The sequence below is a fragment of the Sphingobacterium sp. 2149 genome (assembly GCF_031455655.1).
In the GTDB taxonomy this organism is placed as follows: domain Bacteria; phylum Bacteroidota; class Bacteroidia; order Sphingobacteriales; family Sphingobacteriaceae; genus Sphingobacterium.
The window spans coordinates 230,686-461,371 of sequence record NZ_JAVDTD010000001.1; the positions used below are offsets into that span (position 1 = coordinate 230,686).

The following is a 230,686-nucleotide window of genomic DNA, read 5'->3' on the forward strand; positions in this document are numbered from 1 at the left end:
TTTTTGAAAAAGGCTACCGTTTGCTAACGCAGAGCATGTCTGTTAGGCCCCTAAAAAAAATTCAGATTTTGCAGCGATATTCTCATAATAAACAACTTAAAGGTATTGAAAATTCGAACAAGATCGCACTAAATTTGGAATTGGAAGAGGATAGTAAGGCACAGTGGATAGGGTCTTTAGATGCTCAGATCGTTCCGATTGGGCCCAAATATCATCAGGCTAGTGCCAATTTGATGAACTTCGGAAAAAAAAACAAGTATTATTTATTGGGAACTACCAATAACAATGGATTTGATGCCGTCAGCAGTATTAATCACCTGATTCAATCTGGATCGCCTCATGAACCAGGCCAGATCGGTGTGGGAATAACAACACCCACCTTGATAGACAATACTCCAAATATTCCTGGATTTGATCACAAGCGGACCAATTTCAATAATGATAAATTGCTCTCGTTAAATACCATTTTAAATCCTACAGCGCAGCTAAAGATTAAATGGCTCGGTTTTGCAAATCCTACCAAAAAAACATTTTATCGAAATACGGTGCAAGACTATCATCTACAGGATAATCAATTTACCAATACCGAAGATCACCAGTTTAAGAGAAAAATCGATAATTATTTCACAAAACTGGAGCTCCAATTTGAGCCTCACAAGGATGCAATATTGACCTATACAGGTACCCTCGGTTCCCTTGGTAAAATTGATCTCGGTACATTAGTATTCAATGGTGTCCAAAGTGAGGAAAGGACCAAAAGCAATGGTTACGTCACCAACCAAAATATAAGTTATAGTCACAAATTTTCTAATCGTGACGTACTAGTTAGCTCATTACGCTGGATTAAGCAGCAGACGCCAATAGATTATAATATTAATAAATTTTATTATGAAGACCTCTTTGGAGTTAAAGACATCTATGCGGTGCAACAGCACATTGCGAATAATTTAATGTACATAGGTGCCACCACTCATTATGTAAGCCGTAGAAGTAATGGCGATTTTTTTCAACTAGCCTTCAATATGGATTACCAACAACAGCAGCTCAACACCGAATTGAAATTGCTGTCTAATCCAACAGGTTTAGGTGATTCAGTATCCTCTCCTTCGGGATTTTCTAATGCAATGGATTTTAACGTTTTTCAGACTAACATTAATACCAAATATACTTTTAAACGAGGTCTATGGGAATTAACGCCACGTTTGGAGGTTGGTATGGTACAAAACATATTGATAGATTTTGGAAAATCAAAAAGTAAAAATAACGTAGTGCTTTCTCCTGGATTGTCGGGTAAATGGGGGCTTCATGAAAAAGGGCGATTGGAAGCAGACTTTTATTTTCAGCAACAGAATGCTACAAGCACTCAACTAGTTCCCAATTACTATACAACAGGTGTACGTAATTTTATCCGGGGAATGGATAATCTTGCTGCTCTAAGTAGTTCAGGTGCAGCGCTAACATATACTTATGGTAGTCTGACAGATCGTTTTTTTGCCAATTTCTCTGCCGGACATCAAATTTTGTTTGATTATGTGGGTATATCAAGCAGACTAGATCCGAATTTCAGCCTTGTTCAACAGGTGTTACTTAAGGATAAAAAAAGCAGCTATTTTAAGGGCGACTTTAATTATTATCTGAGAGCTGTACATGGAAATTTTCGGTTAGATCTGGGAATGAATGCCACAGATTATGCAAACCTGGTAGAAGGAGTGGGCAGCCGTCGAATCCGTGCAGCAAGTTATGATTATGGACTATCGTTTAGAAGCGCGTGGAATTCTAAATTGAATATCTATATGGGGTATACCCTTCAGCACGTTAACTATCGAACAGAAGGTAAACTTATACTAAATAATAGCCGGGGGTTCCTGAATGTATTTTTCAGCATGTCGAAAAATATTCAGTGCAATTTAAAAAATGAATCTTATCGCTTCGGAAGTTTAATGGGGAAGAGATCCAAGATCTATTGTTTTTCGGATTTCACTTTATCGTATGAGATGAAAAAGCACAGAACGAGATTTAACATTATAGCAAAAAACATTTTTAATACGAAGTTTTTTAGAAATGTTGAGCTGACTGATATGTACAATTCTAGCACTGAATACAGACTATTGCCAGGATACATCAGTTTTGGCTTAGACCTTAGCTTTTAAAATTTACATGTGGTATTTTAGAGGAATTGAGAAATGCGCCATTTGATTTTTACAATCAACAGATTATCAAAATCAAATGGCATATTTTTTTATAATTAAGAGCTGCATGAAAGCGTAGAACATCCTGCGATATTGTCGTAGATGGGCGGACGCTTGACAGAAAACTCTGGAAATATTTCTTGATATGGTTTTTCTAAAGCTTGTGTTAGTTTTAATAACATTGCTGTGTTTCCATTACTGATTTCTTCAATACATTGGTAAAGTAAATAGTTTCTTAGTATGAACTTCGGATTTGTTGTTCTCATTAATTCTAGTGACTCTGCTTTTGAAATTGAATTTAAACGCAAACGGTATTGGTACTGGTCAATGAAATCTTTTAGTTTTTTGAGCTTTTCTTCATTCAGAGCAGTGTATGTAATGGGACTGAAATGATCTTTAACATCAGTATCTGCTTTTATTTGTTCCAATTGATTAAAGAATAAGGTGTGATCCATTTCAAGGTCTTGCATCAAGCTTTGCCAGTTTGAGAAAAATAATTCGTCTTCTTTTATGAACTCATTAAATCCAAATTTTTTGCAAAGCATTTTGTTATTGGCCTCTGAAAAATATACACCAAAATTGCTCAATGAATTTTCAAGAAATTTTTCATCATTGATGACCGGGTGGAGCGCATTTGCTAATTTCCATAGATTCCACTGTCCGATCTGTGCTTGTCTACCGAATGCATATCGTCTTCCCGGCAGATCTGTGGTGTTTGGTGTAAAATTTAAATTATATTCTTCCATCATTGCATAAGGACCATAATCGATGGTCAATCCCAAAATTGACATGTTATCTGTATTCATTACGCCATGTACAAAACCAACTCTCAACCATTCTACTATTAGATCTGCTGTTGCTCGACAGACAGTTTCAAAAAAATCTTTATATTTACATGGGTTAGAGGGGACTATGGTGGGGAAGTAATTATCAATAGTAAAATCAAGCAGATCTTGTAATAATTTGTGTTCTCCTTGAGCAAATAGAAATTCAAAATGGCCAAACCGAAGGAACGTGTCTGCAGTTCTTGCCACTACCGCACCTTTTTCGTATTGTGGATTGCCGTTATACATAATATCCCGTATTACATCTTCACCAGTGAGGGAAAGGCTCAATGCCCTCGTAGTGGGAATGCCCAAGTGATGCATAGCTTCACTCATGAGGTACTCGCGTACAGAGGATCTTAATACTGCCCTTCCGTCTGCACGTCTTGAGTAGGGCGTCTCACCAGCACCTTTCCATTGTATTTCCGTTTTTTTACCCTCACAATTAATGATTTCTCCAGCGAAAATTGCCCGTCCGTCACCGAGCTGACCCGCCCAATTACCAAATTGGTGCCCTGCGTAAGCTGTCGCATACGTCTGAATATTTTTGGGTAGTTGGGAGCCTACAAGAAAGTTAACATCGTTTTCTTCAAATTTTCCAAGGCCTATTTCCGTCGAAAGAGCCTCATTAAAAGCAATTAGTTCGGGTTGTTCAAATCCTGCTGTTTCAGTTGTTGCAAATAATACTTTTGGCGTAGCTCTCGGTAACGGGCTATTGGAAAAATCTCCAGGAAATATTTTAAGGAAAGGTTGTGTGATCTGTTCAATATTCATACATCAAAGATATTAATTATTAAAGAAAAGCCCTTTATATTAAAATGGCTCTACATTTTAAATAGTAATAGAAAGTGAATTAGTAGTTAATGCTTTTGTCAGTTCTAGCATTTACTACTGCTTTGTTTTTTGATAACATAAAAGCAGATACAATTACGAAACTATTCTTTCGGTTTGAATGTTATCTTTCCATAAGAAACCATAGGAAAATTTAGCGAATTATGAGTCTACAAGTTGATAGTGTCGTCAAAGAGATAGAAAATTATGAAGGTAATTTTCATAAAGACGTGATAGAAGGTTTAAATACTTATCCCAAGAAATTATATTCAAAATATTTTTATGATCCTATCGGCGACCGGCTTTTTCAGGACATTATGCAAATGCCGGAATATTACCTAACAGACTGTGAACTCGAGATTTTTAGCAAAAGAACATTGGAGATGGCTGAGCTCATCTCCGCTGACTATTCTGCTTTCGACCTCATTGAACTGGGAGCTGGTGATGCGCTTAAATCGAGTCATTTATTAAGACATCTTAGCAAAAGTGATATCGATTATTCCTACATGCCAATAGATATATCAGGCAATATCCTTACGGTATTGTGTGAAAAATTATCCGAAGAAATTCCAAACTTAGATACTGTTCCTCTGGAGGGTGAATATTTTGAGATGCTGAATGAGGCAATGAAAATATCCGAACGTCGAAAAGTAGTTTTATTTTTAGGGGGAAATATTGGCAACATGGATATGGAAGAAGCACAACTGTTTTGTGCTGAAATTCGTCGTAGATTGAGTCCCGGAGATTTATTTATTATAGGTTTTGACTTAAAAAAAAATCCTCACACCATCCTCTCTGCATATAATGATAAATCTGGAATTACTTCTGCATTCAATATTAATTTACTTCACCGTATAAATCGGGAACTAGGCGCAAACTTCGATACACGATATTTTCAGCATTACCAAACTTATGATCCTATTTCTGGCGCTTGTAGAAGCTTTCTAGTTAGTTTAACCAACCAGTATGTACACATTAAACGAGATTCTATTTTTTTTAAGGAAAATGAATTGATTGACATGGAGATTTCACAGAAATATTCGCTTGAGGAAATTCAACGTCTTTCTTCTTTGGCCGGATTTGAACTGTTGGTAAATTTAAATGATAACAAAGGTTGGTTTGTGGATTCCATTTGGAGGGTGGCGTAATTATAATCGTTTATGAAAAATATAAATTTAGCAGTTAGCGTATTGCCAGAAAAAGAAGTGTTATATGCAAAATATCTTACTGTAAGAGGCTATTCTGAGGAACTTTGCCGGCCGTTGGAAATTGAGGACTATGTCGTTCAGCCAATGGCTGATGTTAGTCCTCCAAAATGGCATCTTGGGCATACTACATGGTTTTTTGAAACCTTTATATTGATTCCCCACTTACCGAATTATCAAGTCTTTGATGACGAATACAACTTCGTTTTCAACAGCTATTACGAAACAATAGGTTCTCGGGTGATTCGAACGGACCGAGGTAATCTCAGCAGGCCATCAGTAGCAGACATCTATAATTACCGACGATACGTTGACAAGCATATGATCGAATTTTTAGATGGGGAATTTTTGACACAAAATCTTGTTGATATGTTTGTTTTGGGTTTAAATCACGAGCAACAACACCAAGAATTGCTACTTACAGATATAAAATACATATTAGGACATAATCCTCTTTTTCCTCCCTATAGCAAAGAAATTAAATCAGCTGAATATGTAAATCATGATAGAGAGTATGTCAGGTTTAAGGCCGGAATTTATGAAATTGGATTCGAGGGGCAAGGTTTCTGTTTCGATAACGAACAGGGAAGGCACAAAGTCTACCTAGATGATTTCGAAATTGAGAATACCCTTGTCACAAATAAACAGTATCTTGATTTCATACAAGCTGGGGGATATTCAGACTTTCAATTTTGGCATGCGGAAGGATGGGATTGGGTGAAAAAACATCAAGCGCAAGCGCCCTTGTATTGGCATCTGATTGACGGGAAGTGGATGATTTATACCCTGAACGGATTGATGGATATAGACTTAGAGGCTGCAGTTTGCCATATTAATTTCTATGAAGCCGCTGCTTATGCATCTTGGAGAGGTATGCGGCTTCCGACAGAGGCTGAATGGGAAGTTTCCGCAGACCATATTAGTTGGGGAGAACGTTGGGAATGGACAAATTCCGCTTATCTTCCTTATCCTAGATTTAAAAAAGAGGCGGGTGCAGTAGGTGAATATAATGGCAAATTTATGATTAATCAAATGGTATTAAGGGGCGCTTCAATCGCTACACCAAAAGGACATAGCCGTAAGACTTACAGAAACTTTTTTCAAACAGCACATCAGTGGCAGTTTACAGGAATTAGATTAGCCAGGTAATATGGTCGAGATCGACTCAGTTTCTAAATCATTCAACGGTAAAGCGGCCGTTGATCACATCTCAATAGAAGTTAGAGCGGGTGAAGTTCTCGTTATTTTGGGTACAAGTGGTTGTGGTAAAACCACAACTTTAAAAATGATCAATAGGCTGATTGAACCTGATAAGGGCAAGATCTTTATCCGAGGTGATGATATATCCAAACGGAGGCCGGAAGATTTGCGTAGAGAAATTGGTTTTGTAATGCAGCATTCGGGTCTTTTTCCCCATTATACGATAGCCAAAAATATTGCTGTGGTTCCAGAATTGCTGAACTGGCAAAAAAATAAAATTAAGGATCGTACGGTTGAGCTTCTTAGCAAATTAAATTTAGGAGAGGATCTGTTAAAACTCTACCCACATCAATTGAGCGGAGGGCAACAACAGCGCGTAGGTATAGCAAGGGCGTTAATAGCCAATTCCCCTATATTGTTGATGGATGAACCCTTCTCGGCACTGGATAACATGACTAGAAGTGGCATCCATGCCGAATTCAAATTGTTGGAAGAGATCCGAAGCAAAACTATTGTCTTGGTTACACATGATGTGCCTGAAGCTTTTGAACTTGGACATCGTATCTGTCTGATGGATGAGGGAAAGATTGTACAGATTGGAACACCTAAAGAGCTACTATATAGTCCAGCAAATGAATTTGTGTTTGATTTTTTTTTAGAAAATCGCTTACTGTTGGAGTATAAAGTAACGATGCTACATGAATTAAAAGGAATTATAGCGTTGGATCATTTCATCGATAACTATGGTTTTTCTGAAAACACAGACCTATGGCGTGTTTTACAGGTGTTAAGTGCACGTGTGGATGCCATACTAGACTATGAATGTATGATAGTTGCATTCAACACGTATAGAAAACAGCAGGTGGTATGACGGATCAAACTCTTTGGCAATTCGCACTTGAGCAGCAGGACAAGTTATTGATACAGATCTGGCAGCATTTAGAACTTACATTTTTAGCTCTGACATTTGCCATTCTTATTGGAGTACCTTTGGGAATATTGATTTCGAGGAAAAAGAAATTTGCTGCTATTGTTTTAGCTTTTGCAGGGATTTTACAAACTCTTCCTAGTATTGCATTGCTGGGGTTTCTTATTCCAATCCTAGGTATTGGTCCTATTCCAGCTATTGTTGCACTTATTATATATGCACTTTTACCCATTATTAGAAATACTTATACTGGAATCACTAGCGTAGACCATAGTATCTTGGAATCAGCCAAAGCTATAGGTATGACCGATTGGCAAATACTATTCAAAGTTCAACTTCCCCTGGGTATACCGGTGATTGTCGCCGGAGTTCGGACAGCCGCAGTGATCAATGTAGGCGTCGCAACCTTAGCATCATTCGTTGGGGCCGGCGGATTGGGTGAATTTATCTTTGGTGGTATATCACTCAATAACTCCAATATGATCTTAGCGGGAGCTATTCCCGCTGCATTACTTGCGATACTTTTAGATAAAGGTATCGGATTGCTACAAAATTCATTCGCTAATTTCAGATTTTTTCTAATCTTTATTTTGCCCAGCTTTCTTCTTATTCTTGCTATCCTCTATATAAGAACAAACAGTGTTAATCGGCAGATAAAAGCTGGTTTTACACCCGAATTTATGGGGCGCCAGGATGGTTACTTAGGCCTCCGTAGTGTTTATGGTCTAAAAATAAAACCGCTTATCATTAGCGATGCGATTATGTACAAAGCCGCTTTTGAAAAGGATATCGATCTTATTAGTGGATATTCCACTGACGGTCGCGTCAAAGCTTATGATCTGCTTGCATTGAAAGATGACAGGAATATTTTTCCGCCCTACTTTGCCGCACCGATTGTCAAGGTAGCGACGCTCAAGAAATTTCCACAATTGGAAGAGACAATAAATCTATTGGCAGAGAAGTTCACTGATTCGGTGATGATTAGCCTTAATTATAGGGCTGATTTCCTAAAACAGACGCCTGAAAATATTGCCAAGGACTTTTTAGTGCAAAACAAACTCTATAGACCATCACGCCGAGGTCAGGCTGGTACCATAAGGATAGGTTCTAAAATTTTTGGGGAACAATACATTTTGTCGGCCATTTATAAAATTCTCCTTGAAGGGTATACCGATTATAAAGTGGAGACAAAGACAGGACTTGGCGGAACCAAAATTTGCTTTGATGCTTTGATACACGATGCCGTAGACTTTTATGTGGAGTATACGGGGACAGGGCTTTTGGTATTACTGCAACCGGAGCAACAAATTATATCCAATGTGTCCAAAGATCCTGCTGGCACCTATAACTATGTAAAGGGTGAATTTGAGAAGAGATTTGGCATTACTTGGCTAAAACCTCTTGGTTTTAATAATGCATACGCTCTAATGATGCGGCGTTCTCAAGCTGAACAAAATCATATCCAAAGTATTAGCGACTTAAAAAAATACGAATAACCGAAAAAGTAATTCCAACATTTACTTCAAAATGTAAATAATTGAAACTATCAATGCTCTGACATTGTTTCAAGAACATCGCAATATAGCTTATTGTGTTATAAATTAAACTACATAGCTATGAAAATTTTATTATGGAGAGGATTGATCAACAAATCCTGGGAGCATTGCACCGTTGACAAAAAACACGTTACCTATAAAAAGACTCGCGCTTAATGTCAGGCCACTTTGAGTTAGTGGCTTAACATCGTTATAATTTGATGATAATGGAGTCGAATTGCTTTCAATTGATAGGATGTGATGAATTTAAATTATATTTCTACGTGTTCGAACTATTTGCTTGTTAAGCTTGTTGATAAGTTAAATGAAAAATATTATTATGTTATCTAATTATAAAAACATCATTCAGATCTCTTTATGGGGCATATTTTTGATAAGCTTTGTTTTTACAGGTTGCCGGGACCGCAATACTAAAAATCAGCCGGCAGGGAAAGAAGTCTCTAAAATGAAGGAGCAGGCTGAGAATACAGATTTTACACTTGCGTTCCTTAATGCCCTCTTCTATGAGGAGGATTTTGAGTCCTCTTTAAAATCCCAATTGCAACTCAGTCAAAGGCAGATTGCTGATTTAAAGGTAGCAGCGAGTACAGCTGTGGAAAAACTTAGCGAGGAGGATGAACCTTCCAGTAAATCATTTAAAGAGTCTATAAACCAGGCCACGACTCAAATTGTAAAAATACTCGGTAATCAAAAGGCTGCTCAATTCTTTCATTTTATAACTGCACGTTATAATGATGGAGAAAATACGCTACCAATTGAGCCAAATCATATTCCTGAAGACACGCGTATTATTGTAAATGGACCAGCTTTTCGAATGGATGTATTTCAGCAGGGTAAGCTAGTTAAGACCTACAGTATTGCTATTGGATATCCCGAGTTCCCGTTGCCTACTGGTGTACGTAAAGCGACCAACATCATATTTAATCCTACATGGACACCTCCGGATGAGCCTTGGGTGAAAGGTAAGGTTAGTCCGGGCGAGAAAGTCCCTGCTGGAAGTAAACTAAACCCTCTTGGGCCCATTAAAATTCCCATTGGTATGCCGTCTTTGATTCATGGCGGAAAAGATGTATCCAAATTGGGAGCGTTTGCTTCTCATGGTTGTGTTGGTCTTACGGACGGTCAAGTGCAGGATTTTACAAAATTTTTGTCCTTAGTAGCAGGAAATCCGATTTCGGCAGAGGCAATCGCTAATTACGAAAAAAAGGATACAAAAACTGAAACTGTAAAATTAAAGCAACCTGTATTAGTAGAACTTCGATATGAAACCATTGTTGCTCAAGATGGAGGTTTGCATATCTTTCGGGATGTTTATGAGCGTGGTACAAATACCATTGAAAATGCGACCCGTGTTCTTGATAAATATAATATCAAGCTAGAGAAGCTCAGTGAGCAAGAGCGCACTAGCTTAATGAAAGGTTTGGAAGATATGAATCAGGATGCGCGTGGTAATAAAATTGCCGGCGTTGACAATCCGGAATCATCCTCAACAGGCGATAGTGCAAAAGAACGAGCCGCTGATAAAGAAAGCCGAAAAGACAAAGGCCAAGTAACGAAAAAGGTAGTTGGCCAGAAAGAAATCGTTGTTAGAATTGCAGCATTGAAAGGTAAAGGATATCCACTTCCTGTAGACATTAATTCAGGGAAATAAATAAGTTCTAATTGCTTATTAGCACCCCCATGAAACTTTATGCTACAAGTATCATGGGGGTGCTTACATACCTTTTTATTTAATTTTGACGAGTTCCACACGTCTGTTTTTAGACCTGTTGTCTTCTGAGTCGTTAGCGACCAAAGGACGGTCTGCACCGTAGCCCTTAGCTGATAATCGGGATTTATCAATTTTTTGAGCAATGAGTGCATCCATCACAGCTTTTGCACGATCACTAGAAAGCTTTTTGTTGTGAGCGCTATCGCCAATATTGTCCGTGTGCCCTTCGATTGCGATTTTTAATGAGGGATCATTTTTTAGCGCTTCGGCAATCTGAATGACCAAATCGATTCCTGACGTGGTAATACTTGATTTATCCGTATCGAATGTGATATAAACGATCGATTTACCTGTTTCAGAGAGATCTTTTGTGATTTCATCTGCTGTAATTTTTTTTATCGTTTGTTTGAAATCATTCTCTTGAAGAATATTAAGTTTGGCTCCAGCATTGTTGCACGTATATTGAATAAATATATTACCTTGATTTTTGGTTCTAATAACATAAACTCTGATTTGTTCATCAACATATCCGATGTCACCTTCATCACCTTTGTGTGGGTCCTGCTTATTGTATCGATCATACTCTTCCCTTGTAATGGTGCCATCAAAAACTTTTACAGCGCCGATAGACGCTAAATAATCCTCCATGCTTTTTTCAAAATAGCGTTGTGAAAATTGAGTACCTTGCTCATTTGTTATATTTGCTTTATAGAGTCTACCTTCGAATGGTTTCATAACTCCGTTGATGGCAAAATAGCAAACATCAAAGTCTTTTTTAATGGGCTGGTTCATCTCTTTGTAACCTTTTGGCGGAGTAAAAAATGGGAACACGCCGATATCACTCTCTGAGTACGGGATACTTGCAAGATCAAAGCTTGTTGTTGTGTCAATTTTTGTAGGCGCTTCTTCAATCGTTCTTTCCTGTGGAGTTGGCGGCGGGGTATTATCTTTTACCTGTTGGGTGCATGAGGCAACTGCCCATGCAGATGTCAATAAAAGTATTGTGCTTTTCATATTTTCTTTATTTTAGCTGTGGCAAATTTTATGCCTAAAACGTTGACATATTTGTCAATTGGATTGAAATGCGGAGCAATTCTTTTTCTTTTACGCAGCTCCTATTGAAGTCTTTAGGAAGCTGCAGGAGTAAAGTTGTTGAAGCATTTTAGTATAAATTCCTATTATTATGAAATCCGTTTAAGCTCGTTTCTTGTTCATGGTTTTCACTCTCTCTTTTCTCAAACAGTAAAAATAAATAGCTATAAAAATCATCACGTAGAGGTTTGACTGTTGCTAAAGTAAAAGGAGACAAGGTAATTTATATTAAAAGATTTGGCTATCGTGATTTCGCCAATAAGTTGGCTGAAAATTTCTATTTTTAGCTCCTCAACCTTATATAGTATAGTTAAGTCAACAAAGATAACCCGCACACAAAAACTAATGGATAAAAGCACAAAAATTATTATCTTTATTTTCTGTCTCTTCAAACTGACACTTCATATCATTGCGGATATACATTCAGGATTTCAGGGAGATGAGCTACTGCATATAGCAACCGGAAACTACCAAATATGGTATGGCAATACGTACATGACTTTCCAGCTTTGCATATGTTTGATAGACTTTACCTGACGCAATTGGATGATCTTACTTTCACTGAAGTAGTATCTGGTCTTTTTTTAGATATCAACCCGATTACATCTATCATGCTACTTCCTACATTTATTTTCATTTTAGGAGGTCAAAAAATGAAACATCATTACCGGCCCTTAGCGACTTCAATTTTATTTTCTGTTCTATTTTTAGCGTATTCTAAAGGCAAAGCCTATTACTTTTTCCCGATTGTTCTAACATTATTGCCATTTGTGGGTGTTTTTTTTGAGCGTATCATTATGCCCCAAAGAAGGTGGTTGTTATATCCATTAGGTTTTATTTTATTATTAGGAACTATGTTGATTCCTTTTGGTCTACCCATTTATTCTTATGCCCACTATATAGATACTATTCACAAATACCTTCCTAAAAACGTGAAAAATGGTAAGGAGGTTCTTCCTATGCAAGAATACATTACAAAGCAAAAGTGGGAAAGTACTATGCAGGAGTTACGATCTGTTTATGACAGTTTGCCTGCAAATGAACAGTCGAACTGTCTCATTTGGGGTAAACATTATTCTCAGGCTGGCGCTATCGAGCTGATGAAGAGTACATACAGGCTTCCGAATGCCTTTTGCTACCATGGTAGTTTCTACAGTTGGGCACCATTTGGACAAATGCCAAAAACTGTAATAGCCATTTGTTACAACGATACCAGCGAAGAGTTTTTTTATTCTTTTTTTGAAGAAATCATTCCTGTGAAAAAGTTATATAGTCCATATGCCAGTAACGAAGGATGGGTGCTACAGACGATTTATATGTGCAAAAAACCTAAACAAAACTTTGACAAATTGAAAGATCTTTTTGCAACGAGAATATTTGAATAAGCAAACCTATAGATAGGGATGTTATATTTTTTCCAACAATCATTTGTTGATAAATTTAAATCCTCTTTAATTTTCAAAACCGTATTGTCACAATCTCAAATAGCGATGGCCATTCTGCTATTTCTGATTATGATCACGTCACTGTTATTTTCTTATCCCAAAATAACACTAGAAAATTTTTTTTTATTTAAATTTAGCTGAATCAAGGTAAGACAACTAATAATCTCGGGCAATGCATACTTCGTATCTACACCTTTTAACATCTAAAAAGGATATTAAGTGTTATTTTTTTATAGCTATTTTTCTTTTATGTACTAATTTGAATCAGCTTTTTGCGCAGAAAACAACTGCTCTATTAAAAGAGAAAATTGAACGAATAATTTCAACGAAGGATATGAGGGTAGGAGTTTCAATTTTAGCAAATGATGGTCAGGATAGCATTTCAATAAACGCTGAAGAGCATTATCCTTTACAAAGTGTTTTTAAACTGCATATTGCTCTCGCAGTGCTCTCAGAAGTAGACAAAGGTAAGTTGTCATTAAACAAAAAGATAAAAGTTACTGAAAGGGAACTTCTCCCTGACTTTTGGAGCCCGCTTAGAGACGAACATCCAAAAGGGGGTGATTTTACGATTAAGAAACTAATCCAATATTCTGTTTCTCAAAGTGATAATGTGGCTTGTGATGTGCTAATTCGCTTGTTAGGCAAACCGAAGACAGTGGAGGACTATTTCAAGAAAAACCATATTATTGATAATTTTGAAATTAACTATACCGAAGAGGATATGCAGTCTAAATGGGAAAATATGTTTCAAAATTGGACAACAGCTAACGCTGCAAGTGAGCTTTTGATGAAATTCTATGCCAATGGAAATAATCTACTATCCCAACATAGTTATGATTTTGTTTGGAAAACTCTGAGAGAAACAAATACTGGTGAAGACAGGCTAAAGGGAGCTTTACCAAAAGGAACGGTAGTAGCACACAAGACAGGATATTCTGGCAAAAACAGCGAAGGAATTACGGCCGCTTTTAATGATATCGGAATAGTGTTTCTCCCTAATGGTAAGTATTTTATTATCAGTGTTTTTGTGGCGGATTCTAAAGAGAGCAATGAAGTTAATGCACAAATGATTTCAGCTATATCAAAGGCGACTTGGGATTTCTATTTGGAGAAATAAATTGGAGTGTACGAAATTAATGTTAGATTAAACCTGTTTTTCGGAGAATGATTAGGAGATAGATGGATGTTATTCTAGTGCAAAGAAATGAAAAAATCAGCTGTAAACCAATATGTTATCGATAAATTTTCTCATTTTAATTTGAATGAAGAGGAACTTTTTGAACTTAACAAGATTTTAATCTTTAAAAGATTTCGTCGAAAAGAAATTATTCTTTCATATGGCGAACGCGTCACTACAATCGCTTTAATTATTGAGGGCGCTGTATATTCAAGTATCCTACAGCCGGATGGTACCACCCGTATTACCAGTTTGCATTATCCTTCATCTCTGGGAGAAATAATTTTTAATTTTGAAGATTACCTTCAAGACCGACCATCTAAGAAAGATTATCGGGTACAGGATGACTGTTTGCTATTGATGCTGGATATTCCAGCAGTTAAACGTCTGTATGAGCAATTTCCAAGATTTTATCAATTGGAACTAGTGATTATTCAACCAAATTTCGTCACGGCACTGAAAAATATCGAGATTCTACAATCAAAAAATGCAGCAGATAAAATAAAACTATTAAAATTTCATGCGCCCGAAGTATTTAAATTATTTCCTTATGGTCATATCGCATCATATCTTGGAATACATCGGAATACGTTCAACAATGTTATATCAATTTTATAACCATTATACGATAAAATGCACAATTTTGTGCATTTTTTTAACGCTATTGTGATGTTAATTTGCTTCATGATTTGTAAAATGACTGAAAACAGTATTGGTATCGCAGTGGCAGATGATTCGCCAATTCATAGAAAGCTCATTTCTATTATTTTAAAAAGGGATCCACGTTTCCATCTTCATGGCGTTTTTAACAATGGGAGCGATTTAATTTTGGCAATCGATCAAATGGATCTCAAGCCTAGTGTATATTTTCTTGATATTTTGATGCCTATTAAGAACGGACCTCAAACTTCTATTTTACTGAAAGAGCTGAATCCGAACGCTTTAATTTTTGGATACACTAGCCTGTTTTGCAGTCCAATGGTGGACCAGATGTATTATAATGGTGCGAAGAAGATATACCAAAAAGGGGAAAAATCTCTTCAGTTAATTTTCGATGAAATATACGAATGCTGTATCTTAGAGTTGGCAGAATGATACCTTCCTTACGGCAGTATCAATATATAAAAAAATACGATCATTATAATTAGATTAGAAAGAAGTATTCGCCGATTGGTTGTGTCCTACCAGATTATGTAACCGTCGAAGACGGGGAGGCTGAAATTAAATTTTGCAAAAAATGAATGTTGTTAAATATGTAAAGGTTTATATGAATTTAATGGATCCAAAAGCGTATATTCTTAACTTGACGAATGGGGCAGACCAAAATAATAGGGGTGGTTTCAATAAAAGCTTTTATCGTTTCATTGCATTTATTTTGATGTTAGTACCTTTAAATTTATTTTCTCAAAATATTGTTAGCAGAAAAAAATACACTTATCAGATTAGAGAAGAGATTGGGGATTTAAATAATGACGGTAAAATGGATAAAATTACCGTTAATATGGATACAACTGATGATTCACAACCGTTGAGATTACAAATATTTCTATCTAAAAATCATGGGAAGTTAACCTTAGCATTAACTTCAGATCAAGCTATTGAACCGCAATATCCAGTCGAAAACCAAAGAAAGTACAATGGTTTTCAAGTGCCCGATTTTATTATTGAAAAAGGAATTTTAAAAATGTGGCAAGAAATTAAAGGTGGAAATATAACCTATCACTTCAAATACAATAGAGGTAATTTCGAATTGATTTATGTTGAAAAACTTACTAGTGATATCGCCAAAAGCTATTTTGACGAAAACACGATCTTTACTGAAACTAAATTTGATCTCATACGTGGAATAAGAACCGAAACAGATGAGCACTTTGGATCAGGCAAAGTACTTAGTATACGAAAGAAGACAGTTTTGATAAGGCCTTTGCCAAGATTGCAGGATTTCAAATTTTCCGATAAGAATCGATATTGAGGATTGCTCGTTATTTCCCAAATAATTCGACATGTGGAGTGGTTTTTCTTTTGTTTTAGCCGTGATCAGGTAGTTGCATGTTATTTTAAGATATACTGTAAATAATCGAAACTTTTGTATGAAGGCCAGCGTTACATTAAGTAGCATTGAAATATTGATCATTGAAATATTACATATTCGAATAATCCAAGCGATTATTACAATGTCAATGTTACAAATTTAAAAGCAAAGCAAAATTAATTTTAGAAATTCAAAAAAATTGGAAAATAAAGATCCTTTACCACAGATAAACCATCGATTTGTGTCAAGAGTATGGATAGCCGCAGGCATCATATCGTTTATAGTCGTCGCCCTCCTGCTATCTTGGAAAGCCAATCAGGTGTTCTTGTATACTTTAGCTGGTGCCATCATTGCAATATACTTTCATGGATTTGCAGGTTTAATCGCCCGAAAAACAAAGATATCCCCAAAATGGTCACTTCCACTTTCTATCATTTTGTCGATCAGCTTTTTATTTGGAACTTTTTTTCTAATTGGAGCCCGCGTTACAGGTGAGGTGGTTCAGTTTACCAAAGAAGTTCCTAGCCTAGTTGAAGATGCTAAAAACTTCATCGAAGGCAATAGTAACATAAAACTGATTTATGAAAAAATAGCTTCTTCTAAAATAGTTGAGAAAGCTTCACTATTATTGGGTGGATTTTTTAATAGTACAGTCGGCGTTTTTGGAGATATCTATATCGTACTATTTATTGGAATTTTTTTCACGGCGGCTCCCGACCAATATAAGACTGGCATTGTAAAGCTTCTTCCAGCCGATATGCGTTTACAAGGTAATAATTTGATAGAAAAAATTGTAAAAAATCTCAGGTCTTGGTTAAAGGGAATGCTATTCTCAATGTTCGTTGTGTTTGTACTTACGAGCATTGGACTTGCTATTCTGGGTATAGATTTGTGGCTAGTATTAGCTCTTATTGCAGGGCTATTAAGTTTCATTCCCAACTTTGGTCCGATTATATCGATTATTCCAGCAGCTCTTGTTGCCCTTTCAAAATCCCCATCTACTGCTTTGTGGGTGATTGTGCTTTATTGTTTTGTTCAGCTGGTAGAGAGCAATTTTATTACACCCTTGGTGCAACAGGAATTGATCAAAACGCCCCCCGCGTTAATTATCATTTCGCAAGTATTTGTAGGGATCTGGCTTGGAGCCTGGGGGGTTATACTTGCTACACCAATTTTGGTCATTGTTATGGTGTTGGTACAAGAACTTTATATTAAAAAGCAGGATCAAAAGCAGTCACTTTCTAAATAATATTAAGTCCGTCTCTGCATACTTACAACAGTACTATCGCTATCGATTAACTTCGGTATTCAGCAAGGTACGGGAGCAAAAAAAATCGCTCGTTAAGCTGAGGCGACGAGCGATTTGAGATTAAGATTGGAGAGTTTTAATCCAATAGACCATATACACGGACATAGTCTATTTCGAACGTTGCGGGGAATATTGTATCATCTACACCCTCTTTGCCGCCCCAGTTTCCGCCGACAGCGAGGTTAAGTAACCAATGGAACTTTTGGTCAAAAGGCCATTCTTTGAAGCTCCTATTTTGATTGACAAAGTGAAAGATCTCTTGTCCGTCAATGAAACCTTTTATATATGTCGGTGTCCAGTCTACACGATAGCTGTGAAATTCTTCAGAAACACCAGACACCTTTTTTTTACTCGTTTTCTGTGTGTTTATGCTATGATTATAAGCTTGGGTATGCACCGATATATGCACCATATCCTGATCGTATCCGACATGTTCAAGTATATCTATTTCGCCCGATTTAGGCCAATTACCATATTTCATATCAGTAGGAAGCATCCAGATCGCTGGCCAGGTACCAATCCCTCTTGGCAATTTTGCACGCGCCTCAAATCTGCCATACTTGAAGTCTCCTTTATTCTTGCTGGTCAGCCGTGTAGAGGTATAGGGGGCGTCCTTTTTATTTCCTTTTCTCGCCATAATCTTAAGGACACCGTTTTCCACGATGGAATTTGATGCTGAAGCCTCCATGTAATACTGCTGTTCATTGTTGCCCCAGCCGTTGTACAAAGAACCGACATCATAAGACCATTTGGTTTTATCTGGCAATCCTGAGTAATTAAATTCATCAGCCCATATTGGTGTTGGCGAAAAATGATAGGTTATCTCATTTGCTTTACCTGAATTTGACTTGACAAAAAAGGGGATGTTGGCGGTCGCTACCTTGTTATTTCCATCGTTTGCATAGACGAAGAGCCGATAGGCGCCTTCTAGAGAAGGAGCCGTCAAGAGTGTCCTGTCAACTGCATTATTTTGTATAAAGCCACTTAATCCCTGCGGACGTTCTTCACGGTCGCCACCTTCTTTAAGGTCTGTGCTTTCTTTGAGAAGCTCCCAACGTATCTGTAATTTATCGCCGTCGGGATCATGTACAAAGGCTTCTATAGGGTAGGATTTACCGGATTCAAGGTAGATAAAATCTTTTGCATGCCTATGATTCAATAATAGAGAGTCTAACTGCGGGGCCCGATTACGGGGCCATTGGGCCGACCAAAGGTACTGCATAACATCGACAACCTCATTTTCCTCACCTTGCTCTGTGAATAATCCATACCATGTTGGTGTACGTTCCTGTTTTTGTCCCCACAAAAAGACATAAGAGCCCAGACAGTTTTTATCTTGTCCGATAGCGGCTTCGTATCGGCTTTTGTAAACTTTCGCTTTTTCGTGGCTGGTCTCTTCAATCGGAGCTCCCCAAGGTGTTTGCAGGCCTTCCCAATGGCCTGTAGGTCCCCATTCTGTCACAATATAGGGTTTATTCCATCCCGTCTTTTTTAATTGCTCAGGAACAGCGGCAAGGCCACCATATACTTGTACAGCAATCAGGTCCAGTGCTGGGCACCTGGTTTTGATATAATCAATTTCCTTTTGATTCACACCGGCCAGCATGGTAGTAACCAGATGATTGGGATCTAATTCATGGATCATCTCGGCGATCGAATTGACCGCATCCCATACTTTTGGGTTACTGTAATGTAGGTTGAGCTCGTTGCCGATTCCCCATGTTAGCAATGCCGGATGATCCTTATATTTCAGGATAATTGCGCGAACATATTCTTTTTGTTTGGCAACAGCTGCGGGATTATTGTAATCGAAGCCATGGCGTTCTGTTTTCACATCAAGCCCTAAGGTTACCGTAAGGCCCAGCGTTTGTGCTTTATTTAGGATTTCATCAGCTTGCTGGGGTGTCCATGTGCGTATGGAGTTGCCTCCATACGCTTTTAATTTTTCCAGATTGCTTGTTCCGCCTGCTCCTTTAATGAAGTACGGCTGTCCATTACGCATTATTGTAAAACCATTGTCAACTTTAACGATTGTCGATTTAACGGGTTTGTCTTGCTTTCCCAATCCATAGGAAAGGAAAAGTACGTTTAACAATATGAATATTAGTAGTCTTGCTGCTGTCATCATCTATCGAAAGTTAGGGTTTGCATCTATCTGAGTTTGCGGAATAGGTATGTACTCACTGACACCAGGGGTGAATTTTGCGCCGAAGACTTCTTTGGCACGCTCGGTACGGACTAGGTCATTAAAACGCTCGCCCCACCATTCGCAGGCAAATTCAGCTCGACGTTCATCCAAGATCTGATTTAAATTTACATTTGTAATCGGTGCTAGTTTTGCGCGTTCACGAATCAAACGAAAAGGCTCATCTCCATTTTGTCCCTTCCTGACCTTCGCTTCGGCATTTAATAAAAGAACATCCGCATAACGCAATATACGTACATTATTGTTTGCTCCATATTCCATTCGGCCTGCTGTCATCTGCGATTTTGGGAGATAGGCTTTACCATTGAAATATTTTACGCCAAAAGGATTGCCATAAACGACATCGCCACTTGGAGTTAACGATGTAGTCGCCGGATTGCCATCTACGCCACAATATAAAATTGTTGTTTTTAAGCGTTCCGTTTCACCTCTATTGGTTAAGAAATCAACGATGTTTTGCGAAGGTGGTACCCAGCCTGCTCCGGAGATTGGGCTTCCTTTTTGATCCCCAGAAGGGCCCTGCCATTTAAAAAAGGTACCCCAATCGACGCCCGGACGAACAATATCTCCGGTCCCTAAGCCGAAATCAGAGTATTGCAGCTCAAAGATAGACTCGTTTGACAATTTTCCGGGTATTTTAAAGAGCTCGTAGTAATTTGGGTATAGCGAAAAGCGACCGCTCGCAATAATTTTGTTTGTTGCATCCAGAACATCATTCCAGTGAGCACTACCGTTATCATTCCCGGCCAAATCAGCAGCTGCCTTCGCTTTCAAAAGAAGTGCAGAATATTTAGTTACCGCCCCAATGTGCTTCGATTGATTTGGACGAGCATCTTCAAGATCTTCCGAGCAGGCATTCATTTCATCAATGATAAACTGACGTACTTCTGCTACCGTACTTTTTTGGATCGTAGCCAAACGGCCAATGTTATCGCTGTCAATAAGGATAGGTACATTGCCAAACAGGCGTGAAACCATCAGGTGAGCATATGCTCTTAAAAACCTGACTTCGGCTTTGTACTGTCTATTCAGTTTTATATCCGCCGCATTGGAAACTGGAATTTTTTCAGCAAAATTATCCAATTCGATCAAAGCATTGTTTGCGGCAATGACGAGACTGTAATAACTGATCCAGGATTGATTTATTCCCCAGTAAGATTGAATAGTAACATCATTTTGAAAGTTTTTGATGCCCATTAATTCGGGATTATCATTTGGATTCGGTGCGGCCTGCTGGTAGTCGTCATCGCGCATACAGCGAATGGAAAGATCAATCCAATGGACTAGGTTATCGTCGGAAGCCGAACGATATACACCAGATACGGGGCCGTACATTAAGGCGGTGTTGCTATAGTCGATCTCTTCCGATCGCTGCTGGTTTTCTAAGGGTTTGTCCAAAAATTTATTACAGCTAGATAGGCTAGAAGAAAGACCTAAACAGCTTGCAATCAGGATATATTGAAAAGTTTTCATGCAGTTTGAATTAAAAGGTTAATAATTAGAACGATACTTTGACACCCAAACTATAAGAAGAAGCGATCGGATACACATTGGCGTCAAATCCCATTCCAGCTATTTCGGGTGTAAAACCATTATATTTTGTAAATATAAAAGGGCGGTCGGCAGTAGCGAACACACGCGCGGGTATTTTATTGAGTTCAAAATTATAACCCAATTGTATATTTTGTATCCGTAGGTATGCTCCACTTTCCACAAAAAATGAACTTGCCTGAAGATTCCAAGGGGCAACGGATCCTTTGGCAGATGGGTGCGTATTACTGCTTCCTTCTGCGGTCCAGAGGTTTTCCACGAATGCGGCGTCGACATTCATCTGATTGTATTTTCGGCGCATTGCACGATTAAGATTATGGATCTTGTTGCCGGCTACACCTTGAAAGGCGATGCTCAGATCAAACTTTTTATAATCAAATGCCAGGTTAAATCCGTAGGCTATCGTAGGAAGATAATTGCCGAGGTTTACCCGATCCTTTTCATCAAGCTCACCATTATTGTTCTGATCCTTATATTGAAGATATCCAGGTAAAATTGGTGTGTTTGGATTCTGTTGGTTGTATCTTTTTGCTATGGGATCTGCATCAATTTGGGCTTGATTTTGATAGACATCGGCTACTTCATAGCCGTAGAAAAAGTTTATGGGTTGATTCAATTCTATACGTGCAGGGAATTCAGCAGACCATTCTGGATAACCATTCATTATGTTTTCTAGTCCACCGAGATTCGTAACTCTGTTTTTTAGGGTAGTCAGGTTTCCGCCGATCGCATAGCTCAATTCACCAATTTTGTCTTTCCATTGCAGACCAATTTCCCAACCACTGTTTGTCACACTTCCCCAATTGCCATATACACGATCCCACGAAAAGGGGATAGGTCGGCTAAAAGCAAGGTCATGTGTAGTGCGGTGATAATAATCTACCGCGCCAGTCAAACGATTATTCAGCAAGGCAAAGTCAATTCCGCCATCCCATTCTTCAACAACTTCCCAGCGTACTTGAGTGAAAAAACGGCCGACACGATATCCTGGTACGCGCGTTCCGTTGGTAGTCCCTTCGCTTCCAAATATACCAGAGTAGTTATTGCCTGAGTAAACTGTGGCATAGCCCGCATTAGGCTGAATACCATCGTTTCCCAATTTACCCCAGCTTCCGCGCAATTTCAGCTGGTTGAAAAGCTTTTGATTTTCCATAAACTTTTCCTTGGTCAATACCCAGCCTAGGCCCACCGATGGAAAATAGCCCCATTTTGTTTGGTATTTTGAGCTGCCGTCTGCACGGAATGTTGCTGTCAGCAAATATTTGTTGTCATAATCGTAGGTACCTCTGGTAAAATAGGATATTCCGGCATTTCGGAATCCATTTTCTCCATATCCTGTGGCCGAACCCGTACCTTGCGCATCTACGCCTACATACCAAAACTCCTCCGATTCTGGCACGTCATTGGCTTGTACCCAAGTTTCCCGCCAGCGTTCCTCACGTGATGATTGCCCGAGCAACAATGACCAGTGATGTTTACCCGCCTGATCTTTATACGTTAGGAGATTGTCCAAAATATAATTGGTGTTGCGTGCTTGTGCTGAACGTAAAAAGGAGCGGTCATTGCGCTGATCATTGTCAATGTAGTAAACAGGATTATAGTTTATAGTATGTGTGGATTGATACCTCTGGCTCAGCTGCGAACGAAAAGTGATCTTGTCCTTCCATAATGTTGCTTCGAGATAAATCGTCGGAAGAATCTGGAAGCCCTTTGTTTGATTCGTATTATAAAAAGCTGTCGCTACCGGATTGTTATACCAAAATCCGGATTGCATTCCGATGGCGGTACTTGATCCAAATTTTTCTGGTTTGGCCAATTCCAATGAGGGGTCATAAACAGGGTAGAGTGGCGATGCGAAATAGGCTTGTCTAAAAGCTGCATTATTAGGCGAGTAGGTCCTGAAGTTATTGATGTGTGCGCTAAAACCCGCTTTCAGCCAATCTGTTACTTTGGCATCTGCCTGCAAGCGGAGATTGTATTTTTGATTCATATTGCTGGCATCCATGATGCCCTCTTGTTTGACATAATTGAGTCCCATGGAATAGGTGATTTTATCAGACCCACCCATAATGTCCAGGTTATGATTGGTGATCAGCGCCTTAGAGCGCAGGAGCTCTTTGAACCAATCCGTATCCATCGCCGGGTTGGTCGCTGTCCCGCCATATTTTTCCACCGAACTTTTTACGAAGGCCTCATTGCCAATGGCTGTTGCATATTCCGCATATTGCTTTGCATTAGCCATTTTCAAAACATGTGTCGGTGCTTGGAAACCAGCGAAGCCATTATATGTAACTTTTCCTTTCATATTTAAGCTTCCTTTTTTTGTGGTCACCAAAATGACACCATTTGCGGCACGGACTCCATAGATTGCTGCACCAGAAGCATCTTTTAAAACCGAAATGTCGGCAATATCATTTGGATTGAGGAAATCAATATTGTCCATGAACATGCCATCCACCACATATAAAGGACTTTCATTATTAAAAGAGCCAACGCCACGTACACGAACAGAGGGAGAAGATCCGGGCGCGCCCGAACTTACGATTTGCACACCAGCAACAGCGCCTTGTAGTGCATCCATTGGGTTTGAAACAGTACGCTTGGCCATTTCTTCCATATTTACCGTTCCTATGGGCGCTGTTAGGTCGCCCTTTCGTTGGGTACCGTAGCCTACAACTACAACTTCATCCAGGTTAAAGTCGCTGTTGTTTTGCATGAGCTGAATCGTTAAGATATCTCCATTTATGGGTACTGTCTTCGCCTCATATCCTAATGATGAGATAATGAGGTATTTGACGTTTGTAGGAATAGCGAGTGAAAATTCCCCATTTTCATTGCTGCTTGTCCCGATCGTTGCATTTCCTTGCACAGTAATGCTGGCCGAGATAGGAGAACCTTTTTCGTTTGTAATCCGTCCAGTCACTGTTTTAGTCTGTGCACTTACTATATTGGATAGGCAAGAGAACAGTACAGTACTGGCAATAATACTGATATTATTTTTCATGTGTAATGAATTGAAATTTAGGAATTGTTTATAATTATCAAGAATCAAAATTAGGCTTAAGCAGCTTATTGCCGAATTTTAGAGGTACAACAACACTACTTCATGTTGGTTTTTTCGGCTGCAATTCAATATATTTGGGGTACGTCAAGTTTACGTCAGCCAATTGAAGGGAATTATTATGAGGTGTTTTGCCATTCTGTTTTTTATACTATTTTCTATTTTTTCAAACACGCTATCTGCACAGGAGTTACTTGGCTTACCTTTGGTTTATAATTATGGTAAATCGGTCTATCAGGGGGGAAGTCGCACCTGGGATATAAAACAAGATAGCCATGGCATCATGTACTTTGGTAACAGTGAAGGGCTACTAACCTTTGATGGACGATATTGGAAAACATTTTCCCTCCCCAATCATACCAATATCCGTTCTGTCTGGATTGATGATGAGGATCGAATTTATGTTGGCGGACAGGGTGATTTTGGCTATTTTGAGCGTTCGCCGCAATTTGGACTCGTTTATCATTCCTTACACGATCTCGTTCCAGAAGGATATCGGAATTTTGCAGATATCTGGAATACGGTTGGCGTAGGGCAATCTGTTTTTTTTCGCGGTACCAATGCGATATTTGAACTGAAGGGACAAAAGATTCAAGTACATCCGGCGGCGGCTGAGTGGTATTATATGGGGCAGTCGGACGGCATACTTTATGCGCAGGATAAAAGCAATGGTTTGCTGGAGTTTCGCGATAATAAATGGAATCCCTACATAAAAGACTTACCGTTTAAAGATGTGAAGATCGCATCCATGCTCTCCCTTGGCAAGGGGCGTTTGTTGCTGTCTACTTTAAATAACGAAACTTACAGCTTACAGAACCGGAAGCTGACAATACTGCGTACCCAGGGGGGCGACGGCAGCTATACACCGTCCATAGGGAAAATAGATGACTCAACCTTCGTCGTCGGTAATGCCAAAGAAGGTTGCCAGATCCGTAGCCTCAATGGCAAAACAATTCAAAAGATTGGTGTCAGGGAAGGATTGCAAAATAAAAATGTCACTTCCGTATTTGTGGACAGACAGAAGAATATCTGGGTGGGTACAGACAATGTCATCTCTGTGATTAGCTATGGAAGTGCCATTCGCTATCTCCGGCCCAATATGGAGAATGATGTGACGGGATATTCTACACTTCTCTTCAATAATAGACTTTACCTTTCCTCCTCGAATGGAGTTTATTATGCTGGAATAAAAGAAGGATTGACCGATCAAAGCCGTTCACCAGCTTTTTTTTCCCTTCTTCCGGGCAGCGATGGTGGCGAAGCATGGCGCCTTGAACAACTTAATGGTCAATTATTACTTGGACACAACAAAGGTTTATTCCAGATTACGGATCATTCCCTAAAGCCAGTTCGGCAGGGGATAGGAACTTGGAAGTTGCTTCCGCTTAGTATGGTTTATCCGGTAAAAGAAAGTTTAATAGGAACCTATAATGGCCTCGAGTTGCTTGATTTTAATCAAGGCTTATTCTCGATAAAAGGCCCGCTGGATGGACCTTCTGACTCTTTCCGATTTCTCGAACAAGATGAAAAAGGGACCATATGGGCATCTCATCCCTATCGGGGTATTTACCGGATTACGCTTTCGGACGATAAGAAATCGTATCAGGCCAAACTCTGCAATCATAAAGACGGGCTACCTGCCGATTATCAGAATTACGTATTTAAAATAAAAAATCAGGTTGTATTTGCGACGGAGAAAGGGCTTTATCGCTACGATTATAAGATAAATCGCTTTTTGCCTGCAGAACAGTTCGTAGCGTTTAAAGACTTGACCATACGTTATCTAAAAGATGACCAGGAAGGAAATGTCTGGTTTTGTACAAGGAAAATGGTTGGGGTAGGGCGATTTGATTCCAAGCTTCGAACCTATCATCTTATTAATTTTCCTGAGATAGAAGGGATGAACACCACAGGATTTGAACATATTTATGCTATTGATCAACACAATATATATATAGGAGCAGAGAAAGGGGCAATTCATATCAATTATGATAAGTATTTGAAACATAGTGTAAGACCTGTAGCGATGTTATCTCAAACTATTGCAACAGGAAAAAGGGATAGTCTTATTTATGCAGGTTTTTTTTCAAATACCTTTGAGTCAAAGGAGCAGCCAGTCAATGCTAAAAAAGGCAACGTCCTAAGGTTACCTTCCATTTTTAACTCTTTCCGATTCAGCTTTTCCTCACCAAGTTATGGGATAAATCAGCATCTTGAATTCAGTTATAAATTATTGGGTTATGATGACGAATGGTCTTCATGGAGCCCGCAGTCTGAAAAGGCCTATACCAATCTGTCGGATGGACAGTATACATTCCTTGTGAGAGTAAGGAATAATTTAAACCAGCAATCCGATGTGGCCGAATACCGATTTATCGTTTTACCCCCATGGTATAAGACCCTATTGGCCAAAATGGTATATTTTCTATTGGCTATACTCGCTGTGTTCGGCTTGATTCATCTGCGTAAGATAGAGAGACACAAACAGCAGCTGAAACATGAGCAACAGTTAGCGCAACTCCGTTATATCCATCAGCTGGAAATCGAGAAAAATGAGAAAGAAATCGTGAAGTTGAATAACGAGAAATTAGCACATGAAGTGATGTCCAAAACGAAAGAACTAGCGAGTACTAGCATGCAGTTGCTTGAAAATTCGGGTGCATTAATCAAAGTTAAGGATGAAATCGCAAAGCTTGATACTGGCGATCACGGAGACTCTAATTTGAAACGTATTCACATGTTATTGAAGGATATTGAAAAGAATAGCGCAAACTGGAACCAATTTGCGAGTCATTTTGATGAGCTCAATGATGGATTTTTAAACAATTTGAAAGCAAAGCATCCAGCATTATCTCGAAATGATCTCAAAGTATGCGCGTATTTAAAATTACATTTTACATCCAAACAGATTGCTCAGCTGCAGAATATTACCGTTAGGGGAGTAGAAATTCACCGTTATAGACTGCGCAAAAAATTGCAGATCGAAACAGAATTATCTTTAAATGAGTATTTAAATACAATTTAATTTGAGACATTATCTATTCCAAAGCGCGATTATATCTTAATAATCGATACGTATCTGTCTTGTTGTCTTTATCAACTTCAAGTGTGGTGGCAAAATTAGGAAGGAAAGTTACGGTATCAACTGAATGTAACAATGAAAAATGAATTACAACATCAAGTAGTAAAACCTAACAGCCCATTAACGGAATTTGTTGAAAGTTTTTACTTTTGGAAATGAACAATCCATCATTGTAAGTGCAAAGGGAGAGGGCAGTTTAACATTTTATACCGGTTGCAAAGTGTCCGAAAATTGAGTGCAGGACAGCGGTATTGAATTTAATGACAAAAAACAGGTTTTTGTGTGGTTTAAGGTTGCTTTCGCATCGTAGCGTGAGCAATGGCAAGAACTCTTTTCAGGTAATACCATTTGGTGTATCCCGTGTCCACAATTTCATTTTCCATTGCACCAGACTTGGCCGACATTACCTCACTTGACAATGCTTGGCGATGCAGCACATTGCATGCCACCATATGCCGGTGAGTGAGTAAACCAGGCAATGCAGGACGCTTTTGAGTTAGCAGAAAATTTAACAAGCGATAACTTTCCGGACATTCAAACTGCCATCGCACATTATGAAAAAAAATGCAGGCAAGAGCTTCATTGGTAACTTGCGATACGTTGAAAAATACTGAAATATTACACAGCGAAAATGGGCTTATTAAATTGCTTGGAATGTTTAAATAGTTTCTATTCCGTTAGACTGGCCACAATTTCTTGTTTTGATGGTTCACGAAGAATGATAATCTGATTATTTTTAAAAATTATAAGGCCGCTTTCATTAAATTTATTTAGCCACCCCATCATGGGCCAGACTCCCCACTTTTGAAAAAATTGAGTAGCGTTGGTGACAATGGATTTGAAGTGGTTTAAAGGTGGATTATAACTTGGGTGATATTGGTGATACGCCAATGCATCAATTGTGATATGAGCTATACTGTTTTTCCTTGCGCTGAAGCCAAAATCCGTATCTTCAGCTCCATATCCAATATAGTTTTGATCGAATCCACCAATTTTATTGAAAGTCTCTTTGCTACACCCAAAATTGAGTGACCAGAAGAGTTCGTAACTAAATTGATCTAACTCGTTCCTGACAGGATCGGGCCTACTGTTTTCCATTAATTGCGACATCCAGTCAGGTTTATCTGCAAACCCTTTTTTTAAATACCTAACCCGGCCACTTAATAAAGCATTCTTTTTATTCGAGTAGGGCAGATACTGCTCGATTAAATTTTGTGCAGGAATGCAGTCTACGTCTAAGAAGATATTAAATGAAGAACTGGAACTTTTTATAGCCATATTTCTTGCTTCGCCCAAATTTAAATGCCCTTCTGTTTCCATTTCTACAGTATTTACTCTAAAGGGATATTCATCATCTTCAAACGGGTAAGCACGTTCATTAATAAACACGATCACTATTTCTACCGGTAAGATAGAATTTTTGGCGAGCCCGTTAACCAGGTTTATTAGTGCATGATGGCGTTTATGTACAATTGTCAATACGGACACCGGAGCAGTAGAGTACATATTTCTAATTTGATAATGTTTTAAATAGTTGTGAGTGCAGTTTCTTAAGCTGCGTTGCAATTTCAAAAGTCGCTTTTGGGTTCATCAATTTTTCCCAGGCTTCAATCTTCAACTTTTTTGTGTTTTCAATGATATGTAACCAGTTTGCCTGAAGTAAATCTTTCTCTTCTACTACCTTGGCTACTCCTGCATTTTCCAAAAGTTTGGCCTTTATTTTTTGTTCTTCAAAAGGCCTTTCTGCAGGTATACAAATAATTTTTTTTCTTAAATCACCCAATTCCATTATGCAGTTATGGCCCGCATTGCTTATTACGATCCCGCAATTTTTAAGTATAGGGTATGCATCCTTTGAATTCCCATAATAACTGACTCCATCAATAGCTTTATAATTTTGTATGGTACCCAGTATATGTAAATTGGATGTTTGCGGTAGATCCCTCCTAATTTGAGCAATGAGCGGCCAATCAAAACATGTGCCACCCTGGCCAAAGAAAATAGCGATCTGATTTTCCGAGCTCGAATTCTCTTCAATTGACATTCCGCTATATTTAGAGAATCCACCTGAATAAAATGTCTTTTGTGTAAAATCGTTTTCGATATCCTGCGCCATTGATTTTGCGTAGGGTGCCAGCAAAAGAGATGCGCTTTCATAAGCCAGGGAGTGCGGAGTGTCAGAACGGTCACCGTGTTGTCTCACCACTACGGTTGGTATCCCACAGAGACGGGCTAGTAATGCGATTTCGACAGACACATCAACGATAAGTAAGCAATGGTTATTATTTTTGAAAAACTTTATTATTAGATCGTTTCTATTCACTATCCCCTTCACATTAAGAGGGGCATAATGTAAAAAATTTAGCTCACTACTTGTCCAATCCCTATCGCTATCAGAAGGCGTGTCAAATGGCAGTTCGATCGTTAAGATATCTTCCGGTAACACATCCTTATAACTTGCTAATGAACTACCAAAAAAGACCACTTCGTTATGGGGAAGTTGCGCTGCTATCGCTAAGGCTCTAGTCAAATGACCTGCCCCGTGGTGATGGATATAAAAAGCGTACTTATAAGGCATACTTACTTTCGCAATTTTCGATGACTTGAGCAAATACATTTTCATAGGAGGATACCATTTCTTGAATATCCAATGCTGATTCAGCATGTGCTCGACAGGCCTTTCTGCTAAGCTGCGCCGCATCATTTATGCATTTTGCCAATTCAACCACCGAGCACGACGCGGTAAGACATCCAGTTTCGTTATTTACAATCTTTGGCAGTGCTCCTCTAGCGAAACCCGCAACTGGGGTTCCGCACGCTAAGCTTTCGGCGACAACCAAACCGAAAGGTTCTTCCCAACAAGGAGTAATCACACTTACCGCTGCATTTCCAATAAGGTCATTAAGTTCTTCGTGTGTACAGTGCTCTACCCACTCAGCGCTTTCATCTAGAAGCGGCTTAACAAAAGTTTCAAAATAATGTTTGTCGGCAACTGAACCCGCTATTTTAATAGGCCTTCCGGCCAATTTTGCTGCTGCGATTGCAAAATGGGTTCCTTTATCAGGATGGATTCTACCAAACCATAATACATAATTCCCGGCATTTTTAGCTGTAAATATCCATTTATCCAGATTGATACCATTTTGTATGACCTTGCATTCGGTGATATAAGGCTCCCACGAAGAAGCATTCGTTTCCGACACAGAGACATACGTTAGCTTTTTGTAGCGGTTTGCTGCCAAAATAGCCCTTTTCATCTCAAAGATGGGAGGAGTATGCAATACCGTTACCATTGGCGTTTGCATAAGGGTTGCCATAGTGATCGGTACATAATTTAAGCTATTGTTAAACACCACATCAAAATCATATTGGTCTATCTCTTGCATCAGTTCCAAATAAGCGTGATGTGTAGAGATAAAATCCTCACTTAATTCGTGAGAGCGAAATCTGCTTAATGTTTCCATATCATAATCTACATCGCTAAGAATAGAATGTACATTTAGATTAGGATCCGAATGCTCACTCGCAAACAAGGTAACCTCATGCCCCCTTTGCAATAAAAGTTTAGTTACTTCGTATGTAAAGGCTTCCAGCCCGCCCATAAATGGTTTGCGGATGGGATGTTTTAAATGAGCAAGCACTGCTATTTTCATAGTATATTGAATGTATATATGCTGGCAACGTTACCATGCTGATTAGAACACGGCCAAGAGAAATTGGTTCACCACTATTTAAAATTATTTTTGGACTATCCCGGGCCAGCTACTTATATAGTCAATACTGCGAAGCGATATAGATTTGTCCATAATCTAGTTTAGTCGAGTTGTCAGATCACTATTTTTTATTTCGAAAATTGAAAACGAAAACTGTTAGCCGTTGTTATATCCTTAAGTTTTTAAAGTAGCTTAAACATTTAACAATTAAGCCTTGAGTCCCCATCTCGAGGCTTTTTTTACTCTTAAGGTATTTTACATTAATTTTATAACATGTGAGATTGTCATATCTATTGCCGTTAATAAATATCGCCTTTGAACTTCTTGTAGACATTTATTTTTAAATTTGTGTTTAACAATAGTTTAAAATCTATGCGCAAACGGACGGTATCTATTCCTATTAGAACCTGGGGTCGAGATTACGGTAATGGCATAGCTGTCATTAATATGGAGTCGGAAATTCCAGGAAGTAAAGAATTCAATTATGCACATCGACACGATTATCACCTTTTCGTATTGCAGGAAAGTGGCATCTCGCATACCGAAATTGATTTTAAGCAATATTTCATAGATCAGCCTACTATTATCTATCAATCGCCAAATCAGGTACACAGGGCTTTGAAAGTTAAACAGTTAAGTGGTTTTATAATGACCATGTCCAATGAAAACTTACATGCGGATTATTTGAAAATATTGCAGATGAATACACCTGTCGAGCCATTAACCTTATCCTCGAAGACAGATTTAGCAATTATACGAGAAGCTTTTTCTTTATGTAAAAAGCTATTCGATCGAAGAGATGACAAACTATACGATCGCCAGGTAAGAGACAGTTGCAATACCTTAGTTGGCCTATTTATGTCGCAATTTCTCAAACAAACAAAAGACGCAGAGAAACTTTCGCGTTTTGAAATAGTTCATAAGGCATTCACGGGTTTACTTGAGCAAAATTTTGTGAGCATGAAACGTCCCGCAGACTATGCCGCAGCATTAAACATCTCCGTTGCTTATCTGAATGAGTGCGTGAAGAACGCAACAGGTGTATCCGTTTCATATCAGATACAACAACGAATTATTTTAGAGGCTAAGCGCCTGCTTTATCACTCAGATAGATCCGTAAAGGAGGTTGCAATTGAATTAGGCTACGATGATTATCCTTATTTTTCGCGACTATTTACAAAAGTTGCAGGAGTTACCGCTTTGACATTTCGTAGAAAAAACCGCGATTAATCCAATACTTACTCTTTTCCGTTCTTTTTTATATGATCAAATCTAGTGTACTTTGCTTAAACAAAATATAATATTATGCCAAGTGCACCAAAATGGTTATTTGATACTTTAGAGTTCTTAACGCCCAAGCTACCTTTGATCGAAGTTGTCGAAACGGTCTTTTTATCAAAATCCGTTAAGAAGATTTGTTTTAAAGGTGATTTAAAAGACATACAATTCGCGATCGGTTCCTTTATCGACTTTAGGGTGAACGATACAGAAGCGCGAAGATATTCAGTTTCTTATTCAGATACTGAAAAGGGGCTGTTTGAATTCATCATTTATTTGAATGGTAAAGGTTGCGGAAGTAGTTTTATGGCTAATGTAAAAGTTGGCGACAAAATAGTTATGTATAAGCCGAGAGGGATAAGTAGGTATTATAATAAAATAGCGCGAAGCTTTGTGATTTTTGGCGATGAAACGTCATTAGCACTTGCTATTTCTTTTCTTCCGGTTTTAAAGGAGAACAAACAACAATTTCTGTTCATTTTTGAATTAGACGAAGAGAATAAAGACGTTCCAAAATTATTGGGCTTGGAAAACTGCCTTATATTTCCCAAAAACTTTTTGTTCAGTAAAGAGGATTGGCTAAGCAGAACGACGATAATTAATAGCTCGGATTGGCACGATGCTAGCTTTGTGTTGACAGGGAACGTAAACTCGGCTCAAATGTTTAGAAAAATCATTAAAGAGAAATCAAATGGTAACATTTATTTACACGGCTATTGGCTAGAAGGTAAAAAGGGATTATAGCATTAGCACTTTAAAATTATGTCCAAGTCGTTTGAGTTTTATTGCTAATTCAGAACCATCGGACCAAAAAGATGGAAGAATATCGGTATTAATTGTAATTTTATATATCAAATATTTTTAAATGGCAATTCTTTACCAATATCTTCTTTTTTTACCTTTTTCAAAGACGTTTTATTTCTGTCAATATTTTTGCTAAAAACAATTTGTGGTAGACAGTAATGCTATCGCGACCCAATTCGTTGATCGGCTACTTTCTGAAAGCAACTATATGGCATCGGTGTTGGGAATTCCTCGGTCAGATGCATCGCAGCTTTCCATTGTTGATAAAGTGAAAAAGGCCATGAAAGACAATCAAGATTGGTTTATGGAAACAATGAAGGAATTAAAATCTGGGAAGCCAATGCCATATCATAAAAATCTTAGTATTCGCGAAGATGATTATGTCGCTTTTATGCAGTTTACAAAATCTATCAAAATCAACAAAGTAAATTCTATAGCGCTTAAGATCATTCACAGTGATAATATTATACATTTCGAACCTAAAGATTTAGCTGATTATTTAAAATATGTAGTTATCCATTTAAATAACCATACGAGCATGGTTTGAATATCATATCAATATCTAGAATGATCATTATGAATCTGAAATTTAACCGAAACAACATTTCAAGTAATTATAATGTAAATTGTTTTCTCTTATTTTTACCAATCCTAATTTGGAATGTATGTTTAGGTGGACAATTACCCCAAAATTACCAACCAGAAGTATTTTCAAAAGCTACTCCAAGCTTTTTAATTTATGGTGAAAATATATCGAAATTCATACTTTTTGCTATTTCATTCCTTATGCCGCTTAGGATACGCTCCAAAAAACAGAAAATTGGGTTTTATATATATATCTTCGGTTTACTGCTCTATTTTTTATCCTGGATTTTATTGATTAGTTTTCCGGACGACTGGTGGAGTACAAGTTTTATTGGTTTTTCTGCACCCGCTTTTACTCCTGCTATATGGCTTTTGGGAATCTCTTTCATTGGTAGTTCCTTTTACCTTCACATACCTTTCCATCGCTTTACATTTATCCTTTTCTCTACCGTATTTTTATTTTTTCATATCGCCCATACAGTTATAGTGTTTCATGCAATAGGATAGATTAGCCTTTAAGTATATCTCCGGGTTTTATTCATTTGTCATATTTCACCGCAGTGTTTTTTGGCTTTGGCGATGGGCCACTACCTCAAGATATTCTGCCAATGTTTTTAAATAGGGCTTTATCATTTACTTCGCCGATCCGGTTAACCAATCTATGCCGACCATACGATCACCTCTCCCGCTGTGCATCGGTTTACCAATTATACCTAGAGCGATTGTATTGACTCAAATATTTTGGCTACCGAATTCAGTAGCTAATCGTACTGTATGTGCATGGATAGCACCTTTACTCGCAGCAGGCGCAGTTGCGGCGCTCTTTATTTACATATTGAGAGGAGATTTCTATTTTCTATGCAACAAAAATGTAATTTCGAATATGGAAGGATTGTTTGGCAGCATGGCGCTATTGAGCCCCAAGAAAAGGATACCGATATAGTGAAGATGTTATAAAATTAGCTTACAATTTAGGGGCGATGCAAAAGTATAGTTGTTATGAAACTTTTATAAACTCACCATTTTCACTTACTACTTCGTTACCCCATTTTGTAATGGCTTCCAAAACTGGAAGAAGGCTTTTTCCTAAATCGGATAGGTTGTAAATTGTCATTAAAGGAGGCTTTTCTCCATATACCCTCTTTGTGACTAAACCATCTTTTTCCAATTTCTTTAATTGCAGACTCAATGTCATTTCCGTAATTGTAGGCATTTCTTTCCGAAGCTCATTATACCTTTTTGGCATATCTTTTAAATGATACAGGATAACGGCTTTCCATTTTCCACCCATCAAATCCATTGTTAGACTGACTGTACAAGGGTAACTTTTCCCTTTAAGTGTCACGTAATCGCTGGTACATTCTGTTTTCATGCTACATTTATTTCGACCTATCTATCTTGATAGTTATTGCAAATGCAATTTACTTAAAATAGTTTTGCTACTAAAATAATTATAGTATGTCATTAGTGATTTTAGCACACCCCAATTATGATAAATCTTTTGCTAACAAAACGATTATCGACGAGCTAAAGAGCAATAACATGAATATTGAAATCAGGAATATCTATGAGTTATATCCTGATTATGATATTGATGTAAAAGAAGAACAGAAAGCTCTTTTACGCCATAGGAACATTATTTTTCAATATCCGTTTTATTGGTACAATATGCCGGCCATTTTAAAGCACTGGTTTGATAGGGTATTTGAGTATCAATTTGCTTATGGTTCAAAAGGAGATAAACTAAAGGACAAAAATTTTATCCCGAGTTTTACAGTAGGTTCATCACAAAGAAGTTACACCGCTTTGGGCTTTCAGCATTTTCGTGTGTATGAATTTTGTAAACACCTTGAGCAGACAGCTTACCATACCCAAATGAATTACATTGAGCCGATTTATTTTCATGGTACTTCGCTAGCTGCGGGCTACACTGAGGAAGAAATAAGAGCCAATGCAAGACTGCACGCAAAAAAATTGATTCAAACGTTGGCAGAGTTGGAACGATAGCGATGCGTTATTGACTCTTTTATGCGGGCAGTTTTTTTAACCATTTGGATTCTTTATCAAGAGTTGACCATTTTTCGATCTTAGATGGTGTATATTATGGTAATAATGTTGTAAATTTCTGACCTTGTAAATAAACACTAAAAGTAATCGAATGGGAAAATTATCGGATTTAAGAGAACATTTAAATCTCACACAGGAAGAACTTTCGGAAAAATCAGGCATTTCCATAAGAACCATACAACGCATTGAATCGGGACAGAAACCAAAAGGCTTTACACTGAAAGCTTTTGCTATTACATTGGGCGTAGAGAAAAGTTTTTTTGATGAAAGCAATGCAGCGGAATCCCTAGATCCAGATGAGCTCAAATGGAATAAAATAGTGAATATGTTGGCATTGCCCGGCAGTTTTTTGCCTCCGCTCAATGTGCTGTTACCCTTGGCCATTATGTATCTTAAAAAGCAAAATAATCGTGTCAATAAGAAACTGGTTTCGATCCAAATTTGCTGGACTTTAGTCGCGCTGTTTCTATTTGTTATTGTCCTGATTTTAAACGACTGGTTGGGAGTAAAAAGCCAATTCACTATGTTGATTCCTATCCTATGGTTAATGCTAAATACCGTTATTATTACCCGTAACGCAATGATCTTAGGTAAAAATAATGATCACATATTGCCGGATATCAATGTTTTATGATTTCTGTCGGTAATTTGACAGATGATTGTCGGGACATTGGCGGGCTGTAATTTTGCGTTTTTTTTAGGGATGCGTTTCTTTTGTAAAAGACATTAAAAAAACGAAATCTTAGCACATGAAAACACCAAAACGGAAAATTGGCCTCTACCTTATCATCCTCTTCATTGGCATGAATACTATCCTTTATGCCCAGAAAAAAATGATAGTACTCAAATCAGGGTTAGAAAAAATACAGATCAAGGATGGTAAAAATTATACAATGGACTGGCGCTTGGAACCTAAAGCAAAACCAGATGTCTATTACGTAAACGTTCCGTTCAAAAAAGGCATCGTCCGGTTTAAAACGGATCGTGATCAATATACCGTTAAAACTGAGCCCGGAAAATCCTATGATTTTATTGTGCTTTTAAATGAAAAGGACAGTTGCCATATCCGGATTGCGTCTATTTCTCCACCAGGCTTACCAGAGATAGAATCGGTGACCTATTTTCCAGTGAAAATTCCATTTAGACTCGTCGGATCAAGAATCTTTTTTGATTGCAAGCTGAATGGTAAAGAGGTAGTTGCGCAATTGGACCTTGGAGCAGGGACTGGAGCGGTCAACAAAAATTCCATTCAAAAACTAGGTTTGGAATTTACTTCTCAGCAGCTAGTCAGTAATACGGATGGTACGAACTACGAACAAACCAGTTTGCATCACATTCTGAATATCGGTGCTTTGACCATTAAGGATGTAGCACTGACAACAGTTGGCAATATGGAACCTTTTGAAGACCTGATTATCGGGAATAATTTCTTTCGGAATCATATCATTGAGATTAATTATGATAATTTGGAATTTACAGTCTATCAGACACTACCGGAAAAAGTGAAAAATTACAGTAGAAGCCCGGTCTTCTTCGAACAGAACCGTCCTAAATTTAAAGCTAGAGTTGTTCACAACCACCGGAAATATGACTTTTGGTTCCTGTTTGATACCGGTCGTGATGGCACAATGCTTATTGGTGAAGATTTTACCTCTTTAGACGGGCGTTGGGATCGATTACAACCCCTGACTATTATCAATGGGCGAAAGATCATCCGTCTGAATGCAGTCATAGCTGGAACGGAATTTCGCGATATAGTGACTAATGCCGCGGACCCTTCAAAGCCCAATGGAAGGTCTAGCCTGTTCGGGAACCAAATTTTAAACCACTTCAACTGTATCCTGGATAACCGAAATGGGATGTTGTATTTACAGCCCAATGGTAAGATAGCCGAGCCTTTTTTCAATTTTAGAAGCTATCAGGAAGAAATGATAAAGAAGAATAAAAAGTAGTCTGCTGCCAAAAAAGAAATAAAATAGCAAAATCAACCATCCTTTTATAATCAAACGCAGGCTTGGGGCTAAACTCACTTCATAGCAAATAATCTGGAGGGACTATAAAATTTTATTTAGTTTACCAATGATTTTGATTTAGTAAATTTATCACTATATTGAGTTCTTCGTTCGTACCAATTATAAGAGTTTGCCAAATGAAATCTCCTAAAGAACATGCTGCACTGGAAAAACTTAGAAATGGAGACCTAAATTCGTTTAATGAAATCTATTTCCATTATTCGCCGAAGATCTATATTAGATTGATCAAATTGGTGAAAAATCAAACTATTGCAGAAGAAATCTTACAAGAAGTATTTACTAAAATATGGCTCCAACGTGAAAAGATTGACCCTAATAAGGGATTTGTCTCATTTCTCAATCATATTTCGGATAATTTGGCCATGGATTTTTTTCGAAAAGTGCAAAGAGACAAGGCTCTTCAATTGGAAATATGGGCTTCGGCAATAGAACTGTATTATCATACCGAAGAAAAACTGTTTTTCAAAGATAAACAGCAGATGTTGACCAATGCAATCGACTCTCTGAGCCCCAAACGGAAGAAGATTTTGTTGCTCAATAAATTTGAAGACAAAAGTTATAAGGAAATTGCCGATTTATTGGGGATTTCAGTCTCTACAGTGAGTAATCAACTCGTGAGCGCACTTAAAGATATCAAAGAATATATTCAAAAAAATTACCGAGATGAGTATATAATCAGTCTTTTTGCAGCCTTTTTATTTAAGCTATAAAAAAAAATCAAAATGCAATAGTGTGATTCTCTTTGCCAAACGTATAGAGTAACAAATACAGCAATGTATTGAACTAATTATAGAAAATTTTGAAAGAGCAATCCTTTAAAGATCAATTGTTGGCGTATATTCACAACCGTTTGGATGCGCAGTATTATGAGTCATTTTTTGACGAAATGGCCGATATGGATACTGCAATTCTGGAACTGTGGATCACTGAGATACTTGATCAGGATGAAGAACAAGTATTACAACAAATTCCCTTACCAGATCTAAGCCTGGTTCATCGGAAAGTGCTCGATCATATCTATGCCGTAGATCCGCCCAAGCCTAAGCTAATCCAGAGAATAAGCCCGTGGGCCTGGGCTTCATGTGCCGCCGTGCTACTCTGTGTACTGTCGGTTCTCTTTTTGAAAAATTTCTCAACCTCAACAAAAGAACAGGTCATCTGGTATGAAAATAAAAATGCTTACACGATCAATGCTCAGCTTCCTGATAGCACGACTGTTATACTTTATCCACATGCAAAAATCGGATTTGAATATAATGGCCACGGCCACCGGGATGTAAAGCAAGTGCAAGGGCGAGTTATTTATAACGTACACAAAAACAAAAATGCGCCTTTTCAAGTCAATTATAGAGGATATTTGACCACCGCCTTGGGGACAATATTTAGTGTAGACCCCAAGGATGCCGATCATGTACTGATAAAACTAATGGAGGGCAAAATCTCTGTCGGATCAGTTACAGCGGATAGCCGCAATCTAATATACCTCAAACCAAAAGAGGAAGTATTGGTTAACTTAAAACTGCAGCAGATGATTAAGTATTCGGAGCCTGAATTGACAAAATCTCAGCCTGCTCGTGTGGATAAAGAGTTAAGAAAACTCATTCCACATCTAACCACCTCCAATGTCGAATGGACCAATCAGTCTGTCAAATTTAACCAAACCAAAAACGTTCAACTCTTAAGAGTAATCGAAAGCCTTTATGATGTTTCGATTATATGCGATAATCCTGATTTGCTCAACAGTTCCTTTACAGGAAGCTTAAATAGCAAAGAATCGCTAGCCAATTTTTTGACCAGCTTCTGTCAATTGAACGGTTGTACATTCCAAGTGAACAATGGTATTGTCAACATCAGTAATTCGGGAAGAAAGGAGGACGTGCAGTAGGAGAGAATCAACCCAACGCGGAAAAATAAACCAATATATAAATCAGAATAACCAACTGTAAACAATTATGAAGCATATTCTAATCAAATTAATGCTCGTGGGATTGCTATTTCCATACTTTTCTGTAGGATTTGCGCAATCAAACCTAAAAGTAAATGGTAAAATAGTAGACAACGAAGGGAATACATTACCCGGCGCAACTATTGATCTTGTCCACGAGAAGAGCAGTAAAAAATTCCATTTTGTGGCCGATAACAACGGGTTGTTTGTTTTAACGCCACTTGTTGCTGGCGAAAATTATACGATCTATGCCCACCATCTCGGTTACGATACCGATTCTGTTAAGCATTTTGTGGCAACGGCTACCAGCAAAAACACAGTGCTTATCCGTCTGAAACCTCACACCGGAATGATAGACGAAGTTGTCGTCGTCGGTTATGGTGTTCAGAAAAAGGTCAATTTGACGGGCGCTGTTTCCGCCGTATCGGGTGAAGATCTGAATAATAGACCCGCTGGGCAAACTTCGTCAGCCCTACAGGGCATGGCCTCGGGAGTAACCGTGACGCAGCGTTCTGGTAAGCCGGGGTCGGACGGTGCGGATATCCGTATTCGCGGTATCGGTACACTTGGCAACGCCGCGCCTTTAGTACTAATTGATGGGATTGAAGGCTCCATCAATAATATCGACCCCAATTTAATAGAGAATATTTCAATATTAAAAGATGCCGCATCGGCGTCGATCTATGGGTCGAGAGCTGCCAATGGTGTTATCTTGGTCACGACAAAAAGGGGAAGTTCTGATAAGGTCGCTATTGCCTACAATAATTATTTTGGTTGGCAGTCCGCAACCAATATGCCCAAAATCGTCAATGCCCTAGATCATATGCTGCTGACGAACGAAGCGTATACCAATGTTGGTGCGAGTCCATTGTATCCAGAAGATATCATTGCCGCCTACCGTAGTCAGGGCAACGGTAGTTCGGACGAGTATCCCAATACTGATTGGCAAAAGGAATCCTTGCAGGGGAATGGATTTCAGCAAAGCCATTTTCTGACAGTCAATGCAGGCACAAACAAAGTTAAAATGCTGACTTCGGTCGGTTATTTCGACCAGAAGGGCTTAACACTGAATAGTTCGTTTAAGCGCTATACCATCCGCAACAACGTGGATGTTAAATTCTCAGATCAGCTCGCCGTTAAATTTGACTTTCAATACGTCAATCCGATCGTCACCTCACCAGCAGCGAGCATCGAAGAACTTTTTCAGTGGATGAGCAGTATTCCCGCCAATCAATCCTTCAGAAATTCCAATGGTACCTGGGGATTGGGCTGGAATGGTAATAATCCCGTCTCGGCCGCGGCTGATGGTGGTGTTGCTACCAACAAAAGTCCATTTGGCAGTATCAATGCATCATTGATCTACAGACCCAAAGAATGGTTGACTGCCGAGGTCAATTATGCACCTAAATATGCGACGCAGGTAAATAAAAATTTCCGGAAAGCAGTACAATCCTATTTTCCAGATGGTACGCCGAGCTTCTCGGTCCCTGTGCGGACAGCACTTACGCAATACAATAGCCAAGAACTTTTTAATAATATGCGGGCGACCCTTACGCTAAACAAAGATTTTGGTCCGCATCAGCTGAAAGCATTGATTGGTGGTTCGCGTGAAGACTACAAAATTGACTACTCCCAGGGTTTTAGAGACACCTACGTTCTCCCTGACTATGAAGTGCTCAATGCCGGTTCGGCACTGAATCAGTCAGCTACAGGCAGTGCCTCCGAGTGGGCGTTACAATCTTTATTTTCTCGGATCAATTACGTTTTCAAAGACCGTTATCTTTTGGAACTCAATGCACGCTACGATGGTTCGTCCAGGTTTGCCAAAGGTAATCGCTATGGCTTTTTCCCGTCGGCGTCTGCAGGATGGCGTTTTTCTGAGGAGCAGTTCCTAACAGCATCCAAGGGCTGGCTTACAGAGGGAAAAATCAGGGCATCATGGGGTAAACTAGGAAATCAGAATATCGGTACCTATCCAGCCGTGGCATCTCTAAACCTGGGTTCTTATACATTGGGCAATGGCATCGTCAATACGGCAGCGCTAAATGATATGTCCAATCCTAATATTACATGGGAGTCTACCGAAGAGAAAAATATCGGAATTGATCTTACCTTATTTAAGCGATGGACTATTACCGCAGATCTATACAACAGAAAAACCAGTGATATATTATTACAGCTGGACATCCCGCTCATCATCGGTTTGAATAAGCCTTATCAAAATGCAGGCGTCGTCGAGAATAAAGGGTGGGAGCTTTCCATGGGCTATCGAAGCGATCCAGCCAAAGACTTTAAATATAATTTTACATTCAACCTCTCTGATGTCAAAAACAAAGTGCTGGATATGCGGGGAATCAATCAGACTGGTCTAACGGTCAATAGGGAAGGCTATCCCATTAATTCGATCTTTGGCTATGTTTCGGAAGGCTTTTTCCAGACTGCCGACGAAGTGAGAGCACATGCCACACAGTTTGGTACCTTGGCACCGGGTGACCTCAAATACCGTGATCAAAATGGCGATGGCGTAGTTAATGAGTCCGATAAGGTCATTATCGGGAGTACCATTCCAAGATATACCTATTCGCTCAACTCCAATTTTAGTTTCAAAGGATTCGACCTCAGTTTTCTGTTGCAGGGTGTGGGGAAAGCCGATGGCTACCTCTATGGAGCAGGTATACAGCCTTTCACAACGACGGGAGCAATTGGTGGAACGATCCGTGAGGACAATAAAGACCGATGGACGCCTGACAATACTGCGGCTAAATATCCGCGGCTCGCTTTCGGACAGAATAACAACCAGCAGTCCTCCCAATTCTGGATGAAAAATGCCGCCTATCTTCGCCTGAAAAATTTACAGTTCGGTTATACCTTTCAGGCTGAGCTGCTAAAGTCCATCGGACTGAATAAACTTCGGGTATTTGTTAATGGTTCAAACTTACTCAGCGTAGATAAATTTTGGGACGGTTATGACGTCGAAGCACCAGTAGGTTATGGTAACTTTTACCCACAGGTAAAGGTCTATTCTTTTGGATTGGATATTACATTATAAACTTGGCTTGTATGAAAACTCTAAATAAACTCGCGTTATATATGCTGTCGATTGCAGTTCTCCTTTTGGTGGGGGCATGCGAAAAATACTTGGACAGATCTCCCTTAGATGGCCCTTCTGACGAAAATTATTTCAAAAATCAGGATGAGTTGACATTGGTTGTCAATGGTTTGTACAGCGCCCTGGCATTTCACCCTACGGACGATATGCCCATCAACCTCACACTTGATGATGCCACCGATATAGGGTGGGATCGTAATACCTCTGATTTACAGGCTGTGGGAAGAGGAGACCACGATAGCAACAATGGCTACATCCGGAATATCTGGACCAATTCTTATAAGGTCATTGGCAAATGTAATTTTATCCTGGATAATATCCAGAAGTTGGATGGAAAGATGGATGCCAATCTCCAAAAACGTTATAAAGCCGAGACACAGTTTATCCGGGCTTATGTCTACCAATATCTGATCGATTACTTTGGCGGAGTGCCCCTGGTAACGAGCGGCCTAAGCCTTGCTGATGCGAATGTTCCGAAAATATCTCAGGCTGAAATTGCTAGCTTTATACTCAAAGAACTTGATGAAGCTGCAGCTATTTTACCGGTTAGCTATGGTTCTGCAGATGTTGGACGTGCGACCAAAGGGGCGGCATTGGCCATAAGGGCGCGGGCAGCACTTAATAATGGACTTTGGGAAGAAGCAGCACGTTCGGCCAAAGAAGTCATGGACCTGAAAGTATATGCCTTACACAATGATTTCGGCCAATTATTTACTTACGACGGGCAGGCTTCCAAGGAGATTATCTTTGCTTTTCAATATCTACGATTACAAAAAACAAAGACCCACAGTGCTACGCGCGGATTTCTATCGCGCAACGCACAAGGGACTTCCAACAAAATTCCATCGCAATCCATTGTTGATAGCTACCTCTGTACGGACGGATTGGCCATTGACAAATCTTCCAGATTTGATCCTAAAAAACCATTCGTGAATCGCGATCCGCGTTTGGGATACACCATTGCGCTCCCTGGTACCACATTTTTTGGTTTTCAGTTTGAGACGCATAAGGATAGCATAACCTGCTGGAACTACACATACAATACGTCCACGGCAGTACGTATCCAAAATCAGGACGCGATCAATGCTTATGCGACCTTTTCTGGTTATTGCTGGAAAAAATATGTCGATATGAAGGACAAGGACTTTACCATGGAGTCGGAGTTAAATATTATTCAGAGCCGATATGCCGAAGTGTTGTTGATCTACGCTGAGGCGATGATCGAAAACAATAAGATCGACCAAACCGTCTATGACGCAATCAACAGCATCAGGCAGCGCCCTAGCGTCGATATGCCAGCGATCGCGAGTAATAAAACACAAGCAGAACTGCGCGAGATCATACGGAAAGAAAGACTTTACGAATTAGCCAATGAAGGCTTTCGTCTAGTCGATTTGAGACGTTGGAAACTGGCCGATAAATTTATGAATTCGACGCTCTATGGCCGCATTCCAAAAAGCTTGCTGGCCAATGCGCCAACTATCGATGCGGATAATTACGTGAGCTATAAAAATGTCGCTAATCAGAAAGACATGCGGGTTATCGAGCTCCGAAAGTTCGATCCCGGCAAGAATTACCTTTGGCCGATCCCGAATATTGAAATTGTAACCAATAAAAGCCTGGAACAAAATCCAGGCTATTAAATCCGAAAATGATGAAAAAGACACTCCTAATGACCCTTGGACTTTTGACAATGTTTTGGCATTTAGTCAAAGGGCAAACAGAAAGAAAGGTCGATGTATGTATTTATGGCGCCACCTCAGCCGGCGTAATAGCCGCCTACACCGCTTCACAGGCCGGAAAATCAGTACTACTGATCGATCCTGGCTCAAGGGTAGGCGGGCTCAGCTCCGGTGGATTGGGGCAGACGGATATCGGAAACAAATATGTCGTCACAGGGCTCGCACTTGATTTTTATCGCAAAATGGGCAAGCACTATGGCGGTTTTGAACAATGGATTTTTGAACCCAAGGTAGCCGAATCTATTTTTAAGGACTATCTGGCACATTCTGGCACACAAATGTTAATGGGACATCGCTTGATAGCTGTAAAGACCGACAATCGATCGATTAAAAATATTTCGCTGCTTCCAAGCGAGAGCAGGAATGGGAAAAAGACCACTGTCAGCGCCAAAGTGTTTATGGACTGCAGCTACGAGGGCGACCTCATGGCCAGAGCTGGCGTATCCTACCACGTAGGGCGAGAGTCGAATAGCACTTATGGCGAGACAATTAATGGTGTACAATTGCTAGATGGTCATCAGTTTCCAGATGGTGTGGATCCCTACAAGAAAAAAGGTGATCCAAAGAGTGGTATTTTATGGGGGATCAATACGGAGCCTTTAAAACAAAATGGAACGGGAGATTCCAAGGTTCAAGCCTATAATTATCGCATCACATTGACTAATGTCCCTGAAAATAGAATAGCAATCACCAAACCCCACAATTACGACGCAACCAGATATGAACTCTTAAAGCGCCAAAAGGAGATACAGCCTTGGAAGAGTATCCAGGACGTATTTATCTGGAGTCTGATGCCCAATGGAAAGACTGATATCAATAACAGGAATGGATTTTCCACAGATATGATTGGCATGAACTGGCGTTATCCCGAAGCCGATTATTTCGAACGGAAAGAGATTATTCAGGCCCATGAAGATTACACCAAAGGTCTGTTATATTTTGTTGCCACCGATAGTTCAGTACCAGAGGCGATCCGAATCGAATTTCAAAAATGGGGATACCCCAAAGATGAATATCTTGACAATAGCCACTGGTCCCCACAATTATATATCCGCGAAGCCCGAAGGATGATTGCTGATGTCGTCATGACCCAAGACCACTGTCAGGGTCGTGCGATAGTCGCCGATGGCGTAGGCTATGCTGCGTATACCATGGACTCGCACAACTGCGATCGTGTGATCGTGAATGGCATGGTCAAAAACGAGGGCAATGTTGAGGTCGGTGGTTTCTCCCCCTTTCCGATTTCCTATAGGGCCATTGTGCCCAAAAAAGAAGAAATCAACAATCTTATTGTCCCCGTATGTCTTTCGGCAAGTCACATCGCCTTTGGTTCCATCCGCATGGAGCCCGTATTTATGGTACTGGGCCAGTCTGCTGCTGTGGCCGCTTGCGAAGCAATCGACAACAAAATAGCCGTTCAAGATGTTGATATAAAACGCTTAACGAAAATATTGCGCGACAATCCGAAAGCAGATGGCCGGATGGCCGATTATATTATTCACGTCGAAAATAAAGATCAAGTGATGTTGAAAGGAGCTTGGCACGTCTCTTCAAAAAAGGGCTATGGTATGAGTTACCAGGAAGTGGATAGCGATCTCGCTGCTGTCGCACGTTTTACACCTGGAAAAGATTTTGCCGCGGGGAAGTATAAACTTTATAGCTATTTTCCAAAAACTGCCGAAAGCACGGAAACCGGAAAATTCATCATTTATACCGGAAAGACAAGGATCGAAAAAAATATAAATTTCAAGGAGGTCAATATTCTCGGACAGACAACCAGTACCTGGGTAGCACTAGGTGAATATGAATTTGAAAACGGAGGCAACAAGCCTTATGTTGAGATTCTGCCAGCCGCAAAAGGCGTTCTGGCCGCAAATGCATTATTGTGGGTTCCGGTTACCGATCAAAATTAGACGTATGAAAAAGATTAAAGTGGCTTTAAAATTAATGCTTGTTTTCGCTTTTCTACAGGCTGAAGCGCAGCATTTAACCAAAAAGGTAGATGTTTTGGTTTATGGAGGAACTCCTGCGGCGATTACTGCCGCATTGCAAGTGAAGCAGGCCGGTAAGTCTGTAATCATCTTATCGCCCGATGAGCATTTAGGAGGTCTAAGTTCGGGCGGACTTGGTTTTACTGATACCGGCAATAAAGCAGTTATTGGTGGCCTCGCCAAGAAATTCTACCAAGACGTATACAATCATTATTCGGAAGAATCGAGCTGGAACTGGCAGTCCCGGACGTCCTTTGGCAATCGGGGGCAGGGCACCGTCGCGATGGACAGTGCGCATGGGACGATGTGGATCTTTGAGCCTCATGTCGCCGAGGGTATTTTTGATACCTGGGTGCGGGATCATCAGATTGATGTGGTCCGTGGAGCTTATTTAGATCGGCAGGAAAGTGCCATTCAAAAAGAATCCACATCCATCAAATCGATCAAGACCTTAGACGGAACAGTCTACGAAGCGAAGATATTTATTGATGCCACTTATGAAGGTGATCTGATGGCGCTGGCTAAGGTAAGTTATACGATCGGGCGGGAGGCCAACCAGACTTATGGGGAGCAGTGGAACGGTGTGCAGACGGGAGTCTTTCAGCACCGGCATCATTTTATTGCGCAGATTAGCCCGTATATACGTAAAGGCGATCCGGGAAGTGGCCTTGTATTCGGCGTTTCTGCAGAAGATCCCGGTCAATATGGCGCAGCAGACCAGAAGCTGCAGGCCTATTGCTTCCGCATGTGCCTGACCAATGATGCGCGCAATCGGAAGGCCTTTGCTAAGCCTGTTGGCTACGATCCACAGCACTATATTCTTCTGCAACGTTTATTCCGTGCCGGCTGGGACGAAGCCTTTCAAAAATTTGATCTGGTGCCCAATCATAAGACCGATGCCAACAACCATGGTCCGTTCAGCACAGATTTTATTGGGATGAATTATGGTTATCCCGAAGCGAGCTATGCCGAACGCAAATCCATTATCGAAGCCCATCGTCGGTATCAGCAGGGCTTATATTATTTTATGGCCAATGATCCTTCGGTTCCAACGGCAATAAGGACAAAAATGGCCGAATGGGGACTTGCAAAAGATGAATTTCAAGATAATGACAATTGGCCTTTTCAATTGTATATACGTGAAGCGAGGCGGATGCTTGGACAATATGTGACGACCGAGCATAATATTCTAGGGAGGAACAAGGTAGAAAATCCGATTGGCATGGGCTCCTATACGTTGGATTCCCACAATGTACAACGCTATGTGACCAAAGAAGGATATGTTCAAAATGAAGGTGATATCGGTGTTCACGTACCACGGCCTTATGCTATTTCCTATGGATCGATCATCCCAAAGAGCGATGAATGTACAAATTTGCTTGTCCCGGTCTGCGTATCCAGTTCACATATTGCCTTTGGTTCAATTCGTATGGAGCCCGTATTTATGGTGCTGGGGCAGAGTGCTGGTGCCGCTGCAGTATTGGCACTTGATCATGATCATGTTGTGCAGCATGTCGATTACGGGCTATTAAAAAAGGAGCTGTTGAAAGCAGGACAAGTATTGGAACAAAAATAATATATTGCGTTAGAATTATACTTAGATATATGATGGATTTGGCTAATATGAATGCCCTCACGCTGGTATTTGCGTCAATTTTAATTTTTGCGCTCGCATACCGCTTTTACGGAATTTTCATGGCGCAGAAAGTGCTACGTCTCAACGATGCGGTAGCGACTCCAGCAGTCGAGTTTGCTGATGGCCATGATTACGTTAAGACGGACCGTAAGGTCTTGTTTGGGCATCATTTTGCCGCAATAGCCGCGGCAGGGCCATTGGTAGGTCCGGTGCTGGCTGCACAGTTTGGTTATCTTCCTGGGGCGCTTTGGATTTTGATCGGCTGTGTCCTGGGCGGTGGAGTGCATGATATGGTTGTCCTGTTTGCTTCTGTACGGCACAAAGGGCAGAGTCTTGCTACCATTGCGTCCAAGGAGATCGGCCCCGTTGTCGGGGGTATAGCCGGTATAGCCGTTCTGTTTATTCTGATCCTCACTTTGGCCGGTCTATCCCTGGCCTGCATCAGCGCCATGCACGAAGCCCCCTGGTCCTTATTTACCATTATTCTGACTATGCCAATTGCGATATTTATGGGACTCTTGATGCGGTATAAAACAGGGTCTGTTACATTGGCTAGTGTTTTGGGGGGTATTTTATTGATCGTTGGCATCATTGCGGGGCATCGTCTGATGGAGATTCCGATCGTTGATAACCTGTTCGATTGGGATGTGAAGACCATTTCAATCGCGATTGCTGTTTACGGATTTCTAGCTTCGGTCTTACCCATCTGGCTGCTTCTGGTACCACGCGATTACCTTTCCACTTATCTTAAGATCGGTACGATCCTGATGCTGGCCGTAGGCATTGTGTTTGTGCATCCGATCATACAGATGCCAGCGTTGACCGAATTTATCCACGGCGGCGGACCTGTAATCGGTGGACCTGCGCTGCCATTTATCTTTATCGTGATCGCTTGCGGTGCAATTTCGGGTTTCCATGCGATTATTGCCACCGGAACAACGCCTAAGATGTTGGGAACCGAAAGGGAGATTCTTTTTGTCGGCTATGGTGCAATGCTGGTGGAGGGATTTGTTGCTTTAATGGCATTGATCGCTGCCTGTACCTTACTGCCGGGCGACTATTTTGCGATCATCACACCAGTCGGTGACTACGCACATTTTTTGGCACAACATCCCGAATTAAAAGCGGTAGATCTGCAGCATTTTTCAGATCGAATAGGAGTAGACCTCCACGGCCGTACGGGGGGCGCCGTGTCATTGGCCGTCGGGATGGCCCATATTTTTGATAAAGTTGCCTTTATGGACAATGTGATGGCTTATTGGTATAATTTTGCTATCATGTTTGAAGCCGTATTTATTCTCACAGCTATCGATGCCGGTACGCGGGTCGGACGGTTCTTTTTGCAGGAAATGCTGGGCAATGTCTTTCCGCCATTCAAAGATAAGGATTGGAAACCGGGCGTTTGGTTATGCAGCGCTATTTTTACTTTTTCATGGGGCTATCTTGTTTTTACGGGAAATGTAAGCAGTATCTGGCCGCTATTTGGAATCAGCAACCAGCTGTTGGCTGCCTGTGGGCTTATTGTCTGTACGACAATGCTTATTCGGATGAATCGGGGGAAATATGCCTTAATTACGGCAATTCCGGGTGTATTTATGGCTGGGATTACCCTTTGGGCTGGCTATCTACAGGTCATGGATATTTATTTGCCCAAGGGACAGCTGCTATTGGCTTCATTGGCGATATTGGCCATGCTTTTGATGCTGCTTGTGTTTATAGGTACGTTCCGAAAATGGTATCAGTTATTTAAAACTGAGGCTAAATTTATCGACCAAAATGGAGAATCTGTCAAGGAATTTGTTGACCGTTAAGGGGAAATTTCAAACCACACTCAAAATTATAATTAAGCTTTTTTAACTTCTTATTTATTACTTTTTTAAATTCAAAAGTAATAAATAGGTTGTTTAAATACCTTTTTTTGCGGATTTTTATTACTCTTAAATTATATTGTAAGTTTTTTTAATGGGAAATTTGTTCCTAATTAAGTGCTATGTTGGGTGCTAAATGGACCGTGATTTTCGATAACGTTACCGCTACTTTATCCGGTTAAAGTGTTGGATTTTTAGGCTTTTAGATCTTTCTTTGGGTTATAACGCAATTGAATAAACTAAAAATCTTAACCCTAAATGGATAAATTATGATAGTTCATATCCACAGTAATCCAATATTTTCAGTAGGCACGATGCTGAGCTGTCTCTTCCTTTGGACAGGTCTCGCTTCGGCACAGACTACAACAATACAGGGACGTGTCACCAATGCGACCGATCATACCGCATTGGAAGGTGTAACGATCACTAATCTGAGTATGACTGCTGCAGCACGGACAGACAAACAGGGAAATTTTAATATCAGAGCGAATGCAGGGGATAGGCTCAAAGTTTCGCTGCTGGGTTTTAAGACAGTCGAAATTGCTGTTCCCTCCACTGGGAATCTCCAGATAGCACTTAACGAAGAAAGTCAACAGATTGATGAAGTGGTGGTTACCGCGTTGGGTATCAAACGTCAGACCAGGGGGCTGACCTATGCGACACAACAACTGGATGGAAGTGCAGTCAACGATGCCCGCGACAACAGTGGCAACGTGCTGAGTAGTCTGACGGGTAAAGTCGCGGGTGCTGTGGTGACTACGGCGGCTACAGGGCCCGGTGCCTCCGCCAAAGTAGTTTTGCGGGGCAACAAGTCCATTTCCGGTAATAACAACGCGCTAATCGTGGTAGATGGTGTACCTTATGATAATTCCAGTGCACAACAAGCTACCGGAACAACCTACAATTATGGAACGAGCGATGGCGCTGCAAATATCAACCCGGACGATATAGAATCCATCAATGTGCTCAAAGGCCCTTCGGCTGCTGCACTATACGGTAGCAGGGCCGCAAATGGTGCCATATTGATTACAACTAAACAAGGTAAGGCTGGTCGGTATAATATTGATTACAATGGTAGTGCATCTTTGGATCAGGTCAACATGCTCAGTAAATTCCAGAATACCTACGGGCGGGGAAATGGAGGTGTCAGTGGTACAAATGTCGGGGAGAGCTGGGGACCACAAGGGCAAACCTATAAAAATAATGTCCGCGATTTCTTTGAAAATGCGACTTCCTTCAGCAATAGCATTAGCACCTACGGAGGGACGGAAAAGGTACAGGGTTATGTTTCTTATACAAACAATAAAATTGGAGGCATTATTCCTGGTAACGACTTGAAACGGAATAGCTTGAATCTTCGCGTCAATACGGAACTGATCCCAAAACTAAAAACAGATGTAAAACTCAATTACGTTAACCAGCAGATTGACAATCGCCCGCGTTTGGGTGATATGGGAATCCCGGTGGAAGTGTATGTGATGCCACGGGATATGGATAAGGCTGAACTTAAAGACTTTGAGGCTATTGATCCGGTTACCGGTGAGCCGCAACGGAAGTACTGGTCCGGTTCTGCTGTATACGACAATCCTTATTGGAGTACCAACCGCACCTCGGTCAATGAAGTACGCGATCGCATTACCGCATTGGGTTCGGCAACCTATCAGTTGACGGATTGGCTAAATGTAATGGGAAGGTTCAGTTATGATAAATACATTGATAAAACAACCGGGTCATTCTACGCAGGTACTGTTTCTCTTGGCGATGTCCGTCCCGGAGGTAAATATTATGAAACACATGCGCGCTATCAGGAACGCAACTTTGATTTGTTGTTCAATGGAAATAATACACTTAACGAGGCGGTCAAAATCAGCTATAATGTGGGTGCAAGTTCCTTAGATCGGGAGTACAGTAGCTTTCAGAATATGGCCAATGGCCTGTCCGTACCGAATGAGTTTAGTCTAACGATGGCTACAACCCCAGAATTTCTACTGATTAATGGTTACCAACGACGTCTAAATTCGGTTTATGGAAGTGCACAGCTGGCCTTTTTTAATCATACCTTTCTCGATATGACAGCACGCAACGACTGGACCTCAACCTTAAAATCTCCACACAGTTATTTCTATCCCTCAGTCGGCATATCCACTATTTTCAATGAGTGGCTCAAGGTGCCAGCCTGGATCAGTTATGGCAAGCTCAGAGCTTCCTATACGCAGGTAGGTAACGATGCGAATCCCTATCTGCTTCAACAATTGTATTCTTTTGGGCTAGGTGCTGGAAAAGGATTTATCTCCCGTTCACCAATAAAGGCAATCCCAGAATTGAAACCTGAGCTGACCAAATCCTATGAAGCGGGGCTGGATATGAAATTCTTTGCCAACAGATTGGGGTTTGACCTGACGATGTACAAAAGTAATACAGTCAATCAGCTTTTGTTTCTTGGATTGCCAATGGCAAGCGGCTTTAGCAGGCAATACATCAATGCCGGAAATATAGCAAATAAGGGAATTGAAGTCCAATTAACTGCGTCACCTATAAAAAATGAAAAGCTAGAATGGCAGACCACTTTCAATTTTGCAGCCAATACCAATAAAGTGATTGAACTGCACGAGCGGACAAAACGAGCAACGATTACCGAAAGTACCAAATATGCTTCTGTTGTCGTCAATGAAGGGGAGAAATACGGGGATCTTTACGGTTATAAATGGAAAAGGGATGCGGCGACAGGGAAATATGTGGTTGACGACAGTGGCTTGCCGGTGGTCGAAGCGAATCAAAAATTGGGCAATTTTAACCCCAAGGCCTTATTGGGCTGGTCAAATTCAGTCCGCTATAAGAATTTTTCGGTCAATGCCTTAATTGATACACGTATTGGTGGTGAGATCGTATCGGGTACCTCAGCTTATCTAGCGGCTTTTGGAGTGGCTGATTATACCACAGATTACCGGGAAGGAGGTCTGGTGCTCGATGCCGTGGACGTGAGTGGCGCATCGAATACCAAGGCTATCACAGCGCAGCAGCTTTGGACGCGTGTGTCGCAGAACGGACGCGATGCCTGGGGAGAATTCTTTACCTATGATATGACCAATGTTCGCTTACGAGAACTATCTGTCAGTTATAAATTTAACCTCAAAAATACCGCTGCAATCAAAAGTGCACAGCTGATGCTGACGGGCCGCAACCTATTTTTCTTTTATCGTGGAAAATCCAAATTGGATATTCCGGGAATAGGCAAAACAGACAACCCCATAGATCCTGAAGCGGCATTGGGAGCGGGTAATTTTCAGGGAATTGAAGTGGGCGTGCCGCCTACTGTCCGTTCCTTTGGACTGAATGTTAAGTTAACTTTTTAAATCCTTGAACAATGAAAAAAAGCACCCTCTTTACTTCGCTATTCGCACTAAGCTTGTTGTCCTGTACCAAGGACTTTCAGGATATCAATACTGATCCCAACAATATCACGGTGATCACACAGCGTGAATTGCCCTTTATGTTTGCCAAGGCACAGTCTTCGGCGGCAATGAATAGATCTTTTTATCAAACAGTGCAAAATCTGGGGCCGGATCTATATGCCCAATATTTTGCACTCACTACGAATTCGTTTAGTACGGACCGTTATCTCCTTACGCCTGATTGGCAGCGCCGGTTTTGGACAGTTATTTATGTCGATACCGCACCACAGCTCAAAAGCATTCTCGAAAATACAGAATCCAAATCAGGTGAGGCCGCATTGGCCAATATCATGTGGGTATATGCCTTTCATCGGCTAACAGACCAATTTGGGCCGATACCTTATTTCGGTGCTGCCGAGGCCAACGACGTTATTCCTTATGACGACATGGATAAGATCTATGCAGATTTCTTTGAAAAATTGACTACAGCGGTAGCCAATCTGAAGGCCCTGCCAGCCGGAACGAAAATCTTTCAGGGATACGACCTGATATTCGATGGAAATACCGAAAACTGGATCAGATTTGCTAATTCGCTCCGTTTGCGGTTGGCCTTGCGTATCGCCAACGTGGATGCCAATCAAGCAAAAGTCGAAGCAGAAGCAGCTGTTGCTGCCGGTCTGATGTCTAGCAATACGCACAATGCCAGTATGCTCAAATCCCTTTCTGGAAATGATACCAATGGATTGGCGCAAGTTGCCGTATGGAACGAATTTTCAATGAGTTCCACTATTGCTTCATACCTAAAAGGCTATGCCGATCCGCGTTTAGGTATTTATTTTCAACCCAGTTATATTGGAAAGGCATTCAATAGCGTGCGAAATGGGGCTACGGCCACGGATTTAGGGAACGTACGTAATCAGTCAGGCTCCAATTCCAATGTGGGCACCTATTGGGTACGTTACAGTGGCGTGGCTATTGAAGGAAATTTTACCCAGAATTTCCATGTGATGTGTGCTGCTGAATCTTTTTTCTTACGCGCCGAAGGGGCGTTGAATGGCTGGAATATGGGCGGTGAGGCCAAGCAACTGTACGAGGAAGGCGTCAAAACGAGTATGGAACAATGGGGCGTTACAGATGCTACGCAGATCAGTAATTACATCGCATCAAACCATGTGCCTATCGCTCCTGACGATTATCATAATTCGCCGGCTGTAGCCAATATCCCCGTCAAATGGGCAACAAGCGTGGCCGAACAGCGTGAACAGATCGGCGTACAGAAGTGGTTGGCGATCTATCCCAATGGTATGGAGGCTTGGGCAGAATATAGGCGTACAGGATTCCCAAAAATGTATGCATTGATCCAGTCCGACAACGCAGACCTGCCTATTGGGACATTTATTAAAAGATTGCCTTATCCACTGACCGAGGCGACAGACAATCTGGTTGAACTGAGCAAAGGTCGTGCACTGCTTGGCGGTACAGACAATGCGGCAACCAAACTCTGGTGGGATGTGGACTAAATTGGGTAAATTACAATGATAGACTTCAAGATCTGGTTAGTTTCTTTCGGTATTCTTATGGGATTAAATTCGAGCATTCAAGCACAACAACAAGCGGCCTTGCCCAGCGTATTGACCATACCTGCTGAAATAGACCCGATAAAGGTCATGGTGGAAGATCAGGCAGAACAACTTATCAGGGCTTTGGATTGCGAGAAAGCTGCAAATACGCAAGATATTGTTCAGTTGGTCAGAAAAAACCTAAAACTGGAAGGATATGCTATTCCGTCACTGGACATGCAGCTGATTTCGTCAATTGAGCAGGACAATTATACCATTCACAGCCTGATCTTTCAGAGCTTGCCTGGGCTGTATGTTCCCGCAAGCTTATATGTGCCAAAAGGCAAGGGACCGTTTCCAGCAATACTCAATAGCCACGGACATTGGCCACCGGGGCGGCGAAGTGAGATTGTTCAGCGTACGGCTCATATGTTGGCATCCAACGGCTATGTATGTCTTTGTATCGACGCCATGGGGTCGGGCGAGCGCGGACGTGGGCATCAGCATGAGTATCATGGAGCTAATCTTGGGTCGGCACTGCTCGATCTGGGGACACCTCTGATGGGTATACAGCTACTTGAAAACAGTCGTGCCATTGATCTGCTCTGTAGCTTACCTGAGGTAGATCCCGAAAGGATTGGGGCTACCGGGGCCAGTGGTGGTGGCAATCAGACGATGTGGCTCGCGGCTATGGATCCGCGGATCAAGGCCGCCGTTCCTGTCGTCAGCGTCGGAACTTTCCGCGCCTATATCATGAACAGCAATTGTGTCTGCGAACTCCATCCCAATGGACTCCTGCATTTTGAAGAAGGACAACTGTTACAGGTAATGGCGCCTAAGGCAATTAAGATTATTTCGGCACTTAAAGATGGTAACGCTGCTTTCAACGCTCATCAGATGCTCAAGTCTTTTCGTATAGCCAAGGAAGCTTTTGCGCGGCAAGGGGTACCTGAACGGATCGATTATGAGCTTTTTGATGAACCACATAGCTATACCACAGAAATGAATATAAGTATGATAAATTGGTTTGATGGGGCATTTGGTGTGATGCGCGAGAAAGGATTGCAGTTGGACAATGTGCTTCTCTTGGATACAAATGAGCTTGCAGTACTGAAACATGGGGTTAAGCAAGAGCTGATCCTCAGTATACCGGATTTTATCAGCCGTGAATTTAGTCGGACCGAATCACGGATTGCAACATCCACTCTGGATAAAGTGGATTACAAAAAACAACTGCGGGCATTACTTTATACAGGGGGTACCGATAGTTTGCTGCGTGTTCAGACGTTGGAATCGCAACAGGGCTGGCAACGGGTTCTATTGGAGACATCGACGCGACAGCTGATTCCGTTATTGATAAGCCCTCCTCTTACCAACGCAAATACACTACATGTCTATTTCCCCTCGATGGGTAAGCAACAGGTCGCTATGCAGGAAATTGAGGCGCTTCGCAGTAAAGGTGAGGGAGTGGTGCTCATAGATCTCTTTGGGCTCGGTGAGCGCTCTTCAGCTACTGCTGATAAAATCGATGGAGCGTTACCGCGCTTTCATACACTTTCGCGCTCACTGCTCTGGATGGGTAGTAGCATGATGGGGATTTGGGCGTCTGAAATTGGGCTTGTCAATACTTATCTGCAACAAGAATATAAGTCCTGCAAGCAGCTCTTGATTGCAGATCGGGAGACGGCCATAGCAGCATTGATCAGCAATGTGCTGAATACCTCAGAACAGGAATTACTGCTTCGCGAGCTCCCCATCAGTTATTTGCCGAGTGCAACGGGAGCGCTGGACAGCTACAATATGGCGATCCATATTCCCGGTATTCTCCATTGGGGCGATATTCCGATGCTGCTCGCGCTTGATGAGCAGCGAGTCATGATCGATGGACTCTACCAGTTGGACGGTAAGCCTTGCGAAATAGCGAACAAAGAGCAATTAAAAAACAAAGTGCAGCACTATAAGAAGCAATTAAAGAACCAAGGAACACTCCTTATCAATTAAATATTATGGGAACAAATCGAAGATCATTTTTAAAACTGTCCGGGCTAGCCGGAATTGGATTGATGGCTGGCTGTGGACAGGAAAATAAGGCTTCAGCAAAGACACAGCTGGATCATATCCGGCTGGAAGCGTCAAAGAAATATACAGCTACATTTAATATGTCGGGCTACGCGGCCCCCAAAATACCAACCGTAAGGGTCGGTTTTATCGGTGTGGGCAATAGGGGATCTGCTGCAGTGGAACGTATGAGCCAGATTGAAGGTGTTGCGATCAACGGCATTTGTGATGTACGAGCCGAAAAGGCTGCCGAAGCAAAGGCAAGGATGAAATCAGCGGGTCACCGCGCGGAGCTATTTACAGAAAATGCCGAACACTGGAAAAAGATGTGTGAACAGGAGGATTATGATCTGATCTATATTGCAACCCATTGGAAGTTGCATGCCGAGATGGCGATATATGCCATGGAACACAGGAAGCATGTCGCTTTGGAGATTCCTGCAGCGACAACGGTGGAAGACTGCTGGCGACTGGTACAAACCTCCGAGAAGACCAAAAAGCATTGTGTTATGCTGGAAAATTGTTGCTACGATTATTTTGAACTGCTGACCTTAAATCTAGCTAGACAAGGTTTTTTTGGAGATATCGTCCACTGCGAAGGGGCTTATATCCACGACATTCTGGAGAGTTTTTTTGATGCCGAAAAACGCTTTGATTTTTGGCGCTTAAAGGAAAATGCGACGCGCAACGGGAATCTTTATCCCACCCACGGTCTGGGACCGATCTGCCAGATTCTGAAGGTCAACCGCGGTAATAAGATGGAGTATATGAGTTCGATGTCTTCAAAAGATTTTATGCTAGGGCAGAAAGCCAAAGAAATGGCTGCGACGGATAAGCAATTTGAGTCTTATATAGACAAACCCTTCCGGGGCAATATGAATATTTCCAATATCCTCACCAATAACGGCAGTACCATAATGTTACAGCATGATGTGAGTTCGCCACGGCCTTATTCACGTCTCCATCTGATTAGTGGTACTAAAGCCTTTGCGCAGAAATATCCTCTGCCCGGCAAAATCGCTGTTGGCCATGCCGATTTCCTGTCTGCCGAAGAGATGACCAAACTGGAAGAGCAATATACACCGGGTATTGTCAAAAAGATCGGCGAACTGGCCAAGCAGATCGGTGGCCATGGTGGCATGGATTTTATGATGGACTGGCGCCTGATCGATTGTTTACGCAATGGTTTACCGATGGACATAGATGTCTATGATGCCGCCAGCTGGAGCGTCATTGGCCCTTTAAGTGAATGGTCGGTCGCCAATGGTTCCCAGCCAATCGAGGTGCCTGATTTTACTGCTGGTCATTGGAAAAATAATCAGGTACATGATATTGAGCTGGCGAGGGAAACGAGCACAATATCATCATAAACAAAACAGAACGAGAATATTATATTAAATCAAGAGACGTGAACATCAAAACTTTTAACACCCGGTTAGAACTGGGACAACATGCAGGAGCTGCAGGAATTGAAGCTATTAACGCTGCCATTGCGGCGAGGGGAGAAGCCAACATTATTTTAGCAACCGGACAGAGCCAGTTCGAAACATTAGAAACGCTGGTGGCTAGTGATAATATCGATTGGAGCAAGGTGCGCATGTTTCACCTCGATGAATATATTGGCATGCCAATTAGCCATAAAGCTAGCTTTCGGAAATACTTAACCGAGCGTTTCATCACGCAGGTGGCGACACTGAAGGAAGTGGTACTGATTAATGGTGAAGCGGATCCAGCTGCAGAATGTAGACGTCTGCACAACAAGATTAAAGCACATCCCATCGATGTTGCCTTTGTGGGAATTGGAGAGAACGGTCATTTGGCTTTTAATGATCCTCCTGCTGATTTTGATGTAAAAGATGCTTATCTAATTGTCAATCTGGACGAGCAGTGTCGTCGTCAGCAGTTGGGAGAAGGATGGTTTGGCTCACTCGCCGAAGTGCCATTGCAAGCTATCAGTATGTCCATACAGCAGATTCTATCAGCTCAGAAAATAATCTGTGCTGTACCGGATGAACGTAAAGCACTAGCTGTGAAAAATTGCCTCAAGCAACCTATTTCCAATTTGTATCCTGCGAGTATCTTGCAGCAGCATGCCGACTGCACCTGCTACTTGGACGCGGGATCTGCATCGCTTTTAAAATGATGTATCCTATGACAGCATCGGCACGCGATAGGAAAACTACCTGGTTATCCATAGGCATTATTGGAACAATGTTTTTTATCTTTGGATTTGTATCCTGGATTAATGCGATTCTCATTCCATATTTTAAAATAGCCTGTGAACTGAGCAATTTTCAGTCATACCTTGTTGCTTTTGCATTTTATATCTCTTATTTGTTGATGTCGATGCCTTCCTCGTATTTGCTCAAAAAAATAGGTTATAAAAATGGAATTATGGTAGGCTTTTGGATTATGGCATTGGGGGCATTTTTATTTGTCCCTGCGGCCTATAATAGGGCCTATCCGATCTTTTTGATTGGTCTATTTACGTTGGGAAGTGGATTAGCCCTGTTACAGACCGTCGCCAATCTATACATTACCCTGATTGGTGAAAAGGAACGTGCAGCGCAACGGATTAGTATGATGGGCATTTGTAATAAGGGAGCAGGTATACTGGCACCCTTACTATTTTCCTATATTATTTTGCGCCCACAGGACAATAAGCTCTTTAAGCAGCTTCCACAGATGACAGAAACGGCGCGTACATTGGCTTTGGATGAATTGATATTACGCGTATTAGGCCCGTATACTGCGGTCGGAATCATCTTACTATTGATTGGGCTGTTTGTTAAGTTTTCTATTCTTCCCGAATTGGATCAACAACAAGATGGGCTAGGGAAAGATAGGGACGAAACCAAGAAAAGTATCTTTCAATACCCACACCTCATTCTGGGTGCTGTGGCAATATTCCTCCATGTGGGTACACAGGTTATCGCGATTGATACGATCATCAATTATGCAGGGGTGATGGGCCTATCCCTACTGGAAGCCAAATCACTACCTTCCTATACGCTGACGGCCACAATACTAGGCTACTTGTCGGGAATTGTCTTGATTCCCAAAGTGTTCAGTCAACACAGTATGTTGCGTTTCAGCACAGTTCTTGGTCTGATTTTGTCTATCTTAGTTGTGTCGACTCATGGACATGTTGTCCTGTTTAATATGGATCTGGATATTTCGATCTGGTTTATTGTATTGATTGGGTTTCCTAATGCACTTATCTGGGCAGGCATATGGCCATTGGCGCTTGAAGGGCTTGGGCCATTGGCCAAACAAGGATCGGCACTATTAATTATGGGACTATGTGGCAATGCTTTACTTCCGCTCCTCTATGGGGTACTGGCCGATACGATCGATCCTAAATCAGCCTATTGGATATTGACGCCATGTTTTTTATACCTGTTATTTTACGCCTTTAAAGGGTATCGGATTCAGACATGGTCAGGACAAATAAAAAAATCAACGAATTAACATGTGGATTATAACAAATACCAATATTATAACACCTTACCGCGTGATCGCGGATGGAACAGTATGGATTGCCGAGGGGAAAATTGTGCATATTAGCGAAGGCTATTTGTCAAAAGAAGCTGTCGAAGAAGATTGGTCAGCTGCCCAATGGCTGGATGCCGGAGGGCTGTATCTTGCACCGGGTTTTATTGATATACATGTCCATGGCGGTGGCGGCGCTGATTTTATGGATAACAGTGTGTCTGCATTTTTAACTGTTGCCGAAACGCATCTACGTTATGGTACCACTGCCATGCTGCCGACCACCTTGACCAGTGAACGCGAGGAGCTATTGGAACTTTTCTCCGTCTATGAAGCAGCCAGGGAGCAGAATAGCAAAGGGAGCCGATTTTTAGGTCTGCATCTCGAAGGGCCCTATTTTGCGATGAACCAACGGGGGGCGCAGGACCCCAAGTATATCCGTAATCCGGATCCAAAAGAATACATGCCTATACTTGAACGTTATCACCACCTCATCAGTCGATGGAGTGCGGCTCCTGAGCTGCCTGGAGCATTGGACTTTGGACGGGCTGTGCGCAGTCATGGTATCTTATTGGCTCTGGCACATACCGATGCAGTGTATGAGGAGATATTACCTGCTGTCGAAGTTGGATATCGCCTGGCAACACATTTCTACTCTGGTATGTCCGGCATGAGGCGCGTTCACGCGCATCGTTATGCCGGAGCTATTGAGAGCTGTTTTCTATTGGACCAGATCGATGTGGAGATTATAGCAGATGGTGTCCATCTGCCCGAGCCTTTTCTGCGGCTAATTCATAAAGTGAAAGGTGCGGATAAAATGATTCTGATTACCGACGCGATGCGTGCAGCTGGTATGCCCGAGGGTAAAAGCGTGTTGGGAAGCTTGCGTCACGGAACTGAAGTAATCGTTGAGGAAGGCGTAGCCAAGCTGACCGATCGTTCTTCTTTTGCAGGTAGCGTGGCTACTGCAGATCGCCTCCTCCGCACAATGGTCAACAAGGGAGGCGTTAGTTTGGTAGAAGCCGTACAGATGATGACGATCAACCCCGCAAGACTACTTGGGCTGGATCATAAGATCGGAGCAATAGCTATAGGAATGGAAGCAGATATTGTACTTTTTGATGATGATGTGGTCATTCATCACAGTTTTGTTGCTGGTGAATTACGTTACAGTAAATAAAGAACACTAAGAGGATCGTTTGGTAGAATCCCGTTCGATTAATTTGCCAGGCAATACCATATCCTGAATTTCAAAATCCCGATTTTTTATATGACGGATGAGCAGCGCACAACTCCTTTTGCCGATCTCCATGGCAGGCTCTTCAATTGTGCTTAAATTGGGTTCTACCACTGTAGCAATAGGATCATTGGTAAATCCGATGACGCCAATGTCTTGGCCTACACGGAGCCCCTGCTGCTTGATAGTCTGAATGGCACCAACAGCTTTGCGGTCATTGGCAGCGAAGATCGCATCTGGGCGATTGGGGAGGGCAAGTAGCTTCAACGCATCAGTGGCGCCGTGAGCCTGTGAAAAACCCGAATATACAATAAGACGCGGATCGATGACCATGTTGTGCTGTTCCAGTGCTTGTAGATAACCATTTAGCCGCTGCTGTGTAAATTGCAGATTTTCGGGTCCAGCAATATGAGCAATGCGCGTATAGCCTTGTCGGATTAAGTATTCGGTCGCTTGTAAGGCTCCTGCAAAATCATCTTGGACAACTTTGGAGGCATCTATATCTTTAGGTACACGGTCAAAGAATACGATTGGCATTCCTTTCGCCATCAATTGTTCAAAATGATCGTTTGTGGCTGAATCGGAAGAGATCGAAATAAGAAGTCCATCCAGACTACTCGTTGATAGGTTTTCCAATAGGTTCTGTTCCCGTGCGACATGATCGTTAGTGACATAGAGAATAACATTATAATCGCGTTCATAAGCTTCTTCCTGAATACCCGAAATCACCATGGAAAAATAATAATTGGTGATAAAGGGAATGACCACACCTATATTTTTTGTTGAACCGGATGCTAAGGCGGAAGCATTCTTATTAGGTTTAAAGTTTAATTTCTTGGCGAGTGTCAACACCTTTTTTCGAGTTTCTGGATTGACATCGTGGGTATCCCGAAAAGCCCGCGAAACTGTGGATACCGAAATTTGGAGCATCTTCGCTATATCCTTGATGCCTAAAGGATTCTTCATATTTAGATAGGTTTAACAGATTATGGTACAAAATACTAAAAACCATCGAAAATTGTCCGATTTAATGTGTTTTACTGAAATTTTCAGCATCGGCTACCCATACGATGCCGATAACTTTTACTCCAAGATGCTATCGTAATTTATATTCCAAAGTTTAAATAATTAAGGTCGAATGCATCTTCATCAATATAGTATTTAACTTTATAACCAGAATAAAGCTGTAATTTTTTTACAATTGAAAGTTCCACCCCAATTTGAGCATTCAGTGGGATGTATGTTTCGAAGTACATCTCCATGATCCGCAGCCGAGAATTAAAATGGATAAAAGAATGATAAGCGCTAATTTTAGGGTAAAATGATAGCTGGCCAACAACGGGCGATGTAGCTATAATGATAGCTGATTGAACAAGTAGTAGTTCTTATAATAAAAAAAAGGCTGATCATACTGACCAACCTTTAAATAAAACATTACAATAAAACGTATTAATCCTAATCGTGCCCTTCGGTTTTGACAATCTTGTTGTAAATACCCAATAGTAAAAACGGTGCCGCCCATTGACCAACGAATAGTGCCGTATTATCATCTTTAGTTTTGCAACATTTTAAAGCCGCTGAGATTCCCATTGCTGCTAACGAAGCTGCTAAAAATACAATAGAGGGAATTTTAGATGTTTGGGTTTCGACCTCTTTCGTTACTTTGTCTTCATTTCCTGTCGTAAGTGCCATAGTATTTATAGTTTAGTTTATTAGTGAACTACTTTCAAAATAAAATGGTTTGAAAATATCTATTATTTTTCTTCCTCACTTCATTCCCGGTCTGAACTTTATAAGAATCCACATTGCTTTGAAATTGCTTTATTAACCGAATTAAGGATTTTTATTCTTTATGACAAATAGTTTATAAATTGAAATGCATCCCGGTATCATTGGTAAAATCGCTGTCCACATTCCAGGAAAATAATAGTTACCGGTTGTTTTAAAATAGTAGTTGGGCATATTTTCAATAACGGCTCCCGATACTGAATCAGTAATAATATGGGGGTCATTAGGTAGAATCTCAGGTGTTATTAGCGGAAAAATGAAGTGCGTAAATTCAGCTACACCTGGACCGATAAAAATAAACCACGCAACAAATCCTGCCATAGGAATTCTGTAATATAAGCCCAATGTAGTTAGTGTATAGATTGTTGGCCCAACGAGCGCAAATATGAGGAGGAATTTCTTTTCACTCCAGGGAATCCCAAATAGTCGGCTCATGGAAGGCGCAAACCCCGTCTGATATTCTTCAATGATATGTACCTGCAAGGCAGCGACAGTAATGACGAAAAGAGGCAATATCAATGAGGGATGGGTAGGATGGCTCAAGTAGGTTTTCTGCCAGCAGATAAAAGCAATAAACGCCGAGCCTCCCACGATAATTACTGGTGGTAAACCGATTGAAAAATAGCCTGCTAAGGTTGCAAGAATCGTAATAATGAGTACGATAATAACGTTGAGCTGTCGACTGAAAAATAATGTTTGTATCATAGCAGTATGAATTTCTCGCTAAATTACATATCTGTTTATAGGCAGTATTTATCAAATGATAAAATCGCTAATTCTTGCCACGGATTCTGCTCAAAGAAACTTGCGTGATACCTAGATATGATGCTAGATCTGCCAAACTGATTCGTTGAAGGAGATATCCCTGATTTTTTAGGAATTTGTTGTATGCGACGATTCCCGTTTCTTCAAGTGAGCGACCTATTCGGGTCATCATTTCGATAACGGCCATCGAAAGAAGTTTACGGTAGAAAGTTTCTATTTCATGATATTTAGCACATAATAATTGTAAGTCTTTATAAGATATGCAGCTTACTGCGGTATCTTCGAGCGCGACAATTTCGTAATTAGAAGGCTTTTGTTCTATAAAACTATCCAGTACTGAAAAGATATTTGCTTCCGAGAAAAAACGCATGATATACTCCCGGCTGTCTGAAGTAAACAACGTTTTTACAAGACCATCTTCTAAAAAGAATATTTTATCACAAATTCTTCCCCTTTTGACAATTATGTCTCCTTTTTTAAAGGATTTTGAGATGATTTTTGATTTAAATTCAAGCAATGCTTCATTATTCACATTAAAATGAAGGTGTACGAATTGTACAAAATCAGGTGGATTATGATTGGAAAAGTTAGTCATCATACGATATAGCTCAATGCCATTATTTTATTTAATTTACGATTGTTTTTCCGAAATGATATAAACAGCGATAAATTGTCCAGTAGCAAAGATGAAATTATATCGGTTCAAATCCTTCTTTCAATTATTCTTCTTCTCGTTCTAGAAAACAATCACGATATTACTCAAAACTATAAAAAGGCTCCCTTTACTTTATTAAACTATATATTCTTCTTACATTGTCAGTGAGGTTTTTAAGTAGTGAGGTTGGTGATTCTATTCTGTAATTGATTATTTTTCTATGAAATCAATTTATATGCACTTCTAACAATAATAACCTAAAGACAGTTCATTAAATGAACGATGTCTATTGCCTAAATTATCTCATTTGTTACAAAAGTATTTTGGACAAACGATTGCTTTGTATAATTCTTGTTTTATTTAATTGTATTTACAAAATTCGATAGAACAATTAAATTTAAATTATGAGATATCCCAAAGTTACACTACTGCTCGGTGCAGTATTGGCAAGCTTTCTTTCCTGCCAAAAAAGCGAGTTGCAAACCAATTTAGAAGCGAAATTATCGCTACGTGCTGCCTCTCCGGGTTTAAGCGGATACGAAGTTCCCTTAGGTGGCAATGCCTTCGTCACTTCGGCACCTTCCGGTGCAGCAGAAGTCATCAATAGCAACGGATTGGCAAACTGGAACAATGTCAATAGCGTGATTAGTACCTACGCTAAGGTTTCCCAAGCTGGCGCTCTACGGGTTAAAATAAGAGCTAAAGTGCTACCTTCAGGCGATAGTAGTACGGTGAAATTAACAATTAATGGTATAAGCAAACAAGTCAAACTTAAAGGTGGAGCATTAAAAGATTACACGATCGGTACCTATTCGCTAAATGCCGCGGGATATGTAAAAATGGATCTTCAAGGCGTAACCAAGTCCGGCGGTTATTTTGCAGATGTATCACACTTGATTTTAGATAGTTCGGCAACAAATGGCACGGTAATTTATAGTGACAACAATGTCGATAACACCTACTATTGGTCGCGGCGGGGTCCATCCGGCCATTTGAATTATACCATTCCAACGAATCAGCAAGTATCCTATTATTATAGCGAGTTGAAAGTGCCTGTTGGAGAAGATAAAATAGGATCTTACTTTATGGCAAATGGCTTCGATCAAGGATATTTTGGTATGCAAGTCAATTCAGCGACAGAACGCAGAATACTATTTTCTGTTTGGAGTCCATATAGCACCGATAATCCATCCCAAATACCAGTAGAGGATCGCATCACGTTAAATAGAAAAGGGACAAATACGACAACAGGTGAGTTTGGTGGAGAAGGTTCGGGTGGACAAAGCTACCTCAAGTATAATTGGACTGCCGCCACAACCTATAAATTTTTATTAAAGGGTGAGCCTGATAACAATGGAAGCACTGATTTTACGGCATGGTTTAATGATCCGTCGACCAGTAATTGGATACTCATTGCTAGCTGGAAACGTCCCAAAACAAACACCTATTTAACGGGCTTTCATAGCTTCATCGAAAATTTCAATGCCAACAACGGCTTCCTTGGGCGTTCAGCAGAATATAGTAATCAATGGGTTCGTACAGCTACAGGAATTTGGTTGAAAGTTGTTGAAAGTACCTTTAATGTTGATGCGACCTATTCAAACAACCAGCGTATAGACGCTATTGGCGGAATAACCGGAAACAGCTTCTTCCTCAAAAATGGCGGTTTTTTCAATACTGTCGTCAATCCCGGAACGAAGTTTACACTACCAAGTTATGGAACAGCACCTTCAATAAATTTAACAACACTACCTTAACAGACATATTTACAGTATTCTTCATACTTTACATCTATTATAAAAGGGACAATACTTCATTAAGAAGTATTGTCCTTTTTAAAGTCACCATTACAATAACAATTCTCCTCCTTGTTTTTGGTATAGTTAGATCATCCATTCATCGCTAATTATCACTTATATTGATTTTCGTTGCGATATGCACATGGTTACCTAAATTTGCCTCTTCCTGATCCTGTTGACGGATAAAATCAATTAGTCGCTCTAACTCTCCGTTGGTATCATCCCACCATTTAATGGACCATATCCTATGAAATATAAATCCATATCTTTCAAGTTGCTCCTGGCGGAAGTTGTCCCAGGCGTAAGCTTCCGGACTGTTATGGTATTTTGCGCCATCACATTCTATTGCGATTAGTGGTTTGTGGCTTATTTTTGATTTTACAACGATATCAATCCTAAAACCGCCTACCGAATGCTGCTGTTCTAAGCGATCTGCGCCAATATGCTGTGCAAGTTGTTCAAATATTTCGTCTTCAAACGGAGACTCAGACCCTAAGCTAAATTCCGCGGGTTCATACAGTTTATCTGAACAGTACTGACTCAATAATTCAAGAATGCCCTTCCGCAAGTTGTCATTCCCTTCACTTACCGCTTTCGCATAGGTAAAGTAAGCGTACATAATACCACGTCCTTTATTGCCATTCTGCTGGATAAGATTTGGGTACTGACGAACATACTCCTGCGGGAAAGAAGTACATACATATACTTTAGACCGCGCTCGAGTAATGATTACATTCAACATGCGATGTCCCTTGCCCTGTATAATCGGACCAAAGTTTTGACTAAAGGAGCCGTCGGCTTTTCGCCCAAATGTCGTTGAGAGAATGATAATATCCCGTTCGTCGCCCTGAATGTTTTCGAGATTTTTAACAAAAAATGAATCTCCCGCCTGCGCCATTAAACTGTCGAATACAGGGTCATGCTGACGAACTGCACTCAGTTCCTCCAGGATTAAGTTGCGTTGATAGATATTGAACGTAGCAACACCCACGCTTGGAATACTATCTTTGGCATCCTTCATGATCTGTTGTAACAATTCGACCACTTTCAGCGCCTCTTGCTTATTTACTTGCCCCTCATACAATCCATCAATCTGTAAGTATTCTATAGGAGTGTAGTGCTCCTTTGCCGGAACCGGCATTAATCTATTTCCGTAAAACGCATGGTTGGAGAAGTCGATAAGATAAGGGTGTTTAGAGCGGTAATGAACTTTTAGATAAGATTCAACGAACCCCTTGTCTACAGCATAAGCGAGTAAGGATTCGCTATCCGCAAGGTCAAGCTGAGCAGCTTGTAGCGCAGTCCGATCTGAAAATTCATCTTCGGAGTCTTCCGTCTCATCATCAATCGGGTCAAGCAGCGCTCCACTTCCCTCGAAGTAAGAGGAGGGAGCCATCTGGTGCTTATCACCGGATACAATTTTAGCCTTCCCTCGGATCAGAGCCGCGTACGTATCTTCGAGACGCAGCTGACTGGCCTCATCAAATATGACCACATCAAAAATTCCTTCCTGTAGCGGCAGTATCGAGCTGCATACCGAAGGATTGACCAATAGTACAGGAAAGAAATCAGTAAATAGTTCAAATTCTCTATTCACAATGGTGCGGAGTGAATTGCGACGCATTCCCTTAGCTCCCTTTTTGTTAAACAAACTATTTATGTTTTGTCCTCTGGATTTGAACTTTCCTACAGCGTCAGCCTGTTTTTCCGTCCACAAAGCAATAATGCTATTCAGCTGCGCATTATTAAACTCTTGTTTTTGCTGCTGATATTGTTGTAGTTGATAATCGCTTTTTGGCAATTCCTGTGGTTCATTTGTGGTGAGTATCCAATACAAATACCAGCATTCAAAAGCATCAGCCCAATGGTCTTTAAGATGAATGCTGATTCGGGTAACAAGCTTTTGTTGCACTTCGTCCACTGAAAGGAAAAATGATTTCCACTCATGATAGCTACGGAAATCACTCATATGTTCATTGAACATTGTAAAGGTATGCTTAATCGTATGACATAGGTCCTGTGCAGCCTGAAGACTCGTATACGGCAGAAATACTCCATTTGTTATATTTCCCGTTAACTGGTTACTCTCAATATCATCAATCGAGTTTTGTAGACTCCGATAGGCATCAGCGCGTGCCGCGTAATAGTCACGAAAATGATTAAAATGCCTTAATTGAAAAGTAACTCTCTCAATTAGATAGGGTACTGCCTCAATCAAGCCGTTGATATCAGTAACTGGAGTCGTTGGAACGATATTGTAATCAGCGATTAGCATTTGCTCTATACTATCCAATTTTTGAAGTAGGGGAGCTACTTGCGCTTTTAGTTCACTCAGTTCAGCATGAAAACGATGAGCATTAATATTAGCCAAATAGCTATCTATCGTATAAGGATATTCTTCTTTCCAATTCGCTGCCTTTTGTCGTAGTTCCTCAATATTGTTGAGATAAATGGATAAATCAGTCGTTTCCAAATGGTCGTTATATTGATGTTCAATATAATTTTTTTGAACATGGAATGATCTTACCTGCGCGATGCGATTCTTTAATTCAATTCTTGTTTGTTTTATCTGCTTGTGCTTTCCCGAGAATATACTCAACAAACTTGTTTTAAATTTCGCGCCGCTACTATTATTTAATAAGTTACTACCATATTGCGCAATGCTTGACTCAGCGTAGCCAAGATAAGTTGATAGTGCATGGCTTAGCGATAAATAATAGCTGCTGTAATGTTGTTGTAAAGCATCATCATATTGCTTGAAAAATTGTATTGCTTTAATCCGGACAGATTGTAATCCTACGACAATTTCATTGATTCGCTGTTCCTGAGGAAAAGTAGATGGTAATTCCTTTTCCTTCACTGAATCTCCAATACAAAATGCTAAAAAGGGCTTAAAATCCTGCTGCATTATTGCGGGGATGCCGCTCAAAAAATCATCAGCCCACTGCTTTCCAATTACTTGAAGTTCAGTAATAACCTGCTCAATGGTTGGTAGCTGTTTATGAGCGTATGCAATAAAATCTTCAATTCTTACACGCGATGGTCCAACCTGTTGGTCTAAAAATAGAGCGTCTGATAGTGGTCTAAATATGGAATGGACCTGATGCGATTGCTTAAATAAATTATGGCTATGCTTTAAAACAACCAGTGTCCTTTCCAGTTCTGTATGATCCTGAGCGAAATCAAAGTCCTCTTTCGGTATAATATTTTTGAGCGGTACATCCTTAAAGTTTTTTAATAAAGCCAAATACCGTCCGACGATCTGCGGCCAACTTTTATCGCCGTAGACCGTTTCAGCTAAGGCAGCATGCTGTGCGTTGATACGTTCAGCTGATTCCTTGAGTTTTGACTTTATCGTATCATATTGGTTTTGGGCTTGCTTTACTGAGATGTGAAACGGAACTCCGATCTGACGGTCTCTGACAGAATCTACGATTGCTTCACGGGCATCGTTTACGTCATCAATTACACCTACAAGAGCGCCGATCTGAGTATTCGTACGTTCGATATTTGCTTTAATCACATCAAGCGCTGTTTTCTTTTCGCAGACGACCAGACACTTTAGTCCATTGGCAAGTGCATTTGTAATCAGCGCAGTTAATGATTGACTTTTTCCCGTCCCTGGAGGGCCTTGAATTATTTGATTCGGTTCATTTCCGAGCGCACTTATTATGGCCTGTTGGCTTGGATCGGTATCTACGGCACTGAAAGGTGTAGTCGATAGATTTTCTACTTTAAGCTCATCAAATTCAAAGGCATCGAAGCGATCTAATAAGCGGGAAATGTCGGTGATAATACTTTCTTTTTGCGCTCTGAACAAACCAAAAATACCACCAAAATGAATGTAAGCTTTGTTATTGGCTATAGCATCTATCTGGGATGCTTCGGGTAATACGTTAATGGCTGTTTCAAAGTTTTTTCGTAGCACCTCGAGTATCTGCTCTTTACTATTCGCATTGAGTGCTTCCAGTACTTCAGCACAAGCGTTCACTAATTCGTTGCTATCAATCAGTGCGTCTTCTAAGGCTTCATTAGCAAGATTGGGGAGAGTAATGTCATCTTCGCTTTTGATAAAAGAAAGGAGCACCTCGTTGATACTAATCGGGTGAATATCTGAATCCACTATTTTACCATTTGATTGAACCACTTTATTTCGCAAAAACGACCATTCATTGACTTTGTTTTTAGATTTAACGGCCTCTAGTTGCCAAATGAATAATGGGGCTTTTATGATTTTCGAGGGGTCTTTTGAAGATCTTTTTATAAGAATAGGATAGCCGAACCCGAGGGTCTTCATCCCATGTTCTTTAAAATAATCTTCATTTTCTATGATAATCGAGTTCAGTCGTTTAGAAATTAAGGTCAGTTTCTTTTGAGTTTCCGCATCTTTTTCATTAAGGTCTATTGTATCAAATGAAATCTTAAATTCAACGTGTGCTTTGGTCAACAACGTATCCAAAAATAATTTGGCGAGGCCATCCTCGATGAGGTCAAGCTGCTGGAGGTCTAACCGGGTGGCCAATCGCCCTGGCAATGCATTTAAATGAATAGAGCGCGCGTTGCCGCCTTTTAATTTACTCTGTAATGATTGCAGGAAAATCTTGGATGACATAACTGTAATATTTGTATTTATCCTAATATACAAATATTCGGTATAATCAGCAATGGAATCAAATTACCTAACCAAGGCCGGTCAACAATTTTGGTACACACCTTTCCCTACTTAAAATAACCTTTTTTACCGATTCCACAGAAACAAGTTTCTTCGTGCCTTAGATTTTTGCCTTTCGTACACATGGACTGTTAGATCAATAAATCATTAAAAGATGGGTTGGAAGGTCAAATTCAAAGTTGAAAGTGGTTTTTTAATGACCAGTATTTAACGCATAAAATGTTTGATATTTGGTTTATGCATTTTATTCTATACATTAGTTGTATAATACCTGTCGCTTAATCCAGTACCGCGGTGAAATTAGGATTAATTACAAATTTGCCTTCTGCCCAATAAATTTTTTAACAAACACGGTAACCGACATTTATTTCTTGCGTCTAACAAGAAAAGTAGGATTAAAAATATAGATTATGAATTTTCAACAGTTAATTTGGATCGCAGTTGCGATAAGTGTACTCATTTCAATTTTTGGCGTCAGCTATCTGAAACATAGGGAAAATATGTTTCTTATCCGTAGAAATCAATATTTAAAACAAGGGCCTAATATATCTGGATATTTTTCAAGTGGGTTAATTTTATTGGGGATATGTATTGGTGTTACAGTTGGTTTGATTCTAAGACCGTACATAAATAGCGAAATTATACCTGGCGCATTGTTATATATTTTGTGCGTATCATTTTTCTGCGGAATCGCTCTTTTAATTATATACTATTATTTTAAAAGTTTGAAATAGAATATGCTAAGGGGATTAATATCGCGGGTTATATGTTTGCTTTTACTTTACATCTCAATTTTCAGTATGTCAAATAGAAAACTATTTGCACAAGAGCACTTTGAGATTAGAGGAAAAGTGGTTGATTCCGCTGATAATGCTCCTTTAAGCAATGTTTCCATTACATTTCTCAGATCTAAAGATTCAATATTGATCGCTAGCACTAGGACTAAGGAAGATGGTAGTTTTTCAATAAAAAGCTTAGTGCTAGGTAACTATTTGCTATCTGTTTCCCACCTACGTTATACAGCATACAAAACGAGATTAAACGTTACAATCGTTGGAAGTATACCAACCCTGGAATTGATAAAACTTGAAAGGAAAAGTATAAAACTTGAAGAAGTGCTTGTCAAGTCAAAAAAGGTGGCAGCCATCACCCTTAAGGGAGATACGTTAGAATTTCAGGCGGATAGTTTTAAAGTGCGAGAAAACGCACGGGTTGAAGATCTATTACGGCAGTTTCCAAATTTTGAGGTTGACAAGAAGGGCAATATTACAGCCAATGGAGAAAAGGTAAAAAGAGTGCTATTAGAAGGAGAGGAATTTTTTGGAGATGATCCGACTTTGGTAACCAAGAATATTCGTGCAGATATTGTCGAAAAAATTCAATTGTATGATGGCGATAGTGAACAAACTCAACTTGGCGGAAATAATTTTGGTAAAAAAGAGAAGACTGTTAATGTCACTTTAAAAGCTAATAAGAAAAATGGATACTTCGGCAAGTTGCAGGTAACTGGAGGTACCCCGAAAATATATGATTCCCAAGCTATGTTAAATTCGTTCAGTTCAAAACGCAAGCTTGCGGGCTATGGTATATTAAGTAATAATGGAATTACAGGTTTGGGTTGGGAAGATAAAACCAATTTTAGTAACAATGAATTCGGAATCGACGAGGTTGATGGAAGTGGAGGTAATTTCGAGGGTAAAGGAATTCCAACAGTGAAAACGGGGGGAGCACATTTTGACGAAAATTTTGTAGCCAAAAAGTATTATATCAATGCCAATTATAAAATTGCAGATTATAACACACGAGGATTTGAGAATTCCGTAATTGAAAATATTCAACCTGACAACAGTTTCACACGTTTCTCTAAAGAAGAATTCAATACAAATAATTTAAGAAATAAGGCTGACTTGAGAATAAAAATGGCGCTAGATTCAGTCAATACATTTAATCTATTTCTAGAAGGGCTAAAAAGTAAAAACAATGTTCAAAGCATGTTTTCGGATAGCAGTATAAGGCAAAGTGGAATTAAAATGAATGAGAGCCAGCGGGATATCTATCTAAACGGAGACGGCTCTAGTTTTAATGGTTTCTTCGTGTGGAATAGGAAATTCAGTCCATTGAGTTCTATTTCCATTCGCTTAAACAGTTCAAATGCTAGGGCAGAAACCGAACGCAATTTGTATGCAAAGAATTTATTTTATAACCTTTCGGATGAAGAAGATCAGCTAATAAGGCTGAATGAACGTCGTTTTAATACGAAAACTAACCTACAGTATGGTGGGAAAATTGCATACAACAATCAATTTGGGAAAGCAATAACTTTAATATCAGAATATGAGTTGTCATTACAACAATCTGATAATACTACTGAAATTTCCAATATTGACACCGCGTCGTCTGTTTTTCATACTGCGATGAAATATAAGCTTAAACAAGCTACTCATAAATTAAGGGCGTCGTTTGAATATTCACAGGCACATATCCAGATGAAAATTGCTCCTGGTATTGAGCTTAATCAGCAAGATCAAGTAGATTTTTTTAATAATAATAACCTCAATAGAAAGTTTGTCAATTGGTATCCAAATTTAGAAGCCAAATATATATTTCCGAGAAAAAATAGGTTATTGTTTAACTACAATGGCAACACCGTACAGCCCAATATAAGTCAGGTTCAACCTATACAGATTAATGATGATCCCTTGAATGTTTTTGTGGGCAATCCATTGCTTAAACCTGCATTTAAGCAGTCGTTTAATCTAAATTATAGGGATTACATGTTAATGGAAGATAAAACCATCCTATTAAATGGTCTATATGCAGTGGAACAACACGCTATAGTTCCTAAAATTACGACAGATTCAGTTGGAAAAAGTATTTATGAGTTTGCTAATCTTTCAGAATTTGAACAAAAATCATTTGACAGCTACCTAATTTATTCCTTTAGATTGTCGCCGATTGATATTAAGATTAATAGTGATGTTGGTTATAGTTTTGCACAAACAGCCAATTATATTAATGAACTTTTGAATGAAAATAAAGTACAGAGACTTAATTTCTCATTAAAATTTTCAAAAAGAAATCCGGAAAAATATGATATCTCAATTTTATTCAATACAAAATATAATACGATCAAATCTTCGTTGGATGAAAATCTCAATGCTAATTATTGGACATATTTAATTGTTCCAGAGTTTTTGTTTTATCCATCCAAGAGGTATGAACTTTCATTAAATGGGACTTACGATTACCAAGAGCCTATCAATGTATTTAGTAAAAAGTTCGAACGATGTATTGTAAATTTCTCTACTGCTAGATCATTTTTTAAAAATCAAAATTTGGTAGTTAGAGTATCTGCAAATGATATTCTGAACCAAAATAAGGGTTTTTCAAGATCTGTAAATAATAATTTGATTGTTGAAAATACCTACTCCTCGATCGGAAGAAACTTTTCACTTGGCTTGATTTGGGAGATTAACAAAATGGGAAATTAAAATGAATCACAATATGTACAAAGAAACAAAAAATGATATGATAAATATTCAAAGAATAGTGTTAATTACTATCGCCCTACTTTTCTTCTTTGGCGATTCCCACGGGCAGCAAAATGTTTCGACGTCAGGTATCATTCAATTCCAAAAGAAGGTGAATAACCATGCACAATTTAAAAATATGTTTGATGATCAGACCCCGCAAGGTAAAAGATTGATTGACAACTTTACAAAAATGACAGAGCCATTCGATACGTTTTATTTTTCTTTGGAGTATGCAGACAATAATACGTTGTACAAATCCGAAGAATACGTTGAAAGCAGAAACATATTAAGTGAGATTACTGCTCAAAATGCCGTATTTACAGATCTAGATCAAAAACATGCTATTTCAGCAATGACCATTTTTGACAAAAAAATTAATATGGATGAAAAGACCATGTCGATCAAATGGAAATTGACAGATGAAACACGCAACATAGCGGGATACAATTGTATTAGAGCCAATGGAGTGTTTGGCGACTCTATCTATGTTGTGGCATTTTATACTGAAGATATCGCGTTGTCCGGTGGACCAGAGCATTTCAATGGCCTGCCAGGAATGATTTTGGGAATCGCATTACCACATGATCACGTCACCTGGTTTGCTACTAAGGTTTATAAACGATCTACCTCTGGTCACGTGCAGCGAGAATTTGGGGGGGCTAAAATAAGTAGAAGTGAGATACCTGGGTATTTAAAGAAAGCAGTTATTCCTAAGATAAAAATCAAGGAAGAGATGTTTGATAGAATCATGTACTAACCTAAATGGTATCTGATACAAATAAAACGAGTGACGAAAAACTTATTGAAGAAGTTTTTAATGGAAATATGATGTCTTTTTCGATTTTAATAGAACGGTATAGTTCGTTTGTTTTTCAAATTGTTATCAAGATTACTGGTGATAGAGAATTTGCAGAAGAGATTACGCAGGATATTTTTCTCAAGGTATATAAAAACTTACATAAATTTGAGTTCAAGTCTAAATTTAGTACCTGGTTGTATCGTGTGACCTATACCACGACAATCTCTGCGAATAGAAAAGCATCTAGATTATTCTTAGTAGAAGATTTCGAGCAGCAGTATTCTAATGAGATTTATGAAAAAGAAGCCGAAGTTGAGTGGCTAGATAAAGGTCAGTTAAATATGGCCTTTAAAAAAGCTCTATCTGACCTTGACGAAGCCGATAATTTGATCATAACATTATACTATCTAAATGAACAGTCTATTGAAGATATATGCACAATTTTAAATCTCAAGAATAGTGCGGTTAAAACCCGACTTCATCGAGCTAGAACACGATTAAAAAAACTCTTAATATAAATTTTTCCGAGATGTCTGAACACGAGTACACCGAAAATATGCTTTGGAATTTTGTTGATGGCAATCTTTCCGAGCAGCAAAAAAAACATTTGTTACGGCAATGCGCTGTCAATAAAGCGTTGGCCGATAAACTGCAGGAGATCAAATCTGCCCACTCCCAATTGAAACATTTGATGGAAGGATCTATTACCCCCGGACCTCCATTAACTAAAGCCGTCATATCAGAAATAAATAAATTTGAAATGGAGAAAATGGAATCTGATAAAAGATTTGACTCTGGTGTTATCATAGCCACTTTTTTGATACTTATTGGTTGTTTATGCGTTCCCTTCTATTATTGTATCACAAACGAAGCTTATAAGGACAGTCTTTTAGCCATCGTTAACAATGATTTCTTTTTGAACTGTATTCTCGTTGTATTAACTTTCATCGCTTCACTATTTGTTTCTTCCAGGATTAGGCTGTCGCTATTGAAAGAAGGTCTTATGCGTAATTTTTAGACCCAACATTTTAATGTACTATTATGCTCCTTGAACAGATGATTTGAGAACAATTGGTGTTTTTTATTAACTGACTTAACCTCTTTATGATGAAGTTTTTTTTATTTTTTGTTATCGTATTATGCTATGCATGCGCTCAATCAGCAGATGCAGATCTGGAAAATACCTTAAATAGCGCTGGTAAAAATAGGCCAGAACTAGAGTATGTTTTGGATTATTATTCAAGACATGATGAGGACAGCCTAAAATATAAATCTGCCAAGTATCTTTTGGAGAATATGCTCTACTTCTAAATGCTCCAGTTTTTTTTCAAACTTTTTTCTTACTGATATAGGAAGTGTTCTATGTTTAAATTATTGATAATGAGATGAAATACCTCATATTGATGATTTAGTACCTTATTAATTTAATATATGATTTCAATTTTTAGATATTTGCAAATGGCTCTATTGATAACTTTGGATAATGTCTATAAATTGTACAATCTTGATTCTTCAAAAAAGACGGAAGGAATAGTTATTCTCAATCAGCAAAATGATCCTAAAAAGGAATATACAAATAATAGCCGTCTATTTGATGGTTTATTACTAGGATTTCTGATACAAGGATCCATGAAAGCACAGATTCATTTTTTAGAATATGAAATGAGCGCAGGGGATATTGCTGTTTTACAGCCGCAATTGCTGATGGATACAAAATCATTGAGTGACGATGCCCAAATTGTAACCATTGGTCTTTCGTTAGATTTTATTACAGCATTTCCAATTTTACGTGAGTTTGTAATGAACAACCAAATGAGATGGCAGCCAGTTATCAGACTTCAACCTGAAGAAATTAAGTTGCAAAATGATTTATTGACGCTTATACAAAATTTCTATAATAAAAAACCTAGCCATAATAAAACGGAAATGCTTCGACATCTTGTTATGGTTCTCATAAGTATGATTTCTGAAGTATATTCTTCTTTACCGAGTAACAAAAGCTTGGTTAGAAACCGCACACATGAGATTATAGACGATTTTTATCTACTCATTTCAAAACATGCAAACCAACAAAGAAGCGTTGCGTTTTATGCTAATAAGCTACATTTAACACCACAATATCTTTCCACCTTCCTGAAACAGAGAACTGGAAAATCTGTATTACAGTGGATTGATCATATCACCATTCTACATGCTAAAACACTATTGAAATCTTCTAATTTATCAATTAAAGAAATTAGCAGCGAGCTTCATTTCGAAGAAACGAGTGTCTTTTGCCGATACTTTAAAAGAATAGTGGGGGTGTCGCCAAAAACCTATAGAAACGAATAATAATTTATGTCCTTTTTATCTGAACTATTTACAGCATATGATTAGCTTTCAGATTGTACGTAAACACCATTAAATTGTCAATACCTGCTATTTATCGCTGTTTAATTTTACAGGATGAAAAAAACAGGTAAAAAAGCAGCTATTGGATTTATATTTATAACGTTGTTGATTGATATTACAGGTTGGGGAATTATACTTCCCGTAGTTCCTAAACTCATTGGAGAACTTATCAATAATGACCTAAGTGAAGCTGCGAGATATGGAGGTTGGCTTGGTTTTGCGTATGCCATTACGCAATTTATATTTGCACCTATAGTGGGTAATCTTAGTGATAAGTATGGAAGACGCCCAATTATTTTAATTTCTCTTTTTGGATTTGCTATTGATTACGTACTCTTAGCACTAGCGCCTTCTATTGGGTGGTTGTTTTTTGGAAGAATCATTGCCGGTCTTACTGGGGCTAATATTTCAACAGCTAGTGCATATATAGCTGACATATCGACCGATGAAGACAGAACTAAAAATTTCGGCTTAATCGGCGCAGCTTTTGGATTAGGATTTATTATAGGTCCTGTAATAGGTGGTTTGCTTGGCCATTATGGCGCGAGAGTTCCTTTTTATTTCGCTGCTATATTATGCATGGTCAATTTTCTTTACGGCCTGCTTATACTACCGGAAAGTTTAGAAAAAGATAAACGTCGGTCGTTTAGCTGGAAACGTGCAAATCCTATTGGAACAATTAATTTTTTGAGAAAACAGTCAAAAATATCAAATCTCGTCATCGCTTTAATTTTGGTCTATGTTGCCCTCCACGCTGTACAAAGCAATTGGCATTTTTTTACTATGTATAAATTTAATTGGACGGAAAGAACTGTAGGTCTATCGCTTAGTTTGCTTGGCTTATTGCTTGGCTTAGTACAAGGCATTCTAATGAGGTGGACAACGCCAAAATTAGGGGAACATAAAAGTGTATATTTTGGGTTGCTATTTTATGCATTAGGTTTAATGCTTTTTGCATTTACTAATCAAGGGTGGATGATGTTTGTTTTTCTCGTTCCTTATTCCTTAGGTGGAATCTGCGGACCAGCACTTCAATCAATAATCAGTAAAAATGTTCCTGCAAATGAACAAGGTGAACTGCAGGGGGCATTATCAAGTTTAGTGAGTGTTACGGCTATTTTGGGTCCTCCAATTATGACAAACTTATTTTATTATTTTACTCACGATAAAGCACCATTTCAATTTTCAGGAGCTCCGTTTTTTCTAGCATCCATTTTAATGTCTATTAGTGCAATTATCATATATTTTGCTTTTCGACAAAAACGTTAAAAAGACGCTAATGATTAAATGCCTCACCCTTCAAATAGCTGAGTCTATTTTCGTTCATAGCTTCTGTTTTGTGATAAACAGAAAAGCCACCACCTTGTTTAAGCTGACATCTTAATATAAAATATTATGCTGACAATGAATGTGATAAAAATTAAACCATTGTGCCTTCTTGGTTGTTTGCTAATAATATTAGTATTTTTGAATACGTCAACTGCCAAAAATCAAAAGGCACAATGCAGTGCTTTTGGTACAATTGAAAAACATGGAAAGGAGTATAATACATTGTGATCTTGATACATTTTTTGTATCTGTCGAGCGCTTGGAGAACAGCAAGCTCATCGGCGTACCCGTGCTCATAGGAGGAAACAGCGACCGCGGGGTAGTAGCCTCTTGTTCCTATGAAGCCCGTAAGTTTGGCGTACATTCGGCTATGCCCATGCGGCTGGCCCTGCGCATGTGTCCAGACGCAGTAGTCGTACGGGGCGATCACGACCGCTATAGTCACTATTCCAGTATCGTCACGCAGATCATCGAAGAAGACACGCCCATTGTCGAAAAAGCCAGTATAGACGAACACTACCTTGATGTCTCCGGTATGGACCGCTTTTTTGGCTGTTGGAAATGGACACAGGAGCTCCGCCAGCGTATTATCCGAGAGACTGGATTACCCATTAGCTTTGGTCTTTCTGTGAATAAGACCGTCGCCAAGATTGCCACCGGTACAGCCAAACCCTGCGGCGAAAAGCAGGTGCAGCATGGCACCGAAAAAGGCTTCCTCGCACCGCTATCCATCCGAAAAATCCCAATGGTAGGCGAGAAGTCCTTTACGCTGCTCCGGAATATGGGAATTTCGAAGATCGGCACCCTGCAGCAGATGGAGGTGTTCACCATGCAGAGAGTGCTTGGTGAGAATGGAATCAATATCTGGCGCAAAGCCAACGGGCTCGATGATTCACTCGTGTTGCCTTTTCGGGAGCAAAAGTCCATGTCCAAAGAAAATACCTTTTTGCAGGATACCATCGATATGGATGTACTCCGCCGCACCCTGATCGGTATGGTCGATACACTGGCCTTTGATCTGCGCAAAGAGCAAAAGCTGACTAGCTGTGTCACCCTCAAGATCCGTTATAGCAATTTTGATACCCACACGCAGCAGTTGCAGATCGGTTATACCAATTCGGATCGAAAGCTTACCGATGTGGTGCTTTCACTCTTCAAGAAACTGTATAGCCGCAGGATGCTGATACGCCTTATCGGGATTAAGTTCTCGGGTTTAATTTACGGATCCTATCAGACCGACCTCTTCGACGATAGCGCCGAGGAGGTCAATCTGATGCAGGCCATGGACAAGATCCGAAAACGCTATGGCGCCGAATTTCTGATGAAGGCCATCTGTGCGCCGCTGCCGGAGAAAGGAGGGGATCATGCTCTTAAATCTACATAGTTACTATAGCCTGCGCTTTGGCACGCTCAGCCTGCAGGATCTTATCTCGGGCATGCTTGCTGGCGGTTATGATACCGCCGTACTTACCGATATCAATAACAGTTCCGGTTCGCTTGACTTTATTAAGCTGGGGCGGGCCGCAGGATTGAACCTGCTCGCCGGCATGGAGTTTCGCCACGATGATCAACTTTGTTTCGTCGCCATCGCCAAGAACGAACAGGGCTTTCGGGAGATCAATGACTATCGGACCAAGCTTAATATGGAAAACCGTGCTGTACCCGAGCGTGCACCCGAATTCGCACAGGTCTTTGTCATCTATCCCCTTAGCAAACTCAATGCTTTTCCGCTAAAGGACTACGAATACATTGGCATCAGACCCATTGAGCGTACACGTGTCCAGTTGATGGACCGAAAGGTGCTTGACCGCTGTGTTATCCTGGCACCAGTGAGTTTTCGTAAGGCCGACTATACCTTACATCGGCAATTAAGGGCCATTGACAACAACCTGCTGATTTCGCAACTGAGCCCGGATCAGACTGCAGCCGAGGACGAGGTATTTATCCCCCGGGTTAAGCTGATGCGGTTATTTTCGGATCTGCCGCAGCTGCTCGCCAATACAAACCGCATACTGGGCCAGTGTTCTTTCAGTTTTGATTTTACCAGCGTCAAGAATAAAGAAACCTTTACGGGCAATCGCTACAACGATAAGCAACTCCTGCACAAATACTGCATAGACGGCTTCTCCAGGCGCTATGGTCGTCAGGACCGGGTGGCCACCGAACGCATTCAGCGCGAGCTTGAGATTATCGAAAACTTGCGTTTCTCCAGTTATTTCCTCATCACCGACGAGATCTGCCGCTATGCACGAGGGCGCAATTTTCACTATGTAGGCCGTGGATCGGGAGCCAATTCTACAGTGGCTTATTGCCTGGGTATCACCGATGTTGATCCCATTGCGCTCAACCTACCTTTTGAGCGTTTTCTTAACCCCAAGCGCAAGAGTCCGCCAGACTTTGATATCGATTTCAGCTGGAACGAACGTGATGAGATTTATGACTTTATTTTTAATCGTTATCAGACAGGTCATACCGCACTTATGGGCGCTATGAGTACGTTTCGTTCGCGGAGTATCTTGCGCGAGCTGGGTAAAGTGTATGGACTACCCAAGGCCGAGATCGACCGCTTGGTTCATGAGCCCGAGCATATGCTCAACAAGAATGAGGTGACCAATACCATTCTGAGCGTTTACAACCGCATGACCGACTTTCCCAACCAGCGCACCATCCATGCCAGCGGCGTGCTCATCTCCGAGGAACCATTGACCTGTTATTCGGCGATGGACAATCCGCCAAAAGGGTTGCCCACCGTGCAATTTGATATGTATGTGGCCGAAGATATCGGCTTCGAGAAGTTTGATATCCTTTCGCAGCGCGGCATCGGCCATATCAAAGATTGCCGTACCATTGTGCGGGAAAACTTGGGGGTCGTCATCGATACCGACAATCCCAAGCGTTTCTTTCAGGATGCCCATATTGCAGCGCAATTAAAATCGGCCAATACCATCGGCTGTTTCTATATCGAGAGTCCGGCCATGCGGCAGCTGCTCACCAAGCTGCGTTGCGATGATTACCTGACTTTGGTGGCTGCCTCATCCATTATTCGGCCAGGTGTAGCCAGTTCGGGCATGATGAGCGAGTACATCCGTCGGCATCACGACCCCGCGACGGTCGTCTATCCACACCCTGTATTTAAAGAGCAGCTCGAAGAGACCTATGGCGTAATGGTCTATCAGGAAGATGTAATGAAAATTGCCAATGCCTATGGTGGACTCGATATGGCCGATGCCGATGTGCTGCGGCGTATGATGTCGGGCAAATACCGGAGCAAAGATCACCTGACCGAAATTGAGGATAAGTTCTTTTCAAACTGTAAGGCCAAGGGGTACCCCGAAAAAACCAGCCGCGAGATCTGGCGGCAGATGGAAAGCTTTGCGGGCTATTCCTTCAACAAGGCGCATTCAGCATCCTTTGCAGTAGAGAGTTATCAGAGTCTTTTCCTCAAGACCTACTATCCTTTGGAGTTTATGGTTGCGGTTCTCAACAATTATGGTGGCTTTTACAACCGTAAGGTCTATGTCAATGAGGCCCGAATTTCAGGTGGCAATATCTGCCTGCCCTGTGTTAATCAGTCGGTATTTAATACCTCCATTCGGGGTAAAGATATTTACCTCGGTTTTGACTGCCTGCTCAATTTGGAAGGTAAACTGGCCCATCGCATTATTGAGGAGCGCGAAGCCAATGGCACGTATACGAGTCTGGAGAACTTTGTCAAACGGACACAGACCGGTATTGAGCAGGTCGTTATCCTGATCCGCGTTGGAGCCCTGCGCTTTACGGGGACGGGCAAAAAGCAACTGCTGTGGGCGGCACATCTGATGATGAGCAAGCATAAGCCTGTGGCAGCGGGTATAGCACTGTTTGAGACCGAGAGTCGCAAGCCTATACTGCCACCTTTGGAAGAAGATATCCTGGAGGATTATTACGACGAGATGGAGCTGATCGGCTTTTGCGTCACAGGAACCCTTTTTGATCTTGCCAAAAGCGATTACCGTGGCGATATGCCGGCCCGGGAACTCCATTTGCATGAAGGTAAAATAATTCGGATAGTGGGGGACTTTGTCTGTGAAAAATTTGTCAAGACCAAGCGCGGCGACCTAATGAAATTCGGCACTTTCCTCGATGCCGAGGGGCGCTTTTTTGATACGGTACACTTCCCACAAACACTGGTGAAATATCCGCTCCGTGGTGCAGGAATCTATCTGATCGAAGGTAAAGTTGTTGTCGAATATGGCTGTCCATCGATCGAGGTAATACGCTGCGCCAAGATGCCGCTAAAGCCCGATCCGCGGAGTGAATAATTAATCCTATCTTAGTCCTATGCTGTACATCCTTTTGAACAAGTCACCAAAAGTTCCTTTCGCGAGCTTGTCGACTCCGGTTATGTCAACTTTGTGCTGCAGTGCTTGGAGTTAATTGTATCAGATTTTTCAACTAGTCAGTGGACTTTTACAACGATATACGATCCAAAGGTTGGTGAACATCCAATTTCTGGAAATAGGGATTTTAACTTCGTGTCGGAAATTATTGACCATTATTTAATGCATAGTTTGCAATTTATTAGGTTTATGCGTTTTATTTTGTACATTAGTTTTATAATATTTTAACAATTTATTATTGTGCAGAATATTGAACATTAATGAGTTTATTTGTGCTTTATGAACAATATAATAGACATTGCTAATTTATCGGATAAAGCTATTTTACAAAAAATAGGATTCTTTATTCAACAAATACGTATTAAAGAAAATATAACACAGATTGAATTAGCGCAGAAAGCTGCTATAAGCCGTACAACGTTAAGTTTACTTGAGCGGGGTGAAAATATAACTTTGGTCAATTTGGTAAAGATCTTACGTATTTTAGACGTACTATATGTTTTAAATAGTTTTGATGTACAAGAAGAACCCAGCCCAATAGAGTTAGCCAAAGGTGAAAGGCAAAAACGACAAAGAGCATCTAAAGCAAATACGCAAGAGCAAGATAATTCAGATTTAGGATGGTAAAAACGGCATTTATTAATATATATGGTAAACGTGTGGGTGTCGTAGCTTGGGATTCGAATAGAGGTTTAGCTAGTTTTGAGTATGATCCCAAATTTGATATCAAGCAATTGCCAATAGCTCCCCTTAAAATGCCTAATAAAAATAGGATTTATAGTTTCCCTGAATTTAGAGAAAACGAAACGTTTAAAGGTATGCCTGGATTATTAGCGGACGCGCTACCCGATAGATATGGTAAAGAATTAATCAATGCTTGGTTGGCGCGTCAGGGACGTCCTGATGACAGTTTAAATCCGGTAGAATTATTGTGTTTCATAGGTAAAAGAGGAATGGGTGCCTTGGAATTCGAGCCGGTAATAGGCAAAGAACCTACTTCTTACGATTTAGAATTAACCGATTTGATAGAAACAACAAAAGCATTATTGGAGAAAAAAGAAGAGTTTCATATTGATAGTCAACACAGCATGGAAGATGTGATGTTAGATGTGTTAAAAATGGGAACTTCTGCTGGAGGCGCTCGCCCCAAAGCCATTATTGCGTATGATGAAAGAACAGGAAAAATAAAATCTGGACAAACTTTAGCTGAAGAAGGATTTGAACATTGGTTAATCAAATTTGATGAGATTAGCGATGTACAATTTGGGGTGTCAAAAGGATACGGACGTGTAGAGATGGCCTATTATAAAATGGCAACGAGCTTTGGAATAGAAATGATGGAATCACGATTAATAGAAGAAAATAATCGTGTGCATTTTATGACTAAGCGTTTTGATCGTGTTGGAGGAAATCAAAAAGTACATACCCAAACTTTATGCGCGCTACAACATTACGATTTTGCAAATATCACATCCTATAGCTATGAACAAATATTTCAAACAATGCGTTTATTACGCTTGAATTATGCTGAGGCTGAGCAAATGTTTAAACGCATGGTATTTAATGTGGTAGCGCGTAATTGTGATGATCACACTAAAAACTTTGCTTTTTTGATGGATGCTCAAGGTAAATGGAAGTTAGCGCCAGCATATGATATTTGTTTCGCATATCGTCCAGATAGTGTATGGGTGAGTCAGCATAATTTGAGTATCAACGGTAAACGCAGAGATTTTGAACGTAAAGATTTGGTAGCAGTTGCCGAACAAAACTCTATTCGCAATCCAGAAAAAATCATAGACCAAGCACTTGAATTGGTGAAAGATTGGAGTAAATATGCAGCGATGTACCAAGTTGATCGATTTTTGGCAAAACAAATAGAGGGGGATTTAATCAAGGAACTGAAATGATAATAGAGAAAATGCGTAATAAGTTTAAAGAAATTACTCAATCTGAAGAATACATTTTGACGAAGGAAATGATGTTACCATAGTCCAATATCAATATCTTAGAATATCTGTTTATGACGATCTAGCCGATAAAATCGAACGCTTGTTAACAACAGGATCAGGCTACCGCATTTTTCTTAACCGTATTAAGGGAGAAAATTGGGACAAGCGCATGCTCAAGCTCTACGAGAAAAATATTATCCATTATCTACGTACCAAAACCAGGTTTCAACGCAAAAATCCCATCGATATTGTGTTCTCCTTCGTCAATGGATTTGACAGGACTTTTCTTAATATAAAAATGAACTTCTGAGTCATATCATTAAAGAATTTTTATGTGTAGCTGTAAGTGTGTAATCAATTTTGATTACATTTGTATTATGGAAAAAAGTATGGAACGTTTTAAAGGAATTCATCCAGGGCTTATCTTAGAAAGAGAGCTTAAAAGGCGTGCGATTAAGCCAAGTCCATTTGCCCGCTCTATAGATACACAAAGACAAATATTCAATGCAATCATAAAAGGTAAACGCGGCATTCCAGTACCTTTATCATTGAAAGTTGACCAGGCACTAGGAATTGAAGAAGGGACTTTTGCGTTGTTACAAACTTTTTATGAAATAAAAAATGCTAAAATAAACATTGGAAGTATAAACAAGCCAGATTTGACTACTTTGCGAAAAGTTCTTTTTTGGGACACTGATGTCAATAAAATAGATTGGGAAAAACAGGCTAAAGCCGTAATTCATCGTATTTTCGAAAGGGGAAATCAAGAAGAGAAAAATGAGATACTAAGGTTTTATGGCAAGGAGCAAGTTCAGCAGGCTTTATCTGAACCAACAACAGCTCCAATGTTGTTGCATAAACATTAGCGCAAATAATTATATTATAATACTGTTAATCACCTATTAAGAGATACACTATTAACACTAATGAAAGCGGATATTTTTTCAACTTTTCGATTGGTTGGGGGAACCGCTTTAAGCTTGCATTTAGGCCATAGGGAATCTGTCGATATTGATCTTTTCTCGGATGTTCCATATGGTAGTTTAGACTTTGAGTCAATTGACAATTACTTGAAAGATACTTTTTCGTATGTCGATCACTTGTCCAATATTGCTCCCGCTATGGGAAAGTCTTCTACGATTGGAAATGATAAAAACAACAGCGTTAAATTGGACGTTTTCTATGCAGACCCGTTCATTCAAGAACTTATCGAAGAAGATAATATTCGTTTAGCCTCAATCGAAGAAATTATTGCCATGAAGCTCGATGTGATTCAGCGAGGAGGACGTAAAAAAGATTTTTGGGATTTACACGAGTTATTAGGTAAGTATTCGATTTCACAAATGGTTGCATTACATGAAGAGCGATATCCGTAAGGTATATTCTATAAGATTATGTTATAGTCTCGCGCGATACTGCTGAGGTGATAGTCCAAAATATTCCTTGAATAGATTGGAAAAGTTCGGTACACTTTCATACCCAATTTGATAAACAATCTCAGCGATATGCATATCCTTATTTCCAATAATTGAAGCGCCTTTAGAAGGCGATGTTGTTTTATAAACTGGAATATGGTGATCTGCATTTCTTCCTTAAACTGTCTAAAAAGTGTCCGCTCCGAAAGAAAAAAATTAGCGCTAATCTCAGCGATTGACAATTTATTGTCGAGATGTTGGAGGATATACGTGCATACCTGTATCATCAATTCACTTTTTGCAGGCGTAATTTGCAACAGGATCGGTTTTGCCAATAGTATGGGGAGCATAGACTTAAAGGCCTCTAAGGTGGATGCGGTCAACGTGTCATGGTCTTTCAGCTTCCAATGTTGTTGGCCAAAAAGCAAAAAATGATTCAACAATTCATTTGATGGATACACCTTAACGTCGTCGTGCATATTGTTCATATCGACAAAAATGGTTTTTAGTGACAGTTGCTGGGAGCGAGAAATGAGTTTGTGCGGGACATGTGCTGGAATATATACAAAGAAAGTACTCGGTACACAGAAGCTGGCTTTTTCTGTATAGATAAAGAGGGTACCATTTGTTGGGCTAAGTACCTGTACTTGTTCATGAGCATGCATTTCTGTATTGAATTGTCCATAGTTACGTAATTCAATTGTGCCATCGCAGAAGGTCTTGGCACATTGAACGAACGGGATGGTGGATTTTGGCATTATTGAATAACAATTGTTCTATTTTCAAATATATTAAATTTTATAGTTCTGGTACTTTTGAGCTATAGAAATAAGTTGAATATGAAACAAGTTAAGATTTTTGATACTACTTTACGTGATGGAGAACAGGGGCCGGGCTGCCAATTGACACTGAATGATAAATTAGAAATTGCTGAAAAACTCGATGCAATGGGGGTAGATGTGATAGAAGCAGGGTTTCCAATAAGTTCACCGGGAGATTTTAAGGCAGTCACAGCGGTTTGTAAACTGGTGAAAAGGGCAACCGTCTGTGCATTAGCTAGGGCCAATAGGAAAGATATTGAAGAGGCCTCTTTGGCCTTGAGTACCGCCAAGGTGGCACGGATTCAGCTCGGAATTGGAACATCGGACATTCATATTAAACATAAGTTTAATACCACTCGTGAGGTAATCTTGGCAAAAGCGTATGAGATGGTGGCTTATGCTTCTGATAAATGTGATGAAGTACAATTTTTTGCTGAAGATGCTGGCCGCGCTGACAATGATTTTTTGGTTCAAATGACCAATACGGTGGTTGAAGCGGGCGCAAAAGTTGTAAATCTTCCTGATACCAATGGTTTTTGTACACCCTTTGAGTACTTTGAAAAGATAGCCTATGTAAACCAGAATAGAAGGGAAAAAGAGAACGCAATTCTTTCTGTCCACTGTCATAATGATTTAGGTATGGCTACAGCGAATAGTATAGCTGGGTTAATGGCAGGCGCGCTTCAGGTGGAAGGAACGATTAATGGTGTGGGAGAACGTGCGGGAAATGCTGCCTTGGAAGAAATTATTTTGACACTCATTGTAAAGGAAAATCTAGGTATTGCAACCGGAATTGATCCAAAATATATTGTAGAATTAAGTGGTATGGTCGAACGGGCAATGTCAAATCCTGTACAGGCCAATAAGGCCATTGTCGGCAAAAATGCTTTCGCGCATTCTTCCGGCATCCATCAGGATGGGGTATTGAAAGACCGTAGAAACTATGAAATTATTGATCCCCAAATCATAGGAGGAAAGTTGCCTGAATTGTTTTTATCGGCAAGGAGTGGACGTGCCGCATTGAAAGATCGATTAAAAAATATGAAAATAGATTTCCCGGCTGAACATTTTGAAAGTATCTATAGCAGATTTCTTGTTTTGGCAGATCAGAAACGTTTTATTGAAGATAACGACCTCCGACGTTTGGTTTAGGCGTACAACAACCTGATGGCAATCCATTGTAGAATATTTGCTCACAGAAACTCACAAGGAAATTTTTCCTTTGATTACATGTCGAAAAGAATATGGCGACAAAACAAAGGGCTAAGGAAAGAGCAAAACTTGCTGAACTTAAAAGTATGCTAAACTTGAGAGGTGCTTGATTCTTACCCACTACTGTTTGAATTCGCCTATTTTCTAAATTTAATTAAAGTTACCTTTGCATGGATATTAAGAGAAATATTATGAAAAGACTAAATGGAAAAGTCGCCTTAGTAACAGGATCATCCAGAGGAATCGGAGCAGTTACCGCAATAGCCTTGGCAGAAAACGGAGCAAAAGTGATCGTGAATTATAATGGAAGCAAAAATGCTGCAGACGAAATTGTTGAGAAAATTAAATCCAGCGGTGCCGAAGCGATTGCTTTAAAAGCAGATGTAAGCAAAGAAGCCGAAGTGGAAAATCTTTTTAATGAAGCCATTGCAGCTTTCGGTAAATTGGACATACTCATCAATAATGCTGGCATTATGATGACCAAACCTATCGCACAAACGTCGACCGAAGATTTTGATCAGATGTTTAACATTAATGTGAAAGGCGTTTTTAACACCCTCCGTCAGGCGGCTACGAAATTGCACGATGGCGGAAGCATTGTCAACCTAACTTCTACAGTTACCCGTACACTTTTCCCTGGTTACGGCACTTATTGTGCAACAAAAGGGGCTGTGGAACAGTTTACCAGAATCTTTGCGAAAGAAATGGGCAGCCGTGGTATTAACGTGAATGCGGTCGCACCGGGACCTACCGAGACGGAACTTTTTCTGGATGGAAAATCGGAAGAGGGTGTGGCAAGATTAGCGGCCAGCAGTGCTTTTGGAAGATTGGGACAGCCTGAAGATATCGCTAACTTCATCGTCAATATGGTGAGCGAGGATTCCAAATGGGTTTCCGGGCAAATCATAGGCGCGAATGGTGCGATGGCATAATGCTGAGATTTTAATTTTACAATGAAGAACGAAAATGAATCGCTGGAAACTTTTTATAGAGAAAAGTTAGGGATACTACCCAGTGAAATTTTTAAGAAAACAGGGCACTTCAATGTGTTTACGATGCAGGACTATACCGGTCCTGCACCTGCATTTCCGATGCCCTACAGCCGCAAAGATTATTATAAAGTCGCCTTGATCCGAGGGCCTCATATCGTTGAATATGCCGATCACACCTACTACGTAAAGCAGAACATGTTGATGTTCGCCAATCCGCAGATTCCGTACAACTGGACGTCTGAAAACATATAGCCCACCGGCGCTATCTGCATGTTTACGGAAGACTTTATGAAGGGATATGGCAACATCAAAAATTATCCACTTTATCAGCCAGGTGGAACTCCCATTCTCGATCTTACCGATGAGGACGTCGAACAAATAATGATACTCTTCAACAAAATGTTCACAGAAATCGAATCAGATTATAGTTATAAGTATGATCTGTTGCGAAATCATCTGCAGTCTGATAAAGCTGAGGGAGATATCTAAATTATCTTTTTTTAAGCCTAAATAACATTCCGGAAACTACAGCGATAACGCCGTAAGATAATACAATTCCTAAGCTCCACGTTTTTGATAAAATATAGCAGGTGGTAAAAATACCCATAATGGTAAGTGAAATTAGAATCGCCTTTACCCTTTTGACACTAATCTCGTAGCGATTCAATAGATAGAATAGTAATATATATACTATTAATGTAGGGAGAGATAATACGATTCCGCCTATCAATATCCAAGGGAAAAGCCACATATCATTGAATACTTCTTGGTTCTCAAACCCCATATAAGTTGAAAGGATGATTGGTGTTATTAATATTGTAGTTCCCCAATGCTTAAAAACATACGACCAGTTCATCTAATAACTCCCCTTCCAAAGTTTAGTTTTTCGTCATTCAGCCCACTGTAATCCAGAAAAGTCCAACCTTTGACAGCTGGTTCTTTGATTGCCATCAAAGTCGAGTAACTAATCATTTTTTTTGTACTGTCTGGTATTCCGAAGATAATCAATTGTGGAAAGAAGCAGTACTCAATATTTTTTAATTTGGTAATTTCCCTATCGGTATAGTTGATTACCGAATCTATTTTGACGTTATCTTTATGTATTCCTGCCATACTTTTCGTAAAAAGCTTTAAGGCATTTTCTTTTCCGCCCATTGCTTTAATCAGCCTTGGCGAGGTTAAGTTTAAAGTGGCAAGTGCGTTGTTAAGAGTCGAGGGTGCGCTTATTTTAGACAATGCAACGTTAAGCTCAGGATCTTTCTGAGCGTAACTAGCTGTAAAATTGAAGATAATGGCAATTACTATTAATAAAAAGGGTTTCATCGTGCTTTGTTGTTCTAAATGTCTCACTGCAGTTTGATGTAGGGTTCTATTCTTTAATATGATCTTTCAATTCTTCTTCTAAACGATAGAATAATGTTAACTCATGCTTTAGCTGATCCTCTTCCGAAATAACTGGAGGTTGGTGAGGCTCCGAAGGTTCAAATGGGCCCTTTACAATTTCCAAAGTAACTATGTCTCCCAGATGAAGTGTGGTTTTTAGCCAATCAACATGACTTTCTGCATCCGAATCTAGGCCGCCAATCTGGAAACCAAATGCGTCATTGCTGCCTCCTCTACGTGCAAGAGCAGCCATCGCATGCAATACGTAGTGAGCTTTGTTAAATCCTACTTTTGTAATCTGTTCGCCGTTTATTTTGATATTGATACCTAAATTGTCCATAGACTTATTTGATGTGGTCTTTTAGTCTTTCTTTCAGATGATAGTATTTTTCCAGTTTGCCTTTTATTGTGGCTTCCTTGTCTATAGCACTTTTGGTTCTCATTTTGGGTTCGTCAAAAGGAGCTTCAATCACCTCAAAAGTAATTGCATCACCCGCTTTAAGTTCGGTTCCGTACCAATAGAGATCGTCGTTCTGCTCACCATCCATTCCACTTACATTAAGTGTAAAGTCCTTACTTCCGTTATGTCGCTCCGTAAGGGTTACGTTGCCAATTAATACATAGTCATCTGTGTCCAATCCGGCCTCTGTGACTAGATTGCCATTGACTTTTACTTTAAGACCTAGTTTCTTATCCATAATCTTTTCTGCGGTTAGCCCTAAAATTCTTTACTATTTCCAGTCCTTCACTTTTTTAATCAACACCTTGGCAATTGGAATATCTGCAGGAGCAAGCTTGAAGTTTAGTAGGTCACTGACTTTTACCCATTCAATTAAATCATGATCTGCAGATTCTCTTACAGTATCTTCAGGGAAGCAGATAAAGGAAAACGTACGCCAAAATTCAAATAATTGGGATCAAACACGTCTTCATCAATATAATATTTCGCTTTATAGCCAGTATAAATCTGCAGTTTTTTTGCAATAGCGAGTTCCATACCAATTTGAACGTTTAATGGTATGTAAGTTTCCTTAACCCTCGTTCCCGACTGTTTCCATTTCTCGCTGTAAAATTCTGCCCCAACCCCTGCATTTGTGTAAGCTTTGAAGATATTGCTAAAATTGATCAGATCGTAACTATAATCAGCACCAATAAATGTAATGTTTGCCGTACTGTATCCAACATTCCCTAAAATATAATTTCTGTTCTTAAGACCATATTTAACTTGAAAGCCATAATACAAATCATAGGCAGGCGATTCCAGTAACAAGTCACTATTTGCACCTACAGATAGGGAATTCTTCTGAGAATATCCTATAAATGAGATAAAACAGAAGATGATTAAAAAAATACATTTCATAAATTTAATGATAAGTTTCAATGGTATAAGTTAAAGTCCAATTTAATCCTTTTTTTTATAAATAGCCCAACTATTTCGTGGTTTGTTGAAGTTGTTTAGGCCATGCTAATGTTATTGGCTAACGTTGGGTACCATAATCGAGTTCAGGATCTAATTTTTCGTTCTTTTTACACGTCATTAATAGCGAGAGCGAAATTGCTGTCAGTAATACATTTTTTGTTCTCATTTTAATTTAGGTAAGTGAATAATGATCATTTACCATGTAATTAAATCCTCGATATCTTTAGGAATTTCCTCGCAAATGCTTTCAACAATAAAGTCTGATATAGCATTCGGATTATTGTCGAGCGGAATCTTAATCCTAAGAATTTGGAATGGGAAATTGGGAATGAAACTGTTTAGGGGAGATAATACGTTCGTTCTTGATTTTGTGTAGAAAAACTCGAAATTTGAGTTCATTAAATTTGCACTTCCTTTAAAGCATTCTAAACCGGCGATAGTAAATGTTGTAACATGAGATGTTGTATCAATCTGAGTTACAACAGGAGGAGATATCAACGCTTTATAAAACAATTCAGGGCCGAAATCTAAAAGAGCGACATCTTTCATCTTATTGGGGGCTTCTTTTAAATCACTTCTTACAAGTTTTTTAGTTAGATTTATAATATAATCTGGTTTACTAATTTTGACTTTTAATTCCCCATTATTGATTGAATTGTCTTTAATGATATTTTCATTATATATTGTATCTTTCTGCAATACTAAGTTACTCTTTATGTAATATACATATTGCAAATATAATTCGTTAACCTGAGGGTTGTAGAGTGGCGTTAAATACCATTTAAGTACAATTTTGCCTTTTCCCTGATCCTTAAATTGGCTTTGAGACACTGCCTCCAATTTCATAGTTGCAAAAAGGAAGATAGTTGAGATTGTCCTAATTATGAAGAAATTTGATATTCCTATTTTTAGTAAATTCATAAACTTAAACGAGGTTAAACTAATTATTACTCGAATATAAGTTTAATTAACTGTAGCTGTGGCAGGAAATTATCCGTTGTAGACTTGATCTTAACATTTTGTATTTTTAACCTTTTTAAATTCTTCGAACGATTACTGATTTTCTCAGTAAATAGTCGTTTACGGTTTAAATCCAACGAAATTTTCATTTGCTTTCTCCAGATTTAAGATTGATAATTCATTATGAACTATTGTATCTCAAAATATACCAATTTTCAAAAGGAGATATCGAGGTTCAATAAGGACGACTTTGGAATTGCAACAATAAAATGGATACCTAATTAAGCTGCAATATTTTGTTTATTTATTTTTCTAGCAAACTCCTCTGGAGGTAAGTATTTTAAGGCAGCATGTTGCCTTTTTCGGTTGTACCAAGCCTGAATATATTCAGAGACAATAAGTGCAGCTTGCTCCCTGTAAGCTTTTTCAATCAACTCGTTCGCAATTGGAATGTCTGCGGGAGCCAGCTTCCAGTTTTGTAGACCACTGAATTTTACCCATTCAATTAAATCATGATCTGTGGAATCTATTCGTGGAATCTTTGATTGACAGGTTTAGCTTTAAACTTCCCACATACCGGAACGAAAAGTAGTCGGGCAAATTCCCGTCGGATTAATATATAAGATCTGAATTCTGATTAGCTAACTGTTCTTTTATAATCTTAAAATAGTATAATATTTTTCGCTAAAAATATTAGTAATAATGTATTTATTTACTTATATTTGCATTGTTAACCAATTTAAAAACAATGTGTTATGAGTGAATTAAAACAGTCGAAATATATTGATATCACGACAGATTATGGCTTTAAAAAAGTTTTCGGATCAGATACCAATAAGGATCTTCTCATCGCTTTCTTAAACGAACTCTTTAGAGGTCGGAAGGTTATTGCTGACCTGTATTATAACAAAAATGAACATGTCGGTGATACAGCGGATATCGGTACCGTTATTTTTGATCTAACCTGTACGGCAGACAATGGGGAACGGTTTATTATTGAAGTGCAGCGCACGTCGCAGGTTAATTTGAAAAAGCGTATGCTCTACTACAGTAGTAAATTAATTTCGGATCAGGCACCTAAAGGCAACCGAAGGGCTTGGAATTATGCAATTAGCGAAGTCTATATCATTGTATTGATGGATGGATTTGCAATGCCTGATGCGGGGGAGGAGAAGTATTTTTTGCACGATATTGTTTATGTTATCGAGATCATGGTAAAATATTTTATGACGATTTAGGCTTTATATATATAGAACCCCGAAGGGCTCTATCATTCCTAAATAGAGAAATAAATTAATGATAAATTGGTTAACTTTGTTAAAGCTGAGGCAGAGTTAGTTAATGATTTAGATCGTTGGCTTTATGTACTCAAAAATATGTCTTCGCTAAATGGACTCTCCACTTATTTGCGTAAGCCTATTTTTGAGAAGTTATTTCAGTTAGCAGAGTATAGCAAACTAAAACCGGAGGAACGAGAGATGTACAACGTAAGTTTAAGGAATAAATGGGATGCAGAGAGTATCCGAAGTAGTCAGGAGGAGCTATTAAAACGAGCGCGCGAAAAAGCAATGGCTGAAGGAAGAGCTGAAGGAATATCAGAAGGAATATCAGAAGGAGAGGCTAAAGGAAAAGCAGAGGGAAAAGTTATTGGAAAAGCAGAAGTAATAAAAAATCTTTTGTGTTCGAATAAGTTTTCGATATCGGAAATTGCCGAATTAGCGGAGGTCACTGTAGAGTTTGTAAAGCAGATCGAGGCAGAGAAGGCTAAAGGAAAATAAAACAGATTAGAATATAAGATTTAAAGGCCGCCTGGATATTTTCCAGGCGGCCTTTTTTGTGATTATAAATCCTATCTTAGTCCTATGCTGTACAATCCGTTTGAACAAGTCACCAAAAGTTCCTTTCGCGAGCTTGTCGAGTCCGGCTATGTCGACTTTGTGCTGCAGCGCTTGGAGTGGCCCGATGTCAAGGAAAAGACAGGCTTTCTACTAAGACCCTATGATGATAAGGAAGCCGCCGATCAGCATGCCCATCAATTGGGAGCAAAGGAGGGAAGGGCCTTGCAGCTGCCGCAAGATGCCGATAAAATCGAAAGTTTGTTAACGACAGGATCAGGCTATCGGATTTTTCTCCATACCGATATTGAAATTATCAAAAAGACCTTTCCGCAGTTGCGGGATGAGCGTCGTCAATTGGATTATCTGGAAAACGTCCAGGCCATTACCTTTCCAAAGTATCCGATCCTGTACAAGGACAAGAATTCCAGCCAGCTGGCCTTGACCGAGATGGAGTGGGGGGTATTGCCTACCTATATTGACGGTCCGAAGCTGCAGGCCGATCGCCGGCGCGATATAAACGAAGAAGATATGCCACCCATTTTCCTGTTTGAAATGCCCAATGAAAAGTTGAAGCATTATCCAGTGTATACCTTGATAGGATATCCAAACCGCCCGGATGGAAAGCACCGTTACGAAGCTTTTGATTGGGAAGGATTGTCACCATTGGGGAGTGATAAAGGGCAGACTTCGTTATTTTAAATCAGCATCCAATGGGAAGTTTAACAAAATATGTATCAAATGATCGTCCAGAATTCGCGGTATTTATCGAAGATGACGATAAGGTCTGTTACGCGTACTTATTAAATGAGGAAAGAATCGTTGGAGATATATGGTTATATAATAAGGCTCCGACTCCGAGCGAACCTGAATGGCATAGCAAGGAAAATCTACCGTTTTTAAATCCTGCGGAGTTTGTCAAAGAGAATCTCGAACCATTTGAGGCGAGTTCGCCTGTCGAAGTAACCTGGGATTTTGGGGAAGAAACAGTGGCTAAGATATTTTTAGGATCCAGATTGATTGCAAAACTTACCGAGGGATCCTGTCCCGGTTGGTCAAGTCTTGTGACTAAAGATGGACCGTTGGCGCAGAAGATTTAATGTCTTCACGAAACTAATTGGACTCAGATAGAACAAATATGCGAACACATAGACGAATAATAATGAAATACTTTCTAAGTCTTATCCTTTTGGCAGCATCAATTTTTACTAAAGCCCAAATAAAGCTTGATCAAAAAGACTTCAATAATTTAATAGCTATTGCTGAGCTCTATTCCTATAATACAAATTCAAGAGGAGATCAATTTGCCAAATCAATTGACTCATTACGGACCCATAAGCTGAATCATATTGTTGATGCTTTAATTGCGGTTGGCAAAGGTGACCATACAATTTTGGAGACACAATTTCTTGCAAGACCAAACGAAGAAGAGTTGGTATTATGGTATGTCATCCGCGAAATTCACTATAATAGGACAAACGAAAAAGTCAAGGCAAGACCAGCTGCTGAAGTCGCAAATGAAGTTCTATTCCAGCAGATTGATAGTCGATGGTTGCTTGATAACTACTACTATCGTATCCATGGTGGTATAGCTTCATTGTTTAACGAAGCTGATTTGAGCAAGTACAATTTCAATATGGATAGTTTAGGACTTAATGACGAAACTGAAAAGGCAATCTTCTTTTTAAATATGTTGGATGCTTTGGTTGGAGGACGGTTCAAAGTTCTACAGATGATGAAAAACAATGAAAAGATACTTGAGTTTTGCGACAAGCTTCCAAAGTTTAATGGCAAGGAATATTTCTACTTTAAAAACTTTGACTACGCAGACTTTGATTGGGTTGGATACGATAAAACAGTAGCATACAATGAATGGCACATTGGTAGTTTTTACAGTACATTGATTGCACAATTCAGTGCATCTGCTGAATTAAAGGATAAGAAAAGGATGCAGGAAATTTATTTCAATTCTATTTTACACGAACCAAAGTATTTTAAATTCACGGAATCAAAAGATGAATTACAAGCATTCTATGACAAATCCAAATAAATTACTATTCTGGCAAGCAATCCACTGTGAAAACTATTTGAGTGGTGAAATAGCCTAACATAATGGAAAACGAGAAGTTGTTGATTCTACAGCTTTTATTCTGTTGAATGCTTAACAATTCCTTTTTCAATGTCCGATAAGTATAATGAGTAAATTTAACAAATAACTGTTGCGAGTTTTTAAATGGGATATTTTATATGAAAAATTCTATATTAAAAAAACAAATCAGCTGCAGTAACCCCCATTCAATACATTTGCAGATAAATTCACCTACGCTTTTTGTTCCCGTTTTCCGAAATAGATTTTTTCGATGTGTCCTTACGGTATCTGGCGAGATAAAAAGCTTTTCAGCAATCTGCGGGCTTGAGTTCCCTTTGGCAACCAAGGATACGATTTCCATCTCACGCTTGGAAAGTTTAGGGATATCAAATTGTGGAAGCTGTTTTGATAAGTCGATCTGACAATAATCATCACGCGAACCAATACCGGTAACGAGCACAATTTTATTATTACTTTGAGTAATGTGTTGTACATCAGTATGAATGTTAAGTGAAGACGTTAAACGTCCTAGATCATCCTTAGCAAGATGTATAGCTTGATGATGAAACAAGTGATAATCGCCCTTAGCAACGCGCATGCGAAAGCAGTAAGACGTTTTCAAAAACAGTTGATGTTCAAATCCAATTTCCTTCATTTTGACTAATGTAGCTTCCTCTGCTTTCAGCACAAACTCCAGATCCTCCGGATGTATTTGGTCTATGACCTCCCTTATTGTCGTTGGTTGAGTAGCCAATCCATGGATACTTGTGATATTTTCTGAAACTTGAGAAAGCGAATAGTCAGCTAAATTGATTACATAATGGTAATATGGCCCAACTGCCAAAATATCCGATAGGTGATTCACAATACCATACGGTTTTTCTGATTGAAAATTATTGGACAGTGCATCGGGATAACTTTCCCAAAGGTCGGCGAGGAGGTGATGATGTTTCTTAGGTTCCATAGGCGCTCGGTCCGTAGTAAATAATGTGGCTTAATAAATAGGTTATTTATTCATACTAAAATATAAAAAATATTTTAATATACCTCAATTGGGGTATATAGCTATCAAATGCTTTGCTGTAAATTAGTATTCTATATGACATATTAATTTAATGAAAACTGAACGTTTTAATGATCAAAACAAGAGGTTGACCGATTTTCGCACAGAGGTATTGGTTGTTTGTCCGACATGTCGAAGGCAGGCTGTGGCAAGCGTAAATTATACGAACAAAAAATCAAGGCTGCAGTGTATATCCTGTGGTTATAACAAAGAAAAAACAACAGAGACACGGGTGTTTGGAATCAAAGGACATATAGAGGTAGCAGCACATATTTATTTCAGTGCAGAACTGTGGTTGGTACATACCTTTAAAGATGATGTTTTTTGGGCTTATAATTACGCGCATCTTGATTATTTAGAAAGTTACATTTCTGCCAAATTACGCGAACATAACGATCGGAGCCATTTTACCTTGATCGAAAAGCTGCCTAAATTTTACCATGATGCAAAAAACCGAAGCGCATTGTTGAAATTGATCAACAAGATGCGAAAGCGTTCACGCTAGCTCCGGATCTATTTTATGTCGCTCATTTCATTTTATATTTTAGTCTTTGGTACTCTAAAAGTCTGATTTCAAAATTGCTGCTGATAGCACTATGGAAAGTCAGTATCTCGATAAGAACATCCAATTACTTCTCAAACAGATTCATAATTTTCGTGCTTCCAATCAATAGGAGTCCATTTTGCTATTTATACTCCAATCTCTTCCCTTAAAACTATTGCATCTCAATAAATATTTTAAAAATACCCCATTTGGGGTATTTACCTGTGTGTGTCAAATATGGAACTTAGCATTACTATATATTAACTAATTTGATTATGAAAAGTATTGCAAAGGTGATGTGCATATTTATGTTTATAGGCTTTGTAGCTAAAGGCCATGCACAGACAAAGACAGAGACGGTAACTCATTATTATTATACACTAGTATATCTAGATGGTAAAAATGTTGGAATTACTCCAGTGTTAAGTGGTACTGTTGAAAAATACACCTATTTATCGACCTGTATGCGCGGTCTGGAAAAAAAACATCTCAACGTATAGTAGGGAATAAAATATTTCCAATCGTGTAAAGAAAGCCTTGATGCATCTTTCACGTTTTTGATCAGAGAAAAAAGAAATATTCTAACCGTTTAAAACTTAAATTATGGGAAAGAAGATAATCAATCGGAAATCAGTATGGATAGTGCTGCTGATGGGTCTTTCTGTTGTCGGATACGCTCAACAATTTAAAAATATCGGCGAGTTTAACCGTTTATGATGATAAAATAAGGTTACAATTGGACAGTATCTGGAAGTCGCTAGATCCAGAATATGAAAAATTAATAATGTATAATCCTAAACTCTCTAAGGTTGATTTTAGCACGCATATCAGTAAGATACAAAAGTTAGTAAAGAGCTATGAAGCACGCATAGAGCAATGCCAAAATGCTTTGAAAACCTTGCCTGAATCAAACAATATACAGTCTAATTACGATCTCAAAGACTGGACAGAAGAGCGTATTTTACATTATCAAACGATTATTTCGGCCAGGCAAATGCTCAAACTGAAGATTAAGGAATTCGAAAACAACATTAATAGGCTGAAAAAATAAGAAGATTTTTACCATGTTATAGAGTATGAAAAAGTATTTAATTGTGCTACTTCTATTGGGATGGGTAGGAGTAGTATGGGGCCAGAGAGAAGAAGATGTTTTGACAAAGCTAGAAAGAAAGTATAGGATTAATAATTCCACTAAGAAAGCAACCAAATCTAAGGATACAAAAATTGATGATAAGACTATTGATTCTATCTCGAAATTATACGAATCCAGAATATATGGTCGTGTTAATAAAGGGGTTCGTCCAAAGGAAACCAATACTTATGTTGTTGAGTATAATTTTGGGCAGGGTGTTTTTAGTCGGAATCGTTTAGCGGCAAGGGTAAATTATCCTATGGTATTTAAAATTACCAATATTAATAGGCTGGCATACGATATTAATATTTCATCTATTGATTCTATCCTTGCTAATTCTTTAATCGCTGATGACCTGTCAAAATGGATTCCTGCAGCGTCACCGGTAAAACCTGAAACGATCATAAGTCAAGCAGCCAACCAATCTAGTACAGTCGATATTTCTGCGAATGATGTTATCCATCAAGGGAAAGATTCCGAGGATAAAGTCAAAGCTATTGTTGCTGACGCTGAAAATATTCAGTATATAGGCCGAGAGACGGAGAAACTTCGTGTTCTAAAAGATACGCTTGAAAAAGTTTCCAGTGATTATGAAGAAGGAAAGCGACAACTTAATGTTTTAATAGCTCAAAGAGATAGTTTGTTGACCGTAAAGAAGGCCATGTCGGACAGTTCGGCGAATGAGAAACAGGACTTACAAAGGTATATAGACACTTTAGATAGAATGAAGGAAAAGATAAAATTTTATCGAGATTCTACAAAAATACTGGCAGGTATGGAAGAGATAAGAAAAAAGTATAGTGACCAGGAAAGTAAAGTTAAACGTGTAACAGATATAAAGAATAAGGCGTTTAGAAAGTTTTCATACGATAGTGAGAATTATATAACAGGCTACAATGCGTTAATTAAATCCTATAATAATATTCGTCAGTTAATGGTTGATTATAAAGAGATGTTGGTTATCTGCCAAAACCCTAATCTAACTTTGGAAAGCTATTCTACTGACGCTAAAGTAAAGATGGATAGCGTTTACAGTAGGTTAACTTCGGCCTTTCACTCGATAGAAAGCATTAATGACCAGCTCAGTCAAATGGGGCCATTATATGCACAAATAAAATACAACCCAGGACTAGATAGTCTTCTCAATTTTGGTGGAAAGATAAAATTATACGCGTACATAGAGTCCTTAAAATTCAATGTGGATATGCTGCAAAAGGGATTTGATCGAAAGCTTCTTGATGCGATAGCATCTGAAATGAAAGAGTGTATACCGATGTTGAGCCGTGAAGAGAATTATTATATTGTTTCGGAGCCCATACAACCGAAAAATGATATGGTAATTTTTAATATCGCCATAAAAAAACGTGAAGGTAACTCTAGTAAACTTATAAAAGAAAGATTTTTCAAGCATGAAGAATATATTCGAAAGGGTTTGCGATTCGATCTTGGTATAGGCCTAGCCGGTAGTTTTTTCAGGAATGCAAAACTGTATGACTTGGAAAGACGAGACAGCGCTACCTATATTACAAGGAAAGGTAGGCACACGTATGTACCATCGGTTATTGGGTTAGCTACTTTAGGGTTTCGTTCAGCATCTTACACCACATTCGGATTGAGTGCTGGGATGGGATTGGATATCAATGAGGGTGAAATCCAGGTTAGTAATTTCTATACTGGTCCAAGTCTTACTTTGGGCCGTTATGACCGTGTCACGATCACTGGTGGAATTGCACTCAAAAACTTAAATGTATTAAAATCAAGCTATCAAGTTAATAAGGGGTATTCCGCATCTATCTCGGAGAGTGATGTATTTACTAAAAGATATCATTTTGGTTACTTCCTATCGATCACTTACAATCTGACTAAAGGAATGAAGAACAATATTAAGTATTTAAAATATATACCTTGATAGTTTTGTCATTGCATTACTGCTTCAAAGAGTGGTAAAAATATTTTTTACTTTCATTTTCCTATGTATAAAGGCGGAATTTATAATAAAGACGAAAAATATGCCATAATCTCTGTTAATTTATTCGATTTTGAAAAAATAGATGCGCCAGAAGAGAAGGAATGGAGAAATTTATTAGACAAGAATAATAATAGCATAGGTTTAATATCCTTTTTGATAGCCACTAAAGTTCCCAAATTAGTAAATGTAATTAAACATCTTCGAACTTTATGCGTTACACCATTCTACTATATCTACTGTTGTTTTTTACGATGATAGTAATATGGTAATTGGCTTTATCGAAATTCGTGTCAGTTGCGCCGGTGCCTCGGTCAGCGAAGGACTCCGGACTTTTGTTGTCTGCCCCGAACGAATGGCTGTTCTCGGGAGCATGGTGAATCAGATCGCAGAGAAGAGCAGCATCAGCGCTACAGTACTACAACAAAACGCGAAAAAATTGCCGAAACTTTGGGTATTACAACCAATACCTGTAGAACACATCGTAAAAATCTATTTCGAAAAATAGGCTGTCATAGCGTTGCAAGTTTAATTAAAAAATCAACAGAATTAGGGCTGTTGTAAAAGTTGTTTACATGGCCGAGAAACGTCAATATTTAAAAAAATACCCCATTTGTGGTATTTACCTTTATTTATCAAATATGTAAGTTAGCTTTACTATTTAACTGAAAAATTAGCTATGAAAACAATTGCAAAGATGATGTTTATGTTTATGTTTATGTTTATCGGTTTGGTAAACAAAATGCAGGCTCAGACAAAAGAAGAAACGGTAAAGTGGCTCAGAGAAAAGATGACGAAAGAATGTTTTCTGGAAAACGATAAACTGAATAGGAAAGTTAGGATATTAGCTGTGAAACTCGATGATAATTTTTTGATGATAGATGTGGAAATTAAAAAAGAAAAAGATGATAATTTTGGAAAGGCTGGCCGTGCTTTACATCAAGTTAGCGTGGATTTAACCCATTTAGATTTAGATTTTATTACACAATACGGAGGATTAGCTACGAATGGCAAGTATGTAGAAGTATCTGAAGGACCGTTGAATAAAGGTCTTTTAGCGTCTTATTATTTTTTTCGAATAAATCCCTCTTGTGAACCAGATATAATCAATAGGTTTAGAAGGTCTATTGAGCATTATCTTTCACTGATACCCGCAAGAAAAGGCAACGAAATATTTTAATTCACGTCAATATACACGAAACCCTTAATCCGACTCACTGCTAACATAACCTTTGTATTTCAAAGATACCTTTGCAATACACGCTTAAATCAAAGATATATGTCAAATCAATTTTAATTATGGACAACATGCAGGACATAAAGACGCTGAATTCAAGCGAAATCGCCACTTTGGAAAGTGGAATCTACGCAGGTGTCCAATTGTTTGGGTATCATGAAAAAGGCGGACACTAGCTCCAATTAACTACTTTGTAAGTGCTACAGAAGCGCCAGTGGTCTGCTGATGTCCGAAGAACCGCTGATCTGTTAATGAACGATGGACAATATAGTTAAAGGATATAGGTAGCCAACAGTACAAAATATCCTTTGATTTGCCTGTTAAACAGCTCGTTGACTTATATCAACTATTTGAATAGTCTACACTACATAACAAAAACACAAGTTACCAATTGGCCGTTCCCGTAATTACTTACGAGGCGGCCTCTTTTTGCTTTCCCTACCCAGGGGCGGTTCAATCTTAATTGTGAGTTATCCTACATATATCTTTTTGAGGCGGCTTGTTAGCAATTCAATTTTCCCTTCCAAAATAAGATGATAGAAGTTTTCGAAGCAATCCTGATAGATGACCCATAATACCTATAGTCGTCAGTTTCCATTACATCGCCATCAAACCATTCATCATTCAGATACTTGTGAAGGTCGTTTAAGTCAGCTACATCCTGACTTGTTTGAAAACAAGGATGAAACTAAATCCAAAAATCCTCCTGGTCTTTATAAGGCTCGGGTAGCGGTACAATCACTGTTCCGCGGAATAGATATCCAGGATGTTCCTTATACCTAAAGTGAGTAAACTTTTCGCTCAAATTTATCATAATTGTTATTTAAAGCGAATGGCACAAATGCTGTTCCGGAATGGAAATTATAAATAGCCGTCAACTTTTGAACAACATTTTAAACAAATTAACAACAGTAATTCTAAATAATCTTGCAAAATTAAATTAAATAGAAACCCGGAGCCGGTTAACATTTAGCCAAAGCGGGCATCTAGCCAACATTGCCTCATTGACGGTTTACAAGGGAGGCTTTTTATTTCCCTCTTTTGTGCTTTACCAGCACGATCCAATCATCTTGTACGCTTTCTGTACCCACCAATAATAGCGCATCGTCTATTGACAATAAATCGTCCTCCCAAAGTGGAGTTGTGCAGGTTCGAGCGAGCAATTGCTCCAGATTTCCTTTCATGGGTTTATAGGCATGCGTACCGAATTTTCGCCATAAGTAAGTGAATCCTTCACCCTTCAAATAGCTGAGTATCTTTTCGTTCATAGATTCCGTTTTGTAATAAACAGCACACCCGCCATCTTGTTTAGGCTGAACACTTACTATAAATTATATCGCTGACAATGAATGTGATAAAAATTAAACCATTGTGCCTTCTTGGTTGTTTGCTAATAATATTAGTATTTTTGAATACGTCAACTGCCAAAAATCAAAAGGCACAATGCAGTGCTTTTGGTACAATTGAAAAACATGGAAAGGAGTATAATACATTGTGATCTTGATACATTTTTTGTATCTGTCGAGCGCTTGGAGAACAGCAAGCTCATCGGCGTACCCGTGCTCATAGGAGGAAACAGCGACCGCGGGGTAGTAGCCTCTTGTTCCTATGAAGCCCGTAAGTTTGGCGTGCATTCCGCTATGCCGATGCGGCTGGCGCTGCGTATGTGTCCAGAGGCGGTGGTCGTACGCGGCGATCACGATCGGTACAGTCATTATTCCGGTATCGTTACACAGATCATTGAAGAAGAAACGCCCATTGTCGAAAAAGCCAGTATAGACGAACATTACCTTGATGTCTCCGGTATGGACCGCTTTTTTGGCTGTTGGAAATGGACACAGGAGCTCCGCCAGCGTATTATCCGAGAGACTGGATTACCCATTAGCTTTGGCCTTTCGGTCAACAAAACGGTCTCTAAAATTGCCACCGGTACCGCCAAACCCTGTGGCGAAAAGCAGGTACAGAATGGCACCGAAAAAGGTTTCCTGGCACCGCTATCTATCCGCAAAATTCCCATGGTAGGCGAGAAGTCCTTTACGCTGCTCCGAAATATGGGGATTTCCAAGATCGGCACCCTACAGCAGATGGAGGTGTTCACCATGCAAAAGGTCCTCGGTGAGAATGGGATCAACATCTGGCGCAAAGCCAATGGGCTTGATGATTCCCTGGTGTTGCCTTTTCGGGAGCAAAAGTCCATGTCCAAAGAAAATACCTTTCAGCAGGATACCATCGATATGGATGTCCTCCGTCGCACGCTGATCAGCATGGTCGATACACTCGCTTTCGACCTGCGCAAAGAACAGAAACTGACCAGTTGCGTCACCCTCAAAATCCGTTATAGCAACTTCGATACCCATACCCAGCAGCTGCAGATCGGCTATACCAATTCAGATCGAAAGCTTACCGATGTGGCGCTTTCACTCTTCAAAAAACTCTATAGCCGCAGGATGCTGATACGCCTTATCGGGATTAAGTTCTCGGGTTTAATTTACGGATCCTATCAGACCGACCTCTTCGACGATAGCGCCGAGGAGGTCAATCTGATGCAGGCCATGGACAAGATCCGAAAACGCTATGGCGCCGAATTTCTGATGAAGGCCATCTGTGCGCCGCTGCCGGAGAAAGGAGGGGATCATGCTCTTAAATCTACATAGTTACTATAGCCTGCGCTTTGGCACGCTCAGCCTGCAGGATCTTATCTCGGGCATGCTTGCTGGCGGTTATGATACCGCCGTACTTACCGATATCAATAACAGTTCCGGTTCGCTGGATTTTATTAAATTGGGCCGCGCTGCCGGACTGAACCTACTCGCCGGAATGGAGTTTCGCAACGACGATCAGCTCTGTTTTGTTGCCATTGCCAAAAACGAACGCGGCTTTCGCGAGATCAACGAATATCGAACGAAGCTCAATATGGAAAACCGCGCTACATCGGAGCGTGCACCCGAATTTGAGCAGGTCTTTGTCATTTATCCCTTTGGCAAACTCAACGTCTTTCCGCTAAGGGACTATGAATACATAGGGGTTCGACCCAGTGAGCGTACCCGTGCTCAGCTGATGGATCGCAAGGTTCTTGATCGCTGTGTGATACTCGCACCCGTCAGTTTCCGCAAGGCCGACTATACCTTACATCGGCAGCTGCGGGCGATCGACAACAACCTACTGATCTCGCAGCTCGGTGAGGAACAGATCGCTGCCGAAGACGAGGTATTTATCCCCCGGGTTAAGCTGATGCGCTTATTCTCCGACTTGCCCCAATTGCTGGCCAACACCAACCGCATACTGGGCCAGTGTTCTTTCGGTTTTGATTTTACCAGTGTCAAGAATAAAGCAACCTTTACCGGTAACCGCTACAACGATAAGCAGCTCCTGCACAAGTACTGCATGGATGGCTTTACCAGACGCTATGGCCGCAATGACCGGGTCGCGACCGAACGCATCCAGCGTGAGCTCGAGATTATCGAAAACCTACGTTTCTCCAGTTATTTCCTTATTACCGACGATATCTGCCGCTACGCTCGTGGGCGCAATTTTCACTACGTAGGCCGCGGATCGGGGGCCAATTCTGCTGTTGCTTATTGCTTGGGAATCACCGATGTTGACCCCATTGCACTTAAGCTTCCCTTTGAGCGTTTTCTCAATCCCAAGCGCAAGAGCCCGCCCGATTTTGATGTTGATTTTAGCTGGAATGAGCGCGATGAGATGTACGAGTATATCTTCAACCGTTATCAGACAGGCCATACGGCTTTGATGGGCGCTATGAGCACCTTTCGCTCCCGCAGCATCCTACGCGAACTGGGTAAGGTATATGGTCTACCCAAGGCCGAAATCGACCGCCTCGTGCATGAGCCCGAGCATATGCTCAACAAAAATGAGGTGACCAATACCATTCTGAGTGTCTACAACCGCATGGCCGATTTTCCCAATCAGCGGACTATCCATGCCAGTGGCGTGCTGATCTCGGAGGAACCGCTCACCTGTTATTCGGCGATGGACAATCCGCCCAAGGGATTGCCGACCATGCAGTTTGATATGTATGTGGCCGAAGATATCGGTTTTGAAAAGTTCGATATCCTTTCCCAGCGAGGTATCGGCCATATCAAAGATTGCCGGACCATTGTGCGGGAAAACTTGGGTGTGGTGATCGATACCGACAACCCCAAGCGTTTTTTTCAGGATGCCCATATTGCGACGCAATTAAAATCAGCCAATACCATCGGCTGTTTTTATATCGAGAGCCCGGCCATGCGGCAGCTGCTCACCAAACTGCGTTGCGATGATTACCTGACGTTGGTGGCAGCGTCCTCCATTATTCGGCCTGGTGTGGCCAGTTCGGGTATGATGGGCGAATATATCCGCCGGCATCACGACCCCACTACAGTCGTCTATCCGCATCCCGTATTTAAGGAGCAGCTTGAAGAGACCTATGGGGTGATGGTTTATCAGGAAGATGTGATGAAGATCGCCAATGCCTATGGCGGGCTCGATATGGCTGATGCCGATGTGCTCCGGCGGATGATGTCGGGCAAATATCGCAGCAAAGACCATCTGATCGAAATTGAGGATAAGTTCTTTTCCAACTGTAAGGCGAAGGGCTACGACGAAAAGATTAGCCGTGAAATCTGGCGGCAGATGGAAAGCTTTGCCGGTTATTCCTTTAACAAGGCGCATTCAGCATCCTTTGCAGTAGAGAGTTATCAGAGTCTTTTCCTCAAGACCTACTATCCTTTGGAGTTTATGGTTGCGGTTCTCAACAATTATGGTGGCTTTTACAACCGTAAGGTCTATGTGAATGAAGCGCGAATTTCAGGGGGCAATATCTGTCTGCCCTGTGTCAATCAGTCGGTCTTTAATACCTCCATTCAGGGTAAGGATATTTACCTGGGTTTTGACTGCCTGCTCAATTTGGAAGGTAAACTAGCGCATCGCATTATTGAGGAACGCGAAGCCAATGGCAAGTACACCAGTCTAGAAAACTTTGTCAAACGGACACAGACGGGTATTGAGCAGGTCGTTATTCTGATCCGTGTGGGTGCCTTGCGCTTTACGGGGACGGGGAAAAAGCAATTGCTGTGGGCGGCTCATCTGATGATGAGCAAGCATAAGCATGTGACAGCGGGTATGGCGCTCTTTGAGACCGAGAGTCGCAAGCCTATTCTGCCCCCATTGGAAGAAGATATCCTGGAGGATTATTACGACGAGATGGAGCTAATTGGTTTTTGCGTAACGGGTACGCTATTTGATCTTACCAAAAGCGATTACCGTGGCGATATGCCGGCTCGGGAACTCCATTTGCATGAAGGAAAGATAGTCCGTGCGGTGGGGGATTTTGTCTGTGAGAAATTTGTCAAGACCAAGCGCGGCGACCTGATGAAATTCGGAACCTTCCTTGATGCCGAGGGGCGCTTTTTTGATACCGTCCATTTCCCGCAGAGCCTGGTCAAATATCCGCTCCGTGGCGCCGGCATCTATTTGGTTGAAGGCAAAGTTGTCCTAGAATACGGTTGCCCTTCCATTGAAGTGATCCGCTGCGCCAAAATGCCGTTAAAGCCAGATCCGAGAAGTGAATAAATAAATTTTCTTTATTTTAAAAGCGTCTTAAAGCCATTTTCTTTTTCATTTGAAACCATTATCTTTATTTGATAGAATCAATGTAGCCAGTCAATAATTTTTTACAATTATTAACCATAATATGAGTAATAATATCAAGCAGATCTGTTGCAATTGCATAGAAAATGATTTTCTAAAAAAATACCTTGGAACGCATGGAAGGGTCATACGATGTAGTTATTGTAAAGGAAAAGATCGCGGTATTTCAATTGATAAGATGGCGGATATGATTGAAACCGCGTTTGAACAATTCTATACGCGGAGCGCTAATGAGCCTTCTTCATGGGAATACAGGTTGATGTCAGATAAAGAATCAACTTTTAGTTGGGAGCGTCATGGTGTTCATGTTATTGAAGCTATAACGAATACCGCGGAAATAGAAGAAAGGGCTGCCTACGATATCCAAGAAATATTAGAAGAAAGATTTTCGGATTTTGACAGTGCTGCATCGGGGCTTGAAACTGAATTTGCATCTGATTCCTATTATGAACCAAAAATAATTGAGGACGAATATTGGCAGAGAGAATGGGAAGAATTTGAAAGGAGACTTAAAAATGAAGCAAGGCATTTTAATCAATTTGGCATTAAGTTGTTAGATAGAATCTTCGAAGGAATAGACAAATTAAACACTGACAATGGAAATTCATTAGTAACATTAATTGGGCCTGAAGCTAAGATATCTATGTTGTATCGCGCTAGGGTATTCCATACAAATGAAAAACTTCGGGAGGCATTAATGTATCCTGATCAGCAATTGGGGCCACCCCCTAATTCGCGCGCGCTACCTGGGAGGATGAATGCTAGAGGTATTTCCATGTTCTATGGAGCAATTGAAGAAGAAACGGCCATTGGAGAAGTGCGCCCACCTGTGGGGAGTAAAGTGGTTGTATCTAAATTCGACATATTAAAAGAGCTTAAGCTACTTAATTTAAATGCTCTTCAAAACTTGAGTAGTAGAGGTAGTATCTTTGATCCAGAATATATTAACCAAGTTCAAAAAGACATATTTTTAAGAAGATTAAGTCTCCGTATGTCGACGCCTGTGATGCCAAATGATGAGCCAATAGATTATTTAATAACTCAAGCAATTGCGGATTATCTTGCTATTGAATCAAAATTCCAATTCGATGGAATAATGTATCCTTCCGTACAATCGGATAAAAAGGGTATAAATGTAGTATTATTCCAAAAGTCCTCTAGAGTAAAACCATATTTATGGAATTTAGAAGCCGATATCGCATCGTATACTGATGAAGGTTGGGTAACTGATTATTATGTGAGAAAGAAAAGTCGAAAAAAGAAAACTATCGTGAGAAAATATCACAATGATATTTTGGATAAAGACATAGCAATAGCAAGTAATGATGATACACGGCCTTTTAGCCTGTCAGTTGATATTTCTGCTATAAGAATACACCACATCGCAGCTGTGAAGTTTTCAGCGGATCCACATGATCTGTATGTATATAAATGATTAATTTTTCCATTTAAAATTTCTTTATCATGGATAAATGTAAATACTGTAATTTAATCTATACAAGTAAGGAGAATTTGAAAGAACATTTGAATTCAGCACATCTAGACGTATGTTATAAAGATCGGCATAAATACTTCCAGTCGTTATTCACATTCACCAAAAGTACTAAAGCGGCAAGAAAGTTGGCCAAAGGGAAGTTCGGAGTTAAATTTAATGGGAGAAGTAAATATAAATTTAAATTTGACAAAAAGTATCGTGGAGAGTTGATTCAAGAAAGATCCAAATGCGAAAACTGCAATATTACGTATGATCTAACCTGGATTTTCAAAAATACAAATATTGCTCCAGTGGTAAGAATATGTAAGAAATGCGAACATGGAATAAACAAGCATGATCAAAAAAAGGGGTATATAAAAATTATTTATACATCTTTTGAGTCGAAAAGATAAAAAAAATTATACCTCACATGTTTTATTAAATCGCATTTAAAATTAATTTTATGCTGTACAATCCCTTTGAACAAGTCACCAAAAGTTCGTTTCGCGAGCTCGTCGAGTCGGGCTATGCCGAGTTTGTGCTGCAGCGCTTTGAGTGGCCCGATGTCAAGGAAAAGACAGGCTTTCTGCTCACGCCTTATGATGATAAGGAAGCTGCCGATCAGCATGCTCATCAATTGGGGGCAAAGGAGGGAAGAGCCTTGCAGTTGCCGCAAGATGCCGATAAGATCGAAAGCTTGTTGGAGACTGGATCAGGCTATCGTATTTTTCTCAATCGCATCAAGGAGGAGAATTGGGACAAGCGCATGCTCAAGCTGTATGAAAAAAATATTGTCAATTACCTGCGTACCAAGACCAGGTTTCAGCGCAAAAATCCCATTGATATTTTATTCTCCCTAGAATATGGTCGGGTAGTGGCTACCATTACCGATGGACAGACCCAAAAGAAAGTATTTGCTATAGAGATCCTTCGGTAATCAGATCCGGTCCGAACCAAAAAGCAGCCATTTTCTCGTAGGGCAATCCTTATTTACAGCACAAATTGTGTATATTCGTATCAAAGCCAAACAAGAAGGGATACCATTATGTGCTGGGATATTAGCCTCCATACCGATATTGAAATTATCAAAAAGACTTTTCCGCAATTGCGGGACGAGCGTCGTCAATTGGATTACAATTATGACTATCTGGAAAACGTCCAGGCCATTACCTTTCCCAAGTATCCGATCCTGTATAAGGACAAGGATTCAAGCCAACTGGCCTTGACTGAGATGGAGTGGGGGGTATTGCCTACCTATATTGACGATCCGAAACTGCAGGCCGATCGCCGACGCAATATGATCAATGTACGTAGCGAACGTATCCTGGAGGATAAAAAATCCTATTGGTACCGCTTGCGCAAGCAGCGCTGCCTTATCCCTGTGAGTGGTACCTTTGAGCATCGTGCAGTGAAAGGATGGAAAAAGAAAGTGCCGTACTTTATCGGCGCGGAAGGGAGAGATCTATTTTATTTACCAGGTTTGTACCAGTGGCATGAGACCGTGGATGAGGATGGCGTAGTGGAACGCGTAGGTTCCTTTGGAATGCTTACACGAGCAGCCAATGAAGTGATGGCCAATATCCATAATGATGGGCCCAATAAACATCGTATGCCTTTATTCTTGCCGGAGGACCTCGAGCGTCAATGGATCGAGGATATAAACGAAGAAGATATGCCACCAATTTTCCTGTTTGAAATGCCCAATGAAAAGTTGAAGCATTATCCGGTGTATACGTTGAGAGGATATCCAAACCGCCCGGATGGAAAGCATCGTTATGAGCAATTTGACTGGGAAGGATTACCGCCTTTAGGGAGTGATACGGCGCAGACTTCGTTGTTTTAAATCAGTGTCCAATGGGAAGTTTAACAAAATATGTGTCAGATGATCGCCCAGAATTCGGCGTATTTATCGAAGATGACGATAAGGTCTGTTAAGCATACTTATTGAATGAGAAAAGAATAGTTGGAGATATTTGGTTTATTAATTTATGATGACTTTTATTAAAATAGCGTTAACCGCTGCTAATCTTTTCACACTTAATCAATGTTTTGAGATCAAAACGTTCTATTATAAAGAGAAATTGGAACATACTTTCATAGATGGTAAGAGTTATACTTTAGTCAGTGATAAAAACAATAAATATTATAATGTAGACCAAGCAGTTAAGCCTCATCCGTCGATGTTAAAGACAAGTTATTTTGACACTGTTCGAGATATTGTATTGAGAAATGTTGATGCCAGTAAATTAACAGATATAGATAAAGATGCGCAGATTTATGTCTCCATGTTTTTCGATCCAACTAATTTGAAAGTGATCGAGGTGTACTTTGGATTTACTGCTGTAACTCCACTAAAATTTATGACAGTCGAACAGCTTCAAAAAATAGATGAAGATGTTAAAAAACTAGTACGGGGAGAGAAAAGAATAGGCTGGTACAGCGAACAAGAAATCGATGAGAACTTTTCTAAGCTCAAGTATATAGACGGTGTTGGTGTTAGTTTTTATTTCAGTCAAATCAAGGAATACAAAAATGGCCAGATTCCAAAAGAAAAAGTAGCCCCATTTTAATTTGTATTGATGTAAAACATATGCTATTCAACCATTCATTTTGATAGAGATTATTTATAACTTTAATATGTCGGTTAAAATATAAGACAACTAGCTAGAGGCCGTCTCATAAGTAATTATGAGGCGGTTTTTGATTTAGTAGAATTTTGAAGCTATGACTTTGGTTTATCAAGCTAAGTTAGATTTGATTTAGTCATTTCTTGTTTTCTCCACTTTGTAGAAGTGGAAAACAGGTTAAAGAAGGCATTACGCCTTCCACTTTCTGAGGTTATGAGCGATTGACAGTAATCCAATTTCGACTTCAGCCTTTGTCATCCCCTTGAGCAGGAACCGTTTAAAGCCATGGTTACTTTTGATATTGGCAAATACAGGCTCCACATCAATGGCCCTTTTCTTGCGATAACGGATACCCTGGTCGCTGTTAAGAAGCTTATCTGCTTGCTCTTTATGCGCTTTCAATCGGTGATTGACTTCCACGATTCGGTTTCCCTGTGATTTGTGGCATTGTCCTCTCAACGGGCAGCCCTGACAGTTGAGGGCCTGGTAGCGACTGGACACCTGCTGAAAACCCGAGGCCGTGGTTCTTTTGGTAAAGCCGATCAGGCTCATCTTTTGCCCCATCGGACAGTATAGGCAATCTTCTTCCCGATTATAATGAAGCCCCTCCATTGAAAAGGGGCGCTGTTTTCCTTTTTGATTTTGGTCAAAGCTGCCATACTTTATATAGGCGGCGATCTGTTTACTCTCCAGCAGGCTGTAATTCTCGTCCGAACCATAACCGGCATCGGCAACCAACGCTGAGGGTGTCAATCCGTACAGGTCTTCATATTGCTGTAAATGTGCCGGCAGCGTTAAGGTGTCGGTTGGATTGCAATGGAGCGAGTAATTCAGGATGAATTGGTTCTGGGTGGAGATCTGCAGGTTATAGCCGGGTTTCAATTGACCGTTCAGCATGTGGTCTTCTTTCATGCGCATAAAGGTCGCATCCGGATCGGTCTTGGACATGCTGTTACGCGAGCCCATTTTCTTTTCCTGGTCTTCATAGCGCTCCAGATTATCAGACCAGTTCTTGCGGGCATAATTCAGCTTTTGCTTTACTTTTTTGTCCACCTGTTTATCCTCGAGTGCCCGGTCGATCTTTGCAATTGTTTTACGCACCTGTTCAGCATCCACCTGCTCAAAGTCAGAAGGTGAAGTATCTTTAAGCTCTTCGGCTGCCACACCCTGGGCATATTTCCACAAGTCATCCAGCTGCGATTTAATCCGCTCTTTACTGGTTTTAATGGATTTGCCCCATACAAAGGTGTATCGGTTTGCAGCCGATTCGATCTTCGTACCGTCTGTAAACAACGCTTCTTTCAACGAAACGATCCCTTCTTCGGCCAGTAACAGTACAATCTGGGAGAAGATCTGCTTGAGGATATCGGAAAGCTTTTCACTACGAAAACGGTTGATCGTATTGTGGTCCGGTGTTTTCATCCCGCACAGCCACATGAAGTGGATGTTTTGGCGAACCTGTTCTTCAAGTTTCCGGCTTGAATAGGTGTTGGTCAGGTAACCATAAACCAGCACTTTTAGCAGCATCCGGGGATGGTAGCTTGAGGCTCCACCTCCTTTATACTTTCGATTGATCGGACGAATGTCTATCTGGTCAATAATCTTTTTGACGATACGTGCAGGGTGATTTTCTGTTATCAGTTCTTCCAGGCTCGGAGGAAGTAACTGCATCTGATCGGAATCATAAGGCTTAAATACTGGTGTGTGTCCCATACTTTGAAAATACGAAAAATCTCAAAAACAAAAAAGAGGCTATCCTTTTGAGACAGCCTCTTTTTACTTTTCGTACCCATGGGCGGTCCGATCTTGTTATAAGCTATCCTACATAAATCTTTTTGAGGCGGCTGGTTAGCAATTCGATTTTCCCTTCCAAAATAAGGTGATAAAAGTTTTCGAAGCAATCCTGATAGATTACCTGTTCGAGAGATTTTATTTCATCTCGGATTTGATCTTTGGGCATTGTGCTATAGTACTTATAGTCGTCAGTTTCCATTATATCGTCATCAAACCATTCATCATTCAGGTACTTGTAAAGGTCGTTTAAGTCAGCTACATCGTGACTTGTTTGAAAACAAGGGTGAAACCAAATCCAAAAATTCTCCTGGTCTTTATAAGGATCGGGTAGTGGTACAATCACTGTACCACGGAATAAATCTCCAGGATGTTCCTTATACCTGAAGTGTGTGAACTTTTCATTTAAATTTTTCATGACAGTCATTTGGTGCGAATGCCACAAATGCTGTACCGGAATAAAAGTTATGAATAGCTGTCAACCTTTTAACAACATTTCAAAGAAATGAGCAACTTTAATTCCAAATAATCTTGCGTACTTTGATTTAGATCGAAGCTTAAAGCCGGTTAACATTCGACCCAAATTGACATCTAGCAAAAGCGGACTCCCTTGATGGTTAATAGAGGAGACAGTTTAATTAAAAAATAGCGTGAAATACTAACAGTATGACCGAATTCAAAGAACATATCGAAATCTTTAAAGAAACTCTCGGCACTCGTTTCGAAGCTTGGCGCGTACTTATTGATCCCAAGGAAAAGTTGTATCCAGTTTATTGGAAATGGGATGAAGGAAAGTTTGAGCATCGAGAATTCGCTGTTGAAACCATGAAACGTAGGTATCCAAACTTGGAGATTAAATTTCATTGTTCCTAAGCCGTGCAAATTTAAAAAGATTGCCTATTTTGCGTTTATGAGTTCCGGACTAGATATATACCTCAGCGCTTTTACCCATATTAAAAGAGCCAATACAAGATATGGACTGGCCCCACATAAGCCCATCTTGCTCTTGACTTTGGTTGAGCTGATCGAAAAGGGTATTGTACTTAACAACCGTTTCGAAGTCAATGTCGATCTTGTGGGATTGTTTCAGGAAAACTGGCGCCTGCTGGTGCGGACTGGCCATCAGCCAGACTTTACACAGCCATTCTATTATCTGCAGTCTGACAAGGCAGCAGGGCAAAACTTTTGGTTTTTATACCCAAATCCCGGATCTCAGATCAATGCACATATCAAAAGTGTCAAGACACTCGCTGAAGTGGTGGCCTACGGTGCGTTCGACTATAAGCTTGCCGTGTTGCTCAGTGATCCGTTGAACCGCGCCGCAGTCCGTGATCAGCTACTTTCAGCTTACTTTGTAAATGAGCGTGTAGCATACTATCGGCATAAGGAATTGAATGACGGCTTTTATCATGAAGTACAATCATTGGTGCTAAATGAGCCCGAGGCACAGTACAAACATATTTCTATTCAGACCGAGGAAGATGTGTTTGTCAGATCCGGTTTGTTCAAACGCTATATCCCGCAGCTTTATCAGGACACCTGTGCTATGACAGGTATGCGGATGCGGTCTACCTTTAAGTACAACTTTATTGATGCGTGCCATATCGTGCCTTTCGCAGTTACGCATGACGACAAGGTGACGAACGGAATAGCACTGTGCCCAAACTTGCACCGTGCATTTGATAGGGGACTGGTCAGTATAGATGAAAGTTATACCATTATGGTTTCCGACCATATTGACGAGCTGGACGATCATCCTTATAGCCTATCGAAATTGAAAGGACGAGAAATTTCTCTTCCCATAACACAATCCTATTATCCATCGCAGGAAAACTTAGCCTGGCATCGGGAGAATGTATTTAAAGAATGATTTACTTATTTCCAAAGCTTTCTAGTTTCTAGAAATAGCTCTATCTGATTTAGCACAGTAGGAAGATTCTTAAGAATGTCCTGCGTCCAAAATCTAAATACGACGTAATCCATGTCTCGCAAGGCTCTATTCACGCGAATATCCTTTTGCATGTTGCGTTCAATCTTGGGTATCCAGAAAAGGCGGTTGGATTTGATACGTTCTCTATTCTTTTTCCAGTCGAATCCATGCCAAAATTCACCATCGACGAATATCGCAAGTTTATATTTCTTGATAACTATGTCAGGAGTTCCAGGTAAGGTCTTGTCATGAAGGCGAAAACGGATATTCTTGGACCATAATGACTTTCGTAGGATCAGCTCAGGTTTGGAATTACGGCTTTTAATCTTAGACATGTTGTAGCTACGCTTTGAAGTGGTGTAGAAACCTGCAGCTTCTTCAAAGCGAGGTACATGAATTCTATCTGATTTCTCTTCATAAATAGCCATGCGCAAATAAAATATCTTTCTCAAATAACAATATTTTCTTAAAATTAGTTTGATAAGTATTGCTTATACACTTATAAATAATCTTTTAAAGTTCACTTATATCCGATTGTTTCATTTGACGCTACTATGTATTTTAGGTTAATCAACTTTAATCTAAATAGAATAGTTTTGAAAGAGAAGATAATCGATCACTTAAGTACACTTATAGCCAACAACGTTATTGGAGATATTCAGTATCATAATAGGTTCAATGGATTTATAGGTGAACTTGACTTCAAAGAATACATGATCTTAAATAAGCCTGAGAACTCTTATTTAGATGGTGGAATTTTTGTTCCTACAAAACAAGGCGAATCATATCTAGACAAACCAATATATTTCACTGTAACTAATGAATTGAATGGCAGTTACAATGAAATATATTCTCGTATATCAAGGGTCAATTGTAAGGCGCTCTACATTTTGGAATGGAATATTGACAAGATAGAAGATTGGAAAGAGATCGATATTTTGGGAGTAGGTAAAAAAATTTTCGTGCCTGAGTTGAACGTTAGCAAATATGTGAATGAAGAATTCGTTTCATCGTCGTTAGACGAGTTTTTAAGGGAATTCAATAAAAAAGCACATAAATATACGGATTCTGTACCACTGCAAGTTAAGAAGCATTTTATTGATATTATTATAAGATTCGATCTCAATAATTTATTGGATTTATATGTTCAGCGTTTCGTTTTCGATGGTCTACTCGGTTTACATCACGAACGCGGAATTCCAACTGATATTGATCAGATTATTTTGAGTTACAAGACACGTCAATATTTTTTTGTTGAGATCAAGGAAAAAGATCTTTCTAAGAGACCTCCTATAGGCTTTGGCATGGATATTCCAAGAATACAATTTTTTCGTTCATTGAAAGCTACTGTAGGATTTGAGACTTTCTATATAGTAAAGCAGATTAATGATCAGACGTCTCGGGAATTCGTGAATTGGCGTGCTATTTCAATGTCTAATTTTATAAAAAATTGTAATCAGCAACCTGTAGAGGGTGGAACAGGAATGAGATCTATAGGTTCCAGCAATCCCACTTTAATCTGTCCTGAAGAATTCTTTAGAACTTATTCCTAAATAAACAAAAGTTCACTTATATCCGATTGACTTATAAGCCAATTTTGTCCAATTTGCACTATGGATATTAAAATAAAAGTGGGTTTGAGAATCAGGGAATTGCGTAAAGCACTAGGATTAACGCAGGAGTCTCTGGCATTTAAGGCCGACATGGATAAAACTTATCTTAATGAAGTCGAAAACGGAAAGAGAAATGTTTCCTTAGTCAATCTACAAAAAATTATCCTGGCACTGGAAACAACATTTGCTCTTTTTTTTCAGGAAGAAATTGATTCAGACAGAGCATAATTTCAACCCAAATTTTATTGTAATAAAAAGGATATAGCGTGGAAGTAATGACAAAGAAATTAGGTTCTAAAAGAGCCGGGAAAGAAAATAAGACAGATAATAATAGCGCTCCCAGTTTTAATTTTATTGATCTTTTTGCTGGTATTGGTGGTTTTCATATTGCCATGCACAGCGTGGGAGGCAAGTGTGTTTTTGCCTCGGAGATTGACAAATTTGCTAGAGTGACATACGAACACAATTATAAGAAGTGGTCTCCAGAAATGTTTGAATCTGGGAATTTTAATCAGGACATCACACATCCAGATCTTGATTATGGTGATATTCCTACATTTGATGTTTTATGTGCAGGATTCCCCTGCCAACCATTTTCTCATGCAGGTTTAAAAAAGGGGTTCGGAGATACAAGAGGAACGTTATTTTTCAATATTGAGGAAATTGTACGAACTAAAATCGAAGCAGCGCAGAAACAAGAAAATAACAGTCTTATTCCCAAGGTGCTGTTCCTTGAAAATGTTAAAGGTCTTAAAAACCACGATAAGGGAAGAACTTTTGAAACAATCAAACTTCATCTCGAAGAATTGGGTTACGAGGTTAGGGCAGAAGTACTGAATAGCAAAAATTTCGGTGTGCCTCAAAATAGAGAGCGGATATTTATTGTTGCTTGGTTCAAGGATCTCGTGAAGGCTGAAGATTTTAAATTTCCTTGGGGATTGGATAAAGAGGGTAAACCTATATTTGACCGTAATCTTCGAGATATTGCGAGTAAAGATACAAACGTTGGACAGATTTTATTGCGAGAGACAGAACTGGAAAAATTGGAACAGCATTCAGGGCGCACCTACACTATTTCTGATAAGCTTTGGGACGGACATCAACGGCGCAAAAAAGAGCATGGAGAGAAGGGCAACGGTTTTGGCTATTCATTATTTCAGGACGATTCCGCCTATACCAGTACTATATCAGCACGTTATTATAAAGATGGATCAGAGATTTTGATTGATCAGAGCCTGCTTGGAAAAAGACCACGTAAACTACACCCTATTGAGGCTGCACGCTTGCAGGGTTATCCGATTGATGAAAAAGATAAAGATGAACGTTTTGAAATACCTGTATCCGATGCGCAGGCTTATAAGCAGTTTGGAAATTCAGTGTCAGTACCGGTGATAAAGACATTGGCCAATGAAATTATTAACCAATTATTGAAATAGTATGTTGAAAGATTTAAATAAATTGGCTCTTGATGCAAAAGCGAAGAGAGATTTGTATAAAAATGAAGAGCTCGAATTGAGCGAAGATTTTAAGAAAGAGTTTCGACGTAAACTTCCAAATTCAAGGCTTATATTTTTCAGACATACCTGTGTTGATTATACCTCCCAAGGATTATCGATTGTTATTCCAAATCAATGGTTCATTATTGCTTCTATATTTACGGATTATTTACGGGCCTTAGTCGAGTACAAAAATATTGTTAATGATTTTGGTTTTACCAAAGATAAAATTACGAATTTTAGAAATAATAGGTCTATTGACGATGAGTCGCTTGAGATTATAAAGAAAGGTCTAGACGATAATGATTCTGAATTAATTATAAAATTTTTGACAGATTACGATTGGTGGTTTGGTTCAAAAACAGTTGACAGAGGTGATTTTTTTGTGAGTTCTATTTTGACTTTGGCTTCAGTAGTTCATATAACACAAGGACACATTGCTCAACTTTGTGTTCTCTTGGTTGAAAATAAAGATCTGATTCCATTATTGGAAACCACTGTCAGTGCTGCAGTTCAACCTTCAAAAGAATTAGAAAACTCAACTGATGCCACGCTTCAAAGATTTGCAGATTGGTTAGTAGAACAGTCTTCACATAATTATTTTAATAAGAGTCTTGACAAAACTATCGCAGGCATAAAACAATATCGAGAAAAATATATAGAAAGTTTTGGATCTGATCTTTTTGATATTGATTTTGATAACTTGGAAGATACAATTGAATTGATCCGTGAAAATGTTTACGACAAAAGTTCCAAATTTTGGGATTACAGCGACAATACATCAAGCCATCAGCCTAAGGCTATTTTAGGAGATAAGAATTACCTGCGATTTCTGAAGGAATATAATCCTGTTACAAATGCAGGTGCAGAAATAGTTAAAGGTTATAACAAAATCTTCTTTGGTGCACCAGGAACTGGGAAATCTTATTCAATCGCGAAGAAATTACAGGGGGTGTCTGAATTTCAGATTGAAAGAGTCATTTTCCATCCGGATTACGACTATTCTTCATTTGTTGGGGGGTATAAACCAGTTACAGAAAAGGATGAAGATGGCAAAGATGTTGTGAAATATAAATTTGTTCCACAGGTATTTACAAACATATTTGAAAAAGCACATCGAAATCCGAACAAAAATTTCTATTTAGTAATCGAAGAAATTAACAGAGGCAATTGTGCCGAGATCTTTGGTGATATATTTCAGCTGCTGGACAGAAACCCTGATTATGCAATCACTCCTTCGGAGGAGCTTCATAAGTATCTAAAAGAGCGTGATGAAAATGCGCGTAATAAGGTGCTTAAAAATGGAAAAATGACTATGCCTGGCAATCTAATTATTCTAGCGACAATGAATACGTCGGATCAATCACTTTTTCCAATGGATAGCGCATTTAAGAGACGTTGGGAATGGGAATATGTTCGGATCAAATCCCCTATAAATGAAGAAGATTTATCCTGCCCTTCATTTAGTTATAGGGTAAAATTAGAAGATGGGAAATACTTTAAATGGATGGATTTTGTCGCTAATGTTAACAAGCACATACTCCAGAATCCGAGCTTGGGAGATGATAAATGCATTGGTAATTTCTTTGTAAAGCCCGACAAAGGAAATATAATATCCCTACATACACTTATCAATAAAGTTATATTCTATTTATGGAATGATGTGTTTAAAGACGAGGAAAATGAAATTTTTGCTGATAATACATATCAGAACTATTTCCCAGCATCTGAAGGAAAGAAGAGAGTAAGGGCGATGATCGACAAATTCAGGACTCAAGAACCAAAAATGCTTTTTTATAAGTTTACCGATCAAGGTGTAGAGGTTATTGCAGACACAGACTTAGATAAGTAATTCGACTTTTAATGAAGGTCTTAATTGAAGGGGAAAGATATCCGATACAGGTCTTGGAAAAACTGTTCCGGTCCAGTCAGTTTTATTCTGCACTTGGGGCAGAAGGAGTTATTAAATATGTAGGTTATTATCACAATATAGAGGATAATGAGCTTATTTTTATGCTCCCCAAAGTTTTTATGACTGATGAAGGAAAAACCGTCTTCGGTTTTGGAGTACAGGAACTTCTACACGAAAGCGGAAATATATTGTCGGTAAAGTCTGATGGGGCTCTTTCATGGATAAGAAACTTTACAGTCTATTTTTACAAGAGTCTGGTCAAATTTAGACAAAAATATCCCGACTCTATTCTGATAAACTATTCACCTGTTTTCAGACTCAAAGGTATACAAAAGACTTTCCAGTACTCATATCTCGATATTCTATTGAGTTTCGTTACTTATTTCAGGAAAAATAGAAGCCACATTCTCTACAAACATATAGATGCCGTCCAAAGTAATCCGAAGAAGCCAAAGTGGGATAAAACTGTTCGGAAAGCCAAACCAGTACTTGCGGGCGGTACGATAATATATGATAGGATCCGTGCAAAAAGCAAGATTGTAGACAATGAAGAACAGCTGATTATCTACTTCTTTTCGATATTGAATTTTTTTAATGAAAAACATAGTCTCGGTTTGCAGATTGATAAGGTCTATCCAATCCTAAAAGGAAAGAGATTTACAGACCTCATGAAAGGAGGACTGGCAAAGCTCAAAAAAATAAAATATCGGTATTATTCTGATTCCCTGAAAGAAATGCACTCACTATGTATGCTTTTTTTCTCATCCCATGACCGGGGAAGAGGGAAGGCAGCAGAGGATTTTATTACAGTGAGCAACTATAATATTGTTTTCGAAGACATGATCGACAGTCTTTTTTCTGATGATCTAGAACCGGTACCTGTAAATAATACGACACTTAATGATCTAAAATATAGCAAAGATGGTAAAATATTGGACCATATTTTTGATCATAACTCTCTATTTGACGGATCAAGTATTTTTTATATTGGAGATTCAAAATATTATAAGTCAGGAACTGAAGCTGGGCAAAATTCGCGTTTCAAACAATTTACCTATGCAAAAAATGTCATTCAGTATAATATTGATTTGCTTAACAAAGATAAACGACCTTATATCCCCGGGCAACGTTATAGAGATGAGCTGACAGAAGGATACAATATAACACCCAATTTTTTTATCTATGGTTATATCAATGGCGCTGACAACTATGAGGTGAATGATTTGATTCCTTATGGTAATGTCCAGCCCTCTTGCCATTTTCCAAATCGTCTATTTGACCGGGATACACTCTTTGTTCATCAATATAAGATCAATTTTCTTTTTGTATTAAAAGCCTATGTAGTTTTCAGGGAATTCTCCATCAAACAGTTTAGGCAAAATGTAAGGGATTTGTTTAGAAATGAGTTTATTAAATATTTTTCTGAAGGTGGAATGTCAGGATATACACTTTACAAGTATAGAGGAAAAGAGCCTGTCGAGGATTTTGTGAATAACAATTTCAAAAAATTGAACGGAAAAGTTTATAGAACAATAGAAGGAGATTTACTTTTAGGAGTAAAGGACGGAGATGACGAATTTGACAAACAAAAGTTTTTACCTTATTTTAGTAAAATGTCGTTTCATTAATCACAAATACTTTTGATATCAGCATGAGCGTAACATTATCAGATCATTTTATAGGAATTGCGGCCAAACGGCTAAGTCATGTTGAAATTTTTTCAAATCAGCATGAGTTTAATGGGATAAATAAGTTTAGGGATATCCTCGGCGCTGATCGGATAAACCTAAAAGGTAATATGGTGTACTTTGCTGATGACGAAGATGAAATGATTGATAATCCCTCAGATTACACTTGGTACGATGTACGTGAGAACAATCCATTGCGGTCAGCGGAATTTCGTCTCTATTTTTCTGACAATGATGTAGTTCCTAATGCTGCAGTCGGAGATCTAGTGATTTTGTGTAAGACAATTCAGAACGAACTTACAATAATTGTAGCTGCACATGGGTCAACATCTGAAAAGCAACTCTTGTATCTTTTTGGTCTGGAAGAGGTGGAAAATAGATTTCTCGTTAAAGATTATAGAGGAGATTATTCGGATATTGGTTATGCAGGTAAATATATACTTGAATCCATAGGTATTGAAGTAGAGATTCCAAATGAGATAGATTACCTGGCGGTTATGCAGGAACAGTTTGGATTAACCTTCCCAAGCACGGCTGTGTTCTCTACATTTGCAAGATCAACTGTTGAGGATGTTAGCGTATTAGATGATCCAGACCAAGCACTAATGGCATGGTGGGAGCGCGAAGGAGAGCTACTCAGGATTTTTGAAAGAGCTATTGTAGGAGAGAAAATTAGAGAAGGTTTTGGAGATGATGTAGATGCCTTTTTACAATTCGCACTTACGGTTATTAATAGGCGTAAGTCCCGCGCAGGTCACAGCTTTGAGAATCATCTTCAGACAATATTTGATTCTTTTGGAATTAAATATTCAAAGGGAGCGAAAACGGAAAGAAATAATCGACCGGATTTTATTTTCCCGTCAATTGTGAATTACCATGACTCTTCATTTTCTTTTACCGATCTATATATGCTTGGTGTAAAAACAACCGCGAAGGACCGTTGGAGACAAGTACTATCCGAAGCCGATCGGATACCACGTAAACATTTGATAACCCTAGAGCCCGCAATAAGTAAAAATCAGACTGATGAAATGATTGCACAGAATCTGCAGTTAATTATTCCATCCACCTTGCATAAAACATATTCAGAAAAACAGTTAGTGGATATAATTAATCTGAAGTCATTTATTGAAACGTTTTAATCTGGCAAAAATTTTAAACTTCAAATTTTGTAATAAAGATTCAACTCACAAAAGGGTTATATTTTACTAATCGTGAAAGAAAAGCACTATTCTTTCACGATTAGTAAATACCTATGAGGTTGATAAATAGCAATAATACCTTAAAAAATATTTTTAACAATCATAGTTGGATTAAAAAGCCTCGCATATTGTTCAACAAATGGTTCATACATCTATCATTACTACCCATATGGATTGATTCTATTATATCTATTGGTTTATGAGAGCTGGAAAACAAATAGTGGCTTCTAAGGTTTTGGAAATCTAAAATTTTACTGTTGTTTAAATGGATAAAGCCGTTGCGTATTTTCTGAAAATGCTTAATTTCCGTTTTATAAGATCCCACTAAAGATAGAACATAATTTAAATGTCTATTTACGGGGAATTGATTCAGCAACTTAAATAGCATATCTTCAATTTTGTCGATATCCCCCCATGTTAACTCTAAATGGCTTCCCGAGAGAGTATGAGATGGAGTATGTCTATGAACAGTGTTCTTGTGAAGATAACATAAATAACATATTGCTACATTATCATTATATGGAAATTGTTTAACTAATCGTGTGTTGTCAATATAAAACCCTCCATTAATATGGGAGAGCATAAATTCTCGCCAATAATTGTTCCAATTATTCCAGATAACATTTATTACTCCAGATGCTGTCACTAGATATTCCTCTTGAGTTGTTTTCTTATAATTTAATTCATATTTGGAAATAAGATTTACTAAACGATTTCTTTTATCTCTCAGTTTTCTCATAATGCTCTAAAGATTTGAATAAATGTTGAAATCCTTATCGACCTTTGTTTTTTTCCATGGGTAGTGCTTGATGATGCTTCAACGAAGTTTGCATACTGACCAGTTGTAATTCCTTCTTCTAACTCCGTAAAAGCTACATTTAACTCTTTAATCGTTTCAAAAGTATTTTCTACATATTTTCCGGTTGACTCATAGGCTTCTAAGATTTCGTTTCCCTCTGTACTAAAACCATATTTGTTAAATACTAAAGCTAAGAATAACGAATAAAAATTATACGACCTAACATTAAAATCTTGAAAAAGATCAGAAAAATTAAATTTAATATAATCTAAAGTTTCTATTAGAATACCTTCAATATTAGTCTTATTAACGAATTCTTGGTCGAAGGTTTTATAAAGAGTATCCAATTTTCCAGCCGATCTGGCTTGGACACCATTTATAATAACGTTTACAATCTCTGTTATTAAATCTGCATCTTCCATTCTCGAAATTTCTCTTACTGAAAGTGTTTTATGTTTTTCAAAAAATGGTGTAAAGTATTCCGCCATTGAACTTATAAACCACTTAAATTCTCCTTGATAAGTGGCATGCCGCTGTTCTGTTTTACTTAAAGGGAGTGTATATGAATTAATCCTTCTGAAAATTTCTAAGACTTCCTCCTCAGAAGCCGACAACACATTGTCTGAGGATATCTCATAAGCTAAAAAACGATTTTGTATATCTTCTGGTAGATCATTAAAATAATGTAATGAAAAATTTTTGCTTACCTTGCTTAACTTTATTTTGTTGTCTATAAAATCTCTTATAGTTAATAATCTTTGTTGTCCATCAATAATTTCTCTTTTTGTCTTCCTAGTGCGTAAATCAACGCTTTGTCTTATTATAATTTTGGGGAAGGGGAATTCATTTATAATAGTATCGAGAAAATAGCTTCTTGCATTATCCGGCCAAAGCCCCGCTGATCTTTGATAATTTCTGTTAATTGTTAATTCTCCGGAAGACAATTTTTGGTATATGTCTGCGATTGGTATTGTATTTCTAATAATTTTCATTGTATAGAGTAATGTATGATCTATTTTTTAAATTTCTAGGGTAATTATTCTTTTTCTAAAGTATATTATAAATAATGGATAAGTTTTGTTTTAACGCTACAATCATAATGTATAACAAGATTTTAATAAATCTTGGAAGGCTATTATGTCCGTTACTATTGACCTACAACACTTTCAATTATAGCAAATGCTATTTCTTATAGAGTCTAATTGGTTTTACATCATAACAAATGTTTGGCGCTTTAGCCAGTACAGTACAAATTATTGACGAGTATCTTTCTGGTAGCTTTTCATTGATGTATATCCTAGTGATTTCCCCATTTTTCATTATATAATTATACAGTATTTCAAAAACTTCTTTGGGAATTTTTTGTGACGCAGACTCATTGATAGAATCCCTTTCTAAAAAGTCTGCATTTACATCTACAATGGTATTTGCTTTGTTTTCATCTAATGTATAGATAGTCTTTCCTTTCAATGGTACTATCACCTTATCCCAGATTTGATCAAAACTTATTTTCATAAATAGTTTCTTTAATATTAAATATTTCTGCTAAGATATTTGAATCCATTTTGTATTACGCTTTTTTTCCTTGTAATAACTTCTCATCATAATTGGTCGTCTTTCTCCTATAGCTAGATGAAAATTAAATTCACCCTTACATGTTAAAAGGAGGCGTATTATTGTCACTAGGTTTAACGGCTTTTACAATATCCCTTAGAATTTCATTTTGTTCGCGCAGTGCTGCGGTGTGATCGCGTTTCGCTATTAGATATTTGCCGAGGAGACTTGATAGAACAAGGTACAGCCCGAAAAGACAGATGGCAATAAATCCTCCGTAAATAACGTACATTAATAATCCGATTGATAACATAGTTTTTAGTTTAATTGTTAATGTATTTTTGTTTTAATGTGTTAAGTATTTGTATTATTTGCATACCTTTTCTCAATAAACCTGTATGTCTCATCGAAAATGATATCTATACGTAGAAAAATAATTCTTTCAAGCATATCAAGCCTATTCATTTCTTCGTGAATTCTAGTAAATTCATATTTCACTTTATCGAATTCAAAATTGGTTAGATTTATAGATGGAAACTGTCTTAAGAGATGAATTGACGGATGAGACAAAGCCGGTATGTTAGGAACGATGCTATTGCCAATTATGAAATAATAGACAATAGTATTTTTCTCAAATTTCCATTGATGTAAATGTCCGGCAAAAGCAAAACAAAGTTGAAATTTACGTTCACTGCATCCAGAAGAATAGTCATCTTCATCTGAGGGAAATAGAAAGATATAACAAAAGTTGTCGATTTCATTCTCTCCAACTATTATTTCGTCGGTTTCCCAAATACCACCGGAAAATCCCTCTATTGGTATAATTCCAAAATCAACCTGTCCCATACTTACGCCAGATACTTTCTTTGTCATTTCATCCTCTATTTATTTTTCCCTTAATTTTTCTTCGAATTCTTTTAATGCCTCTTGATCGAAACTTTTTTTTGCTTTCTCTAAAAGTTTAACGTCAACTTCTTTAATCATCTCATAAATAGCTTCCCTGTGCTTTTTTCCATTCTCGTCTACCCAATTCTTTGATGTATTTGTATTTTTCACAAGTCCTTTTAACAAGCCCTTATTCCAGTCAATTGATTTTTCAAGATTGAGGGGCGAGGGTAGAACGGAAATTATCTCCGACTTAATGAATTTATGACCTTCCTTAAAATCTTTAATCACGATTACGACATAGCTCGCTTTGTTTTTTGTTCCTTTCGAACCAACTTTATTTCCTGCATTTGACTTACTTTCGATTAATTCTCGTGTCGCCAATGGAAGTTTTTCATATTCAGGAAACGTTGTCTCGTCTCTCTTAAATACGCAATAATCAATACCGAATATTACAAATGGGTAGCTTTCCGCTAGTTCCAAAGTAATTGTCCTTTTCCCAGATTCTACCTTTGAATACACTAAGTCTTTCCCCTTAAGCAATTGATCAATATCTTCCTCAGAAAGATTAAAATGCAACCTAAATATCTTAGCTTTCTCCCTAAATTTACCTTCGCTGGAGTTCTCCATAAAATTTTAAAAATAGAATTCGATTAATTTGTATATTTCTAATTATTTATATATCTTTGTTTTGTATTTGTAGCGACACTGAGTGAAGGAGCGATCCAACACTAACGATGTCGACTCGTTCTAAATCCGCCAGATTGCCACGAGTTGTCCGAGTGATCGCCTATTGCTGGAATTGTTTATATTAGCTTAATATTCCAGTATGGCGTTCCTCGTTAACTTTTGTGGCGACCTTTGAATCTTCGGATGAGAAGGAGGTTTCTGGCGGAACCATGAACTTAAGTTATGAGGCGCCAACTGGTCTATTTAGCCGCCTTTTTTACTTAAGTTTTTCGGGTCGAATCGTTTTATAACCAAAATGATTATGACAAAACGATTTAAACACTGCCAAAAATGCCAGACTTATCTCAAGGAAGTGAGTATTCGGTTTTCCAATTTAATTCTAATTAGTAAGATTATTCGGGCTCCAGAATAATCAGGTTAAACAATATAAACCAAAATAGGGGATAGCGGCATCCGCATTATAGTTCGTGCCGAATCGGTATGCACTAGAAAGGCCCTTAGACTAGGTTTCCCGATCTGTATAAGACACACTACACCCTTTAATTTTGTGTAATTAATAAAATTGCTCTTGCGAGACTTTAGACACCTTAAATGTAGCATTTTTATTTTTAAACAGCAAATTTAAAAACTATAACGCTGTATTGTAATTCTATATTAATAGATCGGGATTTTATTTCTTTCCGAGAGGAAGCGCCATAACGACCCCTATTGATAACTTGTAACTAACTTTTTGGCGTTTTGCGGATTCGTTAATTTTTTATTTGTTATACATGTAGTTTTTAAAATAAACTGCAAATGACAACCCTTTTTTAATGCAAAAAATTTGCAAATGGGGAAGCTTTGCTCTTTTCAAAATATGGAGTAGGGCTGAAGTCATCTTTATTGAACCTATAAATGAACCAAAAATATTTAGATCTGCTACCATTTGAGCTAGCATTTTATGATATATATCTTGAAGGATATGATCCATTGAAAACAATCAGGGACTTTTGGGCCCATTATTCTATTGATGAATGCCATGAGCATATCAAAGAAGTGTATGAAAGTTTTGTTATGAAAAGTGACTATATAGATGTAACCGATCAGAATAAGAAATACGAATTTTTTATCGTTTTACTTCGCCTAATGATCGCTTATTTTATGGTACACTACCGAAAGATCAAAATTGATGATCTAAAGTTGTTATTTGCCGAGTCCTCAGATAAAATAGATACTGATTTTATAATCAGAAAAAGGATTCATGAATTTTTTGACCGCGTGAATAAGCAATTTTAAACAATAAGCAGATGACAAACAGATCAAATCTGATGGCTGCCTTATTGGATAAGGTAGCTCAACAAGCATCCGTAAAAGATGATGTAAAAAATAATTTAAAAAAAGTGCACTGCGCGTGGGATAAAAAGTACTCCCACAGTTGTATAGTATATAGTCTTCGGCAGATCACGTCGGTATGTACCCTTATACCGATGCCTAAGACCTTAAAAGGAATGTTTCATATAAGGGCAATTCTAATCCTGTTCCTTATAGTTCATATGTTTAGTTTATTAGCTCAAACGCCCCGCAAGGACAGCGGGGCGGAAGGGTTGATCTCCATCAGCGGTACCGTGGTATCATCCGTTGACGGTAAACCGATCCAAGGTGTCTCCATCCGCGTCGAAGGCGAAAAGGGTAGAGGTTCTACTAAAGTTGATGGTTCCTTTTCACTACACGTCATTAATCCCAAAGGTACTGTTTCGTTTTCCCATATGGGATTCAAGCGCTTAGATCTACCTTATATCGTAGGGGTATCAATAGTTGTACAATTGATACCATTGGAGAATCAATTGAACGAAGTAGAGGTGGTGAGTACCGGCTACCAAAAGATTCCAAAAGAACGAGCCACAGGGAGTTTTGTGCAGGTGGATAACGCACTATTGAATAGGCGTGTAAGCACCAATATCATCGATCGGCTAGAAGGAGTGACGAGTGGCGTAAATTTCAATCGGTCTTCTGGTGGATCTGGCGGTCTGCTGCCACCCAATGAGCAGACAGGGATAGCAATTCGTGGACGATCTACAATCGATAATAATGTAAGCGCCGACCCATTAATTATTTTAGACAATTTCCCTTTTGAGGGGAGCTTAGATCAGATCAATCCCAATGATATAGAAAGTATTACAGTCCTGCGTGATGCTGCTGCAGCTTCTATATGGGGCGCTCGCTCTGGAAATGGTGTGATTGTAATAACCACCAAAAAGGCTGCATTTAAAGAAACAACACAGGTTGATTTCAATACAGCTACCGTGATTGGATCAAAGCCAAACTTAAAGTATAGTCGCAATTTTATTTCAAGCGAAGACTATATGGCGCTTGAAAAGCAGCTGTTTGATCAGGGATACTACAATGATATGCTTATCAATGCAACCACTTATCCCGTCGTCAGCCCCTACGTGGAATTATTGGAGCGCCATCGCTCCGGTAATTTGTCTGATGAGGAACTGCAATCCACGCGCAAGCGCTTCGAACAAGTAGATACGCGCAAAGAGACTGCGCAGTATTTTTATCAGCCAGCGGTCAAAAGTCAATATGCCCTGGGTATCCGATCGGGCGGCGTCAAATCTAATAATTACTTTTCGGTAGGATTCGACGATAACAGGGAAACGGTGCATGATGGCAGTCTGATTAGGTGGACAGTCAATATGTCCCCACAGTTTAAACTATTGCCCAATCTTTCTTTTGCTCCCGCGATATTATTCGCACATACGAAGCAACAATACGGCTATAGTTACGGGGCTACTTTTCCTTATGTATCGGTAGTAGATGACGAGGGTGGGGCAGCTATCGTGCCCAGTGGCCACAGGGATGGATATCTTACGAGTATGGAAGCAAAGGGTTTTAAAGATTGGAGACTTCGACCCTTGGACGAGAAGGGTTTGAAAGACACACAGCTGAAACGGCTAAATACTATTCTGAAAGGACAGCTGACCTATGACCCCAAGGAGTGGCTTTCGATTTCCTCCTTGTTCCAATACGAACGGCAACAGGGAAACTATGAAGATTTGAAGAATAAAAATAGTTACTATGTGCGCAATCAGGTCAATCGATTTACTCAGGTGGGCAGTACATCAATGAGTTATCCCATTCCTGATGCCGACATTCTTGATTATAGCCAAGATCGGATGGAGGCTTATAATTTTAGACTGAATGCTGTACTAAATAAGTCCTGGTCTTCGATACATCAGCTTGATGCGCTTGTTGGAACAGAAGTAAAATCATCTGCATTGTATGCGCGCGCTGGCCGCTATTATGGTTACGATGCTGAGACCGGAACCGTCTTGGGAAATCTGAATTTTAACCAATACTATCCTGTCAACCCTGCAGGATTGGGATCGCAGATGATTGATTACGGTATGGGAAATATAAGCTTGACCACGCGGCGCTTTATCTCTTATTTTTTCAATGGGGCGTATCAATACCGAGGTCGCTATACCTTTTCAGCTTCGGCGCGCAAAGATGGCGCAAACCTCTATGGGGTTCGTACAAACGATAAGTTTGTGCCCCTCTGGTCAATGGGCTTGCTCTATGATATTGCCAAAGAGAAGTTCTATAGATCAACCTTTTTGCCAACGCTCAAACTTCGTTTGACATATGGTTTTAACGGTAACTCTTACAATCAAGCGGCCTATCTTATTGCAAGCTTTAATAGAAATGCGCTCAACGGTTTTCAGCAGGCCACAATTCAGAATCCGCCCAACCCATCGTTACGTTGGGAACGTGTTCGTAATATAAATCTCGCCTTGCAGTTCGCCTCAAAAGGCGACCGTATCTCCGGTTCGGTAGAGTTATTTCAAAAGGACGGCATGGATCTGATTCAGGAAATTCTTTTGCGACCATCAACTGGGTTTGAAAGTTACAAGGGAAATGCAGCAGCTGTACGCAATAGAGGCATGGACGTTCAGTTGAATACCGTCAATCTTAAAGGTAGTTTTGGATGGAGTACGGTGTTTTTATGGAGCTTCATAAAGGACAAGGTGATTTCTTTTAGTGAAGAATATCCAACGCAATACCTGGTGTCCAATTCGTCTGCTATAGATGGTCCCGCCCGTTATGGCCTATACATTAAAGAAGGAAATTCGCTTTATGGGGTCTATAGTTACCGCTCTGCCGCACTCGACGAACATGGCGATCCCCGTGGTTACCTGAATGGTGAGGTAAGCAAAGATTATACAGGTATCATTGCCAGTAATACAATGGATAATGTTATTTATCACGGCAGTAGTAGGCCTACTTATTTTGGTTCTGTCCGCAACAACTTTTCTTATCGAAATTGGTCGCTGTCAGCAAATATACTGTTTAAAGCAGGGTTCTTCTTTCGCAAGAAAAGTAGTAGCACCAATTTAACAGAAGTACTTGGCGATCCAAATGCGGACTATTTGTTGGCATTTGATCCTGCGCATCCCGAAATTAAAACGTCAATGCCCGCTTTAGTTTATCCGGTAAATGTAAACCGTAATACCTTTTATCAAAATTCAGAAGACTTGGTATTGCCCGGAGATCATGTCCGTTTTCAGGATATCTCCTTATCGTATAGGTTTAGATTCCGGCAGATTAAACTTGAGTTCTATGGCTACATAGATAATATCGGTATTGTCTGGCGAAAGAATAAATGGGGCATTGATCCTGAGGTGAACGACTTTTTCGGAGCCTTTCCTGCACCTAGAACCTATTCCCTGGGCGCACGTATCCAATTCTAAGACTTAAATAATCATTATGAAAAAAAATATGCTTTATCTGCTCTTCATCTGTCTATGCTGTTCCTGCAAAAAAATGGATGACTGGTTAGATGTGAAATCAAAGAATAGTGATGTGATCCTGAGCACTGTTGCGGATTACCAATCCTTATTGGATAATACTACGGTGATGAACACAACCCCTGGACTAAGTATAATTGCTTCGGATAATATTCATTTACTGGAAAATACCGCATTGACTGCTGGCCTGCAGGCGGAGCGTAATGCGTACATCTGGAAAAAAGATATCTATGAAGGTGCTATTGGTGTCGGCACCGGAGATTGGACGGGGCCTTTTCGCGCTATTGCCTATGCTAATATCGCATTGGAAGGAATGGATAAATTGACGACATCAAGTGTAGGAAGAGATCATGTTCGCGGATCTGCGCTATTTTACCGCGGCTTCCATTATTACCAACTATTACAGCTTTATGCAAAGCCTTATCAGGAAGGGGCAAATGAACCTTGCGCCCTTCCGCAGCGATTTGTATCGGACATTGAAAATGAAGGGAGTTTTGGCACGGTAGAGGGGTGTTATGAGCAGGTGATTACTGATCTGAAAGCTTCGGTTGATTTGCTGCCATTAACGCCCGTGCATAAGACTCGTCCATCCAAATTGGGAGCTCTTGCCATGCTTGCCAAGGTTTATCTATTGATGGAAAAGTACGATCAGGCATTGACTTATACTGAGGAATATCTAAATAGTCAAACGGAATTGCTAGACTTCGCTACATTAAACACATCGGCTACGTTACCTTTCCCCACGCTTGATGTCGGCAATAAAGAGATCATTTTCTATGCGGGCCCCATTAGTTATACCTTACTATCCTTTGGCAATCTGCGAATAAATGAAGCATTATTTGCTAAGTATCGAGATAACGATCTGCGTAAAGCAGCCTTCTTCAGGCCGAACGCTGATGGTACAAAGTCTTTCAAAGGGCGATATACAGGTACGGTAGGTCTTTTTTCGGGCTTGGCAACGAATGAGATAATGCTTATAAATGCTGAATGCCTGGTCCGGATCGGTCGTTGGCAAGAAGCGGGAGATGTGCTGAATAAACTCTGTACCAAGCGATATAAAGACTATGCAGCTCCCACGAATGAGACATCCGAAGAGCTGTTGCAGCGCATTTTAGAGGAAAAAAATAAGGAGTTGCTCTTTACAGGCAGTTGCCGTTGGGAAGACCTAAGAAGACTCAACAAGGATACTAAGTTTGCGATGACCCTAGTAAGGAAGTTGGCAGGCAAAGAATATATGCTGCCTCCAAATGATGCGCGATACAGCTTTCCGGTTATCCCGCAAGAAATAATCACATTAACTAAATAATATACATGAAAATAACGACTAGATATTTTTTGGCTTCATTTTGCACTATTGTAAGTGCAATAAGCAGCTTGTTTGCACAGCCTGCAACAATTACGGTAAAAGCAAACAACGAATTGCTTAAAAACCTACAATGTTATTGGGTAGAAGATAATTTTGAGTTTGTCAATTATACACCGTTAGAAAAAGATACCGCTGCAAGGAATAGGAATTCGTATACTATTCCTTTCGATAAAGGGATGGAATTTCGTTACGTCACACTACAAGTGAAAGATGATAATAATAGCAATAAATTGGCCTTATATGATTACCTGATATGTCCGGGTGATGAAATTACAATCTCAGATAATGGAACTGAGGGATTGTTGTTTCGTGGAAAAGGAGCAGAAAAATTTGACTTACAATATAATCTGTCCAAAATAGAGAATACAGTTTTCTTATTGAACAAGCCGGTTGAGCATACGCTGTCATCACCAAAACAAAAACGGCTACCTCCAGTTTTGTACGATAAATTATCATCCTTATTGCAATATAACTATGCGAAGAGGGATAGTCAATTATTGATCTTAGATGGATATAAAGCTGTTTTGGATAGTCCATTGTACAGCCTGATAAAGTTAAATATCATTGGTAGGACCGAGCAGACGCTCCTGAAGCATCTGTTTATGGAATTTTATCGGCTTAGTCATAAATATCCCGAGCTAAAAATGAATAAACTGCAACTCTTGGAAAGCTATATGGAGCGGGATACCCGATTGAATGGGGTTTCAGACAGAAACGCGCTCTATGCAAATGAGTTGCAGTTATATTTTGTGGAACGAATGAAATTCCAGAATTGGCTAGAATACGTATTTACTAAAGAGTGGGAGGGAAAAGCGATCAACAAAGCATTTATGGATCGCGTATTGTATCGACATTTCTATAGAAATTATTCTAAAATAGATAGCGTCCAAAGACAAGAAATTGTGAATCAGATTACGGGACCTAAATATAAAAAAGCAGTTCAAAATTTCTTGAAAAATATTGCTTACGGCGCCGAAATACCAAATTTTACATTGCAAGATACATTAGGTAACATCGTTCACTTTGCTGACTTTGCCGGCAAAACTATTGTTCTTGATTTTTGGTATACGGGCTGTGGCAATTGCCGGATTTTAAATGATAATATGAAACCGATTAAGGAAACTTTAAAGTCGAGGAAGGATCTCATTTTTGTGAATGTTTCCATAGACCCAGACTTTGAAAATTGGAAAAAATCTGTTCGTACAGGCGCTTATACAGATACATCAGATGTGAGTCTATATACCATGGGAAAAAAATCATCGCATCCGTTGGTGAAGTTTTTTAATGTAATGTCTTATCCACGGCAGGTTATTATAGATAGGGAAATGCGGATCGTGGAGACTCATGTACCGCGGGTTGGAACCGAGGAGAATAACAAGGCTTTTCTTGACTTAATAGCAAGGCTAGATGATTAAAAGGGGCCTGACAGCTGTCAGGCCCTTTCAATCAATACGATGTTACCGATTATTCGTTGGTGTCAAACTGCCCGTGATCTGCAGTTTGGAAATTTGCAGGATTTCTGAACTCATCGTTCATCGGCCCTGGTGCACTGCCGATTTTGTCATAGGAACAAGTCACCGAAGGATTATCCAAACAATCTCCTAGCGGATAGTTTGCCTTTGGTTCCCACGTACCTTCGATTAGAACATATTCTCCAGAAGGAGGTGTCAATCGTTTTGTAAAAGACTGCGTCAATATCGCGCCGCCTATTGTTGCTACACCCAGTAGCAATTTCCCATAATTTTTAATTCTTTCCATGGGTTTAAATTTTAGAATGTATAACTTTTGTTCTTACCAGGGCAAAGATTCCCGCGATTAGCCAGATGATATTAAAGGCGATATGCGTTTTCCAGCCCATCGATTCGATTACACCACCACAGTGACAAAGCTTATTCTCCACAAATTTGACCATCAAGCTGAGGTAAACAGTGAATAAAATCATCAGTACAGTCGAAGCCCACAGGGCAGCCCGCTTAATCCAATACACTGGGATAACCAATAGGATCGCAAGCATAATCTCCAAGGAGGGGATGCCATAGCCGATCAACTTCGCGTACTGACCTAGATAGGGAATCTTGCTATTACCCTTGATAAAAGCGGCCATGTTCATAAACTTAGCCCATCCCGTGTACATGTAGATAAAGGCATAGCCATAAATGATCACATCAGGTAAGTGACGATAGATCCAGCGTGGAACCGAGCGGATTGAACTACCGCGTTTAGGGGAGCTTGCCGGCCGATCCTGTTGATATTCATATGTATTGAAGTGCTTCTCCATAAGCGCTTATATCGTGATGATGTATCTTCTGTTTGTTGTTCTACGGAGCCACCTGCACCCAACAGACGGATTTCCTGGGTAGCCTTGCTGCTTAACGACATTGCCGGAATAGCGCAAATTTTCTTTTGTACTGTCTCATAATCGTGTTTTTTATTGGGCATTTCGGATAGCGCTTTCAGCTGTACTTTGACTTGCATCAACCAAGCTTTAGGATGCTGACCTGCTTTATCCGACCTGCTACTACAAAGTTGCAGTACAATTCCTGGTAAATGTTGGGGTTTTGGATACGATGTTTTGCGTTTTTGATCGCAAGATATTGCGATAGAAAGCCCAAATTATTGGTATAGCAAACCCAAAAAATTGGGTTTAACTTGGATGTAGCATGCTGCCTTCGCTAGCGTATTCCCAGCAACAGCAGTAAAAAGAGGCCATCCCCTTAAACCATATCGTGATGAAGAAGGTTACCAAATGGTAGAATGGGTATCAATACAAAAGGTAACGTAAATTATGTATGAACGCTTAAGGATTCTCGCTTCGCCACTTTTTATTCTTTTTCTGGTGCTGCTGCTCGTGAACGACTTCTATTTAAAAGGGGCATTTCACAATGCGCTGACAGGAAAGCTCTCCGATTTTAGTGGGCTTTTTATTTTCCCTATTTTCTGGTCGGCTATCTTTCCCAAACGGAAAGCCTTGATTTTTATAGCCACAGCAGTACTATTTGCCTTTTGGAAAAGCGAATATTCCACGGGGCTCATCCAATGGATGAATCCCTATTTTGGTGTAGGACGAACAGTCGATCTGTCCGATCTCATGGCATTACCCATGATCGGCTTGGCCTGGTTGTATACGAAGAGCGGATCACGGTCTGCCATTCCACCCGCATTCATGCTGCGCGTAAGTACTTACTTGATCGGTATGGTCGCTATGTTCGCTTTTTGTGCCACCACCCAGCCGCGATATATCCAAGCCTTTGAGCAACCGCAATATATCTTACTAAAGCATCCCACACTCAAAAATTTTGATCCTTACTATGGATTTCAATTTTATAAAAAAGATTCGCTGCTTGTTGTTAAAATAGATTATCTATATACCAACAGGCCTGCCCGGAGCGATGATTACAACAAAAATAAAAACATTCAACAGCTCGATCAAGACGCGTTAAGCATTATTGGGGACAGTGCAACGCGTATTCCTGTTGGAACAATCACCCAGCTCACCATCCACACGGAGGAGGGAACCGATTCGTTGCGGTTTAACGGCGGACGCCTCGATGGTCCATTGATAAGAACAAAAGGAAATAAGCGGCTCATCGAAGGATTTTATAAGATGGGACTGGAAGATGCTACCTGGACACTCCGGGACAGTAGCAGTAACGATAGGGTGGAACAGACATTTGTCCACGGCGAGAAAACGCAGGTAAAGCAGTACAGCGGGGATAAACTCAAGTCCTCTTCCAAGGTAAACACGCGTGCCGACACCATTTTCAATACCTATGTGCAATTGGCGATGCTGACTTTGGCGGTAGCCGGTATGTGCATCCTGTTATACAGAAATAAGCGCCAAGCAATACCTAAAAACCTAAAGCTCAGTTTGCTTTGGAAACTGCTGATATGTTTCGTGTCCCCACTGGTTGTATGGCTGTTTTACGTCGGCATCATGCTCTTGCTAATGAATTACGATGAGGATATTTTTGAAGCCATCGCGACAGCTATGTTTATTTTTATTACGGTGTGCCCCGTGATGTTCATCATTGTTTTTGCGATCAAACTGGCCAAGGAAATTGATGTGCTCTGGTACTGTCTCTTGTTTGCGCTTCTCCTCAGTATCTTTAAAACATATACCATGCTCGAAGCGCTGTCGAGCTAAACAGGGTAGGTGCTATTTGATTAATAAATAACGGTAAATATGATTATTGTAAACTATTTTAGGATGGTAAAACTCGCCTTATTTAACATTATATAGCAATAATAACGGTGAATTTGGATTATTTTTCAACACTGTTAACAGCTGGTCAGAATAATTTGCATTTAAATTATAAGGCGGGGTAATAATGCTGATAAACTTATCCGCTGATACTCCAATAGGATAACTGAAATTTGGCAAAATTGCCCGGTCATCGAAATTCACTGTCATGGAAATTTGCCCTCCAACTAATCTGCCCGATTTCTTATCGAGGAAATATCCATTGTACCCATTTTTTTGTATACCTAAAAATACTTTATTCTGTGTAGACCAAATAGCCCCGTCAAAAGAGTAATATTTGTGGGAGTTAAATTGCTTGATAAATGTTGAAGTAGTCTTACCTTTTATAACTTTCTCTATTCCTTCACCTTCAAAATCAAGCTTATAAACCAATTTTATACTATCTTTTTTTATAGAATAAATGTCATTTGAAAAAAGTGGGGTATAAAATATTTCTCTTTTAGAAGAGTAAAGAATCCTTTTTGGTACATATTCATCTCGAAGATGCTTTATCATTTTAAAGTCAGGGACATAGGACTCTAATCTTTGCAGTGAGCCTTTAAATAGTGATGATTTGACATGCTTGAAAAAATTTACTTTGTCATTGTAAATAGAAGCAAAAGTCAGACGAGAGTCGTCTTCCAGAGTAGCAAAATCTTCAAAAAAGAATGTCATATCGGTAGTATCAATTAAATCACCGGCCATGTTTAAATGATATACCTTTTTTTCCCTATCATCGTGAATAAGAATTTGTTTGGTATTGCAATTAATGGTCATATTAAATATATTTTTTATCTCCTTATTCGGTACAATCATTTTATCAAACTTTCCATCCTTTTTATAGATTGCTATTGCTTCAAGATTCTTATCGTAAATAATAATTGAGCCATCCAATATGAAAATTTTTGTTATTACTGTTAGTACATTGTCTTTATTTTGTTCCAATGGGATTAATTCAATACTTTGAGGATCTATTTGTTTATTGTAATCAAAAGTGGACTCTTTAGGTATCTGAATAATATTAAAATGACAACTATCCATCTGAACCGTTTTTAGGTGTGATGGTGCTAAGATGTCAGTATTGCAACTATATAAAACCGACACGAAGAAAGTAATTGATATTTTAACCGTTATTTTCATTTTTTTGAAAAATTTCTTGTAAAGTATTTAATTCCTTAATGGGCAGCAGTGACAGATTAATCCTATTTTGATTGGGATTAAAATGAAATAAGAAAGGTATATTCTAGTATTTAGCGGCAAAAAATAGTACTGTATCTGGCTTATAATTGTTCCATTCGACAGTTGATTGATGTAAATGTATTTAATAATATTTCGGAAAAGAAGGAAATAAATCAATCAATCGATTGCGCTTTTTTTGTGTGAAGTATCCCTGTTTAAGGAGAGTTTATTTCAGTTTACTTAGGATAAGTATCAAGTATCTTGCGCCCCTGCCGGGGCGTAATATTTCCATCGAAGTGAAGCTTAATACGCCCTATCCCGCATCATCCGCCGCAGCAGCTCCATACTGATGCCCATAAATTGGGCGAGTTCCTTCTGTGTAATGTGAGCAAGGAGGTCCGGATAATGATCAAAAACAAAATCATATTTGTCCTGATTATGCAGCGACAGCAGCTTGTGCCGATAGTCAAGATAGCGCAGCTGCTGATCCTTGAGTTGGGCGTACAGGTAAAAAACTTTTGGGTTGTGTGCATTGATCTCTTCCAGTTGACGGAACGAGGTGCGGAACGTCAGGCAATCGCTCAGTGCAACAAAGCGATAATTGTGCTTTTGATTGGGGATCATCAGCGATTCGCCAGCAACGGCATAGCGTACCGGACAGGTCTTTTCATATTTGCCAAAAAGCCCCTCGGCAATCAGATACAGATCGCCCCAGTCGTTCACAAGGTGCTCACCTTTAACGAATTTTTCCTCTTCCAAGAGCGATGATAGCTCGGGGATGTCATCCTGCCACTGGGGAAGGATATCCTTAAAAAAAGGGTTGAGCTGCGCATGTTTACTTCTCCTCATAATTCAGCTTTTGGTCGTTTTACCTCTAGGTCATAAAGCAGCAATTTATCAAACTTATACCGGGATAGCAATTTTTGGGAAATAAAGGTTTTCAATAGGGTTAAATAGGGCGTATACAGGGATGAATATACATCGTGTAACTGAACTATTATACGATAAATCTATTCGTCCCTAGAAATTACTTTATTTCCCATTACTTCTATAGATAAAATGTAATGCACATATTTGTAGCATCGACACGCGATGGTCCAAAGAAATGCCTAGCAAATGGGCACAAAAATAAGTTAAATGATAAATTTTTCGCTGCTAAAGAAAAGGGGATAATAGACTGCAAAAATTGTACTTAAATGACCAAATAAAGGCGGTAAAATTTATTGTTAATCAGGTTGTTATGGCTTTCGGTGGGTAGTTGTCCATGGTAGTGTCGTTTTGGCTTAAAATTTAGTTAATGATGAAAGTAAAAAATTGTTTAATAATTATAACTTGATATGTTTATGTTTAATTATTATCTTAGCTTAAAATATTAGTGATATGATGATCCTAGGAATATTTTTAATACGATTGAAGACAACCAATGGAAGTGACCGACAGTTCACCCTATTTTAATGTTAAACTAACTTTTATAAACCCAGGTGATGGCAAAATACGATGTAATGATTATTGACGACGATCCCTACGATAACCGTATCGCAGCGAGCGCATTCCGACAAATCAATGAGGTCGGTGAAGTGCGGTGTTTTACAAAACCGATTGATGGTTTCAACAGCATCATGGACAATCCCCCGGATGTATTGCTTTTGGATGTGGAGATGCCCGAGATGTCGGGGATGGATCTGTACCAGACACTGCCGCAGGCAAAAAGACCGCCCGTTATTCTATGTACCCATTCAGATCAATATGCTTACAAGGCCATCAAAATCGCGGTGGCCGACTACCTCATCAAACCGGTGCGGTTTCCCGATCTCTTTGTCGCTTTCGAGCGCGCGCTCTATCAGAAAAATGTAAACATCAACATGCCTTTCCAGATTGAACCCATCGGGAAATGGTTTACCTTCAAAAAGATGTATCGATTTGTACTGTTCACTGATATCCTGGCGGTATCGTCCAGTAAAAATTATGCAATCTTTCACCTGCGGCAGGCAGAGGACGATTTTAACTACCGCATCACGATGGACGAGGTGGAAACGATGCTGCCAAAAAGTACTTTCGTGCGCGTACACCGCGGTTTTATTGTGAGTGTTAACTTTGCCAGGAAAGTTGTCAATCGTAAGATTTTATTCCCTGAACGTACCGATCTTGATATTAGCGTGAGTACGATGGGGTTGCTAAGACTACGCCAATACGCCTGATGGGTGTATGGGTTATACACTTTTTATAAACCTTAAATTAATAACAATGCCCAAAAAACAATACCTCAGGGGCTTACTATTAAGTCCAGGGCAGGCCTATGCCCAAAAATTAATCTTGCTGGAACTCCTGGCCGTCAAGCGTCAGCTCGCAACATACCTCGACCTACGGGAGCAGCTGGAACAGGAAAATGTGCTGCTGCGCGATGCCGAATATGTCAAATCGCATGTGGGCATCTCCACCGAAACGCTCTATCGCCTGCAGCGCGATGGGCATATCTGCATTGCCAGGCGCGTACACAACAAACGCTACTACCGCGATGTGGATGTGGAGCGGCTGCGCCAACATTACCGCGGCCTGTAGTACGGTCTTCCCTACATTTTTACCTATTGAAATGGAGCTGATTGGAGCGCCGCCCCGCCTGGGGCGGCATCTTTAGGCATTTGGCCACTTTCTCCTGACCTTTTCCCAACCAATTCCTGCCTTTACAGCAATTTTCATCGTATTGGCGTCGGGTGCCCCTCGGACCAAATTCGAACAAGACCCGAGGCAGACCTGATAAAATTCCGATGAATGCCGGGAGTTGGTGGCGAGTTAATAAGGAACCAATAGGTTAATAAGGAACCAATAGGCTAATAAGGAGTCAATAGGAGCATTAGCCCTTTTTTAGTCTAAATTCCGTCGGCCTCATATTGGTGAGTTGCTGAAAGTTGTTGCTAAATGCAGCGATATTGGAATAGCCAATAGCATAGGCGATCTGGGTCATGTTCAGATCGGTATCTTTGATCAATTCCATGGCCCGAATAATCCGCAGCATTTTTAAATACTGAACAAAAGTGATATGCAGCTTGGTCTGGAATAATCGGGTCAGGCTGCGTACACTCATGCCCGATTGCTGCGCAATGGTATCCAGGCTGAGATCTTCATGTAACCGATTTCTAATGTTGTCCGTAATAGCATTGAGCCGTTGATCATCTGTTGTCGGAAGTTGGATAGAGAATTTTTTGAGCTTTTCTTGTGATAGTACGCCTTTAAGTGTGGTCAAAAACTCAAATTCCCATGAACCAACGCGATAATCACCCTGCCATTTCTCGCTAAATAAGAGCATCTCGGCCAGTAGCTTACTCACCGGATAAATACCCAGCTCATCATAAAAAGTACTCGATTTTTGTGCAGGAAAGTAAATATTGATAATGTACAGATCCTGCGTATTAAACATCAGGTTGTGCGGGTAGTGTGCTGGAATCCAGATATAATGATTGGAAGGAATATAGAAATCCTTTTCGTCGGTCTGCAGATAAGCAATGCCCCCATACACCATCAGCAACTGCGCCTTGTCGTGCTGATGCGCAGGCAGGCGCTGTTCGGTCTGCTGTCGCATGACGAGGATCGAATCGGGATGTTGATCCACACGGTTGATTAATTCGCTAAGCCTATCCATGTGGCCAAATTTAGTAAATAATAGGCTAATTATATAAAAACTTGGTCTGCGGTGTTGGATAATTTTGCGGTGTTAATCTTCATAAAATCAACATGGAACAAAAAATCATAAAACCCGATAAACGAATTTCGCCGCTTCCATCGGAAGAAACTGACAAAACGTATCGGTATTGGCTGGCTTGCGCCTATGCCAGTCCGCTGATGCCCCTATGCGACTTAACATTCGTTTTTGATGCACTGGAAAAGATGCTCAAATACTGTTTAAAAGCCAAGCCGATTTTCGGCATACTGTTGCTGCTGGTTGCGCCCGCTATTTACGCGCAGCAGACAGAAAAAATCGAACCCTTAAGTTTGGAAGAAATGTGGACCGTGGCCGAGAAAAATAACCGGCAGCTCAAACTATCCGACCTCGATCTGCAGCAAAGTAAACTAGCAATTTTGGAAGCTAAAGACCGTTTGTTGCCCGAACTATCGGTTGGTGCCGATGTAAAACTCAATTCTAAATTTCTGATCTATGACGATGGATTGTTCGCTGCGCCACAGGATGTGCCTGTAAAAGGCTATGGCTATGGCCTGGGGTACAACCTAAACTTCAATCTGTACAATGGCGGGAAGGACAAAAGGAATATCGCCCTGAAAAAGGAAGAGGCGACACGAAAACAATACGAAGCAGATCTGCAAAAGCATCGCGTAAAATTAGACGTCGCTGTTGCTTATTTCGATCTCTATAAGTTTTTGCATTTCTACGATTTTCTTGATGCCGAGATCGAAGCAGAGAAAAAGCAAAAGCGATTAATAGAAAGTCTGCATAACAACGGTACTGTGCTAAAGAGTGATGTGCTGAGAATCTCGGTGAAATTGTCGCAATTGGAACTCAACCTTTCCGATCTGACGAAGAAGATTGAAATCGCCAAACAACGGCTCAATATACTGATGGGGCGTGCAAACGACGCTGCATTGGCAATCACCCATACAGACAGTGCTGCATTAAATGCCTTCGAAGATGATCACTACACCGCGTATGTAGACCTGGCGTTTAACCAATCCCCGGCATACAAAATAGCTCATAGTGACATCACATGGAGCGAACTGAACGTCAGGCAGATGAAAGCGATGGTATTGCCCAAAGTTTCTTTGTACGCGAACTATAATTACACCTATCCACAGATTTCCTTTTATCCGTATTCAAATGACCTGTGGGGATTTGGCCAGACAGGGATCAAAGTGCAGTACGCCATTGACAACTTGATCAAAAGTAAACATGCAATCGCGCATGCCCAGGTGGTTAATAGGGAGGCGCAAGAAAAAGCAGACATTCAAAAAGATGAAATCTATCTGCAGGTAAAAGAAGCTTATTTGCAGCAGCAGCAGGCTTTGGAGCGTGTCAAAACGGCCGAACAGCAAATCATCCAAACGACTGAAACCGTCCGTGTGATCAGGAGCAGTTATTTAAATCAGGAATCATTGCTGACCGATCTTATGGAGGCTGAAAATGCACTATTGGAAGCAAAATTTAACCGAACAACCGCACAGACAGACGTAAAAGTAAGCCATATACGACTATTGGCCATTGTAGGAATTCTTTAATCAACGATCATGAACAAAAATAAAACAGACAAAATTGTGGTCAGCCTAACCCAAGGATTGGGCATTGCATTATTCGTAGGCATCTTGGTTTGGGCAGCTACCTATTTTTTAAAAGGGTACCGCTATGAGCAGACCAACGATGCCCAGGTAGATGCTTATCTCTCGCCCATAAACGCCAAAGTGGGCGGATACATCAGTAGGATAGCGTATAAAGACAACCAGCTGGTTAAAAAAGGGGATACGCTCGTCGTCATTGAACTGGACGAGTACGCACTGAAAAAAGATGCTGCATCGGCAGAACTGCGGAGTGCACAGGCCAAATTACCCATATTGGCCGCAAGCGAAGAGACGCAACGTAAAAGTATTGCGGTGATCAAAGCGCAGTTGGCCGGAGCTAAAGCCAGATTGCAGCAGCAGCAGAGAGAATTTGGGCGCTATAAAAATCTACTGGCAGATGAATCGACCACACAGCAAAAATTTGACAATGTCACTACCGCTTTATCCATTGCACAAGCTGATTATGATCAGGCTAACGCAGCTTTACAGGTAGCCGAATCCAAATTGAATGATTTTAGCGCACAGCAGCAGGCGATACAGGCAGAGATAAAAATGAAGGAAACCCTGCTACAAAGGCAGCAGCTGGATATTCGATATACAGTTATTACGGCACCTTTTGACGGGCAGATCGGTAAAAAGACGATTCAGGAAGGTCAACTGATACAGCCCGGGCAAACCTTGGCTTTTTTGGTGAACAAGGCCGAGGAAAAGTGGGTAATGGCCAATTTTAAGGAAACACAGATCGGTAAATTCTCCATCGGACAAGCCGTAGCTATTGAGGTGGATGCCTTTCCGAATGAGCGCTTCAAGGGTACCATCGAGTCGCTTTCGCCAACAACGGGATCACGCTACTCGCTACTTCCACCGGATAACGCTACCGGCAATTTTGTGAAAATCACGCAACGTATTCCGGTTCGGATTAAATTAACCGATACGCCTGAAAAGTTAGGAAAACTTTCTGCCGGAATGAATGCCAATGTATATGTTTTAAAAGCGGAATGATGCAAGCACATAACATACCGATTTTCAGATCCTGGGTAGCTGAGTGGGTGGCGCGATCCGTCATATTTGCCATTCTGATGACCTGTTTATTTAGTTTCGCTTTCTACGGTAGTCCGGTTGCGGCAATGGGATTTTACGGCATACAGCCCACCGATGTACAATATGGCATGGTCGTTATCTATGGTTCTACCGTAGCGTTCCTGGCACTCGACTTCCGGATAGTCAAATATTTTGCGCCGAGAAAATATTTGCTGATTGCCTTGGCCATAAATGCATTATGTTCGGTGGTCTGCTTTCATTTTAAAGATTGGACCGTGTTTGTTATCTGCCAGTTTTTGCAGGGGATTACCTGCGCATTGATGTCGGGAATTGTGTTACAGCTTATCTTTCCAAGATTGCATGCTGTGCGCGCCCGGGTAATTGCGTATAGTCTTCTTTACGGCTGCATACAAATTGCTGTGCCGTTCTATGCCATCTACAACAGTGTGATGCTGTATTTCTTTGATTTTAACTGGCTATTCTACGGATTTATTGTCATGCTCATGATCCTGGCAGGGGTGGTGTTGTTAACCATGAACAGTAAAGCCCGGTTTAGCAAAAAGATTCCACTGTATCAGGTGGATTGGATCGGCTATCTGTTTTATGTTTCTTTCATCCTGCTATTGGGATACATCCTGGTCTATGGGCGGCAATTGGGATGGTTGGATAGTTCACTCATGAGGATGCTTAGTATCGGTGATTTACTTATTCTTTCACTCTTGATCGTCAGAGCTTCAAAACTCAAAAGACCCTTGATCAATTTACAGATCTTTAAGGCCAAGAATTTTGTGTTGGGGATATTCCTACTTGTTACATTCTACCTGTTCAAAGGAAGCACTGGGCTTGCTTATGGCTACCTGGAGGTAATTTTAGGCAATGATCCATTGAGCACCATTCCAATATGGACAGCTGTCATCGTGGGGACCACGCTGAGTATGTTTGTTACTTCCCGATTTGTGCTGATGGGGTATAATCTGATCCGTCTGATTGTTGTTGGATTTGGAATCATGGCGATTTATTATGCCTATATGATCCTATTTGTGTCGGTACAGGGAGAGACGGTCGATTTTCTGCTCCCGCTATTGATCTATGGTGTAGCCACAGGGGTGTTATTTGTACCGATTGTTTCCTTTACCACTTCATCAGCACCGCCCAAAATTGCCATTAATGCCTCGCTTGTGGGGATATTGGCCAGGTTTACAGGTTTTACCCTAAGCCTGGCATTAAACAACGAACTACAATTAGTTGCAAAATCCGGGGTTCGGGAGAAGCTGCGGGAAGCACTGACAGAAACCAACCCGCAATTACCGCTAACGATATTGGATATTCAAAGTCAATATATCCATGCCGGCAGCGATATGTATACCGCAAAAGCAGCAGCCACAGGCTATTTTAATCAACTGATAGGGCATCAAATATTGGCCCGTGCTACCCGCGATTATTACGATTGGATGCTAACGGGCGTACTGATCGTCATTGTTATCTTGCTGCTTTTACCACGAATTCAACGTGTTGTGTTGCGGTTATCAAAAGGAAATGTGCCTTATTGAAAATCATTTTTATTGAATATATTTAAATCTTCTTATGGGACAATTTGTAATAAAAATTTAAAATAAACCTAGCAAACCCTTAACAAAATCAATGGGACTTGGCATTGTACTTTGTTTTTTGTGATAAAGGTCGTTTGCATAAAAACGGACACCAATGAAAAAATACGATTTGATTAAAGAATTTATCAAAAATCATCAGGAAGTGGTTCAATATATTGATGGTTTAAATGAGTCAGAATTTGGGTATGCACAAAGTGGAAAATGGACAGCTGGACAGCAGTTGGAGCATATTTTATTCACGATAAAACCATTCCCTAAAATCTTAAATTCTAAAACATTCATTCGTGAAAAATTTGGAAACATCAATCGTCCTACATGGAGTTATCGTACTGTGTTAGAAAATTACACGAAAACAAGCCTGAAAGCACCAGCACAATTTGTGCCGCAGAGGGAGCTATCGATAGATAGGAAAGCAGGTATTATAGCGGAAATAGACAGCACTTTGAAAGCGATCAGCGAAGTGTTTGAAAACTATACAGAAGATGAACTCGACACCCTTACCTTACCTCATCCGCTACTTGGACAGCTGACCATCAGAGAGATGTTTTACCTCATGTCCTACCATCCGCTACATCACCAAAAGCAAATAATGATCGGTCTATAATCAGTCAAAAATACGAATCCCATAGGTCAGCGCTCGGTCATTCATTATGATGGTATTTGTTGTTGATTTAAAGTGTTTTATGTTTGTTATGTCAATCAGAAATACCGGTATGAAAAAAGGGTTGACGATAACACATGGGAACTATTGTACATGGAGCAAACGGAGGCTTTAAGGGTAAAGCCGGCTCAGTAATCGGAAGTAGCTGGAAGAGTATCAACTACATTAAAGGGCTTTACAAAAAAAGAACGAAGCCCGCATCGGAAGCACAGATGATGCAGCAGGAAAAATTCAAAACGCTGATGCGTTTCCTACTGCCCATCAACTTCTTTTTAAAAATTGGCTTCGGCCTTAAAAACACAGAAAAATTGACACCGATCAATGCGGCATTTCAATTTAATCTGAACAGGGCCATTACGGGCGTTTATCCAAACTATGCGCTCGACTATAGCAACATCAGCATTGCAGACGGGGGACTGTACGGTGGTGGAACGGTAGCAGTTGCCTATGAATCGGGCGAATTGACCTACAGCTGGTCCACGGGCGGTAGCGATGTTTTCGAAACCTTTGGTGACGATCTAGTTTATGTGCTGGCTTACCACCCCGAAAAGGATGAGTTTATCTCTTCCACCAAGCCAAGTACGCGGGAGACGGGGGTGGTGTCCTTTATGGTGCCTGACCATCTCACAACTGGTTCGGTGCACACCTGGTTATTTTTGTCCAACCGTTCAAAAACAAAGGTGTCTAAAAGCGTGTATCTAGGCGAGCTACAGCTGATCTAAGGTTAACGGGCTGAGTCGATCCGGCTCAGCCTTTTTATCTCTTTTTATTATGGTAAAAAAAGCGCCGACTCCTGCGCAGCTGCGTGTTCGGGAAACATTTAAAATTGCGCGTGCCTTTTTGGCGCCGCTCAATGGATTGATCAAAAAAGGCTTTGCTGAACAGGCGAAGCGCAAAAAGTCGCTTCCATTTGGGCAGGCCTTGAGTCACACGTTGCGTATCGCAATCAGGCATGAGGCCGAAAGGCCTGTGGTAGACCCAGCACTGGTTCTTTTGAGCGACGGTTCCATCGCACCGCCAAATATGCCTATACTAACACGCGAAAAAGATCGCATAATAGTCACGTATACAGTTCCTAGCGGTAACCTATATCCATTGGACGATCAGATTATCCTCTGCGCTTATCAGGTTGAAAAGGGTTATGCTTTTATAAACGAAAAGGTCTGGAGACGGTACGATAGGCAGGTCATCTTGCACCTCCCGGCAGGCTTCGAAGCCGACGGTTTTCACGTTTACTTGCTGGCCTGCGACAGAAAGGGTAAAAAGTATTCACGGTCACGTTATCTAGGGTACTCCACGAAATGAAAAACAAACATGTCCTGCTGCTCCAACGGAAATATGGCGCACAGGGAACCAACGGCACCATCACCTATCAGGGCGAGGTGATCTGCCATACGATTGAGCTGCCCGACAGAAATAATATTCCGCGCATTAGTTGCATCCCTATAGGCCAGTACAAACTCGAAAAGCGACGCTACCCCAAGCATGGGGAACAGATTGGCATTCCAATCGTGCTCGGCCGGGAGGCTATTCTGATCCATGCCGCCAACAATGCATTGAAAGAATTGCAGGGCTGCATCGCGCCGGTGACGACTTTAACTGCTGAAGGCCGAGGAGATTATAGTGGAAAAGCTTTAGCAAAGCTAAAAGCATTGGTGTATAGCCTGTGGGATCAAGGTGATGAAGTGTATTTGAATATTCGATAAATGCAGGTATGGAATAGCGAATTGCATTCTTTTGTGTCATCTTTTTAGTTCTCTGGCTATATGAATCAAACTCGCTGTGCTCAGACAGTGATTCATATGTACGCCAGATCCCGTCAGATCTTGACAGTCAGAACGCTATATTTTCTATTCCATTACCTGCTGATTTATCGAAGTTGGTATTGGTGGATTGGTAGTTGTAATGCCAGGCTTTCAATTCTTTGTCCTCGATTATTGCTCGAATAAAGAAGGGAATGATTTTAAAAAGCTGTAAGTATGAAAAAAATCTTAGACAAAATAGGACAGGTGCTGCAGGTGGTTCTTGCGGCACCCGTTAAATTGCCTGGAAAGGCTGGAAATATTTTAAAATATATTGCATTAGGTCTAGGTATCGTTAAAACCGTCATGGAGGAGGATAAGCCTCCTAATGAAAAGTCAATTGCTGATGCGGATGGCGGCCGGCATCGATCAAGTGGCACAGCTCAGGGTATGCCAATGCCTACCCTTGAGGAAGCCGAAGCGCCTATGTTACCCAAAGAAAGGAGTGGGGCGGATGAGGTGGAATGATATGCGCATCTCAGCACTCGGAGGTACACTGTGTTCTCTTTGGGCAAGCTTTTCGTTGGGCGATGTGCTGCAGACGGTATTGACGGCTGCGGTGGGTACACTGGTTAGTTTTGCCACGAGTAGGCTGCTTTGCATGTTGGTCAAGCGGAAGCGATAAGTATAGAAAATAGGGCGCACTGCTACGTGCGCCTTATCTGTTCTTATAGTTTCCTTCTTATATCGTAATCTCGGCAGCTAGTTTAAAAGTAGTAAACCCAGTATCATTTCCGGCTTCTTCTGTCTCAATCACTGCCTTATTGTTCAGTAATATCGGTGATCCATTGGGAATCTTGACAATTGCCGTGGAACCTTTAGGAACTTTTAATTTTAGCCTAAAACCATTGAGGGGGGAAGGATGAAAAAAAATGATCCAAAACTAGTATTACTTTGGCTATATCCTTATCTTCGTTCTTAATAACACTATGGGCCTAAATCTACAGATCAGCGATATTGAACTAGCCACCTTACTAAGTCAGGGTGATGAAATCGCCTTTAAAGTGCTCTATCAGAAGTATTGGGACAAGCTGATAGCCATTGCCGGCAAACGGTTGGGTAATGTAGTAGATGCGGAGGAGTTGGTACAGGATATTTTTCTTAACCTTTGGCGAAGAAAGCAGTACTTTGAACTTAAACAGACTTTTGACCAGTATTTTGCTGTTGCGGTAAAGTTTGAGATTATCAATCGCCTGGCCAAGCGTTCCAGAGAGCAGCAAAGGGATGAACGAATGTCCCAAGAGCTAGTGGGTTATACCCATATGCCCATGCAACTGGATTTGGAATTGCTTCAAAAGCAGGTGGAGGCGACGGTAAATGCATTACCACCCAAATGCCAGTTGGTCTTTAGAATGAGCCGTGAAAGTGGTATGAGCAACCGAAGGATTGCCGAACAACTCGATATTTCTGAAAAGGCAGTTGAGAAACACATTACCCAGGCCTTAAAAAAACTGCGTTCCCGTTTTGGTGTACTTTGGCCTTTTGTTATATTGTTTATCGATCACGTAAAAAACTAATAATTAGTTGGTTGATATCCTTCGTGAGTTTTTCTTTCTTTTTTTGAATATGTAGGTAGGGTAAATCCATTTTTAATTGGCTATTAGTAAAACAGGCAATTATGGATGAGTCTCAAGACCCTCAATATATACAGCTGCTTGCACGAAAATGGCAGGAAAATAGGATTACCAACGAAGAGCGTGCGATATTTGAAAAGTGGTACAATGAAACCGAAAACGTACTGGAGATCACCTCTGACGAGTCGCGAACGGAGATGGAACAGCGGATTTATAAACAGATCCTTCATCGTGCCGGTATCCGTGCTCGCCGTGTAATCTCTTACCGCCATGTGGCTGCTGCGGCTAGTTTGGTATTCATGCTATGTTTCGGAGCCTATTTTTTATTTTATAACAAGCTATCTGAAAGTCCTGTGCCTGTAGCAAGCAGTACAGTTATTCCGGGTAGCAATAAAGCAATACTGAGACTAGCCGATGGCCGGGCGATCTTGCTCGACGGTACGGCTAACGGCAAGCTTGCCCAACAGGGGAATACCATTGTAACAAAGGATGCTGATGGGCAGCTTCGCTACGCGCAGGGCAACGACCATGAAGATGCAAAGTATACCTGGAATACATTAGAAACACCTTTTGGCGGGCAGTATCAATTGCTACTTGCAGATGGAACCAAGGTATGGTTGAACGCGGGCTCATCGATTACCTATCCTACCATTTTTGATCAGAAAGAACGAAAAGTCGAAATAAGAGGAGAGGTCTATTTTGAAGTTAGCCATCATGCGGACTGGCCATTTAAAGTTAGTAGTCCGGGGCAGACCGTCGAAGTGCTGGGTACCCAATTCAATGTCAATGCCTATGATAATGAAGCCCAGACGCGCACGAGCCTGCTGCAGGGTGCTGTACAAGTGTTAACCGCTCATGCTAAAAGCCGATTGAGCCCCGGGCAGCAGGCGATTTATGATGGGAATAAGTTAATCACCTCGATAGTGGATACTGACGAAGCTATTGCTTGGAAACAGGGATATTTTAGATTTAATGACGAGGGCATCGAAAGCATTATGCGACAACTGGCACGCTGGTATAATGTGGAAGTGAAGTTTGAAGGAAAGATAACAAAAGAATCCTTCTCTGGTAAAATCTCACGACAGAAAAGTATACAGCAGACCTTAGCGATGCTTGAAAACACAGGAACTTTACATTTTAAAATAGAGGGAAGGAGGGTTACCGTCATGCAATAAACTAACCGATTAACGGGGTTCAGAAAAACCATTCCGGCTCGAATCCGGAATGGCTGGAAAATGGACCTCCAAAATAACATCCTAATTATTTATGAAATGCGACGTACCGTGATCATCTGGTAAATGTGACGGTACGTCGCCAAAATCCATGCATTGCAAATGTACAAATTTTACACCAAGATTATTGTACGGCCACCCGGCTGTATACCTAAAATACTATTGACAATGAAGTTAATCGTACTTTTTTTGACCACCTTTATCTTACAGGCAAGTGCTGGTGTGCTGGCTCAGAAGATAACGCTCAAGGAGAAGAATGCTCCGCTGGGTGAGGTTTTTAATAAAATTAGCGCGCAGACAGGATATGATTTTTTATATAGTACATCGCTGCTTCGGAATGCCAAACCGGTGAGTATTGAGGTGAGACAAATGGAATTGAAAGAGGTCTTGAAAAGACTTTTTTCTGATCAACCCCTGGATTTTATCATGGGAGAAAAGTCTGTGGTCGTCCGGCCTGCGATACGCTCCGTATCGCGGCCTCCAGCTGTACTCGGGGAGGCTAAAATAGATATTTCTGGCCGTGTTGTCAATGCCGAGACTGGGGAACCGCTCGACGGAGCAACAGTGCTGGTCAAAGGAAGGATGCAAGGCGATAATACGGCTTCGGACGGCACATTCCAGATTCGTGGAGTTGATGAAAATGCAACACTTGTCATTGCATTTGTTGGTTACAGCTCGCAGGAGATCGCAGCCAAAAAGGATCTGGGGACGATCCGGCTTGAACCTCTCGTCAGTAATCTGGGGGAGGTGTCTGTATCGGTGAATACAGGTTATCAGGTGATCAAGCCCGAACAGAGCACCGGTGCGGTAGCACAGATAAATACCAAAGCCTATGAATCTCGTATTAGTACGAATTTTCTAGACGGGTTGGTCAACCGCATACCGGGATTGATGATTAACAACAATGTGTCCTTTACAAGTACCACCCCGGGCAGTACGCAGTCATCTTCGCGTAGCCTCTTTAATATTCGGGGTATATCGACCATGTCCGCCAATCAGAATCCTTTGATTGTGGTGGACGGCTATCCAACCGAATTGACATTGGATATGATTGATCCAAATGATATAAAAAATGTTACCGTACTCAAAGATGCTGCGGCAGCGACAGTGTACGGGGTACGTGCTTCCAATGGGGTGATTGTTATCGAAAGAAAGCAAGCGGCTGCGGGGAAACCGAAGTTTAACTTCCGGACAACGCTCAGCCTAACACCCAGGGAAAATTACAAACGCTACCGCTATGATGATAATGCCTCCGCGATCTTTGCCGATTTTCAGCGGTTTCAATATGGCAACACCATTAATGCAGATATCTGGCCGCTGTTATCCACTATAGGAAGCGGTGAGGAAACTGCACGCTCCCCCATATTTTACCTTTTAGCCCAGTCTTCGGCTAAGGTGATCACAAGCGATCAATTTGACCGTGCGTATGGCGAACTTCAGGCCTATGATAACAAAGAAGAGTATAGGGATATTTTTCTGCGTATGGCAGCCACACAGACCTACAACCTACAGGCTTCCGGTGGCAACGAAAATGCACTCTATATCATCAATACGAATTATACTGGCAACCGACTATCGCACTTAAATAACGACGATAACCGCTGGTCGATATCTGCAAGGAGCCGTTTAAAATTGTCGTCGAAACTATCACTGGAGCTGATCATGGATTATCAAGAAATGCGTTTCCGAAATGCGCCCGTACCGGATCTGACAAGTCTCTATCCTTTCGAACGGCTGCGGGATGTTAATGGCAAGCCCGCCTATTCAACAGCTTTATCGTCGTTGAACCCTTTTTATAATGATGCCATTATGCGCCGGGGATTAGACGATGTCATGAGCTATCCACTGGTGGATGTGAATGAGATAAACGATCGGACAAAAACAGCTAACAATCATATCACAGCCAACTTCGTCTATTCATTGGGAAACGGAATTAAACTGGCTTTTGGGGGAATATATGAAAACTCAAACACGGATTTCAGACACTATGCGTCGGAATTCTCATCGGAAGCACGGAAATACATCAACAATTATGTGACAACAAACCCAGACGGGACGCTAAAATATAATATCCCCAAAGGGGGCTACTTACAGCAGCAGCACAATAACTTTTCCAGCTATACCGCACGTGCAAGTATCAACATAAATAAAAAGATAGGTGAAGACCATTCCATTAACGGTATTGTCGGGGGCGAATTGCGCAACGTGATCAACAAGGGAAGCCTGGCCAGTTATTTTGGTTATAACGATGAAACGCTGCTGCAACAGCCGGTGGACTACGCAGGAATTACGAATGGCTCCATTCGTGGTACCTTTATCAACAATTCTCCGTTTGCAAATCGCTATGATCTACTCTTTGACCAGCAATATGCAGAGGACAGGTTTGTCTCGGCCTTTACCAATCTGTTGTATTCCTACAAAGATAGGTATTCGATCAGCGCCAGCGCACGTATCGATCAATCCAACCTTTTCGGTACCGACCCAAAATATAAGTATAAGCCGCTCTGGTCTGTCGGCGGAGCATGGAACATTGAAAAAGAAAATTTTATGGCGGATGTCGCATGGGTCAACCATCTTAAACTGCGGGCTTCATACGGATTTAATGGCAATGTTGCCAAATTGTCGCTACCACAGGTAATAGCCCAGTACACCCTTAACCAGTATACTTCACCTAGCAGTTCTGCGCTAAGCAAGCTGTCGTACGCAAATGGTAGCTTACGCTGGGAGCAGACCAAGAATCTGAATGCCGGACTGAGTTATAGAATCTTTAAGCGCGTCAGTGGTACCATCGACTATTATAAAAAGAATAGTACCGATCTCTTGGGCAATTCAATGATTGATCCGACCATCGGAACCAGTCCTTCTATTATCAACAATGCTTCTATCCGTAATCAGGGACTAGAAATCGGCCTGCACGCCGACTGGCTGTCGACCCGCAATTTTAACTGGAATACAGGGTTTATTCTAGGGCGGAATACCAGTAAGGTTCTGGACGTATATCAACGTGGTCCCTATAATCCGCAGACGTTAAATTTACTCGGATACGTCAAAGGCTTTCCAGTAGGGGCCATGTTTACTTATCAAGACGCTGGGCTGGACAATACGGGCTATCCGTTGGTCAGGAATGACCGCGGTACCCTATACGATACACATCCTACACCGAGTGGCTCCGCGGCAGATCTTGTGTTTTCTAGCGACACTTCCGGGTTGACGCGCTATGCGGGATCCTCGATACCAACTATAAATGCAGGGCTCAGCAACCGGGTCGACATCGGACCATTTTACATCTATGCGATGATCAATTACTATGGTGGTTTTAAGGTTCGGGTGCCGGCGCCCAATCCTAGTGTCTATAGGCCGATTTCCGGTTCCGGTGAATACTGGAAAAATTCCGGTGATGAGCTCATCACACAAATACCGGCGCTAGAAACCTTTGGCGGAAGGTCTTATAACGCGCTATATGCCTATAATTTTTCTGATAGACGCGTTGTACATGGAGATTACATAACACTAGGAGATCTGACGTTATCCTATAGTTTTGACGATAAACGATTTGTTAAAAAGCTCGGATTCTCTCATTTTGAAGTTAAACTACAGGGATCCAACCTCTGGACAGTGGGCTTTAACAGATATAACTTTAGTTCTGCTGCAGGAAATTTCCTAAAAACCTATGTGACACCGACTTACACCTTAGCTTTATTCACCACTTTTTAAATCTGCTACACATGAAATCATATCAATCTATAGCTATTCTGGTTCTGCTGCTCACGTTGTACGGCTGTGACAAGTATCTGGATATACAGCCTAAGGGTAGAACCTTGTTGACCACAGTTACCGATTATGAGCAGTGGCTCAATGACCCTTCACTGGCGGTTGGCTTTGGTGCGCCATCAGGCTACACCATGCTCTTTTCGGATCTGGTCGATGTTGTCAATATACCCACCCCCGCCACATCACCTGCACATCTGATGTATTTATGGGAACGGCAATTTTCCTCCGACCTCAATAGCGCTCCCCTGTTATGGGGTGAGCATTATGCCAAGATTAATCACTATAATACTGTTTTGCTGGGAATAGACCGGGCGACAGGTGGAACAGCCGCCGCAAAAAAAAGGCTTAAAGCTGAGGCTCTGCTGGGCCGTGCGCTGGAATATTTCTACTTGCTCAACGAGTATGCCCAGCCCTATGATGGAACCACTGCCGCGCAGGATCTGGCTGTGCCTTTTGTGACCTCCAACGATGTGACACAGGTGGTTCCACCCCGAAGTACCTCGGCTGAGATCTTTCAACATATTGTAGATGATATCCAAAAGGCCATCCCTGATCTACCTATCGACAACACTAAGGATCGGCTTAAGGGTTCTGTAGCAGCGGCGTACAGTGTGCTTGCAAGGGCGTATTTTTATACCGGAGATTATCAGGAAGCCAGGAAATATGCCGAGCTTGCTCTTTCCAATACGCAAGCCGTCATGCTTAACCTCAATGCCGCACTTCCTAGCTCTGACCTGGTGGGAATTCGTCAGGACGTGATTTATGGTCGATTCGTTTTGGGAAACTTAACAGCGTCCCTGGATTTTATGCGCTCTTTTGCGCAGGGAGACATGCGGGTACGTCGGCTGTTTTTGAGTTTGGACAATAATACTTACGACGTTCGGGGCGCGACATTGTTTGTTCCAGCCCTTGTTTCGCCTACTTTGCAATATGTCAATACCGGTACATCCGTGCAGGAAATGAAACTAATGATCGCCGAACATGCCGCCCGCAACAATGAGTTGCGTACAGCCTTACAGCAACTGGATGAATTACGATCCAATCGTATAGCACCAGCATCGTACACGGCCTTTGCTTCAACTGACCAAGAGGCGGTGCTGGAACAGGTATTGTTGGAACGGCAGCACGAACTAGGTTTTTCGGGCCTTCGGTGGTTTGATATGCGGCGGCTTGATAGGGAAGGGCGTATGGGGACAATATACCGTTATGATGCCACAGGCAAAGTAATCGCAACGCTCGAACCACATAGCAACCGGTATACGCTCCAGATTCCGCTGCAGGTACTAAGTTTTAACCCCGGCATGTCGCAAAATCCTTTATAATCAACGTTATGAAAAATTATTATATTACAGGCTACTTAATTGCTCTTTTGTTGGCGGCTTGCTCAAAAGAAGATGAGAGAGCTCCTTTGGCAGAAGGGGTGGTGACCTTTGATGTTCCACCAGAGAGAGACAGTATTCAGTTGCCGATATCGCTGGAGGCCGATACGATCATTCAGCTTAATCTGAGGGCGGCAATGGCCACAGGAACCTCCAACAGCAATCATTGGGTAGAGTTTGCCGTCGACACTGCAAAGCTCAGCATTTACCGTATGAAGTATGGTTCGGCATTGCTAATGCCGCCCAGTTCGTATTTTTTTTACAAGCCGCAGGTACACCTGCAAGCTGGACAAACGAAGTCTGAGGCTGCTGAGATCAATATTATCGGGCAAACGAAGTTGCTAGAATACAGTACCTATGTGCTTCCCATAGTCATTCGATCAGTTGATGGCTTACTGGAAGGCCCTGCCAGCAGTAAAGTATTGTATTATGTGCTTAAAACCGGCAAGCCATTGTTGATCAGTAAAATCGGCTGGACAATAGGCGAAGTATCTTCCACCTTGAATGCCTTTGCCGCAAGTAACGTTATAGATGATAATAAAACGGGTACCTACTGGGCAAGCGATATTACCGAGTCGATGCCACAATGGATTACCCTTAATTTTAATCGTGATGTAACGTTTTCGGCCGTAAGTTATGCATTGCCCACCCAGTTGAATTATCCTGCACAAGGCGGTTATCCAACTTCGATACAGATCGAAACAAGTATGGATGGGATAAATTGGGTGAATAAAGGAACCTTTTCCGGAGACATTGTCAACAATAGGCAAACACTGGACATAGGAATCACTACGGCAAGGCACCTTCGCTTCACTGCACTATCGTCTGTCAAATATTCATCAACGTATTCCACAATATTTATCAGTGATATATCATTGGTTCCTTAAACTTAAAATCAATAAATCATATAAAAAATGAAGATCATTAAATTTTTAATCGTATTTGCCTTGTTTGCCCCCTGGACGCTGATGGCTCAAAACGGCTTTTTATTACAAGGTAAATTAAATCCGTCAATAACTTCGGCAAAAGTGTATCTGAGCTATTACAAAGATGGCAATGAGCTGAAAGATTCGACGATGTTAAAGAAAGGGCAATTCACCTTCAAAGGGAATGTTGAAAATCCCCTCTTTGCAATTTTAATGTTGCGAAACACCGATTCAAAGGGTAATATGGCCAAACCTGATGAATACCTGTATTTTTATCTTGAAAATGCCAAGATTACTGTCGAATCGGCTTCTTCATTTGATGAAGCTCGGATCAGTGGCTCGAGAAGCAATGCCGAAAACGAGGTTCTTATTGGCTTGCGTGCACCCTATCGAAAGGTTGCAGATTCCATAAAACAGGTGTTTTACAGCTGGACACCGGAGCAGAAAAAGGATACATTATTGACCAAGCCTCTTGGCAAGGTTATGAAAGAAACGCAAATTGGATACGACAGCGTCAGCCGGATCTTTATTGCCGAGTATCCAAATTCTTTCATCGCATTGTATACTTTTAATGAGGTGGAATTAGGATACAATTTTAATCCAGACACGGCGGAGCGCAGGTTTGCTCATTTTAGTCCTGAGCTCCGGCAATCGAAATTGGGCCAGCAATTGCTCAGTATAATCGATAAGGGAAAAAAAACAAATATTGGTGCACAAGCCATGGATTTTGTGCAGCCCGATTCCTCCGGGAGATTGGTGAAACTAGCTGATTTTAGGGGACAGTACGTGCTGGTCGATTTTTGGGCGTCGTGGTGCACCCCCTGTCGTGCAGAAAACCCTAACCTGCTAAAGGCATATAATAAATTTAAAAGTAAAAAATTTACGATTCTAGGTGTTTCTTTGGATGACCCGAATGCACGCAAAGCCTGGCTTCATGCGGTAGCGCAGGATGGCATGCCCTGGACACAGGTATCTGAACTAAAAGGTTTTAAAAGTCAAGCTGCAGTAGATTACGGCGTACAGGCTATTCCGACAAATTATCTGATTTCTCCAGAGGGGGTAATCCTTGCCAAAAATCTGCGTGGCGAGGATCTGGATAAAAAGCTGGGCGAAATTTTGGGATTTTAGTTAAATGATAAATAGAGAAAAAATGAAAAATATTTTTAGAATTGTATGTTTGGCTCTGGCTTTCCTGCCGATAGGCTTGATGGCACAACGCGGTTTTACAGTAAGCGGCGAAGTACTTAACCTGCGATCGCCCGCGAAGGCTTATTTGCTCATGGTGGAAAATGAACGTTATAGGAGCAAAGATTCGGTGGATGTGGTCAATGGAAGATTTCGATTTACCGGAAAAGTAGACCAGCCAGAAAGGGCGATGGTATCGGTTGTTCGCAACACAGCTCTGAAATCTAGCTCAGATAACGATTACATTGCTTTTTTTATTGAAAACTCAGCTATCACCCTGAAAGCACAGGATTCCATTAAACATGCCCGTGTAGAAGGATCGGTGGCCGAAGATGAAAGCAAGGAAATTGAAGATGCCATAAAACCATTAAGTGAAAAAATTATCCAACTGAATAACAAATTTGCAGGTAAAACTAAAGATGAGGCGTGGCATAGGGCATCGGATAGTGTAGCCCGACTTGTTAAGGAGATAAAACAGATAAGGACTGACTTTGTACGCAAGCATTTTAATACGTATATGGGCTTGGACGTTTTTTACTATAATCTTCTGTTCGGAAGATTTAATCCCGAGGAGATGGAACCCTTGTTTCAGCAGTTTTCCAGCTCCTTGCGTGCGTCTAAGCTGGGGGTGTTGGCCCAGCAACAGATCATAGCCACCAAACGGGGACAGGTAGGCGTAAAAGCAACTTATTTTAAACAGATGGATCTACAGAGTAAGCTTTTTGATCTTGCTTCATTACGCGGTAAATATGTGCTGATCGATTTTTGGGCTAGCTGGTGTGCACCTTGTAGGGCGGAGAATCCACATCTGATCAAAGCCTATGCGGAGCTGAAAGACAAAAACTTTGAAATTGTAGGTGTCTCCCTGGATAGTAATAAGGATGTCTGGGAACATGCGGTGAAACAGGATGGTTTACCGTGGATACATGTCTGTGATTTAAAAGGATGGAAAAATGAGGCCGCTGTTTTGTATGGTATCAGTTCTGTCCCGCAGAATTTTTTGCTCGATCCTAATGGTGTCATTATTGGTAGTAACCTAAGGGGGGAAGATGTCGCCGACAAAATAAGTAAGCTGATCAAATAAAAGGATTAACCCTATGAGGGCGGGAATTTTCCGTCCTCATAGGGTTTTCATACTCACACCAGAAGGCATATTCAACATTGATGAGGCTTTTAGCTATTGGGTGCATGCCAAGCGCGCAGAGCAGAAATAGCATATCATTTCCCATTAAGGTGATCGCTCACAAAATTTATCCATTCGTTTGCATCAATGGTCTTATCAATAAATACGTCGGGCCGTAATCCAATGTCGTCTACAGGGAATTCTGGAATACGGAAACTTTTAGATAAGCCATAGTACAGTTCAATATCCCCACAGGGTGATGTCACAATATTGACGTTAGAGATATCGAGCATTCCTTTGGTTGTTCGACCATACAATTTTACCTTTTTACTTTGCATGGCGGACAATAAAAATTGCTCCGTTGTGCTCCCGTTATTTTCATTGATGAGGATCCCGATGTTTTTGGGATAAGGGTAGGCCGTATCCTGCTTGGTGATGTTAACTTTTTTATCGAACAAATCAATATACTCGCCTTTATGTGCCGCCAACTTCTCGTAGTATTTTTTGAATGTCTGCTTCGATTCTTCATCAAAATCGGGGTTTTGGCTTAGTTCCAGCATACGTTGATTGTTTAAGTCGGTCGAATAAAACAAGGCACCGACTGTTCTTATCGGTTGCGTGTACAGCAACGGAATCAAGCTGCTGTAGCTCGCATCGCTTCCCCCTGGATTATTTCTAACGTCAATAATAAAATTTTCGGTCGATAAGATGATCTTCCGGTTGGCTAATATCACGCTGTCGATCGCATCCTTTTCGGTTATTTCAAAATCTGGAACCCGAATGTAAGCAGTGCTTTCATTGATTTTTTCGAAAAATGGTTTTGTGGCGTTCAGCGGATTTTGGACCTCTCCAATAGGCTGCTCGGTTTTTTTTGTAGCCTGATTATTAACTTCCGTTGTTTTTCCAACATAATTTACGCCGATATGTCCATTACGAAAGAAACGGACCCACTGATTGAGCAGTCGGGCACACTCCTGATTGTTGGGCAATTTTTTAACTTTTTCAAGATACAGGGCATTGTGTAAAGCATAGGCATCCAGTCCCCTTTTGCTGATGATGTATTGAAAGCCAGCATCATTCTCTTCAAACGTTTTTTTTACCCACAAAAAATTGGATTCACAAGTGCAGTTTTGAGCAAAGTTCAAAATCGGTAAACTTACAAGTATCCATAAAAATAGCACGCTTATTTTCATTGCTTTAGCAGAAATATTAATAATTGTTCGTCACACAAATATAAATGATTTTACTCGTCTCTCAAACTGACAACCGGATTGATGAGGGCTGCTTTGATCGCGTGATAACTGATGGTGAGTAATGCTATTAGCAGCGCGCCCATTCCCGCAGTAACAAAGATGTCCCAGGTGATAGTAATGCGATAAGTATATTCGCTGAGGAGGTCATCGGCAATATAATAGGCGATCGGAAAGGCGACTAAACAGGACAAAAGAATTAACAGGACAAATTCTTGAGATAGCATACGCATAATCTTAAAAATAGAAGCGCCCAATACTTTATGGATACCAATTTCTTTGGTCCTGCTCTCAGCCATGTAAGCTGTCAGACCATATAAACCGAGACACGAAATAAAAATGGTCAACAGTGAAAATAGCGTTGAAAGTGTGCCCAATTGTTGAAAATCTTTAAATTTTTCGGCGTACTTGCTGTCTACAAAAGAATATTCAAAGGGGTAGTCGGGATTATACTCTTTAAAGATCTTCTCCATTGCCGCAAGCGCATCGGACGTGGACAGATGATCATGGATGCGGATATTGGTAACATGCGTGCCTGCAGAAGCTCCCTGGATGACCAGTGGACTAATAGGGCTGAAGGGCGATTCCTGAATAAAATCCTTCACTATCCCTACGATGTGCCAATGACTACCATCGACAACTGTTTTGCCGATTGGATCGTCAAAGTTAAATATTTTGGCAGCTGATTCATTGATGATCATAGCAGTAGAGTCTGTAGGAAATTTTGTCAAATCAAAATCGCGTCCGGCAACTAACTGCAGCTCTGCCGTGTTGACCAGGTTTTCGTCGGCTCCCATTCGGGCAAAAATGGTATTATTATCTTTGGGCTTACCCTGCCATTCCATGTAGTTGAAGCTCATCGCCTGTGTTAGCGGGGAGGAGGTTCTGGATACCTGCTTGGCGATTCCCGAAGAAAGTAATCTGTTTTTTATCAGTAATCTGTTTTTGCTGATTTCTCCTTGATCGATAATACTGACCAGGCTTTCCTTGTTATAGCCGATTGCTCTATTTTGAGCATATTTTATTTGTCGATGAATGGATAATGTGGTGATGATAAGAATGATTGCAATGCAAAATTGGGAAATAACCAGGATTTTACGCGGATTGAATTTCTGTTGAATAGCAAGAAATTTGCGTTTCAACACTTTTGTTGGGAGGAAGGAAGAAAGATAAAATGCTGGGTAGCTTCCTGAAAGAAGTCCCGCAACTAAAATAAATCCTGCAAACATCGCCCAGAAAGTAAGATCGTCAAACGGGATAGCAAGCTTTCTCAAGACCAATTCATTAAAATAGGGAAGCACTACTAAAGTAATTAACAGAGAGAATAGGCCTGCAATGCATGAGATTACCATAGATTCTGTGAGGAACTGCCCGATCAGCCATTTTTTATTTGCACCCACGACTTTTCGGACCCCCACTTCCTTCGCTCTTTTTTCACTCTGTGCCGTACTTAAATTCATAAAATTAATGCAGGCAATGATCAGGATCAAACAGGCAATGGCAATAAATGAACGAACCAGCACAATGCGTGGCGAGGTTGGCTTTCCCTTCTCGGTAAAACTGCTGTATAGCCACTTATCGCCAATAGGTTGAATAAAATTGACAGCTTTGGTGTCTGTGTGCTTTCTCAGGAAATATTTAATATTCTTTTGGAACTGATCGACGTTTACATTTTTATTCAGCTTAATGTAGGTCTGAATGGAATTATTTCCCCAATAATCATCTGAATAGCCTATCTTCTCCATTAATGTCCAAGGGACCAGATAGGTGCTTCCTTTCATAAACGAATGGTCTGGAATGTCTTCAATGATGGCAGACACCGTTGAGACTTGGGTGCTGTCCAATCGGATTGTCTGGTTGATAGGGTTTGAATGCCCAAATAATCTTTCCGCCAAAGATTTTGTCAAGACAATCTGATTGGGATTTTTTAATGCCTCGAGCGGATTGCCCGCGATCACTTGATAATCAAATATTTTTAAGAATGTGCTATCGACGAAAACACCGGGTTCTTTCGCGAGTTTGGTTTCTTGATGGGTTAACAGAAATCCAGTGCCCTTATCCACTCGTGTAATGGTATGTATTTCTGGAAAGTCAGTTTTTAAAGCCCGAGCCATCGGTTTAGGGGTATAAAAATGCTCTACGGCTTCACCTTCCCACACATCGTTCATCCCTACAGCATAGATCTGATCGTTGTTGGTATAAAATCGGTCAAAGCTAAATTCGCTCTTTACCCATAGCATGATCAGCAGTGCAGCAGTCATTCCAGAAGCTAGTCCGATACTATTTATTGCGGTAAAACCACTATTCTTTGAAAGATGGCGAAAGGCAATTTTGAGATAATTTGAAAGCATAATAACGTGTTGTGTATTTATGCTAACCAATTTATCTGCCAATATTTCAATGCGCTGTAAATGAGGTGTTCATATCGGTTTTGAATAGAGGACTTGTTCGGACGCGAACGGTATTTGTTCGAAAATGGACAGTTCGAATACAAATCTCAGGGCGGTACCAGCAGTAGGGTAGTATGCTGATGGCTTATGCGGATAACAAGCGGATAAGTTAACCCCCATGGTATAATAAAGCCGTTTGAGATTTCTCAAACGGCTCTCTGTCACCTTACGATGACTGATATAATGAAACAAACAACAGCGAATTATTGCTCAGGATAAAGTGTAAACTGAAACAGATGGCTTGGCTCCAGGTATTTCTGCGCGAGTTCTTGCACCTTTGCGGGAGTAATCGACTTTATTTGCTCACGCTCATTAAAAATACGCGCCGCATCAAGCTGATCAATGGAACTGCTCAATAGGTATGACAACCAAAAACCATTGTATTGCAGCTGCTGACTGCTACTCAGCAGTTTTTCGGCAATGTATTTATCAATATCTTCCTGCGATGGCCCATGTTTACGGATCAGTTCAATCTCTTCGAGGGCGGCGGCCACAAGTTTATCCACTTGTCCGGGGGCCGTAGTGAAAGATATATTCATACCAAACCGCTTTCGTGGATTCTTCGCAAGGGAAGGAGATACGCTGATGGAATAAATACCGCCTTCTTTTTCCCGTAGTCGTTCGGTCAGTTTGATGGTTAGGCTGCTTGATAAGGCGTCCATCAACAGATTATTGAATTCGCTATAATCTTCGTAAGTACCGAGATAGGCCATTGCCACGGTGGACTTCTCTTCTTTTCCCTTATGAATGGAGCGTTGCATACCCACCTTTGGCGGATAAACGCCGTTGTCTACAAAGGATTCTTTGCGTTGGATGCTGGGCAAGGTGGCCAAATATTGCTTGATATAGGGATCTATAAAAGCACGGTCAAAATTGCCGACGATCACAAATGTGAAATCTGAAGCATCCGCAAATCGGTCTTTATAGATTTCAAAAGAGCGGTCAAAGTCAATCTCCTCGATTTTTTTTAAGGTGGGGGCATTCTTACGTGGATCGTTGTTGTACAAAACGGCAGCAATAGAATCGCTAAAGAAGGTACTGGCCTGCTGCTGCCTGTTTTTGAGAGACAACTTGGTTTTTTCGAGATTGGTCTTATTAATTTCCCGATCTAAACGCGGCACGGTGAAATAACCGTACACGAGCTCAAATGCGGTCTGTAGATCTTCACGGTTAGCTTGTGCTTTAATGCCTTCGCCGATTTCATTGATAAAAGGGCTGGCCGTGGCATTCTTGCCATTGAGGTAGCGCGAGAGCTGAAGTGAATTAAAAGGACCTAGTCCGCTGTTGGTAACGATAGCGACAGCATTGGTTGCGGACTGAAAATCTTTAAGTGCATACTGGGAATATCCGCCAGGACTATAAGAGGTCAACAGGATTTCATCGTTTTTTAAATTGGTAGGCTTGAGGATAACCTTGGCGCCATTGCTGAGCAAAAGCGTCTGCGTGCCTACTTTCTGATCATCCTGTTCGCTGACAATCTGTCCAGGCTGTGGTAAAGTGGGTAATAATTGTTCTGCAAGTTGTTCTTCTTGATAGGCGCTTACCTCCTGTTTTGATGCGTTGACGATCCAGTCATTCAATGTAGACTCGTTGGGCACTACCTTAACATCGTCATTATAAACCAACACCATGTCGCGATTCTGATGACCTTCGAATTCTTTACCATAGGTCAGGATATCGTTCATACGGATTTCCTCCAGTGCATTGAGCAGGATAGGCTGCAGAAATTGGAAAGAAGGAGCGGGATCTCCTTTGAGGTAGTAGGCCAGAATCTGATCCATAAAGGATTTGGAGTCTGTTTTGTCGTATTCTTTGAGGCTCTGTATCAGCATGCTGCGGTAGTCGGACTTCAACCGATCGACTTCATCGTTGGTAAAACCGTGTTTGGCAATCTGGGCCAGTGTGTAATATACGGCATTGATACTGGATTGCAGACTATCGGGCTTCGGTGTAATCTGGATGCCGTTGGTTTCGATATTGCCCACAAGTGCACTGTTGCTTAGCGATGCTGCCAGATAGGGTGTCGCCGATTTCCGCGTTTGTTCGGCAAGACGCATATTACAGAGCTGAATAAAGAAATCTTTAGCCAATGCGTTTTTATAGTCGCTTAGTTGCCTCGTTTTCCGTGCTTCTTGTTTATATAAAATCTGCAGGGAGCTTTGCGTGACTTCGGGATCGGTAAAGGCTAAAAATTGGTTCTTGCCGGTTAGCGCAATTGGATAGCTTTTGGATCGTGGGGCGTTCTTTGGATTTTTTAATCCGGAAAATTGAGCGACAATCTCTTTTTCGATTGCATTGACGTCGATATCGCCTACGACGATTAGCGCCTGTAGTTCGGGACGGTACCAGTCTTTATGAAACTGCCGGATCTCTTGGTGCTTGAAATTGTTGAGCACTTCATCGGTTCCGATTGGCATACGGAATGCATAACGCGATTGATTCGTCAATAAAGGAAACGTTTTTTCCTGTAGGCGGTGCGAAAGACCACCGCGCTGCCGTTTCTCCTCAAGAATGACACCGCGCTCCTGATCAATTTCGTCATCTTCAAGTAAAGCACCATTCGCCCAGTCGCGCATGATCAGGATACCTTGGCGCAAAAGTACCGGGTCTGTGGTCGGTAAAGGCAATTGATATACGGTCTCTTCGAAGCCTGTATAAGCATTGAGGTCAGCACCAAAGCGTATTCCTGATTTTTGTAAGTAGTCTACAAGGTTATTCTTTGGAAAATGGGTTGTCCCATTGAAGTTCATATGTTCCAAAAAGTGGGCTAGTCCTTGCTGTTTGTCAGTTTCCTGTAGCGAGCCGACCTTGTTGGCCAGGTAAAAAAGCACGCGTTCTTTGGGCTCGCTGTTCCGCAGGATAAAATAGTGAAAACCGTTGGGCAGTTTTCCTACCTTAATAGCGGGGTCAAGGGGTATAGGCTTATTTAAACTGACGGAATTTACTGGCTTTGCTTTTTGGGCATAGCTGACTGTTGGTGCTGCTGCTCCAATGGATAGGGCCAGAAGTGTGAAAAATAGGGTGGTGTTTCGCATGTTTAACTATTTGCTGTTGTGTTCTAATAATTCAAGTACGTTTTCTTTTTGGATCAGTACCATACCATGTTTGTCACTGCTGATTCCTTGCGCCGAGCGATAAGCGTAGTAGGGCACTTGGCCGCGCATTTCGGTAGGCATATAGATAAACTGAACCGAACGATCTTCTTGCTGCAGCTGCTGGCCTACTTCAACAATGTGTGTAGAAATCAGATACTGGCAATTGTGGTGTTGCTGAAAGGCGCGTGTGACGGTAAGGGTGGCTTCAAAGGCATCCTTGACATTGGTACCTTTGAAGAGTTCATCAAAAATAACCACCATATTTTTACCTTGGTTGACATACTCGGCCACCTTTTTGACGCGGAGCACTTCCGCATAATAGTGGCTGTGTCCCATATCGATGTCGTCCGACACGTTGATGGAGCTATATAAACCATCTTTTACAGAAAATGACATGCGGTTGGCCGGTACCGGAAGGCCAATATGGGCAAGATAGATGGCGATGCCAAAGCTTTTCATGTAGGTGGATTTTCCAGCCATATTTGCCCCAGTCAGAAAGAGAAGATTCTGCTCTCCATCAAACGTGAGGTCATTGCCCACGGCGTTGGGAATAGTAGGATGGTAAACATTTTCAAGCAGAATATGTTGTCGTTCTGCTGCAAGTACTTCTGCCCTGACAAACCCTCTGGCGTTGGCCACAGAAGCAATGGACTGATAAAGATCGATGTGATAGATGGCTGAGAGACTCTGCTGAATTTCTTTGGACCACTTTTGCCGCAATTGATAATCACAGCTTGCCGCTAGACCAAGCGGGATGCTGTCCGCATAAGATTCGATTTTATGCTGTAGTTGCGATAGTTGGGTGTATTCCTCGCGCAGCCAGGCTTGATCAAAGATGCTTCCCCGAAGCAGCCCTACTTTGTCTTGCTGCTGAAGTTCGGATAGGTAACTGGCTAAATGCAGCATGATCCGAAGGGTGGCACGAATGCCGGATTCCAGGTATTTCTTTTCTTCTTTTAAACCCAGCGCGGCCAGCAGTTTGCGGCGGCCTGCATGGACGAGGGCCAAGGTAAAACGCTGTTCCGAATAACTATTGGTAAAATTTTGCACAATATCGAGATCATCGGGGTTGATCTGGAATGTCCGCTGCGAACTTCTGAAAAATGAAATCAGCGCTGCTTGTCTATCAATGGCCGCAGGGTCGGTAAAGGGCTGTAGGAATAGTTTTTCGAGCAGCAACTCCCCGCCAAAAGTCTCGGTCTTATTATAAAGTGAAAAGATGGAATCGCGTTTATATTTTCCGGAAATATTGAGATCCTGAAGTGTTTGTTTATCAATGATGAAACTCATGCGCCCTTTTGTTTTTGAGAAGTTAATAAATCAATGATGCCTTCGTTTTCTATGATGATCATGCCATGCCTATCTTCCGAAATCCCCTGTTGCAGCGCATAGCTGTAATGCGGTTTGCCTTGTACCATGTTTGTAGGTAGAAAAACAAATTTGATATCGGGATACGATTGCATCAGCTGCTCTCCGGCTTCGAGAATATGGGTGGATAGCACAAACTGACATCTGGGGTGATGGTATAGCCTTGAGACCACTTCAACCGTGCCCTCGAAGGCATCCTTAACATTGGTCCCTCGAAACATCTCATCGAAAATGACGAAGAGCCTGCGACCTTCAGCGAGCTGCTGCGCGACCTTTTTAATCCGTAAGACCTCGGCAAAAAAATGGCTATAGCCCATTGCAATATTGTCGGGGAGATTGATCGAGGTGAAAATTCCGTCCCGGGGACTGAATACCAAGCGTTTTGCGGGCACCGGGAAGCCGACATGGGCCAAGTACAGTGCAATACCCAAAGACTTCATAAAGGTAGACTTTCCAGCCATATTGGCTCCCGTCAGGAAGGTGATATTGTTTAAACGATCCATGTGGTGGTCGTTGCCTTTGGCATTCTTGACCAGTGGATGAAAAACACCTTCATAGATGAGGCGTTGATCCATACTGCTGTCGACTGTTGGAAGGACGAAACGCTGCTCATTGGCAACCTGGGCGACACTGAGGTAAACATCGAAGGTATAAATATCACGTAGGATAGCTAACAAAAGATCTTTTTCCTCAAAGCGGAGGATATTGTCGTACTGGATAACTGTCTCACGCTTTAGCGGCTCTTTTTCTTGAAGCAAAGGAATCTGCTCTAATCCACTGTTCTCAAATTTGAGCGCCCATTGCTTTAATTCTTCCTGGTAGCTACCTTCGGGGCCTGCGCTGGAATGGATAAGCGCTTTCCAGGCGTGCATAATTTTACTGCAGGCAATGATGCCGGCAACCACTTTTTTGTAATCGGTATCGCCACCAACAAATTGCTGAAAGCGTTCTTTTAAAGTCAGACTTCCTGTCCGCAGGCGGCTACGTTCATCGGCCATGTCCAAATAAAATAAAGCCTGGTCAAACCAGCTGGACTGGAAGGGAAATAGCATGGGCTGATCCATAAAATGCTGAATGGTAGCCGTACGTCTGCCAATGGCCTGCGCATCTGAAAGTGGATAGTTAAACCATTCTTCCAATATTTCGGCTCCGCCGGAGGTAGCCGTTTTGTTATAGAGGCCAAAGATGGATGCGGTACCCCTTGCTGCAAAAATCGATAGATCGTCCCGGGTCTGTTTGTCTATTAATAATCCCATAATTAACGCCCCCTTCTTCTGATCCAGATAATAAGACCGACGCTCAGCATACTCAGTGGTATAAGGTATTTGATCAGCAATTCAAAATAGGTCCAGCTGCTTTCGCCAATCCGTAGGCTTTTATCAATCGAATCGGGCAGACGCATATCCACGGGTACTTCGCCATCACTAAGCCAGGAGAAAGCTGCGCTGACGAGAGAAAAGTTGGATGCATTGACTTGATTGCGTTTGATGAAAAGCTCACTGTTGCTAATCCAGTCCGCATCTCCCGTAACCAGTATCTTCTGTTCTTTTTTACCGACTTTTCGGGAGAGTGCCACCACTGTGGGGCGGCTCCCTTCGCGCTCACCTGCGGCAATATTGAGAACGGGTCTGCTATCAATGAAATTGAGGTTGTCAAGCTCATTCCACGTACCGGTCGTATCCGAAACAAAAAGTACCTTGGATTGGAAAGGGGACTGCGGTGACACCAGGATACCGGCTGTACCTAACAGGGTGATAACCTCTTCGCGACGGGCCATCGGTTTGAGGTAATAGGAAAAGTCCTCACCGGCCTGGGTTGGTTTGAGTGTCAGCAGGTCTGGTTGCAAGGCTTCTTGCTTTTTGACCAGCACACCAGGTTCCAAGCTAACGCCCAATGGTGCGGCGATGCGGTTAAAAATAGCTTCCTGCCCCGGCTCTCCGGCAAGCATCATATTGCGGCCGCTGGCAATGTAAGCATGCAGGTTGGATAACTCCTGTTCGTTATAGGCCTGCCGCGGTTCGGCTATAATCAAGATGTTGATATTTTCCGGAACCGGCTTCGACAGGTCAAGCTCTTTAAAATCAAATCCTTGATTGATCATCGAATAACGGAATGCCTTTTCCTGGGTAATGGTTTTGTAACCACGATCTTGGGTAGAGTTGCTGTTGCGCTCGCCATGACCCGATACAAAGCCGACTACTGGTAGTTCATCCATCACCAAACGTTTGATAGCTGCGCTGATTTCTGATTCCATCGGTACGCGTTGCATGTCATCATAAACACGTAAAAAGGTTTTCCGCCCATTATCACGTTCCAGTACGCGGACAAACCGATAGTTTTCCGAAGAGAGGTCTACCCGTTTTTTGATGGCTTCATAGGGCAGGATCTCAAAATTCCATTTGTTGAATTTCCGCAGGGTGTCCAGTCGCTGTTCGGCATTGAGCTTTGGAAACTGTCGGTCGAGAATGGGATTGTCAGTCTGATGGTAGTAATACACGTATTCCATTTCTATTTCGGGCTTGAAACGGATGTATTTCTCAAACGAGCCCACATCGGTTTTATACGACGAGGGTAAGCCGATAAAACTGTTGCCATCGAGCATATTGACGTAAGTGGTGATCTTAAATCCACCGGTTAGTTTGTCCATGATCGCTTGGCTACTGGGGCGTAGCGTATTGCTTTTTCGGTAGGTGCTGTCGTAGTATAGCTTGATAAAGGGGAGTGTGGTCAGGTATCCGATGAAGAACACGGCCAGGGTGATGCCGCCAAATTTCAGTAGGTTTTTACCGGCCGACTGTTTCTTTCGGATAGCCTGAAGGCGGAAGATAGAGTAGCTGACAAAAAGAACGTTAACAAGTATAAAGTAAAGGATGTCTTCTGTTGTGATCAAACCTGCGATAAAGGTGTCGGCACGGCCGTTGATGGCCAGCCAGTAGGTAATTTCGCGCACAAAGGGGATGTCCTGCCAAAGGCCACGTGCAAAGTTCATCATGGCAAATACACAGAGTGTTCCGATAGCAGCCACAATATTATAGCTGGTCAATGAAGACATAAAAAGACCGACAGCAGCATAGGCAGACAACAATAGAAAAAGTCCGAGCAAGCCTGTCAGCATTGGGCCGATGTCTGCATGCACTACCGTACCCATGGTAAAAATAACGAGGATGGATACCGACAAAGTGAGGACAAGACCAAAAAGCAGCAGTGCAATATATTTGCCGAGAATAATCTGGCTGTTGGTAATGGGTGAGGAGTACAGTAATTTGATGGAACCACTGCTGTATTCGCGACTCATGATGCTCATGGTCAATAAGGGCATGTAGAGGTAGAGATAAGACTGTACTTTGGGATATATACCACCCCAGGCCGATGAAAATAGGCTTTCAGTGGTATTGATAAGGTCGATTTTCATGGACTGCAACTGCACCATCCCGGCATAGGAAGCAGAAAATAAGTAGCCTATCTGAAAGGTAAAGATCATCAGGACAAGCCAGGCAACAGGTGAGTAAAAGAGTACCTGCAGTTCTGTTTTTGCTATTTTTAATGTTGTTTTCATGGTTGGATTGAATTATACTTTTCTTCTTTTTCGAGTCATTTCGGCAAATACGGTCTCGAGCGAACTTTTTTCGGAATAGATCTCGATCAGATTCCATTTTTCCTGGACGCTTTTTTCTACCAAGGCTTCGACGAGTTCCTGGGTGTTGGTGGAGCGTATGCGAAACTTAATGTTGCCTAAAGGCTCCATGTCAACAAAACCCGGGAGCTGCTGAAATTCCTCCATGGATGGCGGAGATATTAGGCTGACAACAACACTATTGGGGGCAACTTGGTTGTCAAATTCTTCAAGTGAACCGGAGAATATCATGCGGCCCTCGTGGATCATCCAGATATGATCGCACAACGCCTGTACCTCTTGCAGGATATGTGTGGATAGCACAACGGTGCGTTCTGTTGCGATCTCTCGGATGAGGTGCCGGATGTCGAGGATCTGGTTGGGGTCAAGACCATTGGTCGGTTCATCCAGCACCACAAAATCAGGCTCATGAATGATCGCCTGGGCTATTCCTACCCGCTGCTGGTAGCCGCCAGACAGGTTTTTGAGCAGCCGATGGCGAAAATGGGCAATGCTGCATTTAGACAGCACACGTTCGATGGCAGCTGGGATTTTTTCGGGTGCCATTAGACGTAAATTTGCCGTGTGGATGAGATATTCCTCTACGGTCAACTCGGGAAGCAACGGTGGCTGTTGTGGTAGAAAACCAATATGTTTCTTTGCTTCTACCGGATGCTGTGCCATGCTGATGCCGCGGATAAAAACTTCACCGTGCGACTGATTTACTACTCCGCACATGATATTCATGGTCGTAGATTTTCCCGCTCCATTGGCTCCTAATAGGCCATAGATGCCATTTTTTTGAACTTCAAAATTAATGTCACGGATAGCCCATTGGACGTTGTATCGATGGGAAAGATCTACCACCTGAACAATGGGAGTGTCGTTTGCTGTGCTCATGTTATCGTTGATTTTGGTATGAGTAATCCCCGGACACGGTGTTTATGTTGCCATGCACACTGTGTCTGTTGCCTGCGGAAATACGTTGTACGTCCGCTAGCAGTGGGGATCATATATGATGTTGTTGTTACCTCGGATTCTGAATGATTTCAGGATTTAAAACAATGTATTTGGATGCAATAGGCAGGACATACCGATTGCTGTTGGGAGCCAGGGTAAATGACTCACCTTTGTACGTACGGGTCTGTGTATTGATAAACCCGGGTTCGGCGGCAAGGCGCTTCTGATCAAACCAGCGTAGACCCTTTCCCATCAGTTCTTTTCGCCGCTCGTTGATGACGATCTTGAGGATAGCCTGTTGATCCATCGCCTGGAGTGGCTTGTATGCGCGCTCTTCAAAGCGCTTGCTTCGGAGGGTGTTTAATACAGCTACCGCTTCTGCAAAACGGTCATTGTCGCGGGCCAGCGCCTCTGCTTTGATAAGCATCAGCTCCGGAAGCGTTGGGCCATTGGTCACTTTGCCGTTGGCCGAGATAATGCGGTGTTTATTGTACGCTTTGCCCTTGAAAGAGCTCCAGGTAAATACGCTACCGTCGACCGTAAAGAGGGTAGCACGAAGGTCGCCAGGTTCAAACAGCGCCAGTAACTCGGGATTTAAGGACAGGGTGGGGAATGAATTACGCAAGCTTTTTATAAAAATCTCTTCCGTATCATTTAGGATATTCGGATAGCTATTTGGTGTAGCTTTGTACTGTTTGAGATCGATCAGTTTATACGCTGGCTTGGCCAGTACAAGCTCTGCATAGTGCAGTGCTTTGCCATAGTCGCGCATCTGTAGATAAACGCGTGCCAGGATGGCTTCCGCGGCCGAGCGCGAGGCGAGCATATTAAAGTTCGCCTGCTCGGGAAGGTCAGGAATGGCCGAAGTGAGATCGTCAATAATCTGCCTATACACTGTTTCCACGGGTTTACGGTCTAGCTTGGCATATAGATCGGGACTTGTCAATAGCGGAATGCCAAGATCAGTATGGGCTGTTGAGGCATCGTACTGCTTCGCGTAGCTGTTGACCAGGTTAAAATAATTGAGCGCGCGATGTACCTTAGCCTGGCCCAAAATATTTCTCTTTTGGGCGTCTGTTCCGCCCTGACTGTCCATAATCTCTGTTGCAACTTGATTGAACAGATAAATTTGTTTGTACTGGTCTGCCCAGTCCGGATCTTCATTGTTGTCGCCAACAATGTCGCTTTTCCAGCTATAGGCATTGCCGTCGGTCAGAGAAAGCGTATTCAGATAAGCCTCGTCCGATCCATAGCTATCGTCGCTGGCCAGGACCGGCCAGTAATACGATCGCTCTACCGATGTGCTGTTATTCAGTAGGTTTTGATAGTCCTGTGTGTATTTAAGTTCACGTTTGCCGACCAGGTCTATCTCCACGAATTTACGGCAGGATGCCAGGCTGGAAACAAATATGGCGGCAAGGCCGAAGGTGATAATCTTGTGTTTCATGTTCATAATTCTTAAAATCCCATATTGATGCGAAATACATAGCTCGTGACGGGCGGCATACTGGCATAGCTACCATCAAACATATAATCTGGATCGATATCGCGGTCTGTCTTCTTCCACAAAAGGCCGAGATTGGTCGCCGTAGCGCCTATGCTCAACGATTTGATGGCCTTGTTGTTGCCTAGCAGGCTTGCCGGAAAGCTATAGTTTAGGGCGAGCATCTGCAGGCGGATGTTACTGGCATCGACGACATTGATGTCGGCGTATTCAAACCGTTGTATGCTATTGAGGTTGGTATTGATGACGCCAGGTATATCGGTATGGGCCTCATCTCCGGGCTTACGCCAGCGGTCTACCAAAGCCTTGCTGTTGGCCAGATAGCCATCAAAACCTGCTGTATTGTTTGGATATTGAGTGGAATTAACTTCTTTCCATCGCACCTTGTGACCAAATTTCATTGTCATGCGCGCTGTAAAACTAAAGTTCTTGTACGAAAGGGTGTTTGTCCAGCCACCAAAGTAAGGTGCATTCATGCGTCCCATATACCGTAGGTCAGTCGGTTTAAAATCATCGGTAGAGGCTTCTGAATCGAAGACCTTGCCTTGGCCGTCACGAATTTGGGAGCGGCCTTTGTTGTCGAGCCCCGCCCAATGGTAAGCAAAGATTTGATCAATAGGGTAGCCTTCAATTGGTGTGGAGGTCTCACCTGGGGTTTTCAACGTGTTTGGAAAGCGGTCGTCGGTCACTTCGTTGCTGCTATAAGCCAGGTTGAAAGCACTGTTCCACCTCCAGTTTGGCCCCTGAACGATCTTCCCCTGAATGCTCAGGTCAATACCCTGACTTTTCATATTGGCGGTGTTGAAAGCCAGGCTTGACCATCCATAGGTTGCATTGTATGGTACGGAAGCAACAATACCGTAAGATCTTTTTATGTAATAATCAAGGTTAACCGTCAAACGGCTTTTTAGGGCACTGAAATCCAGTCCGGTATTAAACGTCCGTGTGGTTTCCCAGCCCAGCAGCTGATTGGCGGGAATGCTGATAGATCCTGTTGGAAGCTGGGTATAAAAATCGGTGATGGAAGCTGAATACAAGGTGTATGAGGTACCGTCACGCGGTACAGATCCTCCTGTACCAATGCTTCCACGCCAGCTTAGTGCATTTATCCAGGGCAGCGCACGCATAAAGTTTTCCCGGTGTAGGTCCCAGCGCAGGCCGGTAGACCAAAAAGGTTTAGCGCGTTTCGAACGGTCGATACCAATAATCGTTGCATCGTCAAAACGTAGGCTACTGGTTAAAAAGTACTTCTCAAGCAGTGTATATCCTGCGTTGGCGTAGTAGCTCAGGTAGCGTATGCGGTCGATATTGATGGGGGCATCCTGTATATTTAATGTTTTATTGGCGCCGTAGATATCCTTGTAAGGCACCGTCGGATTGATGACAGTAGACTGATAGGTATCTTTATCAAAACCATAACGTGTTTGTAGATAGCCCATCATCTGGCTCTGGCGGATCTCGCTACCGGCAAATAGGTCTATCTGGTGGATATCGTTAAATTTTTTGGTTCCATCCAATTGGAAGCGTAGGGAGTAATCGTCTGTTTTGCTGTTAGAAGTGAGGTATTTGCCGCCCAAAGGAACCCCATAGGTCAGTTTGCCCGTGCTGCTGAGTGTGGTACCGTTATTGATCAGGTTGCGCATTTCATAGCTGTCGCCATCGCGGAGGCTTTCCATATTACGGAGGCCTTTTTGATAGGATCCTGATAACGATGCATTCAGCCAGCTCAAGGGATGGTAAGTCAATTGACCGGTGAAGCGCGTCAAGTTATTGTCGTATCTGTCGCTGCTGAGGTTCAGTTCATCCAGGTGGTTATAAGACCATGGTAAGTACCCTTGGCTTTCAAAACGCTGTTGGGCAACCTGTGGAGTGAAAGCAAAATAGCGGCTGATGCTCTTTCCATTGTCGTCCAATAACATATTGTAGGGAGTGAGTCCAAAAGTACCCGGGCTGATGGCAAGAATTGCAGCGTTGTTCACCTTGCTTTTCTGAATGATATGGTTGAGTCCTAAGGATACTTTTAGCTTGTTGTTAAAATAATTGTTTTCGATATTGAAAGTCAAGGACATGTTATTGGCATTGTTCTCCCGGTAGATCGGTCTGTCCTTTGAATACACGGCCGACGCATAATAGCGCGCTCCCTGCACAGCACCGTTAAACGATAGGTTATATTGTTGGCTTTGCGCGGCCTGTAACAGCTGATCGCGGATCTGCTGACGGTTGTCCATTTGTACCAGCTGACCAAGGATGCTACTTTCTTCGTCGGTACTGATTTCGCCGCGTTTGGCGCGGAACATCGTCATGATGGCGTCGGAGCGATTTGGTGCACGCCAGCCAGAGGCAGGATCGTAATAAAAATTATGATCAAAGAGCTCTTTTTCAAAGTCGATATATTCAGCAGCATTCATGTTCCGTAAATTATGCAGGTTTGGTGGAGCAGAGGTTCCGAGTGTGGAAGAGAAGTTTATGCTATTTTTTCCCATTTTCCCCGCCTTTGTTTCGATCACAATTACACCATTAGCAGCTCTTGATCCCCAGATAGAGGCTGCGGCGGCATCTTTCAGTACGGTGATGCTGGCGATATCGTCGGGATTGAAATTGTTGAGTATACCGGCACTTGTACTGGTGGCCGAAAGGCGGCTGCCTGATCCTGTCGGATTGCTGCTCAATTGTTGTTCCATCGCCGGAAATCCGTCGATAACGATCAGCGGTGTACTGGACGTACTGGAAAAGGTATTTGGCGAGCGTACGAGGATGCTATTGGTGCGCGTGTCAAATTGAACGCCAGGAATTTGCCCTTCCAATCGTTCGATCAGGCTCAAAGCCGGACTTTCCTGTATTTTTTTGTCATCTATAACCACCAGAGAGCCTGTGGCTTTGCTGGGGTCGAGCTTTTGATACCCTGTATTTGCCATAACAGATACTTCATCGAGCGCAGCAATCTGTTGTTTGAGGACAAATAACGGTCCCAGGTTGCTCGCAGGAGTACCGCTGAGGTCTATCTGCCGTACTTCATAACCCAAGTAGCTAATTTCGAGTATGGCATCGCTGGCAACATTGGATAATACAAATATTCCCTTTCCATTTGTTCGCGTTTGGTTAGGGGTGCCCTTGATCCGTACAGTTGCTCCGGCAAGTGGCCTTTGTTGCGTATCGGTAACGATTCCATTAATGGTGCGTTGCTGCTGCTGATCGGTGACAATAATGGTATTGTTGCGAACGATAAAGCCCAGCGACTGCCCTTGAAAGCAGAGCGCAAGCACCTCGGTAAGTTCAAGGTCACTTAAGTTGATTGTGAGTGCTGAGAACGATTTGTTGTGTTCGGGACGGATCACATAATCGTACCCAGTCTGTGTACGTACCTGTTGCAGGATCTGCTCAAGGCTGGCACGTTTGACATTTAGGTTGATTTTGTTTTGGCCATGCAGGGCCGTGGCTGTTTGTAAAAACAAAACCAAAAACAAAATGCAAAATAATTGAAATCGCATAAGCAATTTGATTATAAAGTTGGAAAAGATAGGCGGTCTGTGGGTCGGTTGATTTACCTGATACTTTTCATTAGCAAAAAAATATTGATACATTTGTTTGTTGATTTTTGGACATGGATGTCCCTCTTGACAAGGAGACATGTCATGCAGTTCATAATTTCGTAATAATGCTAGGCGTGAATTCAAAAATCAGTTCTAGGGGCGGTGCAACGCCTCTAGATTTATTTTGAAATCGTGGTTTTTCTTTCGTTAGGGTATTACCATCAACCTCCTTTCTTTGTCTACCGTGCGGATTTCAAATTTTATACCGGTGGTAGTTTCTAATATTTCAAGTACTTCCTGTAAAGTTTTCTTGCGCGATATACTGCTGATATACCGTTGGTTGTTGATCGGGCCAAGGTACGCTACGTCGATATTGTACCATCTTGATATCTGGGCCATGATCTCTTGTAACGTAGCCGAATCAAAGTAAAAATCGCCGTTTTTCCAAGAAAGATCTTTCGTGAGGTCGACTTCTAGCAGTGTAAATTCGTTGCCTGTCTGTATGATTTTTTGACCGGGTTTTAATAGGATAGGGGCTGGATTGGTAGGGTTGTTTAAGGCAATAGCTCCTTCTTCCAGGGTAAAACTTTGCTGTTTGTCTTCGCGATAAGCTTTGACATTGAACTTTGTGCCTAAAACCTGAATGGCATTTTGTCCGGCGTGGACAATAAATTCCTGCTTGATCATTTTATCGCCCGCACTAATTTGCCGTTTGCTCACTTCGAAGTACGCTTCGCCCTCTAGGGTCACTTCGCGTTTGGCACCTGTAAACCGTATCGGAAAAGTTAATTTACTATCCGCGTTGAGTCTGACTTGCGTACCATCCCCAAGCCGAATTTTGTAAGTATTGCCCTTTGGTACCACAAGTGTATTGCTTAGTATGGCTTGGCTGTTATTTTTGGAATCATCGTTCTGGTAAACAAGTTGTTCGTTATCGCTCCAGTCGATGAGAATTTCGTGGTCTTTTCGATTATAAGAACCATTGATTTTATTCAGGTCGATTTGTTCACCGTTCGACAAAATCAAGGAAGCGCCACTGCTTGCTGGCGGAATGGGGAGAACCTTTTCATTAACGTCTGAACTTGTTACAACTTCTGTCTTACGTATTTCACTGCTATTACCCTGGGATGAGGAGGTGGAATTCTGTCTAAGGAAATAATAGGAAGAACAGGCAATGACAGCAATAGATGCCGCTGCTGCAAACCATTTCTTCCAATTGGATCTGGATGGATGCTGTAGATGGATGTCGGTGTCGATGCCGTTCCAGATATCGGAAAGATCCGCCTGCAATTCTTGGGCTGTTAGATCAAAATCAGGAAGCTGTTTTGCATGGCTGATATACCAATCATCCACAAAGGCTTTTTCGCTATCCGAACATTGATCTGATGCATATCTTTTGAGTAGATCACGATCTACTTTTAACGGTTCTCTCACGTATGATGGTGTTGTTGTTTTGGAGTATAACAGTTAACTCGGCAACAGGTCCCAGATCAAAATGATTTTTTTTTAAAAGAAATAGGACTACTGAGATTGGTCCGGAAAAAAAGCAAGCATAAACAGAAGCAAGGGCAACTTTTGGCGCAACAAATGGAGCGCATTGGATAGTTGATTCTTTACTGTTTTTTCGCTGATGCCTAGCTTTTCGGCAATTTCCCGGTGGCTAAGGTACTGCTTACGGCTTAACTGAAATATTTCACGCATTTTTTCCGGAAGATTTTGGATCTCTCGCTCAATGATGTCCTGCAATTGTTTCTCGCGTATCACATGATCGGTATCTGCTACGTAGGTGGATGCATAAGAAGACATACTTTCTAAGTATTTATCCACCACTTTGCTGTGCGAAATATGGTTGATCAATTCATTTTTAACGATTTGATAGAGATAAGCGGAAAGCTTGATATCTGTCGGCAGCCTGTTACGTATCGACCAGATCTTGACAAATACTTTTTGAAGGATATCTTTTGCCTCCTCGCGATCGCGAATAAATCGGTTTGCATGGACGTACAAAGGCATACTATAGCGCTGGTAAATGACAGAGAAAGCTTTCTCGTCATCCTGGCGAATCAGATCAACCAAGATCCCATCGGATAGTATGGCGTAATCGTTGTCCTGCATGTTGTGTGTAGTACGTTTTTCTAAGGTGAATAACAGAAATCCGGCCCAGCTTTTTTGCCAAACTTCATCAATTAATAACACAAATATAACTTTTTAATAAAATAAGTGTGAATTTTTTGCGAAAATTCAACTTTCTAGGCGGGGTCATTGGGGAGACGACCTCGAGATACCCAAGATCCATTCTGTTGCTTATCAATAGCAACAGAATGGATTTGGTATAATTAGTTTATCTTTTATTTTCCCTTTTCGAACAAAGCTGAAAAGCTACTAATCCAATCAATAGCCCAGCGACAACAGTTTTCCCTATGAAAGCTTTTTTATTATACTTCCATTCGGCACCTAGTCCAAGTTCTTTGGCGATATTGGGAAGATGGCCTTTCGCGATGTCTTCAACAACACCTTCCAGCATATCGACACGGTCTGCCAGTACCAGCGGGAGCCAGCGGCCGTAGCTGGATTCGCTATATTTAAAGGCAATCCGTCGAATGGCGCCACTCAGTCCTTTGGGTGGATTGCCCGTTCCATAAACTGCTGTTAGGTTGGGGCGTTCAACAGAATGCAGTATCTCAACCGTTTCTTCCTGCAATGGGGGGCGCTGCCACGAATAGCCCTGATGTTCTTGGTTGTTTCGTTTTTTGATGGGATAGGTGGGGTCGTTTTTGGGGTCAAAATCGATTCCCCAGCCCTTGATATGCCCATATTCCGATTGTCTATCGTTGATAAAATCTTCGGGTGTAGTTTGATCTGTTATCATAGTAAAATATCTTAAATCGAAGCCGATGGTGGAATTAACACAGTTTTGATACAATGATCCAATTTGGAAGAGAAGAGGTGATATGCATCACCGACTTCTTCGAGTGGAACGCGATGTGTAATCAGCTCTTTGGGATTGATAACGCCATCCTTTACATGTTGGATCAGTTTGGGTAGCAGCCGCTTCACCGAAGCTTGGTTGGCCCGTATGGTGATTCCTTTATTTAACACATTGCCAATAGGAACCAAACTATTTGTAGGACCATAGACGCCTACAATAGACACAATACCCCCTTTTTTTACGCTATTAATCGCCCAATGTAATGCCGTGGTCGATCCGCCCTGTAGCATCAGGTATCTTCCCAGAAGACTATTCATGGTGTTACCTGCCGCCTCACAGCCCACCGCATCGATGCATACATCAGCGCCGAGTGAATCGGTGACCGTTTTGATAAAAACGACGGGATCGCCTATGGAGCGGAAATTGACTGCCTCACACTGGGCGTAGCGTTCGGCAAATTCGAGCCGATAGTCGACATGGTCGATTATAATCACGCGGGCAGCCCCGAACAGCCAGGAGCACTTGGCAGCCATAATACCAATTGGACCGGCACCAAAGACCACCACCGTATCTCCGGGTTGAATTCCCGCCATTTCGGCCGCCTGATAACCTGTCGGTACAACATCGGTCAGCAAAACCGCATCGTCGGGATCCATCCAGTCGGGAATGACGACCGGACCAACATCTGCGTAGGGCACCCGAACATATTCGGCTTGCCCACCTGCATAACCACCCGCAGTATGGGAATAGCCAAAGATACCGCCTACCGCAGTCGCTTCAGGATTGGATTCATGGCAGTTACCATACAGCTCCTGCCGACAGAAGGCACATTTACCACAGGCAATATTAAAAGGCACCATCACCCGGTCGCCAACTTTTAAATTTTCTATTCCAGCGCCTACCTCGACCACTTCACCTATAAATTCGTGTCCAAAGGTAGAACCCACCCGGGTGTCTGGTACTAAACCATGGTAAAGATGCAAGTCAGATCCGCAGATACAGGAGCGCAATACCCGCACGATGGCATCCTGCGGATGGAGGATCTCTGGCATGGGGGCATTTTTATCGGCACGTACGCGATAGGGCCCCCGGTAATTCATTGCAAGCATAATTCCTAAATTTTTAAACTGTCAAAAAAGCCAGCGTCCGTTCGATGACACTTACTTAGGAAGGAATGTGGTGATCCATTCGTTTGCCTATTTTACCGATAGGGGACTTATACGTATACAACGTATTTAGAACATCAAGGGAATCCAGTTTGAATTTATAGTGTATTTCAACAATCCAAAACCCAAGAATCAGCGTTGTTAAAGCGCTTATCCTAAGTTTCAATTTGAGGGTTACTTTTTTTGCCGATTGCGGCTGCAGAATGGACATGTTTTCGTAAACAAGATCCCGTTAATGAGACTTTATCTTTGAGCAAATCCGCAACGGTACCTGTAAATACTACAGTACCGCCATACTTACCTGCTCCAGGCCCAATATCGATAATCCAATCGGCCTGCGCAATGACATCGAGGTTATGCTCGATAACGATCAGCGTATTGTGGTTGTCCACCAGATTATTGATAAAGTTTAACAGCTTTTCGGTATCGTTTGGATGCAAGCCTGTGCTGGGTTCATCAAGCACGATAATTTTGTTGGAGTGCTTCAGTTCTTTGGTCAGTTTGAGCCGCTGTCTTTCACCTCCCGAAAAGCTGTCTGAACGTTGTCCTAAGGTCAGATAACCCAGCCCGAGTTGGAGTAACAGGTCAAACGACTGGCGATAGAGTTTATCCGGGAAAAAATCATAGGCTTCCTCTACGGTCATATCCATCACCGTAACAATATTTTTGTTATTGTAAAGATACTTTAAGACCGCAGGCTTAAAGCCCGAGCCGCCGCAGATCTCGCAGGTCTGTTCAATATCATCCATAAAGGCCAGGTCAATTTTTTCGATGCCGATACCTTTGCAGTTTTCACAGGCGCCGACGCTATTTCGGCTAAAAAGCTGATCGGATACCTGATTGGCTTTTGAAAACAGGGTTCGTATCGCATCCGATAAGCCCAGGTAGGTCAACAAATTGGAGCGTGAGCCCATTGAAAATAACGACTGGTCGATAATGGTTGCTTCGGGATAAAATTTGGGCAGCACTTTGTTGATCAGGGTGCTCTTGCCCGAGCCCGCCACGCCGGTTACCACGGTCATCAACTTTTCGGGAATCTTGACCTGGATGTCTTTCAGATTATGCAGATTGGCATGCCTGATTTCCAGATATCCCTGTGCCGATCGTGGTTTAGTATTCAGTTGGGGTGTTTTGGCAAAGTACTCGCCTGTTTTTCCTGTGGATGTTTTTAGCCCCGCAACCGTACCGTTATAGACAATCTCGCCGCCGTTTTTTCCCGACGCTGGTCCCATATCGATGACCCGGTCGGCTATGCGGATCAAATCGGGGTCGTGCTCAACGAGCAAAACAGTATTGCCTTTATCCCGTATCTGTTTAATAATTGCAGCTATGTTCTGTAAATCCATTGGATGAAGTCCGATGCTCGGCTCGTCAAAAATATAGAGTAAATCTGTCAGCCCGCTCCCTAGGTTTCGCACCATTTTTATGCGCTGACTTTCCCCGCCCGACAGCGTGTCTGTTCTTCTGTCCAAAGTCAAATACTGCAAGCCGATGTCAACGATATGTTGCAGTTTCTTTTTCAGTTCGGTAAGAATAACATCAAAAGTGTTGGATGGTAAAGAAGCAACAAATTCCAGCAGCTCATCGATCGAAAGGGACGTACAGTCGGCAATGCTTTTGCCCGCTATTTTACACGACAGAATCGTATCATTCAACCGTTTTCCCTTGCATACTGGACAAGTTTTGTTAACGATAATGGTGTTTAAAGCCTCTTTTCGGCTCATGATTTCCTTAGACTGCTTTTTGAGGAATGCTTTTTCAATGCGAGGGATAATACCCTCATATTGGACCGTTTTTCCCCATTCCGGATCAGGATGTTCGGGCTTGTGTTCGGCAGCGTGCAAAAGAAGATCCCATTCCTGCGGTGTATAGTCTTTCAGTTTTTTATCGCTGTCAAAATAGCCTGACTGGGTGTAGCGTGTCAGGCGCCAGCCACCTGGTTGAAAGGTCGGAAATCGGATAGCTCCTTCGTTCAGCGATTTTTGCTTGTCGATAAGGCGATCTACATCAATGGTCTGCATAATGCCCAGCCCTTCACAGGCCTTGCACATCCCCAAGGGATTATTGAATGAAAAGACATTTGAATAGCCGACAAAGGGTGTACCCATGCGCGAGAAAAGCAAGCGGAGGGAAGCATTTATATCAGTAGCAGTGCCTACGGTCGACCGTGCATTGCCGCCCAATCTTTTTTGATTAATAATAATGGGGACATTTAGGTTGTCGATTTTGTCGACATCAGGAACGCCGATATGCTGCAGCCGGTTTCGGATAAAACTGCCCTGTGTTTCGCTGAACTGCCTTTGCGCTTCAGCACCTATCGTTTCAAAGACCAAAGACGATTTGCCCGAACCGGAAACTCCTGTAAAAACCGTGATCTTTTTCTTTTCGATCTGAACCGAAATATTCTTGAGATTATTTTGTCGGGCATGTATGATGTGAATATGTTCCATAATCATTAACTTTGGTAATTATTAACTAAGTTAACTATTTTGGGTAATATGAACAAAACCGAACGCAAATTTTATGAAGTATTTACCGATTTACAATGCTTCATCTTGGCCAATATGAATAGGGGCGACATCAATGGCGTAACAGCGACCCACTATAATATGATCGAATATATTTACCGCCACGATCATTGTATCGTCAAACAGATTGCGCAGGCCTTTAACATAAGTCCGCCCGCAGTTTCCAAACAGCTCAAATTTTTGATTGCCAATAATCTCGTTGAGCAGCAGCAATCCTCGGCCGACCGCCGTATATTCAATTTGAGCGTAACGGATCAAGGCAAGTTTATTATCGACAATTCGGAGAATTTCAGGGAAACGGTGGCCAAAGACGCGGCTAAAAGCTTGACGGAGGAGGATTTAGATAAGCTGAGCGAATTGCTCCAGAGAGTCTTGACAACAATAAAAAAGTAGTATTGTGTTTTATATAAAATTACTTTTTTCAATGCTCAAATGTGCGCAAAAAAGATAAAATGCTTGCAGTTGCATTATTCTACTGGTTTTGTAAGAAATCCATCATCAATTGACTTTGCTAAAAATAAAGCCTAATTTTGACTTATCAACTATAGCTAAACCATCGAGAATGAACGTAACGCATGTCAGACAATTGTTTACCCAACTTTATGAAGAAAATTGGGGCAAGCTGTACGTGCATGTTTTCCGCATGTTGGATGACCAGGACGAGGCCCGTGATATTGTACAGGAAATTTTTACCAATCTCTGGGATCGCATGGAGCGTCTGGAAATCGTACACTCGTATCACGCTTATCTTTATCGCTCTGCCCGTAATCTGGTGATCAACCGCATTGCAAACCAAGATGTGGGACGTAAATATGATAACTACCTGCAACATGCTGTCCCAACATTTGAAGTGATGCCCGACGAACTGTTGCGGGAGAAAGAATTAGCGGAGCAGATCGACAAAGCGATTGAAAGGCTGCCGCGTAAAATGGCTCTGATCTTCAGGAAAAGCCGTTTTGAACAACGGAGTTATCGCGAGATCGCAGCAGAACTTGATATTTCTGAACAGACGGTTAAAAAGCAGATTTACAATGCTTTGACGGTTCTGAGAAAAAAAATACGCACAATTTTTATTTTTTTCTACCACTAAGTTGCCGCTATCCTGTCTTCTAAATAGTATACAGGATAGTACCTATGAAACAACGATTAACGAAACAATTACTGGAGAAGTACCAACAGGGTATGTGCAGCACTGAAGAAAATGCACTTGTCGAAAGTTGGTACAATCAGCTCAGCCGGCAAAATAATGCAAAAGACATTCCTGAACTGGATCTGGCTGCCGAAGACCAGTTTTTCCAACAGCATATTTTTGGTCCCGAATGGCGGGCTAAACGCCATAAAAAAGCCTATTTAAAGGTTGCAGCCAGTATGGTGTTTTTTTTGATGGCCGGTGCGGCGATATACTTCTTTTCCCCGCGGCAGCAAGCTCCGAAGCCATTGCCCTTTAGTATTGGTCAATTTCAGGCCGATCTGTTGATCGGAAATGAGGTGATGAGCCTGAGTAAGGAAAAGCCGTTTAGCCCCGAGTGGCTCGATCGGCATAAGGATAGCAACGTGGCGCTTCAAACCAAAAGGGGACAGGAATTTAAAATGGAACTTCCGGATGGGACGCTGGTGTGGTTAAATGCCGACAGCAAGCTCAAAATTGAACCGGGGTATAATGAACATAAACGTTCGGTATTTCTGGAAGGTGAGGCTTATTTTAAGGTGGCCAAAAATAAAGCGAAACCTTTTATTGTGCACGTGGGGAACACCCGTATCGAAGCACTGGGGACAGCTTTCAACGTGAAGTTGTATCCAAAGGACAACGCGCTTTTAACGACCCAGCTTGACGAAGGGAAAATACGGGTCAGCAATGCTGGCCTGGACGAGATTCTGCTGCCCGGACAGCGGATCCAGCTGAATGTGCTGAATGGAGCCTTCCAGCGGCTGGCGGAAAACAGCCAGCCCGATATAGCCAACTGGAAAGACGGGTACTTTGAATTTGACCAGACACCGTTGCCTGAGATTTTAGCGGATCTGGCGCGTTGGTACAATTTCACCTATAGCCTGTCGCCTGCCTATAAAAATAAAGTCCTTAGTGGAAAAATCAGCAAAAAAGAATCCTTTGAAGAAGTGTTGAAGATTTTACGCTTCGCCGGTATCAATTATACCATTGAGAAAAACGAACTCTTGCTTATTCCCTAACCAAAATCGTAACAAACGAATTTTCAATCTAAATACCTTATGAAAAAGTCCGTAAAAACCCTGCTATTGATGCTGATGCATGTGAATGCCTATGCTTTGACCCAGCAGGCAGACAAGTCAATTGACCATGTCCGATTTAAACAGCTCGTCAAATCCATCGAGCAACGCAGTGATTATCGCTTTGTGTATGATCCCAATGAGATCAATCCGGATCTACCAGTAGATGTCAATTTAAACAACGCCAATATTCCTGAACTCCTCAGGCAGGCGTTCTCAGCTAAAGGCATACGCTACCAAATTGTCAAAAATACCATCGTGCTCCAGGGGAAGGGGGCTGCAAAGGCGGTCCAGATGACCATTTCCGGTCAAGTCAGCAATGGATCCGGTGCAGCGCTTGAAGGGGTTAGTGTACGTGTTAAAAATAAGGTAGCTAGTACTATGACCGATGCTAACGGTCGTTTTAGTTTAAATGGCCTGCAGCAGGATGATATACTACTTTTGAGTTATGTGGGCTACCGCAGCAAGGAAGTCACGGTTCAGGCTAAGGGTATCATCGACATCAGTCTCGAGGTAGATCCCGGTAACCTGGATGAGGTAGTGGTAATCGGTTACGGGACGTCTTCGATACGCAAAAATACGGGTTCGGTATCTAGCGTCACGAGCAGGGAGATCGAAACACAACCGGTACTAGACCCCTTGGCGGCCTTGCAGGGGCGCGTTGCGGGACTTAATATCGCTTCCAATTCGGGCTTGCCGGGCAGCTCCTTTCAGGTGCAGCTGCGTGGCGTCAACTCTTTGACTAATGGCAGCAGTCCGCTTTACATCATCGACGGTATTCCATTTTCGGACGAAAGTATGAATCAGTTTACCGCGGCCAATGGCAACCAAAGCCCGCTCAGCCTGATCAATCCCAAGGATATTGAACGCATCGATGTGCTTAAGGATGCTGATGCGACAGCCATTTATGGCTCCCGGGGCGGAAATGGGGTGATCTTGATAACCACAAAAAAAGGAAATAAGAGCGGACTTAAAATAGACTTTAATGCCAATGTAGGCTCCGGTAAGGCCATTCGCAACTTGAAGATGCTGAACACCGAGCAATATCTGGATATCCGGAAGGAGGGATTTAAAAACGATAACTGGACAGCGACAGCAGATAATGCGCCGGATCTGCTCACCTGGGATCAGTCCGCCTACAGCGACTGGCAAAAGGTGTTTTATGGTGCATCGGCCCCTTTCTCTACCTATCAGCTGTCATTTTCCGGAGGAAACGAAAATACCCAATACCTGGCCAGTGCCAATTTCAATCGGCAGGGTGACCCCTTGCCCGGTAACAAGAATTATCAGCGTGGTGGTGCGTTGTTGAACTTGTCTACGCAATCCAAAGACCAGCGATTTAAACTCAACAGCAGTTTCAACCTCAACCTGGACCGTAACAATACGGTACCTACAGATATTGCACAGTTTTATAACCTGGCGCCCAATTATCCCATATACGATGAAAATGGCGACTATTATTGGTTTCAGCAGAGCTTACAGAATCCCGCCGCCTATATGGAGCGCTCGAGTGTTTCTAAATCGAAATCTCTGCTGGCCAACTTTTCCGCCGAATACGCGATCTTACCCGAATTGGTCGCAAAAGTCAACCTGGGCTACAACCTCAAAAGCATGGACCAGACGCGCTTGCTGCCCAATGCGGGATTTAATCCATTGACGAGTACGGGTTCCATGGCCTCTTACGGGAATTCGGATTATCAGTCCTATATCATTGAACCGCAATTAAACTACAGCAAAACAATTGGTAAACATGATTTTAAACTGCTTTTGGGCGGAACCTGGCAGCAAAGGGTCAGCGAAGGAAAATACTTCGATGGCAGCAGTTACCCGAGTGATTCGCAGTTGGACAATATCGGTGCTGCAGGTATCCTTGTGAACCGCAACAATCAGTATGCAGATTACCGTTACCAGTCTGCATTTGCACGTATCAATTATGCTTATGCCGACAAATATCTGTTAAATTTCAGCTACCGAAGGGATGGCTCTTCCCGCTTTGGGCCCAACAACAAGTACGGTAACTTTGGGTCTATCGGTGCAGCCTGGGTGTTCAGCAGCGAAGAATTTCTCCAGGATCAGTCTATCTTGAGCTTCGGTAAGCTTCGTGCCAGCTGGGGGGTGACGGGTAATGACCAGATCGGTGATTACCAATACCTGGATACCTGGGGCACAGGCTTTGCCTACCAGGGCATTACGGGACTTTATCCGACACGGGTGTTTAATCCTAATTTTGGATGGGAAGAAATTAAAAAGAAAGAACTGGGGCTCGACCTTGGATTTTTCAGGGACCGTATTTTCCTCACGGCCAATTATTACAACAATAGATCGGATAATCAGTTGATCAATATCGTGCTCGCACCGCAGACGGGCTTCAGTTCGTATTTTGGTAATACGCCGGCCCTGATCGAAAATAAAGGTTTGGAGTTTGAGCTCAGCAGTGTGAATATCCAAAAGGAAAAGTTCAGCTGGAAAACCAATTTCAATATCACTTTCCCGTCCAATACCCTGCTGGAATATCCCATGCTTGCGAGTAGCAGTGATGTGCGGCGATATGTCATTGGCGAGTCCACCCGTATCGTCCGCGGATTTCAGTTTACGGGAGTGGATCCACAAACCGGGGTCGCCCAATTCCGGGATGTGGATGGTGACGGGAAAATTACGGATTTCAACGATTATGTGACGCTGGGATCCCTGCTGCCCAAGTACTATGGTGGTATGGGCAATAATCTGAGTTATGGCGATGTGAGCCTTGGATTTCTATTTCAGTTTGTCAAACAGGAGGGACCATCCATTGGTTACGGCCCACAGGCAACGACTATCGGCGGACTGGGCAATCTGGATGAATATGTGTTAAACCGTTGGCAGCAGCCTGGTGACCTGACGGATGTACCACGCGCTACGGCCAATAGCGCCAACGACGCCAACCTGGCTTACCGTAATTACTACCGCTATTCTTCAGCCGTATGGGACGATGCTTCGTTCATCCGCTTAAAAAATGTATCGCTCAGTTACGATATCTCCAAATGGGCAAAGAAGATCAATATAAACCGTGCTGTGGTACAGTTCAATGCGCAGAACCTCTTTACCTGGACAAGCTTCAGAGGTATGGATCCCGAGATGCCTGGTTTTGACCGCACGTATGTTTCGGATGTCAATCCCTTTGGTTCGGTACGCAACAGCGCCACACCATCCATGGGCACGTATACATTTGCGGTTCAGCTCACTTTTTAATGATCATAAAACTAAAGACTTATACCATGAACAAATATATCATCTACAGCCTTTTTGCGACACCACTGCTAAACATCTCCTGCAATAAATTTTTGGCCGTAGACCCGCCCAAGACCGAAGTGGCGGCAGAGTCGGCCTTCAGTGACGAAAAGACGGCCACAGCAACCGTGGGCGGACTCTATACCAGTATGAACAACTACAATAATCAGTTTGCCAGTGGACTGATGTCTATCGTGCTGTCCAGCCTGGCCGACGATTATAACTCAGCCTTTACAAGCTACGATGAGTACAAATACAATAGGCTGAGTCCCGCGACCTCGTATCTCGATCGGCTCTGGTCGCAACCCTATAGCTATATCAATCACAGCAATAAGATTATCGAGGGCCTTGAAGCGTCGGCACTCAGCGCCAAGGTAAAGGCGCAGCTCTCTGCAGAAGCGCGTTTTACGCGGGTATTCAATTACTTTTACCTGAGCAACCTCTTCAATAGAGTGCCCTTGATCACCGATACCAAGGATCTGGAAGCCAACAACCGAAAAGGCCCGGCATCCAGGGAAGAGCTCTATGCTTTCATGGTGGATGATCTGCAAAAAGCTGCTGTCGATATTGCGGATGCCTATCAGGGGAATGAGCGTACCCGCCCCAATAGAAAAGCGGTTGACGCGCTATTGGCCCGGGTATATCTGTATCATGCTGACTGGGCCAATGCCGAAGCGATGGCCGACAAAGTTATCGCGGATAACCGGTACGAACTGTCGCGCGACCTCAATACCGTTTTTTTGAAAACGAGCAAAGAGGCCATCTGGCAGCTGCAGACCGTTAATCTTTCTACTGCTGGGGTCAATACCTGGGAAGGTTTCAGCATCGTTCCGACTGTAGCGACGGCACGAAGTTACTATCAGGTGTATGATGCGACCGTGGCAGTCTATGAGCCGAACGACTTGCGCAAATCGCAATGGTTAAAGCCTTATGTGGTCAATAATAAGACGCTTTATATGCCGTATAAGTATAAGGTGCGCACAGGCGCACCTGTTACCGAATACAATACGGTGCTGCGCCTTGCCGAGCAGTATCTGATCCGTGCCGAAGCGCGGCTAAACCAGAATAAGTTGCCGGCGGCATTACAGGATATCAATCAAATCCGCGAGCGTGCAGGCCTTGCTGCATTTCCACAAACCCTGGACAAGGCGAGCATCGCCCTGGCACTTGAAAAAGAGCGTCAGCTGGAACTGCTCGGCGAATGGGGACACCGTTGGTTTGACCTGGTGCGAACAAACAGGGCCCTGCCTGTACTTTCGAAGGTCAAAACAGACTTTACTGAAAGCGATACCAAAATACCGATCGCCAGTGCTATTCTAATCACAAATGCTAACCTCCAACAGAATGATTAAGCTATATAAACAGGCCTCGCTGCTATTTAGACAGGCCTTGCTGCTGCTGTTGCTGCCAGCAACCTTGGGAGTGCAGGCACAAGTAAGCATTTCGCCGCAAAAAGCAGCGGCCGGTGATACCGTGACCATCAGCTTTGATCCGGGAAAATCTACTGATGCCCCAATTGAAGGGCCATTTTTTGTGGATTTCAACTATTCAAATTTTTACGAATTCCCGAGCCGCATGCCCATGCAGCAGGAGGGTGGAATCTGGCGTGTGCGTTTTAAACTGCCGGCCTACGCTAACTTTTCCTGCTTTACGATTGCCGACAAAGACAAGAAATTTGTACAGCAGGCAAGCGATAGCAGTCAGTATGAGATCTACGTCTATAAGCAGGGAAAACTGATTGCTGGCAATTACCTTGGGAAATCATACAGTGTACCGGTCCAAGATAAGACTTCGGATCATATCCTTGCTACACAGGAATATTACCTCAAGAAGGAGCTGAGTCTGTATCCCGACAATTACGAGGCACAGCTCCGACTGATTGTGCTACAGATGAAAAACGCTGGTCCGGCCCAGCAGGAGCGGCTGTTGCAAAAGGGCTTGGCGGTGGTGGAACAAAAATTTAGAAGCAATCCGCTCTTTGAAGGGAACCTCAACAAGGTGACCATGGGTTATCTGATACTCGGCCAAAATCAAAAGGTGGATTCGATCCGCCAGGTGGTGGTCGACGAGTTTCCCAACAAGAGGATCGGCATAGCCTATCGGCTCAATAAATTGTTTCGCGAGCAGGATTCCACGGCAGTGGTTGCCAAGATCGGGCAGCTTCTTGGCCTTAAAACCGCCGATAATGAGGCGGCCTATGGCAGCGCTTACGACTATCTTTTTACCTACTATGTGCGGCATGGTGACAGCGTACAGGCCAAGAAATACCTGCCCCTGATCACCCGATGGGAGCAAGATCCCTACAAATGGCGCGCATACCATCATTATGTGCAGCTGCTCTTGGATCGTAAGCTGATGCTGCAGGATGCGTCCAAACTCAATTTATATCTACTTGATAGTGTTGCGGCCTATCCGGTAAGTTTAATACGCTATTTCCCCGAAACGGGCTATCTGGTGGCCCACGATCCCAGCAAGGCGGATAAGCTTACTGCGGTAAAAGCAGAAATTATGGCCAATCAGGGACTTATAGCTGCTCAGTTAAACCAGCCTGAAGCGGCCCGGGGCTGGTTTGCCAAAAGTATCCCTACACTCAAATCGGCGGCACTGCTCCGGGCAGTGGCCATACAGTATCAGCAGTGGAATGATCCAAACAGTGCAATACCCGCATTGGAGGCAGCCTATCGTTATGCTCCTTTTGATGCGACGACGCGTGAGCTTCTCGACAAAGCGATCATTAAAAACGGAACGGACAATGCTGCCGAACGGCAGGCTTATTTTAGCAAGCTTGACAAGCAATGGAAACAAGGATATTACCAGGAGTTTCAGAAAATCATCGGCAGTACGCCATTTCCAGAGGATATCAGCATTGTCGATATGGACAAGAAACCGTTGCTCAAAACGGAACTGAAGGACAAGATTGTCATCATTGATTTTTGGGCAACCTGGTGCAAGCCCTGCATCGCCTCATTTCCCTATTTGCATCAGGTATACAAAAAATATGCGGATGATCCGCAGGTGAAGTTCGTTGTCCTCAATTCGGGCAGTGGAAACAGCTGGGACGATGCGTACAAATGGGCAAAGGCCAATCCCGAATTTGACTTTACATTTTATTACAATCAGGATAAAAAGCTCAGTAGCAAGCTGGATATCACATCGATTCCGACAACATTGATCCTGGACAAAAAGGGGAACATCCGCTTTCGGAAAGTGGGATTTGAAGGTGAAAAGCTACTGCAGAGCTTGGATGCCATGATCGAATACCTGAAAGAATTGGAGGATTAATTTGTTGAATGCGTCCATGCAGCTGTTCGGGCATTAAAAAAGACTTGAATAACAAAGGGTTTAATGATTGAAGACCCTTTGTTATTAGCAAAATCGATATCTTATTTTGAAGGAGGGAGCTCAACCTTGCCCTTAACCTGTTGCATAGCCAGCTGGTGGAAATAATCAACAATGTCTGCATACTGCTGATCGTTCGCGAGATTAATCAATTGATGGGGATCGCGAACCACATCTGTCAGCGATTTTCCGGTACCATGTCCGAAAAATTCCGCATATCGCCATTTTTCAGTTCGAACGGTGATCCCCGTAACACCTTTTCCATTTTCGTTCCAAACGGTATAAGCAGGTCTTTCCCAGGTTTTATCAGGTTCATAAAGCAATGGCTTTAAACTTTTTCCTTCTAGGTTCTTATAGCTGGGTAGTCCACATAGGTCGACTAAAGTTGGGTAAATGTCTAGCAGCTCCACCACACGAGGAGAAGACTGCCCGTTACCTTGTGCCCGTGGATCGTAAATAATAAAGGGCACTCGGGTGCCTTGTTCCCACAAGGAACCGGCTTTGGACCATTTCCCTTTTTCTCCCAGTTGATAGCCATGATCGCTCCAAAAAACCACAATGGTGTTTTCTTTCAATCCAGATTCTTCCAGTTTCTGTAGTACCCGGCCCACATTCCAGTCCATGTAACTTATGCAGGCAAGGTAGGCTCTGATATATTCCTTGGCTTCTTGTGTCGATGCCGTGCGGTTGACAAAGAAATCGGCATTTCTCCGGCGGATGGATCCGGCCGGAAATCCCACCGGTATACCGGGCATCGATGAAAAATCAGGAGGAAGGGCAATACTGTCTAAATCGTATAGATCAAAAAACTCCCTAGGGGCTACAAAGGGTGTATGCGGTTTTGAAAAGCCGCAGGCCAAAAAGAAAGGTTGCTTGGCTTGTTTGAGATCTTCTAAATATTGAATGGCTTTGTCCGCCACTTTCGTGTCGCCTATATGCCTGGCATCTTCGCCTGTTAGGGCCGCCCATTTATCGGATGCTACTGTCGCTGCGTAGGGTTCTATACGGGGAGCTGAATTGCTGTAGGCTTGCCAATACGATTGTGAGTCCACCGCAGACGGAGCCGAAGCATTGATCACGGTGCCGTATTGTCGTTTCTCGCCGCCAATATCCCAGGCCTCGGTGTCATCTATTCCGCCATGAAAGACTTTGCCACTCCGAATAGTCGTGTAACCGTTTTGCTTAAAATATTTAGGCAGGCTGATCCAGTCTGGAAAAGATGCGTTAAACCATTCTCTATTTCCATACAGGCCACTGGTTGTTGGGCGTTTCCCTGTTAACAACGATGATCTGGAGGGGTTGCACAATGGGTATTGACAATAGGCATGTTCAAACCATACGCCTTTTACCGCGAGCTGATCGAGGTGGGGGGTATGTGCCAAAGAATGGCCATAGATGCCCATATCTGTTCGCAGGTCGTCCGCAATCAGAAACAATACATTGTATTTTTTGGGAACTGAATTTACAGCTTTCTGCTGTTGTGCTTGCCCCTGTAGACATAGGGCAAGTTGCAGGAAGCATAGTGTAAGGTTAAGAGATATTTTCATTTTGATTTGTTTTCGTTAGCCGTATGCTGTTGTTCATCGAGTGGATTTGCTATAATTTGGATAGGGTGAGCCATTTTATCACCTGCCGGCTTGCGGTAAGCCGCAGCCCAAAGTAGCCTTTGGTATTTTGGATGCCTTCTTCCACAAATAAACGCTTGCCGTTCATCCAGACTTCTGTTTGTCTCTTTGATGCACGTACGAAAGTAGAGATTGTGTCGGAGCGGCCTGCCTCCAGCAAAAAAGGTTTTTCATTTTTCTCGGCCAAAAGTATCCTTTCGCCAGATCCGTCGTAGCGGCGAAACCGGGTTGTACTGTTGTTGTTGCCCCCAATACCCACATAGAAAAGTATTAGGTCATTATAACTGTCTAATCTACCATCCCTGGATTTAAGTTTTATTTCGTTGTGCGGCTCCTGTGCGAGCCAAAACTGGTTCAGATCAGAGAGCCGTTTGTTCTCGCCCTTGTCAAGACTTATTTCCCTTTCGTATTGGATGAGGTAATCGCCGGTCAGCAAGGTGTCTAGCCATAAAGTGGCTCCGCCATAGGAGTCAATAACTAATCCTTCGTTGCTCGCTTCAATATGCGACTTGTCGGGATACTCCAGTTCGATGATCCATCGGTTTACTTCGTTTAATGGCACTTTCCATGTGGACTTTTCTTGCGCTGGACTAATAAAATGAATCAACAGCAGCCAAGATAATGTGAAATAGCGCCTTTTAAAAAATTTGAGCATAACGTATTATTTTAGAAACTTACCGACGTAATGTAGGCACTGAAACGTACTTAAGCTCCATTGGGCCGCTTCGTTTGTTGATATATTTTTCCATTCCTGCTGATTGTTTGCTAGCCCTACCAGTGGTATAGTGGTGGCCTGAACGAAGGATCCGGCCTTGGTTCCAAGAAGTTCATGCCATGTTCTTTCTGCCAGCAACTGATCACCCAATTTGAATGCGGCATAAGCCGTAAGCCTGGCATGGCTGCTCCGTAGGTTAAATTTGCCTTCTTTGGTACCCAGCGCATGTAGCCGCTCCTCATCGGATGCGTTGTATAAGCGACAGTATTGCAGCCAGGCTGTTTCAAATCTTTTGTCGGGAATTACAAGCAGTATTTCCTGACAGATTTCGACAAGTCCAAACACAGCATTCAGATGTGATACCCGCACAGTTTTATCTTTTTGGCGGTCAAATTTTCCGGTAGCAATATCCAGCAGGCTCAGCCCTGTGAAAAAACCTTGCGGTTGGTCGGCGATGCTTTGCATGCTGGCTTTGAGGCGGGCCAATATTGTAGGGTCGAGGGTTCGTTCCCATTCTGTAAACCATGCTGCCGCAATCGCTCCCCAGTCGGTACCAAAACCTACCAGCGCTTTGCCTTTTTCTGTGACAACAGGTTCATCCACTCGCTTGCGAAGGGCCACGATATCTTGAAGCCTATAAGCGGCTTCCACCTGCTCACGCAACAGATCGCCTGTACGTTCATCTGCGGTGAGGTAATAATAAAACCGTCTGTTGAGCGCCGTACTGATACGGAGCTGCTTGGCACTGCAACCCCAATGCATCACATTGTGGCGGCTTCCCAAAGGGGCAAACCGCCCAAGATGATGTACATCTACTTCTCCGGTGTGTCTGCACATGGCTTCGGCAAAACGAAAGCAATCGCGATTGCCCGAACGGAGGTAATAGTACCAGAGCCAAAGATCGGTGCCAAGTTCAGAGTTATCCCAGGCAAAACCGCCCACATCGTATTTCCACACATGTCGATCTGCATCATAACTATGCATGACGTCGCCGTAGTTCCAGAATCCGTACCAATCTCTACGATCAACCTCTCCCTTATAGAAGGTAACGAGTGCATCCAATTTATCTTCCAGCGCCGCTTTCAGGGCCGAGCTGCGGTCTGGAAGCCCCCAGTTGGCGCCAAACACCTGCTGCTCGAAGAGATAGGATGGACTGGCCGATAGTAGTGGTGGTTGCTGGTATGCCTGCGCCAGTTGCCTCAATTTTTCAGACGAGGGGCTCTGGTCGAAGATGGATAAATATAATTCGGAGGTGCGTGCGACACCGATTGGACTTCCGTATCCAGCCTCGTAGTCTTCGTAGGTGATCTCGAGGCCTTCCCATTGTTTTTCATAGCTGTCCTGTCCCATGCCGTCGTGGTAGAATCGCAGGTCCATTGCTTCGGCCTTCGGAGCCCACAACCAGGCTGTCAGGGTAGCTGCATCGGATGCGGCACCACGGATATCCAGCTGGCCCGGATAACTTTGCCAAAAGTTACGAATACCCAAAGCGACTCCAGCGGAAGGTGTCCCTAAGTATGCGGTTCCCATAGCGCGGCCACCATCGTGGCTATGAATCCAAGCATGGCCGGATTTGGTCCGTTTTTCGATGCTGCTGGCAGAGGGATGGGCCTGCAGCAAGGTATAATCGCCAAATTCGGGAATAAAGGGGAGTCCTTTTTTTGCGGTCTCCGTAATGTTCTCCCATTTGACTTCCTTTCCTTCCAGCTGTTGCTTCCGTACCGCGCTGCCTGGATCACGGCGAAGTCCCGTAAGCCCTTTCACCGCTTCGGAAAAGACTTCGCCGTTTTCCCCGACAAAACGAATGTAACGATTGTAGGTCGGCGTATCATGCAATGGCATTACCACAGATAGGCCTATTCCCTTGATAAAATCGCGCTGTTCATCGCCGTCATATAAAAAGGTGTGAATTACTTTTATCGTGGGCGACTTGTCGTAAAGATAAAAACGGACGATAAACGGGATTTTTTTTTGCTCGCCATGCTGATGCGTTCCCGCCACGCGAATGAGGACACGCTGGCTGCCACTGTTTTCGACTACAGTTTTTTCAATATGGGACTGCCATGTAATCCTATTTAAATTTTCTTCGGGTTCTGCATCAGGGGCATCCTGCAACAAAATCTGCAAGAAAGCAGCGCTAGCAACGAGCCGGCCATCTTGTCGGATTTCCTGTAGCAGCTTAGTTCCCGTCTTTCCGAAAGTCACTTTTAAAAGGCCATTATCGACAGTGATGGACTCCTCGTGCTCCTGTACTTGGATCCCTGGCTGTATGCGCTCACTCGCTGTCAAAAAAAGTTCTTCCTGGATCAGTGTCGATGGATTAGCAACGGCGCATGCCGACCATTTCACGGAACCATCTGGCCAGAAAGCCAAGGGCCAGGTTTGGATGGGGGCCGTATGGCCCTGGTTATCGCGCAGCTCGAATTGCTGCTGTTCCCTTACCTTTCCTTTTGGCCAGGGGACACCGAAAGTTGTCCCCAAAGAGGGTGCTCCCTGTTGCCGGTCGATCCAGTGCAATGGAATATCCAACGCAGCTTCTGAGTGGTTATCACCGCTTTTATGTGCAGTCCGGTTTGGACCGCCATATAAGTTGAGGCTGGCGAGCGGCCCGATGCCCAAACCGAAGAGGCCGGTGTTTTTTATAAATTTCCGTCTGTTCAATGTCATGTTAAAAGGGTTAATATCCAGGATTCTGATAGGCACGGCGGGCTGTTTCATCCAGGAGCACACCATCTTTATCGGTTAACATACTGATATACGATTGCGGAAAAGGTTTGAAAGTATGGGTTGCCGAAAAGGTTCCCTTTCCGTTGCCGTCCTGACCATTCACTCCGGATGGATTATCCGATTTGGGCCATCCCGCATTTCGGCTCGAAGCAAGCTGGGCATGATGCAACATATGCTCCAGCTGTATTCCTGCATGGTGTATCCCTTCGTATAAGACCTGCTCCGTATTAAACTCGCGCGAGTATTCATTGTAGATAAAATGGACAAAACGTTTCAATTCGGTATTCGCCTCAGACGGATATTGTTCGGCCTTGGATTTCGCGGAGCTTCCGTCCCAATAGGAAGCGTCGACGCTGATTTTATCAAAGGTGGCCGTCGCGGAGCTGTAAGGGTAAGAGCGTTCTTCTGCACGCAATGATTCGGCTCCAGGGTACAAGCGGGCCAATACCTCGGCGCGGTTTTCTCCGGCTTTGTAGGCGGCTCGGTTTCGTAATTTATTGATATCGGCAATGGCATTGGCATAGTCTCCTTTTCGGCCATAGGCTTCTGCACGGATAAGAAAAGTTTCGGCGAGTCGAAAAATGGCTACATCACGCGTACCAAAATGGTTGTCTACTGTACTGCGATTCGGATCGATAAATTTTCGTGAAGATGGACGCACTTTCCGGTTTAATAACAGCCCCGCGTTTCCACTGTACCTGTCGGCACCTGTCTTTCGGTAATAATATTTTCCGTTGTCTTTGATCCATCGCGGATAGAGTACATAAGGTTGTGCGAGGGCCTCATTGATATCAATGGCCGTTTCTTTGCTGTTTTCAAGGAAAACAAGTCCCAAATCAGCGGTTCCAATTTTCCGCTGCCCGGCCTGCGCATTCCGCCCTTTCCAGGATGGACGTGTATAGTTCGGCTTGATATTGGCATTAAAGAAATCGGCTTCATTAGCTTGCCAGGCCAGGGAAGCATTCTTAGCGTCGGTATAGGCAAGACCGGGACTGTCCGATTGGGACGCATTATCGAAAGAAGCACTCTGATATTCGAGCTGGAATGATTTTTCAAAACGGGAATCATTTATTTTATCCGTAAATACATCATAACCCCAGTCTGAGGGTAAAAATCCCTGACCTTTTAGCAGTCCATAAGACCAGGTCCAGCTTGGGATATTCCAGGCCGCATTGCGGTAATCGGCGGTGAAGGCTGCATTGGTGCGCATGCCGTAACGACCATTGTCCAAATTATTACCATAGGAGGCCTGTAGGATGATCTCTGGATTTGTTTCGTTCGTCCAATTTCCTTTCTCAATGGCAAAAAGGTCCCAATAATTTGAGGCCAGGGTGATCCCGGAATTTATGACCTGAGAGGAATAATAAATGGTGGAATCCAGATCTGCTATTCCTTCCCCTTTATATAATAGCCCCTGGTAGGCATTGGGACTTGCGGGGTCTAAAGTGCCGTCTGCATTCCGGTAGGATTTAAAGGCTGCGGCCTGATGGCGCTGCAGGTAAAGTTTCGCTAGGAAATGCTGGGCTGCATTGCGGGTAATCCGCCCGCGCTGCGTCTGTACGGCAATAGGTAAATGCTGCTCGGCAAATCGCAGGTCTGAAATTAATTTTGCATAAATGGTCGCCGAATTTGTTTTGGGCAGATAAAAATTGGCCGGAAGACTGTTGTTGCTTTTCAGAGGAAAAGGAACATCGCCCAGTTGGGTAACCAGTAAGTAATAGGCATAGGCCCGTAGAAAATAGAGTTCGGAAAGCTTTTGATTGGCATATGCCGCGTCATTTGCATACTTTCCTGGTGCTCTTTCGGTAATAATTTCGATGGCTTTGTTGCAGTCATTTATAATGGGGTAGGCCCCCAATAGTTGGGTTTGATAATAGCCGATCAGGTTATTGGCGTATTCGCCTGCGGCTCCTGATGGCGACCACACTGCGGGACTGAAGGTAGCCCATGCATTATCAAGTGGTTCGACGATATCGTTGCCTGTTTCAAAAAGAAAGGGACCTTCCATAAACCCATATTTAAAACGTAAGATGTTGTAGTTTGCAACGACCAGTTCGTCAAGTCCTTTTTCAGATTCAAAATAGTCTTGAGTAATCGTAGAGACCATTTCTTCTTTGAGAAAGTCTTTGCAGGAACTTAATCCTATTCCTGTCGATAGTATAGTTAAGGCCCAAAGGGCACCTTTTTTTATAGTGTTTTTTTCAAGTCTCATGTGTTGTTGATGCTATTGATTTAAAGACCGATTCTTAAGCCGAGCACGGCACTGCGCAATAAGATGGTATTGGCGGTCTGACCACCACGCTGGGCAGCAGCAGCATTATCCCAGCCATTCACATCGTCTGGATTGAGGCCTATTTTTACCGCTTCGCCGCCCCAGATTACTGGATTTTGGATCTGTGCATATACTTGCAGGCTTCCGATATTGAGCCTATCCAACAGGGACTGTTTGAACGTGTAGCCCAGGGAGATATAGCGCAAAGAGACCAAACTGCCATTGGTATAATTCCGGGCGGCATTGTAGTTGGTATACGTTGCTGTCGTCTGCTGTGGGAAAGAAGCCGCAGTGTTTTCAGGACTCCAAACATCGTTTTCAATCCGTCGTCCGTACGTCTGAAGTGCACCATAATAACGGCTACCGATGCGCGCATAGACGAAGAAAGAAAGATCCCAGTTTTTGTAACGAAAAGCGTTGACAATACCGCCACTCCATTTGGGCCTGTTGCTGCCCAGCAGCTCTTTATCATTGTCGTTGATGGTTCCAAATCCGTTGTCAAGATAGGTCACCGTTTCGCCTGATGCGAGTGTGACAGATTTTGCGCCCTCGGTACCGGGCTGCACTTCCACCAGTTGCTGGTCTTTAATCTTTACTTGCCCCGGTAGCGCCGTGATATTGCCAATTTTCCGATACAGTTCAATCAGCCGGAGGTCTTCGGGAGTATGCTGCCACAAGCGGTCGTATACATAGTCCCTAAATACCGCTATTGGTTGCCCGATAAACCAACCATTGGCGACATCGTCTACCTTGCCATCGACCAATTCGACGATCTTCTCGCGGTTTCTACTCCAGGTCAAGGTGGTGTTCCAGGAAAAATCTGGGCGGTCGACATTTTTACTTGATAACGAGATTTCAAGCCCGCTGTTACTCGTTTTTCCGATATTGCCCAATATGCTGTTGTAACCTAATACTGGGGGAATGGATCGATTGAGCAGGAGATCTTTGGTATTCGCCCGATACCATTCGATCGAACCCGATATCCTGTTGTTCAGAAATCCAAAATCCAGTCCCACATTATGCTGCACAGTTTTTTCCCAGCCAAGATTGGCATTCGGCATAGACGATGATTTATAGCCCGGATATTGGGTTTCGTCAAAAACATAGGCTGCACCTGCGATTGTTCCCGAAGTGGTGTAGGGAGATACCGAAGAATTTCCTGTTACACCGATTCCATAGCGGAATTTGAGCTGATTAATCCAACTGACCTGTTTCAGCCAGGGTTCTTCTTCCAGTTTATAGGCGACTGCCAAAGAGGGGAAAAAGTCAAACTTGTGCCCTTGTGCAAGTACCGATGCGCCATCCCAGCGGCCAGTAGCTGTAAGGAGGTACTTATTTTTCAGGGCATAATTGGCGCGTAGCATATACGAAAGCAGCGTGTATTTGCTATAGGATGTACCATAGCTCATGGGGCGGCCCAGATCATTTGCCCCCAAATTGTACCAGAGGGAGGAAGGAAAGGTGATATCCTGTGCCCGGATATTAATACCATTGGATCGATTTTCCTGTGATGACTGCAAGGCATCCACTTTCAGCGACTGATCAGCCCACTTCTTATCGAACGTTAACATATTCTCAAACACCCAGGATAACCGTTTGCTGTGGGAATTATAGCCAATCAGCGGAGCGGTACCTACGGCCGAAAATGGGTTTGTGTAGTCAGGTCCATAGAAGGAACCATTTTCTACCCCGGTATATTGTACCCCAAATTTAAGCTGATATTTTAGCCAGGGGGTAAAATTGAGCTGCGCAAAGGCATTGGAAAGCACACTATACTGGGTGTACTCATTTTTGCTGTTTTCAATATTCAGCAAGACATTATGTGCTGACAGACCGGTACGATTGGTGTTTAAGAGAAGGCCATTTTCGTCATAGGCCGGCGCATAAGGCATGAGTGCTAGGGCTTGGCTGTAGGAATCTTTTCCACCCGAATTGGCGGAATTATCGGCCATTCCATAGTTTTGGACAGCATAGCTTCCTATTGTTGATATGCCCAGCTTCAACCATGTTCGTGGTGAAACATCACCTTTTAATGTTGTGGTATACCGTTTATAATCCTGATCGATCATTGCACCCTGCTGATCGAGCAGTCCTGCCGAGAGATAAAGACTCGATTTTTCATTGCCCGAAGAGAGGGAGAGGCTATGATTATTGGTTTTTGCCAGGCGTGTCACTAAATCTGTCCAACCCTGGTTGAGGATATTGTCGCCGTTATATAGAGGCACTTGCGCGGCATATCCCTTGGCAATTTCCTCCGCTGTTGCATCACGGAGTAGCGGTTTGCCGTCTGTTCCCCAGCTGAAGGCATTTCGGATTGACTCGATACCATAAGTTTCGCCGCCACCAAAATTTTGAATATAAAAATCAGGATCGGGGGCTGTGCCATATTTTCCCGTATAGGTCCCCCCGTTGATGTGGCTCTGCCGTTGCCAGTCCAAAAGTGCCTTTGAATCCATCCAATCTGTGGTAGAATGGATCTGATCGAAAGATATTGACCCATTGTACTGCACAGCGACCTGTCCTTTTTTTCCTTCCAAAAGTGAAACCAGTATCACGCCATTTGCGCCACGTGAACCGTATATTGCCGTTGCAGAGGCGTCTTTGAGAATTTCAATCGAGGCAATGTCTTTGGGATTAATAATCGCTGCTTCACTTGCGGATATCGGAATTCCGTCGACCACATATAGGGGCTCATTGGAGGCATTTATGGAGCGGTTACCGCGAATGCGTATGGTACCTATGCCACCGGGACGGTTATTTGAGGTAATGTCCACGCCGCTTGCTTTACCCTGTATCCCTTGAACGATATTTGCTATGGGACGATCATTGAGATCTTGCCCCTTGATCTGGGAGAGGGCACCTGTAATATCGCCTTTTTTTGTCGTTCCGTAGCCGACGACGACAATTTCGTCGAGTTGACGGTCATTGGGTTGCAATTTGATCTCTACGGGCGAGCGTTGCACAACGAGGGTATCCGAGACATACCCCAAGTGGCTCACAATAATTTTAAAAGGTAATTTTTGACCAGTTCGGAAAGAAAAACGGCCCCAGGTGTCGGTTTGTACGCTGTGTGTGACGGCGTCTAGCTGCACGGTTGCCCCGGCGATGGGTTTATTGGTTCGTGCATCAAGTAGTGTACCAATAAGATCTGCATTGATAATAGGTGAAACGGGCTGCTGTGCAACAACTACACTTGCCTGAAATGAGGCAAATAGAGCCACAGACAATCGTTTCCAATTGTTTATACTCATGATTAAAACAGTAGATTAGGTTGATTTTGAATTCTAAAAAAACGAAAGCTTTTCAGCTAGCGGGGCATCATGCCATGCACATTCGTTCTTTCTTGAAAAAGAAGGTTTTCAATAGGGGACTGTTTTGGGAAGAGATCGCTTGTCTAAAATAATACTTGCTCATAGAAATTTAAATTGTTAAAACTACATTTAAAAAAAACGTTACCAACGCCAATTGAGAAACGGTGAGCAAATATAAAAAATAGAAAGCAATAAAGTCTACCGTTTATGTAGATTTTTTTTATTTCATTGTATATGGACCATTGAAAAGCAAAAAAAAGGTTTTCAATGCTGCGACAGCGGTATTGTGGAAGGGTCAAAAAAATATGGTAGGAACGGAAAAAGCTGATTTAGCAATAAATATTTGAAAAAAAACTACTAAACTAGTATACATTATTTGTTTTAATGCTTACATTTGTTTAACCGTATTTCAATTGGCGTTGGCTACGAGTTAATCACTATTAAAACAACTAAAAATGAAACAACATTATCTAAACCACCTTTTCAAAGTAAGTATTTTATCTTTTCCAAAAGCTGATCGGGCCTGCTCCGCGCCACGAATGTGTAGCTAATAATTTTCTCCAAATTACGCACCATCCTTTTGCTATAAACTTGTTTATGGCTACCACATCTATTTTTTAAATTAAACGATTCTACCGATGAATAAGAGAAGAATATTACACTATTCGGCCTATCTATTATTGGCAGTCCTGGCAGAAAAGCCTTTATTAACTTACGCACAGGAAACTCCAAAAACAATTATAAATGCATCCTTCCGAGGACAGGTGATTGATGCCGAAAGTGGCCAGCCCATTGAAGGTGCTACGGTTAAACTTTATGGCGTTACTCATGCTGTGACGACAGACAGTAAGGGCAAATTTGCTTTTGTCACGGGACAAAAGCTTCCGGCACGCGTGGTCGTATCATCCGTCGGCTATAAGGAGCAGATTGCCCTGATCAATGAACAGGGGGATACCGTGCGCTTGGTGCCTGAAGACCGCACGCTGGAAGAAGTCGTCGTCGTGGGTTATGGAACGCAAAAACGAAAAGACTTCACAGGTGCGGCAGCCACGATTTCGGCCGATGCGATCAAAGATATCCCGGTACAAAGTTTTGACCAGGCCCTGGCGGGTAAAGCCTCGGGGGTGAGTATATCTTTGCCCAATGGCTTGCTCAACAATCCGCCTGTCATCCGGGTGCGGGGCTTAAATTCGATATCCCTCAGTTCGTACCCTTTAATTGTCATCGATGGTATTCCCGTTAACACGGGTAATATTGGTTCTTCCAATGTGGCTAATAATCCGCTCGCAGATATCAATCCCTCAGATATCGAATCGATTGATGTCTTGAAAGATGCGGCTTCTACTTCAATTTATGGTTCAAGGGCAGCGGGCGGTGTACTGATCGTAACAACCAAAAAAGGTAAGCAGGGCCGTGCAAAAGTCACCTACGATGTCTGGGGTTCTGCGGTATCCGCGACACGTTTGCCTAAGCTGCTGAATGCCAGTCAGTATATAGCTATTAAAAATGAAGCCGTTCTGAACAACAAGATCTTGTCGGGAAATGCCAGCAACGATAAGGTGGCAAGTGAGCTATTCTTTCCGCAGTATGATGCCAATGGTAAGTTGGTTGAAACCAACTGGTACGATCATGTCTATAACACCGGCTATAGCCACAACCATAGCCTCGCTGTAAGTGGTGCCAACGCCAATACACAGTATTATTTTTCGGGAAATTACTCGGACCAAGAAGGTTTTTTTGCAAAAAACAGTTTCGATCGCAAAGGCCTCCGCTTTAATATCGAGCATAAAGTGAACGATTGGTTTTCGCTGGGGAGTAACCTGACGTATAACAATACCTTCAACGATGCTAAAAATTCGGGTTCCTTGCCCAACAGCCAGCTGCTGTTGATCGGCGGCGCTCGACTGGCGCTGGTATTGCCACCGAATGTCTCAGCATTTAAGGATGACGGGAGCTACAATTTAAGCAGCACAGGTTTGTTGGGACCTGGAGCCAACTTATTTACGAACACGTTATACAATCCGGAAGCATTATTTGCCTACAGCAAATACACGACCGGTAACGATCATATCTTAGGGAACCTGCATGCTTCGCTCAATCTGTTGAAAAACTTAAAATTCACCACCACTTATGCGGTAGACCGCAATCTATCGACGACAAAGACGTATTTGAGCCCCAGCTTGGGTTCATCGGGCTACACAAATGGTGGCTCGGTTACCAATGTAAACAGTCTGCGCAACAACTGGAATTTTACCAACAGCCTCAGTTATGATCAGGTGTTTGCCGAAAAACATGCGCTGACGCTCTTAGTCGGTTACGATATTCAAAAATACGACAACGATAGCTGGAATGCATCGCAAAACAATGCATCTGATCCGTTTTTTGAAAATTTCCAAGGCAATTGGACAACACTATCGGGAGCCGGCGGGAGTGTTACGGAACGCTTTTACCGCTCTACCTTTGTGCGTACAACATACAACTACAACAAGCGTTATTTCCTGACGGCCAATTTTAGAAGGGATGGTAATTCGGCTTTGGGAGCGAACAGCAAATATGGTGATTTTGGTGGCGTGTCCCTGGGCTGGTCTGTTTTTGAAGAAGGTTTCTATAAGAATAGTCGCTTGGCAAACCTCTTGGGCGATCTACGTTTCCGTGGCAGTTGGGGTAAAGTCGGCAATGGCAATCTATCGGCTTATGAATCGCTCAACTTGTATAGTTCCTCGCTCTATGGCACGGTGCCTACCTGGAGCATGTCGCAAGCGGGCGATCCCAATCTGGGCTGGGAGACTTCCGAACAGACCAATTTGGGCTTAAGCTTGGACCTGGCCCACAAGCGCTTGCATGTGGATGTCGATTACTTTAGAAACAATGTGAATGGACTTATTTTGGATGTACCGCAGTCGCCATCCAAGGGTATTCCCGGGAATAGTATCCTTAAAAATGTTGGCAGCATGTATAACCGCGGGATCGAATTTGCGATCAGTGGTGATGTTGTCAAAAAGAAAGATTTTACCTGGAATGCATCGCTTAATTTGACACATGTAAAAAATAAGGTTACAGCGCTTTCTGGTGGCAATGCTGATATTATCGGTTACACGCATACCACGACTGAAGCCAACAACATTACACGGGTGGGCTATGCTGTGGGCAGCTTATACGGTGCAGTAACCGATGGCGTAAATCCTGAAAATGGGCGGCGCATATTTATCAATAAAAGTGGCGAACGTGTACAATACAGTGCTGCGGTAGCTTCTGGTCAGAGCAATTGGACCTACCTGGATGGCCGCACGGCCAATCCGATTACAGTAGCCGACTACCAGGTCTTAGGGACGGCATTGCCAACGTATTATGGCGGCTTTAATAATGCATTTCGTTATAAAGCTTTTGATGCTGCGGTCAATTTCACCTTTGCAGGTGGCAACAAAGTCATGAATGGTACTCGAGGTACACTGCTGGATCAGCGGTTTTACAACAATTCAGTCGACGTACTCAATCGATGGACTACACCGGGACAAGAAACGGATATACCTCGGCTGGTCTATAATGATGTGATCTCAAACGGTTCTGCCGGATTTTCCATCGACCAAAATGCCGAGAAAGCTGATTTCTTACGTTTGCAACAGCTCACCCTGGGCTACACCTTACGTGGTAACCTGTTTAATAAGATCGGTCTTTCCAGTATTCGCATCTATGGTCAGGCATCGAATCTTTTCTTGATCACGGGATATTCGGGTACGGATCCGGAGTCCTCCTCCAATGGGAATTCCAATACTTCCATCGGTGTGGAAAAGAACTCGATCGGACAGGGACGCACCTGGACAGCTGGTTTAAATGTATCATTTTAAAAATCTGAAAACATGAAAATTAATACGAAAAGAAATATCTACTTGATCAGCGCTTTATTACTGGTGTCAACCCTGAATTCCTGCAAAAGGGATGACGGATTATTTCCTGTGCCGACGACCGCGATATCGGATAAAAATGTCTTCGACACGCCTGCTCGCATTGAAGGCGTCGTAAATGGCATTTATAAAAGTTTAAAGGGGGCCAGCTTGTATGGTGGCCGTTATCTTCTTTACCAGGATGTCCGTGGCGAAGATTTTATCAATGTAACGGCCAACAGCTACACAGCTTATGAAAGCTGGAATAATTCCTATAGTTCGGGATCCAATGATATCAACAACCTCTGGTCTGCGGCTTATACCACCATTAACGGCGCAAATATCCTGATTGCCGCGCTTAGTCCGGGCACTGATGTCATCAGTGCTGAACTTTCCAAAGCGTACGTTGCGGAAGCTAAGTTCTTGCGTGCGGTATGTTATTTTAGCTTGGTGACGGTATTTGCGCAACCTTACAACAAGGATCAGGGGGCATCGTCGGGCTTGCCTTTACGCCTGCAGGCGGAAGTGGACGGAAACAATAACGATCTGGCGCGCAGCACCGTTGCTCAGGTGTACAAACAGATCTTGAGCGATCTTGATGAAGCTGAAAAAGACCTGCCGGAAAACTATGCAACCGCACTGCTCAATACGACGCGGGCGCATAAAAATAGCGCCCGGGCCTTTAAAACCAGGGTGTACCTGACGATAAATAATTATGCCAAAGTATTGGAGGAAGCCAAAAAGATTGTCCCACAGCAAACGGCTCCATTTAAGGCGCAGCAAGGCGTCGCGCATGAGTTGCAGCCGGATATTACAACGATTTTTGGGGGTAGTTTTACCAGCACAGAATCCATTCTCAGTATGCCCGCGAGCACTACTGATGCGCTTTCGGGACAGTCTGCGATAGGATATGTGTACCTGGTCAACAAAGAATATTACCTTAATCCAAGTGGCATTCTGAACGACACGCAATGGCGGGTGGCAGATAAAAGACGTAGCCTCCTGCAGGCCAATGGGGACAGACAGTACTTGAAAAAGTATGCGAAGGCTTCACCTTACGTAGATTATATCCCGGTGATTCGCTATGCCGAGGTTTTGTTAAATTATGCCGAAGCTGCTGCGCAGACTGAGCAGCTCTCCATCGCAGGCGCACTTTTACAGGCGGTACACCAACGGTCTGATGCAAGTTTTGTATTTCCAAGCACATCCCTGTCGGGCAAAACAGCTATTTTAGAAGCTATTGCCAAAGAACGGCGAATTGAATTGCTCGGTGAAGGCTTGCGGGGGCACGATTTGCTCCGTCAATTGAAGGAGCTGCCTGCAAAAGGTGATGCGAATATACAGACACCTTCGGTGCCTACAACCGCGCAGAACTATATTTTTCCAGCTCCTAATACGGAATTGGCAACCAATAAACTTTTTAATTAATCGAGTCCATCATGAATAAGACAAGCAAACTCCTTATTCCTTTGCTGCTGGCCAGTGGGGGATATTCACAAGCACAACAGCAGACCCTATCACTCAAAGGAACGGTCAAAAATGGCGATGTGTCTGTTGTTTATCTGCAACGTTTTGAAAATAAAATATTTACGGTTATTGACTCTGCTTTGGTAAAAAAGGGGTCCTTTTCCTTCCGCAAGCAACTTCCGCTTCCCGACCTGTATGGCATTTCCACACAGCGGGATGTCGTTCCAAGCTATGTTTTTCTGGATGTCGGCGACAATAAAATAACGATCCATGCTAAAGATGACAATAGACAGCAAGTGTCTTTATCTGGGTCGAAAAGCCAAACACTCTTTGAAGAATATCGGGCGCAACGTAAACCTGATATTCGAGCCTTTATCCAAAAGTATCCGGATAATATCGTTTCCAGTTACCTCCTTTACCGGGAATGGTCCTATCGCTTGTCTCCGGATGAGCTGGAAGCTCATATTGCCCTGCTGTCTGGGCCGCAGCAGCAATCGCGTTATATACAGGAGCTCCGCAAAATTATTGCCGTCACACGGCAGGTTAGCATAGGGAAGAAAGCCCCGGCCATTGTTGCCAATGATCCTGATGGTAATCCACAGGCGCTTTATGATCATTTGGGGAAATATACATTGATTGATTTTTGGGCTTCCTGGTGTCCTCCTTGTCGGAAGGAAAACCCGAATATTGTAGCCAATTATCAAAAATATAAAGCCCAGGGTTTTAAAATCTATGCCGTTTCGCTGGACAAGAAGAAAGAAGCTTGGCTCAAAGGTATTGCCGACGACAAGCTTACCTGGCAGCATGTCTCTGAATTAAACTATTGGAATAGCGAAATTGCCGCTGCCTATGCTGTTCGTGCCATTCCGGCCAATTTTTTGGTGGATGATAAGGGGACAATCATTGCCAAGAATGTCCGTGGTGAAGAACTGGGGAAGGTGTTGGACAGTTTGTTTAATCAAGGGAAAAACGAAATCGGTGGACTGAAAAAGGATTTTAAAGGGCAAAACCCGATCAGTTATGAATCGACCCAATCGCAGGCGATCATCCAACAGGAGCGGGGGACGTTTACTGTAGATCAACGGGTCTTTTTCAGCAATGACTATGACGGTGCCCGATTGAATGGACTGACAAAATCCAGTGACGGCATATACCACCTGCAGGTCGCGCCAGAACGCGCTACGATCAACCCTAGTCCTTGGTATGGCTTTCAGGTTTGGTCTACCCGCGATACAACGATAAAAATCCAGCTTGACTATCCCGAAGGTGTACGCCATCGCTATGACCCGAAAGTAAGCCTAGACGGAACGAACTGGAATAAGCTCAGCGGAGCTTCTTTTGACCTGCCGATTTCCAGTAAGAGAACATGGATCTCGGCACAGGCCAATATTCCTTCTAGTGCGGTGTACAGCTGGATTGAACAGGTAAGTCCTGCTGTTCAACTCGAAAAAAAGGAAGTGGGAAAAACGGCACTTGGCAAGCCTATTAACGTCTATGTGGCGGGCAATCCGCAAAGTAAAAAAACGATCGCTGTATTGGGGAGACAGCACCCGCCCGAAATTACAGGGCATTATGCTTATGCCAGCTTTGTCGAATACCTCTTGGGTAACAGCGAAGATGCAAAGCGGTTTCGGGAGAAATATCGTATTTACCTGATCCCCATTGTTAACCCCGACGGCGTGGACCTAGGGCATTGGCGTACCAATGCGAACGGGGTTGATCTCAACCGTGACTGGGCCGAATTTAACCAGCCGGAGACAATAGCGTTACGTGATTACTTTAAGCAAGAAATAGAAAAGCAGGGCCGCGAGCTTTATTTTGCCATCGATTTTCATTCGACAGGAAGTGATATCTATTATACGGTAGATCCTGCTTTGCCCAGCCGTTTTCCGGGCTTTGTATCCAATTGGATAAGCACAGTCAAACAAGCTATTCCAGGGTATGAACCGCTGGTAAAGCCACTGTATTTAGGTGGACCGACCTACACGGCTTACAGCTACTTGTATAAAACGTATCAGGCCGAAGCATTGGTCTATGAAATTGGCGACAATACCGACGCTGATTTTATCCAGCGTAAAGCCCGTATTTCTGCACAAAAACTAATCGAGAAACTCAATGAAAGCTAGTTCATACAAATATTGGAAACACAAGCTCATTGGTCTGTTGCTGGTGGGGATTGCTCCAGCTTTCGCCCAGGGGTCAGCTACGGATAGTTTGATCGTGGCTAGTGATTTGGTTCGAATAAAAAATATCATTGATCTACAGGTGAAACCTGACGGCAGCGAACTGGCTTATGCTGTGCGCGGTATTGTCGCAGATACCACCAAGCATGCGGGTTTTCGCTATGAAACGCTCTGGTATGTAAACAGGACAGCATCGGCAGCAAAGCTTGATCCGCAGCAGGTGGACCAGCAGTTTACGCAAATATTATACAGTCCGGATGGACGCCGGTGGGCTGTTGGCAAGGGAAGCAACAAACGTTCGCAGCTTTTTTTATTTCCATCAGACGGTCAGCAACCTCAACAGCTAACCATGCTCGAGCAGGGGGTGGGTACTGTACGATTCAGTCCTGATGGTTCAAAGGTTCTTATATCAAGTAGCTTTACGCTTGGCGAGCTGGTAAAAAGTAAAGATTTCAATCCGGCTGGCCAAGTACCGGCATGGTCTTTGGAAAAACCTGCAGATAAGGGCAATGCATCCTTATTAGCCGAGCCTGCACAAGAAGATCGCGATGGTAGCCTGCCCCAAATAATTGCCTACCTAAAACATGATGAACAGCAGGATATCGCCAAGTTGACCAACAAATTGCAGTTTCAGACAGAAAATTCTACGACGGGCGAAATCCGCTTTACGCAGTGGTACGTCTTGGACCTCGCTGCTAAAACACCGCCCGTCGCATTAACCCAGGGCTTTCGAAGTCATACAGGAGCGGAATTTGTAGGGAATAACAAGGTTCTTTTAAGCGTAGAGACCGAAAATGGTCTTCATCCGGATCGTGTAGGATCGACCGATCTTGTTCTATTTGATCTGTCCAACAACAAAAGACAGGTTATTTTGGGTGATAGCATACATCGTTTTCAGGTGGCTGCGGTATCTGCATCGGGAAAATGGGTGGCCGTGAATCGAAGTCTGCAGAATTCATTGACGGTAGGTGGATTGTTTATCTATGATACCCAAAATTGGAAAGGGAATAGCTTGGGCGTGGACCGTAGCCTGAGCAATGTACAGTTTGCGGCAGATGAAAAATCTGTCTACTTTATTGCGTCGGATAGAGGCGGGCGCACCCTGAATCGTGCGGATATAAAAAGCCGAACTATACAAACCTTGAGTTCGGTGGAAGAGGGGATTGGCGATTATTGGGTAAATGGGCAGAAAGCGTTCTATACAAAAACCAACTTTGCAAACCCATCAGAACTGTACCGCGCAGACCCCAACTTTAAAGCGGGGACCGCCATTACGGCAATCAATTCAGCTTGGCTCTCGGGAAAAAATATTGGTATTGCACAGAAAAGCAGTTTCCGAAATGAAAAAGGACTGGAAGTAGACTATTGGCTCTTGAAGCCTGCACATTACCAGAAGGACAAACGTTGTCCGCTACTGGTAGAGATTCACGGTGGCCCAGCTTCAATGTTCGGTCCCGCGGATGCCATTATGTGGCACGAATACCAGTATTTTCGCGCACGAGGCTATGCGGTATTGTTTTCGAATCCACGCGGATCGAGCGGCTACGGGGAGCAATTTTTAAAAGCAAACTTTAATGACTGGGGGGCGGGGCCATCGCGTGATGTGCTTGAAGCCGTGGATCTGTCGCTTGCCACCGGTATCGTCGACAGCGCGCAGCTATTTATCACGGGTGGATCTTACGGTGCGTATTTAACCGCCTGGATATTGGCACATGACAGTCGATTCCGTGCTGCATCCAGCCAACGTGGGGTATATGATCTGTATGTCTTTTTTGGTAGCGCCAATGTGTGGCCAATGCTGAAACGTTACTTTGATGGATTTCCATGGGAAAAGGGTATGCGCGATATTCTTTTGGCGCAATCGCCGACAACGTATGCGGAGAATATAAAAACACCTTTACTGATATTCCATGGGGAGCAGGATAATCGTACAGGCCATGTACAGAGCGACTTTTTATATAAACAGCTTAAATATTTGGGACGCGATACGGAATACGTCCGGCATCCACGCGCAGATCATGAGATCACACGCTCTGGAGATGTCGGCCAACGCCTCGATCAGCTGTTGCGAACGTATGAATTCTTCGAACGTTATCGGCATTGATTTCTTCGACTTCTTAAACTGCTACGATTCATCCGATAGGTTATACTGAAGTCAAAGGGTTAGAGCAACGCTCGCTAAACTTGCTTGATTGCCAAGAAATAGCCTTGGCAATCAAGCAAAATTTAATCTACAAGTGTCACCAACATATCCGCCAATTTTTTTGGCGCTGTGAGCATGGCATCGTGACCCGTAGCAATCTCCCGATAGTGCCAGTTGAGCTTGTGGTCGCTTTGCACTTTTTCACTCATCTCCTTCATAATGGGCAGTTGTGGATCCGTGCATGCGATATACACCAAGGGTAATCCATTGCCATATGGATTTTTTAGCCGCAATCGCTGTGCGAATGTGCCAAAAGGTTGTGGGCTGAGCCTTTCCTTGACCCAAGATATCATGCTGGGCACTGTAACACCAAACAAAGTAACATCAAAAGGAACGAAATTTTCTTTTCGCTGAATGTTTTTAAGTTGAACTTCTTGCACAGCCTTTGGTTGCAAAGAAATGGCGCTCTGCCCATCTTCAATGATCATAGCGTCCAGAAAGATCAATTTGTGCAATCGTGACGGAATGCGATCGGCAACTCCGGCAATCACGGCACCGGCGTAGCTGTGCCCTACAAGATACACATCATTTAGATCTTCCATCTCGATCAAGTTGACAATGTCTTGAATATGAGTGTCGATATCGACCGATGGATCGATCAGATGTTTGCGTTCGCCAAGTCCCGTTAGTGTTGGTGAATAGACTTTGTAGTGTGCATCAGTAAGTTTCTGTGCGACGTCCTGCCAGCACCAGCCTCCATGCCAGGCCCCGTGAACCAGCACATAGGTAGGCCGATGATCTTGATGTTGAGCGTATCCACTTAACATACCGTAGCATAGCAGGATAAGCAGAAATAAAATTCTCAGTTGTTTCATTTTTTTATAATTTTATATTGTTTTTGTAATACCTTACAAAGGTAAAATCAAGCTTTTTTCCCCACAATAACTCATCCTGAAGTGAGTGGCTAGAAATTTTTATTGAAAATGGCAACACCTCGAAAAGAACAATCGACTAACACGGAGAATCTAGAGACTTTAGCACAGGCATGCGATGTGAACGAAGTATTGCTGCAAATAGCATTGCGTTGGAAAATGCAGATCTTATATTGTATTGCAGAAGATGTATCTCAATTTAGCACCTTAAAAAAAATGTTTCCTACGCTTTCCGATCAGGTACTGAGCAAACGTTTAAAGGAGTTGAAAGAGGAATCGCTTGTCGTTACCGAAAATATTGAAAATACCATACCTCCGCAGATTCGCTATAGCCCAACAGAAAAAGGGAAGGAGCTGTTGAAGATTATCCTTGATCTGCACCACTGGGGGCTCAAATGGAAAATTACGGAAAATGACTATTGTCAATTGAATGTGGTAAACACAAAGATCTAAGGTTTACTTTCGTTGCCCCTATTCTTAGGTTACTTTTTGCTGTTGACGCGAGAATGGATCTAGGGACGATTCACTAAACTCTGCATATATTTTTTGGGTTTTTTGCCTATATGCTTTTCAAATATTTTACTGAAATGACCGAGGTTTTCGAAGCCCATTTGATAGCCGGCTTCGGTAACGGTCAGTTTTTCTTCGCGTATAAGCCGCGCGGCTTCTCTCATGCGCATGAGCTGATAGTAATCGTAGATGCCCATGCCAAATATCTGTTTAAAGATTTTTCGAAGCTTTAGTTCGTTCATACCTGCTATCTGTTTTAATTCGGCAATCCTGCTTGACTCGCTTAAAGACGAAACAATTTTGTCCCTAACTTTATAAACCGCATCAATATCAAACTTACTGATTTTCTGCTCAGGCACCCTGCCACGCTTTTTTAAGCTTTCGAACAGGTAAAAGAGCAGTTCCATCGCTTTCATCTTGTAGTAGAAGCTTTTCATGCTAGACGGTTCGGGTTTTTTTACCAGTTCATTGATCGTCTGCAAGATATCATCGGTCATCAGTTCTTCGATCCAAAAATTGTTTGCACTGTCAAACACGAATTTAAAGGTTGACTCTTCTTCCTGTAAAAATGTTTTCAGGTAAGCCGCGCTCACACTGATGGAAACATAAGACAGGCGTGTACCTTTTTTAAAATGTAATGTCTGGCCTATGTTGTATGGAAATATACGCACAAAGGGCGGCCCGGCCGTGTTTCGCGCTCTTGTCTTCGCATCTTTGCGCTCGATATCGTATTCAAGTATATTGTAAAAAATAAATCCTATGCCGTCGCTGATGTCAGACTGGCTTGTCATACGGGTAAAATCATTTTTTACATCGAATGATCCAATATGCATAGCCATATCGGGGAGAAAGGTAACGCCTTTGAAAGAGACCACATCGAAATGCTGCAAGACATTTTTAAAAATTACACCCAGCTTATTGGCAAACCGGGTAGCGTCATTTTCAACAGGAGTGTCCATATGAGTTGTTTTTTTCGAACATTAATAGTTTTTTTTCGAATATTTTACTTGTAAAGCTACAACTAAATTTGCGTTATTAATAAAGTTAACCCATTGAAAATAGTGTAAAGATGAAAAAAAGAGTATTGATTTCGGGAGCCAGTTTTGCAGGTTTAACATTAGCCTACTGGTTGAATAAATTTGGTTACTCCGTAACTATGGTGGAATTGGGGAAAGATCTCCGGACAGGTGGCTCACCTATTGATGTGCGTGGTGAAGCGTTGGACATTGCGCGTGAGATGGCTATTTTTGATCAGATCAAACAAAATGAATTTGTGCATACGGATGAAGTTGTGGATGCAAACGACCAAACGTTGGCGACTTTCTCCATCAATACCTTGTCTGAATATTTAGGCGATATTGAGATTCATCGCGGCGATCTGGTGAAGATCATGTATGAAATTGTTCCCAAAAAGGAGGTGAACATTGTTTTTGGCGACAGTATATCCGCAGTAGTTCAACACGATGACCGGATAGATGTAGCGTTTGAAAAAGGAAGTCCGCAGTCTTACGATTTTGTCTTTGGCGCAGATGGAACCCATTCGATCGTGAGAAAGCTTGTTTTCGGACCGGAAGAGGATTTTAAGAAGTTTCTGGGCGTCTATTTCGCATTTGCGAATGTTGATCAAATTCAGACAGGAAGGCCCAAGTCTACTGGTATTGTCTACCGCGAACTTGGCAAACAGGCCGTCATCTACCAGTTTAAAGATGCTGCGACCGCAATACTTCTGTTTCGTGCGCCAAAGTTAACTTGGAATTACCGGGATCGCCAACAACCAAAGGAAATTTTAAATGACTACTTTGGGGAAAACGGGAATTGGAAAATTCCGCAAATAATGGAAGCCATGCTCCAAACCGATGAACTCTATTTTGATGAAGCCTGTCAGATCAAAATGCCCTCCTGGACCAAAGGGCGCGTTGCCCTGATAGGTGACGCAGCCTATGCGCCTAGCTTCTTTACAGGCATGGGGACAAGCTTGGCAATGCAGGGGGCAACCTTATTAGCTAAAGAACTGCAAGGCAATAGCGATTATCAAACTGCTTTTGCAAATTACAATGCGCGCTTCAGGCCGTTCGTAGAGAATATTCAGGCACGGGTTGAGCATTCATTAAAAATTCAGTTACCAGAAACGGAAGCGGAACTAGCGGCATCGATTACCGCATTGAGCAATTCATAGAAGACGAGTGCGACCGAAGTGAGTGTCAGTTTTCAAAGTACATTATCTACTGTGTATTGCTTTTGTTACATTTTGTTTGTTTTGTGTGTAAAAAATAATTTCAGTATTTATACGTTTTTTTTGCTTTTAAAACACTGTTGACGGGATTGTTTTGCGGTATTTAACAATTTATTAATTCGAAACTTTTTCGATTGGTATTTAGTTTGATGTAAATTAGAGACATACGGTCATGGAGAGACCGCAACATTTATTTTAAACTTAAAACCAAAAGTTATGGCTTTCAAAGCAAGACTTCAGTTTTCAGGCAACGAATATGACGTGCTGAATGCTGACTACTCCTTCACCCGCGACGTCGATTCAAAGGGACGTCCTTCATCTTCAGTTTATGGCGGTACAATCAATGTCGAAGTAGAATCTACAGAAGATACTTCCGTCATCGAAGCTATGGTCAACAACCAATACAAGCCTATTGCAGGTACATTGCTGATCAAAAAACCAGACGAAGATGCCAAAATGAAAGAAATCAGATTTGAAGATGGTTACATTATTCGCTACGAGGAAGGAATCAACATAGTAGGATCGCATGCAATGACCTACAAATTTGTGATTTCTGCGCGCTCCATCAGCATTGGTGAAGCGACAAGCGAACAAGACTGGCCAAAAGCGTAACCCTTACAAACATCCGTAGGTGTATTGATAAGGCACGCTTAGGTAAGTAAAATTAAATTTTAAACCATTAAAAATTACGATTATGTCATTTAAAACAAGATTAACATTAGGAAGTAAAGAATACGATGTGATCCAGTGCAGGTTTTCCTTGCACCGTGATGTGGATTCTAAAGGACGTCCGTCATCGTCTGTATATGGCGGTACAATTACGGTTGAGGTCGAATCGACCGAAGATACCTCGGTCATTGAAGCGATGGTAAACAATCAGTATAAAACTGTAAACGGCAGGATCACGTTTAAAAAGAGTGAGGAAGATGCGACTATGAAAGAACTCAAATTTCAGGACGCCTATATCATCCAATACAATGAAGGAATTTCGGTCACCAACGATAAACCCATGACACTATCTCTGGTATTGTCATCGCGGGTGCTGGAAATGCAAAATGCATCACTGGAAAATGATTGGCCTAAAGCTTAAAAAGCTGCAATAGACCATGAAATTTGGAAAGACGGTCTATCGCAAGAAAGACCGTCTTTTTTGTAAACTCTATGAACAGCTAATTTATGTATTTTGATAAGCCAAAATTATTGATTGAGATGCATATTGACGGAAAGGAAGTGTCGCATTTCCTTTCGTTCAATATTCGTCAGCGTTTTAATGCCCACCACGAGTTTGAACTCCGAATAGAGCACGGTAAGCTCGGTATTCCGGGATTGATTAATTTACAGGATAGCCGCGCTTATGTAGGGCGTACACTGGCGATTTCTTTTGGCTACGCGCAGGGAAACATGCAAAATTTTTCGGGCATCATTACCGAAGTCTCCTTGACGCAAAACCATGGTTACCAAGGGGTGTTGCAAATTAAAGGCTACAGCCCGACCATATTGATCGATCGTGGCAAAGACCTGGGGTCTTATTATGGAAAATCACTCGGCGATATTGTCAAGTTGGCTACCCAGGATGTCGTACAGAACGATCTACATATGCATGTAAACCCCAGTAGATCTGAACCGATTGATTACCTGATCCAATACCGGGAAAGCGATTTTGAATTTCTCAACCGCCTATCTGCCGAGTACCTCGAATGGTTTTATTACGATGGTGAGCGCCTTCATTTTGGCAAACCATCGGACTTACCCGCTGGAAAGGTGACCTATGGACGCGAAGTGAGCCGGCTCGATTACGGTATCCAGATCCGCCCGGTCAACCACCGCCGCTTTAGCTACTTGCCTCAACATGATCAGTTGCTGGAAAGTACCAGCAACGTGAAATCGGATGGTCATCCGGATCAGGTTTTTGCCATGCAGCGGGCTTCCGAAACCTTTAGTAAAGTGTTTAGTCAACCCCTGGATATCCGTGTGGATACACAGGGTGAGCTGCAGCGCATCGTGCAGCAGCAGGAAGAGGCCAATGTAGGTCAGTTGCTTCAGGTGTCTTGCGACAGTGATTCACCGGCTATCCGGCTTGGTGCGCAGATAGAAATTGAGACAAGCCTGCGTCAGGATCTGAGTTTTGTAACCGATACCCTCGGTAAATTCCTGATTACCGAAGTGGAACACCACTTTGATGATGTGGGCCGCTATACCAATCGGTTTAATGGTATTTTAGCGAGTACAGAACGTATACCGGTGCGTGAGTATATCCGGCCACAGGCAGATATGCAGATGGCAGATGTCGTGGACAACAACGACCCCAGTGGTCAGGGAAGGATAAGGGTGCGTTTCAAGTGGCAATGTGCTAATAATGACGAAACCGAATGGTTGCGCATCATCACGCCGAATGCAGGTACGGGCGACCGGGGTGTCAATCGGGGTTTCCTTTCGATCCCCGAAATTGGTGATCACGTCATTGTGGCTTTTGAAGAGGGCAGCGTAGCGCGGCCTGTGGTAATGGGGAGCTTATACAACCAAAGTACGGCAGATAGTACGCCGCAGATTCAGAACCACCTTAAGAGCATTACCACGCGGTCGGGTCATCTGATTGAATTTGACGATAGTCAGTCTACACAGGGTATAAAAATAACGGATATCAAAGGAAATATTGTTCATATCGATAGCCAGGGCAGCAATGTGACGATTACAGCACTGGAAAATATGACGTTAAACTGTAAAAATATGCAGATTAATGTCACCGAAAATATGGATGTACAGGTAGGTAAAGATCAAAGTACGTCTGTTGGCAACAACCAGACCGTTTCTGTGTCTAAAGATATCGCGACTACCGCAGGCAATAATTATTCGCTCACCGCTACTGGAGATATTAGTGAAGATTCGGACAACCGTACCGAGATTGCCAGCAAAGATTTTAACCGACAATCCGAAACATCGAACGAGCTGGCATCGGAAATGACCATCTTTAGCAATAAGGAAAACATGACCTTGCAGAGCGGAAAAACAATTGAAATAAACAGTGTCGAGAAATCTAAACTTTTTTAGCGCATGATTAAAAGGAACGACATAGATAAGATCTTTTTACTCCTGTTTATGCTGATGAGTATCTTTTCGAGTTGTCAGGAATCAAAAATGAGCGAAAAAAAATACATATGGAGTGGGGCCCTTGTTGCGCCCAAGGAATACCCGGTGGAAATATATGATGGGGCTTTGATTAGTGAAGATTATACCTACCGTTTTGGTCCGATCTATGGAATAATACAGCAAGGCTGGAGCGTACAGTCTAAAGGAATGGGATCACCGGATGAGCCTGTAGCGCTTCCCGACGAACTGCAGATGACTTGGTATGCTATTCAGGAGGAAAAATTCTATACTGGAAAGTGGAAACTGGATAAACAGCAGATTACCACCATCTGGGAAGAAGGAGCGATAGATGTCCGCACACAAAAAAAAGATGATTTTAAAACTTTGATTGTTGGCCTTGCTCCAGAAGGGAGACTGGCTCTTTGGGCGGATGGACAGCGGCAGGTACTGTTAGCTACCTTTCAGGCGCATGACACCACCATAACGCCAGAAACGGCACATGAGGATTTCGAACACTTCTTTCGGAAGGAATATCGCGACGCAGCCTATCAACCTCAAAAATTATATGGTGACGAACTGTATGCTACTTTGGAAGGCCAGGGTTGGCCAAAGCCACAGCTGTATATGGAGTACAATAAAAAATATGCATGGAAATTTGCTGTAGAGGGCATTAAATTAGGCCCTAAAGATTATTTTTTTTATCAGTGCTTCAATGGAGAAAGGGATATGCCTTTGAACACCGACAGTGCGAATACGAATCTGCCGAAAGCCATTCCGGAGCATGTGTATGTGAAATGGGCAGATGGGGATAAGCAGTATGGGGTGGCTGACGTAAAATTTAAGTATGAGATCCTCAAAAAAGCATTTGAGGAATTTGAGCCAACGGAAAAGATCGACTTGCTGTTTGAGATAGATCCTTCGGCTAATGTATTGAATACCTATTTGCGCTCATCTTCTAAAAAGATAAAAATTGTAGGCTACGAACCGGCATTGGTCCGGGTCGATAATTAGATCGTATGGCAAACGTTGAATTTAAGGAATATAATCCACCGCCAAGGAATACGCCTAAGCAATACAGCGTGACGATTGATATATTTTTTGACGGCACAAAAAATAACAAAAACAATACGGATGCGCGCCGGACGGGGCATAGTTCCTTCGCCAAATTTGGAAAGTCAGACGATGAATCCAGCTACCAGAATGACTGGTCTAATGTAGCGCGGCTTTGGGAGAATTGTACCAATACCAACCGCCTCTATATTGAGGGAATAGGAACCACCGACCGCCAAAAGGATTCGACTATGGGCTATGCGTTTGGTTCGGGTTTTACGGGTATCCGTTTTAAGGTGCGTAAAGGTTGTGAACAATCCGCTGATATCATCAAAAGAGTGTTCGAAGAAAATGCGGGTAAAGTGCTTCGGCAGATTATTTTTAATGTGTACGGCTTTAGCCGCGGTGCGGCGGCAGCCCGCAATTTTGTCTACGAGATCGGCAAGGCAGCCTATAAGGGCCGAAAGGTAGAGGCCGAGGGAATAACGGCTTATTACGACGGTGATAATATGCCTGCCCGCGAGGAAATGCCTGCAGGAGGGCACCTTGGCTATGCCTTGAAGCTTAAAGGGATTAATTTAAACCCTGCTCATGTGATTGTTAATTTCCTTGGCATTTTTGATACGGTTGCTTCCTATTCTGAACTTCCCATACCGCGCTTTTCTAACGATATCGCAGAACTCAATCTGAATACGCTCGGAAAGGCACAACATGTGGTGCATTTTACGGCCCGCGATGAGATGCGGGAGAACTTCTCGCTTACGCGTACGCCGAAAGGAATTGAAAAGGATCTGCCAGGAGTGCACTCCGATATCGGTGGAAGCTACCTCAGTGGGCCAGAAATCAAACAGGAAATTGAGACGGCCATGTTAAGAGGTACATTGGAGCGACTGCGCGATAGATTGATTGCCGACGGTTGGTATAAGCCCGGTGAATTGACTATTACCGATGGCTGGTACTGGGCATTGCGGGGTGAGAAACGTATGGTTCACAAAGAATATAGCTTTATACCGCTACATTTTATGGGACAGTTTGGTAAAGACAACAATGCAGCGTTGGACCGCGGCAAAATGGAGGCTAAATATTCGATCAGCGGACATGCGGTACTGCAGAGCACAAAGTCCAAATTGAGTGCTTATGTCTTTAACGGCGCAGCTTATCCGTACGGTGGCAAACAGTTAACAAGTGCTAATTTGAATGAACTAAAAGCTCTGCGTTATGGTTATTTTCATCGATCGGCGCGTAGAGAGGGTATCGGAATGGATCCAAATAACAACTGGCAACGGGTGGAGTTAAAATAGAAACGTTATATCATTTTTTGAAATCCGGGACAGGAGGTAATATGGCAATTTTAAAACAAGCAACGAATATTAAAATAAATGTGCAAGCAAAATATAGCTTACAGGTTACTGGGAAGGTACAGAAGCTTGCTGATAAGCTCAATGCGGAAGCGCGTGAAGGAAATTTGATATTGGCGAGTAATAAAAGGGTGCATGGTCGTGGAAACAAGGAGGGCGAAATATGACAAAGAGATTCAGTTTGTTGGTTGATGATGATTCCCAGGGCGTTGGTTACCAATCGCCTTTGCTGGAAGCTAATAATGAGCAGAACAGTATTCCAATATTGAAGCAAATCAAATTCCAGCAACTGAACCTACAATGGCCGATCAATAGTTGGCGAAAATATGGCGTGCAAATAGATTTCTCGGAGGGAGATGAAAAAAACGAAATTAAATTTGAAACGGTAATTACGCGTTTGGAAGACCATTCTACGGGCGATCGTGTCGTTGAGATCAACCGTTCTGAGGATATATGGATCAATGAAAAGGAACCCGATTTGGTGATGGACAAATTGGCACACGAAACCGGAAAGGTGATTTACCCACTTCAGCTAAGGGTGAACGCTCTTGGGGAAGCGATAGCTATAGAAAATCACCCAGCGATAGTTAAACGCTGGACAGCGACGAAAAAGAATCTATCGAGTTATTTTGAAGGTGAATTTTTTGACAAGTATATTGTCAAAACTGAAGCTGTCTTATTCGATCTCGACCGTTTTACTTTTGCTGTGCTCTATCGGGACTGGTTTATGCAAAGCTATTTTCTTCCGATTTTTAAAAACTATGGCGAAGACAAAACACGGTGGGATTATTTTAAATTTCCATTGCCTGCAAGCTTCGCAAATCCGGGATTTTTTACCCAACAGACTATTGTCGAACACACAACCGATCAAGGAGCAATTGAGTTAATCCACCAAGGCGAGCTAAAAGAAGACGAAGGTTTAACAATTCAGAAATACAAAGGTAATTATGAAGCGCTCATCAGATTAAACCCTTTTCATAATCATATAGTGGCTTACAAAGGGCAGTGGCAGTTTAGAGAGCGCGATAAAGATATGACTGTAGAAATAAAATATTTTGAATTGGACAATCCAGCTCTTTTTTCAAAAAATAATTGGACTATAGCAAATCAATCTCAGGCGGCGGAACCTGAAAAGGAAAGACAAGCGAGTTTTTTAAAGAAATTATTTGATTAACTATGGCAGAAAAACATGTAGTCGTACAAGGTGCCGAATGTATGTGTAAATTCGGTACCAGCCCTGATAAATTAAAAGTATTGAAGAATTCCAAGGAATTTGTAAACGATAAAAATGCCACAAAAAAGAGTATCGCGAGTACGGTAGATCTAGGTGCCACGTTTGAAAAGAATATGTTTGGATCTTGTTCCAAGCTTAATAACAAACCTTGCAATGCAGTGGTATCCGAATGGTCCAATTATTACCAAGATATTATTTTAAAAAATGGAGGAAAGATACTTTTGGAAGATTCCAAAGGGACTTGCCCTATAGGTGGAAAAGATTGTATATCCATTGTGCAACATGGACAGAAGGCCGAACCGTCTGATGAGAACAAAAAAAATGCAGACGAAAATGTACAGAGTCAGTTAAATCCAATGGATATACCTGATGAGCTTTCTACAACAAGTCAAGAAGAGGTTATTGATGCTTAATTCGTATTTATGGCAAAGAAAGGTGTAAAAAGAATTGATGTACTCCCCGGAACTCCGCTAATAAGCAAGAACAGTTCGGTCATTGTGATACCTGCCGCTACAGCTGTCAAGTTTCAGGTAGCGGAATGGTTTCCGGGAACATCCGAAGCCGAAAAAAAAGGTGAAGTATTCTGGATCAGGCAATCGGAAAATAGAGGTGTGGATTACTTTAAGCAAAAGAAAAAATTCAACGACTATAGTTTATCAATTCCAAAGAGCTTGGCAGGGGGTACGCGGTTTTATTTGGAAGCCAGTTTAACCGGCTTTAAAGATAAGGAAATTACTGGGGTATTTGTTCGCGCTTACGCGCCTTATCGCGTGGTGAAATCCTATTGGAAAGAAAATACACCGAACAACAATCTACAGATTCATAATGGCAACCCCACACAATTCAACCGTCCACTACTGCTCAATCTTGTTTTGGAAGGTGTCAATGATTATGAATGTATCGTGGAGATTTATAATTGTGAGGCAAACCTGTTTTCAGCGACCGATGATCAGCTCGTAGGTACGTACACACGAACTGTAAAAAATGGCGAATTAAATCTGGAGATTGCTGCTTCGGAAACCATGCGATGGAAAACAAAAATGGGATTTAAGAAACCCAAAGAGCGCTTTTACATTATGATCAGGGTTAAAGGGCAGAAGGGATATATCAAAGATACCACACCTAAAGAAGATATACGCCATGCAGTACATCTGTATATTCTCAACCAGGTCGGCGTTTGGCTAGAACCCGTGATGCCAACGACCAATAAAGTCGTCACAGTAAATGAGAATGAAGCCAAGCCGCAGAAGAATGACCACTGTAAATTTCAGACAATCAGTGTTCATGATCGCGAAAAGGTAACGATTTTATTTAACGAGAAAGACCCTAAGACCTTCGCTGTAGCGGAAAAGAATTATCGCTTTTCATTTGACCTTTTTTACGGAACGGATCAGTATGAAGTGCCGCAGGAATCAAAGGCTATATTGAATAATATTGTAAAATTCTTAAAAAATAATCCCCAGATATCCGCCAAGGTTGAATCCTTTGCTGATATACGTAATACCCATGAATATAATCAAAACTTAACCGATAAGCGTGCTAACCGAATCTTGAGCTACCTGTATACCAATGGAGTAAGCAATCGTCTGACAGTAGGTTCATATGGTGAATCAAAAGCCAAACAGTTTCAGTATTTGACGAATGAAGACCGCCCGATACATCAAATTAATCGTAAGACGGCGATTTCCTTTGATCTGAAAAATCTCAAACGTATTTTTTATAATACCATTCTCCCTAATATCGAACAGCAGACCGATCTGTCTATTTATATAAAAGGCTTCGATACGGCGGGATGCTTATTTAAAGGCGATAAAAAGCATGATAAGAATAAAGCCAAATACCTTGAATTAGTCAACGTTAATCAAAGCCGCGAAGCGGTTAAGGATATCAGTATCTCCGGTGAAAAGCTGAATATAAAAGTGTTTTCGTTTGAAGCAGGTATGTTTCCGACTCAGATCGCATTGACTCCAAATCGGTATGAATTACGCATCAATTCCTGTGCTTATTTCCCAGACAAATCGCAGACTACTGTTGTCGTAAATGCATTTACGGACGCGGTATGGATTATACACGCAGTGTATGATTATACCGGGAAATATCCTTTGAACTGCCGCGGGACCGCAGTGGATACGCCGATTGTTCGTGGTATAGCGGGGTTGATGGAAAAGGCACAGCCGTATATCGATCTCTATCTTAAGGTGCTGGCGTATTTTCCAATGATGGGACCTCTGCATGGTGAACTTTTGAAATTGGTGATCGAGTACTTTAAGTCCGAGGCTGAGATGTACGGTTTAGGCTATGGAAAAAAATGGAATTTTAGCGGAGGTAAATTTGGAAAAGAAGAAAGCTATGCACAAGGTAATCAGGATCTGGTTGAAAAAGGGATATTGACACTCACCATTTTGGTTATGATTGTCGAAATCATTATAGCGGTATTGACAATGGGGGAATCTGCAGCGACAAAACTTCCAAAGCTTAAAAAATTGGCTAAGGGAATTAAGAAGGTGCAAGATGCTGGAAAGAAAGTCACCGACCTCGGATTTGATTTTATATTTCCGAAAGTTGCATTTACCTATGGCTCATACCTCGAAAAAGTGAACAAAATTGTTCATTTTGTCACACAGTTTAATATCAAAGCAGACCCTGTGATCGGAATAAAGTTTGCTAAGAAATTGGAATTAAAAGATTTATTGGCAAACTCCTTTATACAAAATGATAAAGATCTAGCCGATTCTTTAGAAAAAGAAAAAATAAATCGCGATGATTTGTTAAAAGATAATTTGAAAAAAACTGCTCGAAATAAATTAGCTGGTAAACTAACGGATGGTATAGGTGAAGGATTTCAGACATTATTAGATGAGGCAGGTGTAGACGCTAAAATCAGTATTTTCTTTTCAGGAGAAATTAAACAGGAATACCAGCTAAAAGTGTCCGCACCTGCTAGCTACGAGCAATATGATGGCAAGGTCGAGGTGAAAAATCAGCTCGTTTCTGGTTTTAATAACAGTGCCGGTAAGTCTATCGGCGAATCTTCCATTAAAATGAGCGCGAGATTAGAAGCAAAAGGTAGAGTTCACTTAGTAGGCTGCGTACCTATAGATCCTTTTTCTGCCCAGCGTTATTTTGGGAATTTCGCTACGCGTATTGATGCTTTTCTTTCTGCAAGCATGGAATCTCATTTTAACCATACACGCACCTGGAGTGCTGGGGATCGTGAAGGGCTTTATTATCAAGACACGATTTACTTTTCGGGCATTAAAGGAAAAGTACAGTTAGATTTTAAGAAAGATAGAACTCAAAATAGAACTTGGGATGATGAAGCTAAGAAAATTAGTTTAATCGATACGGAATTTAATCTATTTGGTGAGCACACATTTAAAATGCCGAAAATTCAATTATTATGATTTATGAGAAATATCATCTTTTTATTATTAGCGGTTTCAATTGTATCATGTCAAAATAATATTAACAGAATGAATAATCCTCCTATTACTAGCACCGTTGGAAAAACAGTTAATGCAGCAAATGCAGTAGAGTCTCAATTGAAGTTCGTAAAACGTTATGCAAAGGAACCGTTGTATTATATTTACATCGATCACGAGCAGTGTTTTTTCGAGATCCTTGTGAATGATATCCCCGCATTTCAATATTTTCAGGATGGTGGTATTATGTCGCCCATAACTTTGAATAATTATATAGCTAAATCCGGAAAACAGAAAATAACTTATCGTCTTTACCCGCAGACGGAACGTGAACATGGCGAAGGGTTTCAAGAATTGACACCGTTTACCCGATTTAATTTGACACTTTTCTCGAGAGATAATATGGATACAGTTGCTGGTTTCGATCATCAAGTTCAGTTACTAGAACATGCTAATTTAAAAAAAGAAGATGGTAAGACCTTTATAGGAGCAGGTTTACCGTACTATGAGTATACAGTTACTTTCGACGCTTCAGTACCGTATGAAGTCCCTGCGCTAGCTAACGCAACGGATTTAAGCAAATTACCGAAAGATGTGCTTGAAGAGAAAACACTTGAAGCTTATAACTATTTTAGGGATTTGATAGCAAATAAAAATAAAGATGTATATAGTGCACTAGTTTTTAATAGTGATGTGAGGCAGATTGTAAGCTTATATCAGGATGAAAATGATGTCCGTGAAGGTGGGAATGAAGATATGTTTTATTTTGACAATCCTACTTTTAA

177 protein-coding genes and 1 pseudogene (2 of these 178 running past the window's edge) are annotated in these 230,686 nt (G+C 41.6%); 121 read left to right on the plus strand and 57 right to left on the minus strand.

Annotated elements, in window-relative coordinates:
• Window positions 1-2,150, plus strand: partial view of a carboxypeptidase-like regulatory domain-containing protein gene (locus J2X77_RS00965; protein ID WP_310078535.1) — the 3' portion only. 541 nt of this gene lie to the left of the window's left edge; the window shows 2,150 of its 2,691 coding nt (coding positions 542-2,691); its start codon lies off the left edge, out of view; it ends in the stop codon at window positions 2,148-2,150.
• Between the two features lie 95 nt (window positions 2,151-2,245).
• Here the strand turns inward: J2X77_RS00965 and J2X77_RS00970 are convergent, their stop codons facing one another.
• On the minus strand, window positions 2,246-3,787 hold the full coding sequence (locus J2X77_RS00970; RefSeq protein ID WP_310078536.1) for a protein adenylyltransferase SelO family protein: 1,542 nt from the start codon (window positions 3,785-3,787) through the stop codon (window positions 2,246-2,248).
• A 221-nt stretch (window positions 3,788-4,008) separates the two neighbouring features.
• Between J2X77_RS00970 and J2X77_RS00975 the strand changes: the two genes are divergently transcribed.
• From J2X77_RS00975 to J2X77_RS00995, 5 genes are all read left to right on the plus strand, one after another.
• A complete protein-coding gene (locus J2X77_RS00975; protein WP_310078537.1) occupies window positions 4,009-4,992 on the plus strand; it encodes an L-histidine N(alpha)-methyltransferase in 984 nt (327 codons plus the stop codon).
• 12 nt (window positions 4,993-5,004) lie between these two features.
• A complete protein-coding gene (gene egtB / locus J2X77_RS00980) occupies window positions 5,005-6,198 on the plus strand; it encodes an ergothioneine biosynthesis protein EgtB (protein WP_310078538.1) in 1,194 nt (397 codons plus the stop codon).
• A 1-nt stretch (window position 6,199) separates the two neighbouring features.
• A complete protein-coding gene (locus tag J2X77_RS00985) occupies window positions 6,200-7,120 on the plus strand; it encodes an ATP-binding cassette domain-containing protein (RefSeq protein ID WP_310078539.1) in 921 nt (306 codons plus the stop codon).
• Window positions 7,117-8,673, plus strand: coding sequence for an ABC transporter permease/substrate-binding protein (locus J2X77_RS00990; protein ID WP_310078540.1), 1,557 nt, complete (start codon window positions 7,117-7,119; stop codon window positions 8,671-8,673). The genes J2X77_RS00985 and J2X77_RS00990 overlap by 4 nt, the downstream gene beginning before the upstream one ends.
• A gap of 364 nt (window positions 8,674-9,037) precedes the next feature.
• Window positions 9,038-10,384 carry a L,D-transpeptidase gene (locus tag J2X77_RS00995; protein WP_310078541.1) on the plus strand — a complete coding sequence of 449 codons (1,347 nt, stop codon included), beginning with the start codon at window positions 9,038-9,040 and terminating at the stop codon, window positions 10,382-10,384.
• Window positions 10,385-10,459: 75 nt separating this feature from the next.
• On the opposite strand, the gene J2X77_RS01000 is transcribed toward J2X77_RS00995, so the two are convergent.
• Complete coding sequence (locus tag J2X77_RS01000; protein ID WP_293880749.1) at window positions 10,460-11,458, minus strand: OmpA family protein; 999 nt, start codon at window positions 11,456-11,458, stop codon at window positions 10,460-10,462.
• A 620-nt stretch (window positions 11,459-12,078) separates the two neighbouring features.
• On the opposite strand from J2X77_RS01000, the gene J2X77_RS01005 reads away from it, so the two are divergent.
• The 6 genes from J2X77_RS01005 (at window position 12,079) to J2X77_RS01030 (ending at window position 17,442) form a co-directional block, all read left to right on the plus strand.
• A complete protein-coding gene (locus J2X77_RS01005; protein ID WP_310078542.1) occupies window positions 12,079-12,921 on the plus strand; it encodes a hypothetical protein in 843 nt (280 codons plus the stop codon).
• A gap of 232 nt (window positions 12,922-13,153) precedes the next feature.
• A complete protein-coding gene (gene bla, locus J2X77_RS01010) occupies window positions 13,154-14,101 on the plus strand; it encodes a class A beta-lactamase, subclass A2 (RefSeq protein WP_310078543.1) in 948 nt (315 codons plus the stop codon).
• Window positions 14,102-14,188: 87 nt separating this feature from the next.
• Window positions 14,189-14,779, plus strand: a complete 591-nt coding sequence (locus J2X77_RS01015; RefSeq protein ID WP_310078544.1) for a cyclic nucleotide-binding domain-containing protein — start codon at window positions 14,189-14,191, stop codon at window positions 14,777-14,779.
• 78 nt (window positions 14,780-14,857) lie between these two features.
• Window positions 14,858-15,256: a response regulator gene (locus tag J2X77_RS01020; protein WP_310078545.1), complete on the plus strand. Its 399-nt coding sequence runs from the start codon at window positions 14,858-14,860 to the stop codon at window positions 15,254-15,256.
• A gap of 142 nt (window positions 15,257-15,398) precedes the next feature.
• The gene (locus J2X77_RS01025; RefSeq protein ID WP_310078546.1) at window positions 15,399-16,133 is read left to right on the plus strand and encodes a hypothetical protein; all 735 of its coding nucleotides are present in this window, start codon (window positions 15,399-15,401) and stop codon (window positions 16,131-16,133) included.
• A gap of 259 nt (window positions 16,134-16,392) precedes the next feature.
• Window positions 16,393-17,442 (plus strand): AI-2E family transporter, encoded by a 1,050-nt coding sequence (locus tag J2X77_RS01030; RefSeq protein ID WP_293880737.1) that lies wholly within the window; start codon window positions 16,393-16,395, stop codon window positions 17,440-17,442.
• Between the two features lie 136 nt (window positions 17,443-17,578).
• Here J2X77_RS01030 and J2X77_RS01035 read toward each other — a convergent pair whose 3' ends face one another.
• Genes J2X77_RS01035 through J2X77_RS01045 form a run of 3 tightly spaced genes read right to left on the minus strand, consistent with a single transcriptional unit; the run spans window position 17,579 to window position 24,263 of the window.
• A complete protein-coding gene (locus tag J2X77_RS01035; protein ID WP_310078547.1) occupies window positions 17,579-19,630 on the minus strand; it encodes a family 16 glycosylhydrolase in 2,052 nt (683 codons plus the stop codon).
• Window positions 19,631-21,181 carry a RagB/SusD family nutrient uptake outer membrane protein gene (locus J2X77_RS01040; protein ID WP_310078548.1) on the minus strand — a complete coding sequence of 517 codons (1,551 nt, stop codon included), beginning with the start codon at window positions 21,179-21,181 and terminating at the stop codon, window positions 19,631-19,633.
• A gap of 25 nt (window positions 21,182-21,206) precedes the next feature.
• Window positions 21,207-24,263 (minus strand): TonB-dependent receptor, encoded by a 3,057-nt coding sequence (locus J2X77_RS01045; protein ID WP_310078549.1) that lies wholly within the window; start codon window positions 24,261-24,263, stop codon window positions 21,207-21,209.
• Between the two features lie 178 nt (window positions 24,264-24,441).
• On the opposite strand from J2X77_RS01045, the gene J2X77_RS01050 reads away from it, so the two are divergent.
• A complete protein-coding gene (locus J2X77_RS01050; protein WP_310078550.1) occupies window positions 24,442-27,345 on the plus strand; it encodes a triple tyrosine motif-containing protein in 2,904 nt (967 codons plus the stop codon).
• Between the two features lie 344 nt (window positions 27,346-27,689).
• On the opposite strand, the gene J2X77_RS01055 is transcribed toward J2X77_RS01050, so the two are convergent.
• The 4 genes from J2X77_RS01055 to J2X77_RS01070 all read right to left on the minus strand — a co-directional run bounded on the left by J2X77_RS01055 (window position 27,690) and on the right by J2X77_RS01070 (window position 31,055).
• The gene (locus tag J2X77_RS01055; RefSeq protein ID WP_310078551.1) at window positions 27,690-27,953 is read right to left on the minus strand and encodes a hypothetical protein; all 264 of its coding nucleotides are present in this window, start codon (window positions 27,951-27,953) and stop codon (window positions 27,690-27,692) included.
• Window positions 27,954-28,071: 118 nt separating this feature from the next.
• Entirely contained in the window at window positions 28,072-28,908 is an 837-nt protein-coding gene (locus J2X77_RS01060) for a galactosyltransferase-related protein (RefSeq protein ID WP_310078552.1), read from the minus strand.
• Window positions 28,909-28,912: 4 nt separating this feature from the next.
• A complete protein-coding gene (locus tag J2X77_RS01065; protein ID WP_310078554.1) occupies window positions 28,913-30,025 on the minus strand; it encodes a glycosyltransferase in 1,113 nt (370 codons plus the stop codon).
• Window positions 29,970-31,055: a glycosyltransferase family 4 protein gene (locus J2X77_RS01070; protein ID WP_310078555.1), complete on the minus strand. Its 1,086-nt coding sequence runs from the start codon at window positions 31,053-31,055 to the stop codon at window positions 29,970-29,972. Before J2X77_RS01070 ends, J2X77_RS01065 begins: the two co-directional genes overlap by 56 nt.
• A gap of 432 nt (window positions 31,056-31,487) precedes the next feature.
• Here J2X77_RS01070 and J2X77_RS01075 point away from each other — a divergent pair, with 432 nt between their 5' ends.
• The 3 genes from J2X77_RS01075 (at window position 31,488) to J2X77_RS01085 (ending at window position 33,744) form a co-directional block, all read left to right on the plus strand.
• Entirely contained in the window at window positions 31,488-32,345 is an 858-nt protein-coding gene (locus tag J2X77_RS01075) for a helix-turn-helix domain-containing protein (protein WP_310078556.1), read from the plus strand.
• 75 nt (window positions 32,346-32,420) lie between these two features.
• On the plus strand, window positions 32,421-33,137 hold the full coding sequence (locus J2X77_RS01080) for an FAD-binding oxidoreductase (protein ID WP_209575394.1): 717 nt from the start codon (window positions 32,421-32,423) through the stop codon (window positions 33,135-33,137).
• Between the two features lie 205 nt (window positions 33,138-33,342).
• Window positions 33,343-33,744: a hypothetical protein gene (locus J2X77_RS01085; protein ID WP_209575392.1), complete on the plus strand. Its 402-nt coding sequence runs from the start codon at window positions 33,343-33,345 to the stop codon at window positions 33,742-33,744.
• Window positions 33,745-34,779: 1,035 nt separating this feature from the next.
• Here J2X77_RS01085 and J2X77_RS01090 read toward each other — a convergent pair.
• Entirely contained in the window at window positions 34,780-35,154 is a 375-nt protein-coding gene (locus J2X77_RS01090; protein ID WP_209575391.1) for a helix-turn-helix domain-containing protein, read from the minus strand.
• 86 nt (window positions 35,155-35,240) lie between these two features.
• Between J2X77_RS01090 and J2X77_RS01095 the strand changes: the two genes are divergently transcribed.
• The 17 genes from J2X77_RS01095 (at window position 35,241) to nagA (ending at window position 61,854) form a co-directional block, all read left to right on the plus strand.
• Entirely contained in the window at window positions 35,241-35,789 is a 549-nt protein-coding gene (locus J2X77_RS01095) for an NAD(P)H-dependent oxidoreductase (RefSeq protein ID WP_209575389.1), read from the plus strand.
• 151 nt (window positions 35,790-35,940) lie between these two features.
• The gene (locus tag J2X77_RS01100) at window positions 35,941-36,483 is read left to right on the plus strand and encodes a helix-turn-helix transcriptional regulator (RefSeq protein WP_310078557.1); all 543 of its coding nucleotides are present in this window, start codon (window positions 35,941-35,943) and stop codon (window positions 36,481-36,483) included.
• Between the two features lie 115 nt (window positions 36,484-36,598).
• Entirely contained in the window at window positions 36,599-37,801 is a 1,203-nt protein-coding gene (locus J2X77_RS01105) for a retroviral-like aspartic protease family protein (RefSeq protein WP_209575385.1), read from the plus strand.
• A gap of 197 nt (window positions 37,802-37,998) precedes the next feature.
• Window positions 37,999-38,592: an RNA polymerase sigma factor gene (locus tag J2X77_RS01110; protein WP_209575383.1), complete on the plus strand. Its 594-nt coding sequence runs from the start codon at window positions 37,999-38,001 to the stop codon at window positions 38,590-38,592.
• 89 nt (window positions 38,593-38,681) lie between these two features.
• On the plus strand, window positions 38,682-39,767 hold the full coding sequence (locus J2X77_RS01115) for a FecR family protein (RefSeq protein ID WP_209575381.1): 1,086 nt from the start codon (window positions 38,682-38,684) through the stop codon (window positions 39,765-39,767).
• A gap of 67 nt (window positions 39,768-39,834) precedes the next feature.
• A complete protein-coding gene (locus tag J2X77_RS01120; RefSeq protein ID WP_209575380.1) occupies window positions 39,835-42,876 on the plus strand; it encodes a TonB-dependent receptor in 3,042 nt (1,013 codons plus the stop codon).
• Window positions 42,877-42,887: 11 nt separating this feature from the next.
• Window positions 42,888-44,579, plus strand: a complete 1,692-nt coding sequence (locus J2X77_RS01125; protein WP_209575378.1) for a RagB/SusD family nutrient uptake outer membrane protein — start codon at window positions 42,888-42,890, stop codon at window positions 44,577-44,579.
• A gap of 11 nt (window positions 44,580-44,590) precedes the next feature.
• Window positions 44,591-46,591: an FAD-dependent oxidoreductase gene (locus J2X77_RS01130; protein WP_209575376.1), complete on the plus strand. Its 2,001-nt coding sequence runs from the start codon at window positions 44,591-44,593 to the stop codon at window positions 46,589-46,591.
• A 4-nt stretch (window positions 46,592-46,595) separates the two neighbouring features.
• Window positions 46,596-48,245, plus strand: coding sequence for an FAD-dependent oxidoreductase (locus J2X77_RS01135; protein ID WP_209575374.1), 1,650 nt, complete (start codon window positions 46,596-46,598; stop codon window positions 48,243-48,245).
• A gap of 29 nt (window positions 48,246-48,274) precedes the next feature.
• A complete protein-coding gene (locus J2X77_RS01140; protein ID WP_310078558.1) occupies window positions 48,275-50,116 on the plus strand; it encodes a carbon starvation protein A in 1,842 nt (613 codons plus the stop codon).
• Between the two features lie 326 nt (window positions 50,117-50,442).
• A complete protein-coding gene (locus J2X77_RS01145; protein WP_209575372.1) occupies window positions 50,443-53,526 on the plus strand; it encodes a SusC/RagA family TonB-linked outer membrane protein in 3,084 nt (1,027 codons plus the stop codon).
• An 11-nt stretch (window positions 53,527-53,537) separates the two neighbouring features.
• On the plus strand, window positions 53,538-55,085 hold the full coding sequence (locus J2X77_RS01150) for a SusD/RagB family nutrient-binding outer membrane lipoprotein (RefSeq protein ID WP_209575370.1): 1,548 nt from the start codon (window positions 53,538-53,540) through the stop codon (window positions 55,083-55,085).
• Window positions 55,086-55,100: 15 nt separating this feature from the next.
• A complete protein-coding gene (locus J2X77_RS01155) occupies window positions 55,101-57,125 on the plus strand; it encodes an acetylxylan esterase (RefSeq protein WP_310078559.1) in 2,025 nt (674 codons plus the stop codon).
• A 5-nt stretch (window positions 57,126-57,130) separates the two neighbouring features.
• Window positions 57,131-58,552: a Gfo/Idh/MocA family oxidoreductase gene (locus tag J2X77_RS01160; RefSeq protein WP_310078560.1), complete on the plus strand. Its 1,422-nt coding sequence runs from the start codon at window positions 57,131-57,133 to the stop codon at window positions 58,550-58,552.
• A 38-nt stretch (window positions 58,553-58,590) separates the two neighbouring features.
• A complete protein-coding gene (locus tag J2X77_RS01165; protein WP_310078561.1) occupies window positions 58,591-59,325 on the plus strand; it encodes a glucosamine-6-phosphate deaminase in 735 nt (244 codons plus the stop codon).
• An 8-nt stretch (window positions 59,326-59,333) separates the two neighbouring features.
• A complete protein-coding gene (locus J2X77_RS01170) occupies window positions 59,334-60,653 on the plus strand; it encodes a sugar MFS transporter (protein ID WP_310078562.1) in 1,320 nt (439 codons plus the stop codon).
• 1 nt (window position 60,654) lies between these two features.
• Complete coding sequence (nagA, locus tag J2X77_RS01175; RefSeq protein ID WP_310078563.1) at window positions 60,655-61,854, plus strand: N-acetylglucosamine-6-phosphate deacetylase; 1,200 nt, start codon at window positions 60,655-60,657, stop codon at window positions 61,852-61,854.
• A gap of 6 nt (window positions 61,855-61,860) precedes the next feature.
• On the opposite strand, the gene J2X77_RS01180 is transcribed toward nagA, so the two are convergent.
• From J2X77_RS01180 to J2X77_RS01195, 4 genes are all read right to left on the minus strand, one after another.
• Window positions 61,861-62,877: a LacI family DNA-binding transcriptional regulator gene (locus J2X77_RS01180; RefSeq protein WP_310078564.1), complete on the minus strand. Its 1,017-nt coding sequence runs from the start codon at window positions 62,875-62,877 to the stop codon at window positions 61,861-61,863.
• A 489-nt stretch (window positions 62,878-63,366) separates the two neighbouring features.
• A complete protein-coding gene (locus J2X77_RS01185) occupies window positions 63,367-63,603 on the minus strand; it encodes a hypothetical protein (protein ID WP_209575353.1) in 237 nt (78 codons plus the stop codon).
• A gap of 141 nt (window positions 63,604-63,744) precedes the next feature.
• Window positions 63,745-64,404, minus strand: coding sequence for a hypothetical protein (locus J2X77_RS01190; protein WP_310078565.1), 660 nt, complete (start codon window positions 64,402-64,404; stop codon window positions 63,745-63,747).
• Between the two features lie 67 nt (window positions 64,405-64,471).
• Complete coding sequence (locus tag J2X77_RS01195; RefSeq protein WP_310078566.1) at window positions 64,472-65,062, minus strand: Crp/Fnr family transcriptional regulator; 591 nt, start codon at window positions 65,060-65,062, stop codon at window positions 64,472-64,474.
• A gap of 461 nt (window positions 65,063-65,523) precedes the next feature.
• On the opposite strand from J2X77_RS01195, the gene J2X77_RS01200 reads away from it, so the two are divergent.
• Window positions 65,524-66,876: a DUF3472 domain-containing protein gene (locus J2X77_RS01200; RefSeq protein WP_310078567.1), complete on the plus strand. Its 1,353-nt coding sequence runs from the start codon at window positions 65,524-65,526 to the stop codon at window positions 66,874-66,876.
• A 145-nt stretch (window positions 66,877-67,021) separates the two neighbouring features.
• Here the strand turns inward: J2X77_RS01200 and J2X77_RS01205 are convergent, their stop codons facing one another.
• A complete protein-coding gene (locus J2X77_RS01205; RefSeq protein WP_310078568.1) occupies window positions 67,022-71,530 on the minus strand; it encodes an AAA domain-containing protein in 4,509 nt (1,502 codons plus the stop codon).
• 860 nt (window positions 71,531-72,390) lie between these two features.
• On the opposite strand from J2X77_RS01205, the gene J2X77_RS01210 reads away from it, so the two are divergent.
• The 13 genes from J2X77_RS01210 (at window position 72,391) to J2X77_RS01270 (ending at window position 87,346) form a co-directional block, all read left to right on the plus strand.
• Complete coding sequence (locus J2X77_RS01210; protein ID WP_310078569.1) at window positions 72,391-75,081, plus strand: TonB-dependent receptor; 2,691 nt, start codon at window positions 72,391-72,393, stop codon at window positions 75,079-75,081.
• A gap of 37 nt (window positions 75,082-75,118) precedes the next feature.
• A complete protein-coding gene (locus J2X77_RS01215) occupies window positions 75,119-75,880 on the plus strand; it encodes a GLPGLI family protein (protein WP_310078570.1) in 762 nt (253 codons plus the stop codon).
• A 5-nt stretch (window positions 75,881-75,885) separates the two neighbouring features.
• Entirely contained in the window at window positions 75,886-76,440 is a 555-nt protein-coding gene (locus J2X77_RS01220) for an RNA polymerase sigma factor (RefSeq protein WP_310078571.1), read from the plus strand.
• 11 nt (window positions 76,441-76,451) lie between these two features.
• Window positions 76,452-76,940, plus strand: a complete 489-nt coding sequence (locus tag J2X77_RS01225; protein ID WP_310078572.1) for a hypothetical protein — start codon at window positions 76,452-76,454, stop codon at window positions 76,938-76,940.
• Window positions 76,941-77,026: 86 nt separating this feature from the next.
• Complete coding sequence (locus tag J2X77_RS01230) at window positions 77,027-77,233, plus strand: hypothetical protein (protein ID WP_310078573.1); 207 nt, start codon at window positions 77,027-77,029, stop codon at window positions 77,231-77,233.
• A 120-nt stretch (window positions 77,234-77,353) separates the two neighbouring features.
• Window positions 77,354-78,253, plus strand: a complete 900-nt coding sequence (locus J2X77_RS01235; protein WP_310078574.1) for an AraC family transcriptional regulator — start codon at window positions 77,354-77,356, stop codon at window positions 78,251-78,253.
• A gap of 114 nt (window positions 78,254-78,367) precedes the next feature.
• Window positions 78,368-79,582: a TCR/Tet family MFS transporter gene (locus J2X77_RS01240; RefSeq protein ID WP_310078575.1), complete on the plus strand. Its 1,215-nt coding sequence runs from the start codon at window positions 78,368-78,370 to the stop codon at window positions 79,580-79,582.
• A 262-nt stretch (window positions 79,583-79,844) separates the two neighbouring features.
• A complete protein-coding gene (dinB, locus tag J2X77_RS01245) occupies window positions 79,845-81,026 on the plus strand; it encodes a DNA polymerase IV (RefSeq protein WP_310078576.1) in 1,182 nt (393 codons plus the stop codon).
• Window positions 81,007-83,943 carry a DNA polymerase III subunit alpha gene (locus tag J2X77_RS01250; RefSeq protein WP_310078577.1) on the plus strand — a complete coding sequence of 979 codons (2,937 nt, stop codon included), beginning with the start codon at window positions 81,007-81,009 and terminating at the stop codon, window positions 83,941-83,943. Before dinB (J2X77_RS01245) ends, J2X77_RS01250 begins: the two co-directional genes overlap by 20 nt.
• Before the next feature lie 357 nt (window positions 83,944-84,300).
• Window positions 84,301-84,648 (plus strand): helix-turn-helix domain-containing protein, encoded by a 348-nt coding sequence (locus J2X77_RS01255; RefSeq protein ID WP_293952329.1) that lies wholly within the window; start codon window positions 84,301-84,303, stop codon window positions 84,646-84,648.
• A complete protein-coding gene (locus J2X77_RS01260) occupies window positions 84,642-85,928 on the plus strand; it encodes a type II toxin-antitoxin system HipA family toxin (RefSeq protein WP_310078578.1) in 1,287 nt (428 codons plus the stop codon). The genes J2X77_RS01255 and J2X77_RS01260 overlap by 7 nt, the downstream gene beginning before the upstream one ends.
• A 419-nt stretch (window positions 85,929-86,347) precedes the next feature.
• Entirely contained in the window at window positions 86,348-86,836 is a 489-nt protein-coding gene (locus J2X77_RS01265) for a DUF6922 domain-containing protein (RefSeq protein ID WP_293888470.1), read from the plus strand.
• Window positions 86,837-86,896: 60 nt separating this feature from the next.
• Window positions 86,897-87,346 carry a nucleotidyl transferase AbiEii/AbiGii toxin family protein gene (locus J2X77_RS01270; RefSeq protein WP_310078579.1) on the plus strand — a complete coding sequence of 150 codons (450 nt, stop codon included), beginning with the start codon at window positions 86,897-86,899 and terminating at the stop codon, window positions 87,344-87,346.
• A 21-nt stretch (window positions 87,347-87,367) separates the two neighbouring features.
• On the opposite strand, the gene J2X77_RS23645 is transcribed toward J2X77_RS01270, so the two are convergent.
• A complete protein-coding gene (locus J2X77_RS23645; protein WP_409050295.1) occupies window positions 87,368-87,481 on the minus strand; it encodes an AraC family transcriptional regulator in 114 nt (37 codons plus the stop codon).
• Between the two features lie 743 nt (window positions 87,482-88,224).
• Between J2X77_RS23645 and J2X77_RS01280 the strand changes: the two genes are divergently transcribed.
• The 4 genes from J2X77_RS01280 to J2X77_RS01295 all read left to right on the plus strand — a co-directional run bounded on the left by J2X77_RS01280 (window position 88,225) and on the right by J2X77_RS01295 (window position 90,899).
• Window positions 88,225-89,358, plus strand: a complete 1,134-nt coding sequence (locus J2X77_RS01280; RefSeq protein ID WP_310078581.1) for a 2-isopropylmalate synthase — start codon at window positions 88,225-88,227, stop codon at window positions 89,356-89,358.
• Window positions 89,359-89,609: 251 nt separating this feature from the next.
• Entirely contained in the window at window positions 89,610-90,350 is a 741-nt protein-coding gene (locus J2X77_RS01285) for an SDR family oxidoreductase (RefSeq protein WP_209575300.1), read from the plus strand.
• Between the two features lie 21 nt (window positions 90,351-90,371).
• Window positions 90,372-90,662, plus strand: a complete 291-nt coding sequence (locus tag J2X77_RS01290; RefSeq protein ID WP_310078582.1) for a hypothetical protein — start codon at window positions 90,372-90,374, stop codon at window positions 90,660-90,662.
• Window positions 90,663-90,698: 36 nt separating this feature from the next.
• On the plus strand, window positions 90,699-90,899 hold the full coding sequence (locus J2X77_RS01295; protein WP_310078583.1) for a hypothetical protein: 201 nt from the start codon (window positions 90,699-90,701) through the stop codon (window positions 90,897-90,899).
• Window positions 90,900-91,262: 363 nt separating this feature from the next.
• On the opposite strand, the gene J2X77_RS01300 is transcribed toward J2X77_RS01295, so the two are convergent.
• The 6 genes from J2X77_RS01300 to J2X77_RS23650 form a co-directional block, all read right to left on the minus strand.
• On the minus strand, window positions 91,263-91,733 hold the full coding sequence (locus J2X77_RS01300) for a hypothetical protein (RefSeq protein WP_310078584.1): 471 nt from the start codon (window positions 91,731-91,733) through the stop codon (window positions 91,263-91,265).
• A gap of 46 nt (window positions 91,734-91,779) precedes the next feature.
• On the minus strand, window positions 91,780-92,133 hold the full coding sequence (locus J2X77_RS01305; protein ID WP_310078585.1) for a hypothetical protein: 354 nt from the start codon (window positions 92,131-92,133) through the stop codon (window positions 91,780-91,782).
• Window positions 92,134-92,137: 4 nt separating this feature from the next.
• On the minus strand, window positions 92,138-92,491 hold the full coding sequence (locus tag J2X77_RS01310) for a hypothetical protein (protein ID WP_310078586.1): 354 nt from the start codon (window positions 92,489-92,491) through the stop codon (window positions 92,138-92,140).
• Between the two features lie 158 nt (window positions 92,492-92,649).
• The gene (locus J2X77_RS01315) at window positions 92,650-93,153 is read right to left on the minus strand and encodes a hypothetical protein (RefSeq protein ID WP_310078587.1); all 504 of its coding nucleotides are present in this window, start codon (window positions 93,151-93,153) and stop codon (window positions 92,650-92,652) included.
• Window positions 93,154-93,408: 255 nt separating this feature from the next.
• Window positions 93,409-94,134: a hypothetical protein gene (locus J2X77_RS01320; RefSeq protein WP_310078588.1), complete on the minus strand. Its 726-nt coding sequence runs from the start codon at window positions 94,132-94,134 to the stop codon at window positions 93,409-93,411.
• A 320-nt stretch (window positions 94,135-94,454) separates the two neighbouring features.
• Window positions 94,455-94,607 (minus strand): IS3 family transposase, encoded by a 153-nt coding sequence (locus J2X77_RS23650; protein ID WP_409050296.1) that lies wholly within the window; start codon window positions 94,605-94,607, stop codon window positions 94,455-94,457.
• 321 nt (window positions 94,608-94,928) lie between these two features.
• Between J2X77_RS23650 and J2X77_RS01325 the strand changes: the two are divergent.
• From J2X77_RS01325 to J2X77_RS01340, 4 genes and pseudogenes are all read left to right on the plus strand, one after another.
• Window positions 94,929-95,951: pseudogene (locus tag J2X77_RS01325) on the plus strand (PD-(D/E)XK nuclease family transposase).
• Window positions 95,952-96,035: 84 nt separating this feature from the next.
• The gene (locus J2X77_RS01330) at window positions 96,036-96,710 is read left to right on the plus strand and encodes a hypothetical protein (protein ID WP_310078589.1); all 675 of its coding nucleotides are present in this window, start codon (window positions 96,036-96,038) and stop codon (window positions 96,708-96,710) included.
• Window positions 96,711-96,721: 11 nt separating this feature from the next.
• The gene (locus J2X77_RS01335) at window positions 96,722-97,108 is read left to right on the plus strand and encodes a hypothetical protein (RefSeq protein WP_294184311.1); all 387 of its coding nucleotides are present in this window, start codon (window positions 96,722-96,724) and stop codon (window positions 97,106-97,108) included.
• A 62-nt stretch (window positions 97,109-97,170) separates the two neighbouring features.
• Window positions 97,171-98,058, plus strand: coding sequence for a hypothetical protein (locus tag J2X77_RS01340; protein ID WP_310078590.1), 888 nt, complete (start codon window positions 97,171-97,173; stop codon window positions 98,056-98,058).
• A 193-nt stretch (window positions 98,059-98,251) separates the two neighbouring features.
• Here the strand turns inward: J2X77_RS01340 and J2X77_RS01345 are convergent, their stop codons facing one another.
• Complete coding sequence (locus tag J2X77_RS01345) at window positions 98,252-99,061, minus strand: LuxR C-terminal-related transcriptional regulator (protein WP_310078591.1); 810 nt, start codon at window positions 99,059-99,061, stop codon at window positions 98,252-98,254.
• A gap of 151 nt (window positions 99,062-99,212) precedes the next feature.
• On the opposite strand from J2X77_RS01345, the gene J2X77_RS01350 reads away from it, so the two are divergent.
• From J2X77_RS01350 to J2X77_RS01375, 7 genes are all read left to right on the plus strand, one after another.
• Window positions 99,213-99,665: a hypothetical protein gene (locus J2X77_RS01350; protein ID WP_310078592.1), complete on the plus strand. Its 453-nt coding sequence runs from the start codon at window positions 99,213-99,215 to the stop codon at window positions 99,663-99,665.
• Between the two features lie 314 nt (window positions 99,666-99,979).
• Window positions 99,980-100,204, plus strand: a complete 225-nt coding sequence (locus J2X77_RS01355; RefSeq protein ID WP_310078593.1) for a hypothetical protein — start codon at window positions 99,980-99,982, stop codon at window positions 100,202-100,204.
• A gap of 284 nt (window positions 100,205-100,488) precedes the next feature.
• On the plus strand, window positions 100,489-100,755 hold the full coding sequence (locus J2X77_RS01360) for a hypothetical protein (protein WP_310078594.1): 267 nt from the start codon (window positions 100,489-100,491) through the stop codon (window positions 100,753-100,755).
• Between the two features lie 25 nt (window positions 100,756-100,780).
• Window positions 100,781-102,745: a hypothetical protein gene (locus J2X77_RS01365; RefSeq protein ID WP_310078595.1), complete on the plus strand. Its 1,965-nt coding sequence runs from the start codon at window positions 100,781-100,783 to the stop codon at window positions 102,743-102,745.
• Window positions 102,746-103,099: 354 nt separating this feature from the next.
• Window positions 103,100-103,366 (plus strand): LuxR C-terminal-related transcriptional regulator, encoded by a 267-nt coding sequence (locus J2X77_RS23655; RefSeq protein ID WP_409050297.1) that lies wholly within the window; start codon window positions 103,100-103,102, stop codon window positions 103,364-103,366.
• A 115-nt stretch (window positions 103,367-103,481) separates the two neighbouring features.
• The gene (locus J2X77_RS01370; RefSeq protein WP_310078596.1) at window positions 103,482-103,982 is read left to right on the plus strand and encodes a hypothetical protein; all 501 of its coding nucleotides are present in this window, start codon (window positions 103,482-103,484) and stop codon (window positions 103,980-103,982) included.
• A gap of 621 nt (window positions 103,983-104,603) precedes the next feature.
• A complete protein-coding gene (locus tag J2X77_RS01375) occupies window positions 104,604-104,822 on the plus strand; it encodes a hypothetical protein (RefSeq protein ID WP_310078597.1) in 219 nt (72 codons plus the stop codon).
• A gap of 245 nt (window positions 104,823-105,067) precedes the next feature.
• Here J2X77_RS01375 and J2X77_RS01380 read toward each other — a convergent pair whose 3' ends face one another.
• Complete coding sequence (locus J2X77_RS01380) at window positions 105,068-105,307, minus strand: hypothetical protein (protein WP_310078598.1); 240 nt, start codon at window positions 105,305-105,307, stop codon at window positions 105,068-105,070.
• A 204-nt stretch (window positions 105,308-105,511) separates the two neighbouring features.
• Between J2X77_RS01380 and dinB (J2X77_RS01385) the strand changes: the two genes are divergently transcribed.
• The 6 genes from dinB (J2X77_RS01385) (at window position 105,512) to J2X77_RS01410 (ending at window position 113,732) form a co-directional block, all read left to right on the plus strand.
• Entirely contained in the window at window positions 105,512-106,693 is a 1,182-nt protein-coding gene (dinB, locus tag J2X77_RS01385; RefSeq protein WP_310078599.1) for a DNA polymerase IV, read from the plus strand.
• Window positions 106,674-109,610 carry a DNA polymerase III subunit alpha gene (locus tag J2X77_RS01390; protein ID WP_310078600.1) on the plus strand — a complete coding sequence of 979 codons (2,937 nt, stop codon included), beginning with the start codon at window positions 106,674-106,676 and terminating at the stop codon, window positions 109,608-109,610. Before dinB (J2X77_RS01385) ends, J2X77_RS01390 begins: the two co-directional genes overlap by 20 nt.
• A gap of 121 nt (window positions 109,611-109,731) precedes the next feature.
• Complete coding sequence (locus tag J2X77_RS01395) at window positions 109,732-111,123, plus strand: RES family NAD+ phosphorylase (RefSeq protein WP_310078601.1); 1,392 nt, start codon at window positions 109,732-109,734, stop codon at window positions 111,121-111,123.
• 502 nt (window positions 111,124-111,625) lie between these two features.
• Window positions 111,626-112,099, plus strand: a complete 474-nt coding sequence (locus tag J2X77_RS01400; RefSeq protein ID WP_310078602.1) for a hypothetical protein — start codon at window positions 111,626-111,628, stop codon at window positions 112,097-112,099.
• Window positions 112,100-112,207: 108 nt separating this feature from the next.
• On the plus strand, window positions 112,208-113,005 hold the full coding sequence (locus J2X77_RS01405; protein ID WP_310078603.1) for an SOS response-associated peptidase family protein: 798 nt from the start codon (window positions 112,208-112,210) through the stop codon (window positions 113,003-113,005).
• 145 nt (window positions 113,006-113,150) lie between these two features.
• Window positions 113,151-113,732, plus strand: a complete 582-nt coding sequence (locus J2X77_RS01410; RefSeq protein WP_310078604.1) for a hypothetical protein — start codon at window positions 113,151-113,153, stop codon at window positions 113,730-113,732.
• 246 nt (window positions 113,733-113,978) lie between these two features.
• On the opposite strand, the gene J2X77_RS01415 is transcribed toward J2X77_RS01410, so the two are convergent.
• Both J2X77_RS01415 and J2X77_RS01420 read right to left on the minus strand, forming a co-directional pair.
• The gene (locus tag J2X77_RS01415; RefSeq protein ID WP_310078605.1) at window positions 113,979-115,502 is read right to left on the minus strand and encodes an IS1182 family transposase; all 1,524 of its coding nucleotides are present in this window, start codon (window positions 115,500-115,502) and stop codon (window positions 113,979-113,981) included.
• 103 nt (window positions 115,503-115,605) lie between these two features.
• Window positions 115,606-115,998, minus strand: a complete 393-nt coding sequence (locus J2X77_RS01420; protein ID WP_310078606.1) for a hypothetical protein — start codon at window positions 115,996-115,998, stop codon at window positions 115,606-115,608.
• Window positions 115,999-116,246: 248 nt separating this feature from the next.
• Between J2X77_RS01420 and J2X77_RS01425 the strand changes: the two genes are divergently transcribed.
• The gene (locus J2X77_RS01425) at window positions 116,247-116,453 is read left to right on the plus strand and encodes a hypothetical protein (RefSeq protein WP_310078607.1); all 207 of its coding nucleotides are present in this window, start codon (window positions 116,247-116,249) and stop codon (window positions 116,451-116,453) included.
• Window positions 116,454-116,490: 37 nt separating this feature from the next.
• On the plus strand, window positions 116,491-117,450 hold the full coding sequence (locus J2X77_RS01430; RefSeq protein WP_310078608.1) for an HNH endonuclease: 960 nt from the start codon (window positions 116,491-116,493) through the stop codon (window positions 117,448-117,450).
• Window positions 117,451-117,455: 5 nt separating this feature from the next.
• On the opposite strand, the gene J2X77_RS01435 is transcribed toward J2X77_RS01430, so the two are convergent.
• Window positions 117,456-117,962 carry a very short patch repair endonuclease gene (locus J2X77_RS01435; protein WP_310078609.1) on the minus strand — a complete coding sequence of 169 codons (507 nt, stop codon included), beginning with the start codon at window positions 117,960-117,962 and terminating at the stop codon, window positions 117,456-117,458.
• A 144-nt stretch (window positions 117,963-118,106) separates the two neighbouring features.
• Here J2X77_RS01435 and J2X77_RS01440 point away from each other — a divergent pair, with 144 nt between their 5' ends.
• The 6 genes from J2X77_RS01440 to J2X77_RS01465 are packed head-to-tail and all read left to right on the plus strand — an operon-like array spanning window position 118,107 to window position 125,361.
• Complete coding sequence (locus tag J2X77_RS01440) at window positions 118,107-119,063, plus strand: hypothetical protein (RefSeq protein ID WP_310078610.1); 957 nt, start codon at window positions 118,107-118,109, stop codon at window positions 119,061-119,063.
• A gap of 60 nt (window positions 119,064-119,123) precedes the next feature.
• Window positions 119,124-119,351 (plus strand): helix-turn-helix transcriptional regulator, encoded by a 228-nt coding sequence (locus tag J2X77_RS01445; RefSeq protein WP_310078611.1) that lies wholly within the window; start codon window positions 119,124-119,126, stop codon window positions 119,349-119,351.
• Between the two features lie 47 nt (window positions 119,352-119,398).
• Complete coding sequence (gene dcm / locus J2X77_RS01450; RefSeq protein WP_310078612.1) at window positions 119,399-120,559, plus strand: DNA (cytosine-5-)-methyltransferase; 1,161 nt, start codon at window positions 119,399-119,401, stop codon at window positions 120,557-120,559.
• A 1-nt stretch (window position 120,560) separates the two neighbouring features.
• On the plus strand, window positions 120,561-122,471 hold the full coding sequence (locus J2X77_RS01455; RefSeq protein WP_310078613.1) for an AAA family ATPase: 1,911 nt from the start codon (window positions 120,561-120,563) through the stop codon (window positions 122,469-122,471).
• An 11-nt stretch (window positions 122,472-122,482) separates the two neighbouring features.
• Window positions 122,483-124,159, plus strand: coding sequence for a hypothetical protein (locus J2X77_RS01460; protein ID WP_310078614.1), 1,677 nt, complete (start codon window positions 122,483-122,485; stop codon window positions 124,157-124,159).
• 23 nt (window positions 124,160-124,182) lie between these two features.
• Window positions 124,183-125,361, plus strand: coding sequence for a type II restriction endonuclease (locus J2X77_RS01465; protein ID WP_310078615.1), 1,179 nt, complete (start codon window positions 124,183-124,185; stop codon window positions 125,359-125,361).
• 795 nt (window positions 125,362-126,156) lie between these two features.
• Here J2X77_RS01465 and J2X77_RS01470 read toward each other — a convergent pair.
• The 4 genes from J2X77_RS01470 to J2X77_RS01485 all read right to left on the minus strand — a co-directional run bounded on the left by J2X77_RS01470 (window position 126,157) and on the right by J2X77_RS01485 (window position 129,289).
• Window positions 126,157-127,212: a DUF262 domain-containing protein gene (locus J2X77_RS01470; protein ID WP_310078616.1), complete on the minus strand. Its 1,056-nt coding sequence runs from the start codon at window positions 127,210-127,212 to the stop codon at window positions 126,157-126,159.
• A gap of 190 nt (window positions 127,213-127,402) precedes the next feature.
• On the minus strand, window positions 127,403-127,735 hold the full coding sequence (locus J2X77_RS01475; protein WP_310078617.1) for a hypothetical protein: 333 nt from the start codon (window positions 127,733-127,735) through the stop codon (window positions 127,403-127,405).
• 393 nt (window positions 127,736-128,128) lie between these two features.
• Entirely contained in the window at window positions 128,129-128,647 is a 519-nt protein-coding gene (locus tag J2X77_RS01480) for a hypothetical protein (RefSeq protein ID WP_310078618.1), read from the minus strand.
• 12 nt (window positions 128,648-128,659) lie between these two features.
• The gene (locus J2X77_RS01485; protein WP_310078619.1) at window positions 128,660-129,289 is read right to left on the minus strand and encodes a hypothetical protein; all 630 of its coding nucleotides are present in this window, start codon (window positions 129,287-129,289) and stop codon (window positions 128,660-128,662) included.
• A gap of 954 nt (window positions 129,290-130,243) precedes the next feature.
• Between J2X77_RS01485 and J2X77_RS01490 the strand changes: the two genes are divergently transcribed.
• The 4 genes from J2X77_RS01490 to J2X77_RS01505 are packed head-to-tail and all read left to right on the plus strand — an operon-like array spanning window position 130,244 to window position 136,920.
• Complete coding sequence (locus J2X77_RS01490) at window positions 130,244-130,624, plus strand: hypothetical protein (RefSeq protein ID WP_209575224.1); 381 nt, start codon at window positions 130,244-130,246, stop codon at window positions 130,622-130,624.
• Window positions 130,625-130,635: 11 nt separating this feature from the next.
• The gene (locus tag J2X77_RS01495) at window positions 130,636-134,082 is read left to right on the plus strand and encodes a SusC/RagA family TonB-linked outer membrane protein (RefSeq protein ID WP_310078620.1); all 3,447 of its coding nucleotides are present in this window, start codon (window positions 130,636-130,638) and stop codon (window positions 134,080-134,082) included.
• A 16-nt stretch (window positions 134,083-134,098) separates the two neighbouring features.
• Complete coding sequence (locus tag J2X77_RS01500; RefSeq protein WP_310078621.1) at window positions 134,099-135,445, plus strand: RagB/SusD family nutrient uptake outer membrane protein; 1,347 nt, start codon at window positions 134,099-134,101, stop codon at window positions 135,443-135,445.
• Between the two features lie 5 nt (window positions 135,446-135,450).
• Complete coding sequence (locus J2X77_RS01505) at window positions 135,451-136,920, plus strand: thioredoxin-like domain-containing protein (RefSeq protein WP_310078622.1); 1,470 nt, start codon at window positions 135,451-135,453, stop codon at window positions 136,918-136,920.
• A 49-nt stretch (window positions 136,921-136,969) separates the two neighbouring features.
• Here the strand turns inward: J2X77_RS01505 and J2X77_RS01510 are convergent, their stop codons facing one another.
• Together J2X77_RS01510 and J2X77_RS01515 are read right to left on the minus strand one after the other, a co-directional pair.
• A complete protein-coding gene (locus J2X77_RS01510; RefSeq protein WP_310078623.1) occupies window positions 136,970-137,263 on the minus strand; it encodes a hypothetical protein in 294 nt (97 codons plus the stop codon).
• Between the two features lie 4 nt (window positions 137,264-137,267).
• Window positions 137,268-137,783 (minus strand): MauE/DoxX family redox-associated membrane protein, encoded by a 516-nt coding sequence (locus tag J2X77_RS01515; RefSeq protein ID WP_310078624.1) that lies wholly within the window; start codon window positions 137,781-137,783, stop codon window positions 137,268-137,270.
• Between the two features lie 507 nt (window positions 137,784-138,290).
• Here J2X77_RS01515 and J2X77_RS01520 point away from each other — a divergent pair.
• Window positions 138,291-139,649 (plus strand): hypothetical protein, encoded by a 1,359-nt coding sequence (locus J2X77_RS01520; protein ID WP_310078625.1) that lies wholly within the window; start codon window positions 138,291-138,293, stop codon window positions 139,647-139,649.
• A gap of 78 nt (window positions 139,650-139,727) precedes the next feature.
• On the opposite strand, the gene J2X77_RS01525 is transcribed toward J2X77_RS01520, so the two are convergent.
• Window positions 139,728-140,786: a 6-bladed beta-propeller gene (locus J2X77_RS01525; protein ID WP_310078627.1), complete on the minus strand. Its 1,059-nt coding sequence runs from the start codon at window positions 140,784-140,786 to the stop codon at window positions 139,728-139,730.
• Window positions 140,787-141,227: 441 nt separating this feature from the next.
• Entirely contained in the window at window positions 141,228-141,773 is a 546-nt protein-coding gene (locus J2X77_RS01530) for a hypothetical protein (protein WP_310078628.1), read from the minus strand.
• A gap of 635 nt (window positions 141,774-142,408) precedes the next feature.
• Here J2X77_RS01530 and J2X77_RS01535 point away from each other — a divergent pair.
• A complete protein-coding gene (locus J2X77_RS01535) occupies window positions 142,409-143,122 on the plus strand; it encodes a LytTR family DNA-binding domain-containing protein (RefSeq protein ID WP_310078631.1) in 714 nt (237 codons plus the stop codon).
• 46 nt (window positions 143,123-143,168) lie between these two features.
• Window positions 143,169-143,483 carry a MerR family transcriptional regulator gene (locus J2X77_RS01540; protein ID WP_293888638.1) on the plus strand — a complete coding sequence of 105 codons (315 nt, stop codon included), beginning with the start codon at window positions 143,169-143,171 and terminating at the stop codon, window positions 143,481-143,483.
• A gap of 292 nt (window positions 143,484-143,775) precedes the next feature.
• Here the strand turns inward: J2X77_RS01540 and J2X77_RS01545 are convergent, their stop codons facing one another.
• Window positions 143,776-144,561 (minus strand): AraC family transcriptional regulator, encoded by a 786-nt coding sequence (locus tag J2X77_RS01545; protein WP_310078634.1) that lies wholly within the window; start codon window positions 144,559-144,561, stop codon window positions 143,776-143,778.
• 92 nt (window positions 144,562-144,653) lie between these two features.
• On the opposite strand from J2X77_RS01545, the gene J2X77_RS01550 reads away from it, so the two are divergent.
• The 16 genes from J2X77_RS01550 to J2X77_RS01625 all read left to right on the plus strand — a co-directional run bounded on the left by J2X77_RS01550 (window position 144,654) and on the right by J2X77_RS01625 (window position 162,469).
• Window positions 144,654-146,147 carry a TolC family protein gene (locus tag J2X77_RS01550; protein ID WP_310078636.1) on the plus strand — a complete coding sequence of 498 codons (1,494 nt, stop codon included), beginning with the start codon at window positions 144,654-144,656 and terminating at the stop codon, window positions 146,145-146,147.
• A gap of 9 nt (window positions 146,148-146,156) precedes the next feature.
• The gene (locus J2X77_RS01555) at window positions 146,157-147,206 is read left to right on the plus strand and encodes an HlyD family secretion protein (protein ID WP_310078638.1); all 1,050 of its coding nucleotides are present in this window, start codon (window positions 146,157-146,159) and stop codon (window positions 147,204-147,206) included.
• Window positions 147,206-148,795: an MFS transporter gene (locus tag J2X77_RS01560; RefSeq protein WP_310078640.1), complete on the plus strand. Its 1,590-nt coding sequence runs from the start codon at window positions 147,206-147,208 to the stop codon at window positions 148,793-148,795. Before J2X77_RS01555 ends, J2X77_RS01560 begins: the two co-directional genes overlap by 1 nt.
• A 154-nt stretch (window positions 148,796-148,949) precedes the next feature.
• The gene (locus J2X77_RS01565; protein ID WP_310078642.1) at window positions 148,950-149,459 is read left to right on the plus strand and encodes a DinB family protein; all 510 of its coding nucleotides are present in this window, start codon (window positions 148,950-148,952) and stop codon (window positions 149,457-149,459) included.
• A 134-nt stretch (window positions 149,460-149,593) separates the two neighbouring features.
• On the plus strand, window positions 149,594-150,238 hold the full coding sequence (locus J2X77_RS01570; RefSeq protein WP_310078644.1) for a DUF6266 family protein: 645 nt from the start codon (window positions 149,594-149,596) through the stop codon (window positions 150,236-150,238).
• A gap of 49 nt (window positions 150,239-150,287) precedes the next feature.
• On the plus strand, window positions 150,288-150,821 hold the full coding sequence (locus tag J2X77_RS01575; protein WP_310078646.1) for a DUF6266 family protein: 534 nt from the start codon (window positions 150,288-150,290) through the stop codon (window positions 150,819-150,821).
• Window positions 150,818-151,222 carry a DUF5675 family protein gene (locus J2X77_RS01580; RefSeq protein WP_310078648.1) on the plus strand — a complete coding sequence of 135 codons (405 nt, stop codon included), beginning with the start codon at window positions 150,818-150,820 and terminating at the stop codon, window positions 151,220-151,222. The genes J2X77_RS01575 and J2X77_RS01580 overlap by 4 nt, the downstream gene beginning before the upstream one ends.
• A 273-nt stretch (window positions 151,223-151,495) precedes the next feature.
• On the plus strand, window positions 151,496-151,786 hold the full coding sequence (locus J2X77_RS01585) for a hypothetical protein (RefSeq protein WP_310078650.1): 291 nt from the start codon (window positions 151,496-151,498) through the stop codon (window positions 151,784-151,786).
• A complete protein-coding gene (locus J2X77_RS01590) occupies window positions 151,773-151,943 on the plus strand; it encodes a hypothetical protein (RefSeq protein WP_310078653.1) in 171 nt (56 codons plus the stop codon). The genes J2X77_RS01585 and J2X77_RS01590 overlap by 14 nt, the downstream gene beginning before the upstream one ends.
• A gap of 304 nt (window positions 151,944-152,247) precedes the next feature.
• Window positions 152,248-152,835, plus strand: coding sequence for an RNA polymerase sigma-70 factor (locus J2X77_RS01595; RefSeq protein ID WP_310078655.1), 588 nt, complete (start codon window positions 152,248-152,250; stop codon window positions 152,833-152,835).
• Between the two features lie 101 nt (window positions 152,836-152,936).
• A complete protein-coding gene (locus tag J2X77_RS01600; protein ID WP_310078657.1) occupies window positions 152,937-154,067 on the plus strand; it encodes a FecR domain-containing protein in 1,131 nt (376 codons plus the stop codon).
• A gap of 225 nt (window positions 154,068-154,292) precedes the next feature.
• Window positions 154,293-157,838: a SusC/RagA family TonB-linked outer membrane protein gene (locus tag J2X77_RS01605; RefSeq protein ID WP_310078659.1), complete on the plus strand. Its 3,546-nt coding sequence runs from the start codon at window positions 154,293-154,295 to the stop codon at window positions 157,836-157,838.
• An 11-nt stretch (window positions 157,839-157,849) separates the two neighbouring features.
• Complete coding sequence (locus J2X77_RS01610; RefSeq protein WP_310078661.1) at window positions 157,850-159,217, plus strand: RagB/SusD family nutrient uptake outer membrane protein; 1,368 nt, start codon at window positions 157,850-157,852, stop codon at window positions 159,215-159,217.
• 8 nt (window positions 159,218-159,225) lie between these two features.
• Entirely contained in the window at window positions 159,226-160,161 is a 936-nt protein-coding gene (locus tag J2X77_RS01615) for a BT_3987 domain-containing protein (RefSeq protein ID WP_310078663.1), read from the plus strand.
• A 27-nt stretch (window positions 160,162-160,188) separates the two neighbouring features.
• Window positions 160,189-161,328: a TlpA disulfide reductase family protein gene (locus J2X77_RS01620; RefSeq protein ID WP_310078664.1), complete on the plus strand. Its 1,140-nt coding sequence runs from the start codon at window positions 160,189-160,191 to the stop codon at window positions 161,326-161,328.
• 22 nt (window positions 161,329-161,350) lie between these two features.
• Complete coding sequence (locus tag J2X77_RS01625) at window positions 161,351-162,469, plus strand: TlpA disulfide reductase family protein (protein ID WP_310078666.1); 1,119 nt, start codon at window positions 161,351-161,353, stop codon at window positions 162,467-162,469.
• Between the two features lie 134 nt (window positions 162,470-162,603).
• Here J2X77_RS01625 and J2X77_RS01630 read toward each other — a convergent pair whose 3' ends face one another.
• The 14 genes from J2X77_RS01630 to J2X77_RS01695 all read right to left on the minus strand — a co-directional run bounded on the left by J2X77_RS01630 (window position 162,604) and on the right by J2X77_RS01695 (window position 186,823).
• On the minus strand, window positions 162,604-163,701 hold the full coding sequence (locus J2X77_RS01630; RefSeq protein ID WP_310078668.1) for a S41 family peptidase: 1,098 nt from the start codon (window positions 163,699-163,701) through the stop codon (window positions 162,604-162,606).
• 50 nt (window positions 163,702-163,751) lie between these two features.
• A complete protein-coding gene (locus J2X77_RS01635; protein ID WP_310078670.1) occupies window positions 163,752-166,109 on the minus strand; it encodes an ABC transporter permease in 2,358 nt (785 codons plus the stop codon).
• 302 nt (window positions 166,110-166,411) lie between these two features.
• Window positions 166,412-169,243 (minus strand): insulinase family protein, encoded by a 2,832-nt coding sequence (locus tag J2X77_RS01640; RefSeq protein WP_310078672.1) that lies wholly within the window; start codon window positions 169,241-169,243, stop codon window positions 166,412-166,414.
• Window positions 169,244-169,249: 6 nt separating this feature from the next.
• Entirely contained in the window at window positions 169,250-170,593 is a 1,344-nt protein-coding gene (locus J2X77_RS01645; protein WP_310078673.1) for a MutS-related protein, read from the minus strand.
• Window positions 170,590-171,927, minus strand: coding sequence for a MutS-related protein (locus J2X77_RS01650; RefSeq protein ID WP_310078675.1), 1,338 nt, complete (start codon window positions 171,925-171,927; stop codon window positions 170,590-170,592). The genes J2X77_RS01645 and J2X77_RS01650 overlap by 4 nt, the downstream gene beginning before the upstream one ends.
• A 2-nt stretch (window positions 171,928-171,929) precedes the next feature.
• Entirely contained in the window at window positions 171,930-174,227 is a 2,298-nt protein-coding gene (locus tag J2X77_RS01655) for a Gldg family protein (protein ID WP_209579717.1), read from the minus strand.
• Window positions 174,228-174,239: 12 nt separating this feature from the next.
• Window positions 174,240-175,184 (minus strand): ABC transporter ATP-binding protein, encoded by a 945-nt coding sequence (locus J2X77_RS01660; RefSeq protein ID WP_209579718.1) that lies wholly within the window; start codon window positions 175,182-175,184, stop codon window positions 174,240-174,242.
• Between the two features lie 127 nt (window positions 175,185-175,311).
• On the minus strand, window positions 175,312-176,691 hold the full coding sequence (locus tag J2X77_RS01665; RefSeq protein WP_310078679.1) for a RagB/SusD family nutrient uptake outer membrane protein: 1,380 nt from the start codon (window positions 176,689-176,691) through the stop codon (window positions 175,312-175,314).
• Between the two features lie 11 nt (window positions 176,692-176,702).
• Window positions 176,703-180,236: a SusC/RagA family TonB-linked outer membrane protein gene (locus J2X77_RS01670; protein WP_310078681.1), complete on the minus strand. Its 3,534-nt coding sequence runs from the start codon at window positions 180,234-180,236 to the stop codon at window positions 176,703-176,705.
• A 249-nt stretch (window positions 180,237-180,485) separates the two neighbouring features.
• Window positions 180,486-181,712, minus strand: coding sequence for a FecR domain-containing protein (locus tag J2X77_RS01675; protein WP_310078682.1), 1,227 nt, complete (start codon window positions 181,710-181,712; stop codon window positions 180,486-180,488).
• 87 nt (window positions 181,713-181,799) lie between these two features.
• Window positions 181,800-182,474: an RNA polymerase sigma-70 factor gene (locus tag J2X77_RS01680; protein ID WP_293888682.1), complete on the minus strand. Its 675-nt coding sequence runs from the start codon at window positions 182,472-182,474 to the stop codon at window positions 181,800-181,802.
• A gap of 145 nt (window positions 182,475-182,619) precedes the next feature.
• Window positions 182,620-183,147: a hypothetical protein gene (locus tag J2X77_RS01685; RefSeq protein ID WP_310078684.1), complete on the minus strand. Its 528-nt coding sequence runs from the start codon at window positions 183,145-183,147 to the stop codon at window positions 182,620-182,622.
• A gap of 11 nt (window positions 183,148-183,158) precedes the next feature.
• Window positions 183,159-184,316, minus strand: coding sequence for a zinc-dependent alcohol dehydrogenase (locus tag J2X77_RS01690; RefSeq protein WP_310078687.1), 1,158 nt, complete (start codon window positions 184,314-184,316; stop codon window positions 183,159-183,161).
• A 212-nt stretch (window positions 184,317-184,528) separates the two neighbouring features.
• Entirely contained in the window at window positions 184,529-186,823 is a 2,295-nt protein-coding gene (locus J2X77_RS01695; protein ID WP_310078689.1) for an excinuclease ABC subunit UvrA, read from the minus strand.
• Window positions 186,824-186,871: 48 nt separating this feature from the next.
• Here J2X77_RS01695 and J2X77_RS01700 point away from each other — a divergent pair, with 48 nt between their 5' ends.
• The 6 genes from J2X77_RS01700 to J2X77_RS01725 all read left to right on the plus strand — a co-directional run bounded on the left by J2X77_RS01700 (window position 186,872) and on the right by J2X77_RS01725 (window position 195,694).
• Window positions 186,872-187,294 carry a MarR family transcriptional regulator gene (locus J2X77_RS01700; protein WP_209579731.1) on the plus strand — a complete coding sequence of 141 codons (423 nt, stop codon included), beginning with the start codon at window positions 186,872-186,874 and terminating at the stop codon, window positions 187,292-187,294.
• Window positions 187,295-187,463: 169 nt separating this feature from the next.
• Window positions 187,464-187,991 (plus strand): RNA polymerase sigma-70 factor, encoded by a 528-nt coding sequence (locus J2X77_RS01705; RefSeq protein WP_209579733.1) that lies wholly within the window; start codon window positions 187,464-187,466, stop codon window positions 187,989-187,991.
• A gap of 44 nt (window positions 187,992-188,035) precedes the next feature.
• Window positions 188,036-189,088 carry a FecR domain-containing protein gene (locus tag J2X77_RS01710; RefSeq protein ID WP_209579735.1) on the plus strand — a complete coding sequence of 351 codons (1,053 nt, stop codon included), beginning with the start codon at window positions 188,036-188,038 and terminating at the stop codon, window positions 189,086-189,088.
• A gap of 39 nt (window positions 189,089-189,127) precedes the next feature.
• Window positions 189,128-192,373: a TonB-dependent receptor gene (locus J2X77_RS01715; protein WP_310078694.1), complete on the plus strand. Its 3,246-nt coding sequence runs from the start codon at window positions 189,128-189,130 to the stop codon at window positions 192,371-192,373.
• A complete protein-coding gene (locus tag J2X77_RS01720) occupies window positions 192,373-193,764 on the plus strand; it encodes a RagB/SusD family nutrient uptake outer membrane protein (RefSeq protein ID WP_310078696.1) in 1,392 nt (463 codons plus the stop codon). Before J2X77_RS01715 ends, J2X77_RS01720 begins: the two co-directional genes overlap by 1 nt.
• Window positions 193,757-195,694, plus strand: a complete 1,938-nt coding sequence (locus J2X77_RS01725) for a TlpA disulfide reductase family protein (RefSeq protein ID WP_310078698.1) — start codon at window positions 193,757-193,759, stop codon at window positions 195,692-195,694. The genes J2X77_RS01720 and J2X77_RS01725 overlap by 8 nt, the downstream gene beginning before the upstream one ends.
• A 101-nt stretch (window positions 195,695-195,795) precedes the next feature.
• Here the strand turns inward: J2X77_RS01725 and J2X77_RS01730 are convergent, their stop codons facing one another.
• Genes J2X77_RS01730 through J2X77_RS01750 form a run of 5 tightly spaced genes read right to left on the minus strand, consistent with a single transcriptional unit; the run spans window position 195,796 to window position 206,341 of the window.
• Window positions 195,796-197,298 carry a sulfatase gene (locus tag J2X77_RS01730; RefSeq protein ID WP_310078699.1) on the minus strand — a complete coding sequence of 501 codons (1,503 nt, stop codon included), beginning with the start codon at window positions 197,296-197,298 and terminating at the stop codon, window positions 195,796-195,798.
• Between the two features lie 49 nt (window positions 197,299-197,347).
• Window positions 197,348-198,031 (minus strand): DUF6250 domain-containing protein, encoded by a 684-nt coding sequence (locus J2X77_RS01735; RefSeq protein ID WP_307186665.1) that lies wholly within the window; start codon window positions 198,029-198,031, stop codon window positions 197,348-197,350.
• Window positions 198,032-198,037: 6 nt separating this feature from the next.
• Entirely contained in the window at window positions 198,038-200,758 is a 2,721-nt protein-coding gene (locus tag J2X77_RS01740; RefSeq protein WP_310078702.1) for a hypothetical protein, read from the minus strand.
• Between the two features lie 10 nt (window positions 200,759-200,768).
• Complete coding sequence (locus tag J2X77_RS01745) at window positions 200,769-203,030, minus strand: RagB/SusD family nutrient uptake outer membrane protein (RefSeq protein ID WP_310078704.1); 2,262 nt, start codon at window positions 203,028-203,030, stop codon at window positions 200,769-200,771.
• Window positions 203,031-203,050: 20 nt separating this feature from the next.
• On the minus strand, window positions 203,051-206,341 hold the full coding sequence (locus J2X77_RS01750; protein ID WP_310078706.1) for a SusC/RagA family TonB-linked outer membrane protein: 3,291 nt from the start codon (window positions 206,339-206,341) through the stop codon (window positions 203,051-203,053).
• 698 nt (window positions 206,342-207,039) lie between these two features.
• Between J2X77_RS01750 and J2X77_RS01755 the strand changes: the two genes are divergently transcribed.
• The 4 genes from J2X77_RS01755 to J2X77_RS01770 are packed head-to-tail and all read left to right on the plus strand — an operon-like array spanning window position 207,040 to window position 216,036.
• On the plus strand, window positions 207,040-210,246 hold the full coding sequence (locus J2X77_RS01755) for a SusC/RagA family TonB-linked outer membrane protein (RefSeq protein WP_209579748.1): 3,207 nt from the start codon (window positions 207,040-207,042) through the stop codon (window positions 210,244-210,246).
• A 12-nt stretch (window positions 210,247-210,258) separates the two neighbouring features.
• Window positions 210,259-211,710, plus strand: coding sequence for a RagB/SusD family nutrient uptake outer membrane protein (locus J2X77_RS01760; protein WP_310078708.1), 1,452 nt, complete (start codon window positions 210,259-210,261; stop codon window positions 211,708-211,710).
• An 11-nt stretch (window positions 211,711-211,721) separates the two neighbouring features.
• Window positions 211,722-213,875 (plus strand): M14 family zinc carboxypeptidase, encoded by a 2,154-nt coding sequence (locus tag J2X77_RS01765; RefSeq protein WP_310078711.1) that lies wholly within the window; start codon window positions 211,722-211,724, stop codon window positions 213,873-213,875.
• Complete coding sequence (locus tag J2X77_RS01770; protein WP_310078713.1) at window positions 213,865-216,036, plus strand: S9 family peptidase; 2,172 nt, start codon at window positions 213,865-213,867, stop codon at window positions 216,034-216,036. The genes J2X77_RS01765 and J2X77_RS01770 overlap by 11 nt, the downstream gene beginning before the upstream one ends.
• A 122-nt stretch (window positions 216,037-216,158) precedes the next feature.
• On the opposite strand, the gene J2X77_RS01775 is transcribed toward J2X77_RS01770, so the two are convergent.
• The gene (locus J2X77_RS01775; RefSeq protein ID WP_209579755.1) at window positions 216,159-216,950 is read right to left on the minus strand and encodes an alpha/beta hydrolase family protein; all 792 of its coding nucleotides are present in this window, start codon (window positions 216,948-216,950) and stop codon (window positions 216,159-216,161) included.
• Window positions 216,951-217,058: 108 nt separating this feature from the next.
• On the opposite strand from J2X77_RS01775, the gene J2X77_RS01780 reads away from it, so the two are divergent.
• Window positions 217,059-217,460, plus strand: a complete 402-nt coding sequence (locus tag J2X77_RS01780) for a helix-turn-helix domain-containing protein (RefSeq protein WP_209579757.1) — start codon at window positions 217,059-217,061, stop codon at window positions 217,458-217,460.
• A gap of 59 nt (window positions 217,461-217,519) precedes the next feature.
• On the opposite strand, the gene J2X77_RS01785 is transcribed toward J2X77_RS01780, so the two are convergent.
• On the minus strand, window positions 217,520-218,476 hold the full coding sequence (locus J2X77_RS01785; protein ID WP_310078715.1) for an AraC family transcriptional regulator: 957 nt from the start codon (window positions 218,474-218,476) through the stop codon (window positions 217,520-217,522).
• 110 nt (window positions 218,477-218,586) lie between these two features.
• On the opposite strand from J2X77_RS01785, the gene J2X77_RS01790 reads away from it, so the two are divergent.
• From J2X77_RS01790 to J2X77_RS01840, 11 genes are all read left to right on the plus strand, one after another.
• Window positions 218,587-219,693, plus strand: a complete 1,107-nt coding sequence (locus tag J2X77_RS01790; protein ID WP_310078717.1) for an FAD-dependent monooxygenase — start codon at window positions 218,587-218,589, stop codon at window positions 219,691-219,693.
• 273 nt (window positions 219,694-219,966) lie between these two features.
• Window positions 219,967-220,362: a type VI secretion system tube protein TssD gene (gene tssD / locus J2X77_RS01795; RefSeq protein WP_120257239.1), complete on the plus strand. Its 396-nt coding sequence runs from the start codon at window positions 219,967-219,969 to the stop codon at window positions 220,360-220,362.
• Between the two features lie 82 nt (window positions 220,363-220,444).
• Window positions 220,445-220,840 (plus strand): type VI secretion system tube protein TssD, encoded by a 396-nt coding sequence (gene tssD / locus J2X77_RS01800; RefSeq protein ID WP_310078720.1) that lies wholly within the window; start codon window positions 220,445-220,447, stop codon window positions 220,838-220,840.
• Window positions 220,841-220,926: 86 nt separating this feature from the next.
• On the plus strand, window positions 220,927-222,798 hold the full coding sequence (locus J2X77_RS01805; RefSeq protein WP_310078722.1) for a phage baseplate assembly protein V: 1,872 nt from the start codon (window positions 220,927-220,929) through the stop codon (window positions 222,796-222,798).
• A 3-nt stretch (window positions 222,799-222,801) separates the two neighbouring features.
• Complete coding sequence (locus tag J2X77_RS01810) at window positions 222,802-223,848, plus strand: DUF2931 family protein (protein WP_310078724.1); 1,047 nt, start codon at window positions 222,802-222,804, stop codon at window positions 223,846-223,848.
• Window positions 223,849-223,853: 5 nt separating this feature from the next.
• On the plus strand, window positions 223,854-225,188 hold the full coding sequence (locus J2X77_RS01815; RefSeq protein WP_293936175.1) for a DUF2235 domain-containing protein: 1,335 nt from the start codon (window positions 223,854-223,856) through the stop codon (window positions 225,186-225,188).
• A 41-nt stretch (window positions 225,189-225,229) separates the two neighbouring features.
• Window positions 225,230-225,412, plus strand: coding sequence for a hypothetical protein (locus tag J2X77_RS01820; RefSeq protein ID WP_209579765.1), 183 nt, complete (start codon window positions 225,230-225,232; stop codon window positions 225,410-225,412).
• Window positions 225,409-226,419 carry a hypothetical protein gene (locus J2X77_RS01825; protein ID WP_293936180.1) on the plus strand — a complete coding sequence of 337 codons (1,011 nt, stop codon included), beginning with the start codon at window positions 225,409-225,411 and terminating at the stop codon, window positions 226,417-226,419. Before J2X77_RS01820 ends, J2X77_RS01825 begins: the two co-directional genes overlap by 4 nt.
• Window positions 226,420-226,421: 2 nt before the next feature.
• A complete protein-coding gene (locus tag J2X77_RS01830) occupies window positions 226,422-226,892 on the plus strand; it encodes a DUF4280 domain-containing protein (protein WP_209579769.1) in 471 nt (156 codons plus the stop codon).
• 9 nt (window positions 226,893-226,901) lie between these two features.
• Window positions 226,902-229,883 (plus strand): OmpA family protein, encoded by a 2,982-nt coding sequence (locus J2X77_RS01835; RefSeq protein WP_209579771.1) that lies wholly within the window; start codon window positions 226,902-226,904, stop codon window positions 229,881-229,883.
• 69 nt (window positions 229,884-229,952) lie between these two features.
• A protein-coding gene (locus J2X77_RS01840) for a hypothetical protein (protein ID WP_209579774.1) crosses the window boundary here: on the plus strand, window positions 229,953-230,686 show its 5' portion. 205 nt of this gene lie beyond the right edge of the window; only the first 734 of its 939 coding nucleotides appear in the window; its start codon is at window positions 229,953-229,955; its stop codon lies beyond the right edge, outside the window.

Excerpts from the sequence above, each read along its gene's own strand:
- J2X77_RS01365 (WP_310078595.1), top strand. The coding sequence starts at position 100,781 with ATGAAAAAGTATTTAATTGTGCTACTTCTATTGGGATGGGTAGGAGTA.
- J2X77_RS01220 (WP_310078571.1), top strand. The coding sequence starts at position 75,886 with ATGGTATCTGATACAAATAAAACGAGTGACGAAAAACTTATTGAAGAA.
- J2X77_RS01560 (WP_310078640.1), top strand. The coding sequence starts at position 147,206 with ATGCAAGCACATAACATACCGATTTTCAGATCCTGGGTAGCTGAGTGG.
- J2X77_RS01415 (WP_310078605.1), bottom strand. The coding sequence starts at position 115,502 with ATGGGACACACACCAGTATTTAAGCCTTATGATTCCGATCAGATGCAG.
- J2X77_RS01150 (WP_209575370.1), top strand. The coding sequence starts at position 53,538 with ATGAAAAAAAGCACCCTCTTTACTTCGCTATTCGCACTAAGCTTGTTG.
- J2X77_RS01410 (WP_310078604.1), top strand. The coding sequence starts at position 113,151 with ATGATGACTTTTATTAAAATAGCGTTAACCGCTGCTAATCTTTTCACA.
- J2X77_RS01405 (WP_310078603.1), top strand. The coding sequence starts at position 112,208 with ATGTGCTGGGATATTAGCCTCCATACCGATATTGAAATTATCAAAAAG.
- dcm (WP_310078612.1), top strand. The coding sequence starts at position 119,399 with ATGACAAAGAAATTAGGTTCTAAAAGAGCCGGGAAAGAAAATAAGACA.
- J2X77_RS00985 (WP_310078539.1), top strand. The coding sequence starts at position 6,200 with ATGGTCGAGATCGACTCAGTTTCTAAATCATTCAACGGTAAAGCGGCC.
- J2X77_RS01670 (WP_310078681.1), bottom strand. The coding sequence starts at position 180,236 with ATGCGATTTCAATTATTTTGCATTTTGTTTTTGGTTTTGTTTTTACAA.
- J2X77_RS01785 (WP_310078715.1), bottom strand. The coding sequence starts at position 218,476 with ATGGACACTCCTGTTGAAAATGACGCTACCCGGTTTGCCAATAAGCTG.
- J2X77_RS01320 (WP_310078588.1), bottom strand. The coding sequence starts at position 94,134 with ATGAATTTACTAAAAATAGGAATATCAAATTTCTTCATAATTAGGACA.
- J2X77_RS01140 (WP_310078558.1), top strand. The coding sequence starts at position 48,275 with ATGATGGATTTGGCTAATATGAATGCCCTCACGCTGGTATTTGCGTCA.
- J2X77_RS01255 (WP_293952329.1), top strand. The coding sequence starts at position 84,301 with ATGAACAATATAATAGACATTGCTAATTTATCGGATAAAGCTATTTTA.
- J2X77_RS01745 (WP_310078704.1), bottom strand. The coding sequence starts at position 203,030 with ATGAGACTTGAAAAAAACACTATAAAAAAAGGTGCCCTTTGGGCCTTA.
- J2X77_RS01015 (WP_310078544.1), top strand. The coding sequence starts at position 14,189 with ATGAAAAAATCAGCTGTAAACCAATATGTTATCGATAAATTTTCTCAT.
- J2X77_RS01480 (WP_310078618.1), bottom strand. The coding sequence starts at position 128,647 with ATGACAAAGAAAGTATCTGGCGTAAGTATGGGACAGGTTGATTTTGGA.
- J2X77_RS01550 (WP_310078636.1), top strand. The coding sequence starts at position 144,654 with ATGGAACAAAAAATCATAAAACCCGATAAACGAATTTCGCCGCTTCCA.
- J2X77_RS01315 (WP_310078587.1), bottom strand. The coding sequence starts at position 93,153 with ATGAAATGTATTTTTTTAATCATCTTCTGTTTTATCTCATTTATAGGA.
- J2X77_RS01395 (WP_310078601.1), top strand. The coding sequence starts at position 109,732 with ATGAGTAATAATATCAAGCAGATCTGTTGCAATTGCATAGAAAATGAT.
- J2X77_RS01080 (WP_209575394.1), top strand. The coding sequence starts at position 32,421 with ATGCCAAGTGCACCAAAATGGTTATTTGATACTTTAGAGTTCTTAACG.
- J2X77_RS01575 (WP_310078646.1), top strand. The coding sequence starts at position 150,288 with ATGGTAAAAAAAGCGCCGACTCCTGCGCAGCTGCGTGTTCGGGAAACA.
- J2X77_RS01260 (WP_310078578.1), top strand. The coding sequence starts at position 84,642 with ATGGTAAAAACGGCATTTATTAATATATATGGTAAACGTGTGGGTGTC.
- J2X77_RS01265 (WP_293888470.1), top strand. The coding sequence starts at position 86,348 with ATGGAAAAAAGTATGGAACGTTTTAAAGGAATTCATCCAGGGCTTATC.
- J2X77_RS01155 (WP_310078559.1), top strand. The coding sequence starts at position 55,101 with ATGATAGACTTCAAGATCTGGTTAGTTTCTTTCGGTATTCTTATGGGA.
- J2X77_RS00990 (WP_310078540.1), top strand. The coding sequence starts at position 7,117 with ATGACGGATCAAACTCTTTGGCAATTCGCACTTGAGCAGCAGGACAAG.
- J2X77_RS01570 (WP_310078644.1), top strand. The coding sequence starts at position 149,594 with ATGGGAACTATTGTACATGGAGCAAACGGAGGCTTTAAGGGTAAAGCC.
- J2X77_RS01460 (WP_310078614.1), top strand. The coding sequence starts at position 122,483 with ATGAAGGTCTTAATTGAAGGGGAAAGATATCCGATACAGGTCTTGGAA.
- J2X77_RS01585 (WP_310078650.1), top strand. The coding sequence starts at position 151,496 with ATGAAAAAAATCTTAGACAAAATAGGACAGGTGCTGCAGGTGGTTCTT.
- J2X77_RS01240 (WP_310078575.1), top strand. The coding sequence starts at position 78,368 with ATGAAAAAAACAGGTAAAAAAGCAGCTATTGGATTTATATTTATAACG.
- J2X77_RS01805 (WP_310078722.1), top strand. The coding sequence starts at position 220,927 with ATGTATTTTGATAAGCCAAAATTATTGATTGAGATGCATATTGACGGA.
- J2X77_RS01780 (WP_209579757.1), top strand. The coding sequence starts at position 217,059 with ATGGCAACACCTCGAAAAGAACAATCGACTAACACGGAGAATCTAGAG.
- J2X77_RS01530 (WP_310078628.1), bottom strand. The coding sequence starts at position 141,773 with ATGAGGAGAAGTAAACATGCGCAGCTCAACCCTTTTTTTAAGGATATC.
- J2X77_RS01640 (WP_310078672.1), bottom strand. The coding sequence starts at position 169,243 with ATGCGAAACACCACCCTATTTTTCACACTTCTGGCCCTATCCATTGGA.
- J2X77_RS00975 (WP_310078537.1), top strand. The coding sequence starts at position 4,009 with ATGAGTCTACAAGTTGATAGTGTCGTCAAAGAGATAGAAAATTATGAA.
- J2X77_RS01600 (WP_310078657.1), top strand. The coding sequence starts at position 152,937 with ATGGATGAGTCTCAAGACCCTCAATATATACAGCTGCTTGCACGAAAA.
- J2X77_RS01445 (WP_310078611.1), top strand. The coding sequence starts at position 119,124 with ATGGATATTAAAATAAAAGTGGGTTTGAGAATCAGGGAATTGCGTAAA.
- J2X77_RS01735 (WP_307186665.1), bottom strand. The coding sequence starts at position 198,031 with ATGCTCAAATTTTTTAAAAGGCGCTATTTCACATTATCTTGGCTGCTG.
- J2X77_RS01250 (WP_310078577.1), top strand. The coding sequence starts at position 81,007 with ATGCTCTTAAATCTACATAGTTACTATAGCCTGCGCTTTGGCACGCTC.
- J2X77_RS01065 (WP_310078554.1), bottom strand. The coding sequence starts at position 30,025 with ATGAAAATGTATTTGCTCAAGTCATCGAAAATTGCGAAAGTAAGTATG.
- J2X77_RS01105 (WP_209575385.1), top strand. The coding sequence starts at position 36,599 with ATGAAAACACCAAAACGGAAAATTGGCCTCTACCTTATCATCCTCTTC.
- dinB (WP_310078599.1), top strand. The coding sequence starts at position 105,512 with ATGGAAAGGAGTATAATACATTGTGATCTTGATACATTTTTTGTATCT.
- J2X77_RS01110 (WP_209575383.1), top strand. The coding sequence starts at position 37,999 with ATGAAATCTCCTAAAGAACATGCTGCACTGGAAAAACTTAGAAATGGA.
- J2X77_RS01210 (WP_310078569.1), top strand. The coding sequence starts at position 72,391 with ATGTCAAATAGAAAACTATTTGCACAAGAGCACTTTGAGATTAGAGGA.
- J2X77_RS01225 (WP_310078572.1), top strand. The coding sequence starts at position 76,452 with ATGTCTGAACACGAGTACACCGAAAATATGCTTTGGAATTTTGTTGAT.
- J2X77_RS01740 (WP_310078702.1), bottom strand. The coding sequence starts at position 200,758 with ATGACATTGAACAGACGGAAATTTATAAAAAACACCGGCCTCTTCGGT.
- J2X77_RS01420 (WP_310078606.1), bottom strand. The coding sequence starts at position 115,998 with ATGAAAAATTTAAATGAAAAGTTCACACACTTCAGGTATAAGGAACAT.
- J2X77_RS01470 (WP_310078616.1), bottom strand. The coding sequence starts at position 127,212 with ATGAAAATTATTAGAAATACAATACCAATCGCAGACATATACCAAAAA.
- J2X77_RS01020 (WP_310078545.1), top strand. The coding sequence starts at position 14,858 with ATGACTGAAAACAGTATTGGTATCGCAGTGGCAGATGATTCGCCAATT.
- J2X77_RS01070 (WP_310078555.1), bottom strand. The coding sequence starts at position 31,055 with ATGAAAATAGCAGTGCTTGCTCATTTAAAACATCCCATCCGCAAACCA.
- J2X77_RS01045 (WP_310078549.1), bottom strand. The coding sequence starts at position 24,263 with ATGAAAAATAATATCAGTATTATTGCCAGTACTGTACTGTTCTCTTGC.
- J2X77_RS01455 (WP_310078613.1), top strand. The coding sequence starts at position 120,561 with ATGTTGAAAGATTTAAATAAATTGGCTCTTGATGCAAAAGCGAAGAGA.
- J2X77_RS01490 (WP_209575224.1), top strand. The coding sequence starts at position 130,244 with ATGAACCAAAAATATTTAGATCTGCTACCATTTGAGCTAGCATTTTAT.
- J2X77_RS01540 (WP_293888638.1), top strand. The coding sequence starts at position 143,169 with ATGCCCAAAAAACAATACCTCAGGGGCTTACTATTAAGTCCAGGGCAG.
- tssD (WP_310078720.1), top strand. The coding sequence starts at position 220,445 with ATGTCATTTAAAACAAGATTAACATTAGGAAGTAAAGAATACGATGTG.
- J2X77_RS01595 (WP_310078655.1), top strand. The coding sequence starts at position 152,248 with ATGGGCCTAAATCTACAGATCAGCGATATTGAACTAGCCACCTTACTA.
- J2X77_RS01130 (WP_209575376.1), top strand. The coding sequence starts at position 44,591 with ATGAAAAAGACACTCCTAATGACCCTTGGACTTTTGACAATGTTTTGG.
- J2X77_RS01125 (WP_209575378.1), top strand. The coding sequence starts at position 42,888 with ATGAAAACTCTAAATAAACTCGCGTTATATATGCTGTCGATTGCAGTT.
- J2X77_RS01775 (WP_209579755.1), bottom strand. The coding sequence starts at position 216,950 with ATGAAACAACTGAGAATTTTATTTCTGCTTATCCTGCTATGCTACGGT.
- J2X77_RS01720 (WP_310078696.1), top strand. The coding sequence starts at position 192,373 with ATGATCATAAAACTAAAGACTTATACCATGAACAAATATATCATCTAC.
- J2X77_RS01750 (WP_310078706.1), bottom strand. The coding sequence starts at position 206,341 with ATGAGTATAAACAATTGGAAACGATTGTCTGTGGCTCTATTTGCCTCA.
- J2X77_RS01195 (WP_310078566.1), bottom strand. The coding sequence starts at position 65,062 with ATGATGACTAACTTTTCCAATCATAATCCACCTGATTTTGTACAATTC.
- J2X77_RS01625 (WP_310078666.1), top strand. The coding sequence starts at position 161,351 with ATGAAAAATATTTTTAGAATTGTATGTTTGGCTCTGGCTTTCCTGCCG.
- J2X77_RS01815 (WP_293936175.1), top strand. The coding sequence starts at position 223,854 with ATGGCAAACGTTGAATTTAAGGAATATAATCCACCGCCAAGGAATACG.
- J2X77_RS00970 (WP_310078536.1), bottom strand. The coding sequence starts at position 3,787 with ATGAATATTGAACAGATCACACAACCTTTCCTTAAAATATTTCCTGGA.
- J2X77_RS01200 (WP_310078567.1), top strand. The coding sequence starts at position 65,524 with ATGAGATATCCCAAAGTTACACTACTGCTCGGTGCAGTATTGGCAAGC.
- J2X77_RS01025 (WP_310078546.1), top strand. The coding sequence starts at position 15,399 with ATGAATGTTGTTAAATATGTAAAGGTTTATATGAATTTAATGGATCCA.
- J2X77_RS01665 (WP_310078679.1), bottom strand. The coding sequence starts at position 176,691 with ATGAAACACAAGATTATCACCTTCGGCCTTGCCGCCATATTTGTTTCC.
- J2X77_RS01475 (WP_310078617.1), bottom strand. The coding sequence starts at position 127,735 with ATGAAAATAAGTTTTGATCAAATCTGGGATAAGGTGATAGTACCATTG.
- J2X77_RS01390 (WP_310078600.1), top strand. The coding sequence starts at position 106,674 with ATGCTCTTAAATCTACATAGTTACTATAGCCTGCGCTTTGGCACGCTC.
- J2X77_RS01270 (WP_310078579.1), top strand. The coding sequence starts at position 86,897 with ATGAAAGCGGATATTTTTTCAACTTTTCGATTGGTTGGGGGAACCGCT.
- J2X77_RS01340 (WP_310078590.1), top strand. The coding sequence starts at position 97,171 with ATGAAATACTTTCTAAGTCTTATCCTTTTGGCAGCATCAATTTTTACT.
- J2X77_RS01100 (WP_310078557.1), top strand. The coding sequence starts at position 35,941 with ATGGGAAAATTATCGGATTTAAGAGAACATTTAAATCTCACACAGGAA.
- J2X77_RS01605 (WP_310078659.1), top strand. The coding sequence starts at position 154,293 with ATGAAGTTAATCGTACTTTTTTTGACCACCTTTATCTTACAGGCAAGT.
- J2X77_RS01285 (WP_209575300.1), top strand. The coding sequence starts at position 89,610 with ATGAAAAGACTAAATGGAAAAGTCGCCTTAGTAACAGGATCATCCAGA.
- J2X77_RS01120 (WP_209575380.1), top strand. The coding sequence starts at position 39,835 with ATGAAGCATATTCTAATCAAATTAATGCTCGTGGGATTGCTATTTCCA.
- J2X77_RS01645 (WP_310078673.1), bottom strand. The coding sequence starts at position 170,593 with ATGAGTTTCATCATTGATAAACAAACACTTCAGGATCTCAATATTTCC.
- J2X77_RS01555 (WP_310078638.1), top strand. The coding sequence starts at position 146,157 with ATGAACAAAAATAAAACAGACAAAATTGTGGTCAGCCTAACCCAAGGA.
- dinB (WP_310078576.1), top strand. The coding sequence starts at position 79,845 with ATGGAAAGGAGTATAATACATTGTGATCTTGATACATTTTTTGTATCT.
- nagA (WP_310078563.1), top strand. The coding sequence starts at position 60,655 with ATGTGGATTATAACAAATACCAATATTATAACACCTTACCGCGTGATC.
- J2X77_RS01335 (WP_294184311.1), top strand. The coding sequence starts at position 96,722 with ATGGGAAGTTTAACAAAATATGTATCAAATGATCGTCCAGAATTCGCG.
- J2X77_RS01755 (WP_209579748.1), top strand. The coding sequence starts at position 207,040 with ATGAATAAGAGAAGAATATTACACTATTCGGCCTATCTATTATTGGCA.
- J2X77_RS01825 (WP_293936180.1), top strand. The coding sequence starts at position 225,409 with ATGACAAAGAGATTCAGTTTGTTGGTTGATGATGATTCCCAGGGCGTT.
- J2X77_RS01095 (WP_209575389.1), top strand. The coding sequence starts at position 35,241 with ATGTCATTAGTGATTTTAGCACACCCCAATTATGATAAATCTTTTGCT.
- J2X77_RS01330 (WP_310078589.1), top strand. The coding sequence starts at position 96,036 with ATGCTGTACAATCCGTTTGAACAAGTCACCAAAAGTTCCTTTCGCGAG.
- J2X77_RS01000 (WP_293880749.1), bottom strand. The coding sequence starts at position 11,458 with ATGAAAAGCACAATACTTTTATTGACATCTGCATGGGCAGTTGCCTCA.
- J2X77_RS01580 (WP_310078648.1), top strand. The coding sequence starts at position 150,818 with ATGAAAAACAAACATGTCCTGCTGCTCCAACGGAAATATGGCGCACAG.
- J2X77_RS01370 (WP_310078596.1), top strand. The coding sequence starts at position 103,482 with ATGAAAACAATTGCAAAGATGATGTTTATGTTTATGTTTATGTTTATC.
- J2X77_RS01545 (WP_310078634.1), bottom strand. The coding sequence starts at position 144,561 with ATGGATAGGCTTAGCGAATTAATCAACCGTGTGGATCAACATCCCGAT.
- J2X77_RS01170 (WP_310078562.1), top strand. The coding sequence starts at position 59,334 with ATGACAGCATCGGCACGCGATAGGAAAACTACCTGGTTATCCATAGGC.
- J2X77_RS01760 (WP_310078708.1), top strand. The coding sequence starts at position 210,259 with ATGAAAATTAATACGAAAAGAAATATCTACTTGATCAGCGCTTTATTA.
- J2X77_RS01590 (WP_310078653.1), top strand. The coding sequence starts at position 151,773 with ATGAGGTGGAATGATATGCGCATCTCAGCACTCGGAGGTACACTGTGT.
- J2X77_RS01650 (WP_310078675.1), bottom strand. The coding sequence starts at position 171,927 with ATGGGATTATTAATAGACAAACAGACCCGGGACGATCTATCGATTTTT.
- J2X77_RS01505 (WP_310078622.1), top strand. The coding sequence starts at position 135,451 with ATGAAAATAACGACTAGATATTTTTTGGCTTCATTTTGCACTATTGTA.
- J2X77_RS01700 (WP_209579731.1), top strand. The coding sequence starts at position 186,872 with ATGAACAAAACCGAACGCAAATTTTATGAAGTATTTACCGATTTACAA.
- J2X77_RS01090 (WP_209575391.1), bottom strand. The coding sequence starts at position 35,154 with ATGAAAACAGAATGTACCAGCGATTACGTGACACTTAAAGGGAAAAGT.
- egtB (WP_310078538.1), top strand. The coding sequence starts at position 5,005 with ATGAAAAATATAAATTTAGCAGTTAGCGTATTGCCAGAAAAAGAAGTG.
- J2X77_RS01400 (WP_310078602.1), top strand. The coding sequence starts at position 111,626 with ATGCTGTACAATCCCTTTGAACAAGTCACCAAAAGTTCGTTTCGCGAG.
- J2X77_RS01380 (WP_310078598.1), bottom strand. The coding sequence starts at position 105,307 with ATGAACGAAAAGATACTCAGCTATTTGAAGGGTGAAGGATTCACTTAC.
- J2X77_RS01235 (WP_310078574.1), top strand. The coding sequence starts at position 77,354 with ATGATTTCAATTTTTAGATATTTGCAAATGGCTCTATTGATAACTTTG.
- J2X77_RS01075 (WP_310078556.1), top strand. The coding sequence starts at position 31,488 with ATGCGCAAACGGACGGTATCTATTCCTATTAGAACCTGGGGTCGAGAT.
- J2X77_RS01695 (WP_310078689.1), bottom strand. The coding sequence starts at position 186,823 with ATGGAACATATTCACATCATACATGCCCGACAAAATAATCTCAAGAAT.
- J2X77_RS01305 (WP_310078585.1), bottom strand. The coding sequence starts at position 92,133 with ATGGACAATTTAGGTATCAATATCAAAATAAACGGCGAACAGATTACA.
- J2X77_RS01705 (WP_209579733.1), top strand. The coding sequence starts at position 187,464 with ATGAACGTAACGCATGTCAGACAATTGTTTACCCAACTTTATGAAGAA.
- J2X77_RS01500 (WP_310078621.1), top strand. The coding sequence starts at position 134,099 with ATGAAAAAAAATATGCTTTATCTGCTCTTCATCTGTCTATGCTGTTCC.
- J2X77_RS01765 (WP_310078711.1), top strand. The coding sequence starts at position 211,722 with ATGAATAAGACAAGCAAACTCCTTATTCCTTTGCTGCTGGCCAGTGGG.
- J2X77_RS01820 (WP_209579765.1), top strand. The coding sequence starts at position 225,230 with ATGGCAATTTTAAAACAAGCAACGAATATTAAAATAAATGTGCAAGCA.
- J2X77_RS01810 (WP_310078724.1), top strand. The coding sequence starts at position 222,802 with ATGATTAAAAGGAACGACATAGATAAGATCTTTTTACTCCTGTTTATG.
- J2X77_RS01515 (WP_310078624.1), bottom strand. The coding sequence starts at position 137,783 with ATGGAGAAGCACTTCAATACATATGAATATCAACAGGATCGGCCGGCA.
- J2X77_RS01510 (WP_310078623.1), bottom strand. The coding sequence starts at position 137,263 with ATGGAAAGAATTAAAAATTATGGGAAATTGCTACTGGGTGTAGCAACA.
- bla (WP_310078543.1), top strand. The coding sequence starts at position 13,154 with ATGCATACTTCGTATCTACACCTTTTAACATCTAAAAAGGATATTAAG.
- J2X77_RS01690 (WP_310078687.1), bottom strand. The coding sequence starts at position 184,316 with ATGCTTGCAATGAATTACCGGGGGCCCTATCGCGTACGTGCCGATAAA.
- J2X77_RS01290 (WP_310078582.1), top strand. The coding sequence starts at position 90,372 with ATGAAGAACGAAAATGAATCGCTGGAAACTTTTTATAGAGAAAAGTTA.
- J2X77_RS01205 (WP_310078568.1), bottom strand. The coding sequence starts at position 71,530 with ATGTCATCCAAGATTTTCCTGCAATCATTACAGAGTAAATTAAAAGGC.
- J2X77_RS01660 (WP_209579718.1), bottom strand. The coding sequence starts at position 175,184 with ATGAGCACAGCAAACGACACTCCCATTGTTCAGGTGGTAGATCTTTCC.
- J2X77_RS01160 (WP_310078560.1), top strand. The coding sequence starts at position 57,131 with ATGGGAACAAATCGAAGATCATTTTTAAAACTGTCCGGGCTAGCCGGA.
- J2X77_RS01230 (WP_310078573.1), top strand. The coding sequence starts at position 77,027 with ATGATGAAGTTTTTTTTATTTTTTGTTATCGTATTATGCTATGCATGC.
- J2X77_RS01835 (WP_209579771.1), top strand. The coding sequence starts at position 226,902 with ATGGCAAAGAAAGGTGTAAAAAGAATTGATGTACTCCCCGGAACTCCG.
- J2X77_RS01685 (WP_310078684.1), bottom strand. The coding sequence starts at position 183,147 with ATGATAACAGATCAAACTACACCCGAAGATTTTATCAACGATAGACAA.
- J2X77_RS01375 (WP_310078597.1), top strand. The coding sequence starts at position 104,604 with ATGACCCATAATACCTATAGTCGTCAGTTTCCATTACATCGCCATCAA.
- J2X77_RS01615 (WP_310078663.1), top strand. The coding sequence starts at position 159,226 with ATGAAAAATTATTATATTACAGGCTACTTAATTGCTCTTTTGTTGGCG.
- J2X77_RS01355 (WP_310078593.1), top strand. The coding sequence starts at position 99,980 with ATGAAAAGTATTGCAAAGGTGATGTGCATATTTATGTTTATAGGCTTT.
- J2X77_RS01060 (WP_310078552.1), bottom strand. The coding sequence starts at position 28,908 with ATGTACTCTACTGCTCCGGTGTCCGTATTGACAATTGTACATAAACGC.
- J2X77_RS01715 (WP_310078694.1), top strand. The coding sequence starts at position 189,128 with ATGAAAAAGTCCGTAAAAACCCTGCTATTGATGCTGATGCATGTGAAT.
- J2X77_RS01730 (WP_310078699.1), bottom strand. The coding sequence starts at position 197,298 with ATGAAAATATCTCTTAACCTTACACTATGCTTCCTGCAACTTGCCCTA.
- J2X77_RS01535 (WP_310078631.1), top strand. The coding sequence starts at position 142,409 with ATGGCAAAATACGATGTAATGATTATTGACGACGATCCCTACGATAAC.
- J2X77_RS01790 (WP_310078717.1), top strand. The coding sequence starts at position 218,587 with ATGAAAAAAAGAGTATTGATTTCGGGAGCCAGTTTTGCAGGTTTAACA.
- J2X77_RS01565 (WP_310078642.1), top strand. The coding sequence starts at position 148,950 with ATGAAAAAATACGATTTGATTAAAGAATTTATCAAAAATCATCAGGAA.
- J2X77_RS01145 (WP_209575372.1), top strand. The coding sequence starts at position 50,443 with ATGATAGTTCATATCCACAGTAATCCAATATTTTCAGTAGGCACGATG.
- J2X77_RS01520 (WP_310078625.1), top strand. The coding sequence starts at position 138,291 with ATGTATGAACGCTTAAGGATTCTCGCTTCGCCACTTTTTATTCTTTTT.
- J2X77_RS23645 (WP_409050295.1), bottom strand. The coding sequence starts at position 87,481 with ATGCATATCGCTGAGATTGTTTATCAAATTGGGTATGAAAGTGTACCG.
- J2X77_RS01495 (WP_310078620.1), top strand. The coding sequence starts at position 130,636 with ATGACAAACAGATCAAATCTGATGGCTGCCTTATTGGATAAGGTAGCT.
- J2X77_RS01190 (WP_310078565.1), bottom strand. The coding sequence starts at position 64,404 with ATGATACAAACATTATTTTTCAGTCGACAGCTCAACGTTATTATCGTA.
- J2X77_RS01630 (WP_310078668.1), bottom strand. The coding sequence starts at position 163,701 with ATGAAAATAAGCGTGCTATTTTTATGGATACTTGTAAGTTTACCGATT.
- J2X77_RS01655 (WP_209579717.1), bottom strand. The coding sequence starts at position 174,227 with ATGAAAACAACATTAAAAATAGCAAAAACAGAACTGCAGGTACTCTTT.
- J2X77_RS01525 (WP_310078627.1), bottom strand. The coding sequence starts at position 140,786 with ATGGATAGTTGTCATTTTAATATTATTCAGATACCTAAAGAGTCCACT.
- J2X77_RS01280 (WP_310078581.1), top strand. The coding sequence starts at position 88,225 with ATGAAACAAGTTAAGATTTTTGATACTACTTTACGTGATGGAGAACAG.
- J2X77_RS01430 (WP_310078608.1), top strand. The coding sequence starts at position 116,491 with ATGAGTTCCGGACTAGATATATACCTCAGCGCTTTTACCCATATTAAA.
- J2X77_RS01770 (WP_310078713.1), top strand. The coding sequence starts at position 213,865 with ATGAAAGCTAGTTCATACAAATATTGGAAACACAAGCTCATTGGTCTG.
- J2X77_RS01050 (WP_310078550.1), top strand. The coding sequence starts at position 24,442 with ATGAGGTGTTTTGCCATTCTGTTTTTTATACTATTTTCTATTTTTTCA.
- J2X77_RS01725 (WP_310078698.1), top strand. The coding sequence starts at position 193,757 with ATGATTAAGCTATATAAACAGGCCTCGCTGCTATTTAGACAGGCCTTG.
- J2X77_RS01135 (WP_209575374.1), top strand. The coding sequence starts at position 46,596 with ATGAAAAAGATTAAAGTGGCTTTAAAATTAATGCTTGTTTTCGCTTTT.
- J2X77_RS01035 (WP_310078547.1), bottom strand. The coding sequence starts at position 19,630 with ATGATGACAGCAGCAAGACTACTAATATTCATATTGTTAAACGTACTT.
- J2X77_RS01295 (WP_310078583.1), top strand. The coding sequence starts at position 90,699 with ATGAAGGGATATGGCAACATCAAAAATTATCCACTTTATCAGCCAGGT.
- tssD (WP_120257239.1), top strand. The coding sequence starts at position 219,967 with ATGGCTTTCAAAGCAAGACTTCAGTTTTCAGGCAACGAATATGACGTG.
- J2X77_RS01300 (WP_310078584.1), bottom strand. The coding sequence starts at position 91,733 with ATGAAACCCTTTTTATTAATAGTAATTGCCATTATCTTCAATTTTACA.
- J2X77_RS01485 (WP_310078619.1), bottom strand. The coding sequence starts at position 129,289 with ATGGAGAACTCCAGCGAAGGTAAATTTAGGGAGAAAGCTAAGATATTT.
- J2X77_RS01465 (WP_310078615.1), top strand. The coding sequence starts at position 124,183 with ATGAGCGTAACATTATCAGATCATTTTATAGGAATTGCGGCCAAACGG.
- J2X77_RS01345 (WP_310078591.1), bottom strand. The coding sequence starts at position 99,061 with ATGGAACCTAAGAAACATCATCACCTCCTCGCCGACCTTTGGGAAAGT.
- J2X77_RS01350 (WP_310078592.1), top strand. The coding sequence starts at position 99,213 with ATGAAAACTGAACGTTTTAATGATCAAAACAAGAGGTTGACCGATTTT.
- J2X77_RS01710 (WP_209579735.1), top strand. The coding sequence starts at position 188,036 with ATGAAACAACGATTAACGAAACAATTACTGGAGAAGTACCAACAGGGT.
- J2X77_RS01620 (WP_310078664.1), top strand. The coding sequence starts at position 160,189 with ATGAAGATCATTAAATTTTTAATCGTATTTGCCTTGTTTGCCCCCTGG.
- J2X77_RS01180 (WP_310078564.1), bottom strand. The coding sequence starts at position 62,877 with ATGAAGAATCCTTTAGGCATCAAGGATATAGCGAAGATGCTCCAAATT.
- J2X77_RS00995 (WP_310078541.1), top strand. The coding sequence starts at position 9,038 with ATGAAAAATATTATTATGTTATCTAATTATAAAAACATCATTCAGATC.
- J2X77_RS01360 (WP_310078594.1), top strand. The coding sequence starts at position 100,489 with ATGTATAATCCTAAACTCTCTAAGGTTGATTTTAGCACGCATATCAGT.
- J2X77_RS01310 (WP_310078586.1), bottom strand. The coding sequence starts at position 92,491 with ATGGATAAGAAACTAGGTCTTAAAGTAAAAGTCAATGGCAATCTAGTC.
- J2X77_RS01635 (WP_310078670.1), bottom strand. The coding sequence starts at position 166,109 with ATGCTTTCAAATTATCTCAAAATTGCCTTTCGCCATCTTTCAAAGAAT.
- J2X77_RS01185 (WP_209575353.1), bottom strand. The coding sequence starts at position 63,603 with ATGGCACTTACGACAGGAAATGAAGACAAAGTAACGAAAGAGGTCGAA.
- J2X77_RS01830 (WP_209579769.1), top strand. The coding sequence starts at position 226,422 with ATGGCAGAAAAACATGTAGTCGTACAAGGTGCCGAATGTATGTGTAAA.
- J2X77_RS01215 (WP_310078570.1), top strand. The coding sequence starts at position 75,119 with ATGATAAATATTCAAAGAATAGTGTTAATTACTATCGCCCTACTTTTC.
- J2X77_RS01040 (WP_310078548.1), bottom strand. The coding sequence starts at position 21,181 with ATGAAAACTTTTCAATATATCCTGATTGCAAGCTGTTTAGGTCTTTCT.
- J2X77_RS01610 (WP_310078661.1), top strand. The coding sequence starts at position 157,850 with ATGAAATCATATCAATCTATAGCTATTCTGGTTCTGCTGCTCACGTTG.
- J2X77_RS01425 (WP_310078607.1), top strand. The coding sequence starts at position 116,247 with ATGACCGAATTCAAAGAACATATCGAAATCTTTAAAGAAACTCTCGGC.